227 protein-coding genes, 8 pseudogenes, 1 riboswitch and 2 other annotated features (2 of these 238 only partly in view) are annotated in these 230,686 nt (G+C 33.9%); of the genes and pseudogenes, 174 read left to right on the top strand and 61 right to left on the bottom strand.

Annotation, left to right across the window (positions count from 1 at the left end):
- The 4 genes from eutG to AC0NJG_RS03715 form a co-directional block, all read left to right on the top strand.
- Positions 1 to 558: the 3' end of an alcohol dehydrogenase EutG gene (eutG, locus tag AC0NJG_RS03730; RefSeq protein WP_016717364.1), read on the top strand. Its footprint begins 645 nt before the window's first position; 558 of the gene's 1,203 nt are visible here — the last part of the coding sequence; the start codon falls outside the window, past its left edge; the stop codon is at positions 556 to 558.
- 148 nt (positions 559 to 706) lie between these two features.
- Entirely contained in the window at positions 707 to 1,405 is a 699-nt protein-coding gene (locus tag AC0NJG_RS03725) for an aspartate/glutamate racemase family protein (RefSeq protein ID WP_474062857.1), read from the top strand.
- 87 nt (positions 1,406 to 1,492) lie between these two features.
- Positions 1,493 to 1,966: an SAM-dependent methyltransferase gene (locus AC0NJG_RS03720; protein WP_087952391.1), complete on the top strand. Its 474-nt coding sequence runs from the start codon at positions 1,493 to 1,495 to the stop codon at positions 1,964 to 1,966.
- Positions 1,963 to 2,403: a GNAT family N-acetyltransferase gene (locus tag AC0NJG_RS03715; RefSeq protein ID WP_087952392.1), complete on the top strand. Its 441-nt coding sequence runs from the start codon at positions 1,963 to 1,965 to the stop codon at positions 2,401 to 2,403. The genes AC0NJG_RS03720 and AC0NJG_RS03715 overlap by 4 nt, the downstream gene beginning before the upstream one ends.
- Before the next feature lie 56 nt (positions 2,404 to 2,459).
- Here the strand turns inward: AC0NJG_RS03715 and AC0NJG_RS03710 are convergent, their stop codons facing one another.
- Both AC0NJG_RS03710 and AC0NJG_RS03705 read right to left on the bottom strand, forming a co-directional pair.
- On the bottom strand, positions 2,460 to 2,987 hold the full coding sequence (locus AC0NJG_RS03710) for an HAD-IIIA family hydrolase (RefSeq protein WP_474062856.1): 528 nt from the start codon (positions 2,985 to 2,987) through the stop codon (positions 2,460 to 2,462).
- Positions 2,988 to 3,016: 29 nt separating this feature from the next.
- The gene (locus AC0NJG_RS03705) at positions 3,017 to 3,448 is read right to left on the bottom strand and encodes a GNAT family N-acetyltransferase (protein WP_071717057.1); all 432 of its coding nucleotides are present in this window, start codon (positions 3,446 to 3,448) and stop codon (positions 3,017 to 3,019) included.
- Between the two features lie 153 nt (positions 3,449 to 3,601).
- On the opposite strand from AC0NJG_RS03705, the gene AC0NJG_RS03700 reads away from it, so the two are divergent.
- The 6 genes from AC0NJG_RS03700 (at position 3,602) to AC0NJG_RS03675 (ending at position 8,464) form a co-directional block, all read left to right on the top strand.
- Entirely contained in the window at positions 3,602 to 4,312 is a 711-nt protein-coding gene (locus AC0NJG_RS03700) for an ABC transporter ATP-binding protein (RefSeq protein ID WP_087952394.1), read from the top strand.
- The gene (locus AC0NJG_RS03695; RefSeq protein WP_474062855.1) at positions 4,305 to 5,504 is read left to right on the top strand and encodes an ABC transporter permease; all 1,200 of its coding nucleotides are present in this window, start codon (positions 4,305 to 4,307) and stop codon (positions 5,502 to 5,504) included. Before AC0NJG_RS03700 ends, AC0NJG_RS03695 begins: the two co-directional genes overlap by 8 nt.
- A 285-nt stretch (positions 5,505 to 5,789) precedes the next feature.
- Positions 5,790 to 6,377 (top strand): YpjP family protein, encoded by a 588-nt coding sequence (locus AC0NJG_RS03690; RefSeq protein ID WP_001134413.1) that lies wholly within the window; start codon positions 5,790 to 5,792, stop codon positions 6,375 to 6,377.
- 104 nt (positions 6,378 to 6,481) lie between these two features.
- Positions 6,482 to 7,117 carry an HAD family hydrolase gene (locus AC0NJG_RS03685; RefSeq protein ID WP_087952396.1) on the top strand — a complete coding sequence of 212 codons (636 nt, stop codon included), beginning with the start codon at positions 6,482 to 6,484 and terminating at the stop codon, positions 7,115 to 7,117.
- A gap of 1 nt (position 7,118) precedes the next feature.
- Entirely contained in the window at positions 7,119 to 7,505 is a 387-nt protein-coding gene (locus tag AC0NJG_RS03680) for a VOC family protein (RefSeq protein WP_474062854.1), read from the top strand.
- An 11-nt stretch (positions 7,506 to 7,516) separates the two neighbouring features.
- Complete coding sequence (locus AC0NJG_RS03675) at positions 7,517 to 8,464, top strand: aminoglycoside phosphotransferase family protein (RefSeq protein WP_087994844.1); 948 nt, start codon at positions 7,517 to 7,519, stop codon at positions 8,462 to 8,464.
- Positions 8,465 to 8,485: 21 nt separating this feature from the next.
- Here the strand turns inward: AC0NJG_RS03675 and AC0NJG_RS03670 are convergent, their stop codons facing one another.
- Together AC0NJG_RS03670 and AC0NJG_RS03665 are read right to left on the bottom strand one after the other, a co-directional pair.
- Entirely contained in the window at positions 8,486 to 9,775 is a 1,290-nt protein-coding gene (locus tag AC0NJG_RS03670; RefSeq protein WP_474062853.1) for a S41 family peptidase, read from the bottom strand.
- A gap of 128 nt (positions 9,776 to 9,903) precedes the next feature.
- On the bottom strand, positions 9,904 to 11,361 hold the full coding sequence (locus tag AC0NJG_RS03665; protein WP_474062852.1) for a serine hydrolase: 1,458 nt from the start codon (positions 11,359 to 11,361) through the stop codon (positions 9,904 to 9,906).
- Between the two features lie 184 nt (positions 11,362 to 11,545).
- Between AC0NJG_RS03665 and AC0NJG_RS03660 the strand changes: the two genes are divergently transcribed.
- The 6 genes from AC0NJG_RS03660 to AC0NJG_RS03635 all read left to right on the top strand — a co-directional run bounded on the left by AC0NJG_RS03660 (position 11,546) and on the right by AC0NJG_RS03635 (position 19,668).
- The gene (locus AC0NJG_RS03660) at positions 11,546 to 14,128 is read left to right on the top strand and encodes a family 78 glycoside hydrolase catalytic domain (RefSeq protein ID WP_474062851.1); all 2,583 of its coding nucleotides are present in this window, start codon (positions 11,546 to 11,548) and stop codon (positions 14,126 to 14,128) included.
- A gap of 106 nt (positions 14,129 to 14,234) precedes the next feature.
- Entirely contained in the window at positions 14,235 to 15,191 is a 957-nt protein-coding gene (locus AC0NJG_RS03655) for a thymidylate synthase (RefSeq protein WP_000679600.1), read from the top strand.
- A gap of 19 nt (positions 15,192 to 15,210) precedes the next feature.
- Positions 15,211 to 15,699 (top strand): dihydrofolate reductase, encoded by a 489-nt coding sequence (locus AC0NJG_RS03650; protein ID WP_014893782.1) that lies wholly within the window; start codon positions 15,211 to 15,213, stop codon positions 15,697 to 15,699.
- Positions 15,700 to 15,854: 155 nt separating this feature from the next.
- Positions 15,855 to 17,840 (top strand): penicillin-binding protein 3, encoded by a 1,986-nt coding sequence (pbpC, locus tag AC0NJG_RS03645; protein ID WP_087952401.1) that lies wholly within the window; start codon positions 15,855 to 15,857, stop codon positions 17,838 to 17,840.
- 362 nt (positions 17,841 to 18,202) lie between these two features.
- On the top strand, positions 18,203 to 18,838 hold the full coding sequence (locus AC0NJG_RS03640) for an FMN-dependent NADH-azoreductase (RefSeq protein WP_000170016.1): 636 nt from the start codon (positions 18,203 to 18,205) through the stop codon (positions 18,836 to 18,838).
- A 110-nt stretch (positions 18,839 to 18,948) separates the two neighbouring features.
- Positions 18,949 to 19,668 (top strand): lysophospholipid acyltransferase family protein, encoded by a 720-nt coding sequence (locus tag AC0NJG_RS03635; RefSeq protein ID WP_087952402.1) that lies wholly within the window; start codon positions 18,949 to 18,951, stop codon positions 19,666 to 19,668.
- A 41-nt stretch (positions 19,669 to 19,709) separates the two neighbouring features.
- On the opposite strand, the gene trhA is transcribed toward AC0NJG_RS03635, so the two are convergent.
- Positions 19,710 to 20,366 (bottom strand): PAQR family membrane homeostasis protein TrhA, encoded by a 657-nt coding sequence (gene trhA, locus AC0NJG_RS03630; RefSeq protein ID WP_000136894.1) that lies wholly within the window; start codon positions 20,364 to 20,366, stop codon positions 19,710 to 19,712.
- A 213-nt stretch (positions 20,367 to 20,579) separates the two neighbouring features.
- On the opposite strand from trhA, the gene AC0NJG_RS03625 reads away from it, so the two are divergent.
- The 4 genes from AC0NJG_RS03625 to AC0NJG_RS03610 all read left to right on the top strand — a co-directional run bounded on the left by AC0NJG_RS03625 (position 20,580) and on the right by AC0NJG_RS03610 (position 23,140).
- Complete coding sequence (locus tag AC0NJG_RS03625; RefSeq protein ID WP_000492443.1) at positions 20,580 to 20,765, top strand: twin-arginine translocase TatA/TatE family subunit; 186 nt, start codon at positions 20,580 to 20,582, stop codon at positions 20,763 to 20,765.
- A gap of 42 nt (positions 20,766 to 20,807) precedes the next feature.
- Entirely contained in the window at positions 20,808 to 21,551 is a 744-nt protein-coding gene (gene tatC / locus AC0NJG_RS03620; RefSeq protein WP_000390139.1) for a twin-arginine translocase subunit TatC, read from the top strand.
- Between the two features lie 342 nt (positions 21,552 to 21,893).
- A complete protein-coding gene (locus AC0NJG_RS03615) occupies positions 21,894 to 22,145 on the top strand; it encodes a DUF2535 family protein (protein ID WP_000629015.1) in 252 nt (83 codons plus the stop codon).
- 152 nt (positions 22,146 to 22,297) lie between these two features.
- Entirely contained in the window at positions 22,298 to 23,140 is an 843-nt protein-coding gene (locus tag AC0NJG_RS03610; protein ID WP_087952695.1) for a DegV family protein, read from the top strand.
- A gap of 198 nt (positions 23,141 to 23,338) precedes the next feature.
- Here the strand turns inward: AC0NJG_RS03610 and AC0NJG_RS03605 are convergent, their stop codons facing one another.
- A complete protein-coding gene (locus tag AC0NJG_RS03605) occupies positions 23,339 to 24,313 on the bottom strand; it encodes an MBL fold metallo-hydrolase (protein ID WP_087952404.1) in 975 nt (324 codons plus the stop codon).
- A gap of 335 nt (positions 24,314 to 24,648) precedes the next feature.
- On the opposite strand from AC0NJG_RS03605, the gene AC0NJG_RS03600 reads away from it, so the two are divergent.
- Positions 24,649 to 25,236, top strand: a complete 588-nt coding sequence (locus AC0NJG_RS03600; RefSeq protein ID WP_087952405.1) for an SCO family protein — start codon at positions 24,649 to 24,651, stop codon at positions 25,234 to 25,236.
- Between the two features lie 39 nt (positions 25,237 to 25,275).
- On the opposite strand, the gene AC0NJG_RS03595 is transcribed toward AC0NJG_RS03600, so the two are convergent.
- Entirely contained in the window at positions 25,276 to 25,740 is a 465-nt protein-coding gene (locus AC0NJG_RS03595) for an Hsp20/alpha crystallin family protein (protein WP_001288083.1), read from the bottom strand.
- A gap of 217 nt (positions 25,741 to 25,957) precedes the next feature.
- Between AC0NJG_RS03595 and asnB the strand changes: the two genes are divergently transcribed.
- The 10 genes and pseudogenes from asnB to AC0NJG_RS03545 all read left to right on the top strand — a co-directional run bounded on the left by asnB (position 25,958) and on the right by AC0NJG_RS03545 (position 33,377).
- A complete protein-coding gene (gene asnB, locus AC0NJG_RS03590; protein WP_000333816.1) occupies positions 25,958 to 27,859 on the top strand; it encodes an asparagine synthase (glutamine-hydrolyzing) in 1,902 nt (633 codons plus the stop codon).
- A gap of 94 nt (positions 27,860 to 27,953) precedes the next feature.
- Positions 27,954 to 28,313, top strand: coding sequence for a GNAT family N-acetyltransferase (locus AC0NJG_RS03585; protein ID WP_087952407.1), 360 nt, complete (start codon positions 27,954 to 27,956; stop codon positions 28,311 to 28,313).
- 48 nt (positions 28,314 to 28,361) lie between these two features.
- A complete protein-coding gene (locus tag AC0NJG_RS03580; RefSeq protein ID WP_087994856.1) occupies positions 28,362 to 28,691 on the top strand; it encodes a hypothetical protein in 330 nt (109 codons plus the stop codon).
- 8 nt (positions 28,692 to 28,699) lie between these two features.
- A pseudogene (locus AC0NJG_RS03575) lies at positions 28,700 to 28,795 on the top strand (phosphatase PAP2 family protein); the annotation flags it as partial.
- Positions 28,796 to 28,932: 137 nt separating this feature from the next.
- The gene (locus tag AC0NJG_RS03570; protein ID WP_088326939.1) at positions 28,933 to 29,898 is read left to right on the top strand and encodes an ABC transporter substrate-binding protein; all 966 of its coding nucleotides are present in this window, start codon (positions 28,933 to 28,935) and stop codon (positions 29,896 to 29,898) included.
- 130 nt (positions 29,899 to 30,028) lie between these two features.
- Complete coding sequence (dat, locus tag AC0NJG_RS03565; RefSeq protein ID WP_087952409.1) at positions 30,029 to 30,904, top strand: D-amino-acid transaminase; 876 nt, start codon at positions 30,029 to 30,031, stop codon at positions 30,902 to 30,904.
- 97 nt (positions 30,905 to 31,001) lie between these two features.
- On the top strand, positions 31,002 to 31,649 hold the full coding sequence (locus AC0NJG_RS03560) for a nitroreductase family protein (RefSeq protein ID WP_087952410.1): 648 nt from the start codon (positions 31,002 to 31,004) through the stop codon (positions 31,647 to 31,649).
- 259 nt (positions 31,650 to 31,908) lie between these two features.
- The gene (locus AC0NJG_RS03555; protein WP_087952411.1) at positions 31,909 to 32,397 is read left to right on the top strand and encodes a hypothetical protein; all 489 of its coding nucleotides are present in this window, start codon (positions 31,909 to 31,911) and stop codon (positions 32,395 to 32,397) included.
- 65 nt (positions 32,398 to 32,462) lie between these two features.
- On the top strand, positions 32,463 to 32,717 hold the full coding sequence (locus tag AC0NJG_RS03550) for a hypothetical protein (RefSeq protein WP_087952412.1): 255 nt from the start codon (positions 32,463 to 32,465) through the stop codon (positions 32,715 to 32,717).
- A 111-nt stretch (positions 32,718 to 32,828) separates the two neighbouring features.
- Positions 32,829 to 33,377 (top strand): cysteine hydrolase family protein, encoded by a 549-nt coding sequence (locus tag AC0NJG_RS03545; RefSeq protein ID WP_087952413.1) that lies wholly within the window; start codon positions 32,829 to 32,831, stop codon positions 33,375 to 33,377.
- A gap of 36 nt (positions 33,378 to 33,413) precedes the next feature.
- Here the strand turns inward: AC0NJG_RS03545 and AC0NJG_RS03540 are convergent, their stop codons facing one another.
- Complete coding sequence (locus AC0NJG_RS03540) at positions 33,414 to 33,863, bottom strand: NUDIX hydrolase (RefSeq protein ID WP_474062850.1); 450 nt, start codon at positions 33,861 to 33,863, stop codon at positions 33,414 to 33,416.
- A 225-nt stretch (positions 33,864 to 34,088) separates the two neighbouring features.
- Here AC0NJG_RS03540 and AC0NJG_RS03535 point away from each other — a divergent pair, with 225 nt between their 5' ends.
- From AC0NJG_RS03535 to adhP, 8 genes are all read left to right on the top strand, one after another.
- A complete protein-coding gene (locus tag AC0NJG_RS03535; RefSeq protein WP_087952415.1) occupies positions 34,089 to 34,526 on the top strand; it encodes an Hsp20/alpha crystallin family protein in 438 nt (145 codons plus the stop codon).
- A 297-nt stretch (positions 34,527 to 34,823) separates the two neighbouring features.
- A complete protein-coding gene (locus tag AC0NJG_RS03530; protein ID WP_474062849.1) occupies positions 34,824 to 35,717 on the top strand; it encodes a mechanosensitive ion channel family protein in 894 nt (297 codons plus the stop codon).
- Positions 35,718 to 35,846: 129 nt separating this feature from the next.
- A complete protein-coding gene (locus AC0NJG_RS03525; protein WP_087952417.1) occupies positions 35,847 to 36,965 on the top strand; it encodes a GAF domain-containing sensor histidine kinase in 1,119 nt (372 codons plus the stop codon).
- 14 nt (positions 36,966 to 36,979) lie between these two features.
- The gene (locus AC0NJG_RS03520) at positions 36,980 to 37,609 is read left to right on the top strand and encodes a response regulator transcription factor (RefSeq protein WP_087952418.1); all 630 of its coding nucleotides are present in this window, start codon (positions 36,980 to 36,982) and stop codon (positions 37,607 to 37,609) included.
- Positions 37,610 to 37,618: 9 nt separating this feature from the next.
- On the top strand, positions 37,619 to 38,923 hold the full coding sequence (locus AC0NJG_RS03515; RefSeq protein WP_474062848.1) for a serine hydrolase domain-containing protein: 1,305 nt from the start codon (positions 37,619 to 37,621) through the stop codon (positions 38,921 to 38,923).
- Between the two features lie 135 nt (positions 38,924 to 39,058).
- Entirely contained in the window at positions 39,059 to 39,913 is an 855-nt protein-coding gene (locus tag AC0NJG_RS03510) for a MurR/RpiR family transcriptional regulator (RefSeq protein ID WP_474062847.1), read from the top strand.
- Between the two features lie 185 nt (positions 39,914 to 40,098).
- On the top strand, positions 40,099 to 40,629 hold the full coding sequence (locus tag AC0NJG_RS03505) for a methyltransferase family protein (protein ID WP_474062846.1): 531 nt from the start codon (positions 40,099 to 40,101) through the stop codon (positions 40,627 to 40,629).
- A 663-nt stretch (positions 40,630 to 41,292) separates the two neighbouring features.
- Positions 41,293 to 42,336: an alcohol dehydrogenase AdhP gene (adhP, locus tag AC0NJG_RS03500; protein WP_087952422.1), complete on the top strand. Its 1,044-nt coding sequence runs from the start codon at positions 41,293 to 41,295 to the stop codon at positions 42,334 to 42,336.
- Between the two features lie 129 nt (positions 42,337 to 42,465).
- Here adhP and AC0NJG_RS03495 read toward each other — a convergent pair whose 3' ends face one another.
- The 4 genes and pseudogenes from AC0NJG_RS03495 to AC0NJG_RS03480 form a co-directional block, all read right to left on the bottom strand.
- The gene (locus AC0NJG_RS03495; protein WP_140168533.1) at positions 42,466 to 43,485 is read right to left on the bottom strand and encodes an ABC transporter permease; all 1,020 of its coding nucleotides are present in this window, start codon (positions 43,483 to 43,485) and stop codon (positions 42,466 to 42,468) included.
- On the bottom strand, positions 43,482 to 44,384 hold the full coding sequence (locus AC0NJG_RS03490) for an ABC transporter permease subunit (RefSeq protein ID WP_474062845.1): 903 nt from the start codon (positions 44,382 to 44,384) through the stop codon (positions 43,482 to 43,484). Before AC0NJG_RS03490 ends, AC0NJG_RS03495 begins: the two co-directional genes overlap by 4 nt.
- Before the next feature lie 471 nt (positions 44,385 to 44,855).
- Positions 44,856 to 45,097 (bottom strand): annotated as a pseudogene (locus AC0NJG_RS03485) (LysE family translocator); the annotation flags it as partial.
- A gap of 123 nt (positions 45,098 to 45,220) precedes the next feature.
- Positions 45,221 to 45,802 carry a DJ-1/PfpI family protein gene (locus tag AC0NJG_RS03480; protein ID WP_000722332.1) on the bottom strand — a complete coding sequence of 194 codons (582 nt, stop codon included), beginning with the start codon at positions 45,800 to 45,802 and terminating at the stop codon, positions 45,221 to 45,223.
- A 142-nt stretch (positions 45,803 to 45,944) separates the two neighbouring features.
- Here AC0NJG_RS03480 and AC0NJG_RS03475 point away from each other — a divergent pair, with 142 nt between their 5' ends.
- The 16 genes from AC0NJG_RS03475 (at position 45,945) to AC0NJG_RS03400 (ending at position 64,996) form a co-directional block, all read left to right on the top strand.
- On the top strand, positions 45,945 to 46,382 hold the full coding sequence (locus AC0NJG_RS03475; protein WP_087952425.1) for an Lrp/AsnC family transcriptional regulator: 438 nt from the start codon (positions 45,945 to 45,947) through the stop codon (positions 46,380 to 46,382).
- A 398-nt stretch (positions 46,383 to 46,780) separates the two neighbouring features.
- Positions 46,781 to 48,319 carry a gluconokinase gene (gntK, locus tag AC0NJG_RS03470; protein ID WP_087952426.1) on the top strand — a complete coding sequence of 513 codons (1,539 nt, stop codon included), beginning with the start codon at positions 46,781 to 46,783 and terminating at the stop codon, positions 48,317 to 48,319.
- 14 nt (positions 48,320 to 48,333) lie between these two features.
- Positions 48,334 to 49,683, top strand: coding sequence for a GntP family permease (locus AC0NJG_RS03465; RefSeq protein WP_474062844.1), 1,350 nt, complete (start codon positions 48,334 to 48,336; stop codon positions 49,681 to 49,683).
- Between the two features lie 18 nt (positions 49,684 to 49,701).
- Positions 49,702 to 50,598, top strand: a complete 897-nt coding sequence (gene gnd, locus AC0NJG_RS03460; RefSeq protein ID WP_000765989.1) for a phosphogluconate dehydrogenase (NAD(+)-dependent, decarboxylating) — start codon at positions 49,702 to 49,704, stop codon at positions 50,596 to 50,598.
- 271 nt (positions 50,599 to 50,869) lie between these two features.
- Positions 50,870 to 52,090, top strand: a complete 1,221-nt coding sequence (locus AC0NJG_RS03455; RefSeq protein ID WP_087952428.1) for a tetratricopeptide repeat-containing glycosyltransferase — start codon at positions 50,870 to 50,872, stop codon at positions 52,088 to 52,090.
- 34 nt (positions 52,091 to 52,124) lie between these two features.
- Positions 52,125 to 53,279 (top strand): CgeB family protein, encoded by a 1,155-nt coding sequence (locus AC0NJG_RS03450; protein ID WP_474062843.1) that lies wholly within the window; start codon positions 52,125 to 52,127, stop codon positions 53,277 to 53,279.
- Positions 53,280 to 53,424: 145 nt separating this feature from the next.
- The gene (locus AC0NJG_RS03445; protein ID WP_014893779.1) at positions 53,425 to 53,961 is read left to right on the top strand and encodes an NADPH-dependent FMN reductase; all 537 of its coding nucleotides are present in this window, start codon (positions 53,425 to 53,427) and stop codon (positions 53,959 to 53,961) included.
- 1 nt (position 53,962) lies between these two features.
- On the top strand, positions 53,963 to 55,192 hold the full coding sequence (locus AC0NJG_RS03440; protein WP_474062842.1) for an MFS transporter: 1,230 nt from the start codon (positions 53,963 to 53,965) through the stop codon (positions 55,190 to 55,192).
- 64 nt (positions 55,193 to 55,256) lie between these two features.
- Positions 55,257 to 55,814, top strand: coding sequence for a YdcF family protein (locus AC0NJG_RS03435; RefSeq protein ID WP_474062841.1), 558 nt, complete (start codon positions 55,257 to 55,259; stop codon positions 55,812 to 55,814).
- A 102-nt stretch (positions 55,815 to 55,916) separates the two neighbouring features.
- The gene (locus AC0NJG_RS03430; RefSeq protein ID WP_087994829.1) at positions 55,917 to 56,864 is read left to right on the top strand and encodes an ABC transporter ATP-binding protein; all 948 of its coding nucleotides are present in this window, start codon (positions 55,917 to 55,919) and stop codon (positions 56,862 to 56,864) included.
- A 3-nt stretch (positions 56,865 to 56,867) separates the two neighbouring features.
- The gene (locus tag AC0NJG_RS03425; protein WP_073530205.1) at positions 56,868 to 58,379 is read left to right on the top strand and encodes an ABC transporter permease/substrate-binding protein; all 1,512 of its coding nucleotides are present in this window, start codon (positions 56,868 to 56,870) and stop codon (positions 58,377 to 58,379) included.
- 213 nt (positions 58,380 to 58,592) lie between these two features.
- Positions 58,593 to 60,020 carry an arginine-ornithine antiporter gene (arcD, locus tag AC0NJG_RS03420; RefSeq protein WP_000129463.1) on the top strand — a complete coding sequence of 476 codons (1,428 nt, stop codon included), beginning with the start codon at positions 58,593 to 58,595 and terminating at the stop codon, positions 60,018 to 60,020.
- A gap of 76 nt (positions 60,021 to 60,096) precedes the next feature.
- Complete coding sequence (locus tag AC0NJG_RS03415) at positions 60,097 to 60,357, top strand: hypothetical protein (RefSeq protein ID WP_029438147.1); 261 nt, start codon at positions 60,097 to 60,099, stop codon at positions 60,355 to 60,357.
- A 106-nt stretch (positions 60,358 to 60,463) separates the two neighbouring features.
- A complete protein-coding gene (locus tag AC0NJG_RS03410; protein WP_474062840.1) occupies positions 60,464 to 62,284 on the top strand; it encodes an AAA family ATPase in 1,821 nt (606 codons plus the stop codon).
- Positions 62,274 to 64,124, top strand: a complete 1,851-nt coding sequence (locus tag AC0NJG_RS03405) for a hypothetical protein (protein WP_087952433.1) — start codon at positions 62,274 to 62,276, stop codon at positions 64,122 to 64,124. The genes AC0NJG_RS03410 and AC0NJG_RS03405 overlap by 11 nt, the downstream gene beginning before the upstream one ends.
- A gap of 275 nt (positions 64,125 to 64,399) precedes the next feature.
- Entirely contained in the window at positions 64,400 to 64,996 is a 597-nt protein-coding gene (locus tag AC0NJG_RS03400; RefSeq protein ID WP_000487803.1) for a hypothetical protein, read from the top strand.
- A gap of 95 nt (positions 64,997 to 65,091) precedes the next feature.
- Here AC0NJG_RS03400 and racA read toward each other — a convergent pair whose 3' ends face one another.
- Positions 65,092 to 65,634: a chromosome-anchoring protein RacA gene (gene racA, locus AC0NJG_RS03395; protein ID WP_087952434.1), complete on the bottom strand. Its 543-nt coding sequence runs from the start codon at positions 65,632 to 65,634 to the stop codon at positions 65,092 to 65,094.
- A 452-nt stretch (positions 65,635 to 66,086) separates the two neighbouring features.
- Between racA and AC0NJG_RS03390 the strand changes: the two genes are divergently transcribed.
- Together AC0NJG_RS03390 and AC0NJG_RS03385 are read left to right on the top strand one after the other, a co-directional pair.
- Positions 66,087 to 67,442: a hemolysin family protein gene (locus AC0NJG_RS03390; protein ID WP_087952435.1), complete on the top strand. Its 1,356-nt coding sequence runs from the start codon at positions 66,087 to 66,089 to the stop codon at positions 67,440 to 67,442.
- A 132-nt stretch (positions 67,443 to 67,574) separates the two neighbouring features.
- Complete coding sequence (locus tag AC0NJG_RS03385; protein ID WP_087952436.1) at positions 67,575 to 68,999, top strand: aldehyde dehydrogenase family protein; 1,425 nt, start codon at positions 67,575 to 67,577, stop codon at positions 68,997 to 68,999.
- A 116-nt stretch (positions 69,000 to 69,115) separates the two neighbouring features.
- Here the strand turns inward: AC0NJG_RS03385 and AC0NJG_RS03380 are convergent, their stop codons facing one another.
- Positions 69,116 to 69,508, bottom strand: a complete 393-nt coding sequence (locus tag AC0NJG_RS03380; RefSeq protein WP_087952437.1) for a YueI family protein — start codon at positions 69,506 to 69,508, stop codon at positions 69,116 to 69,118.
- A 245-nt stretch (positions 69,509 to 69,753) separates the two neighbouring features.
- Between AC0NJG_RS03380 and AC0NJG_RS03375 the strand changes: the two genes are divergently transcribed.
- Positions 69,754 to 70,872 carry a BA2291 family sporulation histidine kinase gene (locus AC0NJG_RS03375; protein WP_000451748.1) on the top strand — a complete coding sequence of 373 codons (1,119 nt, stop codon included), beginning with the start codon at positions 69,754 to 69,756 and terminating at the stop codon, positions 70,870 to 70,872.
- Between the two features lie 33 nt (positions 70,873 to 70,905).
- Here the strand turns inward: AC0NJG_RS03375 and AC0NJG_RS03370 are convergent, their stop codons facing one another.
- Complete coding sequence (locus AC0NJG_RS03370) at positions 70,906 to 71,655, bottom strand: DUF4397 domain-containing protein (RefSeq protein ID WP_143881090.1); 750 nt, start codon at positions 71,653 to 71,655, stop codon at positions 70,906 to 70,908.
- A 988-nt stretch (positions 71,656 to 72,643) separates the two neighbouring features.
- Here AC0NJG_RS03370 and AC0NJG_RS03365 point away from each other — a divergent pair.
- The 10 genes from AC0NJG_RS03365 to AC0NJG_RS03320 all read left to right on the top strand — a co-directional run bounded on the left by AC0NJG_RS03365 (position 72,644) and on the right by AC0NJG_RS03320 (position 81,948).
- On the top strand, positions 72,644 to 73,954 hold the full coding sequence (locus AC0NJG_RS03365) for an aspartate aminotransferase family protein (RefSeq protein ID WP_001205894.1): 1,311 nt from the start codon (positions 72,644 to 72,646) through the stop codon (positions 73,952 to 73,954).
- Complete coding sequence (gene atoD / locus AC0NJG_RS03360; protein WP_000208119.1) at positions 73,951 to 74,649, top strand: acetate CoA-transferase subunit alpha; 699 nt, start codon at positions 73,951 to 73,953, stop codon at positions 74,647 to 74,649. Before AC0NJG_RS03365 ends, atoD begins: the two co-directional genes overlap by 4 nt.
- A complete protein-coding gene (locus AC0NJG_RS03355; RefSeq protein ID WP_000525280.1) occupies positions 74,634 to 75,296 on the top strand; it encodes a CoA transferase subunit B in 663 nt (220 codons plus the stop codon). Before atoD ends, AC0NJG_RS03355 begins: the two co-directional genes overlap by 16 nt.
- Positions 75,297 to 75,311: 15 nt before the next feature.
- Entirely contained in the window at positions 75,312 to 76,580 is a 1,269-nt protein-coding gene (locus AC0NJG_RS03350) for a peptidase (RefSeq protein WP_308901413.1), read from the top strand.
- Complete coding sequence (gene ablB / locus AC0NJG_RS03345; protein WP_000878622.1) at positions 76,577 to 77,422, top strand: putative beta-lysine N-acetyltransferase; 846 nt, start codon at positions 76,577 to 76,579, stop codon at positions 77,420 to 77,422. The genes AC0NJG_RS03350 and ablB overlap by 4 nt, the downstream gene beginning before the upstream one ends.
- Positions 77,423 to 77,521: 99 nt before the next feature.
- The gene (gene rocR / locus AC0NJG_RS03340; protein ID WP_087952440.1) at positions 77,522 to 78,907 is read left to right on the top strand and encodes an arginine utilization transcriptional regulator RocR; all 1,386 of its coding nucleotides are present in this window, start codon (positions 77,522 to 77,524) and stop codon (positions 78,905 to 78,907) included.
- A gap of 211 nt (positions 78,908 to 79,118) precedes the next feature.
- Positions 79,119 to 80,540 (top strand): lysine 2,3-aminomutase, encoded by a 1,422-nt coding sequence (gene kamA, locus AC0NJG_RS03335; RefSeq protein WP_001972296.1) that lies wholly within the window; start codon positions 79,119 to 79,121, stop codon positions 80,538 to 80,540.
- On the top strand, positions 80,537 to 80,809 hold the full coding sequence (locus AC0NJG_RS03330; RefSeq protein ID WP_000995764.1) for a YokU family protein: 273 nt from the start codon (positions 80,537 to 80,539) through the stop codon (positions 80,807 to 80,809). The genes kamA and AC0NJG_RS03330 overlap by 4 nt, the downstream gene beginning before the upstream one ends.
- A gap of 72 nt (positions 80,810 to 80,881) precedes the next feature.
- The gene (locus AC0NJG_RS03325; RefSeq protein WP_001972299.1) at positions 80,882 to 81,097 is read left to right on the top strand and encodes a YozE family protein; all 216 of its coding nucleotides are present in this window, start codon (positions 80,882 to 80,884) and stop codon (positions 81,095 to 81,097) included.
- A gap of 188 nt (positions 81,098 to 81,285) precedes the next feature.
- Entirely contained in the window at positions 81,286 to 81,948 is a 663-nt protein-coding gene (locus AC0NJG_RS03320; protein WP_000101501.1) for a hypothetical protein, read from the top strand.
- Positions 81,949 to 81,952: 4 nt separating this feature from the next.
- On the opposite strand, the gene AC0NJG_RS03315 is transcribed toward AC0NJG_RS03320, so the two are convergent.
- A complete protein-coding gene (locus tag AC0NJG_RS03315) occupies positions 81,953 to 82,120 on the bottom strand; it encodes a DUF3930 family protein (protein ID WP_061686205.1) in 168 nt (55 codons plus the stop codon).
- Positions 82,121 to 82,269: 149 nt separating this feature from the next.
- On the opposite strand from AC0NJG_RS03315, the gene AC0NJG_RS03310 reads away from it, so the two are divergent.
- The 5 genes and pseudogenes from AC0NJG_RS03310 to AC0NJG_RS03290 all read left to right on the top strand — a co-directional run bounded on the left by AC0NJG_RS03310 (position 82,270) and on the right by AC0NJG_RS03290 (position 84,603).
- Positions 82,270 to 82,449: a YozD family protein gene (locus AC0NJG_RS03310; RefSeq protein WP_000658451.1), complete on the top strand. Its 180-nt coding sequence runs from the start codon at positions 82,270 to 82,272 to the stop codon at positions 82,447 to 82,449.
- A 110-nt stretch (positions 82,450 to 82,559) separates the two neighbouring features.
- Positions 82,560 to 82,742: a hypothetical protein gene (locus AC0NJG_RS03305; RefSeq protein WP_000473370.1), complete on the top strand. Its 183-nt coding sequence runs from the start codon at positions 82,560 to 82,562 to the stop codon at positions 82,740 to 82,742.
- A complete protein-coding gene (locus tag AC0NJG_RS03300; RefSeq protein ID WP_087994824.1) occupies positions 82,742 to 83,563 on the top strand; it encodes a serine/threonine protein kinase in 822 nt (273 codons plus the stop codon). The genes AC0NJG_RS03305 and AC0NJG_RS03300 overlap by 1 nt, the downstream gene beginning before the upstream one ends.
- 12 nt (positions 83,564 to 83,575) lie before the next feature.
- Positions 83,576 to 83,890, top strand: a pseudogene (locus AC0NJG_RS03295) (sporulation protein); the annotation flags it as partial.
- A 77-nt stretch (positions 83,891 to 83,967) separates the two neighbouring features.
- A complete protein-coding gene (locus AC0NJG_RS03290) occupies positions 83,968 to 84,603 on the top strand; it encodes a phosphatase PAP2 family protein (RefSeq protein WP_140168531.1) in 636 nt (211 codons plus the stop codon).
- Here AC0NJG_RS03290 and AC0NJG_RS03285 read toward each other — a convergent pair.
- The 3 genes and pseudogenes from AC0NJG_RS03285 to AC0NJG_RS03275 all read right to left on the bottom strand — a co-directional run.
- Positions 84,593 to 85,474, bottom strand: a complete 882-nt coding sequence (locus AC0NJG_RS03285; protein WP_000380386.1) for a cation diffusion facilitator family transporter — start codon at positions 85,472 to 85,474, stop codon at positions 84,593 to 84,595. The genes AC0NJG_RS03290 and AC0NJG_RS03285 overlap by 11 nt on opposite strands.
- A gap of 291 nt (positions 85,475 to 85,765) precedes the next feature.
- Entirely contained in the window at positions 85,766 to 86,080 is a 315-nt protein-coding gene (locus AC0NJG_RS03280; protein ID WP_000658777.1) for a thioredoxin family protein, read from the bottom strand.
- 225 nt (positions 86,081 to 86,305) lie between these two features.
- A pseudogene (locus AC0NJG_RS03275) lies at positions 86,306 to 86,504 on the bottom strand (site-specific integrase); the annotation flags it as partial.
- 277 nt (positions 86,505 to 86,781) lie between these two features.
- On the opposite strand from AC0NJG_RS03275, the gene AC0NJG_RS03270 reads away from it, so the two are divergent.
- Both AC0NJG_RS03270 and AC0NJG_RS03265 read left to right on the top strand, forming a co-directional pair.
- Positions 86,782 to 87,012 (top strand): hypothetical protein, encoded by a 231-nt coding sequence (locus AC0NJG_RS03270; RefSeq protein ID WP_087994822.1) that lies wholly within the window; start codon positions 86,782 to 86,784, stop codon positions 87,010 to 87,012.
- A 982-nt stretch (positions 87,013 to 87,994) separates the two neighbouring features.
- Complete coding sequence (locus AC0NJG_RS03265) at positions 87,995 to 88,180, top strand: hypothetical protein (RefSeq protein WP_087952444.1); 186 nt, start codon at positions 87,995 to 87,997, stop codon at positions 88,178 to 88,180.
- 104 nt (positions 88,181 to 88,284) lie between these two features.
- Here AC0NJG_RS03265 and AC0NJG_RS03260 read toward each other — a convergent pair whose 3' ends face one another.
- Positions 88,285 to 88,422 (bottom strand): DUF3956 domain-containing protein, encoded by a 138-nt coding sequence (locus AC0NJG_RS03260; protein WP_474062839.1) that lies wholly within the window; start codon positions 88,420 to 88,422, stop codon positions 88,285 to 88,287.
- A 274-nt stretch (positions 88,423 to 88,696) separates the two neighbouring features.
- On the opposite strand from AC0NJG_RS03260, the gene AC0NJG_RS03255 reads away from it, so the two are divergent.
- Together AC0NJG_RS03255 and AC0NJG_RS03250 are read left to right on the top strand one after the other, a co-directional pair.
- Positions 88,697 to 88,999 (top strand): terminase small subunit, encoded by a 303-nt coding sequence (locus AC0NJG_RS03255; RefSeq protein WP_474062838.1) that lies wholly within the window; start codon positions 88,697 to 88,699, stop codon positions 88,997 to 88,999.
- Positions 89,000 to 89,328: 329 nt separating this feature from the next.
- The gene (locus AC0NJG_RS03250) at positions 89,329 to 89,682 is read left to right on the top strand and encodes a hypothetical protein (protein WP_474062837.1); all 354 of its coding nucleotides are present in this window, start codon (positions 89,329 to 89,331) and stop codon (positions 89,680 to 89,682) included.
- 343 nt (positions 89,683 to 90,025) lie between these two features.
- On the opposite strand, the gene AC0NJG_RS03245 is transcribed toward AC0NJG_RS03250, so the two are convergent.
- Positions 90,026 to 92,035: a beta-propeller fold lactonase family protein gene (locus AC0NJG_RS03245; protein WP_474062836.1), complete on the bottom strand. Its 2,010-nt coding sequence runs from the start codon at positions 92,033 to 92,035 to the stop codon at positions 90,026 to 90,028.
- Between the two features lie 593 nt (positions 92,036 to 92,628).
- Between AC0NJG_RS03245 and AC0NJG_RS03240 the strand changes: the two genes are divergently transcribed.
- Together AC0NJG_RS03240 and AC0NJG_RS03235 are read left to right on the top strand one after the other, a co-directional pair.
- On the top strand, positions 92,629 to 92,880 hold the full coding sequence (locus AC0NJG_RS03240) for a DUF3947 family protein (RefSeq protein ID WP_474062835.1): 252 nt from the start codon (positions 92,629 to 92,631) through the stop codon (positions 92,878 to 92,880).
- A gap of 138 nt (positions 92,881 to 93,018) precedes the next feature.
- Entirely contained in the window at positions 93,019 to 93,555 is a 537-nt protein-coding gene (locus AC0NJG_RS03235) for a C1q-like domain-containing protein (RefSeq protein ID WP_087952448.1), read from the top strand.
- Between the two features lie 347 nt (positions 93,556 to 93,902).
- Here AC0NJG_RS03235 and AC0NJG_RS03230 read toward each other — a convergent pair whose 3' ends face one another.
- Both AC0NJG_RS03230 and AC0NJG_RS03225 read right to left on the bottom strand, forming a co-directional pair.
- Positions 93,903 to 94,028, bottom strand: a complete 126-nt coding sequence (locus tag AC0NJG_RS03230) for a hypothetical protein (protein WP_254912630.1) — start codon at positions 94,026 to 94,028, stop codon at positions 93,903 to 93,905.
- A gap of 439 nt (positions 94,029 to 94,467) precedes the next feature.
- Positions 94,468 to 94,662 (bottom strand): hypothetical protein, encoded by a 195-nt coding sequence (locus AC0NJG_RS03225; protein ID WP_000412568.1) that lies wholly within the window; start codon positions 94,660 to 94,662, stop codon positions 94,468 to 94,470.
- Between the two features lie 274 nt (positions 94,663 to 94,936).
- On the opposite strand from AC0NJG_RS03225, the gene AC0NJG_RS03220 reads away from it, so the two are divergent.
- The 4 genes from AC0NJG_RS03220 (at position 94,937) to AC0NJG_RS03205 (ending at position 98,412) form a co-directional block, all read left to right on the top strand.
- Positions 94,937 to 95,527: a hypothetical protein gene (locus tag AC0NJG_RS03220; RefSeq protein WP_308901396.1), complete on the top strand. Its 591-nt coding sequence runs from the start codon at positions 94,937 to 94,939 to the stop codon at positions 95,525 to 95,527.
- 453 nt (positions 95,528 to 95,980) lie between these two features.
- On the top strand, positions 95,981 to 96,832 hold the full coding sequence (locus tag AC0NJG_RS03215; protein WP_087952450.1) for a peptidylprolyl isomerase PrsA: 852 nt from the start codon (positions 95,981 to 95,983) through the stop codon (positions 96,830 to 96,832).
- Positions 96,833 to 97,324: 492 nt separating this feature from the next.
- Positions 97,325 to 97,543, top strand: a complete 219-nt coding sequence (locus AC0NJG_RS03210; protein ID WP_029438172.1) for a hypothetical protein — start codon at positions 97,325 to 97,327, stop codon at positions 97,541 to 97,543.
- A 533-nt stretch (positions 97,544 to 98,076) separates the two neighbouring features.
- Positions 98,077 to 98,412: a YolD-like family protein gene (locus tag AC0NJG_RS03205; protein WP_087952451.1), complete on the top strand. Its 336-nt coding sequence runs from the start codon at positions 98,077 to 98,079 to the stop codon at positions 98,410 to 98,412.
- Positions 98,413 to 98,629: 217 nt separating this feature from the next.
- Here AC0NJG_RS03205 and gerPF read toward each other — a convergent pair whose 3' ends face one another.
- Positions 98,630 to 98,845 (bottom strand): spore germination protein GerPF, encoded by a 216-nt coding sequence (gene gerPF, locus AC0NJG_RS03200; RefSeq protein WP_001141565.1) that lies wholly within the window; start codon positions 98,843 to 98,845, stop codon positions 98,630 to 98,632.
- A gap of 200 nt (positions 98,846 to 99,045) precedes the next feature.
- On the opposite strand from gerPF, the gene AC0NJG_RS03195 reads away from it, so the two are divergent.
- The 5 genes from AC0NJG_RS03195 to AC0NJG_RS03175 all read left to right on the top strand — a co-directional run bounded on the left by AC0NJG_RS03195 (position 99,046) and on the right by AC0NJG_RS03175 (position 101,730).
- Complete coding sequence (locus AC0NJG_RS03195; protein WP_173601456.1) at positions 99,046 to 99,381, top strand: hypothetical protein; 336 nt, start codon at positions 99,046 to 99,048, stop codon at positions 99,379 to 99,381.
- A 41-nt stretch (positions 99,382 to 99,422) separates the two neighbouring features.
- Positions 99,423 to 99,623, top strand: coding sequence for a hypothetical protein (locus tag AC0NJG_RS03190; RefSeq protein WP_087952453.1), 201 nt, complete (start codon positions 99,423 to 99,425; stop codon positions 99,621 to 99,623).
- Positions 99,624 to 99,755: 132 nt separating this feature from the next.
- A complete protein-coding gene (locus AC0NJG_RS03185; protein WP_474062834.1) occupies positions 99,756 to 100,463 on the top strand; it encodes an SDR family oxidoreductase in 708 nt (235 codons plus the stop codon).
- A gap of 192 nt (positions 100,464 to 100,655) precedes the next feature.
- Complete coding sequence (locus tag AC0NJG_RS03180; protein ID WP_087952455.1) at positions 100,656 to 101,315, top strand: DUF6944 family repetitive protein; 660 nt, start codon at positions 100,656 to 100,658, stop codon at positions 101,313 to 101,315.
- A 202-nt stretch (positions 101,316 to 101,517) separates the two neighbouring features.
- Positions 101,518 to 101,730 carry a YqaE/Pmp3 family membrane protein gene (locus tag AC0NJG_RS03175; RefSeq protein WP_087952456.1) on the top strand — a complete coding sequence of 71 codons (213 nt, stop codon included), beginning with the start codon at positions 101,518 to 101,520 and terminating at the stop codon, positions 101,728 to 101,730.
- Positions 101,731 to 101,797: 67 nt separating this feature from the next.
- Here AC0NJG_RS03175 and AC0NJG_RS03170 read toward each other — a convergent pair whose 3' ends face one another.
- Positions 101,798 to 102,007, bottom strand: a complete 210-nt coding sequence (locus tag AC0NJG_RS03170) for a KTSC domain-containing protein (RefSeq protein ID WP_000970366.1) — start codon at positions 102,005 to 102,007, stop codon at positions 101,798 to 101,800.
- A 465-nt stretch (positions 102,008 to 102,472) separates the two neighbouring features.
- On the opposite strand from AC0NJG_RS03170, the gene AC0NJG_RS03165 reads away from it, so the two are divergent.
- Positions 102,473 to 104,983 (top strand): PBP1A family penicillin-binding protein, encoded by a 2,511-nt coding sequence (locus AC0NJG_RS03165; protein ID WP_087952457.1) that lies wholly within the window; start codon positions 102,473 to 102,475, stop codon positions 104,981 to 104,983.
- A 100-nt stretch (positions 104,984 to 105,083) separates the two neighbouring features.
- Here AC0NJG_RS03165 and AC0NJG_RS03160 read toward each other — a convergent pair whose 3' ends face one another.
- Positions 105,084 to 105,365 (bottom strand): hypothetical protein, encoded by a 282-nt coding sequence (locus AC0NJG_RS03160; RefSeq protein ID WP_073530220.1) that lies wholly within the window; start codon positions 105,363 to 105,365, stop codon positions 105,084 to 105,086.
- Between the two features lie 237 nt (positions 105,366 to 105,602).
- On the opposite strand from AC0NJG_RS03160, the gene AC0NJG_RS03155 reads away from it, so the two are divergent.
- From AC0NJG_RS03155 to AC0NJG_RS03120, 8 genes are all read left to right on the top strand, one after another.
- Positions 105,603 to 106,748 carry an MFS transporter gene (locus AC0NJG_RS03155; RefSeq protein ID WP_073530221.1) on the top strand — a complete coding sequence of 382 codons (1,146 nt, stop codon included), beginning with the start codon at positions 105,603 to 105,605 and terminating at the stop codon, positions 106,746 to 106,748.
- 17 nt (positions 106,749 to 106,765) lie between these two features.
- Positions 106,766 to 107,056: a HesB/YadR/YfhF family protein gene (locus AC0NJG_RS03150; RefSeq protein ID WP_073530222.1), complete on the top strand. Its 291-nt coding sequence runs from the start codon at positions 106,766 to 106,768 to the stop codon at positions 107,054 to 107,056.
- Between the two features lie 398 nt (positions 107,057 to 107,454).
- Complete coding sequence (mmgD, locus tag AC0NJG_RS03145) at positions 107,455 to 108,576, top strand: citrate synthase (protein WP_001987369.1); 1,122 nt, start codon at positions 107,455 to 107,457, stop codon at positions 108,574 to 108,576.
- A gap of 98 nt (positions 108,577 to 108,674) precedes the next feature.
- Complete coding sequence (gene prpD / locus AC0NJG_RS03140) at positions 108,675 to 110,111, top strand: 2-methylcitrate dehydratase (protein WP_087994814.1); 1,437 nt, start codon at positions 108,675 to 108,677, stop codon at positions 110,109 to 110,111.
- Between the two features lie 18 nt (positions 110,112 to 110,129).
- A complete protein-coding gene (gene prpB, locus AC0NJG_RS03135) occupies positions 110,130 to 111,038 on the top strand; it encodes a methylisocitrate lyase (RefSeq protein ID WP_046955730.1) in 909 nt (302 codons plus the stop codon).
- A 154-nt stretch (positions 111,039 to 111,192) separates the two neighbouring features.
- The gene (locus AC0NJG_RS03130) at positions 111,193 to 112,902 is read left to right on the top strand and encodes an acyl-CoA dehydrogenase family protein (RefSeq protein ID WP_087952460.1); all 1,710 of its coding nucleotides are present in this window, start codon (positions 111,193 to 111,195) and stop codon (positions 112,900 to 112,902) included.
- Positions 112,903 to 112,918: 16 nt separating this feature from the next.
- On the top strand, positions 112,919 to 113,809 hold the full coding sequence (locus tag AC0NJG_RS03125) for an NAD(P)-dependent oxidoreductase (RefSeq protein WP_474062833.1): 891 nt from the start codon (positions 112,919 to 112,921) through the stop codon (positions 113,807 to 113,809).
- Between the two features lie 36 nt (positions 113,810 to 113,845).
- Positions 113,846 to 115,306 carry a CoA-acylating methylmalonate-semialdehyde dehydrogenase gene (locus AC0NJG_RS03120; RefSeq protein ID WP_048552453.1) on the top strand — a complete coding sequence of 487 codons (1,461 nt, stop codon included), beginning with the start codon at positions 113,846 to 113,848 and terminating at the stop codon, positions 115,304 to 115,306.
- A gap of 70 nt (positions 115,307 to 115,376) precedes the next feature.
- On the opposite strand, the gene AC0NJG_RS03115 is transcribed toward AC0NJG_RS03120, so the two are convergent.
- Together AC0NJG_RS03115 and AC0NJG_RS03110 are read right to left on the bottom strand one after the other, a co-directional pair.
- A complete protein-coding gene (locus tag AC0NJG_RS03115) occupies positions 115,377 to 116,009 on the bottom strand; it encodes a LysE family translocator (protein ID WP_474062832.1) in 633 nt (210 codons plus the stop codon).
- 194 nt (positions 116,010 to 116,203) lie between these two features.
- Complete coding sequence (locus AC0NJG_RS03110) at positions 116,204 to 117,259, bottom strand: enoyl-CoA hydratase/isomerase family protein (RefSeq protein WP_088327876.1); 1,056 nt, start codon at positions 117,257 to 117,259, stop codon at positions 116,204 to 116,206.
- Between the two features lie 316 nt (positions 117,260 to 117,575).
- Between AC0NJG_RS03110 and AC0NJG_RS03105 the strand changes: the two genes are divergently transcribed.
- The 4 genes from AC0NJG_RS03105 to AC0NJG_RS03090 all read left to right on the top strand — a co-directional run bounded on the left by AC0NJG_RS03105 (position 117,576) and on the right by AC0NJG_RS03090 (position 122,515).
- Positions 117,576 to 117,833, top strand: a complete 258-nt coding sequence (locus AC0NJG_RS03105; protein WP_001145041.1) for a hypothetical protein — start codon at positions 117,576 to 117,578, stop codon at positions 117,831 to 117,833.
- A gap of 183 nt (positions 117,834 to 118,016) precedes the next feature.
- On the top strand, positions 118,017 to 118,256 hold the full coding sequence (locus tag AC0NJG_RS03100; RefSeq protein ID WP_087952464.1) for a DUF2584 family protein: 240 nt from the start codon (positions 118,017 to 118,019) through the stop codon (positions 118,254 to 118,256).
- 15 nt (positions 118,257 to 118,271) lie between these two features.
- Positions 118,272 to 119,429 carry an exonuclease SbcCD subunit D gene (locus tag AC0NJG_RS03095; RefSeq protein WP_474062831.1) on the top strand — a complete coding sequence of 386 codons (1,158 nt, stop codon included), beginning with the start codon at positions 118,272 to 118,274 and terminating at the stop codon, positions 119,427 to 119,429.
- The gene (locus AC0NJG_RS03090; protein ID WP_087952466.1) at positions 119,426 to 122,515 is read left to right on the top strand and encodes an AAA family ATPase; all 3,090 of its coding nucleotides are present in this window, start codon (positions 119,426 to 119,428) and stop codon (positions 122,513 to 122,515) included. Before AC0NJG_RS03095 ends, AC0NJG_RS03090 begins: the two co-directional genes overlap by 4 nt.
- Positions 122,516 to 122,632: 117 nt before the next feature.
- Here the strand turns inward: AC0NJG_RS03090 and AC0NJG_RS03085 are convergent, their stop codons facing one another.
- Positions 122,633 to 122,806, bottom strand: a complete 174-nt coding sequence (locus AC0NJG_RS03085) for a hypothetical protein (RefSeq protein ID WP_001142748.1) — start codon at positions 122,804 to 122,806, stop codon at positions 122,633 to 122,635.
- A 330-nt stretch (positions 122,807 to 123,136) separates the two neighbouring features.
- Here AC0NJG_RS03085 and AC0NJG_RS03080 point away from each other — a divergent pair, with 330 nt between their 5' ends.
- A complete protein-coding gene (locus AC0NJG_RS03080) occupies positions 123,137 to 123,436 on the top strand; it encodes an ArsR/SmtB family transcription factor (RefSeq protein WP_000214794.1) in 300 nt (99 codons plus the stop codon).
- 116 nt (positions 123,437 to 123,552) lie between these two features.
- Here the strand turns inward: AC0NJG_RS03080 and AC0NJG_RS03075 are convergent, their stop codons facing one another.
- Positions 123,553 to 123,738 (bottom strand): YkvS family protein, encoded by a 186-nt coding sequence (locus AC0NJG_RS03075; RefSeq protein WP_000646791.1) that lies wholly within the window; start codon positions 123,736 to 123,738, stop codon positions 123,553 to 123,555.
- A 563-nt stretch (positions 123,739 to 124,301) separates the two neighbouring features.
- On the opposite strand from AC0NJG_RS03075, the gene AC0NJG_RS03070 reads away from it, so the two are divergent.
- From AC0NJG_RS03070 to AC0NJG_RS03020, 11 genes are all read left to right on the top strand, one after another.
- The gene (locus AC0NJG_RS03070) at positions 124,302 to 124,619 is read left to right on the top strand and encodes a hypothetical protein (RefSeq protein WP_071724911.1); all 318 of its coding nucleotides are present in this window, start codon (positions 124,302 to 124,304) and stop codon (positions 124,617 to 124,619) included.
- 347 nt (positions 124,620 to 124,966) lie between these two features.
- Positions 124,967 to 126,169 (top strand): L-lactate MFS transporter, encoded by a 1,203-nt coding sequence (locus tag AC0NJG_RS03065; RefSeq protein ID WP_087952468.1) that lies wholly within the window; start codon positions 124,967 to 124,969, stop codon positions 126,167 to 126,169.
- A 622-nt stretch (positions 126,170 to 126,791) separates the two neighbouring features.
- The gene (gene dhbA / locus AC0NJG_RS03060; protein WP_087952469.1) at positions 126,792 to 127,568 is read left to right on the top strand and encodes a 2,3-dihydro-2,3-dihydroxybenzoate dehydrogenase; all 777 of its coding nucleotides are present in this window, start codon (positions 126,792 to 126,794) and stop codon (positions 127,566 to 127,568) included.
- 26 nt (positions 127,569 to 127,594) lie between these two features.
- Entirely contained in the window at positions 127,595 to 128,794 is a 1,200-nt protein-coding gene (dhbC, locus tag AC0NJG_RS03055; RefSeq protein WP_087952470.1) for an isochorismate synthase DhbC, read from the top strand.
- 13 nt (positions 128,795 to 128,807) lie between these two features.
- On the top strand, positions 128,808 to 130,424 hold the full coding sequence (locus AC0NJG_RS03050; RefSeq protein ID WP_474062830.1) for a (2,3-dihydroxybenzoyl)adenylate synthase: 1,617 nt from the start codon (positions 128,808 to 128,810) through the stop codon (positions 130,422 to 130,424).
- Positions 130,425 to 130,448: 24 nt separating this feature from the next.
- Positions 130,449 to 131,342, top strand: coding sequence for an isochorismatase family protein (locus AC0NJG_RS03045; protein WP_143881095.1), 894 nt, complete (start codon positions 130,449 to 130,451; stop codon positions 131,340 to 131,342).
- Positions 131,343 to 131,375: 33 nt separating this feature from the next.
- Positions 131,376 to 138,533, top strand: a complete 7,158-nt coding sequence (locus tag AC0NJG_RS03040; RefSeq protein ID WP_474062829.1) for an amino acid adenylation domain-containing protein — start codon at positions 131,376 to 131,378, stop codon at positions 138,531 to 138,533.
- Positions 138,530 to 138,754 carry an MbtH family protein gene (locus AC0NJG_RS03035; protein ID WP_087952474.1) on the top strand — a complete coding sequence of 75 codons (225 nt, stop codon included), beginning with the start codon at positions 138,530 to 138,532 and terminating at the stop codon, positions 138,752 to 138,754. Before AC0NJG_RS03040 ends, AC0NJG_RS03035 begins: the two co-directional genes overlap by 4 nt.
- Positions 138,754 to 140,196 carry an MDR family MFS transporter gene (locus AC0NJG_RS03030; RefSeq protein ID WP_088327869.1) on the top strand — a complete coding sequence of 481 codons (1,443 nt, stop codon included), beginning with the start codon at positions 138,754 to 138,756 and terminating at the stop codon, positions 140,194 to 140,196. The genes AC0NJG_RS03035 and AC0NJG_RS03030 overlap by 1 nt, the downstream gene beginning before the upstream one ends.
- A 58-nt stretch (positions 140,197 to 140,254) precedes the next feature.
- Positions 140,255 to 141,004, top strand: coding sequence for a 4'-phosphopantetheinyl transferase Sfp (gene sfp, locus AC0NJG_RS03025; RefSeq protein ID WP_143881097.1), 750 nt, complete (start codon positions 140,255 to 140,257; stop codon positions 141,002 to 141,004).
- A 35-nt stretch (positions 141,005 to 141,039) separates the two neighbouring features.
- The gene (locus AC0NJG_RS03020; RefSeq protein WP_000959131.1) at positions 141,040 to 141,582 is read left to right on the top strand and encodes a hypothetical protein; all 543 of its coding nucleotides are present in this window, start codon (positions 141,040 to 141,042) and stop codon (positions 141,580 to 141,582) included.
- A 37-nt stretch (positions 141,583 to 141,619) separates the two neighbouring features.
- Here the strand turns inward: AC0NJG_RS03020 and AC0NJG_RS03015 are convergent, their stop codons facing one another.
- Positions 141,620 to 141,892, bottom strand: a complete 273-nt coding sequence (locus AC0NJG_RS03015) for an HU family DNA-binding protein (protein ID WP_001043907.1) — start codon at positions 141,890 to 141,892, stop codon at positions 141,620 to 141,622.
- Positions 141,893 to 142,097: 205 nt separating this feature from the next.
- Here AC0NJG_RS03015 and AC0NJG_RS03010 point away from each other — a divergent pair, with 205 nt between their 5' ends.
- Together AC0NJG_RS03010 and AC0NJG_RS03005 are read left to right on the top strand one after the other, a co-directional pair.
- Entirely contained in the window at positions 142,098 to 142,865 is a 768-nt protein-coding gene (locus tag AC0NJG_RS03010) for a DUF3891 family protein (protein WP_087952478.1), read from the top strand.
- A 14-nt stretch (positions 142,866 to 142,879) separates the two neighbouring features.
- Positions 142,880 to 143,404, top strand: a complete 525-nt coding sequence (locus AC0NJG_RS03005; RefSeq protein WP_474062828.1) for a DinB family protein — start codon at positions 142,880 to 142,882, stop codon at positions 143,402 to 143,404.
- Between the two features lie 100 nt (positions 143,405 to 143,504).
- Here AC0NJG_RS03005 and AC0NJG_RS03000 read toward each other — a convergent pair whose 3' ends face one another.
- The 3 genes from AC0NJG_RS03000 to AC0NJG_RS02990 form a co-directional block, all read right to left on the bottom strand.
- On the bottom strand, positions 143,505 to 144,698 hold the full coding sequence (locus tag AC0NJG_RS03000) for a S8 family peptidase (RefSeq protein WP_143881099.1): 1,194 nt from the start codon (positions 144,696 to 144,698) through the stop codon (positions 143,505 to 143,507).
- Between the two features lie 232 nt (positions 144,699 to 144,930).
- The gene (locus AC0NJG_RS02995; RefSeq protein WP_474062827.1) at positions 144,931 to 146,298 is read right to left on the bottom strand and encodes an alanine/glycine:cation symporter family protein; all 1,368 of its coding nucleotides are present in this window, start codon (positions 146,296 to 146,298) and stop codon (positions 144,931 to 144,933) included.
- 107 nt (positions 146,299 to 146,405) lie between these two features.
- Positions 146,406 to 146,523, bottom strand: a riboswitch (glycine riboswitch).
- 207 nt (positions 146,524 to 146,730) lie between these two features.
- Positions 146,731 to 147,306 carry a hypothetical protein gene (locus AC0NJG_RS02990; RefSeq protein WP_173601463.1) on the bottom strand — a complete coding sequence of 192 codons (576 nt, stop codon included), beginning with the start codon at positions 147,304 to 147,306 and terminating at the stop codon, positions 146,731 to 146,733.
- 132 nt (positions 147,307 to 147,438) lie between these two features.
- Between AC0NJG_RS02990 and AC0NJG_RS02985 the strand changes: the two genes are divergently transcribed.
- From AC0NJG_RS02985 to AC0NJG_RS02935, 11 genes are all read left to right on the top strand, one after another.
- Positions 147,439 to 147,783: a hypothetical protein gene (locus AC0NJG_RS02985; RefSeq protein WP_143881102.1), complete on the top strand. Its 345-nt coding sequence runs from the start codon at positions 147,439 to 147,441 to the stop codon at positions 147,781 to 147,783.
- A 148-nt stretch (positions 147,784 to 147,931) separates the two neighbouring features.
- The gene (locus AC0NJG_RS02980; RefSeq protein WP_474062826.1) at positions 147,932 to 148,795 is read left to right on the top strand and encodes a nucleotidyltransferase family protein; all 864 of its coding nucleotides are present in this window, start codon (positions 147,932 to 147,934) and stop codon (positions 148,793 to 148,795) included.
- A 77-nt stretch (positions 148,796 to 148,872) separates the two neighbouring features.
- A complete protein-coding gene (locus tag AC0NJG_RS02975) occupies positions 148,873 to 149,493 on the top strand; it encodes a YdbC family protein (protein WP_087952486.1) in 621 nt (206 codons plus the stop codon).
- Between the two features lie 184 nt (positions 149,494 to 149,677).
- Positions 149,678 to 150,385 (top strand): 23S rRNA pseudouridine(2604) synthase RluF, encoded by a 708-nt coding sequence (gene rluF / locus AC0NJG_RS02970; RefSeq protein ID WP_001222167.1) that lies wholly within the window; start codon positions 149,678 to 149,680, stop codon positions 150,383 to 150,385.
- Between the two features lie 122 nt (positions 150,386 to 150,507).
- Positions 150,508 to 150,732 (top strand) — a binding site (T-box leader).
- Between the two features lie 35 nt (positions 150,733 to 150,767).
- Positions 150,768 to 150,990 (top strand) — a binding site (T-box leader).
- Between the two features lie 44 nt (positions 150,991 to 151,034).
- Positions 151,035 to 152,957 carry a threonine--tRNA ligase gene (gene thrS / locus AC0NJG_RS02965; RefSeq protein WP_088327865.1) on the top strand — a complete coding sequence of 641 codons (1,923 nt, stop codon included), beginning with the start codon at positions 151,035 to 151,037 and terminating at the stop codon, positions 152,955 to 152,957.
- A gap of 249 nt (positions 152,958 to 153,206) precedes the next feature.
- Entirely contained in the window at positions 153,207 to 153,974 is a 768-nt protein-coding gene (locus AC0NJG_RS02960) for an ABC transporter ATP-binding protein (RefSeq protein ID WP_000106419.1), read from the top strand.
- Positions 153,975 to 153,985: 11 nt separating this feature from the next.
- Positions 153,986 to 155,866, top strand: coding sequence for an FtsX-like permease family protein (locus AC0NJG_RS02955; protein ID WP_087952489.1), 1,881 nt, complete (start codon positions 153,986 to 153,988; stop codon positions 155,864 to 155,866).
- 211 nt (positions 155,867 to 156,077) lie between these two features.
- Positions 156,078 to 157,109: an alpha/beta hydrolase gene (locus tag AC0NJG_RS02950; RefSeq protein ID WP_474062825.1), complete on the top strand. Its 1,032-nt coding sequence runs from the start codon at positions 156,078 to 156,080 to the stop codon at positions 157,107 to 157,109.
- Positions 157,110 to 157,317: 208 nt separating this feature from the next.
- Positions 157,318 to 158,589, top strand: a complete 1,272-nt coding sequence (locus AC0NJG_RS02945; protein WP_254918723.1) for an MFS transporter — start codon at positions 157,318 to 157,320, stop codon at positions 158,587 to 158,589.
- 53 nt (positions 158,590 to 158,642) lie between these two features.
- Positions 158,643 to 159,509, top strand: a complete 867-nt coding sequence (locus tag AC0NJG_RS02940; protein ID WP_140168717.1) for an ABC transporter permease subunit — start codon at positions 158,643 to 158,645, stop codon at positions 159,507 to 159,509.
- Between the two features lies 1 nt (position 159,510).
- Complete coding sequence (locus AC0NJG_RS02935; protein ID WP_087952492.1) at positions 159,511 to 160,515, top strand: ABC transporter permease subunit; 1,005 nt, start codon at positions 159,511 to 159,513, stop codon at positions 160,513 to 160,515.
- Positions 160,516 to 160,559: 44 nt separating this feature from the next.
- On the opposite strand, the gene AC0NJG_RS02930 is transcribed toward AC0NJG_RS02935, so the two are convergent.
- Positions 160,560 to 162,260: a pyruvate oxidase gene (locus tag AC0NJG_RS02930; protein ID WP_087952493.1), complete on the bottom strand. Its 1,701-nt coding sequence runs from the start codon at positions 162,258 to 162,260 to the stop codon at positions 160,560 to 160,562.
- A gap of 81 nt (positions 162,261 to 162,341) precedes the next feature.
- On the bottom strand, positions 162,342 to 163,079 hold the full coding sequence (locus AC0NJG_RS02925; RefSeq protein WP_087952494.1) for a ZIP family metal transporter: 738 nt from the start codon (positions 163,077 to 163,079) through the stop codon (positions 162,342 to 162,344).
- A gap of 204 nt (positions 163,080 to 163,283) precedes the next feature.
- Here AC0NJG_RS02925 and AC0NJG_RS02920 point away from each other — a divergent pair, with 204 nt between their 5' ends.
- From AC0NJG_RS02920 to AC0NJG_RS02910, 3 genes are all read left to right on the top strand, one after another.
- Entirely contained in the window at positions 163,284 to 164,003 is a 720-nt protein-coding gene (locus AC0NJG_RS02920) for a class I SAM-dependent methyltransferase (protein ID WP_474062881.1), read from the top strand.
- Between the two features lie 48 nt (positions 164,004 to 164,051).
- The gene (locus AC0NJG_RS02915; RefSeq protein WP_474062824.1) at positions 164,052 to 164,681 is read left to right on the top strand and encodes an immunity protein Imm33 domain-containing protein; all 630 of its coding nucleotides are present in this window, start codon (positions 164,052 to 164,054) and stop codon (positions 164,679 to 164,681) included.
- Positions 164,682 to 164,789: 108 nt separating this feature from the next.
- Positions 164,790 to 165,656, top strand: coding sequence for an MBL fold metallo-hydrolase (locus AC0NJG_RS02910; RefSeq protein WP_087952495.1), 867 nt, complete (start codon positions 164,790 to 164,792; stop codon positions 165,654 to 165,656).
- 144 nt (positions 165,657 to 165,800) lie between these two features.
- Here the strand turns inward: AC0NJG_RS02910 and AC0NJG_RS02905 are convergent, their stop codons facing one another.
- Both AC0NJG_RS02905 and AC0NJG_RS02900 read right to left on the bottom strand, forming a co-directional pair.
- Positions 165,801 to 166,742, bottom strand: a complete 942-nt coding sequence (locus tag AC0NJG_RS02905) for a nucleoside hydrolase (protein WP_140168718.1) — start codon at positions 166,740 to 166,742, stop codon at positions 165,801 to 165,803.
- A gap of 33 nt (positions 166,743 to 166,775) precedes the next feature.
- Entirely contained in the window at positions 166,776 to 167,378 is a 603-nt protein-coding gene (locus AC0NJG_RS02900) for a DUF2441 domain-containing protein (RefSeq protein WP_087996768.1), read from the bottom strand.
- Between the two features lie 202 nt (positions 167,379 to 167,580).
- On the opposite strand from AC0NJG_RS02900, the gene AC0NJG_RS02895 reads away from it, so the two are divergent.
- The gene (locus AC0NJG_RS02895; protein ID WP_016717459.1) at positions 167,581 to 168,066 is read left to right on the top strand and encodes a DUF2798 domain-containing protein; all 486 of its coding nucleotides are present in this window, start codon (positions 167,581 to 167,583) and stop codon (positions 168,064 to 168,066) included.
- Positions 168,067 to 168,222: 156 nt separating this feature from the next.
- Here the strand turns inward: AC0NJG_RS02895 and AC0NJG_RS02890 are convergent, their stop codons facing one another.
- From AC0NJG_RS02890 to AC0NJG_RS02880, 3 genes are all read right to left on the bottom strand, one after another.
- A complete protein-coding gene (locus tag AC0NJG_RS02890) occupies positions 168,223 to 168,579 on the bottom strand; it encodes a PH domain-containing protein (RefSeq protein ID WP_016717460.1) in 357 nt (118 codons plus the stop codon).
- Between the two features lie 406 nt (positions 168,580 to 168,985).
- Positions 168,986 to 169,807 carry a class I SAM-dependent methyltransferase gene (locus AC0NJG_RS02885; protein ID WP_073530890.1) on the bottom strand — a complete coding sequence of 274 codons (822 nt, stop codon included), beginning with the start codon at positions 169,805 to 169,807 and terminating at the stop codon, positions 168,986 to 168,988.
- Positions 169,808 to 169,844: 37 nt separating this feature from the next.
- Complete coding sequence (locus AC0NJG_RS02880; RefSeq protein ID WP_016717462.1) at positions 169,845 to 170,285, bottom strand: MarR family winged helix-turn-helix transcriptional regulator; 441 nt, start codon at positions 170,283 to 170,285, stop codon at positions 169,845 to 169,847.
- 662 nt (positions 170,286 to 170,947) lie between these two features.
- Between AC0NJG_RS02880 and AC0NJG_RS02875 the strand changes: the two genes are divergently transcribed.
- Positions 170,948 to 171,340 carry a GNAT family N-acetyltransferase gene (locus AC0NJG_RS02875; protein WP_061182463.1) on the top strand — a complete coding sequence of 131 codons (393 nt, stop codon included), beginning with the start codon at positions 170,948 to 170,950 and terminating at the stop codon, positions 171,338 to 171,340.
- Between the two features lie 187 nt (positions 171,341 to 171,527).
- Here the strand turns inward: AC0NJG_RS02875 and AC0NJG_RS02870 are convergent, their stop codons facing one another.
- Positions 171,528 to 172,151 carry a TetR/AcrR family transcriptional regulator gene (locus AC0NJG_RS02870; protein WP_080444053.1) on the bottom strand — a complete coding sequence of 208 codons (624 nt, stop codon included), beginning with the start codon at positions 172,149 to 172,151 and terminating at the stop codon, positions 171,528 to 171,530.
- Positions 172,152 to 172,267: 116 nt separating this feature from the next.
- On the opposite strand from AC0NJG_RS02870, the gene AC0NJG_RS02865 reads away from it, so the two are divergent.
- Positions 172,268 to 174,499: an MMPL family transporter gene (locus AC0NJG_RS02865; protein ID WP_173601470.1), complete on the top strand. Its 2,232-nt coding sequence runs from the start codon at positions 172,268 to 172,270 to the stop codon at positions 174,497 to 174,499.
- A gap of 34 nt (positions 174,500 to 174,533) precedes the next feature.
- Here the strand turns inward: AC0NJG_RS02865 and AC0NJG_RS02860 are convergent, their stop codons facing one another.
- Positions 174,534 to 174,725 carry a DUF4021 domain-containing protein gene (locus AC0NJG_RS02860; RefSeq protein ID WP_061182460.1) on the bottom strand — a complete coding sequence of 64 codons (192 nt, stop codon included), beginning with the start codon at positions 174,723 to 174,725 and terminating at the stop codon, positions 174,534 to 174,536.
- Positions 174,726 to 174,925: 200 nt separating this feature from the next.
- Between AC0NJG_RS02860 and AC0NJG_RS02855 the strand changes: the two are divergent.
- The 4 genes and pseudogenes from AC0NJG_RS02855 to AC0NJG_RS02840 all read left to right on the top strand — a co-directional run bounded on the left by AC0NJG_RS02855 (position 174,926) and on the right by AC0NJG_RS02840 (position 177,825).
- A pseudogene (locus AC0NJG_RS02855) lies at positions 174,926 to 175,449 on the top strand (CatA-like O-acetyltransferase).
- A 207-nt stretch (positions 175,450 to 175,656) separates the two neighbouring features.
- Positions 175,657 to 176,181 (top strand): annotated as a pseudogene (locus AC0NJG_RS02850) (GNAT family N-acetyltransferase).
- Between the two features lie 37 nt (positions 176,182 to 176,218).
- On the top strand, positions 176,219 to 177,163 hold the full coding sequence (locus tag AC0NJG_RS02845) for a GNAT family N-acetyltransferase (RefSeq protein WP_140168732.1): 945 nt from the start codon (positions 176,219 to 176,221) through the stop codon (positions 177,161 to 177,163).
- A 149-nt stretch (positions 177,164 to 177,312) separates the two neighbouring features.
- Positions 177,313 to 177,825: a GNAT family N-acetyltransferase gene (locus tag AC0NJG_RS02840; RefSeq protein WP_000985869.1), complete on the top strand. Its 513-nt coding sequence runs from the start codon at positions 177,313 to 177,315 to the stop codon at positions 177,823 to 177,825.
- A gap of 21 nt (positions 177,826 to 177,846) precedes the next feature.
- Here AC0NJG_RS02840 and AC0NJG_RS02835 read toward each other — a convergent pair whose 3' ends face one another.
- Positions 177,847 to 178,734 (bottom strand): DMT family transporter, encoded by an 888-nt coding sequence (locus AC0NJG_RS02835; RefSeq protein WP_087952501.1) that lies wholly within the window; start codon positions 178,732 to 178,734, stop codon positions 177,847 to 177,849.
- A 170-nt stretch (positions 178,735 to 178,904) separates the two neighbouring features.
- Here AC0NJG_RS02835 and AC0NJG_RS02830 point away from each other — a divergent pair, with 170 nt between their 5' ends.
- The 4 genes from AC0NJG_RS02830 (at position 178,905) to AC0NJG_RS02815 (ending at position 182,126) form a co-directional block, all read left to right on the top strand.
- Complete coding sequence (locus AC0NJG_RS02830) at positions 178,905 to 179,465, top strand: helix-turn-helix domain-containing protein (protein ID WP_087952502.1); 561 nt, start codon at positions 178,905 to 178,907, stop codon at positions 179,463 to 179,465.
- A gap of 207 nt (positions 179,466 to 179,672) precedes the next feature.
- Positions 179,673 to 179,822, top strand: a complete 150-nt coding sequence (locus tag AC0NJG_RS02825) for an aspartyl-phosphate phosphatase Spo0E family protein (protein WP_000424361.1) — start codon at positions 179,673 to 179,675, stop codon at positions 179,820 to 179,822.
- Positions 179,823 to 179,936: 114 nt separating this feature from the next.
- Positions 179,937 to 180,665, top strand: coding sequence for an alpha/beta fold hydrolase (locus AC0NJG_RS02820; protein ID WP_087952503.1), 729 nt, complete (start codon positions 179,937 to 179,939; stop codon positions 180,663 to 180,665).
- A 60-nt stretch (positions 180,666 to 180,725) separates the two neighbouring features.
- Positions 180,726 to 182,126, top strand: a complete 1,401-nt coding sequence (locus AC0NJG_RS02815; protein ID WP_087952505.1) for a protoporphyrinogen oxidase — start codon at positions 180,726 to 180,728, stop codon at positions 182,124 to 182,126.
- 50 nt (positions 182,127 to 182,176) lie between these two features.
- Here AC0NJG_RS02815 and AC0NJG_RS02810 read toward each other — a convergent pair whose 3' ends face one another.
- Positions 182,177 to 182,725 carry a hypothetical protein gene (locus AC0NJG_RS02810; RefSeq protein ID WP_087952507.1) on the bottom strand — a complete coding sequence of 183 codons (549 nt, stop codon included), beginning with the start codon at positions 182,723 to 182,725 and terminating at the stop codon, positions 182,177 to 182,179.
- A gap of 298 nt (positions 182,726 to 183,023) precedes the next feature.
- Here AC0NJG_RS02810 and AC0NJG_RS02805 point away from each other — a divergent pair, with 298 nt between their 5' ends.
- Positions 183,024 to 183,575: a GNAT family N-acetyltransferase gene (locus AC0NJG_RS02805; protein ID WP_000885371.1), complete on the top strand. Its 552-nt coding sequence runs from the start codon at positions 183,024 to 183,026 to the stop codon at positions 183,573 to 183,575.
- A gap of 41 nt (positions 183,576 to 183,616) precedes the next feature.
- Here AC0NJG_RS02805 and AC0NJG_RS02800 read toward each other — a convergent pair whose 3' ends face one another.
- Positions 183,617 to 183,802 carry a cold-shock protein gene (locus tag AC0NJG_RS02800; protein WP_000286198.1) on the bottom strand — a complete coding sequence of 62 codons (186 nt, stop codon included), beginning with the start codon at positions 183,800 to 183,802 and terminating at the stop codon, positions 183,617 to 183,619.
- A gap of 86 nt (positions 183,803 to 183,888) precedes the next feature.
- Positions 183,889 to 184,092 carry a cold-shock protein CspD gene (cspD, locus tag AC0NJG_RS02795; RefSeq protein ID WP_000176368.1) on the bottom strand — a complete coding sequence of 68 codons (204 nt, stop codon included), beginning with the start codon at positions 184,090 to 184,092 and terminating at the stop codon, positions 183,889 to 183,891.
- A 375-nt stretch (positions 184,093 to 184,467) separates the two neighbouring features.
- Here cspD and AC0NJG_RS02790 point away from each other — a divergent pair, with 375 nt between their 5' ends.
- Both AC0NJG_RS02790 and AC0NJG_RS02785 read left to right on the top strand, forming a co-directional pair.
- Positions 184,468 to 185,364 carry a CPBP family intramembrane glutamic endopeptidase gene (locus AC0NJG_RS02790; RefSeq protein WP_087952509.1) on the top strand — a complete coding sequence of 299 codons (897 nt, stop codon included), beginning with the start codon at positions 184,468 to 184,470 and terminating at the stop codon, positions 185,362 to 185,364.
- Positions 185,364 to 186,023: a nucleoside/nucleotide kinase family protein gene (locus AC0NJG_RS02785; protein ID WP_140421329.1), complete on the top strand. Its 660-nt coding sequence runs from the start codon at positions 185,364 to 185,366 to the stop codon at positions 186,021 to 186,023. Before AC0NJG_RS02790 ends, AC0NJG_RS02785 begins: the two co-directional genes overlap by 1 nt.
- 34 nt (positions 186,024 to 186,057) lie before the next feature.
- On the opposite strand, the gene AC0NJG_RS02780 is transcribed toward AC0NJG_RS02785, so the two are convergent.
- Positions 186,058 to 186,840 (bottom strand): arginase family protein, encoded by a 783-nt coding sequence (locus tag AC0NJG_RS02780; protein ID WP_087952511.1) that lies wholly within the window; start codon positions 186,838 to 186,840, stop codon positions 186,058 to 186,060.
- A gap of 317 nt (positions 186,841 to 187,157) precedes the next feature.
- On the opposite strand from AC0NJG_RS02780, the gene AC0NJG_RS02775 reads away from it, so the two are divergent.
- Complete coding sequence (locus AC0NJG_RS02775; RefSeq protein WP_088309528.1) at positions 187,158 to 187,931, top strand: Cof-type HAD-IIB family hydrolase; 774 nt, start codon at positions 187,158 to 187,160, stop codon at positions 187,929 to 187,931.
- 97 nt (positions 187,932 to 188,028) lie between these two features.
- Positions 188,029 to 188,634: a PRK06770 family protein gene (locus tag AC0NJG_RS02770; protein ID WP_087952513.1), complete on the top strand. Its 606-nt coding sequence runs from the start codon at positions 188,029 to 188,031 to the stop codon at positions 188,632 to 188,634.
- Between the two features lie 59 nt (positions 188,635 to 188,693).
- Here the strand turns inward: AC0NJG_RS02770 and AC0NJG_RS02765 are convergent, their stop codons facing one another.
- On the bottom strand, positions 188,694 to 189,560 hold the full coding sequence (locus AC0NJG_RS02765) for a LysR family transcriptional regulator (RefSeq protein ID WP_087952515.1): 867 nt from the start codon (positions 189,558 to 189,560) through the stop codon (positions 188,694 to 188,696).
- 129 nt (positions 189,561 to 189,689) lie between these two features.
- Between AC0NJG_RS02765 and AC0NJG_RS02760 the strand changes: the two genes are divergently transcribed.
- The 3 genes from AC0NJG_RS02760 to AC0NJG_RS02750 all read left to right on the top strand — a co-directional run bounded on the left by AC0NJG_RS02760 (position 189,690) and on the right by AC0NJG_RS02750 (position 192,339).
- Positions 189,690 to 190,733, top strand: a complete 1,044-nt coding sequence (locus AC0NJG_RS02760; protein ID WP_001290624.1) for an aspartate-semialdehyde dehydrogenase — start codon at positions 189,690 to 189,692, stop codon at positions 190,731 to 190,733.
- A 166-nt stretch (positions 190,734 to 190,899) separates the two neighbouring features.
- Positions 190,900 to 192,024: a C45 family autoproteolytic acyltransferase/hydolase gene (locus AC0NJG_RS02755; protein WP_087952517.1), complete on the top strand. Its 1,125-nt coding sequence runs from the start codon at positions 190,900 to 190,902 to the stop codon at positions 192,022 to 192,024.
- 51 nt (positions 192,025 to 192,075) lie between these two features.
- Positions 192,076 to 192,339 carry a hypothetical protein gene (locus tag AC0NJG_RS02750; protein WP_087952520.1) on the top strand — a complete coding sequence of 88 codons (264 nt, stop codon included), beginning with the start codon at positions 192,076 to 192,078 and terminating at the stop codon, positions 192,337 to 192,339.
- A gap of 103 nt (positions 192,340 to 192,442) precedes the next feature.
- On the opposite strand, the gene AC0NJG_RS02745 is transcribed toward AC0NJG_RS02750, so the two are convergent.
- Positions 192,443 to 193,339, bottom strand: a complete 897-nt coding sequence (locus tag AC0NJG_RS02745) for a LysR family transcriptional regulator (RefSeq protein ID WP_087952523.1) — start codon at positions 193,337 to 193,339, stop codon at positions 192,443 to 192,445.
- A gap of 156 nt (positions 193,340 to 193,495) precedes the next feature.
- Here AC0NJG_RS02745 and AC0NJG_RS02740 point away from each other — a divergent pair, with 156 nt between their 5' ends.
- From AC0NJG_RS02740 to AC0NJG_RS02720, 5 genes are all read left to right on the top strand, one after another.
- A complete protein-coding gene (locus AC0NJG_RS02740; protein ID WP_474062823.1) occupies positions 193,496 to 194,182 on the top strand; it encodes an MOSC domain-containing protein in 687 nt (228 codons plus the stop codon).
- 261 nt (positions 194,183 to 194,443) lie between these two features.
- Positions 194,444 to 195,328 (top strand): GNAT family N-acetyltransferase, encoded by an 885-nt coding sequence (locus AC0NJG_RS02735; protein WP_087952527.1) that lies wholly within the window; start codon positions 194,444 to 194,446, stop codon positions 195,326 to 195,328.
- Positions 195,329 to 195,361: 33 nt separating this feature from the next.
- Positions 195,362 to 195,958, top strand: a complete 597-nt coding sequence (locus AC0NJG_RS02730) for a DUF1349 domain-containing protein (RefSeq protein ID WP_474062822.1) — start codon at positions 195,362 to 195,364, stop codon at positions 195,956 to 195,958.
- Between the two features lie 221 nt (positions 195,959 to 196,179).
- Positions 196,180 to 197,934, top strand: a complete 1,755-nt coding sequence (locus AC0NJG_RS02725; RefSeq protein ID WP_087952530.1) for an ABC transporter ATP-binding protein — start codon at positions 196,180 to 196,182, stop codon at positions 197,932 to 197,934.
- Positions 197,927 to 199,723, top strand: coding sequence for an ABC transporter ATP-binding protein (locus tag AC0NJG_RS02720; RefSeq protein WP_474062821.1), 1,797 nt, complete (start codon positions 197,927 to 197,929; stop codon positions 199,721 to 199,723). The genes AC0NJG_RS02725 and AC0NJG_RS02720 overlap by 8 nt, the downstream gene beginning before the upstream one ends.
- An 85-nt stretch (positions 199,724 to 199,808) precedes the next feature.
- Here AC0NJG_RS02720 and AC0NJG_RS02715 read toward each other — a convergent pair whose 3' ends face one another.
- Positions 199,809 to 200,654, bottom strand: coding sequence for a collagen-like protein (locus AC0NJG_RS02715; protein ID WP_474062880.1), 846 nt, complete (start codon positions 200,652 to 200,654; stop codon positions 199,809 to 199,811).
- A gap of 417 nt (positions 200,655 to 201,071) precedes the next feature.
- Positions 201,072 to 201,332: a hypothetical protein gene (locus AC0NJG_RS02710; protein ID WP_087952536.1), complete on the bottom strand. Its 261-nt coding sequence runs from the start codon at positions 201,330 to 201,332 to the stop codon at positions 201,072 to 201,074.
- A gap of 244 nt (positions 201,333 to 201,576) precedes the next feature.
- Between AC0NJG_RS02710 and AC0NJG_RS02705 the strand changes: the two are divergent.
- Positions 201,577 to 202,313: pseudogene (locus AC0NJG_RS02705) on the top strand (N-acetylmuramoyl-L-alanine amidase).
- A gap of 196 nt (positions 202,314 to 202,509) precedes the next feature.
- On the opposite strand, the gene AC0NJG_RS02700 reads toward AC0NJG_RS02705, so the two are convergent.
- Positions 202,510 to 203,094 (bottom strand): LysE family transporter, encoded by a 585-nt coding sequence (locus AC0NJG_RS02700; protein ID WP_087952540.1) that lies wholly within the window; start codon positions 203,092 to 203,094, stop codon positions 202,510 to 202,512.
- A gap of 56 nt (positions 203,095 to 203,150) precedes the next feature.
- Between AC0NJG_RS02700 and AC0NJG_RS02695 the strand changes: the two genes are divergently transcribed.
- Entirely contained in the window at positions 203,151 to 203,765 is a 615-nt protein-coding gene (locus tag AC0NJG_RS02695) for a helix-turn-helix domain-containing protein (protein ID WP_140168720.1), read from the top strand.
- 401 nt (positions 203,766 to 204,166) lie between these two features.
- Here AC0NJG_RS02695 and AC0NJG_RS02690 read toward each other — a convergent pair.
- A pseudogene (locus AC0NJG_RS02690) lies at positions 204,167 to 204,400 on the bottom strand (BclA C-terminal domain-containing protein); the annotation flags it as partial.
- A gap of 150 nt (positions 204,401 to 204,550) precedes the next feature.
- On the opposite strand from AC0NJG_RS02690, the gene AC0NJG_RS02685 reads away from it, so the two are divergent.
- Complete coding sequence (locus AC0NJG_RS02685; RefSeq protein ID WP_474062820.1) at positions 204,551 to 205,651, top strand: DUF4183 domain-containing protein; 1,101 nt, start codon at positions 204,551 to 204,553, stop codon at positions 205,649 to 205,651.
- Positions 205,652 to 205,712: 61 nt separating this feature from the next.
- On the opposite strand, the gene AC0NJG_RS02680 is transcribed toward AC0NJG_RS02685, so the two are convergent.
- On the bottom strand, positions 205,713 to 206,003 hold the full coding sequence (locus AC0NJG_RS02680; protein WP_001121647.1) for a DUF4183 domain-containing protein: 291 nt from the start codon (positions 206,001 to 206,003) through the stop codon (positions 205,713 to 205,715).
- Positions 206,004 to 206,454: 451 nt separating this feature from the next.
- Between AC0NJG_RS02680 and AC0NJG_RS02675 the strand changes: the two genes are divergently transcribed.
- Positions 206,455 to 207,708, top strand: coding sequence for an exosporium glycoprotein BclB-related protein (locus tag AC0NJG_RS02675; RefSeq protein WP_190240629.1), 1,254 nt, complete (start codon positions 206,455 to 206,457; stop codon positions 207,706 to 207,708).
- Positions 207,709 to 208,332: 624 nt separating this feature from the next.
- On the opposite strand, the gene AC0NJG_RS02670 is transcribed toward AC0NJG_RS02675, so the two are convergent.
- Both AC0NJG_RS02670 and AC0NJG_RS02665 read right to left on the bottom strand, forming a co-directional pair.
- Positions 208,333 to 208,965, bottom strand: a complete 633-nt coding sequence (locus AC0NJG_RS02670) for a cupin domain-containing protein (protein WP_088326826.1) — start codon at positions 208,963 to 208,965, stop codon at positions 208,333 to 208,335.
- A gap of 179 nt (positions 208,966 to 209,144) precedes the next feature.
- A complete protein-coding gene (locus AC0NJG_RS02665; RefSeq protein WP_088309795.1) occupies positions 209,145 to 210,533 on the bottom strand; it encodes an HD domain-containing protein in 1,389 nt (462 codons plus the stop codon).
- A 204-nt stretch (positions 210,534 to 210,737) separates the two neighbouring features.
- Between AC0NJG_RS02665 and AC0NJG_RS02660 the strand changes: the two genes are divergently transcribed.
- The 3 genes from AC0NJG_RS02660 to AC0NJG_RS02650 all read left to right on the top strand — a co-directional run bounded on the left by AC0NJG_RS02660 (position 210,738) and on the right by AC0NJG_RS02650 (position 213,294).
- Positions 210,738 to 211,043 (top strand): luciferase domain-containing protein, encoded by a 306-nt coding sequence (locus tag AC0NJG_RS02660; protein ID WP_474062819.1) that lies wholly within the window; start codon positions 210,738 to 210,740, stop codon positions 211,041 to 211,043.
- Positions 211,044 to 211,136: 93 nt separating this feature from the next.
- The gene (locus AC0NJG_RS02655) at positions 211,137 to 212,447 is read left to right on the top strand and encodes a phytoene desaturase family protein (protein WP_088326828.1); all 1,311 of its coding nucleotides are present in this window, start codon (positions 211,137 to 211,139) and stop codon (positions 212,445 to 212,447) included.
- The gene (locus tag AC0NJG_RS02650; RefSeq protein WP_087952552.1) at positions 212,425 to 213,294 is read left to right on the top strand and encodes an RNA polymerase sigma-70 factor; all 870 of its coding nucleotides are present in this window, start codon (positions 212,425 to 212,427) and stop codon (positions 213,292 to 213,294) included. The genes AC0NJG_RS02655 and AC0NJG_RS02650 overlap by 23 nt, the downstream gene beginning before the upstream one ends.
- Before the next feature lie 36 nt (positions 213,295 to 213,330).
- On the opposite strand, the gene AC0NJG_RS02645 is transcribed toward AC0NJG_RS02650, so the two are convergent.
- Positions 213,331 to 213,489 carry a hypothetical protein gene (locus AC0NJG_RS02645; protein ID WP_001100983.1) on the bottom strand — a complete coding sequence of 53 codons (159 nt, stop codon included), beginning with the start codon at positions 213,487 to 213,489 and terminating at the stop codon, positions 213,331 to 213,333.
- A gap of 303 nt (positions 213,490 to 213,792) precedes the next feature.
- Here AC0NJG_RS02645 and AC0NJG_RS02640 point away from each other — a divergent pair, with 303 nt between their 5' ends.
- The 3 genes from AC0NJG_RS02640 (at position 213,793) to AC0NJG_RS02630 (ending at position 216,670) form a co-directional block, all read left to right on the top strand.
- Entirely contained in the window at positions 213,793 to 214,386 is a 594-nt protein-coding gene (locus tag AC0NJG_RS02640; RefSeq protein ID WP_474062818.1) for an O-methyltransferase, read from the top strand.
- 313 nt (positions 214,387 to 214,699) lie between these two features.
- Positions 214,700 to 215,812, top strand: a complete 1,113-nt coding sequence (locus AC0NJG_RS02635) for a toxic anion resistance protein (protein WP_474062817.1) — start codon at positions 214,700 to 214,702, stop codon at positions 215,810 to 215,812.
- Between the two features lie 24 nt (positions 215,813 to 215,836).
- Positions 215,837 to 216,670: a DUF3974 domain-containing protein gene (locus tag AC0NJG_RS02630; RefSeq protein ID WP_029438331.1), complete on the top strand. Its 834-nt coding sequence runs from the start codon at positions 215,837 to 215,839 to the stop codon at positions 216,668 to 216,670.
- A 53-nt stretch (positions 216,671 to 216,723) separates the two neighbouring features.
- Here AC0NJG_RS02630 and AC0NJG_RS02625 read toward each other — a convergent pair whose 3' ends face one another.
- On the bottom strand, positions 216,724 to 218,283 hold the full coding sequence (locus AC0NJG_RS02625; protein ID WP_474062816.1) for a glycoside hydrolase family 10-like protein: 1,560 nt from the start codon (positions 218,281 to 218,283) through the stop codon (positions 216,724 to 216,726).
- Positions 218,284 to 218,510: 227 nt separating this feature from the next.
- On the opposite strand from AC0NJG_RS02625, the gene AC0NJG_RS02620 reads away from it, so the two are divergent.
- The 10 genes from AC0NJG_RS02620 (at position 218,511) to AC0NJG_RS02575 (ending at position 228,033) form a co-directional block, all read left to right on the top strand.
- The gene (locus tag AC0NJG_RS02620) at positions 218,511 to 218,816 is read left to right on the top strand and encodes a PTS sugar transporter subunit IIB (protein ID WP_429678610.1); all 306 of its coding nucleotides are present in this window, start codon (positions 218,511 to 218,513) and stop codon (positions 218,814 to 218,816) included.
- A gap of 11 nt (positions 218,817 to 218,827) precedes the next feature.
- The gene (locus AC0NJG_RS02615) at positions 218,828 to 220,111 is read left to right on the top strand and encodes a PTS sugar transporter subunit IIC (protein ID WP_087952560.1); all 1,284 of its coding nucleotides are present in this window, start codon (positions 218,828 to 218,830) and stop codon (positions 220,109 to 220,111) included.
- A gap of 79 nt (positions 220,112 to 220,190) precedes the next feature.
- Positions 220,191 to 220,457: a hypothetical protein gene (locus AC0NJG_RS02610; protein WP_087952562.1), complete on the top strand. Its 267-nt coding sequence runs from the start codon at positions 220,191 to 220,193 to the stop codon at positions 220,455 to 220,457.
- Positions 220,458 to 220,479: 22 nt separating this feature from the next.
- Positions 220,480 to 221,628, top strand: a complete 1,149-nt coding sequence (gene anmK, locus AC0NJG_RS02605) for an anhydro-N-acetylmuramic acid kinase AnmK (protein WP_087996811.1) — start codon at positions 220,480 to 220,482, stop codon at positions 221,626 to 221,628.
- A gap of 20 nt (positions 221,629 to 221,648) precedes the next feature.
- Positions 221,649 to 222,548: a BadF/BadG/BcrA/BcrD ATPase family protein gene (locus tag AC0NJG_RS02600; RefSeq protein ID WP_087952565.1), complete on the top strand. Its 900-nt coding sequence runs from the start codon at positions 221,649 to 221,651 to the stop codon at positions 222,546 to 222,548.
- A gap of 134 nt (positions 222,549 to 222,682) precedes the next feature.
- A complete protein-coding gene (gene plsY, locus AC0NJG_RS02595; protein ID WP_173601484.1) occupies positions 222,683 to 223,231 on the top strand; it encodes a glycerol-3-phosphate 1-O-acyltransferase PlsY in 549 nt (182 codons plus the stop codon).
- Positions 223,232 to 223,300: 69 nt separating this feature from the next.
- A complete protein-coding gene (locus tag AC0NJG_RS02590; RefSeq protein ID WP_173601485.1) occupies positions 223,301 to 224,884 on the top strand; it encodes an aminotransferase class V-fold PLP-dependent enzyme in 1,584 nt (527 codons plus the stop codon).
- Positions 224,885 to 224,970: 86 nt separating this feature from the next.
- Complete coding sequence (tdcB, locus tag AC0NJG_RS02585; protein WP_087952572.1) at positions 224,971 to 225,972, top strand: bifunctional threonine ammonia-lyase/L-serine ammonia-lyase TdcB; 1,002 nt, start codon at positions 224,971 to 224,973, stop codon at positions 225,970 to 225,972.
- A 214-nt stretch (positions 225,973 to 226,186) separates the two neighbouring features.
- A complete protein-coding gene (locus AC0NJG_RS02580) occupies positions 226,187 to 226,657 on the top strand; it encodes a MarR family transcriptional regulator (RefSeq protein ID WP_087996815.1) in 471 nt (156 codons plus the stop codon).
- A 140-nt stretch (positions 226,658 to 226,797) separates the two neighbouring features.
- Positions 226,798 to 228,033 carry an MFS transporter gene (locus AC0NJG_RS02575; protein ID WP_087952575.1) on the top strand — a complete coding sequence of 412 codons (1,236 nt, stop codon included), beginning with the start codon at positions 226,798 to 226,800 and terminating at the stop codon, positions 228,031 to 228,033.
- 277 nt (positions 228,034 to 228,310) lie between these two features.
- On the opposite strand, the gene AC0NJG_RS02570 is transcribed toward AC0NJG_RS02575, so the two are convergent.
- Entirely contained in the window at positions 228,311 to 228,640 is a 330-nt protein-coding gene (locus tag AC0NJG_RS02570) for a YkvA family protein (RefSeq protein ID WP_474062815.1), read from the bottom strand.
- A gap of 594 nt (positions 228,641 to 229,234) precedes the next feature.
- On the opposite strand from AC0NJG_RS02570, the gene AC0NJG_RS02565 reads away from it, so the two are divergent.
- Entirely contained in the window at positions 229,235 to 229,786 is a 552-nt protein-coding gene (locus AC0NJG_RS02565; RefSeq protein WP_061676298.1) for a hypothetical protein, read from the top strand.
- Between the two features lie 399 nt (positions 229,787 to 230,185).
- Here the strand turns inward: AC0NJG_RS02565 and AC0NJG_RS02560 are convergent, their stop codons facing one another.
- On the bottom strand, positions 230,186 to 230,686 hold the 3' portion of the coding sequence (locus AC0NJG_RS02560) for a hypothetical protein (protein WP_061680180.1). 45 nt of this gene lie beyond the right edge of the window; 501 of the gene's 546 nt are visible here — the last part of the coding sequence; its start codon lies off the right edge, out of view — the gene reads right to left on this strand; the stop codon is at positions 230,186 to 230,188.

Genomic DNA, 230,686 nt, shown 5'->3' with positions numbered 1-230,686 from the left:
CTCGCTCTTTCCGCTATTGAAAGTATTATGAAATATTTACGTATTGCATATGAAGATGGAGAGAATATGGAGGCAAGAGAAGCGATGATGATTGCTTCCTTACAAGCTGGAATTGCATTTTCAAACGCATCTGTTACATTAGTTCATGGAATGTCAAGACCAGTAGGAGCGTTATTTCATGTACCACATGGTATATCAAATGCAATACTATTACCTACAGTTTTAGAGTATACAAAAGTGAGTGCAGTAAAAAGACTAGCAGAAATTGGACGCTGTTTAAATAAAGATATGTATTCCTATTGTGATGAAGAAGTAGCCGATTACACGCTCGGGGAAATAAAAAAACTTTGCTTTGATCTTCGTATTCCAAATTTAAAAGAATACGGAATTGGTGAGGTTGAATTTGAAAAAGCTATTTCTAAAATGGCATCAGATGCAATTGAAAGTGGAAGTCCAGCAAATAATCCACGAGTACCATCCTATGATGAAATTAAACAGTTGTATCGAGAATGTTTTCATTATCGATATGAAGATTCTATAAAAACATTAGAGTTTTAATTTCAGAATATTCTTATAAAATTTCCTTGGAAATAGTTAAAACAAGACTTTATATTTTGAACGTAAAGTCTTGTTTTATTATGTATAATATACATAATAAAATGTTTGAATCAGGTTATAAAAATAGTGTGAGGTAGGTGTAGTAGTTATGAAAACAATAGGATTAATTGGTGGTATGAGTTGGGAATCAACTACTGAATATTATCGAATCATAAATGAAGAAATAAAAAAGAGATTAGGAGGGTTACATTCAGCAAAATGTATAATCAATAGTGTGGACTTTGAAGAGATTGAACGATTCCAGTCTAACGGAGATTGGAATGGAGCAGGAGAGGTATTAGGGAATGCAGCATATTCGTTACAGAGTGCAGGGGTAGATTTTATAATTATTTGTACAAATACAATGCATAAAGTAGTTGAGAAAATAAAGGAGAATATTCATATTCCAGTCTTACATATCGCAGATGCAACTGCGAAAGAAATTAAAAGAAAAGGTATTCAAACTGTTGGTTTACTTGGAACAAAATATACAATGGAGCAAGATTTCTATAGGTTACGCATAGAAGAAAATCATATAAATGTAATGATTCCATCAAAAAAGGATAGAGAAAAGATAAATAAAGTAATATATACAGAACTATGTTTAGGAAAGATAACATCTCAATCTAGAGAGTATTATAAAAAAGTTATAGAAGATCTAGTACAAGAAGGGGCACAAGGAATCATATTAGGTTGTACAGAAATAGGTTTATTAGTTAAGCAGGAAGACGTATACATTCCGATATTCGATACAACTCATATACATGCAGTTGAGGCAGTTCATTTCGCTTTACAAAATAGATTATAATTATATTATGTAACCTAATTCGTGTGTGTGGAAAACATTCAGAAAATATTTTATAATGTAAGTGGTTACATTGAAGGGGGAATGCGTATGTTTTCAGTTCAACCAATCGCATTTGTACATAATGAAAGAAAGGAAATAAAAGATGATGAGTGGGGAGAAGTAAGATCCTATATTACTTTAACTGAAATGTATACAGAGGAAAGTATACAAGGGATTGAAGATTTTTCTCATATTGAAGTAGTTTTTTATTTTCATAAAGTAACTGATGAACAAATTCAATATGTTGCTAGACACCCTAGAAATAATAATGATTATCCTAAAGTAGGCATTTTTGCACAGCGCGGGAAAAATCGTCCGAATCGCATAGGAGCAACAATTGTGAAGGTAATGAAAAGAGAAGGTAAATCAATTATTGTTCAGGGGTTAGATGCTATTGATGGCACCCCTATATTGGATATAAAGCCAATAATGAAAGAGTTTATGCCGAAAGAAGAAATTGTACAGCCTAAATGGGCAACGGATATAATGAAACAGTATTGGAAGGGGAATGGAGTAAAATGAGAATATATGAGGCAACAATTGCAGATTTAGATGGACTAGCATCAGTTTTTAATAACTATCGTATGTTTTATAGACAAGATTCCGATTTAGAAGGAGCAAAAGTATTTTTACGAAATCGAATCGAGAGAAAGGAATCCGTTATTTTCGTGGCAGTTGAAGACGGCGAATATATTGGATTTACACAATTATATCCATCATTTTCTTCTATTTCGATGAAGGAATTATGGATTTTAAATGATTTATTTGTACAAGCTACTAAGCGCGGGGCAGGAACAGGGAAAAAATTATTAGAAGCTGCGAAAGGATTCGCCTTAGAAAATGGTGCAAAAGGTGTAAAATTACAAACAGAGATTGATAATTTATCAGCACAGCGATTATATGCTGAAAATGGATATTTGAGAGATAATCGTTATTTCCATTATGAATTAACGTTTTAAATAATATTAGATTAAAAGAGGCGCTTTCATTTTGAAGGCGCCTCTTTTAATTTGCATTATAGTTGACTTAAAAGCCAATTTGTCGCATCTTCAAAGTTTTCTGCAATGTAGTTTGGTTCAATATGTGCCCACTTGTCTCGGTACGTATGTAAAGCGTCGTATCCAGCGCCTGTTCGTACTAAAATCGTTGTCGCATTCACTTTTGCTCCTGCAACGATATCAGTCCAGCGATCACCAATTACAGCACATTGTGTTAAATTAAGCCCGTGTTTTTCGGCTGCTTGTAGCAGCATGCCTGTATTTGGTTTACGACATTCGCAACCATCACCGTGTTTATGAGGACATACGTAAATATCATCAAAACCGAAGCCTTTTAATTCTTGTGAGAAATCGGCTATGGTCGCTATCCCATCCGCGATACCTGGTTGATTTGTGAAAGAGAAAATTTTTATATGATTAGCTTTTAATTTTTGCAGTGATGCTTTTGTAAAAGCAAATAATGTAAATGATCCTGGGTAATGTATGGTAGTATCGCCACCAATTGTACCGTCACGATCAATGAAAATTGCTTTAATAGTTGTCATAGTTATAGTCCTTTCTATTAACAAGTAGTTTAAAAATGTTTTACAAATCGATATCCATTCACTTCATATCCTAATTTTTTGTAAAAAGGATGAGCTTCTACTCTTTTTGTTCCACTAACTAGCCATGTGCCAATGCAATTATGCTTCTTTGCTAATTGCTCTGCGTAATCCATTAATACTTGCCCAATGCCTTTCCGTCGTATTGTAGAATCAACGCTAATAATTGAAATTTCCCCGTACCGAGTTACGTCTTCTAAATTTTCACGTATACGAAACCCAAGTAATCCACATATAGTTTCTTCTTCCTCATAAACATATAAAAAATCAAAAGGGCTCATTTGTACGAATTGCAACCGGTTGTTCATATCTTCATAGGAAATAGAGGAACCTTTTAATTCTTTCGTCAAAGAGCAAAGCGCATCTATATCGTCTATCGTAGCTTCACGAATTTGAAAAGACATATTATCCACTCCAATTAAATGTAATCAAACATTAAGTATTCTGTTAAAAAATATTTATTCCTGCTATGAAAATAAATATTTTATAATGATATATAGATAGTTATATGTTATTCTTTTCCTAGTTTGTATTGGAAATGGAAAGAAGGGGAATGTATGTTAGAAGTAAATATCCGTTCTGCTGGATATGAAATAGGTGAAAAAACAATTCAGGATATTGCCTTTTCGATTGAGCAAGGCGAATTAGTTGCTCTTATTGGCGCAAATGGTGCCGGGAAAAGTACAACGATTAAAACGATGCTCGGGTTACTTGTAAATGTGAATGGTGAAATATCATTTGGTGAAAAGAAAAATCCGTATGCATACGTGCCCGAACATCCAACTTATTATGATTATTTGACGCTTTGGGAACATATTGAATTATTAATGGCTGCTCGAGGGAACGAAGTAGGGAGCTGGGAACGGAAAGCGGAAGAGTTATTACATATGTTTCGAATGGATAAGCATAAACATGAGTATTTATCAAAGTTTTCAAAAGGGATGAAACAAAAATCGATGCTCATTTTGGCGTTTTTAACTGAACCAGATTTTTATATCATTGATGAACCTTTTATCGGTTTAGATCCAGTAGCTACGAAAGAATTTTTAAGTTATTTATTTAAAGAAAAAGAACGCGGGGCAGGAATTTTACTTTGTACGCATGTATTAGATACTGCTGAAAAAATTTGTGAGAGATTTTTACTCATTTCGCAAGGAACATTAGTCGCAGATGGGCATTTAGAATCTATCCAAGCGTTAGCGGAAATGCCGGATAGTTCATTATTAGACTGTTTTGATGTAATTGTAAGGCGTGAACAACATGATTAAACAACAATTTTATAAAAGATTGCGTTATGAACTAGGGCGCAAATGGAAGTCCATACGTTCTATAACGGATTGGACAGTTGCGCTATACATTATTATTCCAGCATTTATATTTATGGGGATTTATTATCGTTCACTATGGATGGAAGAATTATCGATGGGAGAAACGGTTTATTTCGGATTAGGTCTACTCGCATTTTATGTGATTACATATACAAGAGGAGTTCGCTCATTTTTTGAGCAAGCGGATAGTTTATTTTTAATTTCGTATCCCGCTCACATGCAAAAATTAATCCAGTATGGCATGACATATACGTTTATTCGAATAGCAATAACGAATGTAGTAATTGTTGTTGCGATGTTACCAGTGTTGATGAAAAGTATTGGAGTGACGAAGATACAAGTCGTATTATTTTGGCTATTCTTTACGTTATTTCGATTTCTGTTGTCGTTATTAACGAGATTTATTCATGTGCGTGTGGGGAAACGATGGTTACTATGGGTTATCAAAAATGTAATATTTTCTATAAGTCTATCATTTTTTGGAATAAGCCTATTTTTTATTTATAAAGATCCATTTTACTCTATACTATGTATCGGTTTAACAGTTTTTCTAATTATCGTATTGATAAAAGAAAAACTGAATTATAAAAATTCCTTTTTTAAAGAAGTTGAGAAAGAAAAAGAAGAAAGTATGCGCTGGACGAGCGGGATTATGCAAGTTGGTGGTCATGCGGCTAAACCGAGTAGTTCGAATAAAAAGGCGTGGATATTTCCGCGTTCTAAAAAGTTTTTAGGAAAGAAAAAGGATGCTCGTATTGTTGAATCCTTTTTAAAAGAATTTTTCCGTACAAGTAGTGCACGAATATTTTATATTCAAATTGTATGTATAAGCACTGTCAGTATTATTATGAGTCCGAAATGGATTGCCGCTATCATTCTTGCCTTTGCTTTATTTGCAATTTCCCGTTATGCGCGCGACTATTGGAATGAATTTACGAAAAAAATGTTTCTTCATTTATATTGTGATGAAGGAAAATTACTATTGTTAAGATGGAAGGTAAATCGATATTTATTACTTCCAGTAATCCTTTTATATGGATTGGTTATCCTTTCGCATTTTTATTTATTACCAGCTGTAATTGCCGGGATTATTTTCATAGTATGGATTGGTTGGATAGTATTCTTACCATAGAAAAAAGAGCCGAAAATTGGCTCTTTTTTCTAATCGGTAACACATTGATAAATAAAATATACTAAAACGAGTATGCTTGCGGCGGAATACATGACATCTAAAGTCATCGAATCTCCTCCTCATTATTATTGTATTTTTATTGTATGAAATCTTACAATTTCATATTCAAGTGAAAAATATGTGAACGTTAACAAATTTGTAAAGTGCAAAAATTACAATCATTTTGTATAATAGAGGAAACAACCGTTATATAAAATATAATGAGTGAAAGGGGAGGAAACATACATGCCAAATTGGTTTAGAAAAACCTTAGTCGCATTAATTACCGTATTTACATTTGGTTTAGTGACGCCTCCTTCCATATTGCTTGATAATGCCAAAGCTGCGGACAAGCCCACGAGCACAGCTGGGCAACAAAATTTGGAGAGTACGTCCTATACATATGAAGAAACGAATGACAGGTTAACCACCGATACTTTTATTACGTATGCAATGCAAGAAGCAGAGAAGCAGTCGATGCAAAAGTTTGGCACTAAAATTGGTCCAGTAATTGAAGATGAGTTTAAAGATGTAATATTACCGAAGATTGAAGAGGCAATTGCTGAACTAGCAAATGATGTACCGGAAGATTCGTTACAATCATTAGCGATTTCTCAAAAACCAGCTGGTGGAAATAATGAAAAGATTTTTCACGTTTACGATACGAAAACAGGAAATGACTTATTGCGTTTCCACGTAAGAAGAGATCATCCACCGCAAGATGGGTATTATTTTAATTTCCACTATCACCGTTTTGATGATGGGTACTCAGGACATCATGAGTTAGGAAATATTTATTGGAATACGAATGTGCCGCCAAAATGGCTTTCTTAAAAAGAACGAGAGAAATCTTGTTCTTTTTTTTGTTTATAGAAGGGTAAGACGACTATGTTGTTGAATAAAATAGGTTTAGAAAAAGAAGTAAAGGGAGTAGGACAATGCAAAAATATATTGTTTTTGACTTTGATGGCACATTAGTAGATTCACAAAATATATTTGTACCAATTTATAATCAACTTGCTGAAAAGCACGGATATAAAACGGTAAGGGAAGAAGAAATTGAGTATTTACGTAAATTAACGATGCCAGAAAGATGTAAACAACTTGATGTACCGCTGTATAAACTACCAATATTAGCGCTGGAGTTTTATAAATTGTATCAACCTGCCATAAAAGATCTTATTTTGTTCCATGGGATGAAGGAAGTGTTAGATGAACTACATAAAAAAGGTTACGGAATTGCAGTCATATCATCGAATTCAGAAGAGCACATTCGGGCATTTTTACACAATAATGGTATAGAAAATATACAAGAAGTGTATTGTTCTAAAAATTTGTTCGGTAAAGATAAAATGATTAAAAGGTTTTTAAAATCGAAAAAGATAACGGAGAAAGATATGTTATACGTTGGTGATGAACAGAGAGATGTAGCGGCTTGTAAAAAGGCAGGGGTGGATGTAATATGGGTATCTTGGGGATATGATGTCATTGAAACAGTGAAAAAGGATGCACCAGATTATATGGTCAATACACCTATGGAAATTGTACAAGTAGTACAAGGGGCGTATTCTTAATATGAATACACTTCGAGCAGGTATTCATCATATGGAATTTTGGGTAGCGAATTTAGAGGAGTCTATTTCTTTTTACGATATGTTGTTTTCCATAATTGGATGGAGAAAGTTAAATGAAGTATCATATAGTACGGGAGAAAGTGAAATATATTTAAAGGAAGTAGACGAGGAAATCATAAGGACGCTAGGTCCTAGACATATTTGTTACCAAGCTATTCATAGAGAAGTAGTTGATGAGGTAGCAGAGTTTCTTTCTAGTACGAAAATAAAGATAATACGTGGTCCGATTGAAATGAATCATTATTCGAAAGGGTACTATACGATTGATTTTTATGATCCGAATGGGTTTATTATAGAAGTAGCTTACACACCAAATGTAGAAATGTAAGGGGAATAAACATGAAGACAATTACAGCATGGCAAAATAATATACAAATAGTAAAAGGTGCAGTGGATATTAAGGAAATTTCTAAAGGTTTTTCGCCTGATAAGAAATATATCATTACAAGTGGGAATAATGAAAAATATTTATTGCGGACGGGCGATATAAAAGAGTATGAAAGAAAGAAAATAGAGTTTCAAATTTTAAATGAAATGAAAAACTGTAGTGTGCAAGCGCAAAAACCAATTGAAATGGGGTTGTTGGCAGAAGAAGGTTTATGCTATGGCATTTTTTCGTATTTAGAAGGGGAGGATGCGAAGAAGCTATTGCCTACATATTTACCAAAAGAACAATATGAAATTGGTATAGAGGCAGGAAAAGATTTAGCAAAAATGCATACATATGAAGCTCCTAATGATATACTTCCATGGTATGAAAGAGCAATGAAAAAACACCAAAAATATGTAGAGGCATACAAAACATGCGGAATAAAAATAAAAAATGATGATAAAATCATTAAGTTTATCGATGAAAATGAAATGTATTTACAAAACCGACCAAATCGATTTCAACACGATGATTTTCATTTAGAAAATATAATTGTACGGGATGGGAAGTATGTAGGTGTTGTTGATTTTAATGGTTATGATTGGGGCGACCCACTTCATGATTTTGTAAAAATAGCACTATTTGCAAGAGACATTAGTATTCCGTATTCAATCGGACAAATAGAAGGATACTTTAATGGGAGAATACCAGAGGAGTTCTGGAAATTATATGCAGTGTACGTTGGCATGACAGTTTTCTCTTCAGTTGTCTGGACATTACGAGCAGCACCACATATGTTAGATGATATGCTAGAGCGTCTTACTGTAGTTTTAGAGGATCATAAAGACTTTGAGCTATTAAAGCCAATTTGGTTTCAACCAGAAAAAATTGATATAAAAAATAAAAGGCAGGTGTGAATCACATCTGCCTTTTATTTTTTACCATTCTTCGTTTTGAAGTAGTTCCAATGCTAATTTTAAATCCACATCTTCTTGTATATGTTCTGGAGTCCACGGGATATGTATATGTGGTTGTATACCAATTCCGGACATTCCTTCGCCTTTATCTATAATGGAAAGTCGTGAAGTAGGGTAGTAAAGAGCGAATGTATCAGCCCATTCCATTACTGCTAAATTAGAATAATCATTTACACCAGCAGTAGGACGACCTATTACTTTTACTTTCAATGATTTTTTTGCAACTTCCACAAAAGAATCGCCAGAACTCCCACATGTAACATCTGTTAATATGACCACTCTACTAGGTGATTTTCGTCCGTGTATTTTTAATGATTGAAGTTCTTTTGGTAACCCAGAGGTATCAAATGTAACGAATCCTTTTTTATAATTCTTTTTTAAATCTTGAATAAACATATTAGTGAATAATTTGGAAAGTTCGTCTAAAGAATCATAATCTTCCATTTCCATTTTCATGTCTTTCATACGTAAATGAAAGTTTCGTTCTGTATGATTTAATTGCATTGTATCAGAAGAATCGAAAAGAGAAATCTCTTTGTCTTCAAATAAGTAAGGAAGTAGGTTGGAAAATGTATCATCACTCCCGCCACGATTTAATCGCACATCTATGATTAAATTCGGAAAAGCATTAAGCTCATCTTTGTGTGAGTCTAATAATGTATTGATAGCTTCAGCATTTGCGAAGTCCGTCAAAGTAATTAAGAGAGTATCTTTATTATATTTTTCTAATGAATATATAGGTGTATATTTGCTCTGTTTATACTTTTGTAAAGTAATTGTGTGGGTCAATCCATTTTCATCTATAAGTGTACAATTTGAAAACTTTGATAAAACATATCCCCATTTTTCACGTTCATATGAATTCTCATTTAAATACTTCTTATATTTTATTAATAAATCAGGGATTTTCATATTGTCTAATGCAAGGATAGCTTGTCCTTTTTTTACTCTTTTTTCAGCTGAAGTAGATGTAATATATAAGCGATCTTCGTATCTTTTCACTTGGAAGCCAACATTGTTAAGAGGTTGATCGCTAGTGATAATTTTGAAAAACATATGATTGTCTTTATAGTCTAGTAAGTAATCATTTACAATTTCAGTGAATTGTACTGGTGTTAGTTCTCCTTGTCTCTCTAGTTTCTCGATTGTCTGTAAATAAGTAGTGGGATCGTCCCATCCTTTTTTATCTATACAACCTGAATAATCGTGATGAGTAATTGAAACAATTTCTTTGAAAATTCCTGTATACACGGCTTTTCCCCCTGATAATTTAATTAGTTAAATAATAGAATTCCGTATCCTTTACGTATTATCCTTTATTTGGATGGAGATTGTAATGAAAAATAGAGGGAAGTGTTATCGTCCCTCTATTAAAATATTTATTTTATTTTCTTAAATGCAAGCGGCTGAGTACTTAGCATAGCTGGTACATGTAACTGAAGGGATGGGAATTCACCGTTCACATTCATTTCATATGCAAATAATAGATTCATCTTCATTTGGAATAAGTCAACTTTTGCAGAGAAGATGTCGTAATGATGATGCGTTAATTGAATGTCCATTTCCATGAATTGCACAAATAATGAATCATCACGCTTGTATACTTGTAATGTTCCGTATGCAGGATGTTCGAAAGTACCAGTATAATCCTCTAATTTGTGAGAAGGTGTAGTCCCTTTCATCTGTTCTGGAATGGATTCAGTTGCTTCTTTCATCATTTCCTTCATTTTTTCAGTATCTTCTACAGCGCGTTTATGCCAATCAATGGATTCTAATTCAAGTAGTTCGTCATAAATTTGATTAGCGAGATAAGTAGGAAGTAATGTGCCTCCAGCATTCGTTAAAATGACAAGGCCGATGTTTTCTGTTGGTATGAAAGAAACAAGCGCTGAAAATCCATCAATATTACCACCATGATGAATCACCTTATTACCACGATAAGCGCTAATAAACCAACCAAGGCCGTAACTATTTAATGGAGATTCAGGAAGTGATAAAACTGGTTGATCTGGAATGGAATTGTGCGGTGTATACATTTGTTGTAATAATTCAGGAGAGATTAATTCATGCTCTCTAAATTTTCCTTGTTTTAAGTGAAGAAGGACCCAATTGGCCATATCTTCAATTGTAAAATTAATACACCCAGCAGCGCCAACGGTATCGATGTTACGGAATGGAACTTCTTTTATTTCACCATCATTTTCAATGTAAGGTAAAGCATAATCATCTGTAGTTTGTGAATCTATAACAGAGAAGTTTGTTTGATTCATATTTAAAGGCTCTAAAATATGTTCTGTAGCGTATTGCTCCCACGTTTGATTCGTAATGTTTTCTACAATATAACTAATTGTCGCATACATTAAGTTGTTATATAGAAATGAAGTTCGAAACGGTGCATCAAGCGGTAAATGTTTTATTTTTTCGACAAGATCTTTTCGAGATAAGGAAGAGCTGTACCAAAGAGCGTCATGACGACTTACCCCAGTACGATGAGAAGCTAAATCTCGTCCTGTAACTTGTGAGCTAGCAAGTAGTTCAGATAAAGAGAAGTTAGGTATATAGGACTGGACAGGAGCATCCCAATTAAACTTTTTTTGCTGTGCTAACAAGCTTAATGAAAGTGTGCCAAAAGCTTTCGTTGAGGAACCGATTGCAAATCGAGTACTCGGTGTAACAGCGTCTTTTGTCTCTAGATTGCGATAGCCAAATCCTTCTGAAATAATAACTTCACCGTCTTTTATAATAGCTACAGCAGCTCCCGGAACGTTTAAATCCTTCATCATTTTTTCAACCGTTGTTTGTAAAGAAGTCATAACAGGCGTTTCAATTTTAGACATACTTCTAACCTCCAAATATAATTTTTGTTCTACCGCACTATACTTTCGGTAATAGAAAATAAAAACCTTTATAAATATGGAAAGTTAATAATTTTGTAAGGATGAATAAAATTATTGTTTATTTAGAATTTTGTTTTTATTATAATTAATTTAAATTAAGATTTAGAAAAGATGGTGAAGAAGTGTGCTAATAATAAAGAAATTGCGCTGTGATAATAAAAATAATCCGATAGGTATAGATTCGAAAGTTGTTAAAATTAGTTGGCAACTCGAGTCGAATAACCGAAATGTAAAACAACTTGCGTATCAATTGCAGGTTGCGAAGGATAGAGATTTTGAGATTATAATGTTTGATTCGCAAAAAGTAGAAACAGATCAAAGTTTACATATACCAATCAATTCATTTTCATATAGTAGGGAAACACGCTATTTTTACCGAGTGAAGGCATGGGATAATCATGAAGAAGAGTCGTCTTGGTCAGAAGTAGCTTTTTGGGAGACTGGCTTACAAGGGCAAGCTAATTGGAGTGGAAACTGGATTGCTGCGAAAAAAGAACGCACGCAAGTTATGTCTTTTCATAAAAGCTTTTCTATTAAAAAATTAGTTAAAAAAGCACGTTTATATATCACTAGTTTAGGATTATACGAGGCTTCTATAAATGGAGAGCGTATTGGAGATTGTTATTTTACCCCAGGATGGACAAGTTATGATAAGAGAGTGTTGTATCAAACGTATGATATAACACATGTATTAAAGATTGGGCAAAATGATATTTCTATTCTAGTAGGTAACGGCTGGTATAAAGGGCCGATTACCATGCATCATGTACGTAATTATTATGGGGAAAGACGTGCAGTAATTGCTCAAATACATATAACATATGAAGATGGAACGAAAGAAAAAATTGTAACAGATGAAACATGGAAAGTAACGCCAAGCCCTATTTTGTATTCGGAAATTTATGAAGGAGAAGTTTATGATTCTAGACTAGAAGAAAGTGAACAAGTGCTAGAAGATGTTGAAGTAATTGAGCATTCCAAACAAATAATTGTTGCACAAGAAAATGAAGCGATTCATAAAATGAAAATTATAAAACCAATCGCTATTTCAAAACTACCAAATCATGAATGGCTTATTGATATGGGGCAAAATATGGTAGGTTGGGTTCGGTTTAAAGTCCGTCATGTTTATACTGGACAAAAGATAGAATTGCAGCATGCTGAAATATTAAATAAAGACGGTAGTTTTTATAATGGAAATCTCCGCAAGGCAAAACAAAAAATAGTGTATATAGCAAAAGGAGAAGAGGAGGAAATGTTTGAACCTCATTTTACCTATCAAGGCTTTAGGTATGTGAAAATAAGTGGGGTAACCCAGCCGCCTCAAATAGGAGATTTTGAAGGGATTGTATTACATACAGATATGGAAAAATTGACTAAATTTGAAACGTCTAATCCATTAATCAATCAACTTCATCATAATGTAGAATGGTCTCAAAGAGGAAACTTCTTTGACGTGCCAACAGATTGTCCGCAGCGAGATGATCGACTTGGATGGACAGGAGATGCACAAATGTTTATTGGGACAGCTACGCAAATTATGAATGTGCAATTGTTCTTTAAAAAATGGCTCCAAGATTTATCATTAGATCAAAATGTTAATGGGGCTGTGCCGTTAGTTATTCCAGATGCGTTTGGGAAAAGAGCGGATTTTGATCTGGATACTTCTGGCGGTTGGGGCGATGCAGCAATTATTTGTCCATGGGTTCATTATTTACATTACGGAGATGTATCGATTTTAAAAGAACAATATGACAGTATGAAGAAGTATATAGATTACATACGTTCACAAGGTGAAAATGAGTATTTATGGGATACAGGCTATCATTTAGGGGATTGGCTCGCATTAGATACGAAACCTGATGTATATGAAGGCGGAACAGACAAGCATTTTATTGCGACAGCTTATTATGCGTATTCTACATCGCTTTTACGAAAGGTTGCTGAGATTTTAGGTAAAAATACAGATGCTAAGTTTTATGCAGAGCTACATGGAAATATTGTTCAAGCGTTTCAAAATGAATTCGTTACACCAAATGGTAGGTTAATTTCAAATACACAAACAGCCCACATATTAGTACTTCTTTTTGAACTAGTGAAAGATAATGTGAAGGAGAAAGTATTTAATCGATTAATTGAGCTTTTAAAAGCAAATAAAAATCATTTAACAACAGGTTTTATAGGAACACCGTATTTAAATTTAATATTAAGCAAGTTTCACCGTCATGACCTTGCTTGTAAGCTTCTATTTCATGAAGATTATCCATCATGGTTATACCAAGTGAAACAAGGTGCCACAACGATTTGGGAACATTGGGATGGCGTGAAAGAGGATGGGACACTTTGGAATGATAGTATGAATTCGTACAATCATTACGCATATGGTTCTATCGTTGAATGGATATACCGATATATTGTTGGATTAGAAGTGGATGAAACAAAACCTGCATATAAACATTTTTATGTACAACCACATTTTGACTCGAATTTAGAATGGATTAAAGTAAAACGTGAGACAGCTTATGGAGAAATTAAGATTGATTGGCGTGTGGAAAAGGAACAAGCCTTTTTACATGTTTCCATACCACCTAATACGAGTGCTACATTACGGATAGATGAAATGAATTGGAAAGCAGAGCATACTATTGAAAAGGAATTAGAATCAGGCGATTATAAATTTACATTTTGTAAAAATATAATGAGGTAGAATTCTGTTAATATAGAAAAATTTAATATTCATTATGAATATTAAATTCACTGTTTTTCATGTTATGATAAATTTTATATAAGATTGAAAGAAGGTTTTTCTACATATGAAACATGCTGAAAATGAATACTTAAATTTATGCCGCCATGTAATGGAGCATGGTACGAAGAAAGAAGATCGTACAGGGACAGGCACTGTATCTGTATTTGGTTATCAAATGCGTTTTGATCTAAGTAAAGGTTTTCCTTTATTAACGACAAAGAGGGTGCCATTTCGCCTTGTAGCAAGTGAATTGCTTTGGTTTATGAAAGGTGATACAAATATTCGTTATTTATTGCAGCATAATAACAACATTTGGAATGAATGGGCATTTAAGAGTTGGGTAGAAAGTGACGAGTATACGGGTCCTGACATGACTGATTTCGGTCTTCGCTCACAACAAGATGAGGAATTTAAAGTTCAGTACGATGAGCAAATGGAATTGTTTAAAAAGAACGTTTTAGAAGATGATGATTTCTCAAATAAATATGGTTATTTAGGAGACGTATACGGTAAGCAGTGGCGTGCTTGGAAAACGACAGCTGGTGAGACGCTTGATCAATTAAAAGATGTAATTGAAATGATAAAAAAAACGCCAGATTCACGTCGCCTAATTGTATCTGCTTGGAATCCTGAAGATGTACCAAGTATGGCATTACCACCTTGTCATACGTTATTTCAGTTTTATGTAGCAGACGGTAAACTTTCTTGTCAGCTATATCAAAGAAGTGGCGATATATTCCTTGGAATTCCATTTAACATTGCAAGTTACTCGTTACTAACACATTTAATTGCACATGAATGCGGACTTGAAGTGGGAGAATTTGTTCATACAATTGGAGATGCACACATTTATACGAATCATTTTGAGCAAGTAGAAAAGCAATTGGCGCGTGAACCACGTCCGTTCCCGAAACTTACATTAAATCCAGATGTGAAATCTGTGTTTGATTTTGAAATGGAAGATTTAACGATTGAAGGATATGATCCACACCCAGCAATTAAAGCACCGGTTGCAGTATAATTGTAGAGGAGATGAAAAGATGATAGTTTCATTTATGGTCGCAATGGACGAGAATAGAGTAATTGGTAAAGATAATAATTTACCTTGGCGTTTACCGAGTGAATTACAATATGTAAAGAAAACAACGATGGGTCATTCGCTTATTATGGGAAGAAAAAACTATGAAGCGATTGGTAGACCACTGCCTGGAAGACGTAATATTATTGTAACTCGTAATGAAGGGTATCATGTTGAAGGCTGTGAAGTAGCACATTCTGTAGAAGAAGTGTTTGAGCTATGCAAAAATGAAGAAGAGATCTTTATTTTTGGCGGAGCGCAAATTTATGATCTCTTTTTACCTTACGTAGACAAGTTATATATAACAAAAATCCATCATGCATTTGAAGGAGATACATTCTTCCCAGAAATGGATATGACAAATTGGAAAGAAATTTTTGTTGAAAAAGGTTTAACGGATGAAAAAAATCCGTATACGTACTATTATCACGTATATGAGAAGCAACAATAGTAAAAAAGATTGATGTGAAAATTCACATCAATCTTTTTATTTGTATCCATCAATATAGGTTTATAGATGAGATTCGATAGTGCTATAATGAATGGTAGCATGTAAAAATGCTAAAATTTTCAAGAGTATTAAGATAGAAAGAGGAGGAGAATCGATTGAGAAAGATATGGGGGGTTCTTTTTCTTTGCTTAACATTCATGTTAGTCGGATGTGGTAAAGAAGAAAAACCACAAGAAGCATTTGATACATATGCAAAAGCATGGAATAAACAAAAATTTGCAGAAATGTATGATCAATTGTCAGAAAAGGCAAAAAAAGATATTTCAAAGAAAGAATTCACTGAGAAATATGAAAAAATTTATGCTGGCATTGAAGTGAAAGACTTAAAAGTGGAAGCAGGAGAAGTAAAAGAAGATAAAAAAGATGAAGGTCCTGTTCCTTTTAAAGTAAGCATGGATACTGTTGGTGGTAAAATCAATTTTGCCCATGAAGCAAAAATGGTGAAAGAAAAGGATGGAGATAAAGAATCTTGGAAAATAGATTGGACTCCTGATTTTATATTCCCAGGTATGACGAAAGATAGTAAAGTACGTATGCAAACGACAGAGCCGAAGCGCGGAGAAATATATGACCGTAACGGTAAATATCTTGCGGTAAATGGTAAAGCTTCTGAAATCGGATTGATTCCTGAAAAATTAGGGGATGCAGCTCCGCAAACGAAAGAAACGGTAGCGAAGTTACTAAATATGTCTGTCGAAGAAATTGATCAAAAACTAGCAGCTAAATGGGTAAAACCAAATTACCTTGTACCAATTGGAATATTGCCTGAAGGAGCAACACAAAATACGTACATAGATTTACCTGGTGTTGCAACAAAGCCAGTAAATGTTCGCTCATATCCATTAGGAGAAGAAGCCGCACATCTTACTGGCTATATTGGAAAAGTGAATGCTGAAGATTTAAAAACGTTACAAAAGAAAGGTTATCAAGCAGATGATCCGGTAGGTAAAGCTGGTTTAGAGCAAGTACTGGAAGAAAAGCTACGCGGTAAAAAAGGTGGCCGTGTCTTCGTAGAAGATGCACAAGGAAAAGAAATTAAAAATTTAGCAAAAACAGATGCTGTTGATGGAGAAAATGTAACTTTAACGATTGACAGTGCAGTTCAAAGCGAAATTTATAATGAAATGAAAAATGAGGTAGGATCAAGTGCAGCAATTAATCCAAAGACTGGAGAAACACTTGCACTTGTGAGCACACCAGCTTATAACCCAAATACCCTTACAAGAGGGGCGTCAAAAGCGCAACGTGATGCGGTAAATAATGATCCGAAAAAACCGATGACGAATCGATTTACACAATTATCAGTTCCAGGATCTGTATTTAAGCCGATTACAGCTGCAATCGGTCTTGAAACGAAAACAATTGATCCAAAAGAAGAGTTAAAAATTGAAGGATTAAAATGGACAAAAGATTCTTCTTGGGGTAATTATTATGTAACACGTGTAAAAGATGCAAATCCGATTGATTTTGATAAGGCGATGAAATACTCGGATAATATTTACTTCGCACAAGAAGCTTTGAAAATCGGAAAAGACAAGTTTATGAGTGAAGCGAAAAAATTCGGATTCGATGAGAAATTACCAATTGAATATGGGTTCCCAGCTTCTAAAATCGCAAATGATGGTATTAAAAATGATATTCAAATGGCAGACACAGGTTATGGACAAGGACAAGTATTAATGACGCCACTCCATCTAGCATTAACGTACGCACCAATTGTTAATGAAGGAAACATACCTTCTCCATATATAATTAAAACAGATAAGCAACCAAAAGCTTGGAAAGAGAATGTAATTTCAAAAGGCAATCAGGATATATTAAAAACTGCTATGACGAAAGTAATTAATGATCCAGATGGTACTGGGAAAATTGCTAAAATTGATGGCATGACTCTTGCTGGAAAAACAGGTACAGCGGAATTAAAAGTATCAAAAGAGGCTGAAGGAAAAGAACTAGGCTGGTTCGCTGCATTTGATTTAAATTCACCAGATATGGTTATTACTATGATGATTGAAGATGTAAAAGGTAGAGGCGGAAGTAATATTCCAGCTGAAAAAGTAAAACATGTATTTCAAAAATAATATGTAATAAAAGGTTAGCTCTATAATTTGTAGAGCTAGCCTTTTTATCCCACTTTAATGAGCAGTAAGACCCACACCTCAAAATTCAGCGAAAGCAAAGAAGTTAGGTAGGGGGCGGGCTGCCCATAAAAGTCCGATTGGTGAGGGCTGATTAAAGTTTCACTTTATATGAAAGAATTCTTAATATCTGTATACTGAATTTTAAGGAAACAAAACAAATCATTAACTTACGAAAAAAAAGTAGCTATTTTTTATTGACACCGAACGAAACTTTTTGTATTATACTTACATAAGGTAAGTTATTTACTTTCAAATTATAAATCTCAAATTAAAGATAAAATGTATAAAAGGGAGAGAATACAATGACAAAAGTACTATTTATTACAGCAAATCCAAATTCAGCAGAAGGTTCTTTCGGAATGGCAGTAGGGGAAGCTTTCATCGAAGCTTATAAAAACGAACATCCACAAGATGAAGTTGTAACAATTGATTTATTCAATACTACAGTACCAGCAATCGATGCAGATGTATTCGCTGCTTGGGGTAAATTTGCAGCAGGTGAAGGATTTGAAGCTTTAACTGAAGCTCAACAACAAAAAGTTGCAGCAATGAACACAAACTTAGAAACATTTATGCATGCAGATCGTTATGTATTTGTAACTCCAATGTGGAACTTTAGCTATCCACCAGTAGTAAAAGCATACTTAGATAACTTAGCAATTGCAGGTAAAACATTCAAGTATACTGAAAATGGTCCAGTTGGCTTATTAGAAGGTAAAAAAGCACTTCACATTCAAGCAACAGGTGGCGTTTATTCTGAAGGAGCATACGCAGCTGTGGACTTCGGCCGCAATCACTTAAAAACAGTATTAGGATTCATTGGTGTAAATGAAACTGAATATATTGCAGTTGAAGGTATGAATGCAAACCCTGAAAAAGCACAAGAAATTAAAGAAGCAGCAATTGCTAATGCTCGTGAATTAGCAAAACGTTTCTAATATAGAATGGTTAAAAAGTCCAAACACTTGTTGTTTGGACTTTTTTTCTTCTTTTTCCTTCGTTTGTCTAGTATAATGAAGGTCGGAATGATAATAGGTGGGGGTTCTGTATGATTCAAACGTTTTTTAAAATCTTTTATTTAATTGTAATCGTAATTGCGATTACACCAAGAATGTGGCGCCTTAAAAGACAAGTAAATACGATGTCGCCACTAGAAAAAGATAGTGCTGTGTACAAAACGACAAATTGGTTTGGTAAGAAAATGGTACGTGTAGCTGGGGGAACAGTAGAAGTTAAAGGACTTGAAAATGTTCCGAAAGACAAGCCGGTACTAGTTGTAAGTAATCACCAGAGTAATATGGATATCCCTGTTTTACTAGGTTATTTAAATAAACCAATTGGCTTCGTTTCAAAGGCAGAGATTAAAAAGTTCCCAGTTGTACCAACTTGGATGGAACTTATGAATTGTGTATTTATGGATCGTAGTGATCGTCGCCAATCACTTCAAGCGATTAAAGATGGAATTGAACTATTGAAGAATGGGCATTCTATCGTAATTTTCCCTGAAGGAACGAGAAGTAAGGGTGGCGAAATTGGAGAGTTTAAGGCTGGGAGTTTTCATCTTGCTGTAAAATCTAGTGTAGCAATCTTACCTGTAACATTAGATGGGACATATAAAATGTTTGAAGCGAATGGAAACCGTATGAAGCGAGCTCGTGCAACAGTAACAATTTCTAAGCCGATTACACCTGAAGAGTATGCGACTATGGATATTAAAGAGTTAACGAAGTATACACAGGATGTTATCGCATCACAATTACATAAGTAATAAAAAAGGTTTCAGCTTACATTAAGCTGAAACCTTTTTTATTATGCCGTAGGTAAGACGTAAAAGAGTACGCAGAAGAACATCATCGCACTACCACCTAATACGAAAAGATGCCAAATGGCATGGTTGAAAGGTAACTTTTCCCAAAGGAAGAATATAGCTCCTACAGAATATAAAATTCCACCTGCTAAAAGTAGTGAAAAACCATGTCCAGTTAGATTTTCATAAAGTGGTTTAATAGCAACGATTATGAGCCATCCCATTATGATATAACATAGCGTCGATGCCTTAATAAAGCGACGTACAAAGAAAATTTTGAAGATGATACCCCCGATTGCTAGTGTCCATATAATTGCGAGTAACGTCCAACCTAATGGTCCACGAAGCGTAATAAGTAAAAAAGGAGTATATGTGCCAGCGATTAATAAATAAATGGCTGAGTGATCTAGTATAGTAAATAATTTTTCTACTTTTGGATGGTGAATGCTATGTAACAATGTCGAAAACAAGTACAGTAAGAACATGCTTACACCGTAAACCGTAAATGCAACAACAGCAGATGCGGTACCATGTTTAGAGGCATGAATAATCAATATGATTAAGGCAGGGATGCTTAAAATGGCACCGATACCATGTGTAATTGCATTTGCAATTTCTTCTTTCACAAATTGTGTCATTCGTGTCATTTTTTCAGTCATAATGGTAATCCTTTCTACTATCATAAAATAATATGTCTTTTCCCTTACCATATCATACACAAGGGCAATAGAAAATGAAATTTGTATAATTGATTATATTTTTGAATTTTTTTGATAAAAGTCAATGGATTTGTTGACGTTTTCAAACTTTTTTGACAAAATAAAATTATGTAATAGTAGGACAAGGAATCTACTAATAAAGGGGATGGAGAAATGTTTTCAAATATTGGCTTTCCAGGATTAATTTTAATTTTAGTAGCTGTACTTATTTTATTTGGGCCGAAAAAATTGCCGGAAATCGGAAAGGCTTTAGGGGAAACGTTAAAAGAATTCAAAAAATCAACGAAAGAATTGACTGATGATGCATTTCAAGAGAAGGAAAAGAAAGAAAAAATGTAATGGATTTTCCTCGAAATGGATAAATTAAGTGTGGTGAACGAGATGGAAGATCGGGAAATGAGTGTAGTAGAACATATAGTTGAGCTTCGCAAACGAGTAATATATACCGTGTTATCCTTTGTACTATTTTTAATTGTTGGGTTTACTTTTACGAAGGATATTTATTTTTGGCTTGTAAAAGACTTACCAATGAAATTAACTGTTCTCGGTCCAAGTGATGTATTGTGGATTTTTTTCTCGATTGCTACAGTATTTGCTATCGTTTGTACAATTCCTTTTGCTGCTATACAAATTTGGTTATTTGTAAAACCGGGTTTACATCCAAATGAACAAAAGATGACGTTAATGTATATACCGGTATTGTCTATATTATTTATTGCAGGTTTATGCTTTGGATATTTCGTTGTAATGCCGTTTTTATTTCATTTTTTAACTACGATAGGTAATGAAATGTTTAATACGATGTTTACGACAGAAAAGTATTTTCATTTTGTTCTTAATTTAACAGTTCCATTTGCTGTAATTTTTGAATTGCCAGTAGTAGTAATGTTTTTAACGAGTATTGGACTGTTGACGGCGGAATTTCTAATAAAAATAAGAAGGTATGCTTACGTAGCATTGATTATCATTGCATCGTGTATATCACCGCCAGATTTTTTATCACATAGTTTAGTTGCGGTACCGCTTATTTGTATTTATGAAATTAGTATCGCTTTATCAAAGATTGTTAGTAAGCGAAAAAAGAAAAGAGAAGAAGAAATTCAGTCGAAAAGTGCCTCGTTATAAAGGCACTTTTTTTATTTATTTGTTATACTCTAGTTATAAACGTATACAATATAGAGAAGAAAAAAAATATAGAATCTCCAAAATTTAGACAAACTTTGCGCTTTTATAAGTTTATACTGAATATATTAAGCAATATACGGATAACGAGTCCTTGTCTTATTAGGAATTTAGGATGGGGGATGGATTAGGTGAAGATGAATAGAGTAAAAATCTTTTAACCATAAGGACTACAGAGATTGTCTAAGGATACTTTTGTATTCATGGGAGTCGCCACTTTAAACAACGTGTTACAGCGTAAAGTAGAAGAAGTTCAAAAATCCAATGAAAAAGAGGATTGATATTGTGATTACGAAAAGTTTTTATTTCACTCATTCAACAGGGGAGTGTATTAAAATATTTGAAATCCCTGTCCTACAAGCGCAGCATCCATTATCGTTTCTAATACAGTCTCGTCTTCAATTATTTATTGCAAAAATTCAAAAACAAAAGCACCCAAGATTTTCGTATTCTTTCCGTGAATATTTACAAAATTGTTTGAAGTGGAATGATTATTTAAATGTATATAAAACAAATACTCTTGAAAAAAATGCATGATATAGAGTGGGGACAGGGTTAAGAGCTCTGTCTTTTTCATTTTAGATATAAAAATATAATTAATTTAATGAAATTTCGTTTCAAATTGTTGAAAGCAATGGGAATACTAGTATAATAACAAGGAGAGCGTATTGGAAAGGGAAGAATATAATATGCAAAAAATTAAAATTGTAACAGATTCAACGGCAGATTTATCACAAGAGGTAATTGAGAAGTATGACATTCATGTTCTACCATTATCAATCTCTGTAAATGGACAAACATATTTAGATCGCGTTGATCTACAACCAGATGAATTTATTGAAGAAATGATTAGATCAGAGGAACTACCAAAAACATCACAACCAGCAATGGGTACATTTGTAGAAATGTATGACAAGTTAGGTGAAGATGGAAGTGAAGTACTTTCCATTCATATGACAAGTGGAATGAGTGGTACTGTGGCAACTGCAAATAGTGCTGCATCAATGACCGACACAAAAGTAACAGTTGTTGATTCGCAATTTATTACACATGCTTTAGCATATCAAGTAGTTGAAGCTGCGAAAATGGCAAATGAAGGACGCTCACTAGAAGAAATTTTAAAACGTGTAGATGAAGTAAGGAAGAATACTCGTTTATATGTAGTAGTAGATACATTAGAAAACTTAGTGAAGGGTGGGCGTATCGGTAAAGGAAAAGCATTTATCGGTTCGTTGCTTAATATAAAACCAATTGCTAGCCTTGAAGATGGTGTTTATAACCCTGTAACGAAAGTGCGTAGCCAAGGTCAAATTGTAAAAACGTTAGCTAAGTTATTTGAGGAAGATACAGCTGGAAAAGTTGTAAAAGCTGTGGCAATTCCGCATGCGAAAGCAATTCCTTTAGCTGAAAATGTAAAAGCGGCTGTTGAAAAAGTAAGTGGATTTGCTCAATCAGAAATTTTCTTTACAACGCCTATTATTAGTACTCATACAGGTCCGGGTGCAATCGGATTTATGTATTTAGCAGAGTAATAAAAAAGCTACTTGAAATTGATTTCAAGTAGCTTTTTTATGTGAATAGAAAGTAAGAAATAAGAAGGGCTATACAGGCACACCCGCTAATGATATAGCGAGTCTGTAAATATTCATTCATAGAAAACACCCACTGATTAAAGTTTCGCTTTATGATTTTCTATATTATATGTTGGATATAGAAAATAAGTAGTTACGTTATACATGTAATGTTTCAACTTCTTTATTCACTTTTTTAGCATGTGTTTCGCTATTATAGGTGAAAGTTTGACCTAAAAAGAGTACATGCAGTTGTTCCCACGGTAACATACGCAAATTCCAATTATTTCGAAGCCTTGTTATTGCCTCGCGAGGTGTTTCATCGGCGAGTGCAAAAGCTCCGTAATGCATGGGTATAAAGTGTGTAGCATTTAAATCTAAATAAGCTTGCACTGCTTCTTCAGGTGAAACGTGAGATATTTTCATAAACCATTCTGGTTCATAAGCTCCAATTGGCATAAGGGCAATATCAATGGAAAAGCGTTTGCCAATTTCTTTGAAACCTTGGAAATAGCCACTGTCTCCACAAAAATAAATGGTTTCCTCCATATTGTCATTCTTAATAATCCATCCACCCCAGTGAGATGTGTTCATATCAAATAATGATCTTCTCGTCCAGTGCTGAGCGGGTACGAAGTGAAAGGAAACATCATTAATAGTCGTACTTTCCCACCATTTATACTCTTCTACATTGTTGAATTTTTTACGAGTAAATAATTTTTTTAGCCCAATGGGTACTAAGTATAATACGTCATCGTTAAGTTGGCGAAGTGTTGAAAAATCTAAATGATCATAATGACCATGTGAAAGAAGAACAATATCAATTTTAGGTAGTTCTTTTATAGAAAGTCCAGGTTCTGTAAGTCTTGGGACTAGCTTTAATTTATTGGCCCATACTGGATCCGTTAATATATTAAGTCCATTCGTTTGGATAAGAAAAGTGGAATGCCCAATCCATGTGACAGTCGTTTTTTCAACATTACTTTGCAAAAATGCACTTTGTTTAACAGGTGATTGTTCTACTAAGAAAGAAAAATCTTTTTTGTTTTGCTTTCGTTCTTTACGCCAGCGTATAAAAGAGCGAATTGATTTTTTTGTGCTAACATTATCCATATTTTCATAGCGCTTTGCCATGAACATCACCTCATTTAAAATCGTTGTAATTGTATTGTACCGAAATGTTGTTAAGGAATACAGTGTATAACATGGATGAATGTTTAAGGAATTGTTAAAAAATAGGGGGATCTATTTACAAAAGTAACAACAAAATTAGTTTTGCAACTTCTATTTAGAGAAATAATAGTGAAAAAATATATTTTGTCTAGTGATTCGCTTGAAATAAAGAAGTAACATACGTAAATTCGTACGATTTCGTGAACAAATGTAGTAAACAATTTTCTCGTAGTGTTAACTTTTGTTATGATAAACATAACCTATTTAAATTTAGGATAGAGAAAAGAGGTTTATAAATGAAGCGTTATCAAAAAATAATTGGTCTTATGGTTGTAGTTTGTCTCTTTGTACTTGCTGGATGTAGTGGATCAGGTTCAAAGCTTCGTAAACCATTAAATTGGGATTTAGAAACTTTCCAATTTACTAATCAAGATGGAAAACCATTTGGTACAAAAGATTTAAAAGGGAAAGTTTGGGTTGCAGATTTTATGTTCACAAACTGTCAAACAGTTTGTCCGCCAATGACTGCTAATATGGCAAAATTACAGAAAATGGCGAAGGAAGAGAAATTAGATGTTCAGTTTGTATCATTTAGCGTAGATCCTGACCTTGATAAACCGGAAAACTTGAAAGCTTTTATTCAAAAGTTTACAGAAGATACAAGTAACTGGAACCTGTTAACAGGTTATTCGTTAGAAGATATTACAAAGTTTGCAAAAGATAATTTCCAAACACTTGTAGATAAACCTGAGAATGGTCAAGTTATGCATGGTACATCATTTTATTTAATTGATCAAAACGGAAAAGTAATGAAAAAGTATAATGGTATTAGTAATACGCCGTATGAGGACATTATACGTGATATGAAGCGATTAGCAGAATAAAAAGAAGGGTGCAGATTAAAGCACCCTTCTTTTTTTACACTAGTCTATGGATAAAATGTCATGTTGTTGAGGAAGTTTTGGTGCCCGAATTTCTAACACGCCATTTTGATACGAAGCTTTCGCTGCTTTTTTATTAATGGAGTACGGTAATTTAATCAATCTGGATGCTTCTGAAATGGAACGTTCTCGGCGATAATAGTTATGAGATGTTTCTTCTTCAGCCTCTTCAAGTATTTCTTCTTTTACAGAGACTTTTAAGTATTCACTTTGTATTTCAATTTGAATTTGTTCTTTTTGTATACCTGGTAGTTCAGCTGTAACAACGAGTTCTTCGCCAACTTCGTATAAATCTACAGGGAATGTTAATAAACGGTTTCCTTTTTGGAAAAAATGATTTAAATCAGCGATTACATTACGAAGTGGTGTTTGCTCGAAGAAATCATCAATTTGCTTTAAATAATTACGAACCGGTGGGCGAGAAGAGTCTTTTTTTTCTTCACTCATGATATTCCCTCCTAAAAATCAATTTGCAATATCATATGACAAAAGCGGAGAAAGGTGAGTGCCTAGTTTTCATGTTTTCATAAAAAATTGTTAAAAATGTGAAATGGAGTGATTTTTTTATAGTTTTTGGTCGCCATATTCAGTTGATTATGCTAGTATAAATAGGGTTGATATAGTAGTATAGAGACAGAATGAAAACTGAAAGAGGGTAAGAAGTATGTGTGGTTTTGTAGGATGTTTATGTGAAAACCCTAGAGAGTTTTCAGAAACAGAAAAACATCAATTTGAAAATATGAACACGATGATTTTCCACCGTGGTCCAGATGACGAAGGATATTTTCGTGATGAACATGTACAATTTGGCTTCCGCCGTTTAAGTATCATTGACTTAGAGGCAGGACATCAGCCGCTAACTTATGAAAATGATCGATATGTAATTATTTTTAATGGTGAAATTTACAACTATGTAGAATTACGTGAAATGTTACTTGAAAAAGGTGCAACGTTTGCAACGCAATCTGATACAGAAGTTATCATTGCATTGTATGCACATATGAAAGAAAAATGTGTAGACTATCTTCGTGGTATGTTTGCATTTATGATTTGGGATCGTGAAGAGAAGAAACTTTTCGGTGCACGTGATCACTTCGGTATTAAACCTCTATACATCGCACAACAAGGTGATACTACATTCTTCGCATCTGAGAAGAAAAGTATTATGCATGTGATGGAAGATAAAGGTGTTAATCCAACGTCTTTACAACATTACTTTACGTATCAATATGGTCCAGAGCCAGAAACATTAACAATTGATGTTAATAAAATCGAGCCTGGTCATTATTTCGTAAAAGAAATCGGTAAAGAGATGGAAATCCATCGCTACTGGAAGCCTTATTTCAATGCTTCAAGTGCAACGAAAGAGGAGCATATCCAAGCGATTCGTGATGTGTTATATGATTCAGTAAAAGTGCACATGCGCAGTGATGTACCAGTAGGTTCATTCTTATCTGGTGGTATCGATTCATCTATCATCGCTTCTATCGCAAGAGAAATGAATCCAAATCTTTTAACATTCTCTGTTGGTTTTGAGCAACGTGGTTTCAGTGAAGTTGATGTTGCGAAAGAAACTGCTGAGAAATTAGGCGTTAAAAACCATAACGTATTCATTTCTGCAAAAGAGTTTATGGATGAGTTTCCAAAAATCATTTGGCATATGGATGATCCTTTAGCTGATCCAGCAGCTGTACCGTTGTACTTCGTTGCTAAAGAAGCACGTAAACATGTAACAGTTGTTCTTTCAGGTGAAGGTGCAGACGAGCTATTTGGTGGTTATAACATTTACCGTGAGCCAAACTCACTGAAAATGTTCTCTTACATCCCTAGCCCAGGTAAGAGCGTTCTAAAAGCATTAAGTGGTGCTCTTAAAGAAGGGTTTAAAGGAAAGAGCTTCCTAGAGCGTGGATGCACGCCAATTGAAGAGCGTTACTATGGAAATGCTAAAATCTTCCGTGAAGAAGAGAAAGCTGAATTAATGAAGTATTACAATGAAAGTGTTAACTATATGGATATCACGAAACCATTGTATAACGAAATTAAAGATTATGATGATGTAAGCAAAATGCAGTACATTGACATGTTCACTTGGTTACGCGGTGACATTTTATTAAAAGCTGATAAAATGACAATGGCGAACTCATTAGAACTTCGTGTACCGTTCTTAGATAAAGAAGTATTCGATGTTGCATCTAAAATTCCAACTGAATTTAAGATTGCTAACGGAACTACGAAAGCTATTTTACGTGAAGCAGCACGCGGAATCGTTCCAGATCACGTATTAGATCGTAAAAAACTTGGATTCCCAGTACCAATTCGTCACTGGTTAAAAGACGAAATGCATGATTGGGCTATCAATATTATAAACGAGAGTAAAACAGAGCATTTAATCGACAAACAGTATGTATTAAACTTACTGGAAGCACATTGTGCAGATAAAGGCGATTATAGCCGTAAAATTTGGACTGTACTTGCGTTTATGGTATGGCATCAAATTTATGTTGAGCATAAATACGATACGAATAAGTTCCACGAAGAAACGAAACGTGCGTATAGCTTAGTTTAATTAGAAAAACCTTAAGATCGCATATGGTCTTAAGGTTTTTTTTCATAAATAGGGCGTATTGTTGATACAATAATAGTAAAAGGATGGACAACATATGATTACGTTTGAAAAAGTAACTGTAGAAAATGAAAACGTTGTGAAAGAAATGTTTCGCTCACATAGTTTAACTGAGAATCAAGTACAGTATTGTGTGAAGGTTGATGATACATATATCGGTGTAATAGACTATAGTGTACAAGAGGAGACTGCAATTTTATCTCAATTAATTATTCACTTTGACTATCAAAGTTACGGTTATGGGACAAATACGTATTTCACATTTGAAATGATGATGAAAGAAAGAAATGTGAAAGAGATAAAGGTAGTACAAACGGAATTAACAGAACAAGCAAAATCATTTATAGAGAGCTTTGGGTTTAACGAGGAAGATGGGATATATGTGAAGAAAATATAGCGATGAGTAGTTATGCGGGATAAATATAAGGCAGGTGGATGTATGATGATGACTTCTGGTCTTGTATTAATTGGAGGGTGTTTTTTAGTAGCGGAGCTAAGCCATATGTTTATTCGAAAAAGAATGAATAAGAAGAGAAAGCCGTATGAATTACAATATGCCCCAGTGTTTTTCCTTTTGTTTTGTATGCTACTTACATTACAAAATATAACGACCTTTCCACCGCTGTTAAATATTTTTTTAAAGTTCGGTTTGCTGTATAGTACCACTGGAATAGCCCTTTTATTTCTTTTATTTTGCATACGTTATATTCACTATCAATCGTATATATTTATTTTAAATTGGTTAAAGCAAAATGATAGAAACCGCCTTACATAAGGCGGTTTTTTTATTTACGTTATGTATTGACTGGAATTACAATTACTTTCTTACGCCCATTTCTTTTTTACATGTTACGCTTAAAAAATTTGAGTAGCAAATAGGCACAAAAATATTTTGAATAAAAATGAGGGTGCAATTATATATATTGAAAAAGTTTTCTGATGTATCTATTGACAATGTATGAGATATACATTAATCTTTAAATGCTAATGATAATCAATTTCACATAGGAGGACTTATGACACGCATTAAAAATATTCTTATACTTTGCGTTATGTTACTAATGGTCGTAATCGCAGGGTGTGGTAAAGAAGAAGAGCAGAAAGATAAAGATACATCAGTAAAGGCAAAAGATTCTTATAGTATAAAGCATGCAATGGGCGAAACAACAGTGAGTGGTACGCCAAAAAGAGTTGTTGTTTTAACAAATGAGGGCGCTGAGGCACTTTTATCTGTTGGAGTAACGCCGGTTGGAACGACGAAACCACGAGCTGGTGATGAATGGTATCCTCATTTAGCGGAAGAGTTAAAGAATACGAAAGTAGTAGGAACTGAGCGTGACATTAATTTAGAAGCAGTAATGAAGCTTCAGCCGGATTTAATTATCGGAAATAAAATGCGTCACGAAAAAATATACGAGCAGTTAAAAGAAATCGCGCCAACAGTATATGCTGAAACATTACGCGGTGATTGGAAAGAAAACTTTACACTTTATACAAAAGCTGTAAATAAAGAAAAAGAAGGGCAAAATGCTCTTAATGATTATAAAAAGCGTATTGCAGGAATAAAAGAAAAATTAGGTGATAAAGTTAACTCTAAAGTTTCCATTATTCGCTTCGTCCCAGGTGATGTTCGTATTTATCAAAAAAATTCATTCTCAGGTGTTGTATTAAATGATATTGGGTTTAAACGACCACCACTACAAGATAAAGATGAATTTGCGATAAAAGGGATTACAAAAGAGCAAATTCCAAATATGGACGGGGACTATTTATTCTATTTCACATCTGATAAAGATGGGGATAAGAATAATGAAGGAAACACGTTAGCAAAAGAATGGACAGAAGATCCACTCTTTAAGCAACTGCAGGCTTCTAAAGATAATAAAGTATTCCAAGTAGATGAAGTGATTTGGAATACAGCAGGTGGTATTGTCGCTGCAAATCTTATGTTAGATGATATTGAAAAATATTTTCTGAAGTAAATGAACGGTCGAGTACATCACTTTAAATAGGTGATGTACTTTTTATTTATGAAAATACAGAAAATTCCTTCTTTTATGTATGGATAAGTTGTACAATTAAACCAATCATGGAATAAAGGAGTGGGAATAAATGAAAGCTACTCATAAAGATTGGATTTTGTTTAACGGAAGAATTGTAAATACGAAGGAAGAACAGCCGATGATTCCATTAGAAGAGAGAGGCTTTCAATTTGGCGATGGTATATATGAGGTATTCAGACTATATGATGGGAAGCCACATTTATTAGATTTACATTTAGAACGATTCTTTCATTCTATGGAAGAAATAAAACTAATTCCACCGTTTACTAAGGAAGAGTTGGTGGAAGAGTTACATCAAATGATTGAAAAAAATCACTTTCAAGAAGATGGGAATGTATACTTGCAAATATCAAGAGGTGCTCAAGCACGTAATCATGTATATGAGTCAAATATGCAACCAACATATTTTGCAAACATTGTTTCTTTTCCACGACCAATTGCTGCTATGGAACGAGGGATAAAAGTTACTGTAGAAGAGGATATACGTTGGAAGTTCTGTCATATAAAATCTTTAAATCTGCTACCTAATGTTATGATTAAAAATAAAATAAACGAACAAGGATATCAAGAAGCAATATTAGTACGAGATGGAATTGTAACGGAAGGATGTCATTCCAATTTCTTTATGGTGAAAAATAATAAATTGATTACACATCCGGCTGACAATTTCATTCTTCACGGCATTACACGTCACTTCGTTATTACATTAGCGAAAGAGTTACATATTGAAGTAGAAGAACGAGAATTTTCACTACAAGAAGTATATGAAGCTGATGAATGCTTCTTCACAGCGACACCACTTGAAATATTCCCAGTCGTTCAAATAGGTGATGAACAGTTTGGAACCGGCGAAAGAGGACCAATTACAAAGAAACTCCAAGATGCATATGAAGAAAGTATTAGTTTGTTTAAAGTTACGAACTAAAGTCACGAAAAAAGCTGGTATTCGTCCAGCTTTTTTTCATGATATAATTCAAGCATAGGACAAGATTTGAAAACGCTGTAAAAAGGGGATTTAATGTATGCATTATGAAGATTTTAAAGAAGTAATTCACGGTAGACGAAGTGTTAGAAAGTTCACAGAACAAGAAGTATCCACTAGTGATATAAAAGAAATTATTGATTGTGCTCGTTATGCACCGAGTGATACAAACTCGCAAACTTGGGAGTTCTTGGTCATTATGAACCGAGAGAAAATTAAAGAAATTGAACAAATGACATGGGATGCATTACATAAACTTGCGGCAAAAGCGGCAGAAAATGGAGAAGAGAAAGCAGGGAAATTACTTACACGATCTTTCGGACCATATGCAACAGCTTTCTCGGAGGCCCCAGTATTAATCGTATGTTTGGCAACGCCATATGAATCAAAGTTTCGTGAAAAGATATTTGATCCAATTGCTTTTGTTCCGGATTCAGTTTGGGAAGAAGAAGGAATTAAGAGTAGCTGTTTAGCGGCACAAAACTTAATGTTGGCTGCACATGCGAAGGGGCTTGGTACATGCCCAATGACAGGACCAGTATTGTTAGCTCAAGATGAACTGCGCCAATATTTACAAATTGAGCCTGAAAAACAAATAAATATGGTTATTTCACTCGGTTTTCCGAAGGATAAGCCAAAGAAACTCCCAAGAAAAGAAGTGGATGAGATTACAACATTTGTTTTTTAAAGCCTAAAATAAAAAGACATTGTTCATTCAATGTCTTTTTATTTTGGATAGGTATGTAATTAATCTGTTGGGCTAAAATGATAGATAAGAGGGAATTACTATTTATTTCATAAAAAAAATTAATGTTCTATTAAGGAAAGTATGATACATTAATCGTGAGCAAGATTCTATTTGTTCATGAAAGTGTTACAAGTAGTCTTAAAATTTAAAAGTTATTTTTGTATAATAAATTATAATGAAATGACAGGGGGGATGAATTTTGAAAAAATTCATAATCACTGGATTGTCTGTATTGTTATTAGTTGGTTGTGGTGTTTCACAAGAAAAAGAGGGTACACAATCAAAGCAGGAAGAAAAAGTTGTAAACGCGAGTAATGAGAATATAGTTTTATTTCCTGAAGGAGCAGTGCCAATTGGAGAAGGAAAAGTAAAAGTTATTACACCAGATGGCACGTCTGAGAATGGTAATATACCAGCTGTATTCATTAAAAAGGATACTTTAATTCAACACGTTGAATTAGAGCTTTCTAATTTTCAAAACGATAAAGAAACATTTGTATTTGTAGATCAAGTATATGCAGATAAATATCAAGTCACTAGTACAACACAGACAACAGTACAATTAAAGGAAAAGATGCTTGAGACAGGTAGTCATACGATTACTGCAGTTCAGTATGAAAACAATGACCCGAAAGGAAAGGTTATTAGTTTTAATCAAGCAACATTTGAGACAAAACCTGCGTCTTAATAAGAATAAAAAGTACATTACTCAAAAAGTAGTGTGCTTTTTTGTTTGGATTAGAGGGTGCAATAGTGAATAACTTGTTTCGTTTTCAAATACGATTAAATAGAAAGAAATCACTTATTACTTCTATGATAGAGGAAGAAGTTGAAGATGTGAATCGGTGTATTCGTATCGTCTTGATTAGTATGATGATGTCCTTAATTTGGTTTATGATACAGGAGGTTATTCAAGTTACGCTCCATTATCAAATTCATGACTTATTAATAGGAGCTATTTGTGTTACCATTGTTTATCTATTATATGATAAACTCGGACTAAGGTAAGTTTCAGAAGGAAAATGTAGGTATTTCATTTGAAATGTCGAATAATACATACGATGTCGTAATAACAAATTTTCTATTGTTTACTGTGAAACAGGAGAAGGAGAGATAGTAATGAAACGAGCTCTTATAAATATTGATTATACATATGATTTTGTAGCTGAGAAAGGTGCTTTAACATGCGGAAAACCAGGACAAGAAATTGAGAAGGAAATTGTCCATTTAACGAAGCGATATATTGAAAATGGAGATTACGTAGTCTTTGCAATCGATAAACATGAAGAAAACGATGTATATCATCCAGAATCAAAGTTATTCCCGCCTCATAACATAGCCGGTACAAATGGAAGAGAGTTATTTGGTGAATTACAAGGTGTGTATGAAACATATAAAAATGCAGAGAATGTATATTATATGGATAAAACACGATATAGTGCATTTGCAGGAACAGACCTAGAGATGAAGTTACGAGAAAGAGGAATAGAAGAAGTTCATCTTGTAGGTGTTTGCACTGATATTTGTGTTCTTCATACAGCGGTAGATGCTTATAATAAAGGATTTAAAATTGTAGTTTTTGAAAAGGCGGTTGCATCTTTTAATGCGCAAGGGCATGAATATGCACTTGGACATTTTAAGACATGCCTACATGCAGAAGTGAAGTGAAAAAAGAGGCCTTTAAAAAAAGGTCTCTTTTTTCGTTTAAATTGAGACGAGGTTTTGCTCGATTAGTTTTTTTATGAACGGACTAATTTTTTCTGGTAACCCATTTAAATCAAAAAATTGTACGTGTAATGATTCAAATCCATCGGCTTTTAACGTACCACCTGTGATGTCTTTGCAAAGGTAGGCAATAGTTATAAGATAAAATTCATCCCCGTTTGGTAATTTCACAAAAAATTCTTTTCCAGAAAATACGCTTATTAACTGTAAGATTCCTATTTCAATCCCTGTTTCTTCGAGCACTTCTCGTCTCCCGGCTTCTTCTGTTGATTCACCAAGTTCAACGAATCCACCTGGGACACCCCAAATACCATTTTGCTTTTGTTGAAGTAATATTTGTCCTTGTTCATTGAATACAGCTACAGCAACTCCTGCTAGATTGAGTGGTCTCGATCCGACAACTTCTCTAAGTTCTTCAATATATCCCATTGTATGTAACCTCCGTAAGAAAAAATAAAAGCAAATAAACTATTCGTTATTATGTAAATATATTCCTCTTTATAAGGGGAAGAGATGTCATATGCCTTATTTTTTTACTTGGTAAAATATACATCAAAAAAGGTCAAATAAAGTCTTTGACCTTTTTTGACCAAATGTTATAATAAAGACAGAAAGAGATAATCTTTCATTCATAAATAATAAGGAGGAAAAAATATGCGTAATTTATTTCCAGAGATAACAAAACGTCAAAATGGTATTTTTGATTTTGGGCCTTCTTTATTAGAAGGGATGACAGATGCTTTTTTTAAACCAATGAACATGGATACTTTCAAAGTAGATGTTCATGAGCAATCTGATAAATATACTGTGAAAGCAGATTTACCAGGTTTTCAAAAAGAAAACATTCAAGTTGATTTTGAACAAGATGTATTAACGATTCAAGCAACGAACCATAATGAAGTAGAAGAAAAAAATGAGAATGGCACATATATTCGTAAAGAACGTTCTATAGGTTCTGTAACTCGACGCTTTAGTTTTAAACAAGTTGAGGAAGAAAATGTTAGAGCAAATTATAAAGATGGCGTGTTGACAATTGAATTGCCAAAATTGAAAGAAGAAAAAAGCAGTAAGACAACAATTAATATCGAATAAAAGAGCTGATAAATTCAGCTCTTTTTTTATGTAGTTAATGAATAAATTAGTTGAAATCGTAATGAGTAGAATAAAGTTTTAACGTTTAAAAAATTTTACGATTAGCTCCCCTTACGTTATTAAAAAAGGTATATTTAAATGGAAAGGAAAAGAACATCTAGACATACTGTTTAAAGTGAATTAGTAATAAAGTCAAAATACATAGTAAGGGTAGCAGCATTTTAGAGTAGATAATAGATTTTCCTAGAAAAAAACTGAGACAATTATGAATTTTTTAATTAGTAAGGAAGTGGTTAGATGAGTGTATTAACGTATACGGAAGAATTTTTTAATTATGTAAGGGAGTTTTTATTTTTAAGGTTTTTACTATTTGCTTTCGTTTTAATCATTATTTCTTTTGTCGTAAACCGTATTATTGATTGGTTTTTTAGGAAATCAAGCTTTTTTGATGAAGAGGTAGAGCAAACGATTCAAAGTGTGATTCGATCTATTTTTAGATATATCATTATCATCAGTCTAATCATATATTTAATTAGCCAATTTGTAGATATAAAAAGTATCATTGCAGGTGCAGGGATAGCGGGGGTTGTTATCGGTTTTGCTGCACAACAGATGCTAAAAGATGTTATATTAGGCTTTGCGAGATTAGCGGACAAAGAGTTTCGTGTTGGCGATTTTGTTACTTTTAACGGAACAAACTCAGGAACGATTGAGGAAATTAGTATTCGTTTTATGCAAATTCGTGAATGGTCAGGAAAACTCCTTACCATACCACATGGAGAGATTAGAACGATACAAAATTTTAATAAAGGGTGGATGCGAGTCATTGAACGGATTACGGTAAGTTATCAGGAAGATCCGACAAGAGTTAAGGGATTGTTAGAAGAAGTTTGTGTGAATTGTAATGAAAAATTGGCCCCAAGTCTTTATAAAGTGGAGGATGAAGCTGTTGAACCGTTTAAATATGTAGGTGTTACAGATTTAAATCCAAATCTTAAATACGTTGGATATGAATTTTGTATTACAGGCTTAATAAAGCCAGAAGATTATTTTGAAACTTCTAGACAAGTAAGATTTGAATTAATGTCTATGTTCTATAAGAATCAAGTGCAAATGCCAGCAACAAATATGTTCGTTACTACTGAGAGTTTACAGCATAATCATGGTGGACAATCTGTATCGGACAGCTAAAGTCGAATAATTGGATAAAAAACAATAATAAAATGATCAATATAAAGAAAGAACTGAAGGAATTCAGTTCTTTCTTTATTTGTAGAATTTAGAAATTTCTTAATGTTATAATGGTAATTGGTGATGAAAATGAACTTTGAAGAAAAAGAGATGCATCGTTTAGAAGCATTAAAAGCAATTGCAGAATTATTAAATGAAGCAACAGACTTACAAGACATGTTGGAAAAAGTGTTACATACATTGTTACAAGTTATGAATTTGCGAACAGGGTGGATCTTTTTTATTGATGAAAGTGGAAGGCACCGAATGCTTGTAGATGAAAACTTACCACCAGCTCTTACGTGGCAAGAGAAGAAGCCAATGTGTGAAGGGGACTGCTGGTGTGTAGAGCGTTTTGTGAATGGCAGGTTGGAAAAAGCGACAAATATTATTGAATGTAAGCGAATAGAGGATGCGATTGAGTGTAATTGGGGGGAGACAGAAGATGTTACACATCATGCGACGATCCCTCTTAGGTCTGGATCGGAGAAGTTTGGTCTATTAAATGTGGCTTCGCCTCAAAAAACACATTTTTCAGAAGAAGAATTAGCATTACTAGAATCAATTGCATTTCAAATAGGAACGACAATTCAACGTATACAGTTAGTGGAAAAAGAACGTAAATACGTAGTTGTAGCAGAACGAAATCGATTAGCTCGTGATTTACATGATTCAGTAAAACAATTGTTATTTTCTATTATGCTAACAGCAAAAGGTACGCTAAATATGACGCAGGATAAGGATTTGCAAGAGATGTTAAGTTATATTGGAGAATTATCACAGGAAGCATTACAAGAGATGACACTCTTGATTTGGCAATTAAGACCGGAAGGATTAGAGAAAGGGTTAGCTGAAGCAATTAAAAATTACGGAAAGTTGTTAGGGATTCACGTGGAAGTTCGAATTGATGGTATGGTTTCAATTGGTGATGAAATAGAAGAAGTTTTATGGCGTATTAGTCAAGAAGCGATACATAATTGTAAAAAACATGCTTCATGTGAAAAGGTACATGTTCTTTTGAAAATAGAAAATGACCAGTTGTATTTTTACATAGAGGATAACGGAATAGGATTTATACAAGATCACGTAAGAGAGTCAGCGCTCGGTTTAAAAAGTATGAAGGAACGTATTCAGTTAATGAGGGGATCATTTCAAATAAAAACTGAGCTGAAAAAGGGTACGAAAATTGAAATTCAATTGCCGGTTTGAAGGGGAGAAGAAGGTTGAAAATTAAATTACTACTAGTTGAGGATCATCATATCGTTCGAAGAGGACTTGTATTCTTTTTGAAAACGAGAGAAGAATTTGAAATAGTTGGGGAAGCGGAAAATGGTGAAGAGGCATTAACATTCGTTCGAACGAAAAGACCAGATGTAGTATTAATGGATCTATCAATGCCGAAGATGGATGGTATTGAAGCAACAAAACGCATAAAACAATATGATGAAACAATAAAGATACTAATATTAAGCAGTTTTTCAGAGCAAGATTATGTTTTGCCAGCACTTGAAGCTGGAGCAGATGGTTATCAATTAAAAGAAGTACAACCTGAGCAACTGGTCGCTTCTATCATTGCAATACATCAGGGGAATGCGAATTTTCATCCGAAAGTAACACCAGCACTATTAGGACGGTCAGTGGTCAAAAAAGAAAACCCTTTTTCCATGTTAACGAAAAGAGAACAAGAAGTACTTCATGAAATTGCGAAAGGACGAAGTAATAAAGAAATTGCAGCAGTGCTTCATATTACAGAACAAACTGTAAAAACACATGTTTCAAATGTTTTAGCTAAATTGGAAGTAGATGATCGTACGCAAGCTGCATTATATGCGGTGAAATATGGGGTTATTTAGGAGGAGTGTATGAAAGTAAGGACTACATTACAGCGGTACATGTCAAGTTTGTCTGAGGCTAGTTATTTTAATGGTACGGTACTGATTGCAAAAAATGATGAAATATTGTTAAGTGAAGCATTTGGAACAGCGAATTTCACATTTAACATTCCTCATACTATTGATACAAAATTTCGAATTGGTTCATTAACGAAAGGGTTTACCAGTACAGCAATTTTACAATTAGAAGAACGTGGATTGCTCTCGGTAGAAGACTCAATTTCAAAATATATAGAGGGATTCTCTTATGGAGAAGATGTTACAATTCACCACCTATTAACTCACACATCGGGTATTTCAAATTTTACAAGTTGGCCTAATTATTGGTCGGATATAATGAGGAAATCTGTATCTAAAGAAGACATTGTGCATGTATTAAAGACGTACCCGTTAGAGTTTAAACCAGGTGAGAGATATAGTTATACAAATTCTGGTTATATTTTATTAACAATTATAATCGAAAAGATTACTGGTTTATCATATAAAGAATATATACATAAATATATATGTCAACCACTTCAAATGCATAATACTGGATGTGAGGATGAGTGTAGAGAAATAGTAGAATCTTTATCAACAGGATATACGATATTTGGAGATATAAAACAAACTGAACATATTGATATGTCATTTCCACTAGGGGCATATGGAATGTATTCGACAGTTAAAGATTTGTTTAAATGGCATAAAGCATTGCGTAGTAGAGAGGTGATTTCAGAAAGTTCACTTCAAAAAATGTTTACTGCATATTCAGATCATTATGGATATGGTTGGGCTATAGAACAAGAAGAATATATTTCTACTAGTCATTTTGGTGATATAAATGGTTTTGTGAATTATTTGATTCGATATGAAAAAGATAATGTTTGTATTATTGTACTAAGTAATATAAATATTACACCGGTCATAGAGATTGCAAATAACATAGCTAAGATTATAAATGGGGAAGAGATTCAGATGCCGAGACCTATAAAGGTGTATGAGGTGAATTTTTTCGATAAATTAAAATGTGTGGGGAAATATATAACAGAAAACAATGAAGTAATTCAAGTTATAGAAAAACAAAATAAACTCTATGTTATAGTGCCAAAACATTATGGTGTATTGTATAAACTTGAGCTTTATCTTTGTTCTTTTCAAGAGGAAGTTGCAATGTTTCGAACGAAATACGTTGATGAAAAAATAAAAATAAATACAAAAACAGGATCATTATCTTTTGAAGATGTTACGAAAAAATGCATAAAAGCTAATAAAATATATAGTGAAGCTGAATAAAGGTTTTTCTTCTTTCAATAATTAGGTACAATAAAGTGAAACTTTAATCAGTGGAAGGTCTATCCCCACTGATTATTAGCACACACTAATTGTGTTTTTACGGGATAAAGCTACGATGGAAGGGGAAGATATGCTATGCCTGAAACAAGAAGTGGGATTGGAAAGATTCAGGCTTCGTTAAACGGTTTGTCACCGAAATTACGAAGTATTGCCGAACATATTTTGGAACATCCGCAAGATGTTGTACATAAATCTATTACTGAATTAGCAGAAGTTACGAATAGTTCTGAAGCTACGATATTCCGCTTATGTAAAAACCTTGGTTTACAAGGATTTCAAGATTTAAAGATTACATTAGCTCGTGAAATTGTACATACACCGATGCAAAATATTCATGAAGAAGTATCGGCAGAAGATAGCATGGTAACTGTTGCTAAAAAAGTTTTTCATTCGCATATTACAGGACTGCAAGATACACTGCATTTGTTAAATGATACAGCGCTAGAGCAAGCTGTCAAAGTCTTGCAAGAAGCAAGCCGTATTGAGTTTTACGGAAATGGTGGCTCTGGTATTATTGCAATGGATGCGTATCATAAGTTTATGAGAACGGGTATTTCTTGTATTGCTCATACAGATTCACATTTTCAAATTATGGGGGCAGGTTTACTTACGAAAGAAGCAGTTGTGATTGCTATTTCTCATTCGGGTAGCAATAAAGGATTACTGGAAGCGTTAGAAGTAGCGAAAGCAAGAGGAGCTCGCATTATTGCAATTACGAGCTATCAGAAATCAGCATTAAGTCAACTTGCTGACATAACACTTTATACTTCTACACGCGAGACGGAATTTCGTACAGAAGCAAGTTCATCACGGTTAGCGCAGTTAAGTTTATTAGATACTTTATATGTTGGATTATCGTTACAACGCCAAGACGAAACGTTGCAAAATTTACAAAGTATACGTGAAACAATTTCGATGAAGCGAATATAAAAAAGTCCTTCAAATGTTAAATTTAGATAATAACTTATAGGATAGTTAGTCCGTTATGGGGCTGATTATCCTTTTTATTTACATAACAAATAAAAAGAATGAATATTCAATTTGATTAGTATAATATAGAAATGAAATTTGAAGCGTTTGATAAAAATAAGAGAGTTAATGATAAGATACTTTGATTGAAAGGAAAAAGAATTATGTTCCTCATAGCATATTTACCTATTTTTCTTTATTTATTATTAGAATTTTATAGAATTTCACCTATTAAAGAAGAAAAACAAAATCGTGGTTCTAGTTTCTTAATCGGAGTAGTGTTCGCATTGATGATAACGATTCCAGAAATTTTGTATTTCTTTATAGTAAATAAGATTCATTCAATGCTGTTTTTGGGTGTTATGATTGGGCTAATTGGAGTATGGATAAGATTTTCTTCAATGAAAATTTTAGGAAGATTTTACAGTAGGAATGTGGGAATGCAAGGGGGACATAGGTTAATTCAAAACGGCTTATATAAATATGTTCGCCACCCTGGTTATTTAGGATCTTTTTTGGTCTTTTTAGGATTTGCTATATCTTCATCTTCTTTCATTGCCATTTTAATAAATATAATTTTATTTTTCCTAGTGTACTCGTATCGTATAAAAATTGAAGAGAGAATTCTTATTACACTGTTTGGAGAACAATATAAACAATATCAGTCTAAGGCTTGAAAAATTATACCATTTCTATACTAGGGATTATAGGAGAAAGTTCAAAATTAGTTATTGAAGTTATCTAGTCTTTATATTTGAGGAAATACATTTTTTTATTTTTGCTTCCCTTAGCTTGTCACAATCAAGCTAAGGAAAGCAAATGCCTTAAATAGATGAATGTGAGAACTCACCACATTTAAAAAGACAGGAACCTTTTGTATATATTAAATTATGTACAAAAGGTTCCTGTCTTTAATTTTATTGAGTTAAAAGTGTATGACCTAAATAAAATAATAGACGAGCTTTTTATATGGGTTGATAGTTTGTTTAATGGTTATAATTATCTATGGAAATATACTACTTATAATCTCCCAATGTTAAAAAAATTTTTAACCGCTATATTCTTCATATGTAAACCGAAAAGAAATACTTGATAAATTCCAGTGTAAATAGGATGAAGGGAGTTTCAATTTTTTCTTCAAATATATCAAAATATGATTTGGTTAATAATTCAAATAGTGTTCAATATTTAACAATAGACTTTTAAAATTACATGTTATGATGAACATGTAATGATGATTGAACACTTAAACTTGGCACAATGATTAGCCAAACTAGTGAAGACAGAAGTTGTGAGATGAACTCATGAAAAATTCTAAAACACTAAAGGGGAGATCACATATGAAAGCAGTAGTAGTTAATAAAAATAGTAAAGCAAACATTGAAATTATTGAAAAGGAATTACGTCCGTTACACTCAGGTGAAGCGCTAGTAAATGTAGAGTATTGTGGAGTTTGTCATACTGATTTACACGTTGCAAATCATGATTTTGGAAACACAGATGGCCGTATTCTTGGTCATGAGGGTATAGGTATTGTGACGAAAATTGCTGATGATGTTACTTCACTAAAGGTGGGGGACCGTGTAAGTATTGCATGGATGTTCCAATCTTGTGGGCGTTGTGAATATTGCGTAACTGGTAGAGAAACATTTTGCCGTGAAGTGAAGAATGCTGGTTATTCAGTAGATGGTGGTATGGCTGAACAATGTATTGTGACAGCTGATTATGCGGTGAAAGTACCAGAAGGATTAGATCCTGCTCAAGCATCATCAATCACATGTGCGGGTGTAACTACATATAAAGCTATAAAAGTATCGGATATTAAACCTGGTCAACCTATCGTCATTTATGGCTGTGGTGGATTAGGTAACCTAGCTATTCAATATGCTAAAAACGTATTTGGTGCAAAGGTAATTGCAGTAGATATTAATGACGATAAATTAGCCTTAGCAAAAGAGGTTGGCGCTGATATGACAATCAATCCAATTTCTCAAGGTCCTGCTGATACGATTGTTCAAGATGAGTTTGGTGGTGCTTATGCTGCTGTAGTAACAGCTGTTTCAAAAGTAGCATTCAACTCAGCGGTTGATGCAGTACGTGCTTGTGGTAAAGTCGTTGCAGTAGGTTTACCGGTAGAAACTATGGATTTAAACATTCCGCGACTTGTATTAGATGGAATTGAAGTAGTTGGCTCTCTAGTCGGTACTCGTAAAGATCTAGAAGAAGCATTTATGTTCGGTGCAGAAGGAAAAGTAGTGCCGGTCGTTCAAACTTGTTCTCTAGATAAAGTACAACATGTATTCGAAGAAATGGAACAAGGTAGAATTCAAGGACGTATGGTAATCGATTTTAAACACAATAATTGTGATTGCAATTCACTTTAAATATAAAAAGCATGAGTCTAGCTAAAGACATGTAAAGAAGTTAGACGACAAAAAGAAGATGATCCCTGCATTTAACAGGAATCATCTTCTTTGCATTCCACTACTATCAATATCGAGTAATGGAAAGGATTAAAGGTTCACTTTATCTACAAACGAAAAAGAATCTTTACTTTTAACAAATTTTTTATGATCTGGAACGGTTTGAATTGCTATAACTTGTGTATCTCTTGCTTTCAGTGCATCTTGAATCCCGATTGTCATAAGCTTAATAAATAGAATCGTAATAAAGAATGAAGAGAGGGTATAAAAAATAATCCACCATGAAAGATTCATTTCATTACGATTTAATCCAATAAGTCCTGCCCAATCATTAGATAGAGAAACAGGTTTGAGTACTCCGTCATAGAGTTCACGCATTTGAATCCCGCCAATTACAATGTTAAGCAACGCTAAATGGATAACGAGTATGAGTGTTTGGACGATATGTTCCATAAATAATACAAATAAGCGGTCAAGTAATAAGACTCGTAAGTGTTTTTTCATAATATGAAAACGGCTAGCACCCAATAATTGTGAACTTAAAATGTAATCTCGTTTCATAAATTCATCAACCTCTGAGGATATATATAAAGAAAGTGTAGGCAGAGCGACGAAAATAAGTACGAGTACTTGATAAAACGTAAATGAAATATTTGGATTTAACCCATCAGCATTTGATGTGATTACAATATTAACGGGTGTGATGAGTATGAATGCGATAAATAGAGTTGGAATATAATAAAAAACTTCTGAGCATCCTTGGAAAAATCTCTTGAATTTTGAAGCGTATAAACTTAAGAGTATTCCTATACATGTTCCGCATAAAATTCGAAAGAAGCTAATTGCCACGGCTAATAAAATAGTGAATTTTGCTCCTTCTATAATTTGTAAGAAAACAGACTCGCCAAAACGATCAGATCCAAAAGGCGGAATTAACGATGGTGGAAAGGGGGCCTTTCCAAGTAATTCGTTATTGTCATTGTAAAGTAACTGAGGAGGTTTTGGGATGTTATCTTTAAAGAACCAACTATAAATAAAACTAGCTGAAACAAGTATGAATAAATAAATAAAGCCGATTAAAAAGCGTTTTGATTTCCAAATAGATTTCATAAAGCTGCTCCTTTCAATTGCCTTTGCCATCTATTCATCATGAAAGAGATGATTTGAAAAATGGCGTAAAACGGTAAAATAATCATGACCAGTATGATAAATGCAGCGGGAGCTGAAATAAACGCCTTATTAAATAAAAATTGAATAATGCCATCCATATTAAAAACAAATTCTAAAATGAATAAATTAGAAAGTAAGAAAACAAAAATCGTTTTTAAATGGTGGAAGAAGTGGATAGATATATTTTTGAATAAATGAATGCGTAGTATATAACTTGATGAAAGGCCTTTTCCATAGGCAACTTCTACATAATCTTTTCCATGTTCTTCTTTTATGTATAACACCATCATCCGAAACATTTGTAATGTAGGTAAGACCGCTAAAGATAAAATAGGGAGTAAATAAGCTCGATTTTCATTAAAAGAAATAATGGTGACAGGAGATTCCCCGAATTTCTTAAGTACCCATATGAAAAATATTTGCAAACAAATCATCATCATCATATCAGGGACAGCTTCTAATATGAACACAATTCGGTTTATCCATTTTTTTATATAATCTTTTGCTAAAAAATAAAAAAATGCCATGCTAGATGAAATAAAGAGCGCAAGCAAAAAGGCTAAAAATAATATAGTAAATGAATATAGGTAAGGTTCTAAAACAGTTGGAAATAATGGTGTTGTTTTTAAATGACCATACTTTGGGTCTGATCCTATAACCAACAATGATTCAGGGGAGAAAACCTGTTTTAACATAGTAACAATCTGGTCAAAAAAATAAATTGGTTGAAAGGTAAATCCGTTTTGAGTGATAAATAAATAAGGTAAATTTAATAATAGTAACAGTGATAAAAAAATGGATGAAAGCTTAATTGTGAATTGAGATATTTTATGTAACATTAAATCCCTCCGACATCTTTTTACAACATTATACAATAAAGTTCAAAATATTGTTTTATTTTTCTGAAAAATATAAATGGTATTAGAATTTATTTTATGGAACATATATTTACAAGTTAAAAAAATGATAGTAGATTCGAGCTCTATGTCCATTAAGATAAAAAGAAGAGTGAAACTAAAACACTAAAAAGAGAAAAATGCATAGAATTCTTATTGTGGAGGTAGTTGCTCTTTTGCTTTTGATGGTTATGTTACGCCTAGCTAAGTTTATGCAAATTCAAATTTAGGTGAGATTGTTTCTTCTTTTAGGTTATGTGTGGGGAATTTAAAAAACTCCTAGGGATCAATGAATACCTAGGAGGGCACCTGCGTCATATAACAAATTTACAATTATGTTGTGTTTTTGTTTGAAATGCATATTGTTTCATATACATTATAATCAATATATTTAAGTTTATAAGAGTTATACTTTTATCTAAACTCGTAACCAAAATAACCACTAAATCCAAATAGTACTATTGTGGCTGATTTAGATATCCATTTAATTAAGATTGGATTTAGAAAAATTCTAGTAAAATGAACAAAGCCTAAAAGATACCAACAGCTATTATGATAAATGTAGATGTACTTGTATTATCTAATGAAGAGACTAGAACCGGACCGAAGACCCCTATCCAAAATACAATATTAGCCGGTGATAGAGCAATCATAAAAATTCTTCTATTTTATTCAATTACTATTCTTTTCAATTGTTTCAACAAAAAAACAAGATTGTGGTGATTTTTCACATTACTTCTAACGAGTTACAAAAGTATCTCTTTGTTGAAGTTCATTGCTTAAAACCCCATAAGATCCTTTACATGTTTAGCGTTCTGTTTAGATGTTAGTTTTTCAAGTAATAAAAATGCAACATCAAAAGCTGTACCTGGATTTGAAGATGTAATAATATTTCCATCTTGAACAATTAAATCATTTTGTACTTTTGCACCGAAATTCTTTAACTGCTCTTTTCGTTTACTCGTTGGATGACTGTATGTGGTAGCTTTTTTACCTATAAGAATTCCACTTTTACCAAGTGCTAATGATGCAACACAAATGCTTGCAATAGGTTTCTGTTTGACATGAAAATGTTGAATAACATGTAAGAATTCTTTACTGTATGCATCCCGATAAAAGCCAGCTTCTTCAAATCCTCCTGGAATAGCTAGTGCATCAAACTCATCCAATTGAATATTATCAACCGTTTTTTCGGGTATGATAGTAAAATTCCAAGTACAAGTTAATTTATCCCGAAGACCAACTGTTATGACCTCGGTTGACCCGTCTCCCTCCCACTTATTCCAACCTAGTACGTCTGTAAATACACTAGCTTCTACTGCTTCAAATCCGTCAGCTAATAATAATAAAATCTTTTTCATATAGTAAATCGCCTCCTAATATCCTTATTTTATATGGATATAAAAAGCTGATGAATAAGTTAAATAAGGATATTTAATTGTTTAGCTTTATTATATAAAGAATTTAGATTATTATATTTTATAAAAAAAGGTTGGGTACTTTATGGATCAAATTGATAAAAAAATCTTAGGGTTATTACAGTCAAATGCAAAAATTTCAATGAAGGATTTAGCTGAAGTAGTTCACTTATCTTCTCCGTCAGTAACTGAGCGAGTAAGAAAGCTAGAGGCGCAACAAATTATTGAAGGTTACCATGCACATGTTTCCCTAAAAAAAATTAACCGCCCAATTTCGGCACTTATTCTGTTTAAATCAACGAATTGTAAAGCATTATCTAACTTTTGTTATAATCATCCGGATGTAATTGAGTGTTACAGAGTAGCAGGGGAAATTAGCTATATTGTCAAATTAGCAACTGATTCTGTAGAAAGTTTAGAACAATTTATTGATGATTCAATGCAATATGGTACGCCATCAACAAATATTGTATTATCTTCTCATGAAAAAAAGATAATCGCTCCCTTTATTAGTGAAAAATAAAAATACATGCCTAATCAATTAACTATTACTTCCTTAATATTTTTTGAAAATAGCCCTTATTTTTCGGACTTGTATAAAAATAAGGGTCTCTAATCATTTTTCTTATATTGTTTTTCAACACCTTTTTCATGAAACTGAGTAAAAAGTAAAGTTTGGAAGGACTATGAATGTGTTATTAATGAAAGAAAAAGATTGTGTTATGGTAACGAATGGACCGCAACTTTACCGCACGGAGAACATACATTTCGTATGTAAGTGAAATGTCATGAGGGGAATTATATTTTATTATGAAAAAAATTTTCTTTTTAAAACTTGATTAAAGAAAAAATATTTTATATACTAATTCATGTAAACGGTTTACTAAATCGTATTTTGCTAGAAACGAAGGGAAGATTCGCATGGAAACAAGGGGGAGAGTAATCGGGATTGATATCGGTACCACAAGTACAAAAACGGTTGTGTTCACAGAAAAAGGAAAAGTCATTGCATCACATGCAGTCGATTATCCAATTATACAACCGAACGTCGGATGGGCTGAGCAAGATCCTGATGTAATATGTGCTGCTGTTTATAAAACTGTAAGCGTTGCCATCAAAAAGGGTAATGTATTACCAGAAGATATTTCTTCAATCGGTATTAGTACAGCAATGCACGCATTAATTGCAGTAGATGAAAATGGTGCGCCGTTAACGCACTCTATTATTTGGGCAGATAATCGTAGTACAAAACAAGCAGAAAAATTATTACAACATATGAATGGACATGAAATTTATAGACGTACAGGTACACCAATTCATCCAATGTCCCCACTATCTAAATTACTATGGATGAAAGAAGAGGAACCAAAATTATATAAAAGTGCTTATAAATTTATTTCTATTAAAGAGTATGTTATTTACCAATTGTTTTCACGCTATGTAGTTGATTATTCCATTGCTTCTGCTACAGGGTTATTCAATTTAGAAACGTTAAATTGGGATGTTGATGTGCTGGAAATGTTAAATATTTCTTCAGAACAATTATCAACTCCAGTACCAACTACATATATTTTATCGGGTATGAAACGAGAATTAGCACAAAAGATGGGTATTCGTGAAGATACTCCAGTTGTTATTGGTGCAAGTGATGGTGTTCTTGCGAATGTAGGCGTTGGGGCCATATCGCCTGGATCAGCTGCAATTACGATTGGAACAAGTGGTGCAGTTCGAACAATTTCATCTAATGTTAATACAGATGAAAAAGGAAGAACGTTTTGTTATGCATTAACAGACGAGCACTGGGTGATCGGCGGACCAACGAATAACGGTGGCATATTACTGAGATGGTTACGTGATGAATTTGGTAGCCCAGAACAAGAAGTTGCAAGAAAACTTGGCATTGATCCGTATGATTTATTAATTAAATATGCGGAAAGTGTACCAGCTGGAGCAGGTGGATTGCTATTTTTACCTTTCTTATCTGGAGAACGTGCACCTTACTGGAATGCAAATGCTCGTGGTACATTCTTCGGAATTAATCTTCAGCATAAACGAGAACATTTTATTCGTGCAGTCATGGAAGGGGTTTGTATGAGCGTATATTCTGTTGCACTCGCAATCAGGGATTGTACAGGGCCACTTACTGAAATACGCGTTTCAGGAGGATTTGCGAAATCTGCATTTTGGAGACAAATGTTATCCGATATGATGGGGAAAGAATTGCTTGTTCCTGAAAGTCATGAAGCATCTGCGCTTGGGGCAGCGGCAGTTGCTTTATATGCTGTGGGAAAAATTGATTCTCTTGAAGAGGTTAAGGATTGGATTGATATTGTTCATCACCATGTACCGAATAAAGAAAATACGGCTATATATTTAGAAATGTTTTATATGTATGAACGACTTTACAATCGCTTGAAAGAAGAATTTGATTGTATAGCTGCTTTCCAACGTAAACAATAGGGGGATTGGGAGAAATGGTAGTTGGAATCGTACTAGCGGCAGTTGTCATACTACTTTTACTTATTACGGTAGTAAAATGGCATCCGTTTGTCGCGTTAATTTTAACAGCAATTGGTGTAGGGCTAGCAATGGGAATGCCATTGATTGGAACTTCACCAAAAGATCCAGGGATTATTGATTCTATTAAACTAGGGCTTGGTAATACGTTAGGATTTTTAGCGATAGTTTTAGCATTAGGAACGATGATTGGAAAAATGATGGCCGAATCTGGTGGTGCTGAACGAATTGCTAACACATTAATTGATCGTTTTGGGAAGAAACGTGTTCACTGGGCAATGATGTTTGTTGCATTTTTAGTAGGGATTCCGGTATTTTTCCAAGTTGGATTTGTACTACTAATTCCATTGGTATTTACAATTGCATTAGAAACAGGGGTATCACTTATTACAATCGGTATTCCACTAGTAGCAGGATTATCCGTTGTACACGGACTAGTGCCGCCGCATCCAGCAGCGATGGCAGCGGTAGGTATTTTTAAAGCAGATGTAGGGAAGACAATTTTATATGCGTTAATTGTCGGACTTCCAACTGCAATTATTTCAGGTCCACTTTATGGAAAATGGATTGGTGCTCGTATACATAAGGAAGTACCATTAGATATAGCGGAGCAATTTGTTGAAAAAGATAATAAAAAAGAGCTTCCTAGCTTTGGGAATACATTGTTTACAATTTTACTTCCAGTATTTCTTATGCTTGGTGCATCAATAGCGGAAGTTGCATTAAATAAAACGAGTCAACTAGCACAAGTATTACACTTTATTGGAGATCCGATTGTCGCCTTATTAATTGCAACCATTTACTCTTTCTTTAGTCTTGGATATGCAAAAGGTTTCTCAAAAGATAAAGTATTACAATTTACAAATGATTGCCTTGGTCCAATTGCAAACATATTGTTAGTGATTGGTGCAGGCGGCGCATTTAATAAAGTATTATTAGATTCTGGAATTGGAACGACAATTGCAGATATGGCGAAAGAATCGCATATTTCACCGATATTATTAGGGTGGGGAATTGCGGCACTAATTCGAATCGCAACTGGATCGGCAACTGTTTCTATGATGACAGCAGCTGGTATTGTTGCGCCGATTGCAGCAAGTACACCAGGTGTAAATGTTGAATTGTTAGCACTTGCAACTGGTGCAGGGTCATTAATTTTATCACACGTGAATGATTCAGGATTTTGGATGATTAAAGAGTATTTCGGAATGACTGTGAAAGAAACGTTATTAACATGGACTGCAATGGAGACTATACTATCTGTAGTAGCACTTGGACTCATTTCGTTATTAAATATATTTGTATAGAATGGGAGATTGATTAATATGAAACTAGGTTTAATTGGATTAGGAAAAATGGGGTTCCCATTAGCGGAACATTTATATGAGGACAAGCATGAAGTAGTTGTATATGACGTAAATAAAGAACTTGTTGAAAAAGCGGATAAATTAGGTATCACTGCTCGCCATTCATTAAAAGAAATGATTGCTGAACTAGAAGCTCCTCGTACAATTTGGGTAATGGTACCTGCAGGGGAAGTAGTTGAGTCAGTATTAAAAGAAGTTTATCCATTATTAGAGGAAGGCGATATCGTTATTGAAGGCGGAAATTCATTCTATAAAGATACGTTACGCCGTGCCGAAGAAGCGAAAAGCTTTGGTTTACATTACGTAGATATCGGAACATCGGGCGGTGTAGAAGGAGCTAGATATGGTGCTTGCTTAATGGTTGGTGGAGAAAAAGAAATTTATGATCAATTAGAACCTTTATTTAAAGATTTAGCAGTAGAGAATGGTTATTCTTATGCTGGCCGCGTTGGTAGTGGTCATTTCTTAAAAATGGTACATAACGGTATTGAATACGGAATGATGCAAGCAATCGCTGAAGGATTTGAAGTGTTAGATAAAAGTGATTTTGATTTTAATTATGAAGATGTTGCAAAAGTATGGGCGAACGGATCTGTTATCCGCGGATGGTTAATGGATTTAACTGAAAAAGCATTTGCAGAAGATCCTAAACTTGATGGCATTAAAGGTGTAATGAACTCTTCAGGAGAAGGAAAATGGACTGTTGAAACTGCACTTGAACTGCAAGCTGCAGCACCAGTAATCGCTATGTCATTATTTATGCGCTATCGTTCTCAAGAAGATGATACATTCCATGGAAAAGTAGTTTCAGCACTACGTAATCAGTTCGGTGGACATGAAGTTGTGAAAAAATAAGGATGTTTTTGAAAAGAAACTTGTGCATAAGCGCAAGTTTCTTTTTTTTATAGTGTTAGAAAGCTCTAATTTAAAAATACCAATCAACCAGTGTTTATCTGTACTGGTTGTATCAAATATAAAGCGCTGCATGAAATATGTCCCAACATAAAAATAAGAATAAATAAAATGAAGTTTTCATAAATAGTAAAAGGATGGTTATGTCATCAGTGTAGCTAAGAAATGATGTTACATATGAAAAGAGCGTGTTAATAAAATATGAGGTGGTTAAATGGGAAATGAGCAAGTGAAGAATGCAGGGGAAGAAAAAAAGTTATGTCTTTGTATGATTGTTAAAAACGAGTCTAGGATTATGGAAAGATGTTTAAATGCTACGAAATCAATTGTAGATTTTGTTTCTATTTGTGATACTGGCTCAACTGATCATACACCTGAAATTATTGAAAATTGGTGTAAAGAAAATGAAATTCCTGGAACAGTTCATCATGAACCATTTCAAAACTTCGGTTATAACAGAAGTTTAGCTGTTTCGTTGGCGCAAAAAACATATCCAGAAGCAGATTATTTATTAATATTAGATGCAGATATGATATTAGAAGTGGATCCTGAGTTTGATAAGACTAGTTTAACGGAAGACCATTATCTTACATTACAATATGATATTCATATTAAGTATTGGCTTACACGGCTTTTAAAAGCGTCTTTACCATGGAAATCAGTTGGTGTTACTCATGAGTATTGGGATATAGATCGTTCCAAAGTTGGAGAGAATTACAATACGAGAGTAGCTAGGCTAGAGACGCTTGTCGTTAATGACCCTGGTGATGGTGGGAGTAAAGCGGATAAATTTGAAAGAGATGAGAGGCTGTTGTTACAAGGGTTGAGTGATCCAGAAACTACGCCAGATTTGCATATAAGATATTTATTTTATTTAGCCCAAACTTATTTTCATTTAAGTCAATTTGAAGATTCGATTAAATGGTATAAAAAACGAGTGGAAGCAGGGGGATGGGTTGAAGAGGTATTCTATTCGTTATTGCGAATAGGATTTTGTTATGAACAATTAGCAACTCGTTCAGCAAATAAACAACTTGAAGTAACAGAAGCGGATGAAAAAGAAAATGCTAAGAAACAAGAAGAGCAATATACAGCATTAGCTGTTCTTTATTTTCAAAAAGCGTGGGAATATAGACCAACTAGGGCTGAGCCGTTATATCAACTTGCAAGAATGTATCGATTAAAATCTCAAAATAACATTGCTTTGATGTATGCCCTGCAAGGGAAGGAAGTTCCTTTTCCAAAAAATGATCTTCTATTTGTAGATTATCATGTATATGATTACTTATTTGACTATGAGATTTCTATAAGTGCTTTTTATATACCACATAAAAAACATTTAGGTGCAGTGTCACAAAAATTTTTGGAATCGAAAAAAGATGAGTTACCGTTGCATATAGCAAATATGGTAGAAAGTAATGCGAAATTTTATTAAATACAATTTCAGTTAAAGGAGTAGTGGAGTAATAATGGAATTAATACGATGGGCGCTAGAGCTAGGAGAATCTGTGCATGGAAATACGTATGAAGAATTGTTGCCACTACTAGATTATTATTATGATCGTGATCATTTAAAAGCGTATTGTATCGCAAATCTTCTGTTAAACATGGACGTATCAGATGAACATCAGCAAAGAATCGAATTAAGAAGGTGCATTGCTGCTTATTATGCTGGACTATATAAAGTAGCAAAAAAACATGCAAAGGATCTTTTACTGAAATATCCGGATGTGGATTTATATAAGAATAATTTAAGGCTAATGGAAGCTTATTTGAATAAAGAATATGATTATTGTCTGTTTATATGCCCAAAGACGTATGGTAGTTTTATAGATGTTGCGCGAGCTTTGAAATGGCGATTGGAGCAAGAGGGAAATACAGCAATCATATCAGAAACAATACTAGAAAATGTGGGAAATACAATTGTTTTTGGAGCGCATACATATGCACATAGCCCACATCTCCTTCCGAAAAATGCAATTATTTATAATTTAGAACAGCTATATGAAGGAAGCCCTTATACGCATCCTCTTTATTTAATGTTATTAAAAGATAAGGAAATTTGGGATTATAGTAAACAAAATATAGAATGGTTAAAACAAAGAGGAGTAGGAAAAGAAATAAAACATGTAGGCATGAACTATGCACCAACTTTAGAAATAAAAAAAGATGCATTTGATGAAGAATTAACTGAAGACATTGATATATTGTTTATAGGTGCTCTTAACCCAAGACGGCAAGCTATATTGGATCAATTAAAAGTCGTTGCCCCGAATTTAAATATTGTTTTTAAAAATAATGCGTGGGGAATTGTTAGAAATGAGTTAATTGCCAGATCTAAAATTATATTAAATATCCACTTTTACTTATCTGGTATTCTTGAAACTCCTCGAGTTTCTTATGCAGTGGCAAATAAGAAATTTATTATTTCGGAAAATAGCAACCCAGAGGACGAAATAGATTGGCCGGGAATTGTATTTACTCCGTATGAAAAAATAATAGAAAATATTATGAAATATATAGCATTGCCAGAAGAACGTATCAAATTAGCAGAAAAAGCGTATAACCATTTTGAAGCTAAAAGAAGCAATGGCATACTGAGCAATAAAGAGAAAGAAAAGTAAATGTGAAAAACTCATACTTTCGTATGAGTTCTTTTTTCGTCTATCATACTATTTTATTAAGCTAGTTCGCTCTTTATATTGTGTTTTGTATAGAAATTTCTGATAATATATAAGTATAACTTGAAAACAAAGGGGAGAAATAATGATGAAACTAGTTGTTATTAACGGTACACCAAGAAAATTCGGTAGAACTCGTGTGGTGGCAAAATATATTGCTGACCAATTTGAAGGGGAGTTATTCGATTTAGCAGTAGAAGAACTACCCTTATATAATGGGGAAGAATCACAACGTGAATTAGAAGCGGTAAAAAAATTAAAGGCGTTAGTGAAAAACGCAGACGGCGTAGTGCTATGTACACCTGAATATCATAATGCAATGAGTGGGGCGTTGAAAAATTCGCTAGATTACTTAAGTAGTAGTGAATTTGTTCATAAACCTGTCGCATTACTTGCAGTTGCAGGAGGCGGTAAAGGTGGAATTAACGCATTAAACAGTATGCGTACTGTTGCTAGAGGGGTATACGCCAATGCCATCCCAAAACAAGTTGTGCTTGATGGACTTCATGTACAAGACGGTGAACTGGGTGAAGATGCAAAACCATTAATTCATGATTTAGTTAAAGAATTAAAAGCATATATGGGCGTATATAAAGAGGTGAAAAAGCAACTAGGAGTGGAGTGATATGTCCTCACTTTATCAGGATTCTCGCTTGTATTACATTCTAGGGGCCAATAGTCTATCTGCTATTGGTTCTGGAATTGTTATGATAACAATTCCTTGGCTGTTAATTAAAGAGAGTGGGGGAGAGACAACGTTTGGTTATGTTTCTATCATTGCAACCCTCATTATGTTTTTATTAACACCATTCATTGGGCAAAGTATTGATCGTTTTTCAAGAAAATCTTTATTGCTATGTAACGAAGGAATTGGAATAGCCGTAATCGGGATAATGGTTATATGGGGATTTGCTGGGCAACCCTATCAATCTATTCACTATATTCTTATTTATATAGCCGGATCATTTTACTATTTATTATTTTACCCTACAATATTTGCGTTCAACCAAGAGATATTTCAAGCAGAACATTATAAAAGTTTAAGTGGAACGATGGAAATACAAGGACAGTTAACACAAGTTATTTCTGGAGCGGCCGCAAGCTTCTTAATTGAAATTGTATCTTTGAAGTGGATTTTGTTAGTAGACATGTTAACTTTTGCTGGAGCATTTTTTCTTTTCTTATGTATACCGTACGTAAAGAAAAAAGAAGTGAAAAGAAAAATAACATTTAAGAAGCAATTGTTTGAAGGAATTCACTTTATGAAAAAACGTCCTAAGCTCTTTTGGTTCTTACTGGCCACTTATATGCCGTTTATAGGTGTTATGATGGCAAATTATTTAATACCCGTGTATATTTCGGATATACTCAAAGCCAATGCCTCTGTATACGCAATAGAGGGCACGATGTACGGTGTCGGAGCGATTGTTGCAGGAATCTGTATTCCACTTATAATGAAATATGTCAAAACAGAAGTTTCAATCGTTATGACGATGTTCATTTATGTAATTTCAATTACCGCAATGATTATTGAACCTTCCGTAATGTTGTTATATGGACTAGCGATTTTTCATGCGATTGGAAATGCGGGGACAAGAGTGGCGAGAAATGTATTGATGATGGAGGAAATTCCAAACGAAGTAATGGGACGTGTAGACAGCTTATTTCGATTAATTGGTACAGGGATACGAATCGTATTATTAATGCTGTTTACAGCTGGTGTATCTAAAGCTGGGGTAATGCTCCCGTTTTACGTATTAAGCTGTATATTGACCTTCTCATTAGGAATCGCTATTTATTATGTACTATCACAACGTAAAGTAGCGGCGAATGTTTCTAATAAATCAATCGTTTGAAAAAACACTTCTGCCTCCCTTTCTTTTTTTATATAATAAAAAGAAAGGGAGTGAAAACTTATTTATGAACAAATGGATATTACTTATCATCTTATTATTACCACCACTATACATTCTTTATATGACCTTTCGAATGAAGAAAGTTGCTCGTGAAAAGTTGAGCCATCACTCTCCGTACCTTCTTATACTGGGTGCAAAGTTATTTGGTGATAGACCGTCTTTATCTCTTCAAAATCGTTTAGATGTAGCGCTGGAATATTTATATTCTCATCCTGAGGTAAAAGTAATTGTTTCAGGCGGCCAAGGGGAAGATGAAGATATACCGGAAGCTCACAGTATGAGAAACTATTTAATAGTACATGGTATAGATGAGAGTCGTATTTTAATAGAAGACCAATCTACAAATACGTATGAGAATGTAAAGTTTAGTATGGATTTATATGAGGTGAAACATGCGGTAGTTGTAAGTAATACGTATCATTTATATAGAACGAAAATAATTGCGAAACGTTTAGGCATGAAGATGGAGGCACTAGCTGCTGAAACGCCAATGCGCTCTAAGAGAAAAATGTATGTGCGTGAATATGCCGCTATAATGAAAACAATATTGTTAGACCGTTAGAGCTCAAATGTGAGCTCTTTTTTTGTTGAATAATGCGTATCATTTGAAATGAATTCCATATTCCAGCAAAATAAAGGAAACAACGATAAAGGAGTTGTATTTGTGATTCAGTTTAATCAAGTGTCAAAATCATATGAAGATGGCACAAAAGCAGTGGATTCATTGCATTTAGAAATTAAAAAGGGAGAATTTTTCGTCCTTATTGGTCCGAGTGGTTGCGGGAAAACAACGACAATGAAAATGATTAATCGTTTAATTGAAACGACAGAAGGCTCAATTTTAATCGATGGAAAAGATATTCAAGAATACAATATTAATGAATTACGCTGGGATATAGGGTACGTATTGCAGCAAATCGCTTTGTTTCCACATATGACAATTGCTGAAAATATTGCAGTTGTTCCTGAAATGAGAAAGTGGAGCAAAGAAAAAATAAAAGCTCGTGTCGATGAGTTGCTCCAGATGGTCGGGCTAGATCCAGACGTATATCGCGATCGCATGCCTGATGAATTATCAGGTGGGCAAAAGCAGCGTATTGGTGTCGTACGGGCATTAGCCGCAAATCCGAAAATCGTTCTTATGGATGAACCATTTAGTGCACTAGATCCATTAAGTAGAGAACAGCTTCAGAAAGATATAGTGCAATTGCAAAAGAAGATTCAAAAAACAATTGTATTCGTAACACATGATATGCAAGAAGCATTATCACTTGGAGATCGCATTTGTATTATGAAAGAAGGAAAAGTTGTTCAATTAGATACGCCAGAAGAAATTATACGTAACCCAAAAAATGAATTTGTAGAAGAGTTCATTGGAAATCGTGGGCGACCTTGGTATGAGGGGAAAAGTATAGAAGATGTATTGCCACTTGATGAAAGTATGCGGATAGAAGGGGAAGCACTATCATTACATTCTTCTTTACAAGAAGCATTAGTTCGCCTGCGAGCTGATGCAGTCGTTCCAGTTGAAGAAAATGGTCGATATGTTGGAGCTTTAACAAGTCGTCATATTGTCAATTATATTGTTGAACAAATGAAGGAAAGAGGCTAAACAGTGACTGATTTTATACAAACGTTTCAAGAACGAAAAATAGAATTACTAACTGCATTAAGTGAGCATTTACAAATATCGCTTATTTCATTATTTTTTGCAGTAATTATTGCGGTACCGCTTGGCATTTTATTAACGAGAAAAGAACGAATGGCTGAGTTTATTATAGGAACTTCTGCAGTTATGCAGACAGTGCCATCACTTGCATTACTCGGATTATTAATTCCGTTAGTAGGAATCGGAAAACTGCCAGCCATTATTGCATTAGTTGTGTATGCACTATTACCTATTTTACGCAATACATATACAGGAATACGGGAGTTAGATGAATCTTTAATCGAAGCAGCGAAAGCTATGGGGATGAATAGCTGGAGAAGACTGTGGAAGGTAGAGCTTCCTCTTGCTTTACCAATTATTATGGCCGGTATTCGTACGGCAATGGTATTAATTGTTGGAACGGCTACATTAGCAGCGCTTATAGGGGCTGGTGGTCTCGGTAAACTCATATTACTTGGTATCGATCGGAATGATCATGCACTTATCATTTTAGGGGCCGTACCAGCCGCGTTACTCGCTTTATTCTTTGATGTAGTACTTCGAGTGCTTGAGAGGCCAAAACGCTCGTCTAAGCGTGTTATATTGACGATATGTATTGTTTGTATAATGGTTGCTTCTCCATTTCTTTGGAATACAGAAAAGAAAGATATTGTTATTGCGGGCAAACTTGGATCAGAACCTGAAATTTTAATTCAAATGTATAAGCAACTTATCGAACAAGATACCGATTTACACGTACAATTAAAACCAGGTCTTGGAAAAACAGCATTTGTATTTGAAGCGTTGAAATCAGGAGAAGTAGATATATACCCTGAGTTTTCGGGAACAGCTTTATCTACTTTTGTGAAAGAAGAGCCAAAAAGTACAAATCGGGATGAAGTATATGAACAGGCTCGCGTTGGAATGGAACAGAAATATAATATGGTTATGTTGAAGCCGATGGAGTATAACAATACATATGCACTAGCTATGCCGAAAAAAATAGCAGATCAAAATAATATAAGTACAATTTCTGATTTAGGAAAAATTGCACAGAATGCGAAAGTAGGATTCACATTAGAATTTGCTGATCGTGAAGACGGTTATAAAGGAATGCAAAAATTATATAACTATAAGTTTTCAAATGTGAAAACGATGGAACCCAAATTACGTTACAGTGCAATTCAATCAGGGGATGTGAATGTAATTGATGCATACTCAACAGATAGTGAATTGGAACAATACGGACTTAAAGTGCTAAAAGATGATAAAGGGTTATTTCCACCATACCAAGGTGCACCTTTATTAAGAAAAGAGACGTTACAAAAATATCCTGAACTTGAAAAAGTATTAAATAAATTATCTGGAAAGATTACAGATGAAGAAATGCGAAAAATGAATTATGAAGTAAATGTAAATGGTAAAAGTAGTGAAGAAGTAGCGAAACAATTTTTACAAAAAGAGAACTTACTTCGTTAAATTTACAAGAAATATACAAATTTATATGTATGAAATGACCGTTCATTACAAAATGAACGGTTTTTTTGTGCATACTTATACATTTTTTCAAAAAAGTATTCCATTTTTCTTCATTTTCTTTTAGAATAAGTAATGTTTTCCTGAAAAAATATAAGAGAAGCGTCTATTAGAGAAAAAGGTGACTTTAATAGTTGAACGAACCTAACACCTAGAATGACAGATGGGGTGGTACAAATAGAAAAGAAGTTAGGTTTTTTTCCATTAATTGCATTAGTAGTTGGAACAATGGTTGGTGGCGGTGTTTTTAGTTTACCGCATGACTTAGCAGTAGGAGCAAATAGTGGCTCTATAATAATTGGCTGGTGTATTACAGCGATGGGAATGATTCCACTCGCGCTCGTATATCAAACGTTAGCAAGAAAAAAACCAGAGCTTGAGGGCGGAATTTATAGTTATGCACGTGCTGGTTTCGGTGAATATATTGGATTTAACAGTGCTTGGGGATACTGGCTAGCAGGAATTTTAGGAAACGTTGCAACAATCATGTTACTGTTTAGTACATTAGGCTATTTCTTCCCAATTTTTAAAGGTGGAAATAGTGTTGCGTCTATCGTAGGAGCATCACTTTTATTATGGACACTTCATTTTCTAATTTTATTTGGAATTCGTGAAGCATCTATTATGAATGTTATTGCAACGATAGGGAAATTAGTTCCAATCGTATTATTTATTGTTGTAATGGTAACAGCGTTTCGCTGGGATACATTTACACATGATTTTTGGGGAGAAGGAACTATTTCAGTTTCCTCTATACTTGGTCAAGTGAAAAATACAATGCTTGTAACTCTTTGGGTCTTCATCGGGGTTGAAGGAGCGGTAGTATTATCTGGAAGAGCGAAAAATAGTCGAGACGTCGGTAAAGCGACAGTATTAGGACTTATTTTAGTAATGTCTATTTATATTTTAATTTCTGTCTTGTCAATGGGAGCGATGACAAGAGGAGAGCTTTCTGTTTTAGAAACGCCGTCAATGGGACATGTATTAGAACATGTTGTTGGGACGTGGGGCGCAGTTGCGATTAACATTGGGTTAGTTGCTTCACTTGTAGGTACATTAATAGGTTGGTTTTTACTTGTTTCTGAAATTTCCCATGTAGCAGGAAAAGATGGCGTGTTTCCGAAAGTCTTTACGAAAACAAATAAAAAACAAACGCCGCATATGGCATTATGGATCTCAAATGGCGTTGCCCAAGTTATATTTATAATCGTTCTGTTTTCAGAGTCAACATATCAAATTATGTATTTCATAGCGTCAACATCAATTTTAGTACCATATTTATTATCAGCGTTATTCCAATTCAAATTAGTAATTACAAATGAACTAAAAGATGCAAAAGTGAAAAATGGTTCGCTAGCTTTAATTGCTTCGCTTTACTCTGTATGGCTTATTTATGCAGCTGGTTTGAAGAATTTATTGCTCGTTTCAATCGTATACGGGATTGGGATCATTGTTTATGTGTATGCAAGAAAAGAAAAAGGAAATCGTTGTTTTACTGGTATAGAGAGATATGTAATGTGGGCAATTGTAGTAGCAGCTGTTACATCTCTTTATATGTTATTGACTGGAAATATAAAAATGTAAAAGTCCTTTTCATTTAAAGGGCTTTTTTCTTTGTCTATAGAATATCTAATACATAAGATATTCAGGAGGGATGAAAATGGAAGAAAAAGAACAGTTGAACAGAATTGTTGATTTAGCGAGTGAAGTAAGGAAGGTATTAGTGCAAGAATCTTTTTTTAATCATCATCCTGAACTGCGAGGAGTGATTGAAAATTTAGCGAGTGCTGTAGAGAATTTGGCGGAATTACAGCAAAATAAAGATGAAAACGCTGAAGATCGTTTACGATATGTACTTGCTAAAATGAAAATTGCTCATAATGCCATCTTACAAGAGAAAAACGCATTTCCATCTCATTAATATACGATTTCATTTTGAACCTGGCGGATAACGTCAGGTTTTTTGTTTCTAGTTTTGCGTTTCTTTCATACACTAAGAATAGTATGAAAAAAAGAAGGTGATGAAGGTGAAATTACATAAAGCTCTTCAGCCAAGTTTTATAAAACGAATGTACTATATGAGGTTTATTGGGAAGTTTACAAAAGCAGAGAGTGAGAAGAGTGGAGAGAATTTCTTTGTACAATGCCTATCGCCAATACCATTCACATTGCAAGAGCAATTGAAAAATGAACCATATGTATTTGAAGGTTTATGTAGCAATAAAAAGAATGAAAAAGTCTTTTCGGAATTAAAGAAAAGAAAACTAGAAAAGCAATTGGTTATGTTTCGTCTTTATTATGAAAGAGGACATATATACGTGGAGTTAATTTGTACAGAAGAACCGCGAGAAATAGCAAACGGTTATAAAATGATTCCAGTACCTAAAGTTTCCGATTATAAAAAGGGAGAGTCTTTAGAAAGAAAACTTAGTAATGGTTATTTGTCATTTCTAATGCCAAAATATCCGAAAGACTTTGAGCCTCCTGAGTTATTGTGGCATGAGGGAAGGTTATATGGAAATATATCTTTAAAGTCATCGTCAATTAGTTCAATCGCATATTTTGAACAACAGCGGGAATGTAAATATATAGAACTGAATGATTGGATGAAGTATGTAGAAATAGCGGTAGAAGATCAATTATATTTTGTAAGCAATCATGTGTATGAGCAATTAAAAAAACGAATAACTGAAGAAGGTAAGCTTGTAGAGGTAGAGGAAATAAAAGTGCAAAAGGATGAATGGGAATGGGATGAGCGTGAATCCGTCTTTTTACAGTATGTGAAAAGTTTTGTACGTAATAAAGGACTATATTTGGATGAAACAGATATTTATAACTTTCATATAAGTACAAAAACAAATATGTTGACGATTCTGGGTGGTATACCAGGCGCTGGAAAATCCCGTTTTGTGCAAGCTTATGCAGAAGCACTTGGATTACAATACGGGGAAGAATTGGTTTGGATTCCGATTTCGCCATCGTATCAAGAACCACATGATTTACTTGGTTACCTTCACCCAAATGGTACTTTTATTGAAAGTGAAACAAAATTAGTTAGGGCGTTAATGAAGGCAAAAGAAAATCAAAATCAGTTGTATATAATCGTTTTTGATGAAATGAATATGTCACATATTGAGCATTGGTTTACTCCATTTCTATCTGTTCTTCAACTTGAAAAGCAAAATCGTATTTTAAATTTATATGAAGGTGTGCAAGAAAAAGAAAATCCAATTCCGCCAACAATTGAAATTGGAGAAAATATTATATTTGTTGGTACTGTGAATTTTGATGAAACAACGAAGGAGCTCTCAGATCGATTATTAGATCGGACGAATGTAATAACTTTACGAAAGATTCCGTTTTGTGAGATGTGTATGGAGCAAGAGAAAGTTGTATTACAACCACCTCTGAAAGTAACTGCAGGAGAATTTCGCATAAATTGGGTCAGGAATAAAACGATGATCGAGGTGTTTTCTGAAGAAGAGTTAGAGCTATTAGATAAGTTACATGGTGTATTGTCATCACACGATACGTCAAAGGGAATTTCTTTTCGATGTGCAAATGCAATTGCTACTTATTTGCAAAATATACCGTTCCAAAATAATCATTCTTATATGATTAGTAGAGAAGAAGGGTTTGATTTACAAATAAAGCAACGTGTATTGACGAAAATAAGAGGGACTGAAATGATGGTTGGGTCTTTACTTTCAGAGGAAGTAAAAAGGGGTGCAACATTGGTACCTCTTTTGCAATCTCCACTTGCAAACAGAGTATCTACATTTGAACACTCTATAGCATATATAAGAGAAAAGTGTAGAGAACTGGAGTTGTATGGCTATGCAAAATGATGGGCGATATGAAACAGAAATCGTTGATACGAAAGAAACGCTTCCTTTTGTATTAAAGTTAATTATTGGAACGGAGTCAAAAGGAGAATATATTTTATTAAATCGTCTTTGTACATCTGCAACAGCATTAGTTCAATGTATTTATAAAGTGCAAGAATTAAAACCAATTAGATTGCAATACCATTATGAAAGCCCAATGAATATTACTTTTATATGGAATAAAGTATATGAGGGACAGAAAAATATAAAAGAGACAAAATATGAAATAAATGAAAAAAAACAAAAGGTATTAATATATGAACATGGGAAAACGGAATTCTTTTATCCATGGCGTTGTGGTTTATATCATTTTGAGGTGAATATAGAAGAACGAACGTACTATGGTGCTTTTCAAGTCGTCCCAAAAAACTTTTTTGATGATCAATTTGAAATGATTCAAAACTATGTGAAGTCAATTTTAAATGAGTTGATTTTAGATAGAGGTTATTATAAAAAGACTTTCTCTGCTCTTAGTGATATTGAAGATTCTTCTTATTTAGTGTTACTTAGAAAGTTGCCACAAAAAATGAAAAAGATAAAGCAAATTTTTAAGAAAATAGAATCGAGTTCAAAATTTATACATGAATATAAATGGGAAGAAAAGGAGCGGAAAGCAACGAGGAAAGGAGCGGTAGTGGCGGAAAGAAAACCGTATGCAAAATATTATAATCGTAAGTTTATCGAACAAAAAAATAGTATGGAAAATGAATTTCTTAAATTTAAAGCGATGCAATTTTATCTTTATTTACTTGAAGCTAAAAGTTTTTTGCGTCAAACAATTGAAATATTAGAACGAGCAAAAAAGAAGAAATCAGAAGAATTTCAAGCTGTAAAAACGATTATACAAACAATTGAGCGTAATGGATCAGTGACCGATAGAGAGAAACAAAAATATAAAAATATACATTTACTAAAAGAGGCAGATTTACGAAAAAGTTCTATGAAGATACAAGAATATAAAATTTTAGCTCATTTTGTACATGATAGTGTACAATATTTTCAAACTTTAATGCATTCTCCATTTTGGAGAGAAGTTTCTGAAACGGGTAAGATGAACTCACATAATCTACCGATACCACATCAACAATTACTACAGCATTTAGATTTACTTCCACAATATACAGATCAATCTCCATCTTTATTATTTGTTTATAAACCAACTTTTTTAGTGTATGAATATTACGCTTTTTTTATCGTTATTTCCATGTTAGAGCAAATGGGTTTTGAAGCTAGAAATTCCATTCGTGAACAAATACAAGAGCATTTTTATGTAGATGGATTACAAGATGGAACGACAGTAGTTTTACATCGAGGTGATATGAAAGTCCAAGTCGCATTTAATGATTTAATTGAAACACATCCCCTTATTGCATTAAGTAAAGGGAGTAATTTTTATAATGGAGAAGACACGAAGAAGCCAGATATTCGATTAGACTGTTATGTAAAGGAGGAAGAGAAATACGTATATCAATCTTCTATTATTATTGAAGTGAAGTATAGCCCAATGTACAATATTTTTCAGCACGTTGGCAATACGAAAGCAACTGAGCAAATGTATAAGTACTGGTCTATAAAATTTGTAGAAGAACAGGATGGAAAGCGAATCTATCATCGAAGGGCCATTTATGAAGTCATTTGTGTATATCCAGGAAGTCATATGCATAGTAAAAAAATTGAGTCTGGATGCGGTGTGTTCTTGCAATTATATCCATATAAAACGAAACAAGGAGAAGAGAAATTAGCGGGGAAACATGGAATGGTACAAATTTTTGAGAAGTGGTTAAAAAGCATGAAGAAGTAAAAGAAATCCTTTTTTATAAAGGATTTTTTTAGATTAAGAAGAATTATATGCAGTATGGAAGACAGCTTCATATGATATGAATTTGCAAGTGATAGAAATATATTTTGAGAAGAACGGTACATGAGGGATAAAAGAAGATTATGATGGAATTTAATTTATTTTGCAGAATATAATAAGGCGTAAATGTTTTTAGTTGCATACGAAGATTTGTTCTTATATGATAGATAGTGAAAGCGTTATCAAAAACAGAGCGGCGATGGGAAAGGCGGGGAAATATGTTCCAGCGTGTTCAAACAAAGGAAGAACATTTTTGGTTCGAGCAACTATGGGGAGATTTTTGTGAAGAAAGAAACTTAATGTTCGTAGAACGTAATTTAAATCCATCACGATTTTTATTAATAGAAGATGAACATCATATCGGTACAGTAGAATGTATTAAGTATACGGTACCAGAACAATCAAATTCTGAGTTTTTCTATCCGTTTTCTAAAAATGATTTAGTGAAAGATTTGCAAAATGTATATGAAATAGGCAAGTTAAGTATCGCGAAAACGTCTCGTGGGAGAGGACACTTCAAAAGACTAACAGCTATTTTATTTATGCATGCATTAGAAACGAAAGCAGAATGGTATATCGCAGCGGTTACAAAAAGAATGTATATGTATTTATTAACACTCGGTTTCCCAATTGAACCGATAGATAAGCCATTTCAGTTTCATGATACTTTACAAGGTGTACCAGTACGAATTCATGCCCGAAAAGGGGCTACGCATTTGTATTCTTTAAAAGAATTTCGAGATGTAATTCAAGGAAATGCCCATGCACAGGCATTAATCGCAGAATACAGTAAGAATATTATGTTAACTAAATAAAACGAAATGAATATGTATAATAAAGAGAATGCGATTTTAAAATGAAATCATTCTTCATGAAAAAGACCCTTATTATTTTAATAAGGGTCTAAAAATTATAATCCAAATATACTAAAAATCATTTTACGGCGCTTCGGTTTCTTTTCACGTTCATATATTGGTTTTGTATCGGGAGTAATATATATTGGTTCTTCTTTCTTGAGGGTAGCTTCTAGTTTTTGAATTCGCTCTAACATTTCCTCCATTTCACGGCGATGTTGTAAAAGTTGGTACGTAACAACATCATTTGCCTTATCTTGCATTTGTTCTTCCATGCGATCTAGTCTTCTCGTAATTGTGTTTAATTGAGCGGTTAATTGCTCAAAATCATGTGATGATATGTTTTGAACAATTGTATTTACTTGAGTTTTCAATTCTTCAACATCATTTGATGATGTTTTTTGAGTAGGGTGAGTGTTTTGGGACTGCTCAATTTGTGAAAGATGGTATTCTAACATTTGATCTAAATCATCTTGTGTAAAAATAAAGTGACCATATTTATTTTTTTTTATAGTAAGATTTAATTGTTGTGCAATCCGGACAACAGCCTTTGGGCTAACACCTAATTTTTTTGCGATAAATGGTGTTTTATATTCCAAAATAATCCCTCCTATATATATCCTGTTGAATGATTTCGATCTATGAAGTAAGTTCCCTTCCAGTGTGACAAAAGAAGTGTGGAATCGGCAAAGAAAGTGTTTTTTCACGAAATGAAGCTAGGAAGAATATATCGTGAATATAAAAACTTTTATCCCGCTTTAACGGGTAGTAAGACCCCCACCTCAAAATTCAGCGAAAAGAAGTAAGGTGGGGGATGAAGAAAATCCCCACTGATTAAAGTTTCACTTTATCTTAAGATTTAGAATCATTTGACTGAGGGGAATGAATTAGATTATCATAATGATAAATATCTTTTTTATGTATGCATATAATATATAAAAAGGTGGTTGCTAATGTAGAATTTTGTTAGAGTATTAGAATGCTTACTTCACTTGAATAAAATTAAGTAGGAGGTGGCTTCCTTGCTTACAATGTAAGTAAGGAAAAGTATTTGGACATATATAGTATAAGTATAGTGATTGTTTTAATTGCCTTAACGGCATTTTTCGTTGCAGCAGAATTTGCAATTGTTAAAGTGCGAAGTTCACGAATTGACTATTTAATTGCAGAAGGAAGTAATCGCGCAACATCTGTCAAAACAGTCATTACAAACTTAGACGAATATTTATCTGCTTGTCAGCTAGGAATAACAGTTACAGCATTGGGAATTGGGTGGTTTGGTAAACCTGCGTTAAAGCAAATGTTTGATACACTTTTTTTGAATTTGAACATTTCCACTCAACTAGCAGACATTTTTGCTGTAATTTTAGTGTTTTTGTTTATTACATTTTTACATGTTGTAATAGGGGAATTGGCCCCAAAAACATTTGCGATTCAAAAAGCTGAACAGGTGAGTTTATTTGTTGCTAAACCGTTAATTTTCTTTTATCGTATAGCGTTTCCATTTATTTGGATCCTAAATGGATCAGCCCGAATGATTACGAAGTTGCTAGGACTGAAACCACCGAAAGGGCACGATGAAGTTCATTCAGAAGAAGAATTACGGTTATTAGTTTCAGAAAGTTACAAAAACGGAGAGATTAATCAGTCTGAATATAAATATGTAAATAAAATCTTTGAATTTGATGATCGTATAGCAAAAGAGATAATGGTACCCCGAACTGAGATGCATATCATAAGTAAAGAAATGCCTGCTGAAGAAGCGTTGCAAAAAATGTCTCAGGAAAAATATACGAGATATCCAGTTGTTGATGGCGACAAAGATCACGTAATAGGCTTTGTGAATTTTAAAGATATCTTCACAGATTTTGTGCAGCATAATGCGGTTAGTAATAAGAAAGTGGAGCAATATATTAGGCCGATTATTTTAGTTATCGACTCCATCCCAATACACGACTTATTTTTAAAAATGCAAAAAGAAAGAACACATATTGCTATATTGATAGATGAATATGGTGGTACGTCTGGACTTGTTACTGTTGAAGACATTTTAGAAGAAATAGTTGGAGATATTCAAGATGAGTTTGATACAGATGAACAGCCAGAAATTCAACAAGTTAGTGAAACGAAAACAATACTAGAGGGAAAAGTACTTGTTAGTGAAGTAAATACGTTATTAGGTTTAACGATTGATGATAATGGTGTTGACACAATAGGTGGATGGATTTTAACGAAGAATATAGAAATTGCTGAAGAGGATTTCATTGAAATCGAAAATTATAAGTTTTGCGTGAAAGAATTAGACGGACACTATATAAAGAGACTAGAAGTTACAAAAACTGTAGAATCAATTGTTATTTTAGAAGATGAACAACAAATTTCATTACAAGAACAAATTAGTTCGTAGACTCTGCTAGATGGCAGAGTTTTTTTGAGCATAATGTTTTTTGCAGAATAAGGGCTATGTTACAATGACATAAGTCAGACCTTTCACTAGGTGAAGTATTGCTGCATACATATATTTGAAAGGGGAAGAATTATGAAAAAGCATTTATATATAAATGGAGATTGGAAGTCTGTAAATACGTATAAACCATTATATGCACCATATTCTGAAGAAACATTAGCGGAAATCGCGCAAGGAACGGAAGAAGATGTAAAAGAGGCTGTTATTGCTGCAAAGAATGCGATGAAAGAAATGAATAGATTATCTGCATATGATCGTGCGACTATTTTAGAGAAAGTCGCACAAAAAATGGATGAAAGAAGAGAAGAATTTGCAGAGATTATTGCAAAAGAGGCTGCAAAACCAATACGTGCTGCAAGGGGAGAAGTAGATCGTACCGTTCAGACATACAAATTTGCAGCTGAAGAAGCGAAGCGTATATACGGTGAGACACTGCCACTTGATGCAGCACCTGGTGCAGATGGGCGCATAGCTTACACAATACGAAAACCGATTGGGGTTATAGGGGCAATTACACCATTTAATTTTCCATTAAATTTAGTGGCACATAAAGTTGGCCCTGCAATTGCTGCTGGAAATACAGTTGTATTAAAACCAGCTGATCAAACGCCTCTATCATCTTATGCATTAGTTGAACTATTTGAAGAGGCAGGATTGCCAAAAGGGGCTTTAAATATTATTTCTGGTCCCGGTTCAACTGTAGGCGAAGCAATAGTTACAAATGATGGTGTTGCTTCCATTACTTTTACGGGAAGTCCGAAAGTTGGACTTGGAATTAAGGCAAAGGCTGGGTTAAAGCGAGTTACGTTAGAACTAGGATCAAATGCTGCTGTTATTATTGATGAAGATGTTGAATTAACAGATGAATTAATTGAACGAGTAAAATGGGGAGCATTTGTTAATAATGGACAAGTTTGTATTTCGGTACAACGTGTTTTTGTACATGAAGAGAGAATGGATGAATTTTTATCTAAGTTACAGAAAGCGATGGAAACAGTTGTTGTTGGTGATCCGTTGCTTGAGGAAACGGATGTATCAGCTTTAATTTCGAAAAAAGATGTCGAGCGTATCGATAACTGGGTGCAAGAAGCAGTTAAAGAAGGAGCGAGCGTTTTGTATGGTGGTAACAAACGTGATGAAAGGATTTTTGAACCAACTGTATTAACGAATGTTCCAGAGCATGTATCTGTACAGTGCCAAGAAGTATTCGGTCCACTTATGACCGTAAATACATTTAAAGAATTTGATGAGGCCATAGAGAAAGTAAATCATTCGCGTTACGGTCTACAGGCAGGTGTATTTACAAAAAATTTGTTTAAAGCTATGCGTGCAATTGATGAGCTTGAAGTTGGTGGTGTCATGATAAATGATATTCCAACGTTCAGGGTAGATCATATGCCTTACGGTGGTGTGAAAGAAAGCGGTACGGGGCGTGAAGGAATTAAATATGCAATCGAAGAAATGACAGAAATGAAATTAGTGTGTATTAAAAAATAAAGTAACTAGAACTTAAACATCGCAAAAAAACGAGTAGGAAATGTTTACGATTCCATACTCGTTTTTTTGTTTATTTTACGTTTCTTAGAATGATTTCATTTAATCAAGTGTACCTTTTACTTCATTTCTTGTTTGAAAACAGCATCTTCTACATAAATTTGTTCTTTGTCGACAGCAGTGCTATGAGATAATACTAAACCAATTGGTGTTTCTATCCCTTTATTTTGAACAATTGTAAAAGGAACATTTTTTTCATTCGCTAATTTAATGTATTTTGATAAATGTGGGTAAGCAATGCCACCATTTAGGAATATTTGTAATGATTGAGAAGAGCGCATGCTATTAGCTACTTCAGAATATACATTACTTTGCATTACTTGACCGATAGTTAAAGCGATTTCTACACGCTCACGTAATGTAGTTAAATACATATTACGTTCTTCTGGTTTGTTCTGCTTTTGGCCGTAAATGCCTTCTTGGAGATAATCTTCCACATTTTTATTTACCATATTTTTCACACCTTTCCTTTTCTATTGTACGAAAGAATGAAGCAGGATGCAAAAAAAGTCGCATCGAATATAAAAAATTTGAATGAAAGGAAGGAAAATGGAATGTAACAATCTAAACAATTAATAAGGTTATAAAAATTTTATCAACACATATTAACAAAATGTGACAATAATCTATTAACGAATCTTGTTTTTTGTGTTAATATTCAAAATATAAAGGGTGTTCGTCGCATGGAAATGGAGGAATGGAGGTTTTTCCAATCGATAAGGATATTAAAGAAGTATTTTGTTCGCACTTGAAAAACAACAGGCACCAATTCGTTGAGAACTGGAAAAACAAAATGATAATTTCCGATAAAGATCCATTTAGACTAGAAGCAGTTCAAAATGGAGAGGATTTATTAGAGTTTATTATTGAACTTACTATGGAAGAAAAAGATATAAATTATCTTCAGCCATTATGCGAGAAAATTGCTATTGAACGTGCAGGAGCAGATGCGAATATAGGTGATTTTGTTTATAATGCAAATGTGGGAAGAAATGAGCTTTTCGAAGCGATGTGTGAATTAGATGTTAGTGCACGTGAATTGAAACCAATTATGGCCCAAATACATACTTGTTTTGACAAATTAATTTATTATACTGTTTTAAAATACTCGGAAATTATATCAAGAAATTTAGAGGAAAAACAGCAATATATTAACGAAACACATAAAGAAAGGCTGACGATTTTAGGACAAATGTCAGCTAGTTTTGTACATGAATTTCGTAATCCGCTTACTTCCATTATGGGGTTTGTCAAATTATTAAAGGCAGACCATCCTAGTTTATCGTATTTAGATATTATTTCTCATGAATTAGACCAATTAAATTTTCGCATTTCGCAATTTTTACTCGTATCGAAAAAAGAAATGTGGACTGAATCTGAACGGTTTTGGCTAAATGATTTGTTTCAAGACATTATACAGTTCTTATATCCAAGTTTGGTCAATGCAAATGTTTCTATTGAAAAGAATTTGCCATATCCAATTCCTCTTACTGGTTATCGGAGTGAAGTGAGACAAGTATTTTTAAATATATTAATGAACTCAATTGACGCTCTTGAATCAATGAAAGAAGAACGAAAAATTATCATTGATGTATTTGAAGAAGATCAATCGATTCGAATTGTAATAAAAAATAACGGGCCAATGATTCCAGCTGAAAATGTAGAAACGATTTTTGAACCATTTGTAACTACTAAAAAGTTAGGAACTGGTATTGGGTTATTTGTATGTAAACAAATTGTAGAAAAACATAATGGGTCCATCATGTGTCGTTCAGATAATGATTGGACAGAATTTCAAATTGCATTTCAAAAATAAACAGTCTACACCAAATGAATGGTGTAGACTGTTTTAATTCGTAAGTATAACAGCTTCTAATTTAGGATCTTTCGTTGAATAACCTAAAATTGAAATTGTATAAATAATGTTCGGTTCGACTTTGAAATCCGGTATAGTTAGCAAGACACTTTGATTATCTGCGAGTGAAACTTCTATATCCGCTGTACCAGGGCTAACTTCTAAAAAATCTGTTATTTGTTTAAAGAGTACATTTTCAAATAAATGATCGCCACCTTTTAAACTTACATTTACAACAGAGGTATCGGGAGAAAAGTGCGCAAAGCGTATTTTTGCCTGGCCTGTTGGTAAATGAGTATTATCAAGCATAGGCTGTAATTGTAGATGATTATCACTATTTATTGCAGCAAAAGTATAAGTGTGATTTCCCATTATTGGTACTAAAGCTGAAAAGTTGGGCGTTTCATTTCCGACAGGAACAATATCTATTCGGTACTTACCTTGTACTAATGTTAAATAGGGACTAAATTGTTTAAATGAAATGTTTTTAATTACCTTTTGCCCGTTTACTAAAATGTCAACGGCAGGTGTATTTGAAGCAGAGTGAAAAAATCTTATGTGCGATGGTAAAGCAGCTTCTTGTGAATCTCTTTTTTCGTATGCCTGTACAAGATTCGTAAGCGCATCATAATATTTCATATATAGTTCTACATATTTTTTTGGATTATGAAATTGATAGTAACGAGCGAGATGTTCGTAACGTGCAGCTTCTTGTCCATATTTTTCGATTTCAGATTGAGACATGAACATTCCTCCTTTGTCATCATTAAAACTATATGCTTAGCAAGAATGAGGTTATGCGAAAAAAATTTGTTTTTTAAAGGTGAAAGATTGAAAATTAATAATAAGTATTTTTTAAGGATAAGTTTAGGTGAACGAGAGTTATAATTTTCTAGAGGATACAACAATATATCATCCATATTGGCTGAGGAAGTGTGTATTTCGAAATGAAAAATTTGAGAGCATTACACGTGACATGTCGAAACCATGTCCTGAAACCCTTAGGAAACTGGGGATTTTTTTAATTATGGGCAAATACACATACAAAGTAATAATTGTCCTACATAAATTATAAAGGAAAGGTAGTTTGAAATTAAGGAAAGGAATGAAACCTTGGGATGGGGATATCCCGCAAGGAATTGTGAATGGAGTTATGGACGGTTTTGTGCTTTATATTGTAGGATGAATTGTGATTTTGTAATACTATTGTTTCTATTTACGTTAGCAAGTGACGGTATTAACTGATAAAAGAGCGTCGTGCCGAACTGATTAATGTGGTTAATCGGTTCTTTTTTTATTGTATAAATGGAGGAGAATGTATGTGAAATATTGGGTTCTACAAAAAATAATTGCTATGCATTTAGTAGGATTAATTGTCGAGATTTGTTTGAAAATATGCAATATAAAGTAGGAGAACAGGAAGGAGTTTAAAGGGAGTTTCGTCGAAGTTTACACAATGTCGGTATTTGAGGGAAGCTGGCATTATGTTAGAAAAATATTTAGTGAAGCGTTAATTTTTATATAAGGGAGGGTTACTTGAGCGTATAGATAAGGGTTGGTCTTTGAATTAAGTTCTGAATTTTCTGTTTTTAAAATTGGTATTTAGCACTCATTTGTATATTTTATAATAGTTTTTTGATAAATTCACTGCTTTCGCAGAGGGTTCTTTTTTATGAAAGAAACGTCAATTTTCTTCATATATATATACAAATTGGAGAAATGGGGGAGCGCTATGCGCGATTACTTAATTAAACCACTTGTTGGTCAGCCGTATCCAATGATTTCACATGGAAAAGGTGTGTATTTGTATGATCAAAACGGAAATAAATATTTTGATGGCTCGTCAGGAGCAATTACGGCAGGTATTGGGCATGGCGTAAAGGAGATTGCGGACGTTATCAAAAAGCAAGCAGAGGAGATTGCTTTCGTTTATAGATCACAGTTTACGAGTGAACCAGCTGAAAAATTAGCTAAGAAATTAAGCGATTTAAGTGTAGGAGATTTGAACTGGAGCTTTTTTGTAAATAGTGGTACGGAAGCAAATGAAACAGCTATGAAAATTGCGATTCAGCATTTTCAAGAGCGGGGTATTCAAGGGAAGCATAAAATATTGTCACGATGGATGAGTTATCACGGTATTACGATGGGAGCCTTATCAATGTCTGGGCATCCACTGCGTAGACAACGTTTTGTGTCAATTTTAGAAGATTATCCAACTATTCCAGCTCCATATTGTTTTAGATGTCCGGTGCAAAAGGTATATCCAACTTGTCAGCTTGCTTGTGCGACTGAACTAGAAAGATCAATTGAAAGGATTGGAGCAGAACATATTGCGGCTTTTATTGCTGAACCGATTATTGGAGCAGCTGGAGGTGCAGTCGTTCCGCCGAAAGAATATTATAAAGTTATTAAAGATATTTGTAGTCATTACGATATTTTATTTATTGCTGATGAAGTAATGACTGGGCTTGGTCGTACTGGTGCATGGTTCGCGATGGAGCATTGGGGTGTAGAACCGGATATTATGACCCTTGGTAAAGGTTTAGGAGCTGGATACACACCGATGGCAGCGACGGTTGTAAGTGACCGTGTTATGGAGCCAATTTTACGAGGATCGCGTTCTGTTATGAGTGGGCATACGTTAAGTGCAAATCCATTATCTGCAGCAACAGCTCTAGCTGTTATTGAATATATGGAGAAACATAATCTACCTGAAAAAACAGCGGAAAAGGGAGAGTATTTAATAAAAGGATTACAGAAAGTTCAGCAACAATCGACAATCATTGCTGATGTGCGCGGAAAAGGGTTGCTGATTGGTGTAGAATTGCAACCGTTTACAAAGGCGTCAGAACTTATTTCGGTTGCAGCTAAAAATGGTCTTCTTTTATACCAAGCTGTTTCAGGGCAAGCAGGAAAAGAAGATAGTGCACTGCTTGTAGCACCGCCAATGACAACTACATATTCCGAGTTAGATGAATTACTTTCAATTTTTGCAAAAAGTGTGGAAGAAATGATGCAAAAAGGAGGGCATAGTATCGCATGACAACTATTACGAATACATTCAGTAAATTAAAAGAGATAGAGGAAGTAATTTCTTTATTCCACGATGATATGACATTAATGTTTGGGGGATTTGGGGGGATTGGATCCCCTCCATCTTTAATACAGGCGATTTTAGAAAAAGGAGTTACAAATTTAAATTTAATTGGAAATGATACGGGATTTCCTGATGTAGGAATCGGTCGTCTCGTTACGAATGAAAGAGTAAAATCATTAATTACTTCTCATATCGGCTCAAACCCAAATGCAGGAAGACAACTAAACGAAGGAAGGTTACAAATTGAGTTTTCTCCCCAAGGAACATTAGCAGAGCGTATTCGCGCTGGTGGTGTAGGGCTTGGTGGCGTATTAGTTGATGTAGGTGTTGATACGATTGTAGAAGAGGGAAAACGTACTGTTGAAATGAATGGTAAAACATATTTAGTTGAAACAGCATTAACTGCTGAGGTTGCGATTGTATACGCGAAAAAGGCGGATCCATTCGGTAACCTTGTGTTTGATAAGAGCGCTCGTAACATGAACCCTCACGTAGCTATGGCCGGGGATATAACGATTGTAGAAGCAGAAGAAATTGTTCCACTTGGAAGTTTAGATCCAGAAGAAATTGTTGTCCCAGGAGTATTTGTAAATTATATCGTACCGTCGGAAGGAGTGAATTGGAAATGGGTATGGGCGTAGAAGTGAGAGATAAGATTGCTAGACGTGCAGCGAAAGAAATACAAAATGGTATGATTGTAAATTTAGGAATTGGTATACCATCGCTTGTACCGAATCATTTGCCTGACGATATAAACGTTATGTTTCATGCAGAAAATGGAATTGTAGGTATGGGACCTACGCCAAGTAAAGGAAATGAAGACGAAAATTTATGTAACGCAGCAGGTTTGCCAACTTCTCTTATTACAGGAGCAAGTTATTTTGATAGTTGCACAGCGTTTGGGATGATTCGAAAAGGTTTACTAGATATAACGATTCTTGGTTCATTACAAGTAAGTGAGAATGGTGATTTAGCAAACTGGATTGTTCCAGGGAAACGCGTTCCAGGTATTGGAGGAGCAATGGATTTAGCTCAAAAAGCGAAGCGGGTCGTTGTTGTGATGAATCATGTCGATAAATACGGAAATGCGAAAATTGTTTCGGAGTGTACATTACCATTAACTTCAAAAAAATGTGTAGATTTAATTATTACGGATATGGCAGTAATGGAAGTGACGCAGGATGGACTTATTTTACAAGAATTAATGAGCCCATACACAGTGGAAGATATAAAACAACATACAGAAGCAGATTTTAAAATTGGTTCTAATTTACTAGTAATTGAATGAGGGGAGATGTAATATATGGAGCAATTAAAAAAACAAGTTTGTGATTATATTGAGAGTCATGAAGAAGAAAGTGTAAAATTTTTGAAACGATTAATTCAAGAAAAGAGCGTATCTGGTGATGAAAGTGGTGCACAAGCAATTGTAATTGAAAAATTACGTGAGCTAGGTTTAGATCTTGATATATGGGAGCCATCATTTTCTAAAATGAAAGATCATCCTTATTTTGTATCACCGCGTACAAGTTTTTCAGATAGCCCGAACATTGTGGCAACCCTTAAGGGAAGCGGCGACGGAAAATCTATGATATTAAATGGACATATTGATGTCGTACCAGAAGGAGATGTGAATCAGTGGGACCATCATCCTTATAGTGGTGAGAAAATAGGAAATCGTATATATGGTCGAGGAACGACAGATATGAAGGGCGGCAATGTTGCACTAATGCTTGCCATGGAAGCAATTATTGAATCTCGTATTGAATTAAAAGGAGATATTTATTTTCAAAGTGTAATAGAAGAAGAAAGTGGTGGGGCAGGAACATTAGCGACTATATTGCGAGGATATAAGGCAGATGGTGTTATTATTCCAGAACCGACAAATATGAAGTTTTTCCCGAAACAACAAGGGTCCATGTGGTTTCGTCTACATGTGAAAGGGAAAGCAGCACACGGTGGAACGCGTTATGAAGGTATAAGTGCAATTGAAAAAAGTATGTTTGTTGTAGAGCATTTGAGAAAGCTGGAAGAGAAGAGAAATGACCGAATTACAGACCCATTATTTAAAGGAATCCCGATTCCGATTCCAATTAATATTGGGAAAATTGAAGGCGGGAGCTGGCCAAGTTCTGTTCCTGATTCGTTAATTTTAGAAGGAAGATGCGGTATTGCGCCGAATGAGACTATAGAGGCAGCAAAAGAAGAGTTCGAGAATTGGATTACGGAATTAAATGATGTGGACAATTGGTTTGTTGAAAATCCTGTAGAAGTAGAATGGTTTGGTGCAAGATGGGTTCCAGGCGAACTAGAAGAAAATCATGAGTTAATTACAACACTCGAGCATAACTTTGTTGAAATCAAAGGGAATAAACCGATTATTGAAGCATCTCCGTGGGGGACTGATGGAGGCTTATTTACACAAATCGCAGGTGTACCAACGATAGTATTTGGCCCGGGAGAAACGAAAGTAGCGCATTATCCAAACGAATATATAGAAGTTGATAAAATGATAGCTGCCGCAAAAATTATTGCATGTACATTACTAGATTGGTGTGAGGTGAAAAAATGAAATACTATGAATCTTTTAGAGAACAGACAAATGGCTATACAGTAGAAGGTGTTTTGGACTATTTTAATAAACGTATTCGAGTAGACCACTATACAGGAAATGTTGAGAGGATCATCCAAACAATTGATGAATTAGCAGAGAAACATTCTTTCACTAAATGTATTGTTAAAGGAAAGGGAGAGCATGTTTCCACATGGCTCTCTTTCGGTTTTTTATTAGAAGCAACATTACCACATTATTTTCAAGGTCATGATGCATACTTCTTCGTGAAATTTAATAATGATGAAAGACGCAATAGTATTCATTGGGCTGAGGAAGATACTATTTTAAGCGGTGTAAAAGCAAAAGAGGTAAAGGAAAAAATAGTCCCAGAGAAATTTCTATTAAGAAAAGCGACAGAAGAGGATGCAGAAGAATTAGCAGCAGTCTTTGGAGAAGTATTTGAAGTGTATCCAACTCCATTAAACGAAGCGAGTTATGTAAAACAAACGATGAAAGAAGACGATACAATTTACTATGTGTATGAATTCGAGGGGAAAATAATTAGTACAGCGTCTGCAGAAATGAATATAAAAGAAGGAAATGCAGAATTAACGAATTGTGCGACCTTACCCGAATATCGTAAACATGGGTTTATGAAAAGTTTATTAATTAAGTTAGAAGAGGAACTTCAAGAAAAATCGATTTTCTGTTCTTATACAATTGCTCGATCGCTTTCTTTCGGAATGAATGCAGCCTTTCATCAGTTAGGCTATACGTATACAGGAAGATTGGCGAACAATTGCTACATTTTTGATAAGCTAGAAGATATGAATATATGGGTAAAAGATTTGTCTAAATAGTACGTTATAAAAATAGAACGGAATCGTCATGCTTATAATCGCACATAGGTATGCCGAAAATTCGGCATAGTATTTGCTGGATTTTCGGCAAGAGGGGGGATGACATTGCTAGCAGTTTCGACACAAGAAGTCATTGAAGCGATTTTGGGCAGTATTGATGAGGCTATACACGCAGTAGATGAAAATGGTATTACAATTTTCTATAATACTGTAGCTGCAAAACATGATGGATCAAAAATTGAAAAAGTGTTAGGTAAACATTTGTTAGAAGCGTTCCCTTCTTTATCTAGGGAAACAAGTACGTTGATGAAAGTATTAGATACAAAAAAACCAATCGTTCATCAAGTGCAGCATTATCAAAACTTAAATGGGGAAGACATTTGTACAGTAAATACGACGTTACCTATTTTCATAGATGGAAATATTGCTGGTGCTGTTGAAATTGCAAAGGATTATTCGACAGTACAAAAGCTTACGGATACAATAGTCGATTTGCAGTCGAAAATAAAGCGGTCATCTAGAAAAAAAGCGATCAAAAAGGATGTTGCATTTGAGACGATCGTGACGAATGATGCTCGGTTTAAACAGACGAAAGAATTAGCACAAAAAGTAGCCCCAACTGATGCGAATGTTTTAATATATGGGGAAACAGGAACAGGGAAAGAGTTATTTGTACAAGCGATTCATGAAGCTTCTAAGCGGAAGAACAAGCCGTTTATTGCACAAAACTGTGCTGCTTTGCCAGAGTCTCTATTAGAAAGTTTATTGTTTGGAACGACGAAAGGTAGTTATACGGGGGCAATTGAAAGAGCGGGATTATTTGAACTTGTAGATGGAGGGACATTGTTTTTAGATGAACTGAATTCAATGCCACTCGATTTACAAGCGAAAATGCTACGTGTATTAGAGGATGGTGTTATTCGTCGTATTGGTGATAATAAGACGAGAAAAGTAGATGTTCGCGTTATTACCGCAATGAATCAGCCACCAGAAATATGTTTAAAAGAGAATAAAATTCGCACTGATTTATACTATCGATTAAATGTCTTTTCATTATATATTCCGCCGCTCCGTGAAAGAACGGAGGATGTATTATTGTTAGCGTCTTATTTTTTGAAAGAATATAATAAAAGTTATAAAAAAGGTGTACTTCAAATGGATAAGGAAGCGAAGGAAAGACTACAAGCTTACCAATGGCCTGGAAATGTTCGGGAGTTAAAACATACGATTGAACATGCTGTCATTATTGCAGAAGGGAATACATTAACAGCCAATTGTTTACCGCGTGCATTTCGGAAAGAGAGTTTTCCAAAGAAGAAGAGCATATTGCCTCTTAGAGAAGCACTTCATCAAACGGAAAAAGAATTAATAGATCAAGCGTTAATTGAAACGGAAGGGAATATATTACAAGCTGCAAAAATGTTAGGTATCCCTCGTCAGACGCTTCAATATAAACTGAGTAAGTACGACAAAACCGCCGAATAATTGGCGGTTTTTGTGTGTTTGCACCAATAAAAGAGCGTTTACATATATAAAAAGTAATGAATATGATAGTATGTATGAATTTCATACAGCGCTTAAAAATATTTTTTGCGCTTATATAATAGGGTTCTCCGTACATTTACTTATCAATAAAGTAAAGTTGGCATAACTATTGCTTATATAAAGGATGAGCGTATAAAAAGGGGGAATAGCAATGTTACATGATGTATACAAACCAAATCGTCACTGGAAGGATATCGAATTATGGAAAGATGTTACTGAAGAGCAATGGAATGATTGGGTTTGGCAATTAACGAATACGATCAAAACGTTAGATGACTTAAAGAAAGTGATTAACTTAACACCTGATGAAGAAGAGGGCGTTAAAATTTCAACGAAAACGATCCCGTTAAATATTACACCGTACTATGCTTGGTTAATGAATCCTGATGACCCACGCTGTCCGATTCGGATGCAATCTGTACCGATTTCGGAAGAGTTATATAAAACAAAATATGATTTAGAAGATCCGCTTCATGAAGATGAAGACTCGCCAGTTCCAGGGTTAACGCATCGTTATCCTGACCGTGTATTATTCTTAGTAACGAATCAATGTTCTATGTATTGTCGTTACTGTACACGTCGTCGTTTTAGTGGACAAATTGGAATGGGTGTGCCGAAGAAACAATTAGATGATGCAATTGCTTACATTCGTGAAACACCACAAGTACGAGATGTATTAATCTCTGGTGGTGATGGTCTTCTTATTAACGATAAAATTTTAGAATATGTATTAAAAAATTTACGAGAGATTCCGCATGTTGAGATTATTCGAATTGGAACGAGAGCGCCGGTAGTATTCCCGCAGCGTATTACAGAAAACTTATGTAACATTATTAAAAAATATCATCCAGTATGGTTAAATACACATTTCAATACATCTATTGAAATTACTGAAGAATCGAAAAAAGCATGTGAAATGTTAGCGAATGCTGGTGTTCCAGTCGGAAACCAAGCAGTAATTTTAGCTGGTATTAACGACAGCGTTCCAATTATGAAAAAACTTATGCATGACTTAGTGAAAATCCGTGTACGTCCATACTACATTTATCAATGTGACTTATCTGAAGGTATCGGTCACTTCCGTGCACCAGTATCTAAAGGTCTTGAAATTATTGAAGGTTTACGCGGACATACGTCTGGTTATGCAGTACCAACATTCGTTGTTGATGCACCAGGAGGGGGCGGTAAAATTGCGCTTCAGCCAAACTATTTAATCTCACAAAGTGCAGATAAAGTTGTACTTCGTAACTTTGAAGGTGTTATTACAACGTATCCAGAGCCAGAAAGCTACATTCCAGGAAGAGCGGAAGGATACTTTAAAGAAATCTATCCAAACTACGAAGAAAAACGTTCAGATGTTGGTATCGCCGGTCTTATGAGCGATAAGAAATTTAACCTTGTTCCAGACGATTTACAGCGTATGAATCGTCGTAAAGACTATGAAGATAATGAAACGCATGCATCATTAAAAGATAAACGTGATAAGCGCGACCAATTGAAAGATAAAAAATATCAAGCACAAATGGCTAAATTAGAAGAAAACGACAAAAAAACTGAGGGTGATGCAGTATGAATTGTATGTGGTGTGACAGTACAGAAGCAAAAGAAAGCTTAAATACTGTATATTGGGAATTGCCAGATGGTACGAAAGCCATTGAAATCCAAGAGACACCATGCATTTCTTGTTCCTCATGTGGTATGGACTATCAATCAGATCAAACAGTGAAAGAAATAGAAGATCAATTGTTTTTAATTTATACGAAAGATTTACCAAAACAACTAACATATGAAGAATTAATGGGAAGACCACGTCTATTAAAAAGAAATTATTTTGACTTTTAACCAGCTTTTATGCTGGTTTTTTTCTTTTTTGCCTTGTATAATGTACCCAAGTTAGAAAGGTAGGGAATATTTTTGAAAAAGACATTTTACCACTATATGATGAAGCATCGTGCAGCTTTATTTAGTAATGAAATATCGAATTTAGCAGAGGCAATGTACGATGATTTAAGCTTTCCAAAGCAATCTGAAGATTATGATGAAATTAGTTCATACTTAGAGCTAAGTGGAATGCTAGCAAGTATGTCTATATTTGATGAAGCGTGGGATTTATACATACAAGATAGATAAAAACTATATGAACTTTTTTGACGTGAAGCTAGTCTATTTGCTAGCTTTTTTACGTTGTAAATAAATTTTCATATGGTGATATTTTTTATTGAAAAAATTTATGAATATACGCTTCTGTGATAAGCGTTTTGATGTAGGTTGCATATACTGTTATCAAAATCACGACGTCAAAAAAAGGAGAGATATAGATGGCAAGGAAAAAGCAACCTAAATATAACGTAGGGGACATAGTCGTGATTACGCTATATGGAACCGTTGGTAAAATCACAAATATGAAGGTTTTAGATGGAGTTTACGTATACGAAGTCAATAATCACGATGGATTTTACGTAGAGCAAACGTTGCAGCATGTTACTGAGCAAGATATGAAAAAAGGTGAAACTGAGTGGATTGAATTAAACTATAATTTCACATTTGGTGATCTCGTGCAAGTAACAGGATACGATAAAGATGTGTTTCGAATTGTTGGTTTTCGTACAGAAGTATGGAGATATAAAAATGACGCATGGGAAGATACAATATATGAACTATCACGAATTACGGATGGTGAATGGTTAGAAGCGGATGAGTCAGATTTAACGTTACTTGCTAATGCTCAAACGGCAAATGCAATTTTGAAGAAAATGAAACAAGATAAAGCAGGTATGAATAAATTAGATTTAGGAAAATTAAAGTCAATTAACAACTCAAAAAAAGTGAGTGTTAAGACAAATCGTCAAGAAATCATTGATGGATTACTTGATATTTATAACGATTACCAATTGTTATTTGATACATTTAAAGATGAAGAATACAAAATTGTTATGGATGTTGTTCATAATTATTTAGTTAAATTGACAGAGAAAAAATAGTTAACTAGAAAGAGAGAATGAATTGAACAACAACATATGCAGTATAAGGTATGCCTACAACTATTAAAAAAATAAAAAGCCATTTAATAAGAGAGTCTGCCCATTGATCTTCATGCATGAACTCTTCTTTTGTTTGCCCTACTTCTTGCTTTACCTCGTATTGATATTCCATAATTATTTCCCCCTTTTGATAGCTTGTACTACCATCGTATGCACCTCGTCCAAAGGATATGACCTATAAAAAAAGAAAAACTATTTTTCTAATCTCATATACATAATTTTGAGATTTTTTCATAAAACAGAAATAAAGGAGTGATGCTCATGAAGGAAATTGAAGTCGTAATTGATACGGAAGAGATTGCGGAGTTTTTTTATGAGCAACTAATTGAAAGAGGATACGTCCCAAAACGAGAAGAAATTGAAGATCTTGCAGATATTACATTCGAGTATTTATTAGAGAAATGTATGATTGATGAAGTGTTTGATGAAGAGGATGAGTGAAAGTAACGACGGGCTTAACTCGTCGTTTTTTACTCTTTACAAACTTGTCACAAATCTAGCCAGCAATAGTTGGTATAATTAAAAGAAAATTTTACTCAAGAGGTGAAGGGATGTTCAAAAAAATTATTGATTCTTTATTAGGAAAGAAAAAATATCGTTCGTATTCTAGTAGTGATTATCGCCATAGAGGTCGCTCTTATTCAAGTAGCGATTATAAACGTCGTTCATCTGGTTATGGGCATCATCATTATAAAAGAAAACGTAAAAGCCGTAGCTTCTTTTCAAGTAGCTGATGAAATGGCGTCGTATACTAGCTTTATTAGATAGACCACTGCGAAAAAATACAATTGTGGCAGAACGGTATAAAATTGAATCAGTAATTGGAATGGGCAGTTATGGGGTTACATATGTCGTTAATGATTTACAAATAAATAAATATAAAGTCTTAAAACAATTAAGACAAAGTAAACAAAGATATGAGTCTGGTAGAAAATCATTTGAACAAGAGAAAATGATTTTACAAACATTAAATTATCATGCAATCCCTAGTTTATACGATCATTTCGTATGGGAGAAAAAAAGCTTTTTTGTGATGGAATATATGCCTGGTAAAAATTTCGAAGATTATATTTTCTCGGATGGGCATGTATATACAGAACGTGAAGTTTTTAAAATTTTATATAAAATTTTAGAAATTGTATCGGTGTTTCATAGTAAAGGTATTATTCACCGAGATTTACGCATTCCAAACATATTAATGAAAGAAAACCAAGTTAGTATTATTGATTTTGGGTTGGCGAAATTGAAAGATGAGGGGGATGAACGAGCTACAACTTATGAAGGTGAACAAGCTTTGATGCGAGAAGTTCACTTTCGTAGTGATTTTTATGCACTTGGTCATTTCTCGTTATTTTTATTATATGCAGGCTATGAATCTAATGAAAAACATGAAAACCCATGGTATGACGAATTAACTTTAGAAAATTACAACCGTGAAATGTTGATGCGAATGTTACAAATAAAAACGCCGTACTATGAGAATGTACAAGATTTAAAAAAAGATGTAGCTTTTGCTTTAGAAAGGATGGAGGATCCATGTTTCAAAAGTTTTTAGTAAGCGTTGGTATTAGGTTTTAAAGCGCGTCATATAGAATGTGAAGAATTACCGTATCGATTACGTAAGCAAATTCCATTCGCACAAGAATTTGAGTTTGTTCCTGTTTCCGGAGAGTATTATGGGAAATTAGATGAACTAGAATTGTTGATCTTGCCAAATGCTTACGATCGTCTAGAGATTATGATGGAAGTAGACAGAAAATCTCGCGGATTAGCAGGTTTATTTGCAGAAGCACTTGATCTTGATGAGAAAGTGATGCGCTTTACAATAACGAATGAAGATATTCCAACGATGAAAGAAACAATTAACAATTATATTTTTTAATAAACTATGCATAAAAAAGAAATGGAGAGGAAAACTAAAACAACCGCTCCATTTTTTTGCATAGTGAGGTTATGTATGTGAAACGATATCGACATTTATACTTGTTAAGTTTTACGCTACTCATTTGTTTTGTCGTATTATCACTTTCGTATCATACCGCTTGTATTGAGAAATTTGACAATATAGTCGCACATTTTATTCAAAGTTTTCGAAACGATTATTTGACAGCCTACTTTAATTGGGTGTCGTTTATCGGTTCCAAAAGAATATATTTTCCGTTACTCATTATTCTTGTAATGTATTTTCTCGTTAGAAAAAAGTTGCTTAGTGCATTACTTCTAACAATTAATTATTATGGATCTCGTTATTTAAACAGTATGCTTAAACAATGGTACGAGCGAGCAAGACCTGATGTGTCGCAGCTTGTTACTGCAACTGGATATAGTTTTCCGAGCGGTCATACGATGAATGCTACTGCTTTTTTAGGATTTATTGCATACGTCACGATTACAGAAGAACGTATTACGTTGCATAAAAAATTGTTGATAATTTTTATAGCGAGCTTTGTTGTATTATCTATTTCAGTTAGCCGAATATATCTTGGCGTTCACTATCCATCTGACATATTAGCAGGATGGGCAGCTGGCGGTAGCTGGCTCGTTTTATGTGTTATATTTCATAAAACGTTCATTAAAAAAGAACCTATGTCATAATAGGTTCTTTTTCCATTGGTTCAACATGAATGTGCGCATGATAAATGCCAAATTTTTTCCGAAGCATTGCCTCGATGTTGTCAGTAATACAGTGACTTTCTCCAACATCCATACGAGCATCTACCTCGATTGTAATATCAACGTACGTTTGATTCCCGTACATACGAGCACGAATATCTACGATGTTTTCTACGCCACCAATATGTTCAATCGCATCAGCGTACTCTTCCATCTTATCTGGATCGATTCCATCCGTTAACATATGAGAAGCTTCTACGAAAATCTCCCATGCAGTTTTACAAATAATAAGACCGACAATTAAAGCAGCAATAGGATCTAAAATAGGCATTTGGAACTGCGAACCGACAATACCTACTACTGTACCAATACTTACGAGGGCATCTGATAAATTATCCTTTGCAGCTGCTTCTAATGATTTACTTCTTGTTCGTGCTGCAATCTTTTTCGTATATAAATACACACAGTACATAACGACAGCAGAAAATAAAGCTACCCATGCAGCAAGTACATTAGGTGCAGCTTGTTTCGGATTTAAAAAAGATTGAATGGCACTAATAACAACTTCTAATCCGACCGTTGCCATAATAAAAGAAGCAACAAGTGATGCAATTTGTTCTGCACGCGAATGCCCATAAGGATGATCTGGATCACGAGGTTTCCGAGAGATTTTTAGACCAATTAATATAGCTAAAGAAGCACCGATATCCGTTAAGTTATTTAAACCGTCAGCACGTAATGCGCTAGAGAGGGTAATATAACTGATGATGATTTTCATAGAGGATAAAAATATGTAGGCCATAATGCTGACAATCGCACCTTTATCAGCTTCTTTATGAGAAAGAGTATCCATTTTAATCACTCACCTTTCTACAAGGAATTTCTTTCTATAAATAGAGTATCAAACGAAAGTCGTGTGGGTCTATACAAACATTGTTGACGTTTTTTAGCTTTTTAAGAAGGGGATAACAAAGTTTCGTGAAGGAAAAATATGTTGTAAAGTGCAAAGTTAGGATATGAACGCGATTTGGATCTATGTATAACAGAAGGGGTAGGAGAAGGGAGTTCAAATATGTACACTTCTGACAGCTGATTTGGAAAAAATAAAAACCCTCTAGAAAATATTTTTCAGAGGGTTTTCATCTTAGTATGCTTCTAAAAACTCAGTAACTTGCTCTTCAGTTTTTGCATTAGCACTATGTAAGTGGCCTAGCTTCTCGCCATTTTGATATACAAGTAAACTTGGAATACCCATTACTTGATACTCTTCAGCGATACTTGGGAACTCATCTTTATTAATAGAATACCATTCAAATTTATTGAACTCTTCCATCACATCTCCGATAAAGTTGTCCATACGTACGCAATCTGGGCACCATGTAGTAAAGAACTTAACAACTACTGGCTCCTCGCTTGCGATGATGTCTTTGAATTCCTGTTCTGATTTGATTTCTTTCATGTTTTTGACTCCTCTCAATGTCAATCGGATATGCTAGTATTTTTATGCAAAATCCGTAATTGCAAACATATTGCAAACAATAGTTTTGATGAAATAGATTGTTTGCAATATCTTCGACTGCTTCTATGTCCTGATCATTCATTTGTGATTTTTGGATATACACCTTAAATCCTAGTAACGAATATTAGGAACCTCACTTTTCTTTATAAGCTTTTTCATGAGCTATGTCAAACTTCTGAAATTACATGGGTTACCGTTATATGGCGGACAAACCAAACCGTAGTTGTTATAGCCTTCAACCATATCGCTCTTTTTCCTCAGAAATTTTTTGCAGATGGTCATTTAATGCCATTAAAGTAATGTCAGGCAAAACCAGCAATCTATTTCCTATAGATGTTTTAGGTTTATGAAGTTTTTTTGTGATATGAGAGAGGGAACGATTAATAGATAAAGTTCTTCCTTCAAAATCAATATCCTTCCATTACTATCAAATCATTGATTAGCGGTATCGCCATGATTTGCCGATTTTATACAGCTCAAATGAAGATGATGAGTGTTCACTTGAAACGTATATTGATGGGGAAGATCACGATGAAATTGACAAGTCCATAAAATACCAACTCATCGATTACGCACTAGACACAAGAAATGAAAAACTGATCCGTAAGTTGATTGCTAATTAAGGGGGAGGTGAAAGGCTAGTGGTCCTTTACAAATTCAAACTCACTACCATTTTCGAACAATGGCCGAATGAAGAATATGTGGTAGCGGAAACTGAAGGAAAGGCAAGATTCCTGTATTGGCAAAAGTTCAGAACAAAGTTTCTAATAATGCCGATGGCTGAATTCATGAAGTTTGTAACGTGCGAGAACGAAGGTGTTTTTGATAGTAAGCGAATGTATAGCGTAGAACAAGCGTTTAAGAAAATGTAATTGGCATGTGGGGTAAATTGTTGGAAACTGGAAAACTAATCTATTCGTTTTGTTCGATGGGGAAATTGAGAAGCATAATTGCCATCCTTATTGGGAAATTGCTTACTACAATGATGAGGGGAACGTGGTTCGAAGCTACCAGAAGGGAGAGTATGCGATATAAGAAAAAGAGGACTAGCAGTCGTACCTGCCGTCCTTTAGTAGGAGAAAAGTATTCTTGGTTAAAACTAATTACAAACAGAAAATCTGTTTGTAATTAGTTTTAACCTAAATGTACGTGTCTATACAAAAAAGGGATAAGTAAAAATACTTATCCCCAGGAAGGGAAATCCCAAGCACCAAAATGGCTCGTATTGGTCTACAGGTTCAAAAGTAGTATATGTAAAACGAAAAAATCTCATACAAAAAGCAGACAACGAATTTGGTTGTCTGCCAGTGAGTCGAATGAGTTAGCTAATTGTGATAAATTGCATTCCCATTGCGAGAAGAGTGAAGCTGCTAGTTCAAACAGCTTGTTGGTATTATTTTTGATATTTAAAAAAATATACACAGAAAGCAGATAAGTGAAGAACCTATCTACTTCTGCTGTAACAAAAGAAAGAAGTATTAGCCGTGGGGCGGCTTGAAAATAGTATGTATTTTTATTTAAAAATTATTCAAGGGGTGAAGACACATGGAATATTTGATAAACGGTGTCTATGAAATTACTCAGTTAATCAATAAAGAAAAAGAGTAAATATAACAACCATTGATTTAGTTTCATTTAGGAGATAGGAATGATGATAATGATTAAACCAATATCTGTGATCTGGTGGGTGTTTTGTTTGTTGTTAAGGAAAGATAAGGAGGTAGACTAGCAATTTGAAGAATAAATAGGAATATTATTAGTTTAAAACACCAAACATAGGCTAGTAAACAAGCTGTTTCCCCTTTTATTCATAGAATATAATGAATTCTATTTATAGAGGAGGTAATCATATTTATGGGATGGAATAATAATTTTCGAGATTGTGATAGATTTTGGGATGATTTAATGTTCGGCAGATGCAGACACAGAGATTGTGATGACAGTCGTTGTAGACGTGATCGTGACTGCGATTGTGATGAGTGTCGTCGCAGACGTAATCATGAACGTGATCATGATCATGATGATCGTCGAAATTGGTAAATTCCTTGGAAAGAGTGCTTTTAAGAAAAGCGCTCTTTTTTGTTCAGGGATAATAGGGAAAATAAAAAAAGAGAGCTAATGCTCTCTTTTTTTGGATGTGGTAATTAATCACAAATTGGTATTCCAAGTACTCTTAGAGCCAATGCTACTTGAAGCGAAATCTCTAATCTAGCAATTTCGATACCAGCTACTGAAAGAACTAAAAAAGGTTGTCCATTTACAAACACAAAGCAACTATCCATGGTTACGCCTCCTTTCTAGCAATCTACTATAGTATATGAACGGATTATTAATATGTAATAGTTGAATTAATTGATTAGTCCATTTAAACAAAACAAAACAAAAGATCTAGAGAAAGAGAAAAATTAAAAAAGATTTATTATTGTTGAATTAAGAATTCAAATTACTGAACTGCAACGACTGATTAATGAATTAACACGAAGAGTAATTATGATTAGAAAGGAATTAGTAATGTAAGTTGATACAAATCATGTTCAAGAAATAGTCAAACAATCTATGGTAATTAAAAAGATTAACGACAATAAATCGGTAGGGATGGATTGTAAAGTTGGGTATGTAAAGAGAAGCCCACATAGTACGAGTAGCCGTTTACTCAGAAGAGTCCGTATAGCATCTTATATTTGGGAGATTAAATCTGAAATGGTTGAAAATGTATTTAGGGAAGCGATAGATGTAAGGAATGAGAAAATTAAGATTGATTTTGCAAATACGAAAAAAGGTCCTGTTGTTTCCAACAGGACCTTTCCTAAAATGGCAAAGAGTAACTCTTACCTTACTCTTCTCGTATATAATACATGAAAAAGATAGATGTGTATACAACAAGAAATTCCAATATAATTATTCGAATATAGTGTTTAAAAATAAAGGAGTGGAATTTAAAATAAGGAATTAAATTACAAACGTTGATTTATCAATTGGTTTGAATGTTTTTCTATCAACTTGTAGTAAATAAAGTGATATTGAGATAATAAGATATGTAATTTTGCATACCGGATTGTCAAGCTGAATAAGGGGGGAAATGATACGGAAGTTGAAGGAGAGTAATACTGAAATTTCATTTGCCTGTTTACTGTGTGAAATAAATTCATTTGAATAGAAGCAAAAATAGAGGTTTGCCTTAGACATTTATGAAGGTTAAGAATATTTATAAAGAAAGGAGTAAATACACAGGTCTGATTTTTGTAATGATGGAGGGAATTGATGTGGACATAACTCAAAGTATGGCGCGAATAGTGGTTAATGGGAAAGATCTTCCGTTTAATTTAGTTAGAACTTCTGTATGGAATCAAGGGCCTGTAAATGATTTAATTGTTTCAACAAACCAAAGAGTCGAAGAGTTTTATCAATTCATGTGGTCACAAGTGCCAATTACACTTGCGATGTATTTTCTTCAAGGAGCGGACTTAATGAGGTTTGCTAGAATTATTGGGATTAATCAAAGTGTAACGGGAGAATATATATATCATTTTTCTTGGGGATAAAACGAATATAATGTAGCATAACAGCTGCTTTTTTATTTTGTGAAATTTTATAGGGTGGTCAATAGGAGGTTATGAAAATAAGGTTAGAGCGTGATATAGATAATTTGTGAATCTATTTAAGCTCGTAAAGATACTCGGTTACTTCTTTTAATACAATGGGTTTTACAAACAAATGTATAGAAGTATACATGAGATAATATGAAATGAGACGAATAATATCCTCTTCATGTATATTACGATTAAAACGAAATACGTAGAGGGGGCGGCTATAAATATGAAATTTTTAAGGAGCACAAAAAATAAAAAACAGAGAGACATATTTTTTGTCCCTCTGTTTTTTATATTATTCACAAATAGTTCCGGTTGCTATACCAGTTGGGGCAACACCTACTGGAACCGTATCTATAACCGTATTTGTAGCAGTATTGATAACAGAAACAGTATTACTACCTTGGTTTGTAACGTATGCGAGAGTGCCGTCTGGTATGATCGTTACTTGATCCGGAGATAAAGCAACAGGAATTGTATCGATTACAGTATTTGTCGCCACGCTTATTACTGATACATTATTACTTACTTTATTTACAACGTAAATACGAGTGCCATCTGGTGTAATATCTATACCAACCGGTTCAGAACCTACGCTAATTGTATTAACAACGGAATTCGTAGTGGTGTCAATAACAGAAACAGTATTGCTATTTTGATTTGTGACATAGGCACGAGTGCCATCTAGTGTAAAGACGATTATTCTAGGACGAATGCCAACAGGAATGGTAGCGCTAACTGTATTCGTAGCGGTATCAATAACAGAAATATTGTTGCTTAATTCGTTTGCAACATATGCAAAGGCTCCATTTGGAGAAACAGTGATTCCTTGCGGAGCGTTGCCAACAGGAATGGTATCAATGACAGTGTTAGTACCAGCATTAATAACAGAAACGGTATTATTACCATGATTTCCAACATAAACAGTTGTGTTATTTGGAGAAACAGCTACACCGATTGGATTAGATCCAACAGGGATGGTAGCAATAACTGTATTCGTAGCCGTATTAATAACAGAAACGGTATTAGAAAAAATATTAGTAACATAAGCGCGAGTCCCATTTGGAGAAACGGTTACTTCGAGAGGTGCATTACCTACAGTGATTGTAGCAACAACTGTATTTGTTCCGGTGTTAATTACAGATACTGTATCATTTGTTGGATCATCTATGGCTCCTGCGTTTGTAACATAAACAAGGAAATTACATGCAGGTCCAGTCGGTCCGGTTGGCCCAGTCGGCCCAGTCGGCCCAGTCGGTCCAGTCGGCCCCGGTGGACATTCACAATCTCCAGTCGGTCCAGGTGGTCCTTCTGGCCCTTGAATCCCTTGCACCCCTTGAGGTCCAGTCGGCCCTGGTAGTCCTTCCGGTCCTTGCATTCCTTGCACCCCTTGAGGTCCAGTTGGCCCTTCGAGTCCTTCTGGCCCTTGAAGTCCTTGGATACCTTGAGGTCCCGGTGGTCCTTCTGGTCCCTCCGGCCCTTGAATTCCTTGTACCCCCTGAGGTCCAGTCGGCCCTGGTGGTCCAGGAACTCCCATTCCGGTCCCGGATCCAGTTGGCCCTGGTGGTCCCGGTGGTCCTTGAATACCTTGCACACCTTGGGGCCCAGTCGGTCCCGGTGGTCCTTCTGGCCCTTGAAGCCCTTCCACGCCTTGAGGACCAGTCGCTCCTGCAAGTCCTTCCGGCCCTTGAAGCCCTTGTACACCTTGAGGACCAGTCGCTCCTTCTGGTCCTTCTGGCCCTTGAATACCTTGGACACCTTGAGGACCAGTCGCTCCTTTAGGTCCTGGAAATCCTCTAGGTCCAGTCGCGCCAGTAGGACCGGGTATTCCGGTAATATTTAATAGAGAACTATTCAATATTCCTTGCAAAATTAAGTTAAATGTTTGTTGTAACAATGGGTCCGATATATTGGAACAACTAATGAGCGAAGATAAATTTTGGAATAGAAATTGAAATAACGCAGAGATTTGAGTAAGCGACGCAGTAGGTAAGGAATTAATTAATTGAGTTATAGTTCGTATAACTAAATTTCTATTTGGAGTATTTGGTTGCACTGTAATAATTAAATCGTTTAATGCCTGTAATGCAGATTGGAGTATTTGTATAGTTGTCGGATTTGGCGTGGTAAAGAAAGAAAGGATTGCTTGGTTTAATTGGTTAATTAGGGACAATAATTCTTGTTGCTGAGAAAATGAGAAAAAAACAGGTGTACAACAATTACTTTGATTGCAAGAGGATATAGAAATAAAACAGGGAAATTGGAACTTTTTGCACGGGTCGTTTGAGTTTTGATTATTTTTCATAATTACCTCCTTTTAAAAAATTTAAATAGTAAGTACATGTAATGATCAATATTTGTTTCTAGATGCAAAGTGTTTATGAGTATATGTTATATGTGATATACCCAAGAATGTTTTGTAAAAGTATATGTAAACAAAATGAAGGTGTTCTTATGAGACTAGTATTATTGTAAAGATTTGGTGATAATTATAAGCTTAATTAAGTTAGGGTCTAATGGAGTTCCATTTAGAATTTTATCCCGCTTTAATGGGCAGTAAGACCCCCACCTCAAAATTCAGCGAAAGCGAAGAATTTAGGTGGGGAATCAACTGTCCATTAAAGTCCGATTGGTTCAACTAATAATCAGTGGGGGATGAAGAAAACCCCACTGATTAAAGTTTTACTTTATGTAAGGTTATTCCTTTTTTTATTCTGCTTTAAAAATTCAATCACGTTTAATAATTGAAACGAGTAAGTGAAATATGAAATTGAAGCGACTAAAAGAAAAAATGAAATGAGAAACCTAATAAAAGCTAATGTACTAGTTTTCAGCACTTCCTAAAAAAAGAATCATACTATGGTTTGTAATAGCTTATATGGAAGTGAGTTGAAAATAATGTTTTATTCATATTTTGCTAATCAAGCTAGTATGCGACCAGCGTATGGTACATCAATCACGTTTAGCGGAGCACAAAGTACGGTTCAAGCTGTTCAACAAGCGTTACAAATGCAACAACAAATACAAATGCAGCAACAAGGTATCGAGCCGTATTATTCATCTATGGAATATTTTTATCCAGTGCAACCTATTACACCATATGGAAGTCCTTTTCTTACCATCCCATATGGAACTGTATTTAATTTATAAGGAGAGAGAAATAGAATTGTGTATAAAAATAAGGGTGTAAGTATAGGGCACCCTTATTAGAAAAGATTTTAGCTCGTCCAAACATTACGAGTCCCTCTTATATAATATGTAGGAATAAGCATGAAAGGGGGAACTAGTATGTCTTGCTACAACTATTGTAAGTATTGTAAAGAGTATAAAAAGAAACAGCATGACTGTTGTAAGAACACTAGTAAGTGTAATGAAAACAAGGATAAGCTTGTTAGGGCATCAGCATTTAGAGCTAGAAATACGGTGGATCAAACGGTTCCTGCCAATACTTTTGTAAAGGTATTATTCCAGGATGAACAATTTGATTTAGCAAATGAGTATAATCCAGCAACATCTATTTTTATTCCGAAGACTAGAGGGGTTTACTCTATTATTGGCACGATTGGTTTTTTTCCAAATGATTTTAATTTAAATTATAGGGCTCGTGTAGAAATTCGTGTGAATGGAAACGCAGCAATAGCTATAGATAATGACTTTTTTGGTCCAATAGGTTTTGGAAATGTAGTAAGTGTTTCGACGATTATTCAATTGCATGAAGGAGATCAAGTTGAGGTTTATGCACAAAGTAGCATAGACGGAGTTTTAAGTACTTCGGAAGACGGCTCACATTTTGAAGCAGCAAGATTCCCTTCTCCAATTAAATAACGAAGAGAATAAAATACTTTTCAGTAGGTCTAGTTAATCCCCTGTACCGAATGGTGGGGGGATTATTATTGTTTTTTAAAATATATAAGTAAATTGATTAAAAATAGTTTGTTTCATGAAAATTTCACATGCTAAAGATGTAATGATGAAAGGTAAAGTTTTAAAATTATTTTTTACAGTTTTGATGTTGAAAGGGCTATCTTATTTTAAGTATTAGATCTTCTGCAGGTAATAAAAAGAGTAAGTACCAAGGTTGTAAAAGTTCTTTGGCGTTACATTTGCTAGTTGCCTAACGGTATAAAAAGACATCTTAATTTATGTCCGTATAATTACAGGCTTTTTCATTACTATATAGAAATTACATATTTAACATCGGTTTGTGCAGGTATTGCTATTGATAACATTAAGAACAGTACACTATATAAAAATAAAATAAATCCTAAGATGAGTAGTATCGGATGAAACTTGAACATATTTAACCTCCTTGAGTATATAAAGAATGTTAATACATCTTTGGTCCATTTAGAAGGAAAATATATTAGGTGAATGGTGCTTGAATGGATATACAAATTTAACAGAGTAGTGAATGTATAATAAATAAAGGAGTATTGTGAGGGAAACCTTGACTAGATTGTTTATAAAAGGCAGGTCAATTTACCCCATGTGAAATATAAAAGTTATCAGGTTTATATTTCACGTGAGGTAAATAAAAAAAGAGCATACATAAAAAGTATGCTCTAAAGAAAGATAGGTTTTATGAGTGGATAATCTCCATACGATAATATATGCTCTGCTAATAAAAACGTGTAAAAAATCAATAGATTATCAATGGAATATCATGAAATGAGTAATTTTAGTCTATTAATAAGGTTGTGTAGTTAACCAAATTGTAAGGATTTTGTATAGAATGGATTAACAGCTCGATAATGATCGTACTTCAGTTTCATATTTCGTATAGTTTGGATATTGTGTAATAGTTTGACATTTAGGTGTGGAAAGTTGATTAATTATAGAAACATTTGTAATTACTTCGTTACAAGGACCGAAAAATGTAACTTTTAATTTTGAATTTGGTGGGACTTTGAAAACAATAGGTTTTTTCTCCATGAAATCAGCTCCTATGATGCAGTATTGTATACTGTGTTTTTTCGTTCGTATTATAAAGACGTACTAATATAATATGAACTTTTAGTTGAGTTGATAATGATATGGAGTTTTATGGCATGGTAAAAATGTGGAAAAAGAGTACAGACTAAGAATGTTTTATGAAATGTTTAAATAATATAATATATAAAAGTGAAAAATAAGTAATCTATCTAATACACTTTTTTCCTTGCTACATATCATAATAGTAAGAATTGTATTAGGAGGTAATGAAAGAGTGCAAGAAAATGCACAAGCTCAGCTTTCACCGCCGTGGATCACATATTTCAATGAGTTAAAAAATTCAATTGGTGCTGATCCAACTGTTACAGTTGGTCCGTTGATTCCAGTTGGCGGGAATTATATTATTTTAGTGCACGCATTAAGTGATGAAAAAGCGAGAGCGTTAGCAACGCTCCTAAAATCTTTTGTAGAATTTGGGAATGTAAGTGTAACAGTTATTGTCACTAATAAGGAAAATGACATTGTAAATCCATTTCCATGTCCTCTAGATGCATTTGAAATTGCCCATTTATTTCAAGTGGCGTTAGAAAATAATCCTTATTTTGAACAAGTTGTTGTACAACCACAGCTCCCTGGTGGGTCAAATGTTGTCTTTCCAGTTTTTGCTGCGCAAGTGATTCAATTTTTTAACGATGATATTTCAAATTTATGTCAAACATTTACTGGTGTTGCTGCAAATGTATTTCATGATGTAATGAACGATGACGTTTGTGGTATCCCAATATTATTCTCCACAAGCTGTGTTTCGAGCAGGGAAAGTGCACAATTACAAAATACAGATTTAACACCAAAACTGTTTTATTAAATTGTGAGAAGACATTTTCATTAATAGGAAATGTCTTTTTCGTATGCATTAACGTTACTTTGTAGAGTTATTGCGGGCGATAAACGAGGCTTCCACTGATAAAATTGTTACTGAATCTTATATAGAGTGTAAAGATAGTATTTTTGAATTGAAATATAAAAGAAATGAGAGATAAATTGTTTTTGTTAATATAGAATAATCACAAAAAACACAGTAAATTAGCGTTCATACATATGTTTCATCGTATAAAGAAGATTAATTACAAAAAACGAAGATTAGTAGTAATAGAGAAAATAATTCTAGTATTAGTGCAAAAAATAGATTGATTAACTAATGTTATATACTGGCACATAGTTTTTTCACATGAAATGAATTACATGTAGAAAACACATTGTATACACAACAACACTGTATAGTTATTCTTATATAATAATAAAAGTGAGGTATTTTGAATTGAAAAAGAAGAAGCTATTTTTAGGAACGATTATTTCATGCGTAGTACTGGCATTATCTGCATGTGGTTCCTCAGGTAACGTAGTAACATCAAAAGTAGGAAATGTTACAGAGAAAGAGTTAAGTAAAGAGTTAAGACAAAAATATGGGGAGAGTACTTTATATCAAATGGTGTTAAGTAAGGCATTGCTAGATAAATATAAAGTTTCAGATGAAGAAGCAAAAAAACAAGTAGAAGAAGCAAAAGATAAAATGGGCGACAATTTCAAATCGACTCTAGAGCAAGTTGGATTGAAAAATGAAGATGAATTAAAAGAAAAAATGAAGCCAGAAATTGCATTTGAAAAAGCGATTAAAGCTACTGTCACAGAAAAAGATGTCAAAGATAACTATAAGCCAGAACTGAAAGTAAGTCACATTTTAGTGAAAGATGAAAAGACTGCTAAAGAAGTGAAAGAGAAAGTAAATAATGGTGAAGACTTTGCGGCTTTAGCGAAGCAATACTCAGAGGATACTGGTTCAAAAGAACAAGGCGGAGAAATAGCTGGTTTTGCACCAGGGAAAACGGTGAAAGAATTTGAGGAAGCTGCATATAAATTAGATGCAGGACAAGTAAGTGATCCGGTAAAAACAACTTATGGTTACCATATTATTAAAGTGACAGATAAAAAAGAATTGAAGCCATTTGATGAAGTGAAAGACGATATTCGTAAAGATTTAGAACAGCAAAGACTACAAGATACGACAGGTAAATGGAAGCAACAAGTAGTCAATGATTTATTAAAAGATGCTGATATCAAGGTGAACGATAAAGACTTTAAAAATACATTTGAATTTTTAGAAAAGAAATAATGACTGTAATTAGAAAAGGGAACCTTTATAGGTTCCCTTTTCTAATTAGTGTGTGAGTTATAAATAGATAGTAAGACAATACAATATTACATTTAAATATTAAGAATTACAATGGGAATTTATGTAATTGTTTTGAAGTAGGTTAATCATCACTTCATAGAATGTTGATATTATAATGTTTTGTTTCATCTCATTAAATATAAAACGAATTAATTAATTTTAGCCCATTATTTGTAGGTAGTAAGATTTGTGTGAGCTAATTATTAGTCAGTAATGAACAAAGCTTGAGTGGATTAAAGTTTCACTTTATAGAAGTGGATAAACATAATTTGCAGAATGAAACATACAATAAGATTGAAATATATTGACGCTAAATGAAGTGAAAAGCAGAGCATTCTATTAAGATGGATGTTCTTTTTAGTATGAAATTTTAAGGAATACTCTTAAATGAATTATTGAATAGATAAATAAATTATATAGGGGGGAGAAAATGTGAAAGTAATTTTTCAAAGAGAAGACGGAGGGAAAATTTTTGAATCGTATGATGAAGATATAAATAACCTATTAGCTATTTTAAAAGAAACGAAAGGGATTAAGATCGGAATGGTTGACTATGAAGTATTAAAATACGAATTAGAGTATTTTCGAAATCCGAAAAAAGCAGTAACAGAGAGGGAGTTACATATAATAGTACAACCAAAATATATTTAATAATAAAGATCAATTATTTATTAGTGTTATAAAGTATGTACGAAAAGAGAGTGTTTACACTGCTCTCTTTTCTTAGGAATTTATAAGGAACGAATTGTAGTCCGTTATAAACCCTCTAAATTTTGTGAGTTCGTTCTTTATAATATACGCTTTCATTTATAGATAGTTAATAAACTCGAAAAAATTAAAACTTTTTAGTTGATTTTTTCACTTCCTATTAAGTGGGAAGTGAAAAGATTATTTGATGAAGAAAAAATAAATGTCTTCTCAAAAGAACATAGGTTCGTGTATAATTAGAACGAACGTTCTTTTCGTGTAGATATTATAAAATTTAGAAATAAAGTGAAACTGTAATTAGCGGGTGTTTACGGGGAGTTGATTTTCGACTTACTTTCCTTGTATGTCTTGAATTTTGAGGGGGGAGAATTCCTACCTGTTCATCCGGGAGAAATATGAGCCGAGCAATTGTTAAAGAATAATCGAAGCGCAATATGTTTGAAATAGAATGGATAAATGATCGAGGAGATAGAGAAATGAATGATGTAAAGATGCAAGAAGCAAAAAGAGAATGGGTTCCATTTACAGTAATATCGGAACAGTTATTAAGTATGCGAAAGGTCATTGGAGAGAAATTTAAAGTACAAAAACCACTCTTAACAAAAGAAGCAAAAGAGAGGATTTTTGATAGATTATTAATGTCATTATTGTCTGAGAAAGAAATATTGGTGACATATTTTGAAGATGGGTACATACTTACAAGCTATATGACAGTTGTACATATAAATCCGCTAAAGCGCATTGTAATGTGTACTGACGCGTTTTATAAAACTTACGTATTTAATACTACGGATATTATTGAAATAACGTAAAGTAAGCTAAAATTTAACTTTTAGCTTACTTTACGTTATGTTAGATGTGGAACAGAAAAAATGAAACGAAAAAGCAGCTAGCTTCATACTAGCTGCTAAGCCCCAGGGAAAGGGAGAAAAAGATAGGGTACTCCAAAAATCAACATTAGCTGTGTAACAGCCTGATTATAGTATAGACAAATTTAAAATTCCTAAACAGAACGATGAAAAAATAGGACTAGGCTGTACCAACTTGGTTTTGATCTGCAAGGTCAGAGTCAAACGTATTAGTCGCGCTAACACCATTAAAAGTATTAACAACAAAACCAACATTTGAAGCGCCAGATCCATTATAGGCCTTCGTATTTTCTTTCGGAGAAACGTTGTAGAAATCACCTAAGTTAAATGAACCGTTACTATTTTGTACAACTAAATTCCCTACAACTGAGGGCATAGTTTTCACCCACTTTACAATAATTTGTTAACACCAATATATGGTGTTATAGTCCAAATGGTTCATGTAACAAGAATTGTGGAATAGTAAACGTTTGAAGTGTAGCTCATAATAAAAGTGTGTTAAACTGAATGTAAGGTTTAGTAATTAAAAAACAATTGTATAATTATTATATATGAAAATAAAGGAGGCAAAATGTAATGAATAATGTTATAAAAAAAGTAGATTTAACAGATGCAAAATCAAGTAATCTTGTTGCACTTATTTATAGCAATGAAGTTATATTGGTTGAAGAAGCATTTTGTCCAAATGAAATAAAATTAAAGTTTAATGAAATTGCAATTTTATCGGCTATTAAAACAGCACATATAACGAAAGTATCCATTAGAAAAGAACTTGAAGCAATTTTTCATGATAATGGTGTTTTATTGGTGAAGCATAGTGTTGATTATGGAAACAGTCAATCTATCACCATGCATTTTGAACAATTTAAAAAGTTACAAAATGAGATTGAGAAATTACATAAGAGTATGTAATCAGGTTAGATGAAAATTCTTTCATAGAGGAGAACTGTTCTATGTTGAAAAAGTGGCTTGGAATTTTTTTAGATGAATCTCACTGTAAGCATAGATTTAGATTTATAAAGACACAGGATAATGAAGATTTTAAAAGAGGTAAGCTAGGTGTAGTTTATATGTATCGGTGTGAGAAGTGCGGGAAAGAGAAGTTGAAATTTAAAAGCAATAACGAAATAAATAATGATTTTTTTGATATATAAGCGAGAGTAACTGTTATGGTTACTCTTTTTATTTGCATAAAAACTTCTTCTAAAGTATGAGATGAGTTGATACTTTAGTAAATGGATGAATGAAAAGGAAGAGTGTAATATGTTGTAAAGGAGGAGAGATACTTGAAGCGAACCAACATTGGGAAAATAGTCATTATTACAGGAGTGACGCAAGGGTTAGGACGTGCGATGGTTGATCGATTTCATGAATTGGGATGGAGTATATTTGGTTGTGGACGATCAAAAGATAAAATTAAAGAATTAAAAAAATATTATGGTAATACACATGATTTTCAAATCATTGATGTTTCAGATTCTCAGCAAGTAAGTAATTGGGCAAATGATATACTTAATAGACATAGAGCGCCGGATTTGTTAATAAATAATGCATCGATTGTTAATAAAAATGCGCCACTGTGGAAAGTAACCGTTCAAGAATTCGAAAACGTAATGAATATAAACGTAAACGGTGTAGTAAATGTAATAAGAGCACTTGTCCCAGCGATGGTAGCCAGGAAAGAAGGAATGATTATTAATATGAGTTCTAGTTGGGGGAGAGAGGGGGAAGCTGAACTTGCGCCATATTGTGCCTCAAAGTTTGCAATTGAAGGTATCACGAAATCTATGGCACTGGAATTGCCCAATGGTATGGCAGTTGTTGCTTTAGATCCGGGCGGAAGTATTAGTACCCCAATGCTGTATTCATGTGCACCACAGTACGTAAATGAATCACCCACACCTGAAATGTGGTCACATCATGCGATTCAATATATATTGAATATAACAATAGATAAAAATGGTGCTTCATTGACATGCCCAGAATGTATGTAAATATATGTTGAATTGTATAAGTATCTTTTAATTAGCTACACACTTTGTTTAAAAAAGTACCTGTTAGGTGCTTTTTTGTATGATTAATACATTATAGAATGCACAAAATTACATATAGAAAATAAATATGAGGTATAGGATACGGATTTTGTAATTCGGAAACATTAGAAAATTTCTAAATAGGTGATAAAAATGAATCCAAGCGGTTTAAAAGTGACAGGAGCATGGTTTCAAGTAGGAGGCAATCTTACAGCGGCTATTGGGACGACAAGAGGATTTATTGGAGAAGAGACGGTGGAATCAGATCTTGTAATTGTAGGAAGTTCATTACAAGCCCTCGGGTATATACTACAAATTATAGCGAGTAATGATACCGAAGATGAAGGGGAAAGAGAAAATCAAAATATGTATTTGGAGAATAAAAGTGAAATGCTCGATAAAATGGGCATTGAGTTATTAGCATTAGGGAATATATCAAATGTAATAGGAACATATTTTAATATAAATGAAAAATTGAAAGAGAATGATTATCTTATAATTGTCGGGAACAGTTTACAATCAATTGGAGCTTTTTTAGGAGTAGAAGCAGCCTTGCTTCAGATGAAAGCAATACAGAGAATTATTATACTAGGCAATTCTCTGCAAAGTTTAGGCGCTGGACTTCAAGCGTATCAAGGTATTGTTAATATATCGAAGAATGGAATAGAAAAGGAAAATAGTTTAGGCGATAAGAAAAATGAGAGAATAACAGCCCTTATAGGTATTTGGATACAAGCGATAGGAACGGCTATTTCTGCGATTGGATTAACTATAATAGAGAAAGAAGAAAGATTAGAAAAAATAATAATATGAAATTGTTCATGTAAAGGAGGTATGTAACATTTCAATTTTACATAAGTAGAAAAGTTGAAGTGGTAGGTTTTTTGGCATTGGGATAGAATATATAACAGTAGAAAAGTCATTAGTGGTTAATAAAAATATAAGAAATGCAAAAAAATGTTTTAAATAGCGTATGAAGAAAGATAAAAAATACAAAACAAGGAGTTTTCAAGAGATGATGTATTTACTGGCAATTCTTCTGCCGCCTGTAGCCGTATTATTGTGCGGAAAGCCAATTCAAGCAATAATTAATTTCATATTAACATTAATATTTTGGGTTCCAGGAGTTATACATGCGATATTAGTTGTACATGATAAAAAAGCAGATCGGCGTTTAAAAAAACAAATTCAAGCATATGATGAAATAAATAAAAAGAACAGAAGATAGCTGAGTTGTGAAACGATTTTAAAAAGAAAGGGGGACCACCTCCTTTCTTTTTTTATTCTGGTTAAGTTTATATTTTGGTGTAGCGGTAAGAATTTTTAATATAAGTATTGTGATAATTCGTTTTAGAGTGTGCGTTTAGTAAACCGGTGTAAATGTTTTCAGGAACGTTAAAGAAATCATACAGTCCATTCTTTAATTGAATGCGTAAAATCATAGAAAAAGGATTATATCCAACAGCAACTATAGTTTTGGAAATCACGGGAGATAACTCCATCATTACGCAACTCCTCACTTTTCATTTTTAATAATTTCTTATAGATGTTGAGGTTGTGATGTTGAAATCTTTATAATTAAAGAGGTATTATACTTATATGCAATATATTAAATGTTCGTTATACGTAATTATAAGGAAGTTCACACGAAGTACATATCGTTGTGCTATTTTTATTTCACCTTTGATTTATAAATAAGAAAATATTGACCATTTGAAAAAAAGGTATATTATTTATACGAGGTATTAAAAATTCACTTTTTACATTCTATGCTTAAAGGGGCAGCATTATTAGAAAAATAGAAGTGAAAATACTTTGTGTAACAAGCATTCTAAAATTTATAATCTGTGAATTAGGAAAATATTGAATGCTCCAGGTCAATATACTTTCTTAATTCAATTCATTTTAGAAAGTGACCTCAATATTTTTAAGTAAATCAACGGGAGAATTGAAAGGCAGGAGAAAGTAACATGTCAGAAAATTATCGTTCTCGAGAGGAGCGACGACAAGTTAAAAAGAAAAAACAGCCAGCTTCTAAAACACAAAAACCAAAAGGTAAAACATCATTTTTTCGCAAGTTTTTAATTACTTGTTTATTACTTGGTATTGTTGGTTTAGTGGGGGGAGTTGCTACCTTCTTTGTAATGATTAAGGATGCACCAAAACTTGAGAAAGCAAAACTTGTTAATCCGTTATCCTCAAAAATTTATGATAAAAATGGCGATTTGGTATATGAATACGGGAAAGAAAAACGGACGAATGTTACGTATGATCAAATTCCTAAATTAGTAGAAAATGCATTTTTAGCAACAGAAGACGCACGTTTTTATGAGCATAGCGGGGTAGACTTCAAAGGTACTGCCCGTGCTGTTTTGGTGAGTCTTAAAGGAGATTACGGTTCACAAGGTGGAAGTACAATAACGCAACAGGTTATTAAAAACTACTTCTTATCGATGGAAAAAACATCGAAACGTAAGGTCCAGGAAATATATTTAGCGTATAAGCTAGAACAACAATATTCAAAACATGAAATTTTGGAAATGTATTTAAATAAAATTAACTTAGGAAACCGTTCATATGGTATCGCAACAGCAGCACAAAACTACTATGGTAAAGAATTGAAAGATTTAACATTACCAGAAGTTGCGATGCTTGCAGGTTTACCGAAAGCACCGAATAACTATGATCCGACGAAAACAGAAAATATTCAAAGAGCAACAGAAAGAAGAGATGTTGTACTAAAATTGATGAATCGCCATGGTTATATTACAAAGGCAGAAATGGAAGAAGCATCAAAAGTTAAAGTAACAGATGGACTTAAGACTGCGACTGTTCAGGCAATGCCATATCCTGCATTTATGGATGCGGTTGTGAAAGAAGTTGAAAAAGAATTACCAGATGCTAATATTGGTTCTGACGGTTTAGAAATTTATACAACATTAGACCCGAAAGCACAGGATTTTGCTGATAAGATTTTAAATGAAAATATTATTAATTATCCAAATGATAAGTTCCAAGGTGCTTTTACATTTATGGATACGAAAACCGGAGAGGTTCGTGCTATAGGTAGTGGGCGCGGTGAAAATAAAGCAGTATTTAAAGGGCATAATATGGCAATTGAGTTAGATCGTGCAGCTGGTTCGACGATGAAGCCAATCTTTGATTACGGTCCTGCAATTGAATACTTAAAATGGGCTACGTATCATCAAATTGATGATTCTCCATTTAAATATTCAACTGGACAAGAACTTCGAAATGCGGACAGAAGTCATTTAGGTCCAATTACTATGCGTGAAGCGTTAAAAATGTCACGTAACGTTCCGGCAGTTAAAACTGCAAAAGAAGTAGGACTTAATAAATCAAAGGAATTCTCTGAGAAATTAGGTATTACATTTAATAAACCGCCAGCAGAATCTACAGCTATTGGTACAAACGAAGTATCACCAACTGAAATAGCGGGTGCTTATGCGACATTTGGTAATGGTGGAAAGTATGCAAAACCGCATTTTGTTAAGAAAGTAGTTTATCCAGACGGCAAGTCACAAAGTTTTGAGCAAAAACCAAAACAAGTTATAGCTGACTCTACAGCATATATGATTACTGATATGCTTCGTTCAGTAGTGACATCAGGTACTGGTACAGCGGCCAATATTAGTTCTTTAGATGTAGCTGGTAAAACAGGTACAACAAACTATGATTCAAAACAATTAGCGAAATTTAATATTCCAGAAAGTGCAACTCGTGATAGTTGGTTTGCAGGTTATACGCCGCAATATACGATGGCGGTATGGACTGGATATATGAAAGATGGTAAAGACGAGTATATTAGTAGTAAAAATACGAAAATTGCACAGTTGATCTTTAAAGAAATGATGAGTGAGTTTGCTACTGACAAATCACGCTTTAAAATGCCAAGTAGTGTTATTCAAGAAGGTAGTGAGCTACGTATAAAAGGAGAAAAACGTGATTCTTCTCCAAATACGAGCGTACCTGATACAACGGAACAACCAAAACAAGATCAACAGCAAAAGACTGAAGAAGAGAAAAAGCAAGAAGAATTAAAGAAACAAGAAGATCTTAAAAAACAAGAAGAACAAAAGAAACAAGAGGAACTTAAGAAGCAAGAAGAACAAAAGAAACTAGAAGAGCAAAAGAAACAAGAAGAAGAAAAGAAACAAAATGAACAAAATAATGGAAATGGCCAAGGAAATACAACCCCTCCAGCAAATAACGGAGGAGGCCAAGGAAATACAACCCCTCCAGCGAATAACGGAGGAGGTCAAGGAAATACGACCCCTCCAGCAAATAACGGAGGAGGCCAAGGAAATACGACCCCTCCAGCAAATAACGGGGGAGGTCAAGGAAATACGACCCCTCCAGCGAATAACGGAGGAGGTCAAGGAAATACGACTCCACCAGCGACCACAGAACCCAATACTGGCGGTAATGCAGGAGAGGTCCCTGCTAATAATGGGCAGTAAGGAAATTTTATAAAAATATTAAAAAGCACTTAAGATTTGTATAAATTACATTCTTAAGTGCTTTTTTCGTTTGAATGAAGTAGCTATGAGATGATGTATTTTAAATGTTAAAAGTACCATAAAAATTTTGGAAATATATTGAAGGGAAATGATAAAAAATTTGAGCCTGAGGTTGTGGAGGATAAGCGTGGCTTTGAAAGGTGGTACTACTTGGATGTGCTCCGTGATGCCAAAACGAGGGAGTAACTTGACCGGGAATTTGATAGTGTTGCCAAGTTGCGGGAAGTTCAATACCGACATCAGAACTAGCTGTATGAACGGCAGGAGCGTGTATTTCGGAAATCGAAGGAACCACGGCAGTAACTCTGGATGATATCCACATAAAAATAATCACTCCTAAGTTGTGATAATAAGGTAGTATATTCTTTTCACACGTATAAAGTACATATAGATAGGACTTTAGGCTAAGGTATATGTATAAAGTTGTAAGACTAATTTAAATGGATGGTGGACCATTTATTATAAAAAGATACGTCTATTTACGGAGGGAAAAGGGATTAAGAAAAGGTAAAATGGAGGTGTTAATTGCAATAACTTACGTGTTTATGGAGGAATTTTAATGGAACGATTATGGACGAAATCATTTATTCAAATGACTTTCGCAATGTTATTTTTATTTACAGGATTTTATTTACTAGTTCCAACGCTCCCACTCTTTATTAAAGAGATAGGTGGTAATGAATCACAAGTAGGACTTATGATGGGAATGTTTACAATAGCGGCAGTTGTAATACGACCGATTATTGGAGGAATGTTGGATCAATATGGTAGAAGATCCTTTATTATTTTCGGGCTCATCTTTTTTGGGTTAACGATGTATTCTTATAATTTAGCGTCGACTATTGTCCTTTTAGCTGTTTTGAGGGTTATTCATGGAGTAACATGGGCTGTTTCTACAACAGCTGTTGGAACAGCGATAACTGATATTATTCCAGATTCACGCCGTGGTGAAGGGATGGGTTGGTACGGGATGGCCATGACAATTGCAATGGCAATCGGGCCAATGATTGGATTATCGGTTGTACAACATTATTCATTTCACGGCCTATTCTTGTTAGCAACTCTTTTATCCTTTATGGCAGTCTTATTATCGTTAATGACGAAAATGCCATTCACACCACAAAAAGAAAAAGGGAAAATACAACTGTTTGAAAAATCCGTTCTATCCATTACGATAGTTGTATTCTTTTTATCATTTGCATATGGAGGCATTACGACGTTTTTACCGCTATTTGCATCGTCAATTGATGTGAATCCTGGGACATTCTTTCTTGTATATGCAATTGCTTTAACAATCGTAAGACCAATTTCAGGAAAACTATTAGATAAGTATGGAGAAGTATTTATCATACTTCCGGCACTATGCATTACTATTATTGCAATAGTTGTATTAACGATTTCAAATAATTTAATAGGTGTAGTTATCGCAGCTACATTATATGGTGTTGGATTCGGTTCAGCACAGCCAGCTTTGCAAGCGGCAATGCTTACAATTGTCGATCCGAGTAAAAGAGGAGTTGCGAACGCTTCATTTTTTACGGCGTTTGATTTAGGAATTGGATTAGGTGCTATTTTACTTGGGGTTGTTTCACAAATGTTTGGTTATCGTATTTTATTTTCAGGGAGTGCAATTTCAGCATTAACAGCCTTAATTATTTTCGTCTTCTTTGTAAAACAACGATTAGGAAAAAAAGAGTTTGCATAAACTGAGGGGGAATAAAGATGAGAATTTCAATTGATCGTAAAGCTCTACAATGGTTCCAGGAAGAATTACGTATAAAGCACGGTGAATCTGTACGTTTTACTGTAAGGTACGGAGGGAACAGTTCAATTCAGCCTGGATATTCTTTAGGGATTGTTGCAGAGAAACCAGATGGGGAAATCGTGTCAGTTGAGAAGGAAGGTATTATATTTTTTGTAGATTCTGATGATCTTTGGTATTTTCAAAACTATGATTTATTTGTAAGTTATCATGAGGAAATGGAAGAAATTCAATTTAATTATGTAAAATAATAACTTTATTAAAAATAAATAAATTTTATATGGGAATTATATTTAGGGAATAGTGAAATAAATATAATGCGAAAAGCGAGCTGTATATGAATACAGCTCGTTTTTTTATTTAGTAAAAGAAATTGTAAAGTAGGTATATATGTAACGGGATTATATGAATCAACTTTATATTTTGTTTTAAAGATGAAGAAAGAGAAGTCGGTCCTTTCTTTGTAAAATATGAAAATTATTGTTGAAAAACTGTATTGTTACATCGGTAAAATTATAGGAAACTTATCATTATAAAATAAATTGAAATCTTCTAAAAACTCTGATACATTGAAATAGAAATGTAGTTTCGCAATATTGTAAAGGCTTACAGTTATGTGCACGAAGATCTATTAGGATTGGAGGAAATAATGATGAAAGCTGAAGAAAAATTTTCCCCGGGATTAGATGGTATAGTGGCAGCGGAGACGAAGATTTCGTTTCTTGACACAGTGAAAGGTGAAATTGTAATTCAAGGGTATGATTTAATCGAACTCTCAAAAACAAAAGAGTATTTAGACATTGTGCACCTTTTATTGGAAGAACATCTACCGAATGAAGATGAAAAAGCAACACTTGAAAAGAAATTAAAAGAAGAATACGCAGTACCAGAAGGTGTATTTAACGTACTGAAGGCGTTACCGAAAGAAACACACCCGATGGATGGATTGCGTACAGGTGTGTCCGCATTAGCTGGTTACGATAATGATATTGAAAATCGCTCGTTAGAAGTAAACAAAAGCCGCGGGTACAAATTATTGAGTAAAGTACCAAACATTGTAGCGAATAGCTATCATATTTTAAATAATGAAGAGCCAATCGAACCACTTAAGGAATTATCATATAGCGCGAATTTCTTCTATATGTTAACAGGTAAAAAACCAACTGAACTTGAGGAGAAGATCTTTGATCGTTCCCTTGTTTTATATAGTGAACATGAAATGCCAAACTCTACATTTACAGCGCGCGTTATTGCGTCTACGCAATCCGACTTATATGGTGCTTTAACAGGTGCGGTTGCATCTTTAAAAGGTAGCTTACATGGCGGTGCGAACGAAGCGGTTATGTACATGCTTTTAGAAGCTGGTAATGTTGAAAAGTTTGAAGAGTTATTACAGAAGAAACTATATAACAAAGAAAAAATTATGGGCTTTGGGCATCGTGTATACATGAAGAAGATGGATCCAAGAGCATTGATGATGAAGGAAGCTTTAAAGCAGTTATGTGATGTGAAAGGTGATTATACACTATATGAAATGTGTGAAGCTGGAGAAAAGATTATGGAGAAGGAAAAAGGAATTTATCCAAATCTTGATTATTACGCAGCTCCAGTATATTGGATGCTTGGTATTCCAATTCAACTGTACACACCAATTTTCTTTAGCTCTAGAACAGTAGGACTTTGTGCGCACGTTATTGAGCAACACGCGAACAATCGTTTGTTCCGTCCACGTGTAAATTATATTGGCGAGCGACATGTGCTTAGTAAATAAGAACAACTGGGGAGTTGTTAGCACCGCCCGCCAGATGGGTGTTTGACCGACACCCATCATTAATAATAACGAATTTTCGACAGAAAGGGAAGAATTGCATGATTAAAACAAATGAAATTAAACAAAAAGATGCGTTATTAGAAGAAATTACGGATTATGTATTAAATAAAGAGGTAACAAGTGCAGAAGCATTCAGTACTGCTCGTTACGTCTTACTTGATACGCTTGGATGTGGAATTTTAGCACTACAATATCCAGAATGTACGAAATTATTAGGACCAGTTGTTCCAGGAACAATCGTGCCAAATGGTACACGTGTACCAGGTACGTCATATGTACTTGATCCAGTGAAAGGTGCATTTAATATCGGATGTATGATCCGTTGGTTAGACTATAACGATACTTGGCTTGCAGCAGAGTGGGGACATCCATCTGATAACTTAGGCGGAATTTTAGCAGTTGCAGATTATATTAGCCGTGTTCGTATTTCAGAAGGAAAAGAACCATTAAAAGTACGTGAAGTACTAGAGATGATGATTAAAGCACATGAAATTCAAGGTGTACTTGCTTTAGAAAACAGCTTAAACAGAGTTGGTCTTGACCACGTATTATATGTAAAAGTAGCAACAACTGCAGTAGTTGCAAAAATGCTTGGCGGAACACGTGAAGAAATCTTTAATGCATTATCACATGCATGGATTGATAATTCTAGTCTTCGTACATATCGTCACGCTCCAAATACGGGATCACGTAAATCATGGGCAGCAGGTGATGCAACGAGCCGCGGTGTTCATCTTGCAATGACTGCTCTAAAAGGTGAAATGGGTTATCCAACAGCTTTATCTGCACCAGGCTGGGGATTCCAAGATGTATTATTTAATAAACAAGAATTAAAGTTAGCGAGACCATTAGAGTCATATGTAATGGAAAATGTATTATTTAAAGTTTCATATCCAGCAGAATTCCATGCACAAACAGCTGCAGAATGTGCTGTGAAATTACATCCGGAAATTAAAGAAAGATTAGATGAAATTGATCGTATTACAATTACAACTCATGAATCAGCAATCCGTATTATTGATAAAGAAGGTCCATTAAATAACCCAGCGGATCGTGATCATTGCTTACAATACATTACGGCAATTGGTTTATTAAAAGGAGATATCGTTGCGGACGATTATGAGGATGCAGTAGCAAATGATCCACGTGTAGATGAATTACGTAATAAGATGGTTGTTGTTGAAAACAAACAGTACAGTTTAGATTACCTTGACCCGAACAAGCGCTCAATCGCCAACGCTGTTCAAGTCCATTTCAAAGATGGCACTGAAACAGAAAACGTGGAATGTGAATATCCACTTGGTCACCGTTTCCGTAGAGACGAAGCAATTCCAAAAGTTGTTCAAAAATTCACTGCAAATATGGCAGGTCATTATTCTAGTAAGCAACAAGAACAAATTCATGAAGCTTGTTTAAATGAAGAGAAACTAGAAAATATGAACGTAAACGAATTTGTAGATCTATTCTTAATTTAATAATAGGGGGAATTTAGAATGGCTTGGGTTGTGAATAAACAGTCAACACAAGAGGAGCTTGCGAATCGCTTCCGAGCTTTAGTAGAAGCAAATGAAATTTTGCAAATTCCAGGTGCTCATGACGCAATGGCAGCTTTAGTTGCGAAAAATACAGGATTTTCAGCTCTTTATTTATCAGGAGCTGCTTATACTGCAAGTAAAGGGCTACCTGATTTAGGAATCGTGACGTCTACTGAAGTAGCAGAGAGAGCAAGAGATCTAGTAAGAGCTACAGACTTACCAGTTCTTGTTGATATTGATACAGGATTTGGTGGTGTCCTCAACGTAGCAAGAACAGCGGTAGAAATGGTAGAAGCGAAAGTTGCAGCTGTTCAAATTGAAGATCAACAATTACCAAAGAAATGTGGACATTTAAATGGTAAGAAACTCGTTACGACAGAAGAATTAGTTCAAAAGATTAAAGCGATTAAAGAAGTTGCACCAAGCTTATATATTGTGGCACGTACAGATGCTCGTGGTGTAGAAGGCTTAGATGAAGCGATCGAAAGAGCGAACGCCTATGTAAAAGCAGGTGCAGATGCGATATTCCCTGAAGCACTTCAATCAGAAGAAGAGTTCCGTCTATTTAATAGTAAAGTAAATGCACCTTTACTAGCGAATATGACTGAATTCGGAAAAACACCGTATTATAGTGCAGAGGAATTTGCAAATATGGGCTTCCAAATGGTTATTTATCCTGTAACTTCACTTCGCGTAGCAGCGAAAGCATATGAGAATGTGTTTACTTTAATTAAGGAAACTGGTTCTCAAAAAGATGCACTTTCAAGTATGCAAACGAGAAGTGAGTTATATGAAACAATTTCATATCATGACTTTGAAGAACTGGATACTGGAATTGCAAAAACAGTATTATCAGAGGATCAATAGATAAAACAACTAAGGCGATGATAATACATCTTTGGCAAAACGAACTGCTTGATGTGAATATTCATCGCCTTCTGTTTTCAAAAATAAGATATTCCACTCATCGTAGACGAGCATATGAAGTAGAAAATAAGGCCGAAATGATAGGGGGATTCAGATGGAGAAAACGAAGTTACCGTGGGATGAATTTTTTTCACTTAATAAAGATGTGAATCATACTTTTTTTACGCCAGAAGATTTTTCAAGAGATGAAGATTTAATCGCAAAAACGACAGAACAATTCGTTAAACAAGAAATTGTTCCACAAATGGAGAATATTGAACAACATAACTATGAAGTTTCTCGTCAATTATTTGAGAAAGCTGGAGAACTTGGATTATTAAGTATCGAGGTCCCAGAAGAGTACGGTGGGTTTGAGTTAGGAAAGGCAGTTTCAGGGCTTGTAGCAGAAAAAATGGGATATGCTGGTGCATTTAGCGTTTCATTTAATATACACGCTGGTGTAGGTACATTGCCTTACATATATTACGGAACGAAAGAACAAAAAGAAAAATATTTGCCGAAAATTGCATCAGGAGAATGGGTTGGGGCTTATGCTTTAACTGAGCCAAATGCCGGTTCTGATGCATTAAGCGCAAAAACGAGCGCAGTATTAAATGAAGATGGAACTGCTTGGAAGTTAAATGGTGAGAAGCAGTGGATTACAAATGCTCATATGGCAGATGTATATGTTGTTTTTGCGAAGACAAATAAAGGAATGACAGCGTTTATTGTCGAAAGAACATGTGAAGGCGTATCCATTGGACTAGAAGAAAAGAAAATGGGGATTAAAGGTTCTTCAACGGCTACCCTTATTTTAGAAGATGTCGTAATCCCTGCAGAAAATGTTTTAGGGGAAGTTGGAAAAGGGCATCACGTAGCTCTTAATATTCTAAACTTCGCTAGACTAAAGCTCGCTTTTGGAAATATTGGAACAGCAAAACAAGCAATTGGTTTGTCGGTTCAATATGGAAAAGAACGAAAACAGTTCCAAACAGAATTAGTAGACTTTACGATGATTCAAGAGAAAATTGCAAATATGATCATTGCTACCTATGGAGCAGAAAGTGCAGCGTATCGTACAGCAGGTGTAATCGATGAAGCAATTCATGAGAGCGATGAAGATCTTATGAAGAAAATGTCTCAATTTGCAATTGAATGTGCACTAAATAAAGTAAATGCTTCTGAAACACTTGGTCACATCGTAGATGAAGCTGTACAAATTCATGGTGGTTACGGTTATATGCAAGAATACGAAGTAGAACGTTTATATCGTGATGCTAGAATTAGTCGTATTTTTGAAGGGACGAATGAAATTAATAGATTAACAGTTGCTAAAATGTTAATGAAGCAAGTGGAACAAATTGAAGATACTGAAGTAGAGATTGATGTAGAAAATGTCGAAAGAAACCATCGTTACATTTTATTAGCGAAAAAATTGTTGAAACAATCTTTGAAAACGCTCTCTAAAACTCCAGGTTTAAAAATTGATCAAGAGCAAGAATATTCACGTGTATTATCAAATATGTTAACGGATGTGTACGTCATGGAATCAGCATTTTTACGTACGAGTAAAGCAATTAGTAAAAATGGTGAAGGGAAAGAACGTACGAAACAAATGATAACTGACGTTATTTGTGAAGAAGGATATCGTAAAGTAGAAGAAGCGGCGATTTCTATACTTTCAGCGGCTGTTACAGAAGAACAAGATAGACACGTAATTTTAGCTGGAATTCGTCAATTATCAGTACCTTTATACACGAACGTATTTACAAAAAAGAGAGAAATTGCGAAAGCTATTATAAATCGCGGAAAGTATATTGTGTAAATAGGAGGAAAGCGATATGAAAAAGATTGGTTTTATTGGTTTAGGTAACATGGGTCTTCCGATGTCTAAAAATTTAGTTAAATCAAATTACACAGTATATGGTGTGGATTTAAATAAAGATGCTGAAGCTTCCTTTGAAAAAGAAGGAGGAATTATTGGCTTATCAATCTTAAAACTAGCAGAAACATGCGATGTAATTTTTACAAGTTTACCTTCACCTCGGGCTGTTGAAGCAGTATATTTTGGAGAAGAAGGATTATTTGAAAATAGTCACTCGAATATAGTTTTAATAGATACAAGTACTGTATCTCCACAGTTAAACAAACAGTTAGAGGAAGCTGCAAAGGAAAAGAAAGTAGACTTTTTAGCAGCACCTGTTAGTGGTGGGGTAATTGGAGCTGAAAACCGTACATTAACGTTTATGGTTGGTGGATCAAAAGAGCTATATGAGAAAGCGGAATCTATCATGGCTGTACTAGGTGCGAACATTTTCCATGTTAGTGAGCAAATTGATAGTGGTACAACAGTTAAATTAATTAATAACTTATTAATTGGTTTTTATACAGCTGGTGTGAGTGAAGCCTTAACATTAGCGAAAAAGAACAATATGGATTTAGATAAAATGTTTGATATTTTAAATGTAAGTTATGGTCAGAGTAGAATTTATGAGCGCAATTATAAAAGTTTCATTGCATCAGAAAACTATGAGCCAGGTTTTACTGTGAATTTACTAAAGAAAGATTTGGGATTTGCAGTAGATTTAGCGAAAGAAAGTGAACTTCACTTACCAGTAAGCGAAATGCTATTAAACGTATATGAAGAAGCAAGTGAAGCTGGGTATGGTGAAAACGATATGGCTGCTTTATATAAGAAAGTTAGTGAACAATTAATTTCTAATCACAAATAATAGACTTATAAACATCATAAAAAAGGAGAGAATATAATGATTACAACTGAAATTAAACGAGTAAAAAATCATATTAATGGTGAGTGGGTAGAATCTACTGGTACAGAAGTAGAAGCAGTTCCAAATCCGGCGACTGGAAAAATTATCGCTTACGTTCCGCTATCTCCGAAAGAAGATGTTGAAAAAGCTGTTGAAGCGGCAAAAGCAGCATACGAAACATGGTCTAAAGTACCAGTTCCGAATCGTTCAAGACAATTGTATAAATATTTACAGCTTTTACAAGAAAACAAAGAAGAACTTGCAAAAATCATTACGCTCGAAAATGGTAAAACATTAACGGATGCAACTGGTGAAGTGCAACGTGGTATTGAAGCGGTAGAACTTGCGACGTCAGCACCAAATTTAATGATGGGACAAGCACTTCCGAATATTGCTAGCGGCATTGATGGATCGATTTGGCGCTATCCAATTGGAGTTGTTGCTGGTATTACACCGTTTAACTTCCCAATGATGATTCCATTATGGATGTTCCCACTTGCAATTGCTTGCGGTAATACATTTGTATTAAAAACATCTGAAAGAACGCCACTTTTAGCAGAGCGACTTGTAGAGTTATTCTATGAAGCTGGCTTCCCGAAAGGCGTATTAAATTTAGTGCAAGGCGGAAAAGATGTTGTAAATAGCATTTTAGAAAATAAAGATATTCAAGCTGTTTCGTTCGTTGGATCTGAGCCGGTAGCTCGTTACGTATATGAAACAGGTACAAAACATGGAAAACGTGTACAAGCGTTAGCTGGTGCAAAAAACCATGCGATTGTTATGCCAGATTGCAATCTTGAGAAAACGGTACAAGGTGTAATTGGATCCGCATTTGCAAGTAGTGGAGAGCGCTGCATGGCTTGTTCAGTAGTAGCAGTAGTTGATGACATTGCAGATGAATTCATCGACGTACTAGTAGCAGAGACGAAGAAGTTAAAAGTAGGTGATGGTTTCCACGAAGATAATTATGTTGGACCATTAATTCGTGAATCTCATAAAGAGCGTGTATTAGGCTATATTAACAGCGGTGTAGCAGATGGAGCTACTTTATTAGTAGATGGTCGTAAAATTAAGGAAGAAGTTGGAGAAGGTTACTTTGTAGGTGCGACAATCTTTGATGGGGTAAATCAAGAAATGAAAATTTGGCAAGATGAGATTTTTGCTCCAGTATTAAGTATTGTGCGTGTTAAAGATTTAGAAGAAGGTATTAAACTAACAAATCAATCTAAATTTGCAAATGGTGCGGTTATTTATACATCAAACGGTAAACATGCACAAACGTTCCGTGATAACATCGATGCGGGTATGATCGGTGTAAACGTAAACGTTCCAGCACCAATGGCATTCTTCGCATTCGCTGGAAATAAAGCTTCATTCTTTGGTGATTTAGGTACAAATGGTACAGATGGCGTTCAATTTTATACACGTAAAAAAGTTGTAACTGAGCGCTGGTTTTAATATAAAGTAGACAGCTAAATCAGTTATTAAATGAAAACCACCACTATTCATAGTGGTGGTTTTCTTCTTGTTAATTGCTTTTTTCAAAGGCTAGTTTAATACCAAAACCAATTAAGACCATTCCCGTTAACCCTTGAATATAACGTTGGGTCTTCGGTTTTTTCATAAAAGCACTAATTTTATCAATTAAAAATATATAAAAAGCGAACCATATAACTGTTAAAACTAGGTAAGTAAGGCCCATTATGAGAAGTTGGATAAACGTATTATGATTTGGATTTAAAAATTGCGGTAAAAAGGTTAAAAAGAAGACTGCAATTTTAGAGTTTAATAAATTTGTAAGAAACCCTTGGCGAAAACAAGAAGAATGCTCGTTTTCATTATTCAATGATATATCATTCATAGCAACGTCTTCTTTATTTCTTACTGCTAAAAGGGCTTTAATACCGATATAAATTAAATATAGAGCTCCAACGTACTTGAAAATAGAAAATAAAAGAGCTGACTTTACAATAAGTGCGGAAAGTCCGATTACTGCTGCTAAAGTATGAATCAATAGTGCAACACATGTACCGAACACTGTTTTCACCCCGCCTACCTTACCAGCAACTAATGTGTTTTTCGTAGCCATTGCAGTATCAGGACCTGGCAAAATAATAAGACAAATAGACATAATGATGAAAAGAAAATAATTTTCAATCATAGTCGCTCCTCCTTCTTTATTTTTAGAATATTTGATTAAAAATAGTGTAGCACACATTTTGATTTAATAAAATTAAATTTTATTAAAAATTATTAAATAGGAAAAAGGCTACATCGTCGCGTAATTACACGACGATATAGCCTCAGGTTTATCCCGTATGAATGGGGATGTTCCCCATTTATTAAATTTTCACTTTATGCGTTAAGTAAGTTAAAGAATCTATTTACATCTTCTTCTGAAACATCACTTAACTGTTTATATTTATAATTCGGATTTTGGTCTTTATCAACGACAACGGATCGTACTCCTTCAAAGAAATCTTCATGTCTCATGAAGTTTTTAGCAAGTACAAGGTCAGTAGCGAAACATTCTTCAACGGACTTATCTTGTCCATCAATAAACTGTTTTAATGTTACTTTTAGTGAAATAGGAGATTTTGATAATAACGTTTCTTTCGTTTTTAAAGCAAAGGAACTTTGATCTTTCTCTAATGAATGAATAATTTCTTCGATTGTATCGAATGCAAAATGTGAATTAATTTCTTCTAATAAAGGGGCAAGCTCGCTTTCTAATTTTGGAGCAGTTGCAAATGTACGAATGACTTCTTTTAAATGAGTATGTACATCATCTTCTTTTTTCCAATTTACACTTTCCAGTTCAGTAAGGAAATTTGGTAATGAATCAGATTCCATAAAATAATCAGAAGCGTTTATAAATAATACATCAGAAGCTTTTAAAATAGATGCTGTTAAAGCGACATAGCGGCCAGCAAACCCTGGAGCTTTATTTAAGAAATAAGCAGCACCGACGTCTGGAAAGAAGCCAATATTCATCTCAGGCATGGCCCATTTCGTACGCTCAGTTACAATTCGATATTTTGCACCATTTGTAAGACCGACACCACCACCCATTACAATTCCATCTAAACAAGCGATAATCGGTTTTTTATATTGATAAATATATGTATCAATTTCATACTCTTCTTCAAAAAAACGTTCCGCATGTTGCAATGCAGCTTCATTTGAACGTGCTTCATAAAGAGTTTTAATGTCGCCACCTGCACAAAAACCTTTTGTGCCAGCTCCTTTTAATACGATAAGCGCAATTCGCTCATCATTTTCCCACTCTTTCAGTTTTTGCCCAATTGGTTGCAACATGTCATAAGATAAAGAATTAAGTGCTTTTGGGCGGTTTAAAGTAATTGATGCAACGCCGTTTTCACTAACAGAAAATAAAACGTGTTCAGTCATAATTCATCCTCCCTTACATATCTTCTTATTCTTAATTCTTGATACGTACTGAAATGTCCTTTATAAATTTTGTCTAAAGTTGGCGGTACATGTTAATTTGTCCACTGCATATTTTGACGAGTTATATTTGCAGGATTTTCGAGGTTGAAAATGAATATTACAACATTACTGTAATTGTAATTATTTGAAGTGAACATGATAAACACGCTATTATATATGTGTAAATTGTACATGATCACTTCGAAAAGAGTATTTGAAGTGATTATAATGAAAGAAAAATTGCTTTTCATTAGAAATAGAGAAAGGAGAAATCGGAATGCCAGTACCTTTACTATTGTCGGTGATTATTTTGTCTTCTTTAATGATAGGGATAACGCAGTATTTTCATCATACAGATACGACAGAGGAAGTGAAGGATAAGGTACGACTTGTATTTCCGATTTTTATCATATCTATTTCTTTTTGCATTCTATTAAATAAGGATGGGTATATTGTCGCAGTATTTTCATTTTTTGTAGCGATTGTTTTCATTACAGTTTTATATTATGTAATGAAAGAGTTTATCCAAAAATAAAGATGTCACATGAGACATTTTTATTTTTGGAACGAATAAAATTTCACATACCGTATTGTATATGAAAATAAAAAACATATAGCAATAGAAAAGTATGTACTTTACCTTGTATTTACTTGTCAATCTTGCATAGCCAATATACTATTAATAGTGTAGAGATTAGAAAAAGGGGTTGTATCTATCATGAAATTTGAGATGCACACAAAAATTATTTCAAATGAAAATGAAGTAAGATTACATATAGAAGAAAACATATTTCAATTAAAATTGGATGGTTACCACTTATTTGCAGTTCAAGAAATATTACCTTTATATAAATCAAATGAAGAAAAAATCGGTAGTGCAATGATACAAAAGTTAGAATGGGAGAACGGAAAAACTACAATAAACTATCAACTTGTATCACTAAATTCAGTAAATTAAAAGGAGCAGGAAACCATGAAGTTATTTCATACAGCGGATTGGCATTTAGGAAAGCTTGTTCATGGCGTATATATGACTGAAGATCAAAAGATTGTATTAGATCAGTTTGTACAAGCCGTTGAAGAAGAAAAACCAGATGCCGTAATTATTGCAGGGGATTTATATGATCGAGCAATTCCACCTACGGAAGCAGTAGACTTATTAAATGATGTACTACAAAAAATAGTGATTGATTTACAAACGCCAGTTATTGCAGTTGCTGGGAACCATGATAGTCCAGATCGTATTCATTTTGGAAGTGGTTTAATGAAGAAACAAGGATTATTTATTGTAGGGCAATTTCAATTTCCTTATGAACCAATTATTTTAAATGATGAATATGGGGAGGTTCACTTCCATCTCATTCCATATGCGGATCCAAGTATAGTTAGACATGTATTGAAAAACGAAGACGTACGTTCTCATGATGATGCGATGCGTATTTTTATGAATGAGCTATCTGAAACGATGGATAAAGAAGCTAGACATGTATTTGTTGGTCATGCATTTGTAACTTCTGCTGGAGAAGCGGAAGAGAATACAAGTGATGCTGAACGACCGCTTTCCATTGGTGGTGCTGAATACGTAAATAGTCATTATTTTGATAAATTTCATTACACAGCGCTTGGACATTTACATCAAGCGCATTTCGTACGTAATGAGACAATTCGATATTCCGGTTCGCCACTTGCCTATTCTATTTCTGAAGAAAAACATAAAAAAGGATATTATATTGTGGAGCTGAACGAGCAAGGTGAAGCAACAATTGAAAAAAGGTTACTTACACCACGCCGTAAAATGCGAACAGTAGAAGCGAAAATAGATGAATTGTTACAACATCCAGTAAGTGAAGATTACGTGTTTGTAAAATTATTAGATGAAAATCCCGTCTTGCAGCCAATGGAAAAAATACGCTCTGTTTATCCAAATGCAATGCATGTTGAAAGAGCCATTCAAAGACGAGAGTTCACTGAGTCAAATGAAGTAACTGTTTCCAGACATAAAATGGATGATTTATCATTATTAAAGGCTTTTTATAAAGAAATGAAAGGCTTAGATTTATCAGAAGAGAAAGAACGTCTATTTGTAGAAGTATTACAAACAGTGCAGGAACGGGAAGGTGAACGAGGATGAGACCGATTCAGCTTATTATGACGGCATTTGGCCCATATAAACAGAAAGAAGTAATTGATTTTGACGATTTGGGAGAGCATCGTATTTTCGCCATTTCTGGGAACACGGGCGCTGGAAAGACAACGATTTTTGATGCGATTTGTTATGTGTTATATGGTGAAGCAAGCGGAGAAGAACGAAGTGATACGAGCATGCTCCGCAGCCAATTTGCTGATGATAATGTGTATACAAGCGTAGAACTAACCTTTCAATTAAAAGGGAAACGTTATGAAATAAAACGACAACTGGGACATAAAAAACAAGGGAACAAGACGATTACGGGACATGCAGTAGAATTATATGAAGTAATTGATGAAGAGAAGGTTCCAGCTGTTGATCGTTTCCATGTAACGGATGTAAATAAAAAAGTAGAAGATTTAATTGGTTTAAGTAAACATCAATTTAGTCAAATTGTTATGTTACCGCAAGGGGAATTCCGAAAACTATTAACATCTGAGACCGAAAACAAAGAAGAAATTTTGCGTCGTATTTTTAAAACAGATCGTTATAAGTTAATGCGTGAGTTACTTGATCAAAAACGAAAACAATGGAAAGACGTCTTACAAGAAAAACAGAAAGAGCGAGAGCTATATTTTCGTAATGTTTTTAAATTACCAATCCGAGATGGAGCATTATTAGAGACATTAGTGGAACAAGAGCATGTAAATACACATCAAGTAGTAGAAGCATTAGAACAAGAAACAGCTGTGTATAAGGCAGAGGTTGAGCAATTACAAGTAGAACAAGATGTTCAAACGAAGCAATTAAAGGATGCTGAAACACGTTTTCATGTAGCGAAGTCTGTAAATGAGAAATTTATAGATTTACAACAAAAGAATGAGAAATATAATATTTTACAAGAAAACCGTTCAGTAATTGAAATGAAAGAAATATCTTTTAAGCGTGCGGAACAAGCGAAGCGCTTATTACCATTTGAACAATGGCACGAAGAAGCGATGGAAAATGAGCAGAAAGCTGAAAGTTTGTTAAAACAAATTATCGCTAAAAAAGAAAATATAATGAATAATTTTGAACTTGCTCAGGAGAAATATGAAGTAGTAAAGAATAAAGAACCTGAAAGAGAAGATGCAAAAAAACTCGTTCAAAGATTAGAAGAGTTACAACCGATTATTGCATCATTAGCTGAGAAACAGTTGAATTTACAAAAGGCAGAAATTCAAGTTGGGAAATTAAAAGAAGGTATGCACAACTTAGAGCGACAATTAGACGCGCATACAAATCAAAAACAGCTAATGTCTGATGAATTGCAACAATTAGAACGAGCGCTTGAGCAATATGTAGATAAAGTAGAAGAACTAACGAATATGCGAGAAGATGCAAAAGTTTTAAAGCAAGCATATGATGTATGGCAAGAAAAACAAAAATTCGAGCAAGAAAAAGAAACTGCATTTACTAAGATGCAAGAAGCAGTTCGCGCATATGAGAATATGGAACGTCGCTGGTTAAATGAACAAGCTGGTATATTGGCTCTTCATCTACATGATGGTGAATCTTGTCCAGTATGTGGCAGCACGAACCATCCGAAAAAAGCTACAGAGCAAAGTGATGCGATCGATGAAAAAGAGTTAAATGATTTAAGAGACAAGAAGAATATTGCCGAAAAATTACATGTGCAAGTAGAGGAGAAATGGAATTTCTATCGACTACAATATGAACAAGTTATAGAAGAAGTTTTAAAGCGCGGCTATAACTCGGAAGAATTAGCTGAAACATATAGTGCACTTGTTCAAAAAGGAAAACAATTAGCAACTGAAGTGAATACGTTAAAAGCCAGTGAAGAAACGCGTAAGCAAACAGCTGTGAAAATAAAAAGCATAGAAGAAAAAGTAGATGCACTTCAGAAGCAAAAGCGTGAGGTAGAAACAGAGCAGCACCGTATAGAAATGGATTGTATGCAGCTTCGTACGTCATATGAACATGATAAGAAAAATATTCCTGAAAACTTACAAACAGTACAAGCTTGGAAAGTTCAATTTGACCAAGCTATGCATGAACTCAAATTAATGGAAGACGAATGGAAGAAAGTGCAGGAAGCGTATCAACATTGGCAAAATGAACATATACGTATTCAAGCAGAGCAGGAAAGTGCTTCTACTCAATTTGAAAGTGCAAAATCGAAGAAAGAAGAGACTTTCACGCGCTTTATGAAAGAGCTTGAGCAGAGCGGATTTACAGATCAATCTACGTATAAAGAAGCTAAATTAAGTGATGCTGAGATGGAAATGATACAAAAAGAAATTCAAAGCTATTATTCATCTCTTGAAGTACTTGCGAAACAAATTGAAGAGTTACAGGGTGAATTAAAAGATAAAGAGTATATGGATATTACAGCGTTAGGTGAACATATAAAAGATCTAGAAATTAACCTTGATATCATTAAAGAAAAACGTCAACGTGCGCAAAATGCTGTCGCATATATTTCTGATTTACATGAAAATATTAGACGTATTGATGAACAAATTCATGAAGAAGAAAAAGCATTCCAAGAACTTGTTGATTTATATGAAGTAATGAAAGGTGATAACGAAAGCCGTATTTCATTTGAACGTTACATCTTGATTGAGTATTTAGAACAAATTGTTCAAATCGCAAATGAGCGATTACGTAAATTATCAAATGGACAATTTTATTTAAAACGAAGTGAACGAGTTGAAAAGAGAAATCGTCAAAGTGGATTAGGTCTAGATGTATACGACGCATACACAGGCCAAACACGCGATGTAAAAACTCTATCTGGCGGCGAGAAATTTAATGCATCGCTTTGCTTAGCGCTCGGAATGGCAGACGTCATTCAAGCATATGAAGGTGGTATATCCATCGAAACGATGTTTATCGATGAAGGTTTTGGTTCATTAGATGAGGAATCATTAACAAAAGCTGTAGATGCATTAATTGACTTACAAAAATCAGGCCGATTTATCGGTGTCATTTCACACGTTCAAGAGCTGAAAAACGCAATGCCAGCTGTATTAGAAGTAACGAAGCAGAAGGATGGGTGTAGTCAGACTCGTTTTGTGGTGAAGTAAGTTTAAGTGTAATTCAAAGTATTGTTTGTGATTTTCTAGTAAAGAACTTATGATAAAATAAATGCCGCCTCTTTTTAGAGACGGCATTTATTTGTTATTCAAAATTAAATAATTCACTTACGAGTTATCTGTAGAAGGCGGTGTATTTTCCAATCGATTATAAGTTTTAAAGGCCGAAATTGCCGAGATAACACCACCGACTAAAAATAAAGCTGATCCACCGACCAAAATGATACGACTGACATACGTTTCGCGCGCTTCTTCAACTTCTTCTTGTAACATTGTTGGCATTTGAAATCCCCCTTAACAACATTTATTTTGTAGATAGTATATACAAACGCCTAAAATATGTTAAAATCACTGGATAGTGTTAGGAGGAAGTATGTAGTTAGATGTGAATTGTTTGAAAAATCTTCATTACAAATTTATGCGAACTTCACATAGAGCACATATTAACATTGTATTATGTATATGTACCAAATAAATAAAGTGAATTGAATGTATTTCTGTTTTTAAAAATTTAAAATTCTATTATTTTTATATAAAGGTTTCACATCGGAGTTTTAAATATTTTGGAAATAGATCTAAATAAAAGGAATTCATATAAAAGGGGAATGTCTTATGACAACATATACGAGTGAAATGAAAAAAACTTTAGTTTCAGAAGAAGATGTAGATATTTTAAAAATTATGGCGCATCCAATCCGACTGCAAATTGTAAATGAATTAAGTACAAGAAAAACTTGTAATGTAACACAATTAACAGAGTTACTGAATATTCCACAATCTACTGTTTCACAACATTTATCAAAAATGAAGGGTAAAGTGTTACGAGCAGAGAGAAGAGGTTTAGAAATTTATTATCATATTAACAATTTAAAAGCCAGTAAGATTGTTAATGTTTTAGGATATATAAACTAATGAAGTATTTTCATATAAAATAGCCGCTGCTGGTAAGCAGGGGCTATTTTGTGTTGCTTTATTCCGCATTAGCTTTCCGTAAACGCCCGGTTGGTGCAACTGATTAAAACTTCATTTTATGTATTCGTATTTAAAATCTTATAGTTTTTATGATTTACAATTGTTCGATCAAATTCAAAAGTACCACCGCTTACATTTGTAATTTCAACTAAGACCGATTCAGTATAAAGTTTTAGTACAGATCCTGTAATCTTTAAATTATTTCGTTGAAAAAGTATAGTATCCCCTACGTTTGCTTTCATAGTACCTCCTCATTAAAGACAGAAATATTTTTTATTATATATATTAAACCACGTATAAGTATATTAGTGAATATTTAGTTTTATTTATCAAAAAAATATTTGTTGTCTAATAAAATAGTATAGAGTACTCCTATGTTAAAAGTTATATTTTATTTAACTTTATTATATGCAAAGTAAAGTGTTTCAGTATTAGCGAAACAATATTCTATGTAAATACTGCAGCGAAACAAATTATTCAAAAGACAGATACTATGTAGCCTAAAACGAAAAGTAGATAAGTAAAGTTTTTTTCAGTAGTACAAGAAAAAATATACATTTATTAATTAGATCTCTTTTTAATAAAATTCCAATTAAAAATATAGAAAAACTTTAATATAAAAAGGTGATCAATTATAAATGGAGAAGTAATATATATGAAAGGACAGATTTATATGAATAAAGGGAAAAAACAAGTTAGTCAACTTAGTTTTCTAGTGAATTTTTTGAACGACAAGGGGAGTTTTGTAAAAATTTAATAGTATTATAGTATCCCCTTGTAAAAAAATGGTTGGGGGAATATATAAATGATAACAGAAATGAATATTAAAGTAGTTTGTGAAGAATCGTTTTCAAAAAGAGAAATAAAAATTTTAGAGACGTTTCTTTCAACTTTATCGGGGCATTCTAACGCTCTTGTTACAAAAGAGGGAATGTTTTTAAACCCTTTAAGTAAAGAGAAGAGTGTGATTTATTATCACAACTTCGTATTTGTAAAATCACTAACAGAAGAAATGGGTGCAGAATTAAAAGAAGTTTTAACAAAACGTATTAAAAATGCTTTCATTATGATGGAATTTGTAGAGCCAATTGTTACATTTGAAGAAACTATTATAAACGTATAAAGAAAGTCAGGCTTATGAATTGAACTAATAAAACCGTCTCTTTAATAAATATTAAAGAGACGGTTTTATTGTTTCACTTTTTAAAAAAGGGTTCAAAAACAAATATAAATCGAACTTATACAAAACAATATAAATAACAGTTACGTATTTAAAAAATAGTTTTTTGTATTTCGTCCTTCATTTTCTGTAACTGACTCTATATTTTTGACGCTCTATCATGTAAGTGCTTACATGTTCAGAAACATCTTATACAATGAAGGTGTTAAATCAAAAGAGGTGACCAAAATGAACATTAAAAAAGTAAATTTAGCGAATAGCATTGAAATAGAAAGAGGAGGCAGAAAGGTATGAAAAAATCAACTGTTAATCCATGGCTTGTTGTCCTTGGCACAGTCATAGTACAAATGGGTCTTGGAACGATATATACATGGAGCTTATTCAATCAGCCTTTAGTTAGTAAATACGGATGGGGTCTTAACGCAGTTGCGATAACTTTCTCAATTACTAGTCTTTCCTTAGCATTTTCAACTTTATTTGCGAGTAAATTACAAGAAAAATGGGGACTTCGTAAACTTATTATGATAGCTGGACTAGCATTAGGGCTAGGATTAATACTTAGTTCACAAGCTTCCTCATTAATATTACTTTATGTACTAGCAGGAGTTGTTGTAGGGTATGCAGATGGTACAGCATATATCACTTCATTATCCAATTTAATAAAGTGGTTTCCAGAGCGTAAAGGTTTAATTGCTGGAATTTCTGTCTCTGCATATGGTTCAGGTAGCTTAATCTTTAAATACGTTAACGCACAGTTAATTGAATCAGTTGGTGTATCACAAGCATTTATATACTGGGGTTTAATTGTTACAGCTATGATTGTCCTTGGAGCTTGTTTAATCCATCAAGCTGCTGATCAAGGTGCAGTTCAAGAAACAAAAACTCATGAATATACAACAAAAGAAATGTTAGGTACAAAACAAGTATACTTATTATTTATTATGTTATTTACATCATGCATGAGTGGCTTATACTTAATTGGTATGGTAAAAGACATTGGTGTTCAACTTGTAGGACTTAGCGCAGCAACAGCTGCTAATGCGGTCGCTATGGTTGCAATCTTTAATACATTAGGTCGTATTATTCTAGGGCCGTTATCAGATAAAATTGGCCGTTTAAAAATCGTTACTGGCACTTTTGTTGTTATGGCGAGTTCAGTGTTAGTTCTAAGTTTCGTAGATTTAAATTACAGTATCTATTTCGTATGTGTAGCAAGTGTAGCGTTTTGCTTTGGTGGAAATATTACTATTTTCCCAGCTATTGTTGGTGATTTCTTCGGTATGAAAAACCATAGTAAGAATTACGGAATTGTATACCAAGGATTTGGATTCGGAGCGCTTGCAGGTTCCTTTATCGGTGCACTTCTAGGTGGATTCAAACCAACCTTCATGGTGATTGGCGTATTATGTGTCGTGTCATTCATTATCGCAATTTTAATTCAAGCACCTAAACAGAAAAAAGAACAAGAAGAAGAGTATCGCAGCGTAGCATAAGTATATAAATCTTCTATAACACTATGATCACGAAAAAGCATCCTGTTAAATAGGGTGCTTTTTTTGAATTATTTTAAGGGGGTTATATAATTTTTTAGGTTTTTTGAGACAAAAAAGTGAATGAAATTGTTATTTGGATTATATTGGAATATAAAAATGGAATATTATATTCGAAATACATATTAAATCTTAAATTATTAACAAGACATACATTGATATTTGCAAGATATATTTTCAGAAAAATATTGAGAAAGTATATATTTGAATTTTTCATAAAGCATTATAAATAAACGTATCTAAAGTTTATCTTTTTCAATTTTAAAATGAGGAGTTTGGATTTTATTTATAATATAAGTACTTTTAATGCGTTTAGATAAGATTTTAGTAGGATGATCTAAAATGTTTTATCTGAAAAATAAAAATAGGTTGACAAGTTTATTGAGAAAGATTATCATTTCGGTGTAAGAATATTAAATGAAAAACATTATCAATGAATAACATTTTGATGAAAAGTACACTTGACCAATTAGTTTAGTAAGTGTATTATTTTTTACATTGATAATGATAATCATTATCGCAATTTGTTTAATTAGATTAATTTTTAAATGAAAGGATAGAGGAAATGAACTTAGGGGAATTTGATGGAAAAACGGTTTTAGTAACAGGTGCAGCCCAAGGTATAGGTAGTGTTGTTGCCAAAATGTTTTTAGAAAGAGGAGCTACAGTTATTGCGGTTGATCAAAATGAAGAGGGGTTAAACGTTCTCTTAAATGAAAATGAATTACGTATGAAAACATTTCGTTTAGATGTGAGTGATAGTACCGCTGTTGAAGATATGGTAAACGGTATTGAAAATGATATAGCGCCGATAGATATATTAGTTAATGTTGCAGGGGTTTTACGTATGGGAGCGATTCACTCTTTAAGTGATGAAGATTGGAATAAAACATTCTCTGTAAATACTACAGGAGTTTTCTATATGTCCCGAGCGGTAAGTAAACGTATGATGCAAAGAAAGTCAGGGGCAATTGTTACAGTTGGTTCAAATGCAGCAAACACCCCGAGAATGGATATGGCAGCGTATGCGGCATCCAAAGCTGCAACGACGATGTTTATGAAGTGTTTAGGATTAGAACTTGCGGCATATAACATTCGCTGTAACTTAGTTTCTCCAGGTTCAACTGAAACTGAAATGCAAAGGTTACTATGGGCTGATGAGAATGGAGCAAAAAATATAATTGCTGGTTCTCAAAGTACATATAGACTCGGTATACCATTACAAAAAATTGCACAGCCTTCAGAAGTTGCCGAAGCGGTATTGTTTTTAGCTTCAGATAAAGCAAGCCACATTACAATGCACAATTTATGTATCGATGGCGGAGCTACATTAGGAGTGTAATAAAAAATTCAGGGGGTTACGATACTATGAATGAATTTACGGCTGTAAAGGAACTGTCAGAAAAACTTTTAGAAGATTATAAGACTGAATCTTCATTTTTTTTCGCTTCACCTACTCGAACGATATTGACAGAAGGAGAGTTTACTACAGTAAAGCATCGTGAAATTGAAAGTTTTCCAGAACTTGTACAAGCAGTATTACGTAATGCAAAACAAGCTGGAAATCCGAATCCTATCGTTGTCGGTGCTTTGCCATTTGATCGTAGAAAAGAAGTTCAACTTATCGTACCAGAATATAGCAGAATTTCTGATCGTTTACAATTGGATACAACAAATCAGCTTAAAACAAATGAGAAATTAACATTTGAAATGATGCCTGTACCAGATCCTGAAGTGTATATGAATGGTGTGCAGCAAGGAATTGAAAAAATACAAGACGGAGATTTTAAAAAAATCGTTCTATCCAGATCGTTAGATGTTAAATCTTCCGAAAAGATTAATAAGCAAAAACTTCTTCGAGAATTAGCAGAGCATAATAAGCATGGTTATACATTTGCTGTTAATTTACCGAAAGATGAAAACGAGAATAATAAGACATTAATTGGAGCAAGTCCTGAGTTACTCGTTTCACGTAATGGTATGCAAGTTATTTCTAATCCGTTAGCTGGTTCAAGACCACGTAGTGATGATCCAGTTGAAGATAAAAGAAGAGCAGAGGAATTACTTTCTTCTCCAAAAGATTTACATGAACATGCGGTAGTAGTAGAAGCGGTAGCTGCTGCGCTTCGTCCATACTGTCACACATTACATGTTCCAGAAAAACCATCCGTTATTCATAGTGAAGCGATGTGGCATTTGTCTACGGAAGTGAAAGGTGAACTAAAGGATCCGAATACTACTTCTTTGGAATTAGCAATTGCACTTCATCCTACGCCAGCAGTTTGCGGGACGCCTATGGAAGAAGCGAGAGAGGCGATTCAAAAAATTGAGCCATTTGACCGTGAATTTTTTACAGGAATGCTAGGTTGGAGCGATTTAAATGGAGATGGTGAATGGATTGTTACAATTCGCTGTGCTGAAGTGCAAGAAAATACCCTTCGATTATTTGCAGGAGCGGGAGTTGTGGCTGAGTCAAAACCAGAAGATGAGTTAGCAGAAACGTCAGCTAAATTTCAAACGATGCTGAAAGCTTTGGGGTTAAATGATAGTTCGTTGAATGAAAAATAGGGGGGAAAAAAGAATGCTAACAGGTTATATAAAATGGCCAAAAGAATTTGTCGATCGCTATCGAGAAGAAGGGTGTTGGCTTGGGGAAACATTTGGCGGCGTGTTAAGAGAGCGTGCTGAAAAATATGGAGATCAAATTGCAGTTGTAAGTGGAAATACGCATATAACGTATAGTGAGCTTGATAAAAAAGTAGATCGCTTAGCGTCAGGTTTACTGAATTTAGGAATAAAGCAAGATGATCGAGTTGTAATCCAACTACCTAACGTTATCGAGTTTTTTGAAATATGTTTTGCGCTATTTCGAATTGGAGCACTTCCTGTCTTTGCACTTCCTTCACATCGTAGTAGTGAAATTAGTTATTTTTGTGAGTTTGGTGAGGCGAGTGCTTACGTTATTTCAGATAAGGCTCTCGGTTTTGATTATCGAAAACTAGCAAGAGAAGTGAAAGAGAAAGTACCAACTTTACAACAAGTCATTGTAGTGGGAGAAGAAGAAGAATTTGTGAACATAAGTGATTTATATATAGATCCCGTTCCATTACCAGAAGTTCAGCCAAGTGATGTTGCGTTTCTCCAATTATCAGGAGGGACAACAGGACTTTCTAAATTAATTCCTCGAACGCATGATGATTATATTTATAGTTTACGTGTTAGCGCTGAAATTTGTAATTTGAATGCAGAAAGCGTCTATATGGCAGTTCTTCCAGTAGCACATAATTACCCGATGAGCTCTCCTGGAACATTTGGAACTTTCTATGCGGGTGGAAAAGTAGTGCTGGCAACTGGAGGTAGTCCAGATGAGGCATTTGCACTTATTGAAAAAGAAAAAGTTACGATTACTGCTCTCGTACCGCCATTAGCAATGATATGGCTTGATGCTGCATCTTCACGTAATAACGATTTATCGAGTCTAGAAGTGATTCAAGTAGGTGGTGCGAAATTTAGTGCTGAAGTTGCAAAACGTATACGCCCTACATTTGGATGTACATTACAGCAAGTATTCGGTATGGCGGAAGGATTAGTGAACTATACAAGATTAGACGATCCGGAAGAAATTATTATTTATACACAAGGTAGACCAATGTCTGCACTCGATGAAGTACGAGTTGTTGATGAAAATGACAACGATGTACAACCTGGCGAAGTAGGTAGTTTATTAACACGAGGTCCATATACAATTCGTGGTTACTATAAAGCCGAAGAGCATAATGCACGATCATTTACAAAGGATGGGTTTTATCGCACAGGTGATCTTGTAAAAGTAAATGAACAAGGATACATCATTGTAGAAGGAAGAGATAAAGATCAAATTAACCGTGGTGGTGAGAAAGTTGCTGCGGAAGAAGTTGAAAATCATCTATTAGCACACGATGCGGTCCATGACGTAGCAATTGTATCTATGCCTGACGATTATTTAGGTGAACGCACCTGTGCTTTTGTTATAGCTCGTGGACAAGTTCCGGCAGTAAGTGAATTAAAAATATTTTTAAGAGAACGTGGTATAGCGGCTTATAAAATTCCAGATCGAATTGAATTTATTGAATCATTCCCGCAAACAGGAGTCGGAAAAGTCAGCAAAAAAGAACTACGTAAAGTCATTGCTGAAAAACTTATTACAGTAAAACAATAATAAAAACCGGAAGGAAGTGATTAGATGGCTATTCCATCTATTTCAGTATATAAAATGCCAATTGAATCAGAACTACCAAAAAATAAAGTGAATTGGACACCAGACCCGAAACGTGCAGTACTTTTAATTCATGACATGCAAGAATATTTTCTTGATGCATATAGCGATAAAGAATCACCAAAAGTAGAACTTATTTCAAATATTAAAATGATAAGAGAAAAATGTAAGGAACTTGGTATACCAGTTGTTTATACAGCACAACCTGGTGGGCAAACGTTAGAACAACGAGGTTTATTACAAGACTTTTGGGGTGACGGTATTCCTGCTGGACCAGATAAAAAGAAAATTGTTGATGAACTTACTCCTGATGAGGATGATATATTCCTAACAAAATGGAGATATAGTGCATTTAAAAAGACAAATCTATTAGAAATTTTAAATGAACAAGGAAAAGATCAACTCATTATTTGCGGTATTTATGCGCATATTGGCTGTCTTTTAACAGCTTGTGAAGCATTTATGGATGGTATAGAGCCGTTCTTTGTAGCAGATGCAGTTGCTGATTTTTCACTAGAGCATCATAAACAAGCATTGGAGTATGCATCTAATAGATGTGCAGTAACGACATCAACAAACCTACTGTTAAACAATTTAAAAAGTGTAAAAGGTGATGAGAGTGAAGGGATCACTATACAGGAAGTGCATGAATTAGTTGCACAACTACTTCGTGAGCCAATAGAGAGTATTGGTATTGATGAGGACTTATTAATTAGAGGGCTTGATTCGGTCAGAATTATGAGTTTAGTAGAGAAGTGGCGTCGTGAAGGGAAAGAAATCACTTTTGCAGATTTAGCAGAACGTCCAACTGTTGCGGGTTGGTACAGTTTACTATCTTCACAAACAGCACAGGTGCTGTAACAAATAGACTACATAATAAAGGGGTAGTAAAGAATGCCTAACAGTCAAAAGATTCGTCATTCGTTATCATCTGCGCAGTCTGGCATGTGGTTTGCGCAACAATTAGATCCGCTTAATCCAATTTATAATACTGGGGAATATGTAGAAATAAACGGAAATATGAATCAAGAAATTTTCGAATTAGCAGTACGTAAAGTTGTAATGGAAGCAGAAGCACTTCATGTTCGCTTCGAAGAGGATGAAATGGGCCCATGGCAAGTTATTGAAGAATCACAGTTTCATATGCATTTTATTGACGTACGTAAAGAAGAAAACCCTGAAGAAGCTGCTAAAGCATGGATGAAAAATGATTTATCTATGCCAGTCGATTTGAAAAAAGATACTTTATTTACTGAAGCACTTATTCAAGTTGAAAATAATCGTTTCTTTTGGTATCAGTGCATCCATCACATTGTGATGGATGGCTATGGATTTTCACTTCTTAGCCAAAAGGTAGCGAATGAGTATACATCACTTATAGAAGAAACAAACAAGAATGAAAAGCCATTTGGTTCTCTTGCAAAAGTTGTGCAAGAAGATATGGAGTATCGTGCGTCTAAACAATTTCAGGAAGATCGTACTTTTTGGTTAGAAAAATTTGTGGATGAACCAGAAGTTGTAAGTTTGGCAGAACGAGCACCGAGAACATCAAATGGATTTTTACGCGAAACAGCATATTTATGTAGTTCTAGTACGAAAACTTTACTAGAAGATATCAATTTTTCGTTAACAAGTTGGCCGGAATTCATTGTCGCTGTAACAAGTATTTATATGCATAAATTAACAGGCGAAAATGATATTGTTTTAGGTTTACCGATGATGGGACGTCTAGGTTCGGTATCTATTCATACACCAAGTATGGTAATGAATTTAGTTCCACTTCGTATTACAGTAACTCCAAATATAACTCTTGCGGAATTATTGCAGCAAGTTTCTAAAGAAATCCGAGATGTACGTCGCCATTATAAATACCGTCATGAGGAATTAAGAAGAGAATTAAAGTTACTAGGTGAAAATCAAAGGTTGTTTGGACCGTTAGTGAATGTTATGCCTTTTGATTACGGGCTAAATTTTGCTGGAAATCGTGGTATTACACATAATTTATCAGCGGGACCTGTCGATGATTTATCAATAAATGTATATAAACGTTTTGATCAAAATGAGCTAATGATTCATTTTGATGCGAATCCGGAAGTATATAATGGTGCGGAGCTAGCATTGCATAAAGAAAGATTTATGCAATTATTAGAATTAATGATAAATGATTATCAAAAAGACGAGTCGATTGGAAAGATAAACATTACTCTTCCTGAAGAAAATCATAAAGTTTTATTGGAATGGAATGAAACAAAGGAAGACGATGAATTAATCAGTCTGCCTATATCATTTGAAAAACAAGTGCAAAAAAATCCCGATAAACTAGCGATTACTTGTGACGGTGTAAACCTTACGTATAAAGAGCTAAATGAACGAGCGAATGAACTAGCACATTATTTAGTAGAAGAAGGAATACGACCAAACCAGTTTGTAGCTTTAGTATTTCCAAGATTAACGGAAATGGTTGTTAGTATGCTAGCAGTTTTAAAGGCTGGTGCAGCGTATTTACCAATAGATCCAGAATATCCAGCCGAGCGAATAAATTATATAGTAAATGATGCAAAACCAGCTTGTATCATAACACATTCATCTGTTTCATCTAAGTTAGTTATAAAAAATGATATGAAAAAAATTGTATTAGATGACGAAGAAACGAAACTAGCATTACATACATATTCTCGTATGAATATAGCATGTAAGAATGATATATCACTTTTAAACCCAGCCTATACAATATATACTTCAGGCTCAACAGGAAACCCAAAAGGTGTAATTGTTCCTATGAGAGGTTTAAGTAACTTTTTAATGGCTATGCAACAAAAGTTTTCGTTACATGAACATGATCATTTATTAGCAGTTACAACATTTGCGTTTGATATTTCTGCTCTAGAAATTTATTTACCTCTTATTAGTGGTGCAAGTTTAACAATTGCGCAAAAAGAAGACATACAAGAGCCTTCTGCATTAACGACACTTTTACATGAAGAAAGAGTGACCATTATGCAGGCTACACCGACGCTTTGGCAGGCGTTAGTAACTGATTATCCGGAGAGGCTACAAGGGCTAAATGTGCTCGTTGGTGGTGAAGCTCTTCCTGCGCATTTAGCAAATACATTAAAAGAATTAGGTTGCGCTATTACAAACTTATATGGACCAACTGAAACGACTATTTGGTCTACTGTCATGAACATCGATGAAAGGGAAAGAGGTATACCTCCTATCGGAAAGCCAATTTGCAATACAGACGTGTATGTATTAGATGCAGGGTTACAACCAGTTCCACCTGGAGTGATTGGGGAATTATATATTGCAGGGGAAGGACTTGCAAGCGGATATTTAGGAAAACCAGAGTTAACGGCTGAACGGTTTGTTGCAAATCCTTATGGAAAACGAGGAGAGCGCATGTACCGTACTGGTGATCTTGTAAAATGGCGCAATGATGGTGTGCTAGAATATGTGAGCCGTGCAGATCATCAAATTAAAATTCGTGGTTTCCGAATTGAATTAGCTGAAATTGAAATGGTATTACAACGCCATGAAAATATTAAGCAAGCAGTAGTAATGGTACGAGAAGACCGCCTGAATGATAAACGAATCATCGCGTATATCGTTGCCGAAGAGAAGGAAACGATTCATCTTTCAGAAATTCGTTCTTATGTTTCAGAAAGTTTAGCGAATTATATGGTGCCATCAGCATTTGTATTGCTAGAAGAATTACCGTTAACGCCAAATGGTAAGGTTGACAGAAAGAAATTACCTGCTCCTGATTTTAATGGAATGAACAATGAGAGGGTTGCTAGAAATCCGAAAGAAGAAATATTATGTGATTTATTTGCAGAAGTACTTGGTGTTTCTCGAATTAGCATTGATGATAATTTCTTTGAAATGGGTGGACATTCACTTCTCGCATCTCGTTTAATGGCAAGAATTCGTGAAACGTTAAGTGTGGAACTAGGAATCGGGAAACTATTTGAATCACCAACTGTTGTTGAATTAGCGAAACAATTGGATCGAGCAAAAACTGCAAGACCAGCGATTAAGAAAGTAAGTAGGCCAAATGAAGTTCCACTTTCATTTGCACAGCGTAGATTATGGTTCTTACATTGTTTAGAAGGTCCAAGTCCTACTTATAATATTCCGTTAGTCATTCGTTTGTCTGGAAAGTTGAACGAGGAAGCATTGCAAGGTGCCTATTATGATGTTGTTGAGAAACATGAAACGCTTAGAACGATTTTCCCTAACGTATTAGGTAGTTCCTATCAGAAAATTTTAGATATGGAAAATTTAAATATAGAAATGATTATAACAAAAACATGTAAAGAGGAATTAGAAAGTGTGCTTGCAGAGGCGGTAAGATATAGCTTTAACCTTGATTTGGAACCCGCAGTTCGTATGCAGCTATTTACATTGAATGAAAACGAACATGTATTATTAATTCTATTACATCATATTGTAGGTGACGGCTGGTCATTACAGCCTTTAACGAGAGATTTTACAGCGGCTTATAAAGCGCGATGTCAAAGTGACAGAGTTCAGCTGGAGACACTTCCAGTTCAATACGCAGATTATGCACTTTGGCAACAGCGATTGCTAGGTGATGAAACAACACCAGAGAGTCTTATTTCAACACAATTAGATTTTTGGAAAGAAGAACTTAAAGGTTTACCAGACCAAATGGAGTTACCTACAGATTTCCAGCGTCCAATTGAGACGAGTTACCGCGGGGAAACAATTCATTTTCATATAGATGAAGGTATGCATAGTAGGTTAGTAGAGCTTGCACGTAAAAATGGAGTTAGTTTGTTTATGGTATTGCAAGCAGGGCTTAGTGCACTATTTACAAGATTAGGTGCAGGCACTGATATACCAATTGGAAGTCCGATTGCTGGAAGAAACGATGATGCACTCTCTGACATAGTTGGTTTATTTGTAAATACATTAGTGTTACGTACAAATACTTCAGGAGATCCAAGTTTTAAAGAATTATTAAATAGAGTGAAGCAGGTAAATCTTGCAGCTTATGAAAATCAAGATGTTCCATTTGAAAGACTTGTTGAAGTGTTAAATCCAGTACGTACTCGAAACAGCCACCCGTTGTTTCAAGTTATGTTAGCTTTTCAAAATACACCAGAAGCAACGTTTCATGTACCAGATTTAGAAGCGAGCCTTGAAATTCAAAGCGTTGGTTCTGCAAAATTTGATTTAACATTTGAAATTAGTGAGAGTAACGGGGTTGATGGTACTCCGAACGGTTTACATGGATTACTAGAGTTTAGTACCGATTTATATAAACGTGAAACGGTTCAAAAACTAATAGAACGATTCATTTTGTTATTAGATGATGCAGCTACAAATCCGGATCAATCCATTGGCAGATTAGAAATATTAACTTTAGCAGAGAAAAATACAGTGTTAGAAAAGTGGAATGGTGGTTTTCAAATTGCACCAGAAATGACATTGCCACAATTATTTGAAAAGCAGGTTCATATAAATCCAAATTCTATTGCTGTTGTCTTTGAAGATAAGAAATTAACTTATGAAGAGTTAAATACAAAAGCAAATAAAATAGCTCGATTCCTAATAGCAAAAGGAATTGGTCCTGATCAACTCGTTGCTTTAGCAATGCCAAGATCATTAAACATGGTTGTAAGCTTATTAGCTGTTCTTAAAGCTGGTGCTGGATACCTACCGTTAGATCCAGATTACCCGTCAGATCGTATTTCATTTATGCTCCATGATGCGAAACCATCATGTGTTTTAACAAACTCAGAAGTGGAAATTGAATGTGATGAGGCACTAAAAGTTTTAGTTGATGATGTGAAAGTAATAGCAGAAGTTGAGAAATATAGTGAAGAAAATATTGATGAAGTGGAACGAATTAAGCCATTATCTCCATCACATATTGCTTACGTTATTTATACGTCAGGCTCAACGGGTAGACCGAAAGGCGTTATGATACCTCATCAAAATGTAGTAAGACTTTTAGGCGCAACTGATCATTGGTTCCAGTTTGACGGGAACGATGCTTGGACGATGTTCCATTCATATGCTTTTGATTTCTCGGTTTGGGAAATTTGGGGGCCTTTATTATACGGAGGGCGTTTAGTCGTAGTGCCACATACGGTAAGTCGCTCGCCGAAAGAATTTTTACAGCTTCTAGTTAAAGAAAAGGTTACGGTTTTAAACCAAACTCCATCAGCGTTCTACCAATTGATGCAAGCAGATCGTGAAAATGAAGAGATTGGTCAAAAATTATCTTTACGATATGTTGTTTTTGGAGGAGAAGCACTTGAGCTAAGTCGCTTAGAAGATTGGTATAGTCGACATCCTCATAACGCACCGAAGCTTATTAATATGTATGGTATTACGGAGACGACAGTACATGTTAGTTATATTGAATTAGATGAAACTATCGTCTCTTTACGAGCAAATAGTTTAATTGGGTGCAGTATACCTGACCTTAAAGTGTATGTGTTAGACAACTACTTACAACCAGTCCCACCTGGAGTAGTTGGAGAAATGTATGTTGCAGGCGCAGGGCTTGCGCGTGGATATTTAGGAAGAGCAGGATTAACGGCTGAACGCTTTATTGCAGATCCATTTGGCAAGCCAGGTACAAGAATGTATCGTACTGGAGACTTAGCACGTTGGCGTCAAGATGGGACGCTAGATTATATAGGACGTGCAGATCATCAAATAAAAATTCGCGGATTCCGAATTGAATTAGGAGAAATAGAAGCAGTCATAATGAAGCACCCTAAAGTTGAGCAAGTAGCCGTTATTGTACGGGAAGATCAACCGGGGGATAAACGGTTAGTTTCTTATATCGTCGCATCAAATAATGAAGCGATTGATACGAATGAAATGCGTCAGTTTGCTAGTGGTAGTTTACCAGATTATATGGTTCCATACGCTTTTGTAGTAGTAAATGAGTTACCTTTAACTCCGAACGGTAAATTAGATAGAAAGGCATTGCCAGCTCCAAAATTTATCGCATCATCTTCTAGTCGTGGTCCAAGAACACCGCAAGAAGAAATGCTATGTGACTTGTTTACAGAAGTGCTAAGTGTGCCTCAAATTGGAATTGATGAAGGATTCTTTGATCTTGGTGGCCATTCACTCCTTGCAGTGCAGCTTATGAGCCGCATGAAAGAGGCGCTTGGAGTGGAACTAAACATTGGTACTTTATTTGCAGCACCGACTGTTGCAGGGTTAGCTGAAAGACTTGAGATGGGGAATGGTCAAAGTGCACTTGATGTGTTGCTGCCATTACGAGCAAGCGGGAATCAATTACCACTATTTTGTGTACATCCAGCAGGTGGATTAAGTTGGTGCTATGCAGGACTTATGAAATCTTTAGGAACAAATTATCCAATCTATGGTGTACAAGCACGTGGCATCGCTAAAAATGAAGAACTTCCAAAAAGTTTAGAGGAGATGGCGGCGGATTACTTAAAACACGTTCGTGAAGTACAGCCTCATGGACCATATCGTTTATTAGGTTGGTCGCTTGGAGGAAATGTTGTGCATGCAATGGCGGCGCAACTACAAAATGAAGGGGAAGAAGTAGAATTACTCGTTATGCTTGATTCTTATCCTGGACACTTCTTACCGAATACGGAAGCACCTACTGAAGAGGAAGCGTTAATCGCCTTACTTGCTTTAGGCGGATATGACCCAGATAACATGGATGGTAAACCACTTACAATGGAAAGTGCAGTTGAAATCCTTCGTAAAGATGGAAGTGCATTAGCAAGTCTTGAAGAAGAGACTATATTGAACTTGAAAGAAACATATGTAAATTCAGTAGGGTTGTTAGGGAAATATGTACCGAAAGTTTATAACGGAGATATCTTATTCTTTAGATCTACTGTTATACCAGACTGGTTTGATCCTATTTCTCCAAATACGTGGCTAAATTATTTAGATGGACAAATTGTGCAGCATGATATTGACTGTAGACATAAAGATCTATGTCAGCCAGGTCCACTTACGGAAATTGGACAAGTATTAGCGAAATATTTGCAGAATAAGAAAGGGGTAAGTAGAGTATGATGAATCCATTTGAAAACGATAATTACACATATAAAGTATTAATAAATGAGGAGGGCCAGTATTCTCTCTGGCCTGTCTTTCTTGATGTACCTATTGGGTGGAATGTCATACATGAAGAAGCTAGCAGGCATGATTGCTTACAATATGTTGAAAATAACTGGACTGATTTGAATCCAAAAAGTAATCAAGCTGGTGAAAAAATAGTAGTAGGAAAACGATAATGAAAGCAAAAATAAATCCAAAAGTAGTTGTAAGCATCGTATATATAACAGCGATGTTTATGGCTGCGATGGATGCAACAATTGTGAACGTAGCACTACAAACGATAAGTAAAGAATTACAAGTAGCCCCATCTGCAATGGGGACGGTTAATGTTGGGTATTTAGTTAGTTTAGCTGTTTTCCTTCCGATTTCCGGTTGGTTAGGAGATCGATTCGGTACGAAAAGAGTATTTCTAACTGCTCTTTTCGTATTTACAACTGCATCTGCGTTATGTGGGATAGCGAACGATATTACATCATTGAATATTTTTCGTATTATTCAAGGTGCTGGTGGAGGGCTTTTAACGCCAGTTGGGATGGCGATGTTATTCCGAACATTTTCACCAGAGGAAAGGCCGAAAATTTCTCGGTTTATTGTGTTGCCAATTGCTGTCGCACCGGCAGTAGGACCAATTATTGGTGGCTTTTTTGTAGATCAAATGTCTTGGCGCTGGGCATTTTATATTAATCTACCGTTTGGAATCGTTGCATTGCTATTTGGACTTCTATTTTTAGCAGAGCATGTTGAAAAATCAGCTGGTCGCTTTGATTCTCTCGGCTTTATTTTATCAGCACCAGGATTTGCGATGCTCATATATACACTCAGCCAGGGACCATCAAAAGGGTGGATTTCTCCAGAAATTATGAGTACAGGGATTTCTGGGCTTGTATTCATTACATTGTTTATAATCGTAGAACTGAAAGTAAAGCAACCGATGTTAGATTTACGCTTATTAAAAGAACCAGTCTTTAGAAAGATGAGCCTTATATCATTATTTTCATCAGCTGGTTTACTAGGAATGTTATTTGTTTTTCCGCTTATGTATCAAAATGTAATAGGAGCATCCGCACTGGAATCAGGTCTTACTACATTCCCAGAGGCAATTGGATTAATGATATCGTCACAGATTGTGCCTTGGTCATATAAGAAATTAGGTGCTCGTAAGGTAATTTCTATCGGGTTAATTTGTACGGCGATTATCTTTGTTTTATTAAGTTTTGTAAATCACGATACGAATCCTTGGCAAATACGGGCATTATTGTTTGGCATAGGTATTTTCTTAGGACAGTCAGTTGGAGCAGTTCAATTTTCTGCATTTAACAATATAACGCCACCTTCTATGGGGAGAGCAACTACTATATTTAATGTGCAAAATCGATTAGGTTCAGCAATAGGAGTTGCTGTTTTAGCTAGTATATTAGCTGGTTTTGGAAATAACAGTGCACAACATAATGCTCATTCAGATTTCGTGCCATATCAAGCGGCATTAATTGGGTCAGCAATATTTTTACTCGTAGCATTACTATTTTCTTTACGTATTTCTGATAAAGAGGTAATGTCAAAAAAGAAGAAAAAACCGTTACCTGTATTACAAAAAGAGAAAGAAATTGTAAATGAATAAGTTTGAAAATGGTCTTTTGAAATAAAATGATATTGGTATTTAGAAGGAGAGAGTTTACATGATAGAAAGTAAAGTTGTAGATTCTATACCGATTTTGAATGAGAATGATTGTCAAATATGGTGGGGAAGAATTTCGGATTTACAATCATGGCATTACAATTTACTAAATGATGTTGAACGAGAGAAGGCAAATTCATATCATCATTCGGCAGATCGTGCTCGTTTTATAATCGGTTGTGTAATTAGTAGATTAGTTCTAGGTAAAATACTTTCTATGTCACCAGTTCAAGTGCCAATTGATAGGCTGTGCCCAGTATGTAATTTACAACATGGTAGACCACAATTACCAGAGGGTATGCCGCAGTTATCGGTTTCACATTCGGGTGAATGGGTTGTTGTTGCATTTACAAAGTCTGCACCTGTAGGCGTTGATGTTGAACAAATGAATCCAAATATAGATGTAATGAAAATGGCAGAAGGTGTATTAACAGACATTGAAATAGCGCAAGTTATGAAATTACCTAATGAACAAAAAATAGAAGGTTTTTTAACATATTGGACTAGAAAGGAAGCTGTGCTCAAAGCGACAGGTGAAGGTCTAATGATTCCACCAGTGGATATTACTATATCAGCTCCAAATGAACCTCCAAACTTGTTGTTTTTTAAGGATAGACAAGAGTTAGTAGAAAATACAGTGATGAGAGATTTAAGGCCAAGTGTAGATTATACGGCTTCAATTGCAATATTCAGTAAAGAAGTCACCGAAATCATACAGCTGGATGCAGTAGCGCTTTTAAATGATAAATAAGTTTAATAAAATATTTTATAGAAGAGGTGTTCCTCATGCTAGTAGCGGAAAATAGAACAAATGAATTCACTTATCATGTACAAGCAATTAAAAATATTTTATTTTCTGGAGATACATCATCTATTCATGCTTTAGAAAAGCTTTTGAATGATACAGTTCAGTTTGATGTTCTAGAACAAGAGGTGCTTGATAGACAGTATATCCCGAAAGAAGCAAAGAGTTTCTTTGATAAAAACGGAACATTTCTTTACCGTGTATCCAATATTAGTTATAAAGGAAAAGTATTATCTGAAAATCTCATTTTTGCGGATACCTCGTTTTTACCAAATACAATAAAGAGGGAGTTAGAGAGTGGAAACATTCCAGTTGAAAAACTTATAGAAAAGATGGAAGTAAGAAGGAACGTATTATATGAAGGATATCAGCCTTCTGGGAATATTATTGAATTGTTCGATGGATGCTCTGTTTCGGCGCATGTGTATCCAACAAGAAAATATCAAATTGTAAGTAACTGCAGATGCATATTTTATATTTGCGAGGTGTATCATGCAGAAAATATAAAGCAATTACTAAATTAAAACAAGAAACCAGCCTATAAAATGGCTGGTTTCTTGTTTATTTCACAGCTTCTTTTAACTCTTTACCTGCTTTAAATGCAGGAACTTTACCAGCAGCGATTTGAATTTCTTCGCCGGTTTGTGGATTACGTCCTGTACGAGCAGATCTTTCACGAACTTCAAAAGTTCCAAAGCCAATTAATTGAACTTTATCACCAGATTGTAATGCAGTAGCAATTGTGTCAAATACAGATTGTACAGCTGCAGAAGCATCTTTTTGAGAAATATCAGCTGATTGTGCGACATTTTTAATTAATTCTGTTTTGTTCATGTTTTCACCTCATAAAAAAATTTTTTGGAATGAATGATTTAGTATAATAGATAGTAAAGATAAAGCTATTTATATTGTTAGAAAGAATGCTATATAGTTATGTTAATTTCGTTGCAAGAAACTGAATCCCTGCTAACAATTAGGGATTAATTAAGAATTGATGAATAGAAAACGCTGTAATATGAGGATGAGGGGGAGTATACGGATGATTTTTCGTGAAAAGGATGAGAAAGAAAGTATATTAATTCGTCAACATGATCATGGTTTTTTAGCTGGAGAGATTGCAAAGCATATAAAAGAAGATTTTTTTGAAGATGACACATATTTAAAAGAGACAATTGATGCAATATATGAGCATGATAGAGGATGGATAGAACTTGATAAAGTACCAATTTTGAATGATGCTAAAAATATCCCATATACATTTATGGATTGTCCAAGTTCATTACGCTTTGTCTTTTATACGATTGGTTTGAATGAAATTGAAGATTCCAATCCATACGGAGCATTACTTTGTAGTAAGCATTTTTTATCATTTCCATTAAATGAGGAAGATGAAGAGATGATGTCATTTTATACAGGGGAATTGGAACGACAAAAAAGAATATTGACAACGCTAACAAAAGAACAATTTACGATGTTCGATAAACATTATAGATTATTAAAGTTTTGCGACGAACTTTCTTTATATGTCTGTATGAATAAACCAGGGATAGAAAAGAAAGATGAAATTGATTTGTTTAAAGATGGCTTTGAAGGGACAGAAATGTTTAATAGTAAAGAGGAGAAACCTATTCAAGCTGAATGGATAGATGAGGAAACAATTCGCATTACACCGTTTCCATTTCAAACGGAATTTTATACGCACGTAAAATATAAAACTATAGATAAATGTAAAATTGAAGAAAAAGGAATTGTTAAGGCTGATAGAGAATCAAAAATGAAGAAACAAACTATTCGTTTCATACAATAAGGAGGCGATTTCGTTTGAGAGAGTACATGTTAAAACAGGTGGATTACCATGCTTGGGCTAATATACGATTATTCAATCGACTAAAAAAATTACCAAACTATGAGACTATTTTTACTGAACAGATACAGAGTGTATTTCCATCAATCAAGGATACGTTTGCCCATATTTATATTACAGATCAAGTGTGGTTACACATATTGCATGGTAAAAGTATGAATGAAGCCATACAAGGCCGAGAAGAATTACGAAAACAAATGGAAAACAAATCGTTACATGAATTAGAAAAAATGTTTGAAAACATGGCAAATCTATATAAAGACTTTTTAAGTACAATACAAGATGTGAATGCTGCATTTGTTATCGAGAATCCATATGTAGGAAAATTAGAAACTTCAATTTTAGAGTTAGTACAACATGTCGTAAATCATGGTACATATCATAGAGGAAATATAACAGCGATGATTCGTCAACTTGGTCATTCGTCGACAATGATGGATTTTGTTCTGTATTTACATATGGTTAAAAAGCAGGGAGAGTAATATAGTTTATAAGAAGGAGAGGCTTTCGTTGTAGAAGTCTCTCCTTCTATTTTATTCCGCATTAATGGTAGAGCGACTGATTAAAGTTTTACTTTATTTCTTAAGAAGCTTTATTTTCTTGTAATTGCTTCGCATATTGTACAGCCTTATATGCATTGACTCTACCGTTTTTCCAGTACGTACCTGTACCACTAATTTTATCTGTAGTAGACTCAATAATTTGGCGAATTTGTGTATTGCTATATCCTTGATTTGCTAAAAGAGCAGCAACTCCTGCGACATGAGGTGTTGCCATAGATGTACCACTTAATGATTGATACGTGCTTCCTTTATATGTGGAATATATATTTGAACCTGGTGCTGCAACATCTACCCAGCTACCATAAGTAGAAAATGAAGATTTCTTATCTGATTGATCTGTAGAAGCAACTGCAATCACTTCGCTGTAATAAGCAGGGTAATTAGCTTTTGTATTTCCAGCATTTCCAGCAGCTGCAACAATAACAGAGCCTTTATTCCATGCATATTGAACGGCTTGTTGTAATGCAGTCCCACCATTTGGAGCTCCTAAACTTAAACTAATTACTTTTGCACCCGAATCAGCAGCTTCTCGAATACCTTGTGCTACAGCATCAAGAGTACCACTTCCTTGATTATCTAATACGCGGACAGCATAAATTGAAGTTTGTGGGGCAACACCAGCAATTCCGACACTATTATTCGTAAGTGCCCCAGTAATTCCAGCGCAATGCGTACCATGACCATTACCGTCATCAGAAACATTGTCGTTATCAACATAATCATGCCCGTAAATTACTTTCGAAGCCAAATCAGGGTGTGAGCCTTGAACTCCTGTATCAATAATGGCTACTTTTACACCGGGATCACTTCGTTGGCTATCCCAAGCTTGTGGAGCTTGAATCTTTTGTAATCCGTATTGACTATTAAAATATGGGTCGTTTGGAGTCCAAAAGGCGTGAACGTAATAATTCGGTTCTGCATATTCTACATCTGGATTATTTTTATAACTCTTTATTTTTTCTTTTACAGTACCTTTTGAAAATTGTACGACTTCAAAACCTAACTTATCATCTTTAGATAAGACATTAGCTCCGACAGATTTATGAAAAGATTGCACATTACTTAAAGATGCATTTTGTTTGAACTTAACAATTAATTGGTTAGGAACGTAATCAGTAGATGATGTTTCAGCGCTTGAAGTATTCGTGTTAAAGAAGAAACCACCAATAATAAATGACAAAACAGATAGGAAAACAATGATTTTGTTTTTCAAAAGATTTTTCCTCCCTTTTCTTGGATGAGTTTTTCAGCGACACTTTAATGTCGCATTCCTTTTCAACTATATAGTTAGACCATACGATTTATGACATTTATGTGAAAAACTTTTGGAGGAATAAAAAGGAGTAAACATTGATATAAATATATTTTTAATGATAGTAATTAAGTAAAAGAGGGGATGAAAAAAGGAATGCTCATCATATATGAGTCATTCCTACTTTCATAGATTAACTTGCCTGTTTTTTATTATTTTCTTTCAATTTCTCTGCTTGTAAAAAGCGATTTGTTTCAGCAACAACAATACTACTTAACCCAATAAGACCAATTAAGTTTGGAATCGCCATAAGTCCATTTGCAATATCCGCAAATGTCCATACGATGCCTAATTTTAAATTCGCACCAATAGCAATCATGACAATAAAGGTTGCTTTATAATATTTAACAGCACTTTCTCCAAATAAATAAGCTACACATTTCTCACCGTAATACGACCAGCCTAAAATAGTAGAGTAGGCGAATAATATAATGGCGATACCTAGAATCATACTACCAGCAATGCCAAATACGGATTGGAACGCAAGTGTTGTAGCTTCAACCCCAGTTTTACCAGACTTCCATGCACCTGTAGTAATTAATACAAGTCCTGTAATTGTACATACAATAAACGTATCTAGAAAAGTACCAGTCATAGAAACTAAAGCTTGCTTTGCAGGTGAATCTGTTTTTGCAGCCGCCGCAGCAATAGGGGCACTACCTAAACCAGCTTCGTTCGCAAATACACCGCGCGCCATTCCGATTTGAATCGCTGATGCAACAGTCGCACCGATAAAACCACCAGCTGCTGCAGTACCATTAAATGCACCAGAAAAAATAAGTAAAAATGCTTCAGGAATTTGATCGTAGTGATAGAAAATAATGATAAGACCAGCGATGATATAAAAGAAAGCTTTAATAGGAACGATATATCCTGTCACTTTCCCGATTTTTTTAACACCGCCTAAAATAACGATAGCGATTAAAAATGACATTACTATACCAGTTAAAGCAGGAGGGAAAGAGAAATTAATTCGCATTGCCTCTGCAACAGAGTTAGATTGCACCATATTCCCGATACCGAAAGAAGCAGTTGTACCGAATATAGCGAATAAAACTGCAAGCCATTTCTTACCTAAACCACGTTCTAAATAGTACATTGGTCCACCTGAATATTCGCCATTTTCATTACTAACACGGTATTTCACTGCAAGAATTGCTTCGGCATATTTTGTTGCCATACCGAACAAAGCAGTAATCCACATCCAAAAGATTGCACCGGGCCCACCGATCGTCACAGCAGTTGCAACACCTGCTATATTTCCCATTCCAATCGTTGCCGCCATAGCTGTCATAAGTGCTTGGAAGTGGCTAATATCTCCAGAGGAAGATGTATCTTCTGATTTTTTAAAAGCTAGTTTGTGAGCGTATACCAGTTTACTAAACTGTAAACCTTTTAAACGCACTGTGAGAATGATTCCAGTACCAACGAGTAATAACAACGTCGGTAATCCCCACACATAGTGATTGATTTGTTCTAATACTTTACTTACTGTCTCCATCTTTATTCTCCTTTTTTAGAAAAAATAAAAACCACTTCAAGTAAATGAAATGGTCTCTGGAGAAACAAGGGATAGAAAAATAAACCGATACAAATCGGCTTTTTCTTTCGCTTGTCTCTGTCCTTTTACCTGAGAGATTATCCGCTAGAATAGCGGATTTGCTCCTTCGGTGCTCGTTTTCCTCTACGCTATAAAGCGAGAGGGAGTCTCTCCAGAGATTCGTCCCCATGCAGTTCTACTTGTAAACAAGACCTGAGAGTTTCAAAGTCGGTTAACAACTTTTTGCCCCGTCGGTAGATCAATAGACCTTCTCCTGAATGGTTCATCCGAATTATAAAATTTATAAAAACATTGATAATAAATCAATAAAAACATTATAGACAGACAAAATGTTAATTGCAATCTTTTTTTATTGTAAAATAGTAAACAGTTTTATTTTTTTGCAAGTGCTAATTTCTCTTCAACTTCAGTTAAAGTAGATAAAGCGATGACAATATGTTGATCTGCAAGCCCTAAAGCATGTTTTGTTTTTTCAATAGTTTCATTGGTTGGAGTAGAGTTATTTGCTCCGTCTATAATCAAATTTGCTGCATTTTTCATAAAATTTGATGCGGATTTAAACTGAGTTGTGAATTCAATTAGTTGTTTTTGTATATTTATATCTGTTATGTTTTCTTCGATTTTAAGCATGTCTATTTCGTTCATAATTGTTTCGTATTGCCTGGAAACAGCATTCATTGTAACTAGTAGTTTATTTCTATCTACTGAATCTCCATTCGTGTTAATCTCTTCCCAGGCAGGCAACCAATCTTTTTCGATGATGTCATTATAATTAGTAGTTAATTCATTGATTTTAGGTTGTAATTTAGTTTTAAAAATTTTTGTATCCACTGTTTCTACAGTTGCTTTTTTGTTGTTATTTTTCACATTAGTAACATATAAAATCGTACTGAAAATGATGAAAATAGAAATAACAACAGTCCATTTAGTAAAAAGTAATTTCTGCAATATGTAACGCCTCCAAAATTTAAAAACTTATAATTCTAATATATAACAATAATGTTGTTTTAAGTAGAGAAAATAGGTTAGAAATGATTTAAATTATATTTTTTCTATACGCGAATAATTAAAGTTAGTAAAATGATAAAAGAAATATGTGAGAAAAGAGGAATTTTAGTGAAAATGAATAGAAGAAAACTAGTTTCAAATATTTCAATGACTATGCTGTTAATTAGCTTAATTGCACTCATATATTTAGACAAAGAATCTAAAATTGAAGATTTTCTGGTACCAATGTCAGCAATCCATATTAACGATGATAAGGAAGAGAATTATAAATATATAAGTGTAATGCCTATTACAAAGGCAAGTGAATGGGAGAACTTAGGGGAAAACGGGCATACTATTAGTTTTAAAAAAGGAGAGCGGAAGGTAACTGTATTACATTATCCAGGAGAAATTACGTATTCTATATTTGAAAAATGATTGATGATAAAAGAGATAGGAAATAAACGTTATTTTAGACTGTTTACTTCCTATCCTTTTTTTGGTTTTTTAATTCTGAATTATTTGAATAATAATCATTATGCGTATAGAATAAAATAGTATTTCTTACTAGAAATGAGTTGATAATTTGCCAAGTATAAAAAAAATAGGACGTTTTTGTCCTACAGATGATGAAGGATATATTATAAATGATGCACATATTGAAAAAGTGCAACCTATGTTTATGGAGGTAATACAGGAAATAAAAAATACTTGTTGTGAATTGTTACAGGATGATTTACACAGTGTTTATATAAGAGGCTCAATTCCAAGGGGGATTGGAATTGAAGGAATTGCAGATATAGATGTAATTATAGTAGTACGAAAGGATCCCAAATTAATAGACTTAAGTTGGCGAAAGAAACTAGAAGTTCAAAGTTTGCAAAAGTTTAATTGTATAACAGGAGTGGAATTGAGTTTTTACAGTGAAAAAGAAGTGATAAATTCAAAGAGTTTTTCTTTTATAAGCTTTATGATACAGACACATGGAGTATGTATATGTGGTGAAGATGTAACATCGTCTTTACCTAAATATAAAGTAAGTCAGGAGTTAGCCCATGAACACCTTATTCAACTGGGGAAACAAATTGGACAAGCACGCAAAGAGTTAATACATAATAAAGGCGTGGAAGATATAGAAGATTGTTGTCGTTGGATTATGAAGATAATAATCAGGTCAGGTCTGGCATTGACAATTGAGAGAGAAGGGCTTTATTCCAGAGACTTATATCCTGCATATGAATTATTTAGTAAGCATTTTCCTGAACAAGAAAAAAATATGAGAAAGGCATTACAATATGTAATTGAGCCGATAAATGATATAAATGAAATTTTATTATTTTTAAGTACATTTGGTGAATGGCTAATAGAAAGAGCGGCTGATTTTTTGAATAATATAGATAACCAGAATAACATAAAAATATTATGTAAACAAAAAAGAGGGAGAAAGTGAAATGAATGTTCGTGTAGGTGGAAATGTAGAAAATATTGCAAATGGGAAATGGAATATAAGATAAGGGGGAATTAAAAATGCTACTAAAAACAATCTACTGTAAGGTAGAAGAAGAGAAAAAAGAATTGTTTTCAAAAGCACAAGAAAAATGGCAAGATATACAGTATCTAGATGGATTTCATGGACAATTTGGTGGATGGCATAAAGATGAGGCATGCGTATTTACTTTATGGGAAGATAGAAGTGCGTATCAATCATTTATGAATGGTGCTCACGATACAATTTATGTAAATAGCAATCAAGCGGATACTTTTCTTTCATGTGAAATTGAACTGTTTCAAACGTTGTATGATATAGCTGATACGCATTTGAAAGATGTTGTGACAGAAGGCTCATTCGTAAGAGTTGCTATATGTGATTTAAAGTTAGGAAAGGAAAAGTATTTTTTACATAAGCAAGAAACAATTTGGAATAAAGGAATGGAAAAAGCAAAAGGAATGTTAGGTGGAGTAGTTGGGAAGTCTTTAAAAAATGAGAACCGTTACATAGTGTTCACTTATTGGAAAGATGAAATGGCTCATCAACATTATGTGGAAGAGATGTTTCCAGGTTTATATAAATTAGCTAATATTCATGAAGATATAGAAGATATAAGAGGAAAACAAGCTGTATGTAAGGAAGAATGGCTTGTATATTAAGCGCGGAAAAAGTGCATAAATGAATGTATAATAAAGATATTTTCTTATAAATGAGTAATTAATAGAAGACGTTATATACCCTTTCATGTTAATATATTTAAGTTATAATAGCAGGCTTACCCTTTTGTATTGTACGGTAGAAGCAGTGTGAGCTAGAATTTTTTTAGAAAAGGAAGTGCCTAATTTGCGTATCAATAAATTTATTAGTGAAGCTGGAAAAGCGTCTCGACGCGGAGCAGATAAATTAATTAATGAGAGAAGAGTAATTATTAACGGTAAGGTTGCAAAAATTGGTGACCAAGTGAATCCAGGTGATGATGTACGCGTAAATGGAGAGCAACTTCGTATTGCTCGAGATCACGTATATATCGCTTTAAATAAGCCAGTAGGTATTACATGTACAAGTGAAAAATCAGTAAAAGGTAATATTATCGATTTAGTGAATCACCCTTTACGAATTAGCCATATTGGACGTCTTGATAAAGACTCAGATGGTTTAATTTTGTTAACGAATGATGGTGATATTGTTAATGAGATTTTACGTGCTGAAAACAAACATGAGAAAGAATATATCGTTTCAGTAGATAAGCCAATTACACCCGATTTCTTAGAAAAAATGGCGGCAGGTGTTAAAATTTTAGGTACAAAAACACTTCCTTGTGAGATCACACAGTTATCAAAATATGAGTTCAAAATTATTTTAACACAAGGGTTGAATCGCCAAATTCGTCGTATGTGTGAAGCTTTAGGTTATCAAGTATACACGTTAAAACGTACGAGAATTATGAATATTGAATTAAATAATTTACCCGTTGGACAGTGGAGAGATTTAACAAAAAAAGAGAAACGCCGTCTATTTGCAGACTTAAATTACGAACCACAAGATTGGTAAAATTGTGAAGTGAAACCAAAAAAATTTGGTTTCACTTTTTTTAATTAAATAAATAATTTTTTTAAACACTTGCAAAAATAAAATGAATAAGATATAGTAAATAACAATTAATGGATGTACTTAAAAAAGCAAAGAAAAGGACACGAGTTATTTTCCCCGGTTATACAGAGAAGGAAGGAAAGCTGAGAACTTCCTAACGCAGAAAAATAACTTACCACCTTAGAGCTGCACTAGGGAAACTAAGTATCTAGTGCCGTGTAAGCGACGTTATCGCAAAAGAAGCCATTATGTTTTTTTGTGATGGGAATCTGGGTGGAACCACGGATATAAGCATATTCGTCCCTATTTTAGGGATGAATATGCTTTTTTGCATTCAATTTCATAATAAGCGAAGAAAAGGACACGAGTTATTTTCCCCGGTTGTACAGAGAAGGAAGGAAAGCTGAGAACTTCCTAACGCAGAAAAATAACTTACCACCTTAGAGCTGCACTAGGGAAACTAAGTATCTAGTGCCGTGTAAGCGACGTTACCGTAAAAGAAGCCATTGTTTGTTTGCAATGGGAATCTGGGTGGAACCACGGGTATAAGCACGCTCGTCCCTATTTTAGGGATGAGTGTGCTTTTTATTATGAAATGGAGAGATGAAAAATGAAAGAACAAATGATTGAAATTAAATTTCCAGATGGTAGCGTGAAAGAATTTGTAAAAGGAATTACTTTAGAAGAAATTGCGGGATCCATTAGCAGTAGCTTAAAAAAGAAAGCAGTCGCGGGGAAAGTAAATGATGGGTTATATGATTTACGCCGAAATATTGAAGAAAATGCGGAAGTAGAAATCATTACTATAGATTCAGATGAAGGTGTAGAAATTGCAAGACACTCCGCGGCACATATCTTAGCGCAAGCTGTAAAAAGATTGTATGGTGATATAAATCTTGGAGTAGGGCCTGTTATTGAAAATGGTTTTTATTATGATATGGATCTTCCAAGTAGTGTAAATGTAGAAGATTTACCGAAAATCGAAAAAGAAATGAAAAAAATTATAAATGAAAATGTAAAAATAGAACGAGTTGAAGTTTCACGAGAAGAGGCAAAAACATTGTTTCAAGAAATGAATGATCATCTGAAATTAGAATTGTTAGAGGCAATTCCTAGTGGGGAAAGTGTAACACTATATAAACAAGGTGAATTTGTAGATTTATGTAGAGGACCGCATTTACCTTCAACAGGCTATTTGAAAGCTTTCCAATTAACTCACGTTTCAGGTGCATATTGGCGAGGAGATAGTAATAATCAAGTGCTTCAGCGTATATATGGTGTTGCATTCTTTTCTCAAAAAGAATTAGAAGAGTATTTACATTTCGTTGAAGAAGCAGCAAAAAGAAATCATCGTAAGTTAGGCAGTGAGCTTGAGTTATTTATGTTTTCTGAAGAGGCTCCGGGAATGCCGTTTTATTTACCGAAAGGACAAATAATTCGTAACGAATTGGAAGCATTTTTAAGAGAAATTCAAAAAGAGTACAATTATCAAGAAGTACGCACTCCGTTCATGATGAACCAAGAAGTATGGGAGAGATCAGGGCACTGGGGACATTATAAAGATAATATGTATTTCTCTGAAGTAGATAATAAAAGTTTTGCATTAAAACCGATGAACTGCCCAGGGCACATGCTTATGTTTAAAAATAAATTGCATTCTTATCGTGAATTACCGATTCGTATGTGTGAATTTGGTCAAGTACATCGTCATGAATTTAGTGGTGCGTTAAACGGGTTATTAAGAGTACGTACTTTCTGCCAAGATGATGCACATTTATTTGTAACTCCAAAACAAATTGAAGATGAAATTAAATCAGTAATGGCGCAAATTGATTACGTATATAAAACTTTTGGATTCGAATATGAAGTAGAGCTTTCTACTCGTCCAGAAGATTCAATGGGTGATGATAAATTATGGGAGCAAGCAGAAGCAGCATTAGAAAATGTATTACAATCGCTAAATTATAAATATAGACTAAATGAAGGTGACGGTGCATTTTACGGGCCGAAAATTGATTTTCATATTAAAGATGCTTTAAATAGAAGTCACCAGTGCGGAACAATCCAGCTTGATTTCCAAATGCCAGAGAAATTTGATTTAAATTATATAGATGAGAAGAATGAAAAGAAAAGACCAGTTGTTATTCACAGGGCAGTTTTAGGGTCATTAGATCGCTTCTTAGCAATATTAATTGAGCACTTTGGAGGTGCGTTCCCGGCATGGGTGGCACCAGTTCAAGTAAAAGTAATTCCAGTTTCAAATGCAGTACATGAACAATATGCCAGTGAGGTTGCATATAAATTAGCACAAGCTGGGATTCGTGTTGAACAAGATGCACGAGATGAAAAATTAGGATATAAAATAAGAGAAGCACAAATGCAAAAAGTACCGTATGTTCTTGTTATTGGGGATAAGGAAATGGAAAGCGGAGCTGTAAATGTACGTAAATATGGGGAAGAGAAGTCAGAAGTTATTGCGCTAGATGTATTTGTGGCAAGTATTGAAGAAGAAATAAAGAATAGAAAATATTGATTGTAAAGAAAACACACTATTAGAAATTAGTGTGTTTTCTTTTTTATCTTACAAAAATGTAAGGTAAATGTAAGCGAAATCGAGGGAACGAGTTGTAGAAAAATGAGAATATGAAGTAGGAAATAGGTTCATGTTATCCGTGTAATCCTTTCTGATTGAAAAATTAAAAAATTCTTAAGGGTTTACATGAGAAAAAGATAAGAAATATGTGAGAAATTAATTGTATACAAAAGGGATGGAGTGAAAGAGATGTCAACAAATGTAGTTACTGTAGAAAGTGTAGAAAAAACGTATGGGAAAAGGAATGAGAATCAGTCAAAAGCATTAAGGGGTGTATCATTAAATATTAAAGAAGGGGAATTTGTCGGGATTATGGGTCCTTCTGGATCTGGAAAAACGACTTTACTAAATGTGATTAGTACATTGGATCAAGCGACAGGTGGTAGTGTGACAATAGCTGGTACAAATATTACTTCTATGAAGGGGAATGCATTATCAGATTTTCGATCTCAAAAATTAGGGTTCATCTTTCAAGATTTTAACTTACTAGAAAACTTATCAATTTATGAAAATATTGCTTTACCACTTTCTCTGCAAGGTGTACCGTCAAGCGAGATTACGGGAAAGGTAAATGAGGTGGCGAAGAAATTAGGGATTACTGAAATTTTAACAAAATATCCAACTGCTGTTTCTGGTGGACAAAAGCAAAGAACAGCGGCAGCACGAGCTTTAGTACATAATCCAGCAATCGTATTAGCAGATGAACCGACAGGAGCGCTTGATAGTAAAAATGCAAAAAGCTTATTAGAAGCGATGCAAGATTTACATGAAAATCACAATGTAAGTATTTTGATGGTTACACACGATGCATTTAGTGCGAGTTATTGTGAGCGTATATTATTTATTCAAGATGGTCTTCTGTATAAAGAATTAAAGCGTCAAGGAACGCGAGAAAGTTTCTATCAAGACATTTTAGGTGTGCTCGCTCATATGGGCTCAGCTGCTGAGTCTAAGTAGGGGGCGAGACTATGTTATTCAAATTATCACGTCATAGTATGAAAAAGATGTTAAAAGATTATATGGTTTTACTTATCGGTCTCGTTATTAGTATTAGTATTTTTTACATGTTCCAAACGATGGCGATGAATAGTGAATTTACGAAAGATAATAGTCTAATTAGTAGTATTAGACTCGTATTCTGGGTAGGTGCAATATTATTATCTTTCATTACTGTATTTTATATTATATATGCCAATTCTTTCTTACTTACGTTAAGGAGAAAAGAACTTGGTATGTACATGATGCTCGGAGCGAAAAAGAAAAAAGTAGCACAGTTATTATTTATTGAAACATTCGGTATGGGTATTGTCAGTATTATTATAGGAATTTTAGTAGGGATGTTACTTGCAAGTGTAGCAGGAAACTTTTTAATAAATGGTATGGAAATTTCAGCAAAAGGTAGTTATTCATCTGTATATACACCAGCAATCATAGTTACAGCTATTTTCTTTTTAGTACTATTTTTTATTACTGGTTTAATGAATAGCATCCGTTTATTACGTAAAACAGAATTAGAATTAATACGTGAAGATGAAACACTAGATGAAGTGAAGAAAAGCAAAACTCGCATTATTATAATGACTGTACTTGGTGTATTACTAGTAAGTACAGGATACTATTTTATGATAAATATAAAAACGTTTGCTGAACTCGGTTTTATAATAGCAACAATTGTTACAACACTTGGAACATATTTTATCTTTAGTTCATTGCTCCCATTTTTTGTGATGAAAATGAAAGGGAATAAAAAACGAAATGAAACGGGCTTAAATAGTTTTACATATGCACAGCTACGTTTCCGAGTGAATAGCTTATCGAGAGTACTAGGTACTGTAGCAATGTTAATTGCATTAGGCGCAGGTGCGATGACTGCAGGTATGGCATTCCAAAAAAATGTAGGTATTATGACAGACTTCTCACGTGTTTATGATGTCGTAATTCATGATCCAAATGAACAAGATACAGCTGCATTAAAAGAAATGGAAATTGTTGAAGAAAGCCAGTACAAGTATAAAGTTGATGGAGAAGCGGTTTATTACTTACGTAACGACTTAACTGCGAAACCGCCACTTGTTTCAGACCACTTTGATACAAAAACTTTAAAAGAGCCTGTTCGTAAACGTGTGACTGAACCTTTAACTGAACCTGTATATTCTGCTTTAGAGGCTCCTGAATTAGCAAAATTCCCTCGTATGCCGAGAGATTGGGAAGATGCAATTGTAAGAGAGATACAAATTACACATAATCAATTTAACGGAAAACCTGTAAGAATTGCAGATGAAGCGCATTATAAAGGAATTCAAGGAACAGAACACACTGTAACATTAGCAAAAGTAGATGATATGAAAAAGTATAAACCGTTGTTGATCGAAATAGATAAGAGACAAAAAGAACAAATTGAAAAAACAACAGGTACAAAAGTAGACTTATTTACGAAAATGACAATTTATCAATTTATGAACAGTTTCATGAGCGGAACAATGTTTATGGGATTCTTCCTCGGAATTGCCTTTTTAGCAATGATGGCAAGTTCACTAATGTTCAAAATATTAACAGGTGCTTCTCGTGATGTACGCCGTTATGAAATGTTACGAAAAATCGGTGTGAGACGCAGTATGTTAACGAAAAGTATATATAAAGAAATTTCATATTTATTTATCTTCCCAGCAATCATTGGTATTTCCCACGTGTTAGTAGGGCTTAACCTATTTAGTTTTATATTAGTTGACCCGTTTGTAAAAGTATGGGTGCCGATTGGGATCTTCTTAGTCATTTATTTCATCTATTACTGGATAACAGTTCAATTGTATAAAGGAATGGTAATGCCGAAAGAAGAAGTAGCGAAATAGTTTATGAAAAGAGTCCTTGTTTGAAAACAAGGGCTTTTTTTCTATATTTGTAATACCTGTGATCAAGTTTTTCTACAATTAATGTATTGAAAATTAAGAAAATATTAAGAGTTTATATAGCGGAATGTTAAGAAGTGTATAGGATATTCATAATGTAGTTTTATAGAATTAAATTGTTATTTTTACAAATTTATAAGAAAGGATGCATCTTATGAAGAAGATAAAAAAATTAATAACATTTATTGGAGTCATAACTACATTAATACTAATGGTAGCGCTAGTATTTCCTACATGGACCTCGCAAATAAAGGGGAAAAACAGTATAAGTACATTAGAGCAAGTAGAGATAAATGGAAGTGATCATGAAATTATGATACGCGGTAAAGATAAGAGGAATCCAGTTATTATCTTTGTTCATGGTGGACCAGGCTCTTCAGAAATGCCATATGCTCAAAAATACCAGGATTTATTGGAAGAGAAATTCACGATTGTTAATTACGATCAAAGAGCAAGTGGAAAATCGTATCACTTCTTTGAAGACTATTCGAACCTTTCATCAGACCTATTAGTAGAGGATTTATTAGCTATGACAGATTACGTTTCAAAACGTCTTGGTAAAGATAAAGTAATATTGATCGGCCATTCTTACGGTACATATATTGGAATGCAAGCTGCTAATAAAGCACCTGAAAAATACGAAGCGTATGTTGGGATAGGGCAGATGAGTGATACAGTAGAAGGTGAGATGGATAGTTTACAGTTTGTCATAGAAGAAGCGAAAAATGCAGGCAATGAAGAGGAAGTTTTCTATTTAAATGGATTGACTGAAAAAATTAAAAATGGCGATACATACACTCCGCGAAATTATGTTGCGAAATATGGCGGAACATCAAGACTCATTGAAAACTCAGATGGTGATAACATCGGAATGTTACTCAGTAATGAATATAACTTGTTTGACGTAATTCGTTATAACGTGGGATTATCAAAATCTCAAACTGTCTTATTAGAAAAGGATTTAAAGAATCCATTACCTAATAAGGTGAATAAAATGAAGCTACCGCTTTATTTCCTTATGGGGAAATATGATTATAACACTTCATTTCACGCAGCGAAAACATATTTTGATGCGGTTGAAGCAGAGCAAAAAGAATTTATTACTTTTGAAAAATCCGCGCATTATCCGCAATTTGAAGAGAAGGAAAAGTTTTATGAGTGGATGTGCGATACATTTGTAAAATAAAGTGTATCCGAACTATAGAGAATTAAAAAAGTTAGCGAGATATATCATAAAAAAAGCGAAGTTAAATAAAAAAGACTCTTGTATAAAAAAAACAAGAGCCTTTTTTATAATGTTCTCTATGTAGAAGGAAAAGATTGGATAATGGTCGAAAAATATAATATAACTTCCGAGAAATGACTAAAATAATACCATTTTGTCGAGAGAAAGGATACGAAGTATGAAAGAAATGCTACAGTTATTTCGCAACAAAGTGTATGCACGTTTTTTTCTAGCAAATATTTTAGAACGACTTGGTTCTATGATTGCTGGAATTTCTTTAATGTTTTACTTGTTAGATCAATACGGAAAACAACCAGTTTACGCAACGATGACACAAATTATGATTGCGTTACCTGCATTAATCTTTTTTCTATTAGTAGGGACAGTAGTGGATCGTTTTGATAGACAACGTATTTGTACGGTAAGTAATATATGTTGTTCGCTCTGTAATATTGGAATCTTAATTTCGCTTTATTACGGGATGATTATACTTGTCTTTATATTTTTATTTTTAGAAAATGCATGTATACAATTTTTCTCTCCATCAGAACAGTCGATGATACAGGGAGTAGTTGAATCAGACCAATACGGTGCAGCAGCGGGTATGAATCAAATGGTAAATAGTTTGTATGCTTTGTTTGGTGTAGGAATTGCAACGATCGTGTACTGGACTTTTGGAATTTACGGGAGCATTTTAGTAAATACGCTCACTTTTATTATGAGTGGTATTTTGATTCAAACGATCTCCATTCCAGAAAAAGTTCGTTTACCAAATGGGAGAACAAAATGGAAAGAAGTTAATTTGAAGATGTTAATAACAGAGTTTCAAGGAGGGATCAAGTATATATATCGAAATGAAACTTTAAAAAAATTACTATTGGGATTTATCGTATTTGGCTTATTAAATGGTATTTTAAGCGTATCTACTACTTACATATTAAAATACAAATTAGCACCAACAACGTATGAAAGTTTAGCAATGGTGGGCGGTGTAGTTGGAGGGATTTCATTACTAATTGGAAGCATAGTAGCAACGAGTATAGGTAAGAAATATGCACCAAAATCTATTATAGTTTTTGGTATGGCAGGCTCAGGAGTCTTCTTCGGTATGTGTTACTTTGTAAATTATGTATGGTCTTTTTATGTATGTATCGCTTTTGCGACTTTCTTTTTACCGTTTATTAATGTTGCAATATCGGGCTGGATGTATGAAATTGTAGAAGAGTCATTCATGGGGCGTGTACAAAGCTTGCTTAGTCCATTAACGACGGGATTCCAGCTTTTATCTCTCGGTGCGATAGCAATGTTATTCCCAAAATGGATTCGTGCAGATACATTGTATATTATTTTATTTGGTTTATTATTATTTGTTACATGTTTATATCAAGCTATTCTACCTAGTGGGCAAAAGCGAGTACATGCTGTAGCTGAAGAGATGTGATATATTTAGTTTTTGTTTCTGAATATTCTATCGAACGGTAAGGGGAAATCGTTATGTTGATGAGAATGGTTAAGTGGTGTGGGATTACTTGTTTACAACTAGTAGCTGCAATTGTATGTATAATCTGCCTAGGAGCGCTACCGCGTTTATTTAAGGGATTACAAATTGATTTAATCGGTTTTTGGAACACGATTGTATTTCTTGGAGGAAAGTTACTTCAACCGGGTGAAATTACATATGGATTTCGGGATTCAAGAAAATTATTTCCGCAAATATGGATTCATTATATTGAAACGATGATTGTATTTCTTTCAGCTTTTTTACTCTCTTTGCTTATAGCGTATATACTTGTCATTTGGGTATTACAGCGTTCTCATATGAAACAGAAAATGTGGAACGGGATTTTTCTTACACTTGAGAGTATACCAGATATATTACTTATTTTATTATCGCAACTTCTTGTCGTAATTATGTTTCAAAAAACAGGATTTATGCCGATCAAACTGGCTGGATTAGGGGAAGAAAGGATACGTTTGTTACCAATTATATGTCTTACAATACCAACAACATTATTGTTTATTAAACTGTTGTTATTACGTTTTAAAGAAGAATTAGAGAAAGATTATAGTTTGTTTGCCAAGAGTAAAGGGCTAAGCTTACGGTATATTTTGACACATCATATTTCAAGAAATGTTTTATTAACGACAATTTATTACGCGAAAACAAATATTTTATTTATGCTTTCCAATTTATATATTATTGAATGGATATTTAATACATATGGTATGTTTGTTTTTGTGAAAGAAAATTCGAAATTAGAAATATTTACGGTGAGTCTAGTAATATTATACGTACCGCTTTTTATACTATTTCGTATATTACACACGCTTTTACAAAATGTTATAAAGGAGCGTGTGTAACATGTGGCAAGTTGTAAAAAGAGATGTGAGATTCTTGATAGGTATTACTTTTTTGAGTGTACTAATGATTGTTAGTATTGGATATACGTTGTTTTTTGATGGGAATATTCGTGAACTTACGATGATGTATAACGAAAAAGGAGAATTAGAAGCAGCTCCATTTGCACCATCAAGTAAATTTTGGTTTGGAAGTGATGTGAAAGGACGTGACCTTGTTCAATTAATAATAGAAGGTGCAAAATGGACAGTTGGAGCGAGTATAATTATAGCGATTTTACGAGTTATAGTTGGAGGGGGAATTGGTTTACTTCTTGGTATGTATGGTAAACGTTCTTTTCCAGTTATTTCATCCTTTTTTGATCCTTTTAGTATTGTACCGATGGTTATGATTTCTTATTTTATGTTAAATGAAGTATTAACGTTTGATAGTGGAGCAGAAGTTGTGCCGTTATATTTGCGGGTGTCATTTCAAATTATAGTTCTTGTATGTCTTGCTGTACCAACAGTGATGTTGTATGTAGCGCAAGAAGTAAAACGTATTAAGAAAGAAGAATTTATGTTGGCAGCCACAGTGCTCGGCGGTAGTAAGTGGCAGAGGTTGAAGCGCCATATATGGCCGCATATGTTACCACCATTTCTTTTATTAGTAGCTCAACAATTTGTAAGTACGTTATTACTTCTTTTACATCTTGGTTTGTTGCAATTATTTTTCGGCGGAACAATAACCTTCAGTGGAATGGATCCAGATAGTGTAACAAAAGAATGGACTGGCCTAATTGGTCAAAACTTCCGCCATTTAACTACACATACATGGATTGTACTTATACCGATTGCTTTTTATAGTATGACAATTTTAGCTGGAAATCTAATTAGTAATAGCATGCAAGATGCGATTAAGTTAGGAAATGTGAGAAAGCTAGAGAGGGAAAGTAAAGAATTGCAAGTAGAGAAACAAGTACAACCAACTACGAATGACTTTTCTTTTTATAGGGAGATACAAAAATAAAAAAAGATAGCTGAAGACAAATCGTTTTCAGCTATCTTTTTCGTTTAAAGTGGAGGTAAATCAATCTTACCTTCTTCAAATAATTCTTTTATCATATGCTTCGTATAACCAGCTGCTTGACCAAATGTGATTTTTGCTGGCATTGGTGCTTCATTAGCATCTACAACTACATCGATAATACATGGTCTACTTTGTTTTACCGCACTTTCAAAAGCAGGAAGTAGTTCATCTAAATTTTCAACGCGGTATCCAATACCTCCGCACGCCTCTGCGTATTTTGCAAAATCAGGGTTTGTTAAGTCTGTACCAAATTCAATATTACCCATAACTTCTTGTTCGAATTTAATCATGGCGATTTTATTATTGTTTAAAACAACGACAACGATTGGTAGTTTATATTTAACAGCTGTTACGAAGTCGTTCATTGTCATTCCAAAACCACCGTCACCACAAACTGCAAATACTTGTTTATCCGGGAAAGCAATTTTTCCAGCAAGTGCACCAGGTAAACCGCAGCCAAGTGTTGCGAGCCAGCTAGAAATGATAAATTGTTGGTTTGTCATACGGAAGTGACGTGCTGTCCATACTGTTACATTTCCGACATCGACTGATAGAATTGCGTCATCATGTGCTACTTGCTGCAGAGTATGCATAACGCGTTGTGGTTTAATTGGAATGGAAGAGTCTTCTTCTTGATCGTGTAATTTTTCTTCCCACTTTTTCATCATTTCTTGGTGATGTTCTAAGAAGGAATGGTCTGTGTGTTTTTCAACATTTTCAATTAACCATCTTAATGTTTTATCAGCATCACCAGCTAAGCCAATATCTGTTGCATAACGTTTCCCGATTTGGGCAGGATCTGTATCGATATGGATTGTTTTAGCTTTTTCAGGTAAGAAACCAGTGAACGGATAAGAAGTACCAACCATAATTAAAGTATCCGCATGTTTCATTGCTTCATAAGAAGGTTTCGTTCCGATTAATCCTAATCCACCAATACAAAGAGGGTGTTCATCAGGAATAACGCCTTTAGCTGGTAATGTAAGTACGATTGGAGCACCAATATGTTCTGCCAATGCAAGTAAAGATTCTTTTGCATGTTTTGCTCCTTTTCCAGCTAAAATAACAGGTTTTGTCGCTTCATTTATTGCAAGTTTCGCTGCATCTAAATCTTCTTTTTGCGGAAATAACTCAGGTAATGTAAAGGAAGTATTTGTAACACGAGCACCACTTTTTACTTCGAATTTTGGAACATCATCAGGAATCGTAAGAACAGATACACCTTTTTTCGTATAAGCCATTCGAATCGCTTGATTTACGACAGCAGGTAGTTGTTCTGCTGACATAATGCGCTGGTTATAAACCGCGACATCATCGAACATTCTTTCCAAGTTTACTTCTTGGAAAAAATCCGTTCCGAGTAAATCGGTTTCTACTTGACCTGAAATTGCTAGTACAGGAGCTTTATCGAGTTTCGCATCATATAAACCATTTAATAAATGAATAGCTCCAGGTCCTGCGATTGCCATACAAACACCAAGTTTCCCTGTTAATTTCGCATAAGCAGCAGCTGCTAATGCGCCAGCCTCTTCATGGCGAACTTGAATAAATTTGATTTTATCTTGTTTTTTTCTTAAAGCTTCAATAATAGAGTTGATAGAATCTCCAGGCATTCCGTATATGTGTTCTACTCCCCAGTCAATTAATAAATCAACTAGTGCTTCACCGGCCGTTTTCCCAAACATAATTGTTCCTCCTTATAGTAGGTAGATAACATTATGTTTTGGAGAAAAAGGAAAAATATACAAATAATTATATTTTTAACTTTAATGATGGCCAGTAAATAGTGTAAATACTGTTATTAATAAAAATCCACTAGTTGCCCACATTAAAAATGTAAGGAAAGAAAGCTGTTTCTTTGCCTTCCAAAGCATTTCATGAATTGTTACATAGCCAAGTGAACCGATAGCACTTCCCATGATGAGTCCTTGTAAATGAAGCGCTTTTCCTTTCATCAAAATACCAAAAACCGTACCAGTACCGAGAATAAGAGAAAGTAATAAAGTTGTTAATAAAAAGGAAATATATTTATGTTTTGTAAAGAGAAAGGGGATAATTAATGCTAAGCCTTCAGGTATATGGTGAACGACGATTGCTATTAAAAAAGGTATGGCAGAGTCAGCATGATTAATAAAAGCTGTACCAAGTGCAAATCCACTCGGTATATTATGAATAAATATAGCGAAAGACAGAAAAAGGAAGGTTTGCCATGCTTGTTGATCTTTTTTATGTAGCATTGGATGATGACAATAGTTATCTAATAAGCTCATGACTAAAATACCGATAGCTATACCAAGTATAGGTCCAATTATTTCATAGCTTGAAAATGTTTCAGGAATAATTTCAAGTGATAAAAGCCCAAGCAAAATTCCACCACATAATGCATATAAACGATGCATCTTTTCTTCAATTAGCTGGCGCGTAGCAATGCCAACAGCACCGCCTAATAGTAATCCACCAAATGAAAAAAACGTAACAATCATTGGAATCCATAATCGTTCCATAGTATCACACTCCGATTCTTCCACTTATTTTTAGCTTACGAAAAGGAAAGTTAGAATAGTCCAAGTAATTGTGTTTGATTATAGAGAAAAAACTAATGATTCGTTATAATTTATATATTAAATTTAAGTGGAAATATGAAATGGGGAATAATTTTGCAAACAAAGTAGAGTCTATCTGAATATGAAAATCCAAAACGATATGATATAGAAAATAAAAGTTTATCAGATTTTCCGTTTTTACTATCATGGGCACAAAAACTACATATACAAAATGAATGGATTCTAGATATTACCTGCGGTACAGGAAGGGTTACAATTCCATTTATAGAAAATGGATATCAAATGATTGGTGTAGATATACATGAAGGAATGCTTGCTGAAGCAAAGAAAAAAACTACGGATTGTAAGAAGGTAAAATGGTTACAACAAAACTGTTTACAATTAAGCATGACTGAAACAATTCCGTTAGCATTTATGGTGGGGCACGGATTCCAGCATTTCCTTACGAATACAGATCAAAATCAGTTATTAACATCTATTCATCATGTATTAGCTGATAATGGTATATTCATATTCGATACACGTTTTCCTTCTAAAGAAGAATTAATACAACCATCTACAGAAGAATATTGGACAACTATTAGTGATGAAAAGGGAAGAAAATGTGATTTATATACTGAAATGACATACGATTCAATTCAGCAAATACAGCACTACATAACAACGAGAAGGTTTTATGAGGACGATGTACTAGTAGAAGAAATGAAAACAACGATAGATCTTCGCTATACGTACCCGCAAGAGCTAGAAAGATTATTAGTAGCGAATGGTTTTGAATTATTACATATATATAATGATTGGGAAGACAATGAGTTAGGGGAAGATTGCTATTCTATGGTAGTAGTCTGCCGGAAGAAAAAATAGTATTATTTTAAAAATATGAATGTGAAAAGCCTTTAAGGAGAGGAAAAAATGACTTGGTACTTAGATAATGTTTATGAATTAAATAAAGAAGCGCCCTATACATTCTACCTTCCTAGCTCAGAAGTTTTGGAGAAATTAAAGGTTGGAGATTTGGTAAAGCTAATTTTTGTATCTAAAAATGAGGAAGAAGATGGATTTAATGGTGAAAGAATGTGGGTTGAAATCATTGAAAGAAATGAGAAGAAGTTTGTAGGGGAACTGAGCAATGAACCATATCGCTTAGATTTAAAAATAGGTGATAAAATTTCATTTGGGATTGAAAATATATGTGATACGGAATATAACGATTCATCTTCAAAAGATTGGGATTTTTATTTTGATACGAAGGTAATTGTTAGTAATGATGTACTAGAAAAAAGAGAATTTAACTTTATGCTTAAAGAAGATTCAAGAGAAGAAGGTGAATCTGGTTGGTCAATTTTAAGTGGCTATGAAAGTGAAGACTATGTGAATGATCCTAAAAACTTTCAAATTATTTCAATTGGAGTCATATTGAATATAGATGATACTATTTTGAAATTTCTTGAGGAACCACCTTTATGTGCATATGAAAGAAATGATAAAGGTAGTTTTTATAAGATTGAAGACTATGATTGGGATACGTATTTAAATGGATAGAAAAAGTTATTACGTTTTAAAGAAAGCAATATAATTTCACGCTATGTGCTTGATGAAGGTTCTACAGATAATAATTCAAGAGAGTAATAGTAAATGGAGGAACAAATGATGCAACAAATTAAAAAAATAGGAAACTCATTTTGGTATATGACACCTGTTTCTGAAACAGATAGACCTATCTTAGGAATGGTCGTTGGACAAGAAAAAACGTTAATGATTGATGCAGGGAATTCAGAAGAACATGCACAATTATTTTTAGAAATGTTAAAAGAACAAAATGTATCAAGTCCAGATTTTGTAGCACTAACGCATTGGCATTGGGATCATATTTTTGGATTATCTATATTACAGAATGCATTAACTATTTCGCACGCTGAAACGAAAAAAGAAATGCAGGCAATAGTATCTTATGAATGGACAGATGAAGCGTTGGACGCACGCGTAAAAGAGGGTACTGAAATTGCATTTTGTGCGGATTGCATCAAGAAAGAGTTTGAAGAAAAAGCGAGAAATATTAAAATTATTCTTCCAACCTTAACGTTCCAGGATCAAATTGAATTAGACCTTGGTGAGGTGACCTGCGTGTTAAAACATGTGGGCGGAGATCATGCACATGATTCTGTTGTTATGTACATAAAAGAAGAAAAGATATTGTATTTAGGAGACTGTATATATGCAGATATTTTTTCCTCGAAGTGGAACTATACGACGAAAAGAACGTTTGCATTAATAGATGAATTAGAAAAATTTGATGCTGAGACATATATTCTCTCTCATGGGGGAGCGATAAATCGAGAGGAGTTTTTACAAGAGATTCGTATGTTAAAAACAGTAGGAACTTATACGGAAATACATAAAGGCGATGAAGGGAAGATAAAGGAAGCGTATAAACGAGACATAGAAAGAGAATTAAATGAAGACGAAATAGAAACAATAACGTTTTTTGTAAATGGTTATGAAATGAGTAATCAATAAGATACTACATGAATCCAATATAATTAAATTGCACAAAAAGAGTATTGAAATTTAATTCAATACTCTTTTCAATAGTTAAATATGTAGTTTCAACCAAATTCTAAATGGGGTGTCATTCTATTTATTTTTCATATAAATAGTGGTTTAACTAGAAGCTTTCTTTGCTAATTCAGTTATATAGTTAAAAAATCCATTGTGGTTTACATCATATACTACATTTACAGGTCGCCCACTATCAAATTCCACAGTACGCCCCTGGCTAGGTCCGTATGTATGAACGATACTATTAATCGTTTGAGTTTTTGCAAGGCTAGTGTTTCCGACAAGCGCGGTAGTTAGTACATCCCATAAATAGTAAGTAGAGTTCGTTGAGAAGTGAACGAGAGGGGGAACCATCGCATAGCATTGGCCAAGGAAATCTACACCCATATACTTTCGTTCTTTTGCCCAGCGTTCACGTATGTCTATAGTTAATGGAACTTGGTTTGTACTTTCTAGTGTCACTAAGTTGATTTCGATTTTTGATTCCCATACACGAGCTACTGCTTCAGGGTCCCAAAATGAATTCCACTCAGCTGTTCCATCATGCTCTGGTTCATGTACATTGCCTGCGGTAAGAAATGTACCACCCATCCAAACGAGACGTTCAATTTTATCTTCTATTATGGGAGCTTCATATAATGCACGAGCAAGGTCAGTTAGGGGTCCCGTAAATAATAAAGTTGTTTTTCCTTCCGTTTGTAGAAGTGTTTCTATTAAATGGTGATGTGCAGGCTTTGCTGCCATGGGTGTTACAACTTTTCCAGACTCATTTAAAATTGGTAAAGCATCTACATAAAATGCATGCATCCGCCAGTCTTTTGGAAATGGATTTTTCGCACGGGAATTTGATGCGGCTACTTCAATATATTCTTTGCTGAAGCGATCAATAATTTTGCGACTTGCATACATTGCTGGTTCCAAATAGCAATCTGCTGGGATAACTGAAACACCTGTAAGTTCGACATTATCCATTTGGAGTAATAAAAATAGTGAAACTAAATCATCTACACCACCATCATGATTGAAGTACACTTTTTTTATCATTGTAATCTCCATCCTTTTTGATTTAGTTAGAAATTAAACATGAATTGAGGAAAAGTCATCAATAATTTCGACCACTTCAATTTCGCCATTAATGAGTAGCTCAGGGAGTTCGTTATGCACATTTCCTTTCCAATATTCTCTAGCTTGTTCCATTTTTTGAGAAAAAGGAATAGCATCTTCTTTCGGTAAAAGATTCCCGTCACCTTCAAAAGAATTTCCGATTACTCGTAGTTTAACAATCTGCAAAACTTCTCGATTGTAAGAATCAAATAATGTTTTCCATTTTAAAGCATCTTCATAGTTTTTAGCAGCATATAAACAAGACAATCTTGACGGATAATTAGGATATTCTTGCAGTCTAACCATTTCCACAATCGTTTCTCTAATGGCTCTACTTGTTTGATCCATGTAATTCATAACTACTGTAGCATTTTCATTCTTTATATGTAATTCTTCATTTGTATAATGCTCTTTTAAAATTTGCATAGAATCTTTACCACTAGAATTTAAATGTTTTCTTTCAAAAAAGAAGTGGAATAGCGTATTCGTTTGATTTTTATTAAATTGAATGATTTGTCCGATCTTCATTTTTTTCCTTGTTACGATATGATATACGAAAAATCCTTGTTCATTCATGGTTTTCCTCCTAGTAGTAATGTTTAAATGTAGTAATTCAACATTGAAATATATAAAACCTTTATAAGTAAAAGTGAGAAGTTGAGATGAAAGTAAAGAAAAATATGAAAGCGTTTAAAATTTGTTCACAAAATGTTCACTTACGAAGGGGTTTCCAATATCGATATAATGACAAAGACTCAAAGAGAAAGGATGATGAATTTTGCCAACTACAAGAAAAGAAAACCTCCAATTTGGTATGATGATGTGCTTTGGGATGGTTATTGTAATGACGTTTTATAACTTATTACTGAACGGAGCAGGGGGGCTACTTCATATTAAGGAGATTGCGTTAGAACTATTAATTGGATTCATTATTGCACTATTAATTGAAATATGTATCGTTGGACCTTGTGCGAAAAAAATAGTATTCGCGTTACCGTTTGATAAGTCAAAAAAAGTAAATATTATTATTACGATGGCGACACTTATGGTCATTGGAATGGTATTCTTTATGTCTTTTTACGGAATGGCTATGATGTATTTACATAATGGACTACATGGCGATTCATTCGTTTCAATGTATTTTTCAATTTTTATTAAAAACTTCATTATGGCGTATCCATTGCAATTAATTATTATGGGGCCGCTTGTTCGTTTTTTATTTGGAAAGATTGTTTTGAAGAATAAAGTTGTAAAAGTAGTGTAAATCGATTCCTATTATTCGATTATAAAAATTAAATAATACTAATTTACTCTGTGGTATGTAAAAAGAGGGTTGCAAATGCAACCTTCTTTTTACATTTCTATAAGCTATACCGTGCCAAGGAATATAATATATGTAAGAATATGTGCATTGATAGGATTATTGTTTGGATTGAACCAAATCAAAAAAGGATTGTACGTTTTGAGGGCTTGAAAAATTGTCAAATACAATAAAATCGTCTCCATAGTTCATAGTTATTTTTTTGATAAAGGGGATCGCAGACATCTCTAATACAACTCCATCCGTATGACCGAAATCTTCTATTTCAGTGTATTCGAATTCCCATTTCAGTCCTTTTCCAAACATGGCATCAGAGCAGAACAATAATTTTTTATTTGTAGCAGCTAAAATACCAGATCTGCTCATATAACCAAAATGTATTACGCAGTAGAGTGTAGAAAGAATATCTTCCTCACTGTTTAAGTGTTCTTTTATTGTTTCTAGATTCGCCTTCATGATCAGGCCTCCTTATTGTTGAAAGTAAAGTGTAAAGTTTTCATATCTAGTTTATCATATATTAATCTTTTTTGATTTTACATCCTATAATCAAAAAACCCCTTTAGAATGGAAATATGTAGTGCTGATTTTTATGTAAGGGATGAAAAGAGAGGGGGGGAAGCCTTCTAGTTTTTGTACAATAAAAAACAAGGAGTAGTGGTGTATGTGTGTGTACCATAATGCAAAGATATTTTAGTTAGAAGCGATGAAGTTGGCGGAACATGTTACAGAGAAAATTAGCGCAGCTTTTCTATGACAACTTCGTTGGTAGTTATAAGGAGCTTTGAACTGAGAAAATCCCCCACTCAATTCAGTTCGTTAAGAGATACTAAGTGGGGAGTTGACTATATAAAGTGTTAATATATTACTTCTTAAACCGCAAATGAACAAACTTCAACATCTTTATTAAGTTTACAATTCTCATCATTATACGCGTACTACCATCCCAATCTTTATTTGTAGGTATATCTTTAAAGAAAGGAGAGCAGCTTAATACTGTTATGTTTGAAGACCATTTTTCTAATGTCTTTGGATTATTTATATAAAAATACATTAGAGCGCCATTATTACCAGATTTTTTTACTGTAGCATTTGAAAGATTCAGTGCGAATTTTGATTCAGCGTCAAAATATAACTCGCCTCCAGGGAATCGTTTTGACATAGCGACTATGATCTTTTTTAAATCTTCTTCTTTAAAGTAATAAAATACACCTGCTGATATGAAAAGAATGCCGTCATTTGGATCATACTTTATATCATCAAACCAAGAAGTATCAAAAAATGATTTAGCTATACTAGTATTCCTCGATGTATCTTCAATTAAAGTTTTGCGAAAGGAAATTGCATCGGGCAAATCAAGATTATACCAATGTATCGTTCCGTTATCAATTCTAGAAAAAGTAGTGTCTAGTCCGGAACCGATATTTATTATAGTAGCATTAGGGTGTTTTGTTATGAATTGTTTTATCATATCGTCAATTTTTCGTGCACGGGTAATGTAAGTAATACATCCGTATTCACCAAATGTATTTGCTATTGTTGAGAAGTCAAAATTACACTCTTTAATAATTCGAATTGCCTCCGTATCATCTAAAATATCTTTATTGTTCTCACTGCCATACGCACGTCCCCATAACGGAATAAGCATCGTACCTTGTACTGAATGTATATCTATTTCTTTAACCATGAAACAGCCTCCGTGTAATAAAAAATTATTTATATTTTTAATCGTTATTTAACATTTTTGAGAGCATTTTATTTGTTTTATACAATCCGTAAGTTAAATCCCGTTGATCTTCTTCACTTAGGTTTTCAAGATTGTGAGTGAAATTATTATATATTTGTTTCCATCTCTCATAATGTACTTTTTCAGCTTTTTCTGTCAGAGAGATTAATATAGCTCTTTTGTCCACCGTATCTTGCTTTTTTACAATGTATCCGTTTTGTTCTAAGTTACGTACTGTTACGCTTAATTGCTGTTTAGGTATGTTTAAATAACTAGCAATCATTTTTAAATTTACAGGCACCTTTTGCTGGGCGATATACTCTACTACGTGTTGCTCTAAATGTGTAAATTCAGAGGATTTCTCCGATAGTAATTTGAAAGTACCCGACATATTTAATAATAAATTCATGTATTCATTTAATAATTCATTTTGGGTCATTGTTTCACTTCCTTTATGCGTTTAGTAAATATTTTATTACTATTTTTATTGCTAATCAAATGTTTTAATTAAAAATAGTAAATTTTTTTTTACTATTTTTGTTTTTGAAACTAAATGAATTAAAATAAAAGAGCATAAGGGATGCTTTTAGGGGAGGAGAATATGAACGGAAACAAAATATTACTAAATACATATAACTAATGAATCCAATGTCTTTTTCAGTTATTATGTTGTAAATCATTTTATGATAAAATCTTTTACATAATTTAATAAAGGGGTAGTATTCAATGGGTTATTTCTCAAATGGTTTATTGGTTTTGTTTGTGCTAATCGTATGCAGTTGTATAATTTTTGGTTAATAATATAATGAGAGTCTTATATAAAAGAAGTTATCTCTAGTGAGATAACTTCTTTTTATTTTATCACGCTTTAATGGGCAGTAAGAACCCCCTCAAAATTCAGCGAAAGCAAAGAAGTTAGGTGGGGGTGGGGCTGCCCGTAAAAGTCCGATTGTTGAGGGTTGATTAAAGTTTCACTATATGTTGAGAAGGAATTCTATCTTTCTTATTGAAGTTTGTTCTAGTTATTTTCACGCCAATCGCAATTTTCATAAGAGGAATTTTACTGAATATTAACAAAATATAGAATAAGGGAGTGTTTACATGAAAAATAGTATACACTATACAAGTGAACATCCTACAAATTTTACTGAATTATTAGATTTATATGAATCTTTAGGATGGAATTCTCTTAAATTAACAGTGAATGAATTAGAACAAATGTGTAAACAAAGTTGGTATGCAATTTATGTATTTGATGATAAAAAGTTAGTAGGAATGGGGCGTATTATATCAGATGGTGTAATAACAGGCGTTATTTGTGGTGTTTGCGTGTTGCCAGAGTATCAATCTAAAATGGTAGGGCGGTTAATCCAGCGGTGTGAACAAAGAAAAGTTATTCCTCAACTTATCTGTGTAGAATCGTTACAATCTTACTATGAATCTATAGGATTTGAGGCATTCTCGATTGGGATGACAAAACATATTAAACGATAGCGGTATTAGAAAGGAGAATATAAAGATTCAACTTAAAAATTTGTAAAAGTTGAAGATAATATTTGTTTGATAATAGATGCTAAAGTGTAGTCTAATTGTTGACATATAAATAAAACACTTAAATGATAAAAAAGCATGTTTGAAAAAATTCAAACATGCCCTTTTATTAAAGGAAAGCAGTTTAATATTAGTGAACTAGACCGTTCCAATAAAACGAAACGATTTCTTCTGCTAATTCATCTATATTTACAATAATAGGATTGTCATTTTCATCTTTAAAATTTCCAATTGATAATAAAGATACGAATGCATGAGCAGTGAATTTAGCATTTCTTTTCGGTATTTCTCCAAGTTGCATTGCATTATCGAGTGCTTTTTCTAATACTTCATACATGTTGTCTTCAGCATGTTTTAATTGTTTTAATTGTTCTTCAGATAAAGATAGTTTTGCATCTTTCATAAAATTCTTCATATCAATATCCATCGTTGCGTGTAAGTATACTTTAGCGAAGTCCAATAATCTTTCTTTTAAAGTCTTATTTGTAGAAAGGATTTGAGACATATTCTCGCGTATACGTACCATCATTTGAATCATGGTAGCGGTAAATAAATCTGCTTTTGTTGAATAGTAATAGTAGACGGTTGCTTTCGTAACACCACAAACTTTTGCGACTTCATCCATGGAAACGACTTGATAATTTTGAGTAAGAAATAACCGAGTTGCCACTTCTAAAATGGTTTCTTTTGTAGATTTTGTATTTTTATTTTGACGAGGCCTTCCGAGAGGACGTTGTTTTTGTTCCAAATCTATTCGCTCCTGACATGTATGATTGAGATAATTATAACATAATTTTTATTCATTCTTGATTAATTAACCAACCAGTATATATAATTAATAGTGGAGGAAAAAAGGAAGGTGGGTTTTTTATGAAAAAGCACCCGTTACATATGTTAGGGAGGCTTGTAGCAGGGAAAAATACGCAATGGATCACTTTATCGGTATGGATTCTTATTACATTATTACTTTCATTTACGTTACCACAAGTAAATAGTACGAAAGAACCGAACCCGAAAAATTTACCCGAAACAGCTATGTCGCAGCAAGCGGAAGCACTTTTGAAAAAAGAGTTTCCGAATAATGCGGGGAATCCTTTGTTAGTAGTATGGTATAGGGATGGTGGATTACAGTCGCAGGATTATAAACTCATACAAGACGTTTATAAAGAGTTAAAAGCTAGTCCTTTAAAGGAGCAATCAACATTACCACCATTTGATACAATCCCGGAACAAGTATTATCAAAAAGTGCATCAAAAGATGGTACATCATTTGTTACACCAGTATTCTTCAACAAGTCGGCTGGAACAGATATATTAAAAGGAAATCTTGAAGATTTAAGAAAGCTAGTGAATAGTAGGGTCGATGAAGATCCATTTAAACAAAAAATAAGTGATTCTGGATTACATGTTCGATTATCTGGACCAGTAGGTATTCAAACGGATGCAGTTAGTTTATTTAGTCAAGCAGATGTGAAATTATTAATTGCTACTGTATTACTCGTATTGGTTTTATTAATTTTACTGTACCGTTCACCAATTTTAGCAATTTTACCTTTACTTGTTGTTGGCTTTGCATATGGTATTATTAGTCCTACACTCGGTTTTTTAGCTGATCACGGATGGATTAAAGTAGATGCACAGGCGATATCAATTATGACTGTACTATTGTTTGGTGCTGGGACGGATTATTGTCTATTTTTAATTTCGAGATATCGAGAATACTTGCTAGAAGAAGAAAGTAAATATAAGGCATTGCAACTTGCAATTAAAGCTTCTGGCGGGGCAATAATAATGAGTGCGTTAACTGTTGTACTTGGATTAGGAACATTATTACTTGCTCAGTATGGTGCCTTTCATCGATTTGCAGTACCATTTAGTGTTGCTGTATTCATTATGGGAATCGCTGCTTTAACAATTTTACCAGCGTTATTATTAATTTTCGGTAGAGCTGCATTCTTCCCATTTATACCGAGAACAACTTCGATGGATGAGGAATTAGCAAGAAGGAAAAAGAAAGTAGTAAAAGTAAAAAAATCAAAAGGCGCCTTTAGTAAAAAACTTGGAGATGTAGTAGTACGAAGACCGTGGACAATAATTATGCTCACTGTATTTGTATTAGGTGGATTGGCTTCATTTGTACCACGTATTCAATACACATATGACCTATTAGAATCGTTTCCAAAGGATATGCCTTCACGCGAAGGATTTACGTTAATTAGTGATCATTTTTCAGCTGGTGAACTAGCGCCAGTAAAAGTTGTTGTTGATACGAAAGGAAAAGATCTTCCTATTAAACAAGAACTCGAGAAGTTTTCTTTCGTAAAAACAGTGAAAGATCCAAAAGAGGGGAAAGAAAATAAGCAAATACAAATGTATGAGGTTTCTTTAGCTGAAAATCCATACTCCATTGAAGCGTTAGATCAAATCCCTAAATTGAAAAACAGTGTAGAAAAAGTATTAAAAGATGCTGGGATTAGTAATGCAGAAGATCAACTATGGATTGGCGGAGAAACAGCTTCATTATATGATACTAAGCAAATTACGGAACGTGATGAAGCAGTTATTATTCCAGTAATGATTAGTATTATAGCTTTATTATTACTTGTTTACTTACGATCAATTGTTGCGATGATTTATTTAATTGTAACTGTTGTATTATCATTTTTCTCTGCATTAGGAGCAGGGTGGCTATTACTTCATTATGGTATGGGAGCGCCGGCCATTCAAGGTGCGATACCGTTATACGCATTCGTATTTTTAGTTGCTTTAGGTGAAGATTATAATATCTTTATGGTTTCAAAAATATGGAAAAACAGAAAGACACAAAATCATTTGGATGCAGTAAAAAATGGCGTTATACAAACAGGTAGTGTCATTACATCAGCAGGTTTAATTTTAGCTGGAACTTTTGCTGTGTTAGGAACACTTCCAATTCAAGTGCTTGTTCAATTTGGTATCGTAACAGCAATTGGTGTATTACTAGATACGTTCATTGTAAGACCACTACTTGTACCGGCAATCACAGTCGTTTTAGGTCGCTTTGCTTTTTGGCCAGGGAAACTTTCAAGAAAGAATGAAGAGATACAAAAAGTGGATGCCTAGTTGGAAAAGCCAAGGATATTTTCCTTGGCTTTTTTCAATGTAATTCATTTTTTGAAGTTAAATCGTCAGATGCAGTATGATCAGCATCTTCAATATCGGTTTCTGGCATTCCATATAAGCCGTTCATTGCTTGTTCTTCGATAGTAAGATTTGCAGTATTATTATTTTGAATAGGTGTAGCGTTTTCGATAACATTTTCTTTTTTATTTACATTTTTGTTATTCATGTATGAATCCTCCAAATTTCATTTGATTTATTTATAGTATGTGGATGGCTTTCCAGAAATATGTGAATGGATTCTTATAGATGTAATATAATTAAATAAACAATTAGGGTGAAATGTAAACTGTTAGGAGTGAACAATTATGGTGAAAGCAAGGAAATTAGCCTTCTAAAATAAAAAGAAAATTTTAGGAGGCTATTAAAATGACGTTTCACGTAATTGATAGAGAAAATTGGAATAGAGAGCAGTATTTTGAACATTATTTAGAATTAAAATGTACGTTTAGTATGACAGTGAATGTTGATATTACGCTTCTGATAGAGAAAGTACATCAAAAGGGAATTAAATTTTATCCGACTTTTATTTATATAATTTCGAGAATAATAAATAAACATAAAAGAATTTCGAACATGTTTTAATGAAGAAGGAGTTTTGGGCTATTGGGAGGAAATGATACCGAGTTATACAATCTTTCATAAAGATGATAAGTCTTTTTCAAGTATATGTACGGATTATTCAAGTGATTTCCACATCTTCTATAAAAATTATGAAGACGATATGAGAAACTATGCTAGTGTTCATGGTCTTTTCACGAAAGAAAATATTCCACCTAATGCTACCAGTTTCATTACAAGTTCATCATTCGGTTTGTGATGGATATCATGCGAGTCGATTTATAGAGGATTTACAGGAGTTAAGTAATACTTGCAACGAGTGGCTTAAGTAATATCTAATTTTTAATTATGTGCAATTGAAAATGAATAAAAGAAGAGACCATGTTTATATTGCATGGTCTCTTCTTTTATTCATTAATACTAAGCAACAGTGGAAAATATAGGTTTATTTATAGTTTAATAGTAAAGAGAGGGATTGTTTTAATTTTTTTTATTTTCAATCATCTAAAATTTAAAATGATTTAATAGGGGGTAGTAAAGTGAAATTCGTAAGTATTGAAAAAGAAGAGATCCTAATTGAGAATATGGCAAAACTGTATTGTAAAGCATTTGAAAAAACAAATTTCAATGAGATGATTGAGCGAATGAAAAGACATGTAGAATATGCAGATTTTAAAGGTATAGTAGCAATAAATGATGAAAATGAAGTGGTTGGTTTTACTTATGGTTATCGCTCATTAGAAGGACAGTACTATAATCGATTAATGAGAGAAGCGTTAAATTTAGAGCAAGTAGAAGAGTGGTTACAAGATTGTTTTGAATTTGTAGAGTTAGCAGTTCATCCACAATATCAAAATGAAGGTCTTTGAACAAAATTACATAATAAATTACTAAAAGGAATTTCAAATAGAACGAGTGTTTTAACAACACAAATAAACAATGAAAAAGCGCGTTCGTTATATGAAAGATTAGAGTGGGTAAATATATTAGAGCCATTTCATCCAAGTACAAATGATGTTCCATATATAATAATGGGAAAAACTTTAAAACCAAAAGTGAATTGATAATTATTTCGTTCGCAAAGGTTATTTGCTTGTAACGATAAAGGGGAAAACAAAGATGACAATAATATCTATAGAAAAAGCTACAATTTTAGATGCAGAAAAGTTAACAGAAATAATGACAAGAACATTTGATGAAGAAGCAAAACGATGGTTATGTGGTCAAGGTGATGTTATTGACTATAACATCCAACCACCAGGGTATTCTTCAGTTGAAATGATGAGATATTCGATTGATGAGTTGGATTCTTTCAAAGTGATGTTGGATGGGAAAATAATTGGGGGAATTATAGTTACGATCTCAGGTAAGTCATATGGCCGAATTGATCGTATTTTTGTAGAGCCTGTTTATCAAGGGAAAGGAATTGGATCAAATGTTATTAAATTAATAGAAGAGGAATATCCAAGCATAAGGATTTGGGATCTTGAAACATCAAGTAGACAACTTAATAATCATCATTTTTATAAAAAAATGGGCTATGAAATAACTTTTAAATCTGATGATGAGTATTGTTATGTAAAAAGAATCACTGTAGAGTCAGCTGAAGAAAACCTAATAAAAAATAAAAATATAAAAAATAGCCAATATGAAAACTGTAACTTAGCAAATACAGAGTATTATCAAGTGAATTTAAAAAACAGTGCATTTGTTGGTAGTAATATAATGCATATAAATATGAGTAATTGTAATGTAAGTCAATCTAAGTTTAGAAATATAAATTTTAAAAGATCTTTATTTGCAGATTTAAATCTTTCCGGTAGTAAATTTAATTTGGTGACATTAGGTGGAGTGCAATTCAAAAATACAAGTCTTGGAGATGAGAAGGAATCTATTTTATTCGATAATTGTGATTTGGAAGGTACTGTAATACATAATAGTAATTTGAAAAATATTGAAATAGAAAATTGTGATATAACCGGTATGAAAATAAATGGTATTCCAATTGAAAAACTGCTTGCGTTATATAATAAAGTGAAAAGTTAACCCTTAATTGTAGATAAGAAGTTTGTAAATCTAATATTATTCCGGAATAATTATGTAAAAATAACATAAAGAAATCCAGGAGAGAAGGGGTTTCATGCAGGAAGGTAGAATATATGAATATATTTTTATGAATATGGAGGAGAGAAAATATGGCGATCAAAGTAAGAGCAGTAGAAATACAAGATGCTAGAGCGATTCACCGTATATGCATACAAGATGACGTTTTACCTTATATGGTTTTCTTACCTAGCATGCGTGTAGATGCGATGGAAAATAGAATTCGAAATTTAGCTTCAAATCAATTTGAATTTGTTGCAGAGTATGATGGGGAAGTTGTAGGATTTGTTGGATTAACCCAAAGTCCAGGACGTAGATCTCATTCGGGTGACTTGTTTATCGGGGTGGATAGTGAATATCATAATAAAGGCATTGGAAAAGCTCTTCTTACAAAAATGCTTGATTTGGCTGATAATTGGTTAATGCTAGAGAGAGTAGAACTAGGTGTTTTAGAAACGAATCCGAAAGCGAAATCTTTATATGAAAAATTCGGATTTGTAGAAGAGGGAGTAAAGATAGGGAATTTGAAAGCTCACGGAAAGTTTATTAATGAAATTATGATGAGTCGTTTTAGACCTGACGGTTTAATCGTACATAATGCATAGTGAAAGCATGACAGTATAATGTCATGCTTTTTTATTAGAATTTGCTTGTAATAAAAATAATGCTAAACCAATAAAAATAACTGAAATACCTAGTCCTTGTTGTAAAGAAATAGTCTCATTTAATATAAAGTACGCTAGTATACAAGTCCCAATCGTTTCTCCTAAAATGCTCATGGAGATTACAGTAGCACTCATCCATTTTAACAACCAATTAAAAATGGTTTGTCCTAAAATTGTAGCAATGAAAGCTAATCCAATAAAGCACAACCAAGTTTGTGTAGAGTAATGGATGAAAGATTCTTGTTGTGTGAAAGCAAATATGCCAAGAAAGCCAGCACTACTTCCATAACTAATTACCGAATATGGTATAAGTGACAAATCTTTACGAACGTGTTGGCTAATGAAAAAATAAGCAGTAATAATACCGGCAGCGATAATTGCTAAAATATCTCCATATAAAGCTTCTCCACTAATTTGGAAATCTTGCCAGCCAATGATGATACTACCTGAAATAGCGATGAGGCAACCAATAACCGCTCCTTTCGTAAATCTTTCCTTAAATAAAAAATAACCACCAATCATTGAGAACAAAGGTTGTAACGTTACGATAACTGTAGAGCTTGCTACAGAAGTAAATTGTAATGATTCAAACCATAGTACATAATGTGCAGCTAAAAATAGCCCAGATATGAATCCAAATGTCCATTGTTTTTTCGTTAAAGTTTTTAGCTCATTTCGATTATTTTTATTAAATAGTAATAACGGTAACAGAATTAGTGTGGCAAAGAATAATCGGTAAAAAGCAATGATTGTCGCAGGAGCATCTGCCAATTTTACAAAAATTGCTGAAGTTGATAAGGCGAATACACCAAAAAATAAGATGAAATATGAAAGAATAGGTGATTTCAAAGTTTGTCCCTCCGATAGAATGTTTATTATAATAAACTTAATACGATATAATGTACAAGGGTAAGTATATAAGTCCCGGAGATAATAGGAAAGGATTATTTGCCTTTGTTTAGTATGTAAGCACAAAGACAATGAAATATGCATTATGATGGACGGAAGGAAGTTTTACTATGATACATGATAGGCTTGGACAAACAGTATTAAGTTATCGTAAGAAAAATAATATGACAATTCGTGAATTCGCTGATTATGCAGGGATTAGTACATCACTAATTAGCCAAATTGAAAGAGGATATGCTAATCCTTCTTTAAATGTTTTGGAGTTAATTGCAAAAGCATTGAATGTACCGCTGTTTACACTTTTTATTAACGATATTGATACAGATTCGCTCATTTCTAAGAAAAAAGATCGAAAAAAAGTATATCGGGAAAACAATGATCACATTGTATATGATGTATTAACACCTGATTTTATGAAAGCACGTATTGAAATGTTAATGATGGATTTAAATAAACAAGCAAATACAACAGAAAGCCATTATTCCCATGAAGATAAGGAAGAGATTGCTGTTATTATGAAAGGGGAAGTGTATGTGGAATTGGAGGGAAAAGAATATTTTTTAGAAGAAGGCGATGTTGTACGTATTCCACCGAATGTGAAGCATCGGTTTTTGAATAAAAGTGATGAATCGAATCACATTTTATTTGTACTGACACCATCTTTAGGATGAAAATATAGTGATTTTAACTAGGTGAGAAAGAAAATGGAAAACAAAAGTATTTTAAAAGGCGGCTTAATCTAGTTTCTTTTTTTGTTAGTAGTATATTATTTTTTCAAATATGTAAGATTTTACATCCGTATTTTGCTTTTACTAATTATGTAAATAGGCTATACTAAAATACATACATTTTAGTATTGGAGAGAGAAGTAAAACGACATGGAATTAGTGAAATTGGAAAAAGTAATTGAAATAAAGAAAGAAGAACTTTTATATTTAGTATCGGATTACGGAATTCAACATGAAAAAGTATTAGCATTAAGTCAAGAAATAGACAAATTGATTAATTACTTTATGTTTTTAAAATAGGAAGAACTATGACATGATGTGAAAATGTTATAGTTCTTTTTTATTTGGAAATTCAAATGTAAATTCTATATACTAATAATTAATGGAATATTCTGTTTTGGAGGCGGGGGAACAATGATATTATATACGCACATTTCAGGTGAGGGGGAACCGATCGTACTTTTACATTCTGGTGGTATGACAGGTTTAGCAGAATATGAAGAGCAGGTAGCATTTTTTCGAGAACAAAATTATCAAGTCATTCGCCCTGATTTAAGAGGGCATGGAAGATCAGGGGGGACATTGGAGAATTATTTCCTACGTTCTGTTAAGGATTTGCGTGATACGTTAGAGCATTTACAAATTGATAGATGTCATATAGCTGGTGTTTCACTAGGAGGGTTAGTTGCTTTATTATTTGCAAAAAAGTATCCAGAGAAGGTGAGAACATTAACTTTTTCAGGTATATTTCCAGTTAAGAGGGATAATTGGGAAGAGTCATTGGAGTATGAAGCGAAGTGTCATCAGCAATTGATGAAAAATGAAGAAGTTGTAACGTATATGAATCAAATTCATGAAAAAAGTGATTGGAAAGCATTGCTTGAATCGTGGCAAGTTAAAGATTGGTACCCTTACGATGAAACTGGTGAAGTAGCGAATCTTCAAATACCTACACTTTGTATTGTTGGGGGAGATTCAGAAGATGAAGTTACAGCTGCTACAACGTTCAAACAATTAAACAAAAATATTCATATTGCCGTTATTCCGTTTGCTGGTCATTTAGTGCATAGTGATCAACCAAAAATTTATTCGAATATATTGTCTAATTTCTTACAGAACGCGCAAGTTGCTAGTCGAATATAAGGACTTTTGGGTATAATAATAAAGGAATTATTAATTGTATCGGTTAGGAGCGCAATACATATGAAAACAGTTGTTGTCATCGGTGGAGGTATAACGGGACTTTCTACTATGTTTTATTTAGAAAAATTAAAAAAGGATTATAATATAGATTTAAATTTAATCCTTGTAGAAAAAGAAGAGTACTTAGGTGGGAAAATCCATAGTGTAGAAGAAAAGGATTTTATTATGGAATCCGGAGCAGATTCTATCGTTGCTCGTAATGAACATGTCATGCCGCTTATAAAAGATTTAAATTTAGAAGAAGAAATGGTATATAATGAAACGGGTATTTCTTACATATATTCTGATAATATTTTACGTCCAATTCCTTCTGACACTATATTTGGGATACCGATGAGTGTCGAGTCGTTGTTTAGCAGTACGCTAGTATCAACGAAAGGGAAAATTGTTGCTTTAAAAGATTTCATAACGAAAAATAAAGAGTTTACGAAGGATACTTCTCTTGCTGTATTTTTAGAAAGCTTTTTAGGGAAAGAGTTAGTAGAAAGACAAATTGCTCCGGTACTTTCAGGTGTATATTCCGGAAAATTGAATGAGCTTACTATGGCGTCTACACTACCGTATTTACTGGATTATAAAAATAAATATGGTAGTATTATTAAAGGTTTTGAAGAGAATAAAAAACAGTTTCAATCAGCAGGAAATAAAAAGTTCGTATCATTTAAAGGTGGATTATCTACGATTATTAATCGTTTAGAAGAAGTGCTGACTGAGACGGTTGTTAAGAAGGGTGTTGTAACGACAGCTGTAAGTAAACAAGGTAATCGCTATGAAATCTCCTTTGCAAATCAAGAATCAATCCAAGCTGATTATGTTGTTTTAGCAGCTCCGCATGATATCGCAGAAACTTTATTACAGTCTAATGAGTTAAACGAGCAGTTTCATACATTTAAAAATTCATCTCTTATAAGTATTTACTTAGGATTTGATATACTAGATGAACAATTACCAGCGGACGGCACAGGATTTATCGTAACGGAAAACAGTGATTTACATTGTGATGCTTGTACATGGACAAGCCGGAAATGGAAACATACATCTGGAAAACAAAAGCTATTAGTGAGAATGTTTTATAAGAGTACGAATCCAGTATATGAAACGATTAAAAATTATAATGAAGAAGAACTAGTGCGAGTCGCTTTATATGATATTGAAAAGAGTCTCGGAATTAAAGGTGAACCAGAAGTAGTTGAAGTGACAAATTGGAAAGATTTAATGCCGAAATATCATTTAGAACATAATCAAGCAGTTCAAACATTACAAGAAAAAATGAAGGATCTATATCCTAATGTATACTTAGCTGGCGCTTCCTATTACGGTGTCGGTATTGGTGCGTGTATAGGAAATGGAAAGAACACTGCAAATGAAATCATTGCAACATTAAATGAACCGTCAAATTAATATAGCATATAAATAAAATGTCCCTCCGTTATGCTGGAGGGACATTTTATTTATTTTACTTGAATGGAAATCTTTTTATTAGTTGTATGATTCTCAGTAATCGTTAATGTTATGTTACCGGATTCTTTAAATGAATATGATGAGAGTTGGTAAAGCTCTTTTATTCCGTGTTTCTCTTTTAATTTATTGGCAGGAAGTAATGTTATGTTCGGTTTCCATGTTTCCTGTTTACCGGAAGGATAGTTTACTATTATTTCTGGATTAATTAATTGCATTGGTTTCCAAGAGGCAAAATGTAGCTTAACTTCTGTATCTTTTTTTAGTAATTCTTCTGAGAAATATCCAAGTTCTCCAACGTTACCGAAAACCGTAAAGTTTTGATTTTGTAATGTGATGTCTAAATGTTTAGGTTGATATGTTGCTGCGTGATAGATTCCATATGAAAGAGAAAGAGTAGCGGCGATTAAAATGCTGATTGAAAATGTCTTAAAGCTATTGCCTTTAAAACTAGTCATCATGAATGAATTTGGAGTGAACTTTTTTGCAAATAAAAATATGAGTAATATGAGTAAGAGGGATAAACCGATGAATATATACATAGAAAATATACACCTCCATAACAAATTTTACATCAACTATATTTTACCATATATGTATGGAGTAGGGTGTTGTTTTAGAAGGGAAAAGTGAGTATGGAATAAAGAGATGATCAGTGTACGATGATCATCTCTTTATTTTTTGTCATTATGTAAATGCAAGAAGGGTTACTCTTAGTTCGTATTGAATTAAGAGGGTAGGCTACTCTTGAAATATTTGATTAATGGGACATTGAGGACTTTCCTAATTATAAATATGTTTTCTGCTATAATGAATAAGTAGAAAGAAAGGAGTGATCCTATGGCATTTCCTATATTAGAAACAGAACGTTTGCGTTTAGTTGAAATAGAACAATCTTATTGTCAAAAAATATTTGAAATCTTTTCATTGGATGAGGTAACGTGTTTTTACGGTATGAATTCTTTTACGGAGTTTGGACAAGCTTCACGTATGATTGAATCTTTTTCAAAAAATTATTTTGAGAAAAAGGCAATACGATGGGGGATAGTATTAAAAGAAACAAATGCTTTAATAGGTACAATTGGATTAAATAATTTACAATTATGGAGTAAACGATCTGAAATTGGATATGACTTACATCCTCGTTATTGGGGGAATGGTTATGCGTCAGAAGCAGCCAGGGAAATTATTCATTATGGATTTCAAGATTTAGGCTTATTTAGAATTGGTGCTATTACATATCCTGAAAATGTTACTTCTTGTAAAATGTTATCTAAAATAGGTTTTCACAAAGAAGGATTATTACGTGGATATATTCATCAAGGAAATAAGCAACATGATGCACTATTGTATTCTATAGTTCGAACGGATGTTGAACATATAAATTTATAATAAAAAACCCCTCTTATTTAAGAGGGGTTTTTTATTATAAATTAACCTAACTTAGGTAATAAACGTTCTCCGCTTTTCATGCTACTTTTACATAAAGGGCATTTAGGCTCTTCTTCAAATGAAAAGTTCTTTCTCATCCATCCTAAACAATCCTCTGCTTCACATTCCCAGACAGGGGTTTGTTCTGGTGGTACTTCTGCTACATCGTTCTTTCGATTGCGATACATGTAACCACTCCTTTTATGTAAAAAATTTTAGTTATATATTAAAAAGGTTGTTAACCGTGCTGGTAACAACCTTTTTATTGTTTGAATTATAGCTTTACAACGTTTTTAGCTTGAGGTCCACGGTTACCGTCTTCAACTTCGAAGCTAACTTCTTGACCTTCGTCAAGAGATTTGAAGCCGTCGCCAGTGATAGCTGAGAAGTGAACGAATACGTCGTTACCACCTTCAACTTCGATGAAACCGAAACCTTTTTCGCTGTTAAACCATTTTACTTTACCTGTTAATGTCATGGTAATGCCTCCTAAAAATTAAAAAGATTACAATATGTTCGGCCTTATTTGAATGAAAAATAAAATTTCACATATTATCAAAAACCCATAAGGAATATAAAATGTTCCTGATTGATACTTGATAATATGCAAAGAAAATATACTGTTAAATTGACCTTAATTACTATCTTACAACAAATGGTGGGAAATAGCAAGTGCTGGTAATACCAGTGTGAAATAGGATGGTAAAAGACACAAAAACATCTCTTTTATTTATATATTATTCCTAATTTTGGTTTATGCTAAACTAAGAACATTTTTATTGAAAATTTGTATTATTGAATCGATATATAGTATAAGAATAGTGTTGATGTATTTGTTAAGGAGGCGAGAATATTGCAGTCTAATCAATTTAAAATAATTGAAGCAGCCAAAGAGGGAAGAAGAAAAGTTCATCCAGTATTTGCTGTTATACTTGCAATTGTATTTTTAACTTTGGGTGAATTGTTCATGTTATTTATGTTGTTTTTACCGAAAGCAGAAACGCTTTTAATGAAAGCAATTTATAGTGATATTGAAATGATATTGACGTTTGGCGGAGCTATATTTTTTGTTTTTTTATGGATTAGATTTGTAGAGAAAAGATCAATTTCATCTATTGGATTTTGGAGAAATCAGTGGATAAGAAAATATTTAAGAGGTGCATTAATAGGTTTTGTTTTTATTTCAATACCAGTCATGCTACTTTTATTAACCGGAAATGTACAACTACAAATGCAACATATTACACCAACCGCTATACTTGGAATTGTGGGATCTTTAGTTGCTTTTTTAATACAAGGTGCAACAGAAGAAATTGTTGTTCGAGGTTGGTTATTTCCAGCTCTTTCTGTTAGAGGCCGTATATGGGTCGGTATTGTTGTAACTTCATTTTTATTTGGTTTTCTTCATTTACTAAATCCAGGTATTACAATTCTTTCAATATCGAATATAATATTAGTTGGTGTGTTTGCCGCTTTTTACGTTTTGAAAGACAGTAGTCTTTGGGGGATATGCGCATGGCATTCCATTTGGAATTGGGCACAATATAACGTATTTGGTTTTGCAGTTAGTGGAATGACAATGTATTCTACACCACTTTTTAAACCTGTAACAAGTGGATCGGAATTCCTTCATGGAGGCTCGTTCGGAATTGAAGGGAGTATTATTACAACAATAATGCTCTCTATCGCTTCAATTGTTTTATGGAAACAGTTATGGGGGAGAAAAGCGAAACAACGAGATTTTAGTTAATGAAAGAGGGAGAAACTATGGGGATTATAGCGTTTGAGGGAGCAAGTGCGGTTGGTAAGAGCACAACGTGTCGTGAGTTAGAAAAGAAATATGGAGCTTATATTATACCTGAAGTGAATTTTTTATTTGAAAGACCAAAAAATGAACATAGAACATGGTATTTTGAAAAACAAGTAGAGCGCTGGAAAATAGCAGTGCAGAAGTCAGAGCAATATGAATTAGTAATACTTGATGGAGATATTTATCAGCCGCTTAGCTATAATTGGTGTTTCCACTTTGAAATATTTGATCAGCCATTATCTTTAATAGAAGACTTTTATAAGGAAAAGCTGATACATAGGGAAATTGGTTTTCCTGATCAATATTTTTATTTATATACGAATGATGAAGAACTTAGAAAACGGAAAAAATCTGATGAGACAAAAAGAAGAAGAAATTTTGAAAAGCATTTACATATATCAAAATCGTTTCAACGTTTTTATGAAAATTTAAATACCGTTACAGACGGGTACTGCAAAATAATTGAAGCGAAAAGTGTAAAAACGAATGAACTAGAAATTGTAAATAACTTAAACAGTTTACATGTGTGTGAAGAGAGTCGTTTTGATGTTTCGAGGTTAGATGCGATTACGAAGTGGTTAAAAGAAAATCGCGCGTAAAAAGAACGAGTGCCTTATAAGGTATTCGTTCTTTTTATGCATATTGAATATGTAAGTTCGTTTCATAGATTGTTTTTAAAATTCGTAAGTTTGCTTGTTCATTTTTCTGAATAGCATTTTTATATTTAGGTAAGAAAAGTTGAGAAGGATAAACTGGGAGTTCACCGCAAATATCAATACCATAGATAGATTTATTCATAATAAGAGAATGAATAAATTGTAAAAGTCTAGATAGTTTCATATGCCCTTGATCCCAATTGGTAATAGTAACTTTTGGATCTAAAACATCTTTATCAATGCTTACATATATTGTTTCTGTATGAATATGTGAAAGTATTGTATGTATGGATACTTCATATGATATATCAATTGGAAAAATTTCTACGTATGGACAATCATTAGAATGAATTGTAAGAGAAGAAGGCCCAATAATGATTACCTTCTTTAAATTATCATTATTTCGAAGAGAAAATGATACCCAAGATCCACAGGAAATAAGAGTTTGTTCATTCGCTCCCTTTAAGTTCATATCAGTATGATGATCAAATAGTATAAGGGTAAAAGGCTTGTTTATTTCTTCTAATAATAAATAAGATACATAATGATAATTTCCAGAACCTATAAAAGTAATTCCTTTATTCTTTCTACGATTTAATGCCCTTTTGATATGCATTAAAGAAGTGTTTTCGCAATATAGATTTGAGTGTTCTAAATGAGTAAAATCAATATCTTCATGTGAATAAGAATGTAGTTTATTTTGTAATAAATACGTATCATCAAAGTTTAAAAAAGTTAAACCACTATACAATAAACTCATATTTATTCATCTCCTTTAAATATAAGGCTATCATTTATTTTTATAAAATTAAAATGAAATGCTTTGAGTGGAATTAATATTTGGAAAGGATAGTGTTTTTGACAGAATAATCTTTCAATTATAAAAGAAAAGGAATACAATATAAGGAAATATGTATATGCTTCAGGAAATAGAAAATATGTAGCAAATGGAAATAATACTTGGAATTAAATTGAGACAAAAAGAAAGTTGAGATTAACTATAGGCAGATGCTCTGTTGATTCAACAAATAATCAATATTTCGAGTTATTATTTGTGAAAGGAGAATAAAGCTAAGTATGAAAAAGATTATTATTTCAGATCTTGATGGAACTTTATTAAGAAGTGACAAAACAATTTCAGAGAAATCTATTAATATTTTAAGGGAATGTAAAAATAATGGGGACGAATTAATTTTTGCTACGGCAAGGCCGCCAAGAGCTATAAAACAGTATATTCCCGACGTGTTAAAGAGTGAGATTATCATTTGTTATAACGGGGCTCTAGTTCTTAAAGGGAATGATATTTTATATGAAATGAAGATTTCTAAAAATAACATTTTAGAAATCATAGAAATAGCAAACAAGTATAATCTTCATGAGATTTGCCTTGAAATAGGTGATAAGTTGTATTCAAATTTTGATGTTACTTATTATTTTGGTAATATACCATGTGAAATTATGGATGTAAGAGATTTAGAATTTGAAAAAGCTTCTAAAGCGATTATTTGTACTAAAGGCTCAATAAACCAGAAATTTATTAAAGAATTGCCTGATGAATGCAAGGCAGTCATTACAGATGACGGGACATTGTGTCAAATTATGCATGCAGAAGTTTCAAAATGGAATAGTATTCAATATGTTCTACAACACTTAAATCGAGACGTATCTGAAGTTATTGCCTTTGGAGATGACTACAATGATATGGAAATGATAGAGAAGTGTGGGGTTGGTGTAGCGATGAGTAACGCTGTTGAGGAATTAAAAGCAGTCGCTAAATTTATTGCTAAAAGTAACGATGAGGATGGAGTTGCTACATTTCTAGAAAGTAAAAGTTATGTTTATGTTAACTAGTATGAAAAAAATGTAGTAAGCAGCGAAAAAAGAGATACTGCATCTGTTTTTGATAAATAGATATTATGAATGGGATATGCGGGAGGAAACAAGCAAGATGAAAACATTCTTTAAAATAATTGGAATTATAGCTGGCATGGCGGTAATTGGAGTAGGTTTAACATATGGTATGCTGTATTATTTGAATAATAGTAAACCTGCTGCGAAAAAGGCATCACCAGCTGCTCCAGCAGCAGAAGTGCTGGCTGATAGTAATGTAAAAGCTGAAGATGCAAAGGTTTTAGAAAATGGCAATCATTCATTACTAAATAGCGGCTTTAATAAAAATTTTAAATGGACAGATGAGAACATACAGACAGCGTTACATGAAATGGCACATCAAAAAACGAAAGCTGATCAAAAGTGGGGCTATATTTTTATTACACAAGAACGTATTGAAAGTTTACTTGATATTGTAAAGAGCAATGATCTAGTACAAGGAAAAACATATGCAGATATTTTAGAGAGATGGAAACAAGGGAAATATGAAAAAATGGATGCGGATCACAATCAGATTTGGAAATTACAAAGCGGGAATTTAGGCGAAGGAAAAGGGGTAATGTCAGAAGCGGAACAAAAAGAGTTAATTAATCAAGTGTTTATGCAAAAAGGTACATATTCGGGGAGTCAATTAATTGTAGGTGGGGGACAGGCTAATAAATAAGATAATATGGGAAGAGAGTAATTGCTTTTTAGGCAGTTACTCTTTTTTCTGTGCACTTTTTAGTTTTTCTCTAGTAAGGAAAGAAACGATTGTAAAACGGGTGAAATCCATCTAGATTTATGATAAATTACATGGCTTTGAATAACTGTTGGCGTTTCGATAGGCTGAAAACAGAGTTGCTCTTTTTGACAACTTTCTTGTACAACGATGTAAGGAAGAATTGAAATTCCTAACTCACACATAACGGATTGTTTAATAACTTCAACGTTGGAAGTTTCAAATGTTTTAGCTGGAATATTCCCGCTTTGACGTAAAAAACGATCTACCATTGGTCTATAACCGCAGCATTGTTCAGTAAAAATAAACTGAGTATCCTTTAATAAACAAAACGGATTAGATTGTGTAGAATAATGAGGTGGTAAAATCCATCCAAATGTTTCATTACTAAATGTACGCGTAATAAAATCGTTATGTTCTATACATTCTCCAATTATGAAGACAATGTCTGTTTCTCCTTCACGTAATTTTTGTAATGCTTGTTCATTTGTATTTGTTTCAAGTACGATATTTACTTTCGGATTTTTCTGTTTGTAAGTACGTAATAATTGTGGTAAACGGTAGACTGCTAATGATTCGTTTGATGTAATACTTAATGTACCTTCTAATTGATCGGTATTTTGAGGGATTTCTTGCGCTTTTTCATAAATTGCAAGTAATTCTAAAGCATAAGGATGAAATTGATGACCTGCTTTTGTAAGAAGTATTTTTTTCCCTAATCGATCAAAAAGAGGGAGGTGTAAATCGTTTTCTAATGCTTTCATATGCGCTGTTACAGTAGATTGCGCATAACCTAACGCATGAGCAGCTTTAGAAAAGCTACCATACTTAACGATGGCACAAAAAGTTTTCACATGTCTCATTTCCATAAACTATCCCTCTTTTATTATCATGATTTGTGAATGATTATATCACGTATTTCAATTTTCCAAATGATTAAATTCCTTATAAAATGAAATTGTAGAAATATTTATTCATTTAACATTGGAGGAGAAAAGATGAGTGAAAAGGGCTATCATGTAGCTGTTGTTGGGGCTACGGGTGCAGTAGGTCAGAAAATTATTGAACTGTTAGAAAAAGAAACAAAGTTTAATATAGCTGAAGTTACGTTACTTTCGTCAAAAAGATCGGCTGGTAAGACAGTACAATTTAAAGGGCGAGAGATCATTATACAAGAAGCAAAAATAAATAGCTTTGAAGGGGTAGATATTGCCTTTTTTAGCGCTGGGGGAGAAGTTTCTAGACAATTTGTAAATCAAGCTGTCTCTAGCGGTGCAATCGTAATTGACAACACTAGTGAATACCGAATGGCACCTGATGTACCTCTTGTTGTTCCGGAAGTAAATGCGCACACTTTAAAGGAACATAAAGGTATAATAGCAGTTCCGAATTGTTCAGCATTACAGATGGTAACAGCTCTTCAGCCAATACGAAAAGTATTCGGATTAGAACGAATTATCGTTTCAACTTATCAAGCTGTATCGGGTTCTGGTATTCATGCGATTCAAGAATTAAAAGAACAGGCTAAGTCAATACTTGCAGGTGAAGAAGTGGAGAGTACTATATTACCAGCGAAAAAAGATAAAAAACATTATCCAATTGCATTTAATGTACTTCCTCAAGTAGATATATTTACGGATAATGATTTCACCTTTGAAGAAGTAAAGATGATTCAAGAAACAAAAAAGATTTTAGAAGACCCCAACTTGAAAATGGCAGCTACTTGTGTGCGCGTTCCGGTTGTATCAGGTCATTCAGAAGCGGTTTATATAGAACTTGAAAAAGAAGTAACTGTTGCAGAAATTAAAGAAGTACTGCTTGATGCACCAGGTGTTATTTTGCAAGATAACCCTAGTGAACAGCTGTATCCAATGCCATTATATGCAGAAGGGAAAATAGATACATTTGTCGGAAGAATTAGAAAAGATCCTGATATGCCAAACGGATTCCATCTTTGGATTGTCTCCGATAATTTATTAAAAGGTGCGGCGTGGAACTCGGTTCAAATTGCAGAAACGATGGTGGAAGAGGGAATCATTTAGTATTAAGGAAACTAGGGAACTGTTCATGATTACAGTTTCCTAGTTTTTATTTTTATAATTTTTTACTTTATCCCAGCCGCATTTGATTTGAAAGACAGTAAAAAACATCAAGAATTTATAAAGTTTATTTGGTACGATATGGATAAATTCAATAAGGGGCAATTAGATGTATCAAGTAAAGGGGTATTTTTCATCGCTCAAAGGAAGTCATTATGAAATCGGTAAGCAACAAGGTGAATTTGTAAAACAGCATTCTTATCTTGTTCCGCAATTTATACAGCAAGAAAACTTAATATCGCATAACCATTGGACAGAATCTAGAAATATATTAAATCAATATTGTTCTGGAATTAATGAAGAAATTGAAGGTTTTTGTGAAGTGTTGAAAATTCCTACTAAAAATATGATGTATTATTATCAAACGTTATTAAAAGCAGGATGTAGTCATTGTGTGGTATTACCTAAAAAGACAGATTCAAAACACACATATGTATTAAGAAATTATGATTTGTCACCAAAAATAGATGATATGCGTTTTTGTTCAACTCATGTTGAAGGTGCGTATGCACATAGTGGCTTTTCTACTCAATATTTTGGCCGAACGGAAGGAGTTAATGAGCATGGATTATCTGTTACATTTTCAGCATGTGGCCAACCGGTAGGAAATATTGCGGGTTTAAGAAAGCCAGCGGTAAGGGGTTTACAATGTTTTGCGGTCATTCGAGTGTTATTGGAGAAATGCAAAAATGTGCAGGAGGCGAAATCATTAATAGATGAAATACCAATAGCAAGTAATATTAATCTAATTGTAGCAGATCCATTAGACGCAGCGCGTATTGAAATATTTGACGGGTATAAATCAATAACTTCAATTGATGAGGAAAGCCAAGACTTTATCGTCTCAACAAACCATGCAATTAGTTTACCTATTCAAAAACTGAGTAATAGAAGATTAGAACAATCTACAAACAGATACCACACATTGCATGAATATTTAAATCGAAATGAACTAGTGAGTCTGGAGTCTTTAAAAGGATTAGTAGAAAAAGAGTATCCTACTGGGCTGACAGTACATAATTATGAAGAATGGTTTGGAACTTTACATTCTGTATTATTCGATTTACATGATCGTACAATGAAGATTTGTTTTGGATCACCACTTTTAAACGACTGGTACTCATTGAAAGTTGGAGGAAGCATGCCGTTTTCTGAGGTGAACGTGAACTTTAAAAATAAAACTTATACTGACTTTTGGAGGGAAGATAAGAAAAAATTGATTCCTAAAAAATAAATGGGATAAGATGGTAATATGAAGAGTGCATTTATACTGGAGGGATTACAAATGCTAAAAGCTATTTTACCATTTGTTCTTATCTTTTTTCTTGTCATTGCGATGTATATGGCTTATCAAAAGAGAAAAAAATCCGGGATAAAAGGATTGAAAAGTGCGTTAACTTCTATTTGCTTCTTTTCACTCGCAATCTTAAATATGTTTGCATATTGGTTTCATTTTGGCGGTGCTTTAACTTGGTTATTTTCAATTGTATTATTGCTAGTTGGTGCATATTTTACTAAATATATTCCAATATCTAAAAAGATACATTAAAATTTAAAAGAGTTTAAATATAATGTTTACTTTGTTTTGAAAAGAGATTATTCTACTAGATCGTTGTGAAACGGTTTCATAGGATAATCTCTTTTGTTTATTTTTAGAAAGAACGTACGGTGCTTTTTAGTTGTTCAATAAATTCTCGGGTTGCAGCACACATATATTTATCTTTTCTATAAATTAGTCCTATTTCAATTGTTGGAGTAGGGTTTTCTATTTTAATAGCTTGAATGTTTTTATTTTGTAAAAAGTCTATATATGGTTTGGGTAAAACTGTAATTCCCATTCCTTTGGAAACCATTTGGATTAAAGATTCCATCGTGCTAATTTCTAACATTGGTCTTGGTTTAAAGTTGAATTTTTGACAATGAGATGTAATTAGTTCGGTTAAAAAGAAATTTTTAGGTAAAAGAATTAAAGGGTAGTTCTGTAATTCAGCAATAGATACATGATTACGTTGAGCCAATCGATGACCAGTGGGCACGACTAATGTAAGGTCGCTTTTGTATAGAGGGATAGAGATAATCTCTTTATCTTGCACCGGGAGAAATGTAATTCCAATATCTAGTTTGTTTTGTAATAATTTTCCACGAATATCTCCAGTACGAAGCCCTAATACAGAAAGCTCTATATTGGGATATAAATTATTGAAATTTAAAATAGCTGTCGGTAGTAAATAATTTACGACGGTTAACAAAGCCCCTATTGTTAAAGAACCTTGCTGTAATCCGTTTAGGTCTTGAATAGCTGAACGAGCTTGTTCGACTTCATGAAAAATGGTTTTACTATGTAATAATAAAATCTTCCCTGCTTCAGTTAAAGATATTTTTTTACCAATTCGATCGAAAAGTGGCATTCCTACTTCATGCTCTAATGCACGTATTTGTTGACTTAGTGAAGGCTGTGAAATATTTAATTTCTCAGCTGCTTTTGTGAAATGTAATTCTTTTGAAACAGCTAAAAAGTATTCAAGTTGTCGTAATTCGATTGGAATCACCTCAAGTATAATAATAGGTTATACCTATCATTATTATATAAATAATTGAATTGAACAATGATTTTAGAGGTTATATAATCATCTTTATATAACAGAGAGGGTTGTAAAAATTAACCAAGAGAAAATACATGTAACACCTTTAAAGGAGGAAATAGAATGGCTAATGAATTTCAATTATTATCTTTAAATATAGGATTACCAAAAGAGGTTACATACGGCGGAAAAGTAATTCATACAGGCATAAATAAGAAACAAGTAAAGGAACCAGTATATTTATCTTTTGTAAAATTTAATGGGGATGGACAAGCTGACTTAGTTCATCATGGAGGAGTAGATAAAGCAGTTTGTGTTTATACTGGTGATCACTATCCATACTGGGAAAAAGAGTTGAATCAAAATCTTGTATATGGGGCTTTCGGAGAAAATATAACAGTTAGTGGTATGCGCGAAGAGGATGTTTGTATTGGTGATACGTTTGAGCTTGGACAGGCAATCGTGCAGGTAACACAACCAAGGCAACCTTGTTTTAAATTAGCAAAAAAATATAATATTCCAAAGTTACCACTATATTTTCAAGAAACAGGATATACAGGATTTTATTTTCGTGTATTAAAAGAAGGATGGGTATCATCAGTCGATACTTTAAAAAGACTACAGTCTGATCCAAAAGGTGTTTCATTAGCTTTTGCTAACCGTATCATGCACAAGGAAAAGCAAAATATTGAAGGGGTAAAAAGGATATTAGAAGTAAATGCGCTTTCAAGTAGTTGGAGAAAGTCTTTTGAAAAGCGTATAAGTGGAGAAAAAATTAATACGAAGGAGAGACTGGAAGGGAAAAAATAATAAAAAATATTTTTTTATAAATGGTGTATTTCTATGAGTAAAAACGAAGTAGAAAGCACTATTTTTATATAATAAACTCATTAATATCCAAAAATCCTAATATTGTTTTATTCGACTTATTTTCGAATAGTCAAAACATAAAATTAATTAGACTCTTTTTTTATATTTTATGATAGTATATTGATTGGTAAGACCTATTACTTTAAGGGTAGGTTCTACAACTATATCTAATTGGATGGAATTAACGTATGGAGGGACAACATGGGGAATGTTGAAAATTTTGAAAAACTTCTTTTAGAAGAACCGAAAAGAGAGCAGTTATTTCCTTTATTTGAAGAAGTGTTTGGAATTACAATTCAAACATTGAATGATTTTTCAGAGAGAGGTTATTGGGATGATACATACAAAGCTTTAACATTTTTACATGACGATAAAGCTATTGCAAATGTTGCGGCATTCTCGCTACCATTGCTAGTAAATGGTGAAAGAATAAATGCAGCGGCCATTCAATCGGTAATGACGCACCCTAATTTTCGTAGACAAGGACTCATGACACAATTAATGAGTAAAATGATAGAAGAAATTGATAAGACATGTGAATGTATATTATTGTTTACGGAAAAACCTGAACTATATGCATCATTTGGTTTTAAAGTTGTGCAGGAATATTTGATGACTATTCCATATGATCAAAAGAATAATAATGATTTCTCACTTAGAGAGCTAGATTATTATATGGAAGAGGATAGAAAGTTAATACATGAAACTATAGAAAGTAGCCAAAGACTTTCAAATAATTTTTCAACATTAAACTTCCATCCTTCGTTTTATTTGAATATGTATGATTCGAAATGGAATGAAAAATTGTATTATTCAGAGAAACTAGATACTCTAATTGTGTATGAAGTAGATAATGAAAAGTTGAAATTATATGGAGTATTTGCACCAGTAATTCCAGTTTTAGATGAAATATGCGGGGAAATTGCTGAAAGATTTACAGAAATCGAATTTTACTTCTCTCCAGATCAATTAGGGGTTGAGGATGTACAGTTTAAAGAATTACAGTCAAGTAAGTATTTAATGGTTCGAAGTAATAGAGAGTTGGATTTAAAAGGTTATAAATTCCCAGTATTAGTAGAATTTTAAATGTGCATATAGATGCTTTATTATGGAGGAACTATGAAAATATCACATATACCAGAACATATTGAGCAACTTACTATAATGAATGTACCTGAATATTATAAGCTTAATAACAATCATGCGCTTATTGTCCGCTCGAAAGCCGAAACAGATTTTTGGCTTAAAACACATTATGGATTCGAAGTAATGAATGGTCATGTATTTTATACAGAGACGATGGCAGACTTTCAAGCTGAAGTTCAATTGCGTATGAATCCAAATTCAAAATTCGATCAAGCGGGTCTTTTTGTTATGATTTCGGAAAAGAGTTGGTTGAAAACTTCATTAGAATATATTCCAGATGGTCCATCTCATTTAGGAGCTGTCGTAACAAATAATGGATATTCCGATTGGTCCACACAAGACTTTCCAACAGAATTAGCTAACGAGCAACTTCGTTTTCGAATTGTTCGTAAACGTGGTGATTATACAATATATGTGAAGAAGATCCACCAATGGGAACAAATAAGAATCGCTCATTTGATGGAGGATATAGGAAATGGGCCTATTAAAATAGGCTTTTACACGTGTAGTCCTTCTAAAAATAATGGATTTGAGACTGAGTTTTTAAATTTTACAACTGAAAAAATATAGATAAAAAACCGTATTCTTTTTATTAAGAATGCGGTTTTTGTATTTATATAATACAAAGCACATTTATTGAACGAAAAGTCATTAATGATTATCATTTAATAATGTTAAATATTAATTTACATAATATAATAAAAGTAAGAAAGAAATTACAAACTATATCGCTTAAATAAGGGGGGATATGAATTATTCAGTGGTAATTTCATGGGAAAAGGAGATTATGTATGAAATCATTTCGCAAATTATTACAGTATTTAAAACCATACATGTTCTTCGCTATTATTGGACCACTATTTATGGTACTTGAGGTTGCGATGGACTTAATTCAACCGACTATTATGCAACATATTATTGATGTTGGGATAGCAAATCGGGATATGAATTATGTAATAAAAATGGGACTTCTTATGATAGGAGCTGCAGCACTCGGTTTAGTTGGAGGACTTGGGTGTATGATGTATTCTACAAAAGCAGCTGTTAATTTCGCTACTGACATACGAAAAGATGTGTTTGCGAAAATAGAAACATTTTCTAGTGAAAATCGTGATTCGTTTGGAACTGGAAAGTTATTAACAATTGTGACAAATGATATTACTTCTATTCAATCGGCGATGACGATGACATTACGTGTTCTTGTTCGTGGTCCTTTGTTATTTATCGGAAGTATAATAATTGTTTTTATGACAGCGCGTGAGTTATTTCCTATATTACTCGTAGTCGTTCCAATTTTATTACTTGCGATTATATTCATTGCGAGTAAAGCAAGCGGGACGTTCAGAAAAGTGCAAGAAGCATTAGATAAAGTGAATACAAAGTTACAAGAAAATTTATCTGGAGTACGTGTGATTAAAGCGTATGTAAGACAAAAATATGAAATTAATCAGTTTGGAAATGTCAATACAAATTTAACGAAGATAAATATTCGAGCGGTGCAGCTTATTTCCTTAATGATGCCAATCATTATGTTAGTTGTAAGTGGCGGAATTGTCGCAACATTATGGGTTGGTGGAGAGAAAGTATTTAATGGGACCCTTCAAGTAGGGGCTATATTAGCGTTTATAAACTATTTGAATATTATTTTAATGTCACTTATGTCTATAAGTATGGTATTTATGCAAATCGCGCGAGCATTTCCGTCAGCGGATCGTGTACAGCAAGTTTTAAATACTGACGTTGATATTATGACCCCCAAAAATGCGCTTGCACCTAAGCAAATTGAGGGACAAATTGAATTTAAAAATGTTAGTTATAGTTACACGAAAAATAATGAATATGTTTTAAAAGATATTTCATTTTGCATAAGTAAAGGTGAAAAAATAGGGATTATTGGTTCTACAGGGAGTGGTAAATCTACTTTAGCAAAATTATTACCGCGCTTATACGATGTTGATCAAGGAGAAATATGCATTGATGGAATAAATGTTAAGGCGTATGATTTACAAAAACTTCGTGCGTCAATCGGGTTTGTACCTCAAAAGGCATTGTTGTTTTCTGGTAGCATAGAAGAGAATTTACGTTACGGTAAAGAAGATGCATCAAATGACGAATTGAAAGTAGCAGCTTCATCAGCTTGTGCGACTGAGTTTATTAACAAGCTGGAAGATTCATATCAATATCATTTAACACAAGGTGCGACGAATTTGTCAGGTGGCCAAAAACAACGTGTATCAATTGCAAGGGCGCTTGTGAGAAAGCCATCCATTCTTATATTAGATGATTCTACATCAGCAGTGGATGCAAAATCAGAATCTAACATTCAATCGGCATTAAGAACAGAGTATATAGGAACAACAACATTATTAATCGCTTCTAAAATCTCATCTATAATAGATTCAGATAAAATTCTCGTTTTAGATAACGGTGAATTAGTTGGTGATGGTACACATGAAGAACTGTTAGAACAATGTGAGGTATATAAAGAAATCTATCTTTCCCAAGGTGGTAATTTATATAAAGAAGGTGGGAAAGAACATGCGTAATTTTCAAGGACAATTTGCTAATAAAGGTGGGCGTAACTCACCAAAGATGGGGAAGGCTAAAAATACGAAAGGAACTGTGATGAGAGTATGGAACTATATGGGCTACCAAAAGGCTGCCCTTACGTTCGTTATATTCTTAGTGTTTGTTACGACGTTACTTGGGTTGTTAGGTCCGTATTTAATGGGAGTAATTATCGATCAATATATTGTACCGAAAGATTTAAGCGGTACGGCGAGAATGTGTTTGATACTTATCGCGATTTATGCTGTAACAGTATTATTAACTTGGTTACAAACATTTGTAATGGTTAATGTTGCATTAAAAACGATACAAAAAATACGACAAGATATTTTTGAGAAAATCCAAACGCTTTCTTTACGGTTCTTTGATGTACGTTCTCAAGGGGATTTAATGAGTCGTGTAACAAATGATATAGATAATTTAAATCAAGCGTTGACACAAAGTATTGTACAAATTATTTCATCAGCGCTAACTTTTATAGGTGTGACGATTGCGATGTTCGCATTAGATTGGATTTTAGCGATTGTTACTTTAATTACAGTACCTATTATGTTTTTCGTTACAAAAAAATTAGTTGCTTATAGTGGTAAAAACTTTGCAAAGCGTCAAAAAGATTTAGGGGAATTAAATGGATTTATTGAGGAAGCTATAACAGGTGCGGATGTTACAACGTTATATGGGAAAGAAAAAGAAACCGTACAAAATTTCAATAAAATTAATGAACAGCTAAGAGTTTCTGCAACGAAGGCGGATACATTTTCAGCTTTTATTTTTCCGAGTATGAACTTTATTAACAATTTAGGTATGGGACTTGTAATTGGGACTGGGTCAGTAATGGTTTTAAATGGAATGACAACAGTAGGTGTCATTGCAGCTTTTATTAATTATTCTCGTCAATTCTCAAGACCACTCAGTCAATTCGCAACTTTAATGAATACGATTCAAGCGGCAGTTGCTGGTGGGGAACGTGTCTTTGAAATTATGGATGAAGTACCGGAAATCAAAAATAAAAAAGATGCATTCGTTGTACAAAATTTACAAGGACATGTTGCACTCGAGAATGTTTCATTTGGGTATGAGGAAAATAAAACGATTTTAAAAGAAGTGAGTCTTAAAGCGCGGCCAGGGGAGACAATTGCTTTAGTAGGTCCAACTGGATCGGGCAAAACAACAATCATTAATTTGCTAACGCGCTTTTACGATATACAGCAAGGTCAAATTCATATTGATGGAAAAAACATAAAAGAATATGATATGAATTCGTTGCGAAGTAAAATAGGAGTAGTTTTACAAGATACGTATTTATTTGCTGGGACGATTATGGATAATATACGTTATGGTCGATTAGATGCTAGTGATGAAGAAGTAATCAATGCAGCTAAGGCAGCATCTGCACATTCTTTTATAAAACATTTACCGAATCAATATGAAACGAAAATTGCTTCAGAAGGATCGAATTTAAGTCAAGGACAAAAACAACTTCTTGCGATTGCACGGGCAATTTTAGCAGATGCAGATATATTAATTCTCGACGAAGCAACCTCTAATATTGATACGAGAACAGAATTACAAATACAAGAAGGACTAAACAATTTAATGAGAGGTAGAACAAGTTTCGTAATCGCTCATCGACTGAAAACGATTGAGAAAGCAGATCAAATCCTTGTTATAAAAGATGGAAGTATTTTAGAAAAAGGGAACCATGAATCTCTCATGGAAGATAGAGGGTTTTACTTTGATCTGTATACGAGTCAGTTTAAAATTTAATATAAAAAATGAGGTTTCTCTAGAAAAGAGAAACCTCATTTTTTATATTTGTAAACTTTATGAATTACTTTTCTAACCAAATTAATTATCCGACCTGAAAAATACTTATACTTGCAGATACATTTGTTAAAGAGCCACCATCATTATTTGAGAGAGTGACAGTACCTGTTGAAGAGGTGTTATTTATTAAAGTCAATGTTGAAGGAACAACTGTTACGGTAAAAGCAGCAGTACCTTGATTGATTGTATGTGGTGACCCTGTACCAAAGCGCCCACCTGGAATTGGTGTGCCATTTAGTGCAAAGGAGAATTGGTTTTCACGAGAAGCTTGTAATTGAAACTCTGCTACATATGTTCCTAGTGTATTAATTATAATATTTCCAGTACCTGTGATGTGGCTAAGGGCAGTTCCTGTTATAGGTCCATTTGTGTTAAAAGTAACACTACTTCCCACTGCAATTGTTTGGTTAGTAGTATCAAAAACATATAGATAGTTTGTTAATCCTACACTAGCCGCCCCGGTAGGCCCAGTGGAACCAGTAGCCCCGGTAGATCCAGTGGAACCGGTAGCCCCAGTAGTTCCAGTGGAGCCAGTAGGCCCGGTGGAACCAGTGAAGCCAGTAGCCCCGGTGGAACCAGTGAAGCCAGTAGGCCCGGTGAAACCAGTGAAGCCAGTAGGCCCGGTGAAACCAGTGAAGCCAGTAGGCCCGGTGGAACCAGTGAAGCCAGTAGATCCAGTGGAACCGGTAGAGCCAGTAGGTCCGGTGGAACCGGTAGCCCCAGTAGAGCCAGTAGATCCAGTGGAACCGGTAGAGCCAGTAGGTCCGGTGGAACCGGTAGCCCCAGTAGCCCCGGTAGGTCCAGTAGAGCCAGTAGGGGAATGTGGGAGAATAATACGGTTAATATCTAAAAGCGGAAAGTTAATGAATATATCTTTGTTTTGATAACCTATCAAAATCACCTCACTAGTATGTTTAAAGAAATAGTAAAGTAATAATTTTTATGCGTATTTCATTTCTATATTATTAATGCAACTTATTTTGAAAATAGTGAATAGTTATTGTGACTGTAGGTGTTAATTTTTAATATAGTCTTTTTTAAAAGATAAAGAGCGCTGTTAAAGGCGCTCTGAGACAAGTTTCATGTCGAAAAAGGGAATTGAGGATATTATGTGCATACTGTTTTAGAATGTTGTAGATTTTTAATTAAAAATAAAAAGACCTTATAAAAATTTAAAATTTGTATTATTAGATAGTCACTATACATTAAAATATGCTTGTTTGATATAAATGTGTGTCAAATTTGCCAAAATATATTTTGGCATGCACAAGAAAATGAAAATACTTTGTTAGCAAATACTAGCAACTTCAGTGCCAGACGGGAACAATAATTTACGAGGTATTGTAATAATCTCAAGAGCTATCTGGGCTGAATGGAGAAGTATTGGAGTTAACTCTAAAGCATGTGTTAATAATAATATAAAGCTTGTTAGGATTGCAAAGCTTCCCCAAAAGAAACATTTTGAAGTGTTACGGAAATCTTTTATTAAGGAAAAGAAAGAAAAAAATGCTGTAACAACAAGAATTAAAAATTTATACTTATCAGCCATTAAACCCCTCCTAAAGAACAATAACTTATATTATAGCGTATTTTTCTGTATTATTATAAAAAGATTTTAAAATAAATGATAAAAAGCAGAGGCCGCAACTTAAAGTATGGATTGAGGGTATTATTTTTGATTTATGCATAAAAAAATAGATTAGCGCCCTATTTATTATTTGTAAGTGTTGTACTGGATATTTAACCGGACAATAAGACTAGCTTTGAATATATTAATAAAAAAGGGGGGGGGAATGGCTAGATATAGTTTACATGCAGGTCATAACAGTATTGTACAAGGCGCGAATTATGGGAATCGGAAAGAACACATTATGGATCGCCAAGTTAAGGATGCAGTTGTTGCTAAATTAAGAGTATTAGGGCATACAGTTTATGATGATACTGATGAGGTAGGGACAACGCAGGCACAAAATTTACATAATATCGTATCAAAAACAAACGCACATGATGTAGACTTAGTAGTTTCATTTCACTTAAATTCATATGATACGAAAGCTAATGGAGTGGAAGTACTTTACTATGATCAACAAGCTTTATTAGCAAAGATAGCAGCACAACTTTCAAAAGATATTGGCTGGTCAAATCGTGGAGGAAAGGAACGATTTGACCTTTATGTGTTAGCGAATACGAAAGCACCTGCAATCTTAATTGAACTTGGATTTATCGATAATGAAGCAGATATGGCAAAATGGAATCTAGATAAGATTGCAAATTCAATTGTTTATGCATTAACTGGTCAATCTGGTGGGACAACTCCGCCATCTAAAAAAATATCATTCAATCAGGAGCTTTTTCACCGTATGAAACACCGGATGTAATGGGAGCATTAACGTCCCTAAAAATGACAGCAAACTTCATCTTACAATCTGATGGTCTAATATATTTTATCTCTGAACCAACTTCGGATGCGCAACTTAAAGGAATGACGGATTACCTTGATCGTAGAGGCTGGTGGTATGAAGTTAAGTGAAAATTTGAGTTTAGTGGAACAGAATATTTACAAACAATCGGCCTGAGAAAGAGGTTTACTTATAATGAATAATCCTCTTTTTTAATTTTTATTCCGGCTTAAAACTAAGTAATGAATGTAAGTAGGATGTTCATTGAACATATCAGCTATATTTGTAAAACATACTTTTAATAAGAAAAGAATTTAGAATCTGAATTTAATTGATTACAATTGAAATAGCGCTGAAAACTAATAAAACGGCCATGATGATGTTAAATGATTTTGTATGTTTTAATAATAGTTTTTGAAACATGGAACCAAATAAGCTCCAACTAAATGTACTCATTAACCCGACTACACCGAGAAATAATGAAAAAAGTAGATAACTTGAATATGAATTGTAATAAGGGAGAATAAAAGTTGATACTACAGTTAGTCCGAATAATATCCCTTTAGGGTTAACAAACTGAAGAAAAATCCCTACTGTAAATAAATTTTTATTATACTTTTCATCGGGATCTGTACTAGCTTTACTAGTGAGTATTTTAAAAGCTAAATATAGCATGTATGCTACACCAAAGATCTTTAAAGGAAATTCGATTGTGGGTAGAATATTAATTAGGACAATATTAAAGAAGCTACATAAGGAAGTGAGGATGAAAAAACCGAAAGCTACTCCGAAGCAAAATTGCATACTCCTTTTTAAACCACGTTGATTAGCGTATGTCATAGCTAAAAAATTGTTAGGTCCGGGTGTGAAGCTACTTATAAAAACAAATAATAAAAAAGAAAATATAGGCATTTCAAAACCCCCTATTTTTTTGTATGTTATAATGACCGAAAAGAACAATATAACGTGTGCTTTTTATTATACATAACGGTCGTTATATTGTATATATTTTAGGAGTGTTTCTTATGGAAGAAATTCAACTTATTTTGGCGAAAAATTTAAAGACAATACGAGAGAAGGAAAAATTAAGTTTAGAAAAGGTTTCCCAATTAACAGGTGTGAGTAAAACGATGGTTGGACAAATTGAACGAGGAGAGTCAAGTCCAACATTAACAACGATATGGAAAATTGCGAATGGCTTGAAAGTGTCTTTTACTTCCTTAATCAATAATCCGCAACCGGATACGAAAGTTGTTTTACGAAATGATATTCAAGTATTATCTGAAGACAATGGAAGATATAAAGTGTATCCTTCTTTTCCTTTCCAAGATGATAGGAACTTTGAAATTTATTCCGTTGAAATTGAAGCAGAAGGAAAATTAAGTTCGGAAGGCCATAAAGAAGGGACCGAAGAATTTATAACGGTGTTTGAAGGGGAATTGACAATTGAAATAAATGATTGTCAATATAGATTAAATAGTGGGGATGCAATTCGCTTTAAGGCGGATAGACCGCATTCCTATCATAATTTTGGAAGAACGCTAACTCGTTTAAGTATGACCATTTATTATTCAACTTCATAAATTTACAGCTGCCTTAAAAATAAAGAAAGGCGTAATGATAAAACCATCTATAAGAGATGGTTTTTATTTATTATAATCCAAAAAAAGACACTCATTTGAGTGTCAACATAGTGTTGCTCTCGCGTATAGGATTGGAGTATGTTTCTCAAATATGTTTTGAGATGGTTCGCATTTGAGAAACTATCTTCATATTCAATGTAACATTAGTAGTGAGGAGTGTAAATTGATAATGTATATACGGAAAATTTAGTATAGATACTTTGTACTATGAATATAGTACAAAGTGTTTCTTATTGCATAATCACTTTCGTGAAGTTATTAAAATATAAACTAAAGGAATGACCTAGTAGTTACTATTTTAGCATTTAAGAATGATTATTATAAAAAGAACGAATCATTTTTTAATCGATTCGTATAATTGTTAAAGAGGCACCTGTTGAACCACCTCCAACTAAATTAACTTTGGATAATAGGCCGAATGGTTGAAGTGAAATTGTATTACCAGCAGTTAAATTAATTATTAAATTATTATTATAATTTGAAGTTGATAATGCGGGAGAAAAAATAGATCCGGAAAGTGGAGTCGAAGAGTTTAATAGTAGCGATTTAGTATTTTGGAATGGAACTATCATTGTATTATATTGATACTACTAGTTGTAGTAACGGTAAAAAGTTTACTTTATGTAAAATCATTTGAGTATGAAAAAGTAGTTATGTAATTTTTCTAAAATGATAGAGGTTTTATTTTGTTAATTAGTAAACAAAATGTGAAATGAGGTAGTAAATTGAATAGCGATGAAAAATTATCTTTGAATAAAGGTATGGTAAGACCAGAAAATATTGGACCTACTTTTCCGGTTCTTCCGCCAATTTATATTCCAACGGGAGCAACAGGAGCAACGGGAGCAACAGGAGCAACAGGAACAACAGGAACAACAGGAACAACAGGAACAACAGGAATAACAGGAACAACAGGAACAACAGGAACAACAGGAGCAACAGGAACAACAGGAACAACAGGAACAACAGGAGCAACAGGAACAACAGGAACAACAGGAGCAACAGGAGTAACGGGAGCAACAGGAGCAACAGGAGCAACGGGAGCAACAGGAGCAACGGGAGCAACGGGAGCAACGGGAGCAACGGGAGCAACGGGAGCAACAGGATCAACGGGAGCAACAGGAGCAACAGGAACAACAGGAACAACAGGAATAACAGGAACAACAGGAACAACAGGAACAACAGGAGCAACAGGAACAACAGGAACAACAGGAGCAACAGGAACAACAGGAGCAACAGGAGCAACAGGAGTAACGGGATCAACAGGAGCAACAGGACCAACGGGATCAACAGGAACAACAGGAGCAACAGGAACAACAGGAGCAACAGGAACAACAGGAGCAATGGGATCAACGGGAGCAACAGGAGCAACAGGAACAACAGGAACAACAGGAACAACAGGAGCAATGGGATCAACGGGAGTAACAGGAACAACAGGAGCAACAGGAGTAACGGGAGCAACAGGAGCAACGGGAGCAACAGGAGTAACGGGAGCAACAGGAACAACAGGAGCAATGGGATTAACGGGAGCAACAGGGTCAACAGGTCCAACTGGCGTTATTGGCCCCATAACAACAACTAATTTATTATTTTACACTTTTTCAGATGGAGAAAAACTTATATATACAGATTCAGATGGGCTAGCTCAATATGGTACAACTCACATATTATCTCCTGATGAGGTTTCGTACATTAATTTGTTTATTAATGGAATACTTCAACCACAACCATTATATCAGGTTAGTACTGGTCAGCTAACTTTATTAGATAATCAACCACCATCACAAGGTTCTTCAATTATTTTACAATTTATCATCATTAATTAAAAAAGACAGATTCTTAAATAAAAAGGATCTGTCTTTTTGCTCTACATTAAAGTAGTTAAAACTAAGTGACGATAAATTCGATTGTAATTGGAATTCCACCGTCTAATGCATCTCCGCCAGGAATTGTAATAGCACCAGTAGGTCCAGTAGTAACACTGGAGTTCACACTAGGTTGAAGAATGCCGTTTACATATAAGTTGTAATACGTAAAAGTCGGAAAAGCAGTTGCAGTAGTACCAGCATCGTTTAAACAAGCTGTAGCAGCAATTGCGAAAGCTGCACCAGTTCCGGTTCCAGCTCCTAGTGTAGATGTGAATCTTCTAGATGCCATAAATGGTTGAATAATTGGCAATTAATTTTCACTCCCTAAACTATTTTTGAACAATGTATGGGATAACTTGTCCAATATATTGTATGAAAGTTTTTGATAATAGAAACGGCTTCATGATAATAGAAGGAGCACAATTTTAGTAAAGGTAGCATTGTTACTTATGGAGCGTATGCTATTGGATAATGGGAGTTTTTATATGCACATCAATATGTGCTTTTGGACCTAAGAGATAAACGTGGAAAAATAAAATAAACTCTTAAGTTTAGGTGTTTAATCTAAGCAGTCAATTATTAAAAACATATAATTAATATGTGAGTCATGAACATAATTAAATTAAGCTTTCAAGTTTAATTATCATTCATGTTTCCTATCTTAAATGAAAAAAATAACTCAATTATTTTTTTCAATCGGATCTTTTATAGTTCTTAGAATAGGAAAACACTCAACTATAAGACAAGTCAGGAGGAAATAAATGTCACATAACAATTGTTTTGGTCATAACAACTGCAATAATCCGATTGTGTTCACTCCAGAATGTTGTAACAATCCACAAACAGTTCCAATTACTAGTGAGCAATTAGGTAGATTAATTACTTTACTAAACTCTTTAATTTCGGCAATTGCAGCGTTTTTTGCAAATCCAAGTGATGCAAACAGATTAGCTTTACTCAATTTGTTTACTCAGCTATTGAACTTACTAAATGAATTAGCACCTTCTCCAGAAGGAAATTTCTTAAAACAATTAATTCAAAGTATTATCACTGTACTCCAATCTCCTAATCCAGACATAAGCAAATTGCTTTCTTTATTACAACAATTCTACAGTGCTCTTGCACCATTCTTCTTCTCTTTAATTATTGATCCTGCAAGTTTACAACTTCTATTAAATTTATTAACTCAATTAATAGGTGCTACTCCAGGAGCAGGAGCAACAGGAGCAACTGGTGCAACAGGAGCGACAGGTCCAACAGGCCCAACAGGTGCAGGTGGTGGAGCAGGAGCGACAGGTCCAACTGGTGCAACAGGAGCGACAGGAGCGACAGGTCCAACAGGAGCAACGGGGGCAGGAGCAACAGGCCCAACAGGTCCAACAGGGGACACTGGAGCAACAGGCTTAACAGGAGCAACAGGCTTAACAGGAGCAACAGGTCCAACAGGAGCAACAGGCCCAACGGGAGCAACAGGTTTAACTGGTGCAACAGGTTTAACTGGTGCAACAGGAGCAACAGGTGGCGGAGCTATTATTCCGTTCGCTTCAGGTACAACACCAGCTGCGTTAGTTAATGCGTTAGTAGCTAATACAGGAACTCTTCTTGGATTTGGATTTAGTCAGCCTGGCATATCTCCAGGTATTGGGGGAGACCTCACATTACTGCCAGGTATTGTAGGTGATTATGCATTTGTAGCACCACGTGATGGAATTATTACGTCGTTAGCAGGTTTCTTTAGTGCAACAGCTGCATTAGCTCCACTAGCACCTGTTCAAGTTCAGATGCAAATATTTGTTGCAGCTCCAACAAGTAATACGTTTTCACCAGTGGCGCCACCTCTATTATTAACACCAGCATTTCCTGCAATAGCAGTTGGTGCTACAGCAACAGGAATCCAAGCTTATAATTTTCCAGTAGTTGCTGGGGATAAGATATTAGTATATGTTTCATTAACAGCAGCAAGTCCAATAGCTGCAGTAGCTGGATTTGTAAGTGCAGGTATTAATATCGTCTAGTTTGCTATAATGTCTGTTTGAAATTTGAACTGGCATTTGTATATAGCCCTTCCTAATTGTATTAGGAAGGGCTATATTTTATGGAAAGATAGGTGATAAATCAATTGAGAAAGTACTCTTTGTTAAAAAAATCAAAATTTATGATTTATAATCTATTGTTTATGGAATAAGTTATAGGATATGAAAAATTATCTATAAATAAAAAAGATGAATTCTATTAAAAATAGAATTCATCTTTTAAATAAAAGGAATAAAAGGGAAGTAATTTATTTATCGTGAGCGTTGCAATGTTATTATTCAAATTAATAATAAACTATTTGTTTTTATTACAGTTACATCCTTTTTTCTTTACATAGCCTTGCTGGGCTAAGTCTCTTTGTGATTGGGAATTGGAAGATTGAGAATTTGAGGATTGAGAGGATGCGGATGAACTACTATTTTTATTATGAGAGTAGTTTTTTCGATAGTTATAATTACTCATAGTACTATCACCTCCAATTAAATATATAAATATTATATGCATGTACTCTATTAATTGTTACGAAAATAAATAGGAATGGGGGATACAATAAAAAATCTCCTGCGTATTTTCCGAGGAGATAAATCATTTTTTTATATTATAAATTAATATCCCCAGTAAAGAGGAAAATAATACGAATCTTGGTAATATAAATTTTGTTGTGGATTAGGAGGCTGATTTGGAGGGTTTATCGTTCCGCGATTTTGATTACAGTTTGCTGGGGGACCAATTACTGTAGTGGATTGAATAGGGGACACCGCTTGCTTCCATTGTTGTTCATCGAGACAGTAAGTATGAGCCATCATATTAGGAGGGGTTAACCTTAAAATATCAGAACCAAAAATAACTTCCGGTGTTGGGGCATCGAAAATAGCTAATAAATGAGTATTATCTGCTGTAGCAATTTCATAATGCCACCACGCTTGTGGAATATTTGCAACTTGCCCCGGTTTTATTGGTAAGTTTAATATTTGATTTGTAAAAGGGTTAAGTAAAGAAACAATCGCAGAGCCTGAAATACAGTAAACAAGTTCAGCTGCATTTTGATGAATATGCGGTTCTACAACATTACCTGAACTTAAATAAATATCTAATAAAGAAGTGTTTTCTAAAGTGTTTAATTGTTTCATGCCAAGTACATTTATATAATTCTGGGCATCTTTCTGAAAAAAATTACTTTTATTTAAATCATAAGTGAAATTAGTTGAGGGGGAGGTGTAGTCGATATTAGAAGTCAATTGTATTACCTGCCTTTCTATTAGTAAGTAAGGTTATAAAATAAGGATATGTGTCTAGTGTTTGTTATGTGCGTTTGTTGGTATCATAATAAATTTGCCTATGCCATAAAGAATATGGGTTGTATTTCGTATTTTGAATAACAGACCAATCCTTTTTCATAGAGGTATTGGTCTGTTATTCAAGATAGTTTTTGCTGAATAATTAATTGTGCTTTAGCGGTATTGGCGTAATTTAGCCACTCTAATGCCAAGTTTTGTTTTAAACCAAAATGGATTTCTATGATGTCAAAATGAGATACCTTTGTTTTAAGTGGAACAGGTATACCGTTTACTTTTGCATTTTTCATTTTATGTGCAATTTTTGGAAATGCAGAGAAAGTAAAATCAATAATTGTAGCACCATCTGGTAAATAAATAGGCTGTAAATCTGAAGTATAAGCCGTTATGGTATTTTCAAATAGTTCGTACGATACTAGATTGTGGAACGCAATTGGATCTGTAGTTAATAAATTGTTATGCACAATTGTATCATTCATTATTTTATAAGATATGGATTGGACATTTGCAGTTCTATTATTTAATAAAGAAAAAATGCCGTTATCTTTTAATGTTTTTGCTAATTGTGTTTGAATGATAATTGTTTGTTCAGTATTATTCATATTGACTTTAGTTTTTAAATTGTTATTAAAATAGCTATTTTCAAGTGCTATATTGTCTTCGAAATAGTTTATAGTTGGATTGTATAATTGATGTATCATTCCAAGGATTTTATAGCAATCTAGTACACTTGTAGTTGTAATACAAATTTGTGAAACCTCTGATACGTTTTGTATTTCTTGTAATTGTGAGTAAGCAGTATAAATCGGAGGGAACTCATAGCTTATTTCAAATGAAAGGTTAGTATCACAAAAAGAATGAATTCCTTTGCTTAAATCGGTTATATTTTTTTGAAGATGTGGAACATATCCAGTTAAGAATTTAAGTACCTTGCTATATCTTTCTTTATGTAAATATTGAAAAGCAAGATTTTCTAATTCATACTGGATTGTATATAATCCAAGTCGCTTTGCAAGTGGCGCAAAAAGTGTTAATGTTTCATTCGCATATGCTACTTGTTTCGCGGGTTTTTTAACATTCAAAGTTTTTATATTATGAAGGCGATCTATAACTTTAATAATGCCAACACGTATATCATGTTGAGAGGATAATAGTAATTTTTTAAAATTAATTGCTTCGTATAATACTTTGTTTTGATCTTGTTGTTTTTTCCCTTTTGTTAATCCATTTACAATATATCGAATAGTCGCACCAAAATGTGATTCGATTTCTTCTAGAGAATATTCGGTATCTTCTACAACATCGTGTAATAAAGCAGCAATCAATGTTGTAATGTCAGCTTTATAATTTAGCAGTATTTCTGTAATTGCGAAAGGATGAATAATATATGGTTCTCCAGTTTGACGGTATTGTCCATCATGTGCTTGCTCTGCAAAATATATAGCTTTTTTCAAACGTTTTAATTCATGAGATTGTAGATAATTTGCCTTTTGTAATAATACCTCGCTCATATAAATCCGTCCCTTAAAATTATTTTTAATAGTAATTCTATATAATAGAATAAATCCCCTTTAAAATTATTTTAATTATGTAAAAAATAAAGGTGTTGAGATGAAACTATATTCGTATATCCATTCATACTTTGGATTGATGGAAAAAAGTAAAGAACGTGTTAATTTAATATTACATCAATCATTAATAAGGGGTGAAGGTTCATGTCATTTAGTGAAATGATTAGAAATGAAGTGCTTGGCTGGGCAGGTGTCTCTGAAAAACCGCATCGATTTGGCGGCATTGAAATAAATTATGGCAAGAAAGAACTTGGTCATCTGCATGGAGATAAGTTAGTTGATTTACCATTTCCAAAGTTAAAGCGGGATGAATTAGTAAAACAAGGATTGGTCAAACCACATCACGTATTACCTGAATCAGGATGGATAAGTTATTATATAAAGAATGAAGAGGATATACCATTTGCAATTGAGTTATTTCGTATGCAATATGACCGAATAAAAAAATAATGAAATAAAATAGATGAGTAAAAATATATTTTCATGTCACATCCCTCCTTAATCGTTCGTCTTGTATGTAGAACGATAAGGAGGGATTTTATTATGAAGAAATTTGATGTAGCAATTGTTGGTGGTGGCCTTGCTGGATTAACAGCATCTATATATTTAGCGAAAGCTGGAAGAAAAGTGATTGTATTAGAAAAGTCCAGTCGCTTTGGTGGTCGAGGGATGACTATTAATAAAAATGGGATCTGTATGAATCTTGGTGCACACGCCTTATATAGAGGAGGAGCCGCATTTTTAACTTTTAATGAGCTCGGTATGAATCTACCGGGTGGAATTCCATCTACAAAAGCACATGGAATATGGAAAGGGGATATATTCACCATCCCAACAGATTTCCGCTCAATTTTATCAACACCACTACTTTCGTGGTCTGCAAAAGTACAATTCTCACGTCTTATGATTCGTTTAGGGAATTTAGATGTAAGAAAAGTTCAAAAAGTGAGCCTAACTACATGGGCAGAAAATGAAATAAAAGATCCAATGGTTCGCAATATATTTTATGCGCTATGCCGAACAACAACATATACGTTTGCTCCTACAATACAATTAGCATCATCTGTACTAAAGCAAATACAGCTTTCGATAAAAGATGGGGTATTTTATGTAGATGGTGGCTGGGAGACGATAATAACAAAATTAAGAGACATTGCGAATCATGCCGGGGTGCAATTTTTGGATAAAAAGCATGTTTTGGAAATAGAGCATTACGAAGATAAACAAAGAATATATTGTTTTGATGATGAGGTATTTGAAGTGGGTACAGTCATTGTGACGACTCCACCGAAAGAAGCTTGTAACATAATTAAAGGTGTGGAAGGAACAAGTTTGCATAGATGGAGTGAACAATCGGTACCGGTTACTGTTGCTGCATTAGATATTGGTTTAAGACGATTACCTAATCCGACACATCAATTTGCATTAGGGTTAGATCAGCCTATATTTTTCACGAATCAATCAAGAGCAGCTAAATTAAGTGATGATGGATCAATTGCAGTGAGTTTAATTAAGTACCATAATCCTGTACTAGAGATGAAACATACTCATGAAGATAAAGAACAGTTAGAAAGTACAATGGATTTGCTACATCCAAATTGGAAAAGAGAAGTTGTTGCACAGCAATATTTACCGAAAATAACGGTAGTATATGATTTTCCTCATATAAACCGAGTTGAAAACCCAGCTCCTAATATCCCTGAAATGCCAGGTATTTACGTGGCAGGTGATTGGACTGGGCATGATGAAATATTAGCTGATGCTGCAGTAGCAAGTGGAAAACGTGCAGCATTACACATTTTAAAGCAATTAGAAAGTGAGGGAGTTCATCATGGAAACGGAGCAATTATATGAAGCGTATCAACCATTATTATTTTCGTTAGCATATAGAATCCTTGGGAGTGTTATGGATGCTGAGGATATCGTTCAGGATGTATTTATCTCGCTAAATAATATAGAAGATCTTCAGTCTATAGAAAATATGAAAGCATATTTGTGTAAGATGGCGACAAATCGTTCAATTGATAAATTACGTTCGGCAGCGCATAAACGTAACGTGTACGTAGGGATGTGGTTACCAGAGCCACTTGTAGAAGAAAGCGATGAGCCATCAGAGTCATTTGTTATGAAAGAATCCCTTTCCACAGCATATTTATTGCTTTTACAACAACTGTCTGAGGTAGAAAGGATTGTTTTTATATTAAGAGAGGTTTTCAGTTATGAATATGAAGAAATAGCTTCGATTGTTGATAAGAGTAGTGTGAACTGTAGGAAGATCTTTCAACGCGCAAGAAATAGTATATTAGATAAGCCGAAACAATCAACATTAAGTACGAAGAAAATGGCTGCTTATGTTGAAAAATTTGTATCATCATTACAGTGCGGGGATGCGCAAGGTATGTTAGAAGTATTAAAAACAGATGCGATATTGAAAGCAGATGGTGGTGGTAAAGTTACAACTGCGATTCATCCAATTTACTCTGCGGATCGAATTATACGTTTATTCTTTGGAATAGGGAAGAAGTTCCCGATAGAGTACGATGTTGATTATAAGATAGTAAATGGTGCCCCAGGTGTTATTGTTAAAGTGAAAAATAAGGTGACTTATGTGCTTTCATTTACATTTGAGAATGAAAAAATTTCAAACATTTATATGATGGTTAATCCGGAAAAACTTATGCACTTAAATGTAATAGTATAAAAAAAGACGCATTTCTTTAGAAGTGCGTCTTTTTTATTATTTCTCTAACATTTCAAGAGGTACGTCTTTTTCGCCGGCTACCTCAAATTTAATTTCTCCGTCTTCTTCATAAATACGTGAAATAATCGGTATAGTAATCATTAATTTTTTATGCTGCTTTCGCTTTCGAGCGGCATCTAAGCTAATCACGTTCATTATAAGCATCCTTTCTTCTAAAATTATATAAACAAAAGAAAATGCGTCCGGAAAGGGCGCTTAATTGAATTTGAAATACCGATTCATTTAAATGAGGTTTATATGATTTAACAACTGCAATTGAATTAAAAATAGTATGAATGGAATAATTGCACGTAGAAATTAACTTTACCAAAAAACGAAACAATATGCTATAAAAAATTTCAAATCTTTATCATATAACGAGAAAAAGGTTTTCGTTTCGCATATAATGAAAGTAGACGGGCAACGAGAGCTTTTTCATCATATTGCTGTGGAAAGGCGATGAAAAGAATGGATACGTTAGATTCATTATTATTTCAACTTGAACAATATGGAGAAGAGCATGATCGAAATAAAAAAACACGGGAAGAAAAATTACGGAATATTTCTCGTGAGATGGGGCAATTTTTATCAATTTTAGTAAAAGGCTGTAGTGCAAAAAACATTTTGGAAATTGGAACTTCTAATGGTTATTCTACATTGTGGTTAGCTAATGCGGCAGAAGAAACTAATGGAAATGTAACAACTGTAGACCTTTCTTCAGAACGAGTGGGAGAGGCACTTGCCAATTTTGAAAAGGCAAATCTTTTACAAAGGATTGATGTTCACAATCAAGAAGCAGGGGCATTTTTAGATTCACAACTAGATCATTCATTTGATTTTATTTTCCTAGATTCAGAGCGTACGCAATACATGTGGTGGCTGGAGCATATAAAACGCATTTTACAACCAAAAGGTCTTCTTGTTGTCGATAATGCTACTTCTCATGCGAGTGAATTAGCCGAGTTTATAAACATGATTGAAGAAGATGAAATGTTTGAAACAGTATTATTGGCATTTCAAAATGGTGCATTTGTAGCGCGTAAGAAGAAATAGGATTGAGCGTAATATAATTATCACATTGAAAAAGGGTGTAAGTCAAAAGATTGAGTGCAGTAGTATGGGAAGGACGTAATTTATATACGTAACATACGAAGAATCCGCCTTGAGCATGTCGGTCTCTAGGTCTTAAGTCTGAGGAAAATTATGTTGTTTACAGGTATACTGATAGTAAGAAACAGGGAATGACTGCATAAGCAGGTATTTCTTGAAAATTGATTTCATATAGGCTGTTTGCAAATGAAATACAATATATTAGATGAAATATAGTGCACATAAATTCGCACATATAAATAAAGGAGCGATTTTGTTGACTGAACTCGAGAAAAAAGAACCCGTATCAATTGTGAAAGGTAATAATGTAGAAGTAGTAGTTGATACAGTAATAAAAGATGAAGAACTTGATGAATTAAATAAAGAAGCTGATCTTTATGTACAAAAGTTGAATAGCGAGCAAAATACAGATTTATCGAAAGTATTGTCTCAGCTAGGAGATTTAGGGGATAAAGAACAGCAAGCAGCAGGACAAACGCTATCAGCATTAAAACGTCCTGTCACAGCGATGATGAATGGAAAGAATGAAGAAATTCCAAATACGTTGTTAGAATTACGCAAAGTAGTATCAGAGCTCGATCCAAATTCACTAAAAGCAAGTGGTATGAAGAAAATTATGTTTAAAGTATTCAAGAAAAACCCACTTGAAACATACGTGCATAAATATCAATCTATAGATAAGCAAATTGAGGAGATTATAAGATCGCTTCTAATTGGTCGTGATAATTTACAAGAAGATACAGTTGGTCTTGAAATGCTTAAAGAGCAATCACACGATAAAATTCACGCGCTTGATAAGCAAGTATACTTAGGGAAAAAACTTGCTGGCATGCTGGAAGCTGAGAAACAAAATCCCGAACGTCAAAGAGATATTCCATTAATTAATGATGCATTAGAAAAAATTTTAGTGCGTACACGTAATATGCAGCAAGCGAAAAGTGTGTTATTACAATCTATCGCATCAGTAGATATTATTAAGAAAAATAATGAAAAGTTAACAGAGGCCATTCGTAATGCTATTACGATGACGCAAAACGTTGTAACGGTTTCCGCTGCGATTCAGCTAGCATTAACAAATCAACGTAAAACAATTGATGCAGTGAATGCAACAAATGAAGCAATTGAATCCATGGTATTAAGTAATTCCCAAGCGTTAAAACAAAATACAGAAGAAACAACAAAACTTCTTGAAAATCCTGCAATTAGCATGGATAAATTACGCGAATCATTCCAAAATGTATTTGCTGCGATTGAAGCTTCTGAGAAATCATCAGAACGTATTATCGAGTCAAGTAAGAAGTTTGTTATTGAACTAGACACATTTAATGATGAAATGAAACAAAAACTCATTCAGCGTCCAAGGAAATAACAGACTTTTAGAGGAGGTGAAAAAATGAGTTTCATTCAAACCGTATTAGTACTATTGGGTACATTACTTTTAATCGCTTTTACTGTTGTTGTTTTAGTTGTATATTTCGGACGTAAACTGTATTTTTCATGGACGAAGCCATATAAAAGAGCACACGATTCTTTAGATAAGTTATCGAATAAATCATTACCGTTTCTACAAGAATTTACACAACATCCACTCTTTTATCGCTGGATTCGTACGGAAGGAAAGAAAGAACAACATATATTAAACACGCTTTTCTGTGCATCGGGTCAACGTACGAGAGAGCAAGTATTCTCAATGTTACCGAAAGAAAAACAGAAAAAAGTACATGTAATGGCAAAAACGACGAAAAAGCTTACTAATGAAGATATTGATGTAGCAGCGATGAAAGTAAAAGATTTTTTAAGACAAGAAACGCAGCAAACAGTAAAACCGACAGACTTATCGTTTTATAAATTGTATTTTTATGATCGATATCCAGATGCATTAAATACAATTCAAGCGTATAAACGCTCAATAAATCCTTCATTACAACGAACGGTTGATGAAATTACAATTTCAGTATTAAATGCCTTACCGTATTATCAGGAGCAGCGTATGTTTGAACAACAACATAAACTCGAAACGTTCTTAATGAAAGATTTAACAGCGATGCTATCTTTAGTGGTGCAATTACCACCTTCACAACGACCAGAAAAAGAAGAAGAATTAAAAATCTACTTGCAAAATTTCCAAAAAGAAATGGAAGAAGTAGAGCGAGATATTCGTGACTCGATTGATCACGATTTGAATGTGAAGATGAGAGCAGCGACTGAGAAGTTTAAGAATAAATAAAAAAGGCGCCTTAAAGCTATAATACTTAGCTTTAAGGCGTTTTTTATTACCTGTTATTTTGCTGTAACGGTAGTATGACTAGATGCAACACTTTCATTATGCAATCGATCAACCGCAGTTACTACATACGTATACGTCTCACCAGAAATAACTGCTTTATCTACATAAATTTCTCCAAGTTTTGTTTTTCTTACAGTAGTAAGTAAATTTTTCGGATTTTGTATATCCATTTCATTTTTTCCATTCACACGGTAAATGGCGTAATAAGCAGAGTCATTCTCTCTATTATCAATGATACCTATAGCAACCCCTTCATCTCTTGGAATGGCACCTTTTAAAGTAGGTTGTTTTGGTGGTTCATGATCAAGCCAAGGCATAGGTGGGACTAATGCAGGATGTTTATATATGTCTTTTGAGAGTATATCTTTCACTCCTAATGGGTTGTTATTAATATCTTTTAAGCTAAAATGCATACTACCTTTAATTTGAGGATATAGCCGGTTTAATGAAATCTGTCTTGGATATTCTTCAGGATCAGACCAAGCGGGGACAGAGTTATTATTAATTTTATAGGCTGCCTGACCGATGTATAGGTGGATCGGTTTATTATTTGTTTCTTTTACCCACCAATCTACTAATATGTCATACGCAGCAGGAGTGAAACCTATATTCCAATATATTTGCGGTGTGATGTAGTCAATGTAACCTTTTTGTATCCACTCACGTGTATCAGCATAAAGGTCATCATAGTTTCTTTGGCCGGCAGTTGTGTTAGAGCCAGTCGGATCATCAGCTATATTTCGCCATACGCCAAATGGGCTAATGCCAAATTTCACATATGACTTTTCTTGTTTAATAGCAGTATTTAAATCTCTTACAAGTTCATTTACATTGTCACGTCGCCAATCTTCTATATTTGTAAATCTACCGTTATTATATAATTCGTACGTTTTTTGATCGGGGAATTGTTCACCCGCCACTTTATATGGATAAAAATAATCATCCATATGCAATGCATCAACATCGTAATTTTGTACGATTTCTAAAGCACCTTCAGTTATAAACTTTTTCACTTCTGGAATACCGGGATTGTAATATAATTTTCCGCCATAAGGTACAACCCAATCGGGGTGCTGTCTTGCAGGGTGATTATTTGATAATCGATTTATATCAGTGTGATTCATTGTTATTCGGTATGGATTAATCCATGCGTGGAATTCTATATTTCTTTTATGTGCTTCTTCAATCATAAATGCTAGTGGGTCGTATCCGGGATTTTTTCCTTGTGTACCGGTAATATATTCAGACCAAGGGCCGTAATTGGAAGGATAAAAGGCATCAGCAGTTGGTTTTATTTGTACAATGACTGCATTCATACCAGTGTTTTTTACATCGTCTAATAATTTAATAAATTCTTGTTTTTGATTTTCAATTGGTAAGTCAGTTTTTGAGGGCCAATCAATATTAAGAACAGATGCGATCCATACAGCACGTAATTCGTGTTTTTTGTACGTAGAAGTTACTTCAGCATAAGTAGAGTGAGGGGAAATGAATGAGAAAGGGATAATCAAGATGACGATGCAACATATCATAAATAAACGTTTAACGATCATGTATACGCCTCCCTATCATATGATTATCTAAGATAATATACGAGGTGAGGTTGGCCTTGCAATAGAGAAAATTGTATGTTGAAACATTAATTTAATAGGAAAAATATTTTTAATGAAATTTACTTTCAGTATAACTAAATTCATTTACTACTTCATATGCTTGTTAGTAAAGTGAAACTTCCTTTCATTTGAAGGGTAGTAAATTATAAGTATAGGAGGATTCATAAATGAAGGTTTTGTTCGTTTGTTCTGGAGGAATGTCCAGCGCAATTGTTGTAAACGCTTTAAAAAAGGAGGCAGAGAAAAAGGGTATGAACATGGAAGTGCATGCGATTGGAACAAGTGAGGTGGAAGACGAAGTAAAGAATGGTTGGGATGTTGTAATGGTTGCACCACAAGTTAGACACCGATTTGACTCTGTAAAAAAATTTGCAGAAGAGGAGTCTATTCCATGTGGTATCATTCCGCCGCAAGCATATACGCCTCTTGGTGGACCGACTTTATTAAAGACTGTAAATGATTTAATTCGTTAGGGGGAACCGTTATGAATAAGTTTGTCACGTTTCTTGATAAAAACTTATCTGGACCGATGGCAAGACTTTCTGAACAGAGACATTTACAAGCAATCCGTGATGGAGTTATTTCGGCGTTACCATTTATCATTGTAGGAAGTTTCTTTTTAATCGTAGCATTTCCACCATTACCGAAAGATAGTTTCATATCAGTTTGGGCATTAAAAAATCAAACAAGTATATTAATACCATATCGGTTAACGATGTTTATTATGTCTTTATATATAGCATTTGGAATAGGATATAATTTAGCGAAAAGTTATAAGTTAGATGCTTTATCGGGAGCTCAGCTAGCGGTATGTTCACTGCTATTAACATTAACGCCTGAATTAATTGATAAAAAAGGATTTATGCTTCCGATGACAAATCTCGGAGGTCATGGATTATTCGTGACGATGATTGTTTCTATTTTATCCGTAGAGATTTTAAGGTTTTGTAAGACGAAAAATGTAATGATTAAAATGCCAGAACAAGTACCACCATCTGTGTCGCGTTCATTTGAAGCACTTATACCTGCTGCATTCGTTATTATTATAATGAGTCTAGTAACTGTCGTTTTTAACATTGATTTACACCATGTCGTTGATAAATTAGCAGCACCATTAGTAAAAGCTGGGGATAGTTACTTCGGTGTAATGATTCCAGTGTTTTTAATTACGTTTTTTTGGTCATTTGGAATCCATGGTGTGTCGGTTGTGGGAACTGTTGCTCGGCCATTATGGGAAGTTTACCTAGGGAAAAATGGTGAAGCAGTTGCTAGTGGAGCAGATCAGTTGCCATTTATTTCACCAGAGCCGTTATATCAATGGTTTATATGGATTGGAGGTTCTGGCGCGACATTAGGGCTTGTATTAGCTATGATTGTATTTGGTCGATCAAAATATTCGAAAGCATTATCAAGAACTTGTATTGTTCCGGGTATTTTTAATATTAATGAGCCAGTCATATTCGGATTACCGATTGTGCTAAATCCAATTTTAATTATCCCATTTATCATTACACCACTTGTAACAGCAACTGTTGCATATTCAGCAACTGCGATGGGATTTGTAACGCCAACACATATTATGCCACCGTGGACATTACCAGCTCCAATTGGTGCGTATTTAGCTACAGGCGGAGATTGGCGTGCAATAGTATTAGTTTTTATAAATATAGCAATATCGTTCCTTATATATTTACCATTCTTTAAAATGTACGACAAAAATATGCTTGAAATTGAGAAGAATGGTGAAGGGGAATCTGTTAATCCATAATCTTTATACTTTAATTTATGAGTGATAGGTATTTTGCCTATCACTTCTTTCACATGAAGTCCAGAGAGGATGAAATGGAATGAATATAAAATTTAGTTATAAAGGTGTATTTTTATTATTATTTGGAGTGATATGTGCGAATTTACTTTTTGTGCCTTTATTAAGAATGCTACATCTATCACAAATGCATAGTATATGGCTCGTTTCAAGCATTGCGGCAAGCATTTTGCTTACAGTAGTTGTTTCTTTCATCGATGGATCGTTTGCATCGAAAGCTCAGTTGTTTTTTAGATTTATATTCTTTTCAATCGGTTGTACGTTTGTAACTTACATGATTGTTTTTTAATAAATAGGAGGTTATGCATGTTATGTATGTTGCAGGGGTAATGTCTGGTACTTCGTTAGACGGTATAGATGTAGCACTCGTTCATATAGAAGGAAGCGGTGTAGGTTCTAAAGTTGAACTCATCCATTTTACTACTGTGCCATTTAGTAATGATATAAAAAATGAGATTCAGCAAGTATTATCAATAGAAAATTCAAATGTCCAACTCATATGTAGTTTGAATTTTAAGTTAGGTTTATGTTTCGCTAAAGCCGTAAAGGAAGTTTGTAATGAGGCCAATTTTCCTTTAGGACAATTAGATTTAATTGGTTCTCACGGACAAACGATTTACCATCAGCCAAAGCAAGATGGTAATATGATATCTTCCACATTGCAAATTGGGGAACCTGCAGTAATAGCATATGAAACGAATACGACGGTCATCTCGAATTTCCGAACGATGGACATGGCAGCAGGAGGACAAGGTGCACCACTTGTGCCATATTCAGAGATTATTTTGTATCGGCATTCAACTAAAAATAGATTACTACAAAATATTGGCGGGATTGGTAATGTGACAGTAATGCCAAGTCATCTAAGTGATAAGAGCGTTATAGCTTTTGATACTGGTCCAGGAAATATGGTAATGGATGAAGTATGTCAAAGGTTATTTCAGTTGCCATATGATCAAAATGGTGAGATTGCAAAAAAGGGAGTAGTTGTAGATGAAATTTTGACATATTGTATGAACCATCCATTTTTGAAAATGCATCCACCGAAATCAACTGGTAGAGAACAGTTTGGAGAAGAATTTGTAAGTGAGTTATTGAAGCGGTATGAAAAGCATAGAAAAGAAAATATATTGACGACTGTCACGATGTTTACAGCAAGTTCAATTGTTCATCATTATAAGGAGTTTATTTTGCCGTATTATGAAATCGGTGAGGTAATTGTAGGCGGTGGCGGCAGTTATAATAGCACACTTGTTGAAATGATACGGTATGGATTGAAGGATGAAAAATGTAAAATATTCATTCAAGAAGATATAGGCTATTCTTCAGAGGCGAAAGAAGCAATCGCCTTTGCAATTTTAGCAAACGAAACGCATCATCGTAATCCGAGTAATGTGCCAAGCGCAACAGGTGCAAAGAAATCTGTAATTTTAGGGAATGTAACGTACCCTTCAATATGAAGAAAATGAGGAGAACGTATATGAAGTATATGATTGGAGTAGATGGCGGGGGAACGAAGACAGAAGCGATTGCGTTTGATAAAGACGGAAATGAACTTGTAAGAGCTACCAGTGGATTTGGAAACATATTAATAGATCTTGAAGAAGCTCTTGTGCATATTATGGAAGCGATTGATCAATGCCAGAAAGAGTTATTAAACGGGCATTGCGTTTGTATTTGTTTAGGATTAGCGGGTGTAAGCGGAGCAAATACAAATGAATTAACAATACGTTTAAAAAAGAAGTATGGAATACAAATTGCAATTTTTAATGATGCAATGATAGCGCATGCAGCCGCTTTAGAAGGGAAGGATGGAATTTTAACAATTGGCGGTACAGGTGCAATTTGTCTTGGAAAGAAAGGAGAAGTGTACGAGTATAGTGGGGGATGGGGACATATTTTAGGAGATGAAGGAAGCGGATATTGGATTGCATTACAAGGTTTAAAAAGAATGGCAAATCAATTTGATCAAGGAGTTAGACTCTGTCCATTAAGCTTAAGAATTCAAGACGAGTTTCAACTTTTGACAGCGTCTCATATAAAAAGGCTAGTATATAGATCTTCAAAAGATAAAGTTGCAGCAATCACACCATTAGTTATTCGGGAAGCTAGAAATGGAAATGATGCTGCACATGAAATTATGATGCAAGCTGGAAAGGAATTAGCAAGGATTACGATAGATGTTTATAACAAGATGCAGTTTGATTTATCAGCTTCAATTGCGGTAAGTGGCAGCATATTACGTTTAGTACCTGAAATATATGATGAATTTAAGAAATGTTGTGAGAAAAGTATAGGAGAAGTTACATTTGTATCACAATCCGAACCAGCAGTGAATGGAACATATTATTTAATGAAGAATAAATATTTTAAAATATAAATGCATGAGAATTTTTGTATGATTTGTAAAAATATGATGTTAAAATATATAAAGGAATGTAAAGCAAGAAAAGTACAATATACATAGTCATTGAATATTGTATAAGTATTCCTATGTAGAAAGTGAATGATTACATGATTAATAGTATACAATTTTTGTATTTGGTCGCTTCTTATTTGTTTGGAAACATATTGACCGCTTATATAGTAACGAAATGGAGACATAACATTGATATTCGGAATGAAGGAAGCGGGAATCCTGGCGCAAGAAATATGGGGCGCGTATACGGAAAAGGTTATTTTATCGCTACATTTTTAGGTGATGCAATTAAAGGGGCAATTGTTGTTGCAGTAGCAAAATATCTTTTTGATGATTCTACATTTGTAATGTTAACATTATTTGCCGTTATTATTGGACATATTTACCCAGTTTTATTTAAAGGTAAGGGCGGTAAAGGTATTTCAACATTTATTGGAGGATTAATCGCATTTGACTATTTGATAGCGCTTACTCTCGCTGCTGTTTTCATTATATTTTATTTAATCTTTAAAGGGTTTACGAAGCCAGGGTTAATTACAATCGCTTGTTTGCCAGTGTGCATGATTTTGTATTCTTATTCTATTGTTACGACTATTTTTAGTGCTCTTATCATTGTACTTATTTTATATGTAAATCGGGAATGAAATGAATTTTTAATAAGTGGGGTTAAGCTCCACTTATCATTTTTATTAAATACATAAAGGAGAAAAGGCATGGGGTTAATTTATAAAGTTGCTGATCAAGCTTGGGAATTTGAACATATACATAAATTGAATTATAAAACATTTGTAGAAGAAATTCCGCAACATGAAGAAACGAAAGAGCGTGTTCGTATTGATCGTTTTCATGATGAAAATACATATTTAATTTGTTTAGATGACAATAAGTTAGTAGGTATGGTCGCGTTGCGAGGAAAACGACCATTCTCGTTAGATTATAAAATTTCAAATTTAGATTTTTATTTGAAAGAATATGGAGAAAATGTATATGAAATTCGTTTACTCTCAGTAGAACGTCAATATCGAAATGGAAGAGCATTGTTAGGATTAATCCGCTTTTTACATCGTTATTTGCTTCTAAATGGATATGAATTAGCACTCATTTCTGCGACAACACGTGAACTACCTTTATATGAGCAAATGGGATTCAAATCTTTCCATACGTTAGTTGGTACTGAAGAAGCAGCCTTCCAGCCAATGTATGTTACTCCTGCTATGTTTGAAGAGTCGAGTGTTGGGGGCATTATGACGAAAGAATATACGTTTTTACCTGGTCCAGTAGATATTGAAGAAAATGTTCGAAAGGCATTTTCTACTAAGCCGATTTCACATCGTTCTAAGTCATTTCATGTGACGATGGAAAATGTGAAAAAACGTTTACTACAAATGACAAAAGCAAAACGTGTGCAAATCATGTTAGGAACAGGGACGTTAGCGAATGATGCGATTGCTTTACAGTTACGTTCTGTAAAAGGGAAAGGACTAGTATTAACAAATGGGGAATTTGGTAATAGGTTAGTTGGACATGCAACACGCGCAGAGTTACATTTTGATACGTACAAAAAAGAAATGGGAGAACCGTTTATTTATACTGAATTAGAAAAAATAATGGAAACAGGAAATTATGAATGGGTTTGGTTTGTTCACCATGAAACATCAACCGGAATGTTAAATGATTTAGACGAACTAAATGTTTTATGTGAAAAGTATAAAGTGAAACTATGTGTAGATTGCATTAGCTCAATTGGAGCAATATCGATAGATTTGAAAGATGTATATTTTGCAAGTGGTGTTAGTGGAAAGGCAATTAAAACGTTTACTGGATTATCTTTCGTTTTTTATAATCACAATGTGAAAGTAAATGAGACATTACCGGCCTATATGGATATTGGCATGTACGAAGAAAATGACAGTATTCCATATTCTCATTCATGGAATTTAATGTATGCATTGCAAGAAGCCTTAAAAAGATTTGATGATGAACTGGCATTTGAAAAAATAAAAGAGACGTATGCATATATTGAACAAGTTATTACTACTATGGGTTTAAAACTTGTTTCACCTAAAGAACATGCTGCGCCAATCATACTTACCATTCAATTAAAAGAAGGTCAGTCTTCTAAAGATGTAGGCGATGCGTTAGCATTACAAGGATATATCGTCCATTATGAATCAGCGTATTTACAAAAGAATAATTGGATTCAAATTGCATGCCTAAATCATTATAAAGAACGTGATTTGAAGAGGATGTTAAACTGTTTGCAAATGTGTATATTACAGAGTGAGGTACATATTTAAAGACTTTTTCTTAATATAGATGGTTTTGTATAAAGGAGCTACGACTTACGAAAACTTAGGAATAGAACATTGGAAGAGGTGTTAGTATGATAACTAAAAAATTACCATTACATATAGACGATATTAAAAAAGCTCAAAACATTTTGGATAGAAATGCACGTAAAACTCCATTAGTAAAATCATTTTATTTGACTAGTAAAACCGGCGGAGAAATTCACTTGAAACTAGAAAATATGCAATTAACGGGTTCTTTTAAATTTCGTGGTGCGTTTAATAAAATGTCACAGCTGACAGATCAAGAAAAAGAGAGAGGCGTAATTGCATGTTCAGCAGGTAATCATGCACAAGGAGTTGCATTATCTGCTCATTTACTTGGTATAAAGAGTAAAATTGTAATGCCAATTTCTGCCCCTCAGGCGAAAGTTGATGCAACGAAAGGATATGGATCTGAAGTGGTTTTACATGGTGAAACCTTTGATGATGCAAAGGCAAAATGTGAAGAGATAATAAGGGAAACAGGTGAAACATATTTACATCCATATGATGATGTAGAGGTAATGGCTGGTCAAGGTACAATTGGATTAGATATTCTTGATGATATGTGGGATGTTGATACAATAATTGTTCCTATTGGCGGAGGTGGAATTATTTCTGGTATTGCTGTAGCATTGAAATCTTTTAATCCATCAATCAATATAATTGGTGTACAAGCAGAAAATGTTCATGGGATGAAGGCATCTTATGACAAAGGTACAATTGTAGAACATTATGAGGCACCTACTATAGCAGATGGTTGTGCAGTTAAAATACCAGGAGAACTAACATTTGAAATTGTAAAAGAATTAGTAGATGATATTGTAACAGTATCGGAAAAAGAGCTAGAAGTAGCGATGAAAGACTTATTACAGCGTGGTAAAGCTGTTGTAGAAGGTGCAGGTGCTTTAGCTACTGCTGCTCTACTTGCAGGGAAAGTGGATACATATATTAAAGAGAAAAAAGTAGTAGCGGTTATATCTGGTGGGAACGTAGACTTACAGCGTATTTCAAGTGTTTGTGAGCACTTTTTTGTCGCTAATGAAGTGAAATAGTTTTATAAAAGAAGAGCTAAGAGAAATAGTCTTAGCTCTTCTATTTTGTCTATTGTATAATACAAGTTGTAATATTTACCGTTTAGTAAATTATTTTAATTAATAATTTGTTTTTACGGATACCTCAAATAATTATTTCAATTTTGTCGAAATAGGAAGAGAAATTAAATATAATATTGTAAATGCACGAATGAACGGGCGAGGAGGATAGGCTATGAATAAGGAAGAACAGGTTATGAACGGTTTCAGGGAATTATATAATAAGCTGGTTTGGCTCAATAAAGATAAGATGGAAGAAGGTCTTAAAGGTTTTAAGTCTTCTGAAGTACATTGCATTGAATATATTGAAAACAATGCAGATTCTAACGTGACACAACTTGCAGAGGCTTTTTATGTGACTCGTGGTGCTATAAGTAGAATGACTAAGAAGCTCATACAAAAAGGCCTTATTGAAAGCTATCAAAAGTCGGAAAATAAGAAAGAAATTTATTTTAGGCTTACTGAACAAGGGAAAGAAATTTATAAAATCCATGAAGATCTGCACAAAGAGTTTCAGGAGCGAGATAAAGCCGTATTTGAGCAAGTAACTGAGGAAGAGTTCGACAGTATCATTAGCTTCGTGGAAAAGTATAGTAGGCATTTGGATGCAGAAATAAAGAAACAGGGTATACATATTAAGTCGTAATACATTTAAATAATAAAAAGGTAGCCTTATTTTCCTGAGAATAGGCTACCTTTTTATTATTTTATTTTTGTTGACCAATCAACAAAATGGAGTTATTATTTTGTTGACACGGCAACAAAAGTTTTGAGGGGAGAAGTTAAATGTCTATATTTAGATCGAAAAATGAAAAGGAAACTGAAAAAAACATAAATAAACATGCTTTACTATTCGGACTTATTTCTGTATTTCTTTGTGGTATAGGTTTCAGTATCATCATGCCTGTAGTCCCATTCTTAGTCCAGCCATATACAAGTAATCCGGAAGAACAAGCATTGGTTGTTACACTACTAACTTCCGTATATGCGGCCTGCGTGTTTTTAGCTGCTCCTGTACTTGGAGCTTTGAGCGATAAATACGGCCGTCGCCCATTGCTTTTAATATGCCTGTTCGGTTCTGCAATCGGGTACTTAGTTTTTGGGATAGGGGGAGCTTTATGGGTACTGTTTGCTGGACGCATAATAGAAGGAATAACAGGCGGGAGCATAAGTATGATCTTCGCATATTTTGCAGACATCATCCCTCCAGAGCAGAGAACGAAATACTTTGGATGGGTGAGTGCAGTTGTAGGAGCGGGAACTATTATTGGACCAACTCTTGGGGGCTTACTTGCAAAGTTTGGTCATTCTGTACCTTTATATTTCGGAGCGCTCATCACTTTATTAAATGTTTTATATGGTATGAAATATATGCCTGAGAGTCTTCACAAAAATAATAGGTTAAAAGAGATTGTTTTTGTAAGGTTGAATCCTTTTGCACAGCTAGCAAACATACTTTCCATGAAAAACTTAACATGGTTACTTGTCTCAGCGTTTTTACTATGGATACCTAATGGATCTTTACAAGCAATTTTCACTCAATTCACGATGGATACTTTTAGTTGGCAGCCTGCACTAATCGGACTTATGTTTTCAATTATGGGCTTTCAAGACATCATTTCACAAGCTTTTATAATGCCAAAACTTTTAATCAAGCTTAGTGATAAACAAATAGCGATACTTGGGATGGTTTCGGAGATTATTGGCTACAGTTTTATTGCAGCATCTGCTTTGTTTGCCTTATATCCACTTCTAATCGTTGGGATGTTACTGTTTGGTTTTGGTGATTCAATTTTCGGGCCTTCATTCAATGGAATGCTCTCAAAGTCTGTCAGTTGTAGTGAACAAGGAAGGATACAAGGTGGTAGCCAATCTATTCAAGCTTTAGCAAGAATAATTGGTCCAATTATTGGCGGACAAATCTATGTATCACTTGGTCATGCAGCTCCTGCTTTTATGGGGATGATTCTTATCGCAGTGGCAATAGCAGTTTTGTATAAGGGGACACATGCAACTGTATAAACTATCTGCACTATTATTGTTTTTATTCCTCTACTGGAATCAACTGCATAACAGATAAATATAAGAATAAATAATAGGTGTCAGAACTTAGGAACAAGTGCTGACACCCTATTTGTTTACGGTTTGAGCGCTAAGAGAAATGCTTTTGCTTTTTAGGATTTTATTCTGCAATGCTCTCATGGTGAAGGTTAATATTCAATGAGGTGGATAGAAATATCATTAATTACAGTTAGCTTTATTTGAAAGTAAAAAGGTAGATAAATGACTGTTAGTTTAATTATGCTTGTGCTGAAGTAAATAATGACTCCATTTTTACCTTGCTCTTCTCTCGAATTTCAGCATCTGCGTGTCTCATAACGTATTTATGCGCTACAGCGATTGCTAAAACATCATTTAATAAGCCAATCCCAATAATAGCAGCTATATCTGGAATGAAATCGATTGTTAATACGTAATAAGATAAAGCGGCTAATATTATGAATTTCGCTTTAGTAGGCAATTCTTTCTTTTTCATTGTGTAGAATAAGATAATACTTTCATATACGCTAGATTTACCGAGGTTTACAGAGCTTTTTTTGAACTTTTTCCAAAGTACCTGTTTCTCCATATAAACACTCCTTTTACAAAAACATAGATTTTTTAAAAGGATGGACAAAGAAGTGAGAGATTAATCAATTTTATTATTTTTCTTAATGATATATTTCCATAAAAATAGGGGATTACCTGTTTAAAATAATATAATGTGGATTATGCAATGATTCACATTGTTTTATTACATGGTATATAAGTAGTATTTGTTAAATCAAACCACTTGCAAACGTTATCTATCTAAAGATGATTTCACCTAAGGTTTTAATTACTTCTAAAAGGATAGAGATTGTACGTCTTATCAGTGAATCGCTGCAATATAAGGAATAGTAAAGGTATATTACTGCAAATGAAGCTTATTTATTTAATGTCCCATATTTTTACAATTAATGAACTAGCAACCTTCTTCTTTCTATATCCTTCACCTGTAAATTTTTCACTACTATATTATTGACGTACAATAAATGGCTAAATGTTTCTAAAAGGTTTTCTAAACACACAAAATTCTCAAATTGATACGAAAATGCTATAAAAAATAATAAATATATCTAATGCACTATTAGAATTGTTCCATATTATAGTATTAAGAATTGTATAAGGAGGTGGAAAAAGAATGGACGAGCGTGTACAACCTCAACTTTCACCGCCATGGATCACATATTTTAACGAACTTAGAAATTCGATAGGAGCTGATCCAACTGTAACAGTAGGTCCGCTAATACCGACTGATGGAAATTTTATAATTTTAGTACAAACTACGGATTTTGAAAAAGCGATTGCATTAGCTACACTTCTTAAACCTACAGTGCAATTTGGCAATGTAAATGTAACTATTGTTGTTAGTGTTATTGGAGATGGAATTGTAAACCCAATTCCTTGTCCTTTAGACGCTTTTGAAATTGCACACCTTTTTCAAGTAGCTTTAGAAAGCAACTTGTATTTTGAGCAAGTTGTTGTGCAGCCGCAGTTCCCAGGTGGAGCGAATGTTGTTTTTCCGGTTTTTGCTGCAAAAGTGATTCAGTTTTTTAATGATGATATTTCTAATCTATGCCAAACTTTTACAGAAGTCGCTGCAAAAGTTTTTCGTGATGTAATGAATGATGCTATATGCGGTATACCAATTTTATACTCGACAAGTTGTAGTACAAGCACTGAAAATGTATAATTTATTGATGAAGAAACTTTTCAAAAAAAAGAAATACAACTAAATTTGTTTTATTAATTTAAAAGAGACATTTCTAATTTTATGAGATGTCTCTTTTATTACATATGAAAATATGGTTTTCAAAAAAATTTAAACTATCTATCTGAAAAAGAATATTCAGAATAAGTAATTTGGGTGTTTTGTTCTATATCTCGTTTTTGGGGGAATCACTTCATTTGTATATTTTAGGTGGAAAAAGAGGGTATTTAGAATACAGAAAACTATTTATATTAGATAAATAATGGTAAATTTATATTTTAGGAAGAAAATTAAATAGGCAAAATATTTGTAAACAGCAAAAGCACCCACTCTAGGGCGCTTTTATCACTTATAGATAATATGATATTTAAGAAAAGAGTATTAGGATAATTTAATTAGATTAATCGATGCTGCAAGTTTTCGACCATCACAAGTGTCTATAATTTCATCTAATACATTTCTCAATTGAACAGTAGCATTAGCTGGGATGAATACAATAGATCCACCAGAAACAGTGGCACAACCATTGCGATCGGCTTCGTAATCAGAAACTCCAAATCGCGTTTGATTGTTGGGAACTTCCACCCCGTTTATGAATAACCCCAAATCCCTGTCACCGCCAGGAGTATCGGGATTATAATTCACGCTTACATAGTAATCGATATAATATGAACCAGCTTGAGTAACATGGATAGTCACTCCATCAGAGTCAAGATTTACTCCACCAGCTGTCTGCCCAGTAGCATTCCAAGGCATAGGTTGATTCCTGACTAATGTAATAAAGTTAGTCTGATAAAAATTCCCGAAAGCCGGTGAGAATACACTTGGTGCGCTCTCAATAAAAACTTTTTGTACACAAGTTTTGCATTCTTTATGACAACT

It is taken from the genome of Bacillus sp. SSR7 (genome assembly GCF_055902415.1).
The sequence above is the reverse complement of the archived record's forward strand: the minus strand, read 5'-3'. Positions and strand labels throughout refer to the sequence as shown.

Bases quoted from the DNA above. Each gene is read 5' to 3' on its own strand.
- AC0NJG_RS03725 (WP_474062857.1), top strand. From the start codon at position 707: ATGAAAACAATAGGATTAATTGGTGGTATGAGTTGGGAATCAACTACT.
- AC0NJG_RS03720 (WP_087952391.1), top strand. From the start codon at position 1,493: ATGTTTTCAGTTCAACCAATCGCATTTGTACATAATGAAAGAAAGGAA.
- AC0NJG_RS03715 (WP_087952392.1), top strand. From the start codon at position 1,963: ATGAGAATATATGAGGCAACAATTGCAGATTTAGATGGACTAGCATCA.
- AC0NJG_RS03710 (WP_474062856.1), bottom strand. From the start codon at position 2,987: ATGACAACTATTAAAGCAATTTTCATTGATCGTGACGGTACAATTGGT.
- AC0NJG_RS03705 (WP_071717057.1), bottom strand. From the start codon at position 3,448: ATGTCTTTTCAAATTCGTGAAGCTACGATAGACGATATAGATGCGCTT.
- AC0NJG_RS03700 (WP_087952394.1), top strand. From the start codon at position 3,602: ATGTTAGAAGTAAATATCCGTTCTGCTGGATATGAAATAGGTGAAAAA.
- AC0NJG_RS03695 (WP_474062855.1), top strand. From the start codon at position 4,305: ATGATTAAACAACAATTTTATAAAAGATTGCGTTATGAACTAGGGCGC.
- AC0NJG_RS03690 (WP_001134413.1), top strand. From the start codon at position 5,790: ATGCCAAATTGGTTTAGAAAAACCTTAGTCGCATTAATTACCGTATTT.
- AC0NJG_RS03685 (WP_087952396.1), top strand. From the start codon at position 6,482: ATGCAAAAATATATTGTTTTTGACTTTGATGGCACATTAGTAGATTCA.
- AC0NJG_RS03680 (WP_474062854.1), top strand. From the start codon at position 7,119: ATGAATACACTTCGAGCAGGTATTCATCATATGGAATTTTGGGTAGCG.
- AC0NJG_RS03675 (WP_087994844.1), top strand. From the start codon at position 7,517: ATGAAGACAATTACAGCATGGCAAAATAATATACAAATAGTAAAAGGT.
- AC0NJG_RS03665 (WP_474062852.1), bottom strand. From the start codon at position 11,361: ATGTCTAAAATTGAAACGCCTGTTATGACTTCTTTACAAACAACGGTT.
- AC0NJG_RS03655 (WP_000679600.1), top strand. From the start codon at position 14,235: ATGAAACATGCTGAAAATGAATACTTAAATTTATGCCGCCATGTAATG.
- AC0NJG_RS03650 (WP_014893782.1), top strand. From the start codon at position 15,211: ATGATAGTTTCATTTATGGTCGCAATGGACGAGAATAGAGTAATTGGT.
- AC0NJG_RS03640 (WP_000170016.1), top strand. From the start codon at position 18,203: ATGACAAAAGTACTATTTATTACAGCAAATCCAAATTCAGCAGAAGGT.
- AC0NJG_RS03635 (WP_087952402.1), top strand. From the start codon at position 18,949: ATGATTCAAACGTTTTTTAAAATCTTTTATTTAATTGTAATCGTAATT.
- trhA (WP_000136894.1), bottom strand. From the start codon at position 20,366: ATGACTGAAAAAATGACACGAATGACACAATTTGTGAAAGAAGAAATT.
- AC0NJG_RS03625 (WP_000492443.1), top strand. From the start codon at position 20,580: ATGTTTTCAAATATTGGCTTTCCAGGATTAATTTTAATTTTAGTAGCT.
- tatC (WP_000390139.1), top strand. From the start codon at position 20,808: ATGGAAGATCGGGAAATGAGTGTAGTAGAACATATAGTTGAGCTTCGC.
- AC0NJG_RS03610 (WP_087952695.1), top strand. From the start codon at position 22,298: ATGCAAAAAATTAAAATTGTAACAGATTCAACGGCAGATTTATCACAA.
- AC0NJG_RS03605 (WP_087952404.1), bottom strand. From the start codon at position 24,313: ATGGCAAAGCGCTATGAAAATATGGATAATGTTAGCACAAAAAAATCA.
- AC0NJG_RS03600 (WP_087952405.1), top strand. From the start codon at position 24,649: ATGAAGCGTTATCAAAAAATAATTGGTCTTATGGTTGTAGTTTGTCTC.
- AC0NJG_RS03595 (WP_001288083.1), bottom strand. From the start codon at position 25,740: ATGAGTGAAGAAAAAAAAGACTCTTCTCGCCCACCGGTTCGTAATTAT.
- asnB (WP_000333816.1), top strand. From the start codon at position 25,958: ATGTGTGGTTTTGTAGGATGTTTATGTGAAAACCCTAGAGAGTTTTCA.
- AC0NJG_RS03585 (WP_087952407.1), top strand. From the start codon at position 27,954: ATGATTACGTTTGAAAAAGTAACTGTAGAAAATGAAAACGTTGTGAAA.
- AC0NJG_RS03580 (WP_087994856.1), top strand. From the start codon at position 28,362: ATGACTTCTGGTCTTGTATTAATTGGAGGGTGTTTTTTAGTAGCGGAG.
- AC0NJG_RS03570 (WP_088326939.1), top strand. From the start codon at position 28,933: ATGACACGCATTAAAAATATTCTTATACTTTGCGTTATGTTACTAATG.
- dat (WP_087952409.1), top strand. From the start codon at position 30,029: ATGAAAGCTACTCATAAAGATTGGATTTTGTTTAACGGAAGAATTGTA.
- AC0NJG_RS03560 (WP_087952410.1), top strand. From the start codon at position 31,002: ATGCATTATGAAGATTTTAAAGAAGTAATTCACGGTAGACGAAGTGTT.
- AC0NJG_RS03545 (WP_087952413.1), top strand. From the start codon at position 32,829: ATGAAACGAGCTCTTATAAATATTGATTATACATATGATTTTGTAGCT.
- AC0NJG_RS03540 (WP_474062850.1), bottom strand. From the start codon at position 33,863: ATGGGATATATTGAAGAACTTAGAGAAGTTGTCGGATCGAGACCACTC.
- AC0NJG_RS03535 (WP_087952415.1), top strand. From the start codon at position 34,089: ATGCGTAATTTATTTCCAGAGATAACAAAACGTCAAAATGGTATTTTT.
- AC0NJG_RS03530 (WP_474062849.1), top strand. From the start codon at position 34,824: ATGAGTGTATTAACGTATACGGAAGAATTTTTTAATTATGTAAGGGAG.
- AC0NJG_RS03525 (WP_087952417.1), top strand. From the start codon at position 35,847: ATGAACTTTGAAGAAAAAGAGATGCATCGTTTAGAAGCATTAAAAGCA.
- AC0NJG_RS03515 (WP_474062848.1), top strand. From the start codon at position 37,619: ATGAAAGTAAGGACTACATTACAGCGGTACATGTCAAGTTTGTCTGAG.
- AC0NJG_RS03510 (WP_474062847.1), top strand. From the start codon at position 39,059: ATGCCTGAAACAAGAAGTGGGATTGGAAAGATTCAGGCTTCGTTAAAC.
- adhP (WP_087952422.1), top strand. From the start codon at position 41,293: ATGAAAGCAGTAGTAGTTAATAAAAATAGTAAAGCAAACATTGAAATT.
- AC0NJG_RS03495 (WP_140168533.1), bottom strand. From the start codon at position 43,485: ATGAAATCTATTTGGAAATCAAAACGCTTTTTAATCGGCTTTATTTAT.
- AC0NJG_RS03490 (WP_474062845.1), bottom strand. From the start codon at position 44,384: ATGTTACATAAAATATCTCAATTCACAATTAAGCTTTCATCCATTTTT.
- AC0NJG_RS03480 (WP_000722332.1), bottom strand. From the start codon at position 45,802: ATGAAAAAGATTTTATTATTATTAGCTGACGGATTTGAAGCAGTAGAA.
- AC0NJG_RS03475 (WP_087952425.1), top strand. From the start codon at position 45,945: ATGGATCAAATTGATAAAAAAATCTTAGGGTTATTACAGTCAAATGCA.
- gntK (WP_087952426.1), top strand. From the start codon at position 46,781: ATGGAAACAAGGGGGAGAGTAATCGGGATTGATATCGGTACCACAAGT.
- AC0NJG_RS03465 (WP_474062844.1), top strand. From the start codon at position 48,334: ATGGTAGTTGGAATCGTACTAGCGGCAGTTGTCATACTACTTTTACTT.
- gnd (WP_000765989.1), top strand. From the start codon at position 49,702: ATGAAACTAGGTTTAATTGGATTAGGAAAAATGGGGTTCCCATTAGCG.
- AC0NJG_RS03455 (WP_087952428.1), top strand. From the start codon at position 50,870: ATGGGAAATGAGCAAGTGAAGAATGCAGGGGAAGAAAAAAAGTTATGT.
- AC0NJG_RS03450 (WP_474062843.1), top strand. From the start codon at position 52,125: ATGGAATTAATACGATGGGCGCTAGAGCTAGGAGAATCTGTGCATGGA.
- AC0NJG_RS03445 (WP_014893779.1), top strand. From the start codon at position 53,425: ATGAAACTAGTTGTTATTAACGGTACACCAAGAAAATTCGGTAGAACT.
- AC0NJG_RS03440 (WP_474062842.1), top strand. From the start codon at position 53,963: ATGTCCTCACTTTATCAGGATTCTCGCTTGTATTACATTCTAGGGGCC.
- AC0NJG_RS03435 (WP_474062841.1), top strand. From the start codon at position 55,257: ATGAACAAATGGATATTACTTATCATCTTATTATTACCACCACTATAC.
- arcD (WP_000129463.1), top strand. From the start codon at position 58,593: ATGACAGATGGGGTGGTACAAATAGAAAAGAAGTTAGGTTTTTTTCCA.
- AC0NJG_RS03415 (WP_029438147.1), top strand. From the start codon at position 60,097: ATGGAAGAAAAAGAACAGTTGAACAGAATTGTTGATTTAGCGAGTGAA.
- AC0NJG_RS03405 (WP_087952433.1), top strand. From the start codon at position 62,274: ATGCAAAATGATGGGCGATATGAAACAGAAATCGTTGATACGAAAGAA.
- AC0NJG_RS03400 (WP_000487803.1), top strand. From the start codon at position 64,400: ATGTTCCAGCGTGTTCAAACAAAGGAAGAACATTTTTGGTTCGAGCAA.
- AC0NJG_RS03385 (WP_087952436.1), top strand. From the start codon at position 67,575: ATGAAAAAGCATTTATATATAAATGGAGATTGGAAGTCTGTAAATACG.
- AC0NJG_RS03380 (WP_087952437.1), bottom strand. From the start codon at position 69,508: ATGGTAAATAAAAATGTGGAAGATTATCTCCAAGAAGGCATTTACGGC.
- AC0NJG_RS03375 (WP_000451748.1), top strand. From the start codon at position 69,754: ATGGAGGTTTTTCCAATCGATAAGGATATTAAAGAAGTATTTTGTTCG.
- AC0NJG_RS03370 (WP_143881090.1), bottom strand. From the start codon at position 71,655: ATGTCTCAATCTGAAATCGAAAAATATGGACAAGAAGCTGCACGTTAC.
- AC0NJG_RS03365 (WP_001205894.1), top strand. From the start codon at position 72,644: ATGCGCGATTACTTAATTAAACCACTTGTTGGTCAGCCGTATCCAATG.
- atoD (WP_000208119.1), top strand. From the start codon at position 73,951: ATGACAACTATTACGAATACATTCAGTAAATTAAAAGAGATAGAGGAA.
- AC0NJG_RS03355 (WP_000525280.1), top strand. From the start codon at position 74,634: ATGGGTATGGGCGTAGAAGTGAGAGATAAGATTGCTAGACGTGCAGCG.
- AC0NJG_RS03350 (WP_308901413.1), top strand. From the start codon at position 75,312: ATGGAGCAATTAAAAAAACAAGTTTGTGATTATATTGAGAGTCATGAA.
- ablB (WP_000878622.1), top strand. From the start codon at position 76,577: ATGAAATACTATGAATCTTTTAGAGAACAGACAAATGGCTATACAGTA.
- rocR (WP_087952440.1), top strand. From the start codon at position 77,522: ATGACATTGCTAGCAGTTTCGACACAAGAAGTCATTGAAGCGATTTTG.
- kamA (WP_001972296.1), top strand. From the start codon at position 79,119: ATGTTACATGATGTATACAAACCAAATCGTCACTGGAAGGATATCGAA.
- AC0NJG_RS03330 (WP_000995764.1), top strand. From the start codon at position 80,537: ATGAATTGTATGTGGTGTGACAGTACAGAAGCAAAAGAAAGCTTAAAT.
- AC0NJG_RS03320 (WP_000101501.1), top strand. From the start codon at position 81,286: ATGGCAAGGAAAAAGCAACCTAAATATAACGTAGGGGACATAGTCGTG.
- AC0NJG_RS03315 (WP_061686205.1), bottom strand. From the start codon at position 82,120: ATGGAATATCAATACGAGGTAAAGCAAGAAGTAGGGCAAACAAAAGAA.
- AC0NJG_RS03310 (WP_000658451.1), top strand. From the start codon at position 82,270: ATGAAGGAAATTGAAGTCGTAATTGATACGGAAGAGATTGCGGAGTTT.
- AC0NJG_RS03305 (WP_000473370.1), top strand. From the start codon at position 82,560: ATGTTCAAAAAAATTATTGATTCTTTATTAGGAAAGAAAAAATATCGT.
- AC0NJG_RS03300 (WP_087994824.1), top strand. From the start codon at position 82,742: ATGAAATGGCGTCGTATACTAGCTTTATTAGATAGACCACTGCGAAAA.
- AC0NJG_RS03285 (WP_000380386.1), bottom strand. From the start codon at position 85,474: ATGGATACTCTTTCTCATAAAGAAGCTGATAAAGGTGCGATTGTCAGC.
- AC0NJG_RS03280 (WP_000658777.1), bottom strand. From the start codon at position 86,080: ATGAAAGAAATCAAATCAGAACAGGAATTCAAAGACATCATCGCAAGC.
- AC0NJG_RS03265 (WP_087952444.1), top strand. From the start codon at position 87,995: ATGGGATGGAATAATAATTTTCGAGATTGTGATAGATTTTGGGATGAT.
- AC0NJG_RS03260 (WP_474062839.1), bottom strand. From the start codon at position 88,422: ATGGATAGTTGCTTTGTGTTTGTAAATGGACAACCTTTTTTAGTTCTT.
- AC0NJG_RS03255 (WP_474062838.1), top strand. From the start codon at position 88,697: ATGGTAATTAAAAAGATTAACGACAATAAATCGGTAGGGATGGATTGT.
- AC0NJG_RS03250 (WP_474062837.1), top strand. From the start codon at position 89,329: ATGAAGGTTAAGAATATTTATAAAGAAAGGAGTAAATACACAGGTCTG.
- AC0NJG_RS03245 (WP_474062836.1), bottom strand. From the start codon at position 92,035: ATGAAAAATAATCAAAACTCAAACGACCCGTGCAAAAAGTTCCAATTT.
- AC0NJG_RS03240 (WP_474062835.1), top strand. From the start codon at position 92,629: ATGTTTTATTCATATTTTGCTAATCAAGCTAGTATGCGACCAGCGTAT.
- AC0NJG_RS03235 (WP_087952448.1), top strand. From the start codon at position 93,019: ATGTCTTGCTACAACTATTGTAAGTATTGTAAAGAGTATAAAAAGAAA.
- AC0NJG_RS03230 (WP_254912630.1), bottom strand. From the start codon at position 94,028: ATGTTCAAGTTTCATCCGATACTACTCATCTTAGGATTTATTTTATTT.
- AC0NJG_RS03225 (WP_000412568.1), bottom strand. From the start codon at position 94,662: ATGGAGAAAAAACCTATTGTTTTCAAAGTCCCACCAAATTCAAAATTA.
- AC0NJG_RS03205 (WP_087952451.1), top strand. From the start codon at position 98,077: ATGAATGATGTAAAGATGCAAGAAGCAAAAAGAGAATGGGTTCCATTT.
- gerPF (WP_001141565.1), bottom strand. From the start codon at position 98,845: ATGCCCTCAGTTGTAGGGAATTTAGTTGTACAAAATAGTAACGGTTCA.
- AC0NJG_RS03195 (WP_173601456.1), top strand. From the start codon at position 99,046: ATGAATAATGTTATAAAAAAAGTAGATTTAACAGATGCAAAATCAAGT.
- AC0NJG_RS03190 (WP_087952453.1), top strand. From the start codon at position 99,423: ATGTTGAAAAAGTGGCTTGGAATTTTTTTAGATGAATCTCACTGTAAG.
- AC0NJG_RS03180 (WP_087952455.1), top strand. From the start codon at position 100,656: ATGAATCCAAGCGGTTTAAAAGTGACAGGAGCATGGTTTCAAGTAGGA.
- AC0NJG_RS03175 (WP_087952456.1), top strand. From the start codon at position 101,518: ATGATGTATTTACTGGCAATTCTTCTGCCGCCTGTAGCCGTATTATTG.
- AC0NJG_RS03170 (WP_000970366.1), bottom strand. From the start codon at position 102,007: ATGATGGAGTTATCTCCCGTGATTTCCAAAACTATAGTTGCTGTTGGA.
- AC0NJG_RS03165 (WP_087952457.1), top strand. From the start codon at position 102,473: ATGTCAGAAAATTATCGTTCTCGAGAGGAGCGACGACAAGTTAAAAAG.
- AC0NJG_RS03160 (WP_073530220.1), bottom strand. From the start codon at position 105,365: ATGTGGATATCATCCAGAGTTACTGCCGTGGTTCCTTCGATTTCCGAA.
- AC0NJG_RS03155 (WP_073530221.1), top strand. From the start codon at position 105,603: ATGGAACGATTATGGACGAAATCATTTATTCAAATGACTTTCGCAATG.
- AC0NJG_RS03150 (WP_073530222.1), top strand. From the start codon at position 106,766: ATGAGAATTTCAATTGATCGTAAAGCTCTACAATGGTTCCAGGAAGAA.
- mmgD (WP_001987369.1), top strand. From the start codon at position 107,455: ATGATGAAAGCTGAAGAAAAATTTTCCCCGGGATTAGATGGTATAGTG.
- prpD (WP_087994814.1), top strand. From the start codon at position 108,675: ATGATTAAAACAAATGAAATTAAACAAAAAGATGCGTTATTAGAAGAA.
- prpB (WP_046955730.1), top strand. From the start codon at position 110,130: ATGGCTTGGGTTGTGAATAAACAGTCAACACAAGAGGAGCTTGCGAAT.
- AC0NJG_RS03130 (WP_087952460.1), top strand. From the start codon at position 111,193: ATGGAGAAAACGAAGTTACCGTGGGATGAATTTTTTTCACTTAATAAA.
- AC0NJG_RS03125 (WP_474062833.1), top strand. From the start codon at position 112,919: ATGAAAAAGATTGGTTTTATTGGTTTAGGTAACATGGGTCTTCCGATG.
- AC0NJG_RS03120 (WP_048552453.1), top strand. From the start codon at position 113,846: ATGATTACAACTGAAATTAAACGAGTAAAAAATCATATTAATGGTGAG.
- AC0NJG_RS03115 (WP_474062832.1), bottom strand. From the start codon at position 116,009: ATGATTGAAAATTATTTTCTTTTCATCATTATGTCTATTTGTCTTATT.
- AC0NJG_RS03110 (WP_088327876.1), bottom strand. From the start codon at position 117,259: ATGACTGAACACGTTTTATTTTCTGTTAGTGAAAACGGCGTTGCATCA.
- AC0NJG_RS03105 (WP_001145041.1), top strand. From the start codon at position 117,576: ATGCCAGTACCTTTACTATTGTCGGTGATTATTTTGTCTTCTTTAATG.
- AC0NJG_RS03100 (WP_087952464.1), top strand. From the start codon at position 118,017: ATGAAATTTGAGATGCACACAAAAATTATTTCAAATGAAAATGAAGTA.
- AC0NJG_RS03095 (WP_474062831.1), top strand. From the start codon at position 118,272: ATGAAGTTATTTCATACAGCGGATTGGCATTTAGGAAAGCTTGTTCAT.
- AC0NJG_RS03090 (WP_087952466.1), top strand. From the start codon at position 119,426: ATGAGACCGATTCAGCTTATTATGACGGCATTTGGCCCATATAAACAG.
- AC0NJG_RS03085 (WP_001142748.1), bottom strand. From the start codon at position 122,806: ATGCCAACAATGTTACAAGAAGAAGTTGAAGAAGCGCGCGAAACGTAT.
- AC0NJG_RS03080 (WP_000214794.1), top strand. From the start codon at position 123,137: ATGACAACATATACGAGTGAAATGAAAAAAACTTTAGTTTCAGAAGAA.
- AC0NJG_RS03075 (WP_000646791.1), bottom strand. From the start codon at position 123,738: ATGAAAGCAAACGTAGGGGATACTATACTTTTTCAACGAAATAATTTA.
- AC0NJG_RS03070 (WP_071724911.1), top strand. From the start codon at position 124,302: ATGATAACAGAAATGAATATTAAAGTAGTTTGTGAAGAATCGTTTTCA.
- AC0NJG_RS03065 (WP_087952468.1), top strand. From the start codon at position 124,967: ATGAAAAAATCAACTGTTAATCCATGGCTTGTTGTCCTTGGCACAGTC.
- dhbA (WP_087952469.1), top strand. From the start codon at position 126,792: ATGAACTTAGGGGAATTTGATGGAAAAACGGTTTTAGTAACAGGTGCA.
- dhbC (WP_087952470.1), top strand. From the start codon at position 127,595: ATGAATGAATTTACGGCTGTAAAGGAACTGTCAGAAAAACTTTTAGAA.
- AC0NJG_RS03050 (WP_474062830.1), top strand. From the start codon at position 128,808: ATGCTAACAGGTTATATAAAATGGCCAAAAGAATTTGTCGATCGCTAT.
- AC0NJG_RS03045 (WP_143881095.1), top strand. From the start codon at position 130,449: ATGGCTATTCCATCTATTTCAGTATATAAAATGCCAATTGAATCAGAA.
- AC0NJG_RS03040 (WP_474062829.1), top strand. From the start codon at position 131,376: ATGCCTAACAGTCAAAAGATTCGTCATTCGTTATCATCTGCGCAGTCT.
- AC0NJG_RS03035 (WP_087952474.1), top strand. From the start codon at position 138,530: ATGATGAATCCATTTGAAAACGATAATTACACATATAAAGTATTAATA.
- AC0NJG_RS03030 (WP_088327869.1), top strand. From the start codon at position 138,754: ATGAAAGCAAAAATAAATCCAAAAGTAGTTGTAAGCATCGTATATATA.
- sfp (WP_143881097.1), top strand. From the start codon at position 140,255: ATGATAGAAAGTAAAGTTGTAGATTCTATACCGATTTTGAATGAGAAT.
- AC0NJG_RS03020 (WP_000959131.1), top strand. From the start codon at position 141,040: ATGCTAGTAGCGGAAAATAGAACAAATGAATTCACTTATCATGTACAA.
- AC0NJG_RS03015 (WP_001043907.1), bottom strand. From the start codon at position 141,892: ATGAACAAAACAGAATTAATTAAAAATGTCGCACAATCAGCTGATATT.
- AC0NJG_RS03010 (WP_087952478.1), top strand. From the start codon at position 142,098: ATGATTTTTCGTGAAAAGGATGAGAAAGAAAGTATATTAATTCGTCAA.
- AC0NJG_RS02995 (WP_474062827.1), bottom strand. From the start codon at position 146,298: ATGGAGACAGTAAGTAAAGTATTAGAACAAATCAATCACTATGTGTGG.
- AC0NJG_RS02985 (WP_143881102.1), top strand. From the start codon at position 147,439: ATGATAAAAGAAATATGTGAGAAAAGAGGAATTTTAGTGAAAATGAAT.
- AC0NJG_RS02975 (WP_087952486.1), top strand. From the start codon at position 148,873: ATGCTACTAAAAACAATCTACTGTAAGGTAGAAGAAGAGAAAAAAGAA.
- thrS (WP_088327865.1), top strand. From the start codon at position 151,035: ATGAAAGAACAAATGATTGAAATTAAATTTCCAGATGGTAGCGTGAAA.
- AC0NJG_RS02960 (WP_000106419.1), top strand. From the start codon at position 153,207: ATGTCAACAAATGTAGTTACTGTAGAAAGTGTAGAAAAAACGTATGGG.
- AC0NJG_RS02955 (WP_087952489.1), top strand. From the start codon at position 153,986: ATGTTATTCAAATTATCACGTCATAGTATGAAAAAGATGTTAAAAGAT.
- AC0NJG_RS02950 (WP_474062825.1), top strand. From the start codon at position 156,078: ATGAAGAAGATAAAAAAATTAATAACATTTATTGGAGTCATAACTACA.
- AC0NJG_RS02940 (WP_140168717.1), top strand. From the start codon at position 158,643: ATGTTGATGAGAATGGTTAAGTGGTGTGGGATTACTTGTTTACAACTA.
- AC0NJG_RS02935 (WP_087952492.1), top strand. From the start codon at position 159,511: ATGTGGCAAGTTGTAAAAAGAGATGTGAGATTCTTGATAGGTATTACT.
- AC0NJG_RS02930 (WP_087952493.1), bottom strand. From the start codon at position 162,260: ATGTTTGGGAAAACGGCCGGTGAAGCACTAGTTGATTTATTAATTGAC.
- AC0NJG_RS02925 (WP_087952494.1), bottom strand. From the start codon at position 163,079: ATGGAACGATTATGGATTCCAATGATTGTTACGTTTTTTTCATTTGGT.
- AC0NJG_RS02915 (WP_474062824.1), top strand. From the start codon at position 164,052: ATGACTTGGTACTTAGATAATGTTTATGAATTAAATAAAGAAGCGCCC.
- AC0NJG_RS02910 (WP_087952495.1), top strand. From the start codon at position 164,790: ATGCAACAAATTAAAAAAATAGGAAACTCATTTTGGTATATGACACCT.
- AC0NJG_RS02905 (WP_140168718.1), bottom strand. From the start codon at position 166,742: ATGATAAAAAAAGTGTACTTCAATCATGATGGTGGTGTAGATGATTTA.
- AC0NJG_RS02900 (WP_087996768.1), bottom strand. From the start codon at position 167,378: ATGAATGAACAAGGATTTTTCGTATATCATATCGTAACAAGGAAAAAA.
- AC0NJG_RS02890 (WP_016717460.1), bottom strand. From the start codon at position 168,579: ATGAAGGCGAATCTAGAAACAATAAAAGAACACTTAAACAGTGAGGAA.
- AC0NJG_RS02885 (WP_073530890.1), bottom strand. From the start codon at position 169,807: ATGGTTAAAGAAATAGATATACATTCAGTACAAGGTACGATGCTTATT.
- AC0NJG_RS02880 (WP_016717462.1), bottom strand. From the start codon at position 170,285: ATGACCCAAAATGAATTATTAAATGAATACATGAATTTATTATTAAAT.
- AC0NJG_RS02875 (WP_061182463.1), top strand. From the start codon at position 170,948: ATGAAAAATAGTATACACTATACAAGTGAACATCCTACAAATTTTACT.
- AC0NJG_RS02865 (WP_173601470.1), top strand. From the start codon at position 172,268: ATGAAAAAGCACCCGTTACATATGTTAGGGAGGCTTGTAGCAGGGAAA.
- AC0NJG_RS02860 (WP_061182460.1), bottom strand. From the start codon at position 174,725: ATGAATAACAAAAATGTAAATAAAAAAGAAAATGTTATCGAAAACGCT.
- AC0NJG_RS02840 (WP_000985869.1), top strand. From the start codon at position 177,313: ATGGCGATCAAAGTAAGAGCAGTAGAAATACAAGATGCTAGAGCGATT.
- AC0NJG_RS02830 (WP_087952502.1), top strand. From the start codon at position 178,905: ATGATACATGATAGGCTTGGACAAACAGTATTAAGTTATCGTAAGAAA.
- AC0NJG_RS02825 (WP_000424361.1), top strand. From the start codon at position 179,673: ATGGAATTAGTGAAATTGGAAAAAGTAATTGAAATAAAGAAAGAAGAA.
- AC0NJG_RS02820 (WP_087952503.1), top strand. From the start codon at position 179,937: ATGATATTATATACGCACATTTCAGGTGAGGGGGAACCGATCGTACTT.
- AC0NJG_RS02815 (WP_087952505.1), top strand. From the start codon at position 180,726: ATGAAAACAGTTGTTGTCATCGGTGGAGGTATAACGGGACTTTCTACT.
- AC0NJG_RS02810 (WP_087952507.1), bottom strand. From the start codon at position 182,725: ATGTATATATTCATCGGTTTATCCCTCTTACTCATATTACTCATATTT.
- AC0NJG_RS02805 (WP_000885371.1), top strand. From the start codon at position 183,024: ATGGCATTTCCTATATTAGAAACAGAACGTTTGCGTTTAGTTGAAATA.
- AC0NJG_RS02800 (WP_000286198.1), bottom strand. From the start codon at position 183,802: ATGTATCGCAATCGAAAGAACGATGTAGCAGAAGTACCACCAGAACAA.
- cspD (WP_000176368.1), bottom strand. From the start codon at position 184,092: ATGACATTAACAGGTAAAGTAAAATGGTTTAACAGCGAAAAAGGTTTC.
- AC0NJG_RS02785 (WP_140421329.1), top strand. From the start codon at position 185,364: ATGAAAGAGGGAGAAACTATGGGGATTATAGCGTTTGAGGGAGCAAGT.
- AC0NJG_RS02780 (WP_087952511.1), bottom strand. From the start codon at position 186,840: ATGAGTTTATTGTATAGTGGTTTAACTTTTTTAAACTTTGATGATACG.
- AC0NJG_RS02775 (WP_088309528.1), top strand. From the start codon at position 187,158: ATGAAAAAGATTATTATTTCAGATCTTGATGGAACTTTATTAAGAAGT.
- AC0NJG_RS02770 (WP_087952513.1), top strand. From the start codon at position 188,029: ATGAAAACATTCTTTAAAATAATTGGAATTATAGCTGGCATGGCGGTA.
- AC0NJG_RS02765 (WP_087952515.1), bottom strand. From the start codon at position 189,560: ATGGAAATGAGACATGTGAAAACTTTTTGTGCCATCGTTAAGTATGGT.
- AC0NJG_RS02760 (WP_001290624.1), top strand. From the start codon at position 189,690: ATGAGTGAAAAGGGCTATCATGTAGCTGTTGTTGGGGCTACGGGTGCA.
- AC0NJG_RS02755 (WP_087952517.1), top strand. From the start codon at position 190,900: ATGTATCAAGTAAAGGGGTATTTTTCATCGCTCAAAGGAAGTCATTAT.
- AC0NJG_RS02750 (WP_087952520.1), top strand. From the start codon at position 192,076: ATGCTAAAAGCTATTTTACCATTTGTTCTTATCTTTTTTCTTGTCATT.
- AC0NJG_RS02740 (WP_474062823.1), top strand. From the start codon at position 193,496: ATGGCTAATGAATTTCAATTATTATCTTTAAATATAGGATTACCAAAA.
- AC0NJG_RS02735 (WP_087952527.1), top strand. From the start codon at position 194,444: ATGGGGAATGTTGAAAATTTTGAAAAACTTCTTTTAGAAGAACCGAAA.
- AC0NJG_RS02730 (WP_474062822.1), top strand. From the start codon at position 195,362: ATGAAAATATCACATATACCAGAACATATTGAGCAACTTACTATAATG.
- AC0NJG_RS02725 (WP_087952530.1), top strand. From the start codon at position 196,180: ATGAAATCATTTCGCAAATTATTACAGTATTTAAAACCATACATGTTC.
- AC0NJG_RS02720 (WP_474062821.1), top strand. From the start codon at position 197,927: ATGCGTAATTTTCAAGGACAATTTGCTAATAAAGGTGGGCGTAACTCA.
- AC0NJG_RS02710 (WP_087952536.1), bottom strand. From the start codon at position 201,332: ATGGCTGATAAGTATAAATTTTTAATTCTTGTTGTTACAGCATTTTTT.
- AC0NJG_RS02700 (WP_087952540.1), bottom strand. From the start codon at position 203,094: ATGCCTATATTTTCTTTTTTATTATTTGTTTTTATAAGTAGCTTCACA.
- AC0NJG_RS02675 (WP_190240629.1), top strand. From the start codon at position 206,455: ATGTCACATAACAATTGTTTTGGTCATAACAACTGCAATAATCCGATT.
- AC0NJG_RS02665 (WP_088309795.1), bottom strand. From the start codon at position 210,533: ATGAGCGAGGTATTATTACAAAAGGCAAATTATCTACAATCTCATGAA.
- AC0NJG_RS02660 (WP_474062819.1), top strand. From the start codon at position 210,738: ATGTCATTTAGTGAAATGATTAGAAATGAAGTGCTTGGCTGGGCAGGT.
- AC0NJG_RS02655 (WP_088326828.1), top strand. From the start codon at position 211,137: ATGAAGAAATTTGATGTAGCAATTGTTGGTGGTGGCCTTGCTGGATTA.
- AC0NJG_RS02650 (WP_087952552.1), top strand. From the start codon at position 212,425: ATGGAAACGGAGCAATTATATGAAGCGTATCAACCATTATTATTTTCG.
- AC0NJG_RS02645 (WP_001100983.1), bottom strand. From the start codon at position 213,489: ATGAACGTGATTAGCTTAGATGCCGCTCGAAAGCGAAAGCAGCATAAA.
- AC0NJG_RS02640 (WP_474062818.1), top strand. From the start codon at position 213,793: ATGAAAAGAATGGATACGTTAGATTCATTATTATTTCAACTTGAACAA.
- AC0NJG_RS02630 (WP_029438331.1), top strand. From the start codon at position 215,837: ATGAGTTTCATTCAAACCGTATTAGTACTATTGGGTACATTACTTTTA.
- AC0NJG_RS02625 (WP_474062816.1), bottom strand. From the start codon at position 218,283: ATGATCGTTAAACGTTTATTTATGATATGTTGCATCGTCATCTTGATT.
- AC0NJG_RS02620 (WP_429678610.1), top strand. From the start codon at position 218,511: ATGAAGGTTTTGTTCGTTTGTTCTGGAGGAATGTCCAGCGCAATTGTT.
- AC0NJG_RS02615 (WP_087952560.1), top strand. From the start codon at position 218,828: ATGAATAAGTTTGTCACGTTTCTTGATAAAAACTTATCTGGACCGATG.
- AC0NJG_RS02610 (WP_087952562.1), top strand. From the start codon at position 220,191: ATGAATATAAAATTTAGTTATAAAGGTGTATTTTTATTATTATTTGGA.
- anmK (WP_087996811.1), top strand. From the start codon at position 220,480: ATGTATGTTGCAGGGGTAATGTCTGGTACTTCGTTAGACGGTATAGAT.
- AC0NJG_RS02600 (WP_087952565.1), top strand. From the start codon at position 221,649: ATGAAGTATATGATTGGAGTAGATGGCGGGGGAACGAAGACAGAAGCG.
- plsY (WP_173601484.1), top strand. From the start codon at position 222,683: ATGATTAATAGTATACAATTTTTGTATTTGGTCGCTTCTTATTTGTTT.
- AC0NJG_RS02590 (WP_173601485.1), top strand. From the start codon at position 223,301: ATGGGGTTAATTTATAAAGTTGCTGATCAAGCTTGGGAATTTGAACAT.
- tdcB (WP_087952572.1), top strand. From the start codon at position 224,971: ATGATAACTAAAAAATTACCATTACATATAGACGATATTAAAAAAGCT.
- AC0NJG_RS02580 (WP_087996815.1), top strand. From the start codon at position 226,187: ATGAATAAGGAAGAACAGGTTATGAACGGTTTCAGGGAATTATATAAT.
- AC0NJG_RS02575 (WP_087952575.1), top strand. From the start codon at position 226,798: ATGTCTATATTTAGATCGAAAAATGAAAAGGAAACTGAAAAAAACATA.
- AC0NJG_RS02570 (WP_474062815.1), bottom strand. From the start codon at position 228,640: ATGGAGAAACAGGTACTTTGGAAAAAGTTCAAAAAAAGCTCTGTAAAC.
- AC0NJG_RS02565 (WP_061676298.1), top strand. From the start codon at position 229,235: ATGGACGAGCGTGTACAACCTCAACTTTCACCGCCATGGATCACATAT.